Source organism: Escherichia sp. E14V7, assembly GCF_004212225.1.
Classification (GTDB): Bacteria; Pseudomonadota; Gammaproteobacteria; order Enterobacterales; family Enterobacteriaceae; genus Escherichia.
The window spans coordinates 1-230686 of sequence record NZ_RHJJ01000006.1 but is presented as its reverse complement, the minus strand read 5'-3'; the positions used below and the strand labels follow the sequence as shown (position 1 = coordinate 230686).

Sequence of the window (230686 nt, the reverse complement as noted above, 5' to 3'; positions counted from 1 at the left end):
GTCGAAGCCGGCAAAACGATGGCACAACTGTTCCGCGACCACGGTCTGCCTCCTACCGATGTATACGCAATGGCGCAGGTAGAAGGCGCAGGTAAACCATTAAGTAATTTGCAAAATGGGCAGATGGTGAAAATCCGCCAGAACGCCAGCGGCGTGGTGACGGGCTTAACCATTGATACGGGGAATAATCAACAAGTCTTGTTTACCCGCCAGCCGGATGGCAGTTTTATTCGCGCGCGGTAGATGACCGTTCAACCAGAAGCCAGCTAAGGATCGTATCTTTGATGACCTTACGTCTGGCTTCCAGTGCCTGCGGTGAAACCATACTGATGTGATAAACCAGACCAAGCGTATGCTGGTTGATCAAATAATATCCCCCAAGCGCAGCAATATTAATATTCACCTGCAACGGGTCGATATCTGGCTTAAATATATTGAGCTTTTTCCCTTCATCCAATAAAGATTCCATTAACTGCAAATGCGCATGGTTAATTTCTAAGAGACGTTGTGATTTTGCATAATGCACACCTTTACTTTGGTTTTCACTATGCACAATTTTTAAAAACCAAGGGTTAGAAACATAATAGTCCCAAGTAAAATCAATGATTTTTTCAATCGCTTTTTGTGGCGGAAGACCTGAGAAATCAAGGGCCTTTTCTTTTTGTCGAATATCGTTCCAGGTATATTCCAGCACTTCGATAAATAAATTTTCTTTATTACCAAAGTGGTGATAAACCGTCTGCTTACTACACCCCGCAGCCTTAACAATATTATCGACCCTGGCGCCTTCGTAACCATATTCGGCAAATTCATTAACCGCGCATAACAGCAGCTTTTCCTTCAGGCTTTGTACGTTGCTGGTATCAAGATACATAACGCTTCCCCACGTCTTCTTCGTGATGGCTATCATAACCGTATTTGATCTCAGCGACAGCAAAAAGGCAAAACATTGTCTTTCATCGAGTTATCAAATGTCCTGTGATCATTATCGCAGATCAACCAACCAGATGGTTGATCTTTTTACTGACTAGTCGCAAGCTAACCATCACTTAAGGAAACAATATTCAGAAAAAGAGGATTAACCTATGAAATCCACTCGTCCTGTTGCTGTCATCACTGGCGCTGCACGTGGTATTGGAAAGGGTTGTGCGCTGGAACTTGCTCGTGGCGGGTTTAACCTGCTGATTAACGATCGTCCCGATGCCGACAGCGTAGAAAAACTGCATATCACACAACAAGAATGTATGGCAGAAGGCGTGGAAGTCATTTGCTTCCCTGCCGATGTTGGCGATCTCTCCCTGCATGAAGAGATGCTCGACGCGGCGCAAAACCAGTGGGGGCGTCTGGACTGTCTGCTCAACAACGCAGGGATTTCAGTGAAAAAGCGCGGTGACCTCCTCGATCTCGAACCAGACAGTTTCGACCAAAACATTGCCATCAATACCCGCGCGCCGTTCTTCCTCGCTCAGGCATTCAGTAAACGTCTGCTCGCACAGCCGAAGCCGGAAGCGGAGCTGCCGCACCGCTCGATTATTTTCGTCAGTTCAATCAACGCCATCATGCTGGCGATGAATCGCGGCGAATACACCATTGCCAAAACCGCCGTTTCTGCCGCTGCTCGTCTGTTTGCTGCTCGCCTTTGCAATGAACAAATTGGCGTTTATGAAGTGCGCCCTGGCCTAATCAAAACCGATATGACCATTCCGGCAACCGCCTATTACGACGAATTGATTGCCAAAGGTCTGGTGCCGTGGGGACGTTGGGGTTATCCGGCTGATATCGCCTCCACTGTCCGCGCGATGGCGGAAGGCAAACTGATTTACACCTGTGGTCAGGCGGTCGCCATCGACGGCGGCTTAAGTATGCCGCGCTTCTGAGGCTGAACTATGAGAGATCTGTTACAACGCCCTGATTTATTCAGCATTAATACCGCGACGCTGGGTTATAAAACGCCGCTGCCCGCCATTATTGACGCTTGCGCCGCGCGCGGTATTGGCGCAATCGCCCCCTGGCGCAGAGAATTGCAGGGCGAAGATCTCCAGCAGATCGCCCGCCAACTCGCCGCCAGTAACATGAGCGTTTCCGGTTTGTGCCGTAGCACTTACTACACCGCACCGACGCTGGCGGAACGCAAACTAGCGATTGATGATAACCGCCGGGCGCTGGACGACGCCGCCGTGCTTAACGCCGCCTGTTATATGCAGGTGGTTGGCGGTCTGCCAACAGGCACAAAAGATCTGTATGAGGCGCGGGAACAGGTGAAACAAGGGATTCGCCAGTTACTGCCACATTCGAAAGAGGTCGGCGTGCCGATTGCGCTGGAGCCACTGCACCCAATGACCGCAGCCGATCGTTCCTGTTTGTGCACGTTACGCCAGGCGCTGGACTGGTGTGATGAACTCGATCCCGATGGCGAATTTGGCCTCGGTGTCGCGGTGGATGTTTATCACGTCTGGTGGGATCCGGATCTCGCCAGTCAGATCCTGCGTGCCGGAAAACGCATCCTCGCGTTTCATGTTTCCGACTGGTTAGTGCCGACCACTGATCTGGTCAATGACCGTGGAATGCCGGGAGATGGCGTCATCAATATTCCGTCAATCCGTCGGCTGGTTGAAAACGCCGGATTTAATGGCGCTATTGAACTGGAAATATTCTCCCCCTACTGGTGGCAGCAAGATATTAACAGCACGTTGGATATTAGCGTCGATCGCATCGCGCATTATTGTTAAGGAATGATCATGAGTGACCAACCCGTTCTGTTCAGCAGAGCGGCAGCTTCCTGCCGCCTGACATTGAATCGAGAAGATAAATGTCATGCTATTAACGAAGAAATGATCGAATCTCTCGATCATTATTTAAATGAAATTGAAAACGACACCACATTACGATTAGTCGAATTAACTGCTACAGGTGATAAATTCTTTTGTGCGGGCGGCGATATTAAATCGTGGTCAGCCTATTCGCCATTAGATATGGGCAGAAAATGGATTAAACGCGGTAATGACGTTTTTAATCGTCTGCGCAATTTACCCCAATTAACCGTTGCGAATCTCAACGGTCATACCATCGGCGGTGGGATTGAACTTGCTTTGTGCTGCGATATTCGTATTGCTCGCCCCAGCGCGAAATTCTCTAACCCGGAAGTGATGCTCGGTATGGTGCCTGGCTGGATGGGCATTGAACGCGTGCTTAATCAGGTCGGTCCGGTGGTCGGTCGCCAGATGCTGATGCTGGGTAAACGTCTGACGGCACATGAAGCCCAGGCGGCGAATTTAATTGATGAAGTGGTAGAAAAAGAACAGGTAGAAAGCTGGATGGCGAATCAGCTAGCGCAGCTGGAAAAATGTGGCCCGGTGGCGCTGGCGCATATTAAGCAGCTGATTCTGGCACTGGAAAATAAACATGCCGATTACTCGCACCAGTTACTGGCAGGGTTAATGTCTGCTACTCAGGATTGCCAGCAGGCGACGCGCGCGTTTGCCGAAAAAAGTAGCGTGAGCTTCCACAATCAATAAGGAAATTGTATGCGTAAGATAACAACCGCCGAGGCACTGGCGGCGCAAATTCAGGACGGCGCAACCATTGCCATTAGCGGTAACGGCGGCGGCATGGTGGAAGCCGACCATATTATGGCAGCCATTGAAGCTCGTTTTCTGCAAACCGGACACCCGCGCGATCTGACACTAATCCACTCGCTGGGTATTGGCGATCGCGACAGCAAAGGAACCAATCGCTTCGCTCATGCCGAAATGCTCAAACGCATAATTGCCGGACACTTTACCTGGTCGCCCAAAATGCAGGAACTGGTGAAAAACAATGCCATTGAAGCCTACTGCTTTCCTGGTGGCGTGATTCAGGCGTTGCTACGGGAGATCGGTGCCGGACGTCCGGGACTTTTTACCCACGTAGGGTTGGGATCGTTTGTTGATCCGCGCAATGGCGGCGGAAAGTCGAACGCTTGCACCACCGACGATCTGGTAGAACTGATTGAAATTGATGGTGAAACCAAACTCCGCTATCGCCCTTTCAAAGTGGACTATGCCATTTTGCGCGGCACTTATGCCGATCCGCGTGGCAACGTCAGCCTTGAAGAAGAGGCGATTGATATGGATAGCTATTCGATGGCGCTGGCAGCACACAACAGCGGCGGCAAAGTGTTCGTACAGGTGCGCGACGTACTGGAAGCAGGCGCACTTGAACCACGTCGGGTCAAGCTACCGGGGATTCTGGTTGATGGCATCGTTGAACACCGCGAACAACCGCAAACCTATCTTGGCGGTTACGACCTGACGATCAGCGGTCAACATCGCCGTCTGAGTTCTAACGACGCTATTGAACTGGTTAGTCATCCGGTACGTCGCCTGATTGCCCGTCGGGCAGCTCGCGAACTGGTGGCTGGCGCTTCAACCAACTTTGGCTTTGGCATTCCCGGCGGCATTCCTGGGGTTGCGCTGCGCGAAGGCGTTCCTTACCAAAGTTTATGGCTGAGCGTCGAGCAAGGCGTGCATAACGGTATGATGCTGGATGATGCGTTTTTCGGCTGCGCCCGCAACGCCGATGCCATTATTCCATCACTCGATCAATTTGAGTTCTACAGTGGCGGCGGGATCGATATCACCTTCCTCGGCATGGGAGAGATGGATCAGCACGGTAACGTCAACGTCTCGCATCTCAATGGCAATCTCATTGGCCCCGGCGGATTTCTCGAAATTGCGCAAAACGCCCGTAAAGTGGTGTTCTGCGGCACGTTCGACGCCAAAGGCAGCAAAATCGATGTAACGCCAGATGGCTTGCATATCGCCCAGTCAGGTCAAATCCCTAAACTGGTTACCCGGGTAGAAAAAATTACCTTTAGCGCCGCGTACGCACAGCAAAGCGGTCAGGAGGTGCTGTATATCACTGAACGCGCGGTATTCCAGTTAACGGCAGAAGGCGTTGAATTAATTGAGATCGCGCCGGGTGTGGAGATTGAGCGCGACATTCTGCCGTTCATGGCCTTCCGCCCGATTATCAGGCAACCACGTCTGATGGAAAGCAGCCTGTTTACGCCAATGGAGGATGCATGAGTCAGCTTGATGACACCATCCTCGATGCGCTGACGCACGTCACTTTCCCGAAGGGGTTTGTGTCAGCAGAACCAACGTCAATTGTCACCGTTGAGGATGTTGATTACCCGATCTGGCAAGTTGATGCGCTGGTCGTTGGTAGCGGCGCAGCAGGATTACGTGCGGCAGTTGAGCTAAAACGTCGTCAGTAAAATGTGCTGATCGCCACCGCCGGGTTATATATGGGAACGTCAGCGTGCTCTGGTTCCGATAAACAAACACTGTTTACCGCTGCCACTGCGGGCAACGGCGACAATTTCGCCAAACTGGCGGAAGCACTGGCGAGCGGTGGCGCAATGGATCACGACACCGCTTATGTCGAGGCGGTCGGTTCTCTGCATACCCTCGGCGGTCTGCAATATCTTGGTCTGGAATTACCGGAAGATCGCTATGGCGCAATTCTCCGTTATCAAACCGACCATGACGAAGCCGGACGCGCAACCTCCTGTGGACCGCGCACTTCTCGCCTGATGGTGAAAGTATTGCTGGAGGAAGTGCAGCGCCTCGCCATCCCAATGTTGACCAGTGCAACGGTGATTAAGCTCCTGCATCAGTGCGGAGAGAATGGCGAAGATCGCGTTGCGGGGGCTATTCTCGCAACCGGTTCCCGCGCCCATAACCCCTGGGGGCTGGCAATTGTGACTGCGCCCAATGTGGTACTGGCAACGGGCGGACCGGGCGAACTTTATCGCGACAGTGTTTATCCACATAAATGCTTCGGCTCACTGGGGCTGGCGCTGGAAGAAGGTTTGACGCTAACCAATCTGACAGAAAGCCAGTTTGGTATTGGCACGCCACGCTGCACCTTTCCGTGGAATTTGTCTGGCACCTATGTACAGGTGATCCCGTATATCTATTCTGTGGATGCTGAGGGCAACGAGTATAACTTCCTTGCAGATTACTATCGCACTACCCAGGAACTGGCTTCAAACATCTTCCGTAAGGGCTATCAGTGGCCGTTCCATGCCACGCGGGTGATGGATTTTGGTTCAAGCTTGCTGGATATGGCGGTGGCGCAGGAACAGCAATCAGGTCGCCAGGTATTTATGGATTTCAATCGCAATCCTGAAGCCGTACCTGGTGATTTGCCGTTCTCATTAGAGCGGCTGGATGCCGACGTTCATGCGTATCTGGAAAATAATGGCGCCCTGGCGCAATCGCCCATCGAACGTCTGCAACGGATGAATCCGCTCTCTATCTCGCTGTATAAGATGCACGGTTACGATCTCACCGCGCAGCCTCTGCAGTTTGCCATGAATAATCAGCATATGAATGGCGGTATAGAAGTGGATATCTGGGGGCAAACCTCCCTGCCCGGTTGCTTCGCGGTGGGAGAAGTTGCCGGAACTCACGGCGTTACCCGGCCTGGCGGCGCGGCACTGAATGCCGGACAGGTTTTTGCCGTGCGCCTGGCGCGTTTTATTGGTTGCTCCCAAAAGCGGTCTGTTAATGGAGATATTGCAAAGCTGGCAGCCTCGCCGTTGTCTACTGTTAGAGAGCTCATCACTCAGGCGCTGGCTAACGAGAACGGAATGACGCTGACAACGGCGAAAGAAAAAATCCAGGCACGAATGTCTGATTATGCTGGATTTATTTGTCATGCCGATAAAGTTCGCCACGCCACCCGCGACGCCCTGCTGTTGAGTGAATTTGTGCAGCAACACGGTTTGACCATCAACCACGTAGGCGAAATTGCCGAGCTATTTATGTGGCGGCATATGGCACTGACCTCTGCCGCGGTATTGACACAGTTGACGCATTATATTGATGCAGGTGGCGGTAGTCGCGGGGCGCGGATGGTTATGGATGAAGCCGGTAATTCTATCCCACAAACACGAAATGGTTTTTGTGATGCATGGCGCTTTCGTTCAGAGCGTATAAAGGATAAAAAGAATAAGTTACTCATTCATTATTGCAACGGTGCATTTCAAGTCAGAAATACTACTGTTCGTGAGTTTCCCATTATCCACAGCATCTGGTTTGAAAAAAATTGGCCTGACTTTCTTAATGGGACAATTTACCAGCCACAGGATGAATGATATTGCAAAGGTTAATCACTATGCGAAATATAATTAGATCTATTAATGCTCTGCTTGCAACATTGAATATTACCATTTTGGCGATCATTGTGGCATGTGTGACATGGCAGGTGGCTGCACGATTTATATTTAATAGTCCCAGTATTTTTACAGATGAACTCAGCCGTTTGCTCTTTATTTGTCTTGGACTTTTTGGTGGTGCGTACACCGCAGGGCAAAACCGGCATCTGGCGATTGACCTGCTACCTATGATGCTGAAAGGAAAAGCCCGACGTCATTTATTTTTGTGTATTCAGATTATCGTTATTATCTTCGCTACCATCATTATGGTATATGGTGGTGGGCTATTAACGATGGACACATTCGATTCAGGTCAAACCTCACCCGCTTTAGGCTGGCAGATGGGATATATCTATATGAGCATCCCGATTAGTGGTGTACTTATTATCATATACACCATAGATATGGTTTTAACCGAACTTAAACAGCCACTCTAAAGATAACAAACAACAACCAACCATAGTAGGAATGGAGAAATTATGGATTACTGGTTACCTATTATTGTGTTATTTGGTGCCTTCTTTTTTATGTTGGCATTAGGTGTACCTATTGTTTATGCCATTGGTTTATCGACACTGGCATCAATTTCCACACAACTCGATTTCAACTCAGCATTGAGTGTGGTTTCCCAAAAGTTAGCCTCCGGGTTAGATAGTTTTACGTTGTTGGCAATCCCATTTTTTATCTTGTCTGGCAACATTATGAATCATGGAGGAATAGCACGAAGGCTAATTAACTTTGCGCGAATTCTTGGCGGTCGTCTGCCAGGCTCACTTGCTCACTGTAATATTCTTGCCAATATGCTGTTCGGGGCAATTTCTGGTTCAGCCGTTGCTTCGGCGGCGGCGATGGGCGGTGTCATGCATCCGCAACAGGTTAAAGAAGGCTACGACCCGGCATTCAGCACTGCGGTTAACGTTGCTTCTGCTCCTACTGGTTTACTTATTCCACCAAGCAATACGTTGATCGTCTATTCACTGGTCAGCGGCGGTACGTCTATTGCTGCACTGTTCCTGGCAGGGTATGTTCCGGGAATTTTACTGGGCCTGGCGCTGATGGTCGTCGCCGGTATTATCGCGGTACGTCGCGGTTATCCAAAACCAGAACGTCCGACTTTGCGCCAGGCTGGAGTGGCTATATGGATGGCGATCCCCAGCATTTTCCTGATTGTGTTAATTATGGGTGGCGTACTAAGCGGTATTTTTACCCCAACCGAAGCTTCGGCAATTGCGGTAATTTATACTCTTTTCCTCGCGCTGGTTCTCTATCGTGAAATATCAGTTAAGGATTTACCTAAAATATTTCTGGAATCAGTGATTACCACAGCAATTGTTTTGTTATTGATCGGCTCTTCAATGGGCATGTCATGGGCTATGTCCAACGCTGACGTACCCTTCCTGATCCTCGATTTGCTCAATACCATTTCTGATAATCCAATAGTAATCCTGCTTATTATCAATATTATCTTGTTGATCATTGGCACATTTATGGATATGACGCCAGCGGTACTGATTTTCACCCCGATATTTTTACCCGTCGTCACCGAGTTGGGCATGGACCCGATTCACTTTGGTATTGTCATGGTACTGAACATGTGTATCGGTATTTGTACTCCACCAGTAGGCAGTGTGCTGTTTGTTGGCTGTAGTGTATCTAAATTACCAATCAACAAAATTATCAAACCTATGCTGCCCTTCTATGCCGTGATGGTATTAGTGCTGGCAATGGTGACCTATATTCCGCAAATCAGTATGGCATTGCCAAGAGCACTGGGCTACTGATATGCATTCACTGGCGGCACCTGCCGCCATATTTATTAGAAAAGGAACATCTATGAAAATAAAAGTATCCGCTGGCATTATCGGTGCTGTTCTTATGTTATCCGCAAGCCAGTCCTGGGCAATGACATTAAAACTTAGCCATAATCAGGATAAGTCTCACCCTGTTCATAAAGCGATGGAGTTCTTTGCGAAAAAGAGCAAAGAGTACTCTAACGGTGATATTACTATTCGTATTTATCCAAATGGAACATTGGGTACTCAACGAGAAACAATGGAGCTGATTCGTTCTGGCGCAATTCCACTGGTAAAAACCAATGCGGCAGAAATGGAAGCATTTGAAAATTCTTATAAATTATTTAGCCTGCCTTATTTGTTCCGCGATCGTGATCATTATTATCAGGTCATGCAGGGCGATATCGGAAGGAAAATCCTCGACTCAACAAAAAACAAAGGTTATTTCGGTCTGACGTTCTATGATGGAGGCGCCCGCAGCTTCTACGGCAATAAACCGGTACTGAAACCAGACGATCTGAAAGGCATGAAAGTCCGTGTTCAGCCAAGTCCTGGCGCAGTTGAAATGATCAAAGTCATGGGCGGTAACCCGACGCCACTGGATTACGGCGAGCTGTATACAGCCTTACAGCAAGGTGTGGTTGATATGGCAGAAAACAGTGTGATGGCGCTGACCACCATGCGTCACGGTGAAGTGGCAAAATCCTTCAGCCTTGACGAACACACTATGGTTCCCGATGTGGTTCTGATGAGCAATGCTGCGTTTGATAAACTTAGCCCAGAAAATCAGTCAGTTATATTAAAAGCAGCGAAAGAATCAATGAGCTACATGAAAGACTTGTGGAGCGAGGAAGAGAAAAAAGAATTCGCTAAACTGGATAAAATGGGCGTGAAAGTCTATCAGGTTGATAAGGCACCGTTTATCGAGAAAGTGCAGCCGATGTACGCAGCCTTTGCTAAGGATAACCCTGCCCTTGCCCCAATGCTGGCTGACATTCAGGCGGCTAAGTAATTATCTTCATGGGGCTGCTTATTGTGGCCCTTATCGATATCTGCAAGTGCTCGCTACAAAAGCAAAACGCCGACACAAGGTCGGCGTTTTTACGTCTCGTTGAATAACGAATTATTCAGCTACTACGTTTACGATCACTTTCGCGAATACTTCGCTGTGAACCTGGAAGCTCACTTCGTGTTCGCCAGTGGTACGCAGAACGCCGTTCGGCAGACGAACTTCGCTCTTAGCCACTTCAACGCCAGCTGCAGTTACAGCGTCAGCGATGTCGCGAGTACCGATGGAACCGAACAGTTTACCTTCGTCGCCAGCTTTAGACGCGATGGTAACAGTTTCCAGTGCATTGATTTTCTCAGCGCGAGCATTAGCTGCTGCCAGAACTTCAGCCAGTTTAGCTTCCAGTTCAGCGCGACGTGCTTCGAAGAATTCAATGTTTTTCTTGGTAGCTGGAACAGCTTTACCCTGCGGTACCAGGAAGTTACGAGCATAGCCCGCTTTAACGTTTACCTGATCACCCAGGCTACCCAGGTTTGCTACTTTATCAAGCAGAATAACTTGCATTACCTTATCCTCTCAAAGTCGTATTAATGGACCGTGACCGATTACTGATGGCGATCAGTGTACGGCAGCAGGGACAGGTAGCGAGCGCGTTTGATAGCGCGAGCCAGCTGACGCTGGTATTTTGCACGGGTACCGGTGATACGGCTTGGGACAATCTTACCGCTTTCGGTGATGTAGTTTTTCAGCGTAGCGATATCTTTATAGTCGATCTCTTGAACGCCTTCCGCGGTGAAACGGCAGAACTTGCGACGACGGAAATAACGTGCCATATGGCTAGTCTCCAGAATCTATCAATTCAATCTGCTCGGCATGCAAAACCATTTTGCTCAGTCCGTTCTTTGCCTTGTGGCATGAAATGAACCCCTGAACGGTTATGCGACTGCCGACCGTTATACTGTGAGTAATGGCCTGGTTTTCGTGTCCGCTAACAATAACGGGCATTTGGCACCACGCCTGCCGGTGAAAACCGGCTTCCTCCTGCACAGAACGATGCTCAAGCACGAACTGGCAGTGAGGAATTCCTGATGGACTGACCTTTCGAAGGGGAGTCCTGCACACGGTGCCGGACAACACCAGACGGTTGGTCATCAGAAATTACTCTTCAGAATCCCCAGCTTCAGCATCATCTGCGGTTTCGTTTGCGAAATCATCGCGACGCTCACGGCGCTCGTCTTTCGCTTTAACCATCGGAGATGCTTCGGTAACAGCGTGCTTGGTACGCATAACCATGCTGCGGATAACGGCATCGTTGAAGCGGAAGGTAGTTTCCAGCTCATCGATCACTTCCTGCGGAGCTTCAACGTTCATCAGAACGTAGTGTGCTTTGTGCAGTTTGTTGATCGGGTAAGCCAGCTGACGGCGGCCCCAGTCTTCCAGACGGTGGATCTTGCCTTCTGCACCAGTGATGGCAGCAGTGTAGCGCTCGATCATGCCCGGAACCTGTTCGCTCTGGTCAGGATGGACCATAAAAACGATTTCGTAATGACGCATCGAATTGCTCCTTACGGATTATTCAGCCTCCTGTCTGGGTCAGCCGAATCCCGGGGAGGCAAGGAACGTGTTAAAGGTCGGCTGAAAAATGACGCGTTATAGTACTTGTATGCCCCGCTAAACTCAAGGCCAGCCGACAAATAAATCTCATCTTTCGCGCAAAAGAACTAACTCGCTGATTTGAAGTTCATCACATTCCGTCACAGTGTTTTTTCGAACAACTGCATCAGAAATGGTCACCATCAACTTCTTTATCATTGATTAAAATTAAATCAGAAGATCATCACAGAGGAGAGCACACAAAGTCAGCCGTCGAGGAGGAATCTATGTTCAGTCGTGTTTTAGCCCTTCTGGCTGTGCTTTTGCTAAGTGCAAATACATGGGCAGCCATTGAAATTAATAACCACCAGGCCAGAAATATGGACGACGTACAGAGCTTAGGCGTGATTTATATCAACCATAACTTCGCCACTGAAAGTGAAGCTCGCCAGGCACTGAATGAAGAGACAGATGCGCAAGGCGCAACGTACTACCACGTGATTCTGATGCGAGAACCGGGGAGTAACGGCAATATGCACGCCAGCGCGGATATTTATCGCTAGCACCAGGTATAACCAACGAAACATTGCCATAGTTTGCTTTGCCCCCTTCTCCGGGGGCATTTTTTTGAAAAACGGCTGCGGAATCAGACCAGTTATCTCCCGAAGAAGGAAATTTCCGCAGCGCGTGTTTTACTTCTGCCCGTAATAGGCGTTGGGACCGTGCTTACGCATGAAGTGTTTATTCATCAGGAAGCTATCGATGTGATTGAGTTGTGGGTTAATACTGCGCGCAATCCACGCCATTTTCGCCACTTCTTCCATCACCACCGCGTTATGCACCGCGTCGTGGGCATCTTTCCCCCAGGCGAACGGTCCGTGCTGATACACCACAATTCCCGGCGTATGCAGCGGCTCAGCGTTGCCCAGCGTTTCAATAATCACTTTGCCAGTGTTCTGTTCGTACTCGCCCTGCACCTCTTCTTCGCTTAATCCGCGCGTACACGGGATGTCGCCAAAGAAGTAGTCAGCGTGCGTGGTACCTAACGCCGGGATCGCCAGCCCCGCCTGCGCCCATGCGGTGGCATGAGTGGAGTGGGTATGGACAATGCCGCCAAGCGACGGATAACGACGGTAGAGTTCGAGATGCGTCGCAGTGTCGGAAGACGGACGATACGCCCCTTCCACCACCTTGCCGCTCATATCAACCACCACCATATCGGCTGCTTTCATGGTTTCGTAGGCGACGCCGCTGGGCTTGATCACCACCAGCCCGCGTTCGCGGTCAATGGCGCTGACGTTGCCCCAGGTAAAGGTCACCAGCCCGTAGCGCGGCAGATCCATATTGGCTTCAAACACCTGCTGTTTCAGCTTTTGCATTATGCCGCCTCCACCATGCCTGCTTTGGCCATGCGCGCTTTCACCCAATCGCGCGCTTTCGCCACTTCTGCCGCCGGGTCTTCCGCCGTTTCGCTCCACATCTCAATCAGGTACGGCCCGCAATAGCCACTTTGTTTGAGCGTTTCGAAGCAACGTTCGAAATCCACTACGCCTTCACCAAAAGGCACGTTTTTGAAGACGCCTGGTTTGGTGTCTTTCACATGCACCGCGACGATATGCCCGATTCCGGCCTGCAATTCCATCTGCACATCGTTGTCCCACGCCGACAGGTTGCCGATATCCGGGTAGAGCTGGAACCACGGGTTGTTGAGATAGTGCGCGTAGCCCAGCGCCTTGCTGATGGAGTTCATCAATGGGTAATCCATGATCTCCATTGCCAGCGTCACCTGCGCGCGGCTCGCCATCTCAACGCTCTCTTTCAGCCCGTCACGGAAACGACGACGCGTTTCGTTATTGGCTTCCTGATAGTAAACGTCATAGCCCGCCAGCTGGATCACGCGAATGCCAACGTCCTGGGCGAACTGGATAGCTTTGCGCATAATCTCCAGCCCCTGCGCCCGCACCGCGTCATCTTCGCTGCCCAGCGGGAAACGACGATGGGCCGAAAGGCACATGGACGGCACGCGCACGCCGGTTTCAACAATCGCATTCACCAGCGCCAGACGCTGCTCGCGGCTCCAGTCGAGGCGCGACAGACGATCGTCCGTTTCATCTACCGACATCTCGACAAAATCGAAGCCCAGCGTTTTTGCCAGTTGCAGCCGTTCCAGCCAGCACTCCCCGGCGGGGAGCGCTTTCTCATAGATGCCAAGCGGGATTTGTTTGGACAACATATCCGCTCCTTAGCCCCACAGTTCGGCGATGGAACGTTTGAACTGACGCGCGGCTTCCACTGGAGAAGCGGCATCACGGATGCTGCGACCCGCGATAAACACATGAATCGGAATACCTTTGAACAGCGGCAGATCTTCCAGCGCCAGGCCACCAGTGACGGTGACTTTAAAGCCCATATCGGAAAGACGTTTGATCGCGGTGATATCTGCTTCGCTCCACGCCACGCCTGCGGCCTGCGCGTCACGGCTGCGGTGATAAACCACCTGCTGAATGCCTGCGTCACGCCACTGTTGCGCCTGTTCCCAGGTCCAGTAACCGGTCAGTTCGATCTGCACGTCGCCGTTAAACTCTTTTGCTACGTCCAGCGCACCTTTGGCGGTGTTGATATCCGCACAGCAAATCACGGTCACCCAGTCAGCGTTGGCTTCGAAGCACATACGAGAAAGGATTTTGCCCGCATCGGCAATTTTGGCGTCTGCCAGCACGATTTTGTGCGGGTAGAGTGCTTTCAGGTCACGAACCGCACGCACGCCTTCACCCACGCACAGAATGGTGCCCACTTCGATAATGTCGACTTCTTCGGCAATCAGGCGAGTGGTTTCGTAGGCGCTATCCATAGTCTGGTTGTCCAGCGCGACTTGCAACATCGGTAATGACATCTTCAATTCCTTCTTAAGCTGCCGCGTTGGTGCGGTCAATGAGATCCAGTACTTCCTGCTCGGTACGGCAGGCACGTAAACGGTCGAAATTCTCTTCATCTTCAAACAGGTTGACGATCTGCATGATGCCCACTTCCTGGTGAGTGTTGGCATCGACGGCCGCCATGGTGATGAGGATATCCACCGGGTCGTTATCTTCGTGGTTGAACTCCAGCGGCTTTTTCAGCGTCACCAGCGCAAAACCGGTTTTCTTAACGCCCTCTTCCGGGCGACCGTGCGGCATTGCCAGACCTGGTGCGAGCACAAAATACGGGCCGTGCTGTTCAACCGCATCCAGAATCGCCTGGTAGTAACGCGGCTCGACAACATCCGCCGCCACCAGCAGGTCAACGCCGATTTTTACTGCGTCCTGCCATGTCTCAGCTTCAGCCTGCAGGCGGATGGATTTATTCTCCGCCAGCGAATCACGTAATTTCATGGTGCGTCCTTACTTCACATCCTGCGGGAAATGTTCTTTGATCACTTCCAGCAATTTCGGGCCAAAGTCGGCAGGAGAGAGCATGTTGCGCACGCCAACCACGTATTTGTTGCCGGTCACGGTGATTTCGCCCGCAATGTGCGTAGAAGCGATGATGATATCCGCGCCGCTCAACTCACTTTTATATTCGCCAACCGCGCAGCTATTTACCGTGTGGTCGATGTTCGACTGGGTTAAAAACTGGTCCACTTTCATCTTCATGATCATGGAACTGCCTTGTCCGTTGCCACACACAGCCAGAATACGTACGGTCATAATCAAAACTCCTTATTAAGCAGACTGTTCTGCCAGTTGTTTTTCTGCATCTTCTTCTGCGCGCAGCGCGCGGCCAGCGAAGAACATATAAGCCAGTGCAATTACAATGATGACGGCCATAAAGGCGATACCGATGGAGAAGAAGCCCTGCATCATCGGCGGTGCCAGAATCGACCAGTCCGCCATGCCCATCCAGGCACTCATACCGGTGAGTTTCACCGCCCAGACGCAGCCGAAGATTTCAATCATCCCCATCACCAGACAAATTTTGAGTGCCGCACGCCAGCCGCCGAAGTGGTTAGCGAATACGCCGATAGTGGCGTTGGAGAAGAACATCGGAATAAAGCCTGGAATAATCAGAATGGAAGAGCCGCAGGCGACCAGAATGCCAACCGCAATCAGCTGACCGATGGTGCCCCACATAAAGCCCCAGACCACGGCGTTCGGCGCGAAGCTATAGATAGCCGCACAGTCAATCGCCAGAACCGCACCCGGGATCAGGCGCTGGGAGATACCGTTAAACGCTTCAGAGAGTTCCGCCACAAACATGCGCACGCCCTGAGTGATGATGAAGATCGCCACCGCAAAAGAGAAACCGGTTTGCAGGATGTAGACCGTCCAGTTCACTTTGCCTGCCATCGCCTGCACGGTGTCGATACCGAAGGAGAGCAGAATGGCGCCAAAGAAGATGGTCATGACAATCGCCGTGGAGACGATGTTGTCGTGGAAAATGTTCAGCCAGCCAGGCAGTTTGAGGTCTTCAACGCTCTCCTCTTTTTTGCCCAGGAACGGCGCGACTTTATAAGCAATCCATGATGCAAACTGCTGCTGGTGACCGATGGAGAAACCACAGCCATCCGTCACTTCCTGAGTCGGCTTGTACATCATGTTGGAGGTAATGCCCCAGTAGAGCGAAACCAGAATCGCCGTGCAGATAATGGTGGTCCACATGGAGTAGCCAAAGATGAACAGCGTGACGGCAATCAGCCCCGCCTGCTGAAACATAATGTGGCCAGTCAGCATGATGGTGCGAATACCGGTAATACGACGCAGCAGCACGTAACAAATGTTCAGCGCCAGTGCCAGCAGCACCGCGTACCCTACCCAGCTATAGGCATCGCCCATGCGCTCGATAGTGGCCATCATCGAAGCGTAAGTATCTGAAATCGCACCGTTGATGCCATAAACTTCCGACATTTTCGCCACCACCGGTTTGAAGGTGCTGGTCAGGATGCCGGACCCGGCCTGCAACAGCATAAAACCGATAATCGTTTTGATGGTGCCTTTGATAATCACGCTGACGCTTTTACGCAGCAGGATGTAGCCCAGGCAGGTCACGATACCCAGTAACAGCGGGGCATTGGTCATTACCTGATTAAAAAAGACGGTAAAGATGTTGTAGAGGATATCCATAACGATCTCCTGAAGAAGAGGTAACCGGGTATTCCGCACACCCGGAATGTTGTGTATTCACTCTAATTTTCAAAAGTAATCACAACAAGATTATTTATGATTAAATGTGACGCGGCACGCAAATAATTCCACATGGATAGAGTGGGATTCATGCAACGAAACAATTACTCATTTAAATTCATTTAGTTAAATGAATTACACATTCCGTTAAATCTTTCCACACTCAAAATCCACAACAACTCCCCTGGCAAAAAGTCAAAAAATGGTCATTGCCTTCCTGAAAAAATAGTGTCAGGATTAATCAAAACCAATCAAATATTGATTCAAATTGAACATCATGAAGGTAAATGGCGATGAGTAAAGTGAAAAGTATCACCCGTGAATCCTGGATCCTGAGCACTTTCCCGGAGTGGGGTAGCTGGCTGAATGAAGAAATTGAACAAGAGCAGGTAGCTCCTGGTACATTCGCGATGTGGTGGCTCGGTTGTACTGGGATCTGGCTGAAATCGGAAGGTGGCACCAACGTTTGCGTTGATTTCTGGTGCGGTACAGGCAAACAAAGTCACGGTAACCCGCTGATGAAACAGGGTCACCAGATGCAGCGCATGGCTGGCGTGAAAAAACTGCAGCCAAACCTGCGTACCACCCCGTTTGTTCTTGATCCGTTTGCGATTCGCCAGATCGACGCGGTACTGGCAACTCACGATCACAACGATCATATCGACGTCAACGTCGCTGCTGCCGTGATGCAGAACTGTGCTGATGACGTACCGTTTATCGGACCGAAAACCTGCGTGGATTTATGGATTGGCTGGGGAGTACCGAAAGAGCGCTGCATCGTGGTCAAACCAGGCGATGTGGTAAAAGTGAAAGACATTGAAATTCATGCCCTTGACGCGTTCGACCGTACTGCACTGATCACCCTACCAGCGGATCAAAAAGCGGCTGGCGTACTGCCAGACGGCATGGACGATCGCGCAGTAAACTATCTGTTCAAAACACCGGGCGGTTCCCTGTATCACAGCGGCGATTCCCACTACTCTAACTACTATGCAAAACATGGCAACGAGCATCAGATCGACGTGGCGTTAGGATCGTACGGTGAGAATCCACGCGGTATTACCGACAAAATGACCAGCGCCGATATGCTGCGTATGGGTGAAGCCCTGAATGCGAAAGTGGTAATCCCGTTCCACCACGATATCTGGTCAAACTTCCAGGCCGATCCGCAGGAAATCCGCGTACTGTGGGAGATGAAAAAAGATCGTCTGAAGTATGGCTTTAAGCCGTTTATCTGGCAGGTCGGTGGCAAGTTTACCTGGCCGTTGGATAAAGATAACTTCGAGTATCACTATCCGCGTGGTTTTGACGATTGCTTCACCATTGAACCGGATCTGCCGTTCAAGTCATTCCTGTAATCTATCGTTTATACCGGATAGCGTGGATCTGTTCGCGCTATCCGGCGTAGTATTTCCTGGCTATTTCAAATATCATCTAAAAAAATCAAATTTTATCGGAATAGCTCATGACTGAAGCACAAAGACATCAAATCCTCCTGGAAATGCTCGCACAATTGGGCTTTGTGACCGTTGAGAAAGTCGTTGAGCGTCTGGGAATTTCGCCTGCCACTGCGCGACGCGATATCAATAAACTCGACGAAAGCGGCAAACTGAAGAAAGTGCGCAACGGCGCTGAAGCGATTACCCAGCAGCGCCCGCGATGGACGCCGATGAATCTGCATCAGGCGCAGAATCACGATGAAAAAGTACGTATCGCTAAAGCGGCCTCGCAGTTGGTTAATCCGGGCGAAAGCGTGGTCATCAACTGCGGCTCTACCGCATTTCTGCTCGGCCGGGAAATGTGTGGCAAACCGGTGCAAATCATCACTAATTATCTCCCGCTGGCAAACTATCTGATCGATCAGGAACATGACAGCGTGATCATCATGGGCGGGCAGTACAACAAAAGTCAGTCCATCACCTTAAGCCCACAGGGCAGCGAAAACAGTCTCTATGCCGGGCACTGGATGTTTACCAGCGGCAAAGGGCTGACCGCAGAAGGGTTATATAAAACCGATATGCTGACGGCGATGGCAGAGCAGAAGATGCTGAGTGTGGTGGGGAAACTGGTAGTGCTGGTCGATAGCAGTAAGATTGGTGAACGCGCGGGGATGCTCTTTAGCCGCGCCGATCAAATCGATATGCTGATCACCGGCAAAAATGCTAACCCAGAGATCCTGCAACAGCTGGAAGCGCAAGGGGTCAGCATTCTGCGTGTTTAAAGATGCTGGTGGAAAAATGTCACCGCAGCATCTAACGCCTCGGGTGTAATACGGTGGCGCACGCCAGGCTGCCATAAACAGGTTAACTGTTTATCTCGTCCCGTTTCTCTTAATGCCTGCTGCAAACGTAGTGATTCCTCGGCAGGCACAACATCATCGTCAAGGCCATGCCACAACAGCAGTGGCCTGCTTCCCAGTTCGTCCAGGTGGTTTGTCGCTTCCCACTCTGCCAGTGGAGCAATAATGTTATTAAATTCGTTTTGCTGTGCTGGCGTTTCAGGCTTCAACGGTGGAAACAGTGAACGGGCAAGCGATGTGAAATAGCCAGACCCCATCATGCTGGCGGTACATTTCACCGTGGGGTGGCGAGCGGTAATCCCCAACGCGGTCATTGCGCCCATCGACGCGCCACCAACCGCCAGGCGTTCATCACGCAGCCAGTTTTCTTCGGCTATTGCCGCACGTAAAGTAGTGAATTCCTGCATACTTTGTAGCAAGATTTGCCAGAATTGATTTAAACGCCTCGCTGCGTCGCCACTAAAACGGCTACCGTGATTGGGCGCATCCGGCATGATCACCCGGAAACCAGCCTGCGCCAGCGCGACGGCAAAATAGCTATAAACCAGGCTGGATGAAGTAAATCCGTGATAAAAAATCACACACGGTAATGGGGGTTCTTTTTGCCCTATGGGATAAGCGTGAAGAACGGGAATATCAGCCAGCACGCGTGATTCTAATTCAATCATCTTTTTCTCCTTTGAGTCTGGTATGACATGAAGAAATCCTTAGCACAAGTTTCTGCTGACCGTATTAGTTCATAATGTTGAGATGTGGATTACGCTTTCACAACGTTTTCATTCGAAAATCGCGTACCAGGTAACAATTCGGGAACATTCCCCTCAAGTTAAATAAATAAGGCACTACACTATGGTTAGCAGGAAACGTAATAGCGTTATTTATCGGTTTGCCAGTTTATTATTGGTGTTGATGCTAAGCGCCTGTAGCGCACTGCAAGGTACGCCACAGCCAGCACCGCCAGTAACGGACCATCCGCAAGAGATTCGCCGTGACCAGACACAAGGGTTACAGCGAATAGGTAGTGTAAGCACGATGGTACGGGGCTCTCCGGATGACGCATTAGCAGAAATCAGAGCGAAAGCTGTCGCTGCAAAAGCTGATTATTACGTTGTCGTAATGGTGGATGAAACCATCGTGACAGGACAGTGGTATTCACAAGCCATTTTGTACCGTAAATAAATCAGACAACTTACATAGTCAGCTTTACATTGCTTTGCGTCCCTATGCGTTTACCTGTGCACAATAAATTACCGGCGGGAAGCTCGGGCGTTTATTACCGCGATGGAATGCCCTGCCACATGTGGGGAAACGAAAAATGGAGCTGACGATGAAACAATTACTTGCCTCACCCTCGCTGCAATTAGTGACTTGCCCTGCGAGCGCCACGGCACAGTCTGCAGAATTCGCCAGTGCTGACTGCGTGACGGGCCTGAATGAAATAGGTCAGATCTCGGTTAGCAATATTTCAGGGGATCCGCAGGACGTGGAACGTATCGTGGCGTTAAAGGCCGATGAACAAGGTGCGTCATGGTACCGCATTATTACCATGTACGAAGACCAACAGCCCGATAACTGGCGTGTACAGGCGATACTGTATGCGTGAGTGTCATCTGCAGCGAATGAACAATGCCGGATACGGCGCGAGCGCCTTGTCCGGCCTACAATTTTCACATATTTCATTTAGTTAATCGAAACCAGCGTCGCATCCGTCGTATACGCTTACAAACACACTCCCCCCGTCGCCCGCAGCAATAAATCATTCTGGATCTGCTCTGACAACCGCACGCCACCGCGCGTATTTAACATCACCTGACACCACGCCTGCGCCATTGGCGGAGAAGCATATTTCAACATTTGCGCGCCGCAGCCCAGCAAAAATAATTGATGTGTTATCTCCCGTCCCAATTCTTCAGCCGGTTTGCGCAGTTGCTGTTGTAAGCGACGAACCGCGCGATCAAAATAACGATCTTGCCCTTTCACTTCCATAAACGCTTCCGACAGCAAATCGTAGACGCCCGCTTGCTTATTAAGAACGCGCAGCACATCGAGGCACATAATATTGCCAGAGCCTTCCCAGATGCTGTTCACTGGCATCTCCCGATAAAGTCGCGGTAGTTCGCTCTCTTCGCAATAGCCAATACCGCCCAGCACCTCCATCGCTTCAGCCACAAACGGAATGCCACGTTTGCAGATCACAAATTTCGCTGCTGGCGTAAATAAACGCGCCCACAGGGCTTCTTTGGCATCGGCACGCCGATCCCACGCCCGCGCCAAACGAAACAACAACGCTGTTTGCCCTTCAAGCTGAAGCGCCATGCGACTTAAGACATGGCGCATAAGGGGCTGTTCGATTAACGGATTACCAAATACATGGCGTTGATGAGCGTGATATATCGCCAGCGAGAACGCACGACGCATCATGGAGTGGCTACCCAGAGCACAATCAAAACGCGTCATCCCGCCCATTTTCAGGATCAGGCGAATCCCTTCCCCTTCCTGACCCAACAACCAGCCAATGGCATCCTGAAACTCCACTTCGCAACTGGCATTGGAACGATTACCCAACTTATCTTTCAGACGCTCCAGCCGAATCGCGTTGCGTTGTCCGTCAGGCAAAAATCGCGGCACAAAAAAGCAGGACAAACCGCCCGCGGTCTGCGCCAGCACCAGATGCGCGTCGCTTTGTGGCACCGAGAAAAACCATTTATGCCCCACCAGCCGATAAGAGCCATCTTCCAGACGCTCTGCACGGGTGGTGTTGCTCATGACATCGGAACCGCCCTGCTTTTCCGTCATTCCCATGCCAATCAACAAACCGCGTTTTTGCCCGCCAGGCAATAAGTGGGAATCGTAGCGATCGCTCAACAGCGGCGTGGTCCAGTCCTGAAACGGCGCGGGTAACATCTGTAACAGCAATGGCGTGGCGGCAAAGGTCATGGTTATCGGGCATAACGACCCGGCCTCGACCTGCGCGTGCAACATAAAACGCGCCGCCCGCGCCACAAATGCGCCAGAACGAGCATCTTCTTCCCAGGCCAGGTTGTGTACCCGATTGGTACATAACGCCTGCATCAGCAGGTGCCATGCGGGATGGAAACGGACATCGTCCAGACGTCGCCCCTGGGCATCGTAGCGCAACAGTTCAGGTGGGTTTACATTCGCCAGCCGCCCCAGTTCAAGGGATTCTGCCGTTCCGAGTTGCTGACCAATACTGGCGAGAAAATCGCTATCCCAACCAGCGCCTTCGCGCGTTACCGCTTCGCAGAGCGCGCCATCAGACAGGTATAAATTGCTGTTATTTAAGGGTATAGGTTGATTAAAAACAGTGTGAGTTTGCCAGTGCACTGTGTCTCCCTCCATCAATGGCAGTCACCATTAGTATGGTCACTGCCACGGATTCCTGACAGAAAGAGATTGCTAAAACATTCTTAACCCGCAATGTAGTGCGGAACAAAACGCGAAGTGTCTTTAGTGATCAGCGTGTTATCTTCACGAATCCCCATACCACACGCTTCATCATCGACAATCCAGCTACCAATCAGCGTGTAACTATCGCCAAATCGCGGTAGCGGTTGAAACGCCTGATAGATCATCGGTTCATCGGCGTAATCACCGTCAGCGTGGTCAACGACGTTATTCTGACCGTCGAAAATGGTGACGTTACCGCCCTCGCGTGAGTAGATCGGTTTACGCACATAGCTTTCGCCAGCGGCGATCTGCGGTTTTTCGCCCTCAAACCAGGACGCCAGAAGATTAGGATGACCAGGAAAGAAGCGCCAAAGCAGCGGCATTAGCCCTTTGTTACTCAAGATACTTTTCCATAACGGCTCCACCCACTGCTCACGACGCTTGCGCAGCAGCGGACCGTTATCGTCACGCATCATCCACTCCAGCGGGTACAGCTTAAATGCACGCTGGATGATATTATCATCAAGATCGGTCAGTACACCGCCGACGCCCAAACCGAGATCTTCAATGTAGATAAACCGCGACTCCTGTCCTGCCTGCTGAGCGCAGTCCTGCAAGTACAGCACGGTACTCCTGTCTTCGTCGGTGTCCTGACAGCAGCAAAAATAAAACGGCTCCCGGCTATAAAGCTCGCTAAAGCGTGAAATCAGGCGCTCCTGAATGGCATTGTACTGATCGGCGTCACGTGGAATAACGCCGCTGCGCCGGGCATCCTCCAGCCACAGCCACTGGAAATAAGCCGACTCATACAACGAGGTCGGCGTATCAGCGTTGTATTCCAGCAGCTTCACCGGCGCATTGCCACACCAGGCAAAATCCATCCGCCCATACAGCGAAGGATCGCGGGAGCGCCAGCTTTCAGCGATCACATCCCAGTACAACGGCGGGATCGCCAATTGCGTCAGGATCTCTTCATCTTTAACCGCGCGATCCACCACCTCAAGGCACATCTGATGCAGTTCCGCAGTCGGTTTTTCGATCTGCTCTTCAATCTGGCGCAGAGTAAAACGGTAAGCCCGACTCTCATCCCAATAGATTTCATTGTCGATGATATGAAAGTCAAATCCGTTATCGGCGGCAATCCGGTCCAGATCCCGCCGCACAGGAACGTTGTGTCTCAGCATGATTAGCCTCCCCAATGCCCACGGGCGCTGGAAGAACGACCATAGCCGCCGCGCGAAACGGTAGACGCTTTTTTGGTGGTAAAGCCGCCCGTGGAATAAGACTCTTTTTTGCCAGAACCGGAGCGCCAGGAGTAATCACCGGAAGTGTTGCGCCAGACGGGGCGGGAAGCAAATGAGGATCCACCGCTGTTATAAACAAACTGCTCATCGCGATCTTTACGAATAACCCGGCTTAACAAAAATCCAGATATTACCGGGATCCAACTCTGTTCAACATTGTCGTAGTAGCAATTTTCGTACTTAGACTGACAATTCTGCTGAGTCATATTCTTCGGAACATCGGCATAAAATGCCGCTTTGGCGTTATTCCAGCCACGCGCGCAAATGTCTGCATTATTACCGTCATCAATACAATCCTGCACTGTCGAATAAAACGTTCCGTCACCGTCGTTATCGACATCGCTACTTTCACTCCATCCTTTGATCACTAAAAAAACTGCGCCGCCCATAATCGCCAGGGTCAGATATTTTTGTGCGTAGCGATTGCGACGCGGCTCAAAAGGATTATTGGGTCTACCAATGCGACTGATCGCTCCGTGACCAATTTTACTGTTATTTCTTGATTTGCGTTTTCTGGCCATGATCGTCCATTACCATGTCATACAAGCTGCGTTAAAAATACCGCCAGCCAGCGCGGCGGTTCCCATAAACATTCCTGCCGCAGTGTTGTGATTAATAATTTTATCGCTTAATGCCGGCATATAAAGTCTGACGCCAGCAAAAACGAGTAACTGAATCACCAGTGCGATTCCGCCCCAGGCAAAATAATCTGGAATACTCACTGCATTGATTGCCGCACTGGATAACGGGATCACGTAGCCCAACAATGTACCGCTGAACGCCAGCGACGCCGCAGTGTTATTATTCTTGATCAACTGCCATTCATTATGCGGAGTAATTTTGGAATAGATAAAAAGAAAAACAATTACCATCGCCACGCCGATAAAAAAATAGGCGCTAAAAGCAAGGAGTGAATCCAGTATATGCATTATAAACGTCCCTGTAATTAACCAATAATATGAAGTGATGTCAGTGGGATATCGACACCCAGAGCGCGCGAAAATAGCCACTCCGGCTCGCCGAGATCGTTAAAAGATTCCTCACCATTTAAAAGCAAATATTCGTAAGTATCTTCGGTCACTTGCCGTTGGTAGCCCATGGTAAAATTATGCACTTCCCATTTGGCATGGTTTTGATTTTCTACTTTTTCCAGCATGTAGACGGGTTCAATATTTCCCGGTTCTTCGCTGTTAAAAAATCTCTGCCAGCATTTTTCCTGCCAGTTTAAGGTCACCGCCCCCATCGCTTTGGCGTTGATCGCCTCGCGCCAGTAACTCTCTTTGCTGATGCCGTAGCTCTCTTCGTAGACAAAGAGCTTGATATCATCAATGTCATCAATATCTTCGCCGCCAGTAGTATTGATTTGCAGAAATTCATCGCCCGAAGTGTAGTAGCGGAAAATCTGGCTACCGCCCCCCAGATCGATGTGGCTGACGGCGGCTACCGTAAATTCCTCACCCGGCAGCGCAATCAGCAATTCATCTTCCAGCAAACGAAACGCTAACGAGTCGAGCGTAAAGCCACTATTGAGATGAAGTCCCAGCGGACCGCGAACGATAACAGGCTTATCATCCTGACCAAACAGACGCTGGAAAAAACCAGACATATTTTATCCTTAAAATAGTTGCCAGCCTTTTAGTGAGGCTGGCAAAAAATTACTCGCCCTGTTGGCGTTGCAGTCTCGCCAGTACATCCTGGGCGCTACTTTTATTGGTGCCGCCAATTCCGGCTTCCGCCAGCTTTTCGTCAAGGTCGCGACCGTCTGCGACTTTCTCCAGCTGTGCGGCAGCATCCAGTCGAGCCTGACGTTCAGCCTGACGCGTTTGCAGGCGTTTTAATGACTCTGCCGCTGTCGAAACGCTGGAAGATGCGCCGACTGTAGATGTCGTCACAGCCTGCTGCGCACGTTGCATAGCTTCAGTGGCCTTAACGACTTCCATTTGTTGTTCAAACTGGGAAATACGCTGTGCCGTTGCCGTAACGGCTTTTTCCACACCATCGCGGGAGACTTCCAGATTCGACAACACCTGTTCTTCAGCGGTAATAAGATTCTCAAGGCGCGCAATTTCTTCGGCGACTTCGTTAATTAACGATGGGTTAACGTTCTTACTTAATGCTTCCAGCGCACGGGCTTCCAGACTGGTTTTACGCTCGCGTAAATCTTTCAGCTTATCGTTACTTAATTTCACCCGCGCCAGCAGATCGACGCGAGATTTTCCGGCTTTATCCAGTTCAGCTTTGGCGTCCCGAATATGTTGTTCCAGCATGCGCACACCCTGGGTTTCTTCAATGGATTCTTCCGCCTGGGAGATAAACGATTTCCCCAGCGTAAATAAACTTTTTAAAATTCCCATAAATACCCGTCCTTGTAATTAGTGTGAATATTCTTCTGTAATTTCAGCCAGATCCAATGCGTTATCTACCAGCGAGGTTATCTCAAGCAGGATATCTTCAAGAGAAGATTTAAGCGATAACGCCCCGAAAACAATGTAATACTCTTCCTGTTGCACGCTGGAGATTCCTACCGATGACAACGGCATCATCTTCTGATTTCTTAATAAGAAGGTATTAAATTCATCTGGATTGCTGATACTACTTACCGGACAAATAAAGGTTTCGATAATCATTTGGCGGGAAGTAAAAAGAATATTGATTTGCAAATCGCCATAATCATTCATTTTAATAATTAATGCGTTCTCGCTATTTGTTACATCAATATTTTGTTCAGGTACAGTTTGCAGCGCCGTCGCCAGCGCCAACGGATTCCATGTCATATATTATTCCATATAGATTAAGTTTAAATATTAATAAAATGAATATTTGCAATACGTAATTATCTTACCAGCTATAGACAAAAAAAAACCATCCAAATCTGGATGGCTTTTCATAATTCAGAGGAACTAGCTGCGCTGGCGAACCGCTTCAAATAAGCAAATTCCGGTCGCAACCGAAACGTTCAGCGAAGAAACACTTCCTGCCATTGGGATGCTGATCAACTCATCGCAATGTTCACGGGTCAGGCGACGCATGCCTTCACCTTCAGCGCCCATCACCAGCGCCAGGCGCCCGGTCATTTTGCTCTGATAGAGCGTGTGATCCGCCTCACCTGCCGTACCGACGATCCAGATGTTCTCTTCCTGTAACATACGCATGGTGCGCGCAAGGTTAGTCACCCGAATCAGCGGAACGCTTTCTGCCGCGCCACAGGCTACTTTTTTCGCCGTGGCGTTGAGCTGTGCGGAGCGATCTTTCGGCACAATCACCGCATGAACGCCAGCGGCGTCCGCGCTACGCAGGCACGCGCCGAGGTTGTGCGGATCGGTTACACCGTCGAGGATCAGCAGGAATGGTTGATCGAGCGAAGCGATCAGATCCGGCAGATCGTTTTCCTGATACTGCCGTCCTGGTTTCACACGGGCGATAATGCCCTGATGCACGGCACCGTCGCTTTTCTCATCGAGATATTGGCGGTTTGCCAGCTGGATAACCACGCCCTGGGACTCAAGGGCGTGAATCAGCGGTAACAGACGTTTATCTTCACGGCCTTTTAAAATAAAGACTTCCTGAAAACGTTCAGGGGCGCGCTCCAGCAGGGCCTGCACTGCGTGGATGCCGTAAATCATTTCGCTCATTAATGTACTCGTTGTTTACGTTTTGCCTGATGCACTACGTTTATCCGGCCTACATGATCCCTGCAATATATTGAATTTGCGTGATTATGTAGGCCGGATAAGGCGTTCACGCCGCATCCGGCATGAACAAAGCGCATTTTGTCAGCAATCTAACCCTCTTCTGTTTGAAGAGGGTAATGATCACTCTGCCACTTTTTTCTTCGCCGCACGCTTCGCTTTGGTCGCTGCGGCTATTTTCTGCGTTTTCGCCGATGGCTTTTTCGCTTTTCTCGCGTCTTTCTTCGCCGCTTTCGGCTTCGGTTTTTTCTCGCCGCGGAAGGCACTGTCTGGCTCAAAGTTTACCTTTTTACCGACCTGACGACGCTTGCCGCCTTTTTTGCCTGCATCGCCTTTTTTCGCTTTCTCGCGCGCCGTTTTACCGACGTTGCGCGGAGCGCGTTCGCTGGAGATCAGGCTAAAGTCGATTTTGCGCTCGTCCATATTAACCGCTTCGACGCGAACTTCCACGCGATCGCCCAGGCGATAAGTCTGGCCGCTGGATTCACCCATCAGGCGTTGCCCTACCTGGTCAAAGCGATAGTAGTCATTGTCCAGCGAAGAGACATGGACCAGACCATCAATGAACAGGTCGTCGAGTCGAACAAAGAAGCCAAAGCCGGTGACGCTGGCAATAACGCCTTTAAAGACGTTGCCCACCTGGTCGAGCATGAAATCACACTTCAGCCAGTCAGCCACATCGCGCGTTGCTTCGTCGGCACGACGTTCCGCCATGGAACAGTGCTGACCCAGTTGCAGCATCTCTTCCATCGAATAATGGTAGCCGCCGGTTTCAGTGGTGTTGCCCTGATGCCCCTGCTCTTTCGCCAGCAGATACTTAATGGCGCGATGCAGCGTCAGGTCAGGATAACGACGAATCGGCGAAGTAAAGTGCGCATAGGACTGCAATGCCAGACCGAAGTGACCACGGTTTTCTGGATCGTAAATCGCCTGTTTCATCGAGCGCAGCAGCATGGTTTGCAGCATTTCTGCATCAGGACGATCAGCAACCGACTCCAGCAGCTCCGCGTAGTCACGCGGTTCCGGCTTGTTACCGCCCGGCAGTTCCAGCCCCAGCTCCGCCAGCACTGAACGGAAAGAAGTTATCGCTTCGGTGCTCGGCTTATCGTGAATACGGAACAATGCCGGTTCTTTGGCTTTCTCAACGAAACGCGCCGCCGAGATATTCGCCAGAATCATACACTCTTCAATTAACTTGTGTGCGTCGTTACGTTGGGTCTGTTCGATACGCTCAATACGGCGTTCAGCGTTGAAAATGAACTTCGCTTCTTCACTCTCAAATGAGATCCCACCGCGTTCTTCACGGGCTTTATCCAGCACTTTATAGAGGTTATGCAACTCTTCGAGATGCTTAACCAGCGGCGCGTACTGCTCGCGCAGATCCTGATCGCCCTGCAGAATATGCCAGACTTTGGTGTAGGTCAGACGCGCGTGAGAGCTCATCACCGCTTCATAGAATTTGTAGCCAGTCAGGCGGCCTTTCGACGAAATGGTCATCTCGCACACCATACACAGGCGGTCTACCTGCGGGTTAAGCGAGCACAGGCCGTTAGAGAGCACTTCCGGCAGCATCGGGATAACCTGTGACGGGAAGTAGACCGAAGTACCACGGTTACGCGCTTCGCTGTCCAGCGGTGTTGGCGGACGCACATAGTAACTGACGTCGGCAATTGCGACCCACAAACGCCAACCGCCGCCGCGTTTTTTCTCGCAGTAAACCGCATCGTCAAAGTCACGGGCGTCTTCGCCATCAATGGTGACCAGCGGTAAATCGCGCAGATCAACACGGCCAGCTTTTGCTTCTTCCGGCACTTCTTCTTTCAGCCCGGCAACCTGTTGCTCAACAGCCTGCGGCCAGATGTACGGAATTTCATGAGTACGCAGAGCGATATCAACCGCCATGCCGGTACCCATATTATCGCCAAGGACTTCGACGATTTTACCCACCGCTTTGGTACGACGAGTCGGGCGTTGGGTCAGTTCAACAACCACCACAAAGCCCATCCGCGCGCCCATGATCTGATCGGGCGGGATTAAGATATCGAAGCTCAGACGGCTGTCGTCAGGAACCACAAAGCCCACGCCCGCTTCGGTAAAGTAGCGACCAACAATCTGGCTGGTTTTTGGCACCAGTACGCGAACAATACGCGCTTCACGACGACCTTTACGGTCAGCGCCCAGCGGCTGCGCCAGCACCTGATCGCCATGAATGCAGGTTTTCATCTGCTCACTGGAGAGATACAAATCATCTTTACGTCCTTCAACCCGCAGAAAGCCGTAGCCATCACGGTGGCCAATAACGGTACCTTTCACCAGGTCGAGGCGTTCCGGCAGCGCATAGCACTGACGGCGAGTGAAGACCAGTTGACCATCGCGCTCCATCGCGCGCAGGCGGCGACGCAGGCCTTCAAGCTGCTCTTCGCCTTCAATGTGCAGTTCTACCGCCAGCTCATCACGGCTGGCCGGTTTTTCTCGTTTGGTTAAATGTTCGAGGATAAATTCCCGACTAGGGATGGGATTCGCGTATTTTTCAGCTTCGCGTTCCTGGAAAGGATCTTGTGACATCTCGGTTCCTCCGTTGTCATCTCTGATGAAGATTTTCGTCACTCCACCAGCAATAATTTATAAAGCGGTTGATTCTCTTCAACCAAATCGGCAAGCGTGTAGTTATCCAGTTCCGTAAGAAAACTTTGCACGGCCTTAGAAAGTGCCTGTTTCAACCGACAGGCAGGTGTAATGTGGCAAAACTCACTACTGCAATTCACCAGCGATAAAGGTTCCAGCTCGCGCACCACATCACCAATACGTATCGCACTCGCCGGTTTACCCAGGCGAATGCCGCCATTTTTTCCACGAACAGCAGTCACGTAGCCGGCACGACTAAGTTGATTGATTATTTTGACCATATGATTACGGGAGACGCCGTAGACGTCAGTCACTTCAGAAATACTGGTCATCCGCCCTTCTGGCAATGATGCCATGTAGATCAGCGCGCGTAATCCGTAATCAGTGAAACTCGTTAACTGCACATCAACCTCAAAAAAGGGAAATCGGGAAAAAATACATTTATATTGATGATAAACCAGCCACAAGCTGTGTCGCTAATTTATTTCAGTTTGGGGAAGGAAAAAAGCGAGGATTTAACACTGTGTCGGATAGCGAGTGGCTTATCCGACGCAGCAATGTATCACACTGTTAGCCCAGCAGGCAAAATATCTGCCGGGCGTCCCAGAATTACGCGTCGAACGGGTCGCGCAGAATCATGGTTTCAGTACGATCCGGGCCGGTAGAGATGATATCGATCGGTACACCGGTCAGCTCTTCAATGCGCTTGATGTAGTTCAGCGCCGCCTGCGGCAGGCCGCTACGATCTTTCACGCCGAAGGTGGATTCAGACCAGCCCGGCATGGTTTCGTAAATCGGCTCTACACCTTTCCAGTCGTCAGCTGCCAGCGGAGTGGTCGTCACTTCACGACCATCCGGCATACGGTAAGCCACGCAGAGTTTAACCTCTTTCAGGCCATCCAGAACGTCCAGTTTAGTCAGGCAGAAGCCAGACAGGGAGTTCAACTGTACCGCACGACGAACGGCAACGGTGTCCAGCCAGCCGGTACGACGACGACGACCCGTAGTTGCGCCGAATTCGTTACCCTGCTTGCAGAGGAACTCGCCAGTTTCATCAAACAGTTCGGTCGGGAACGGACCTGCACCTACACGAGTGGAGTAAGCTTTGAGGATACCCAGAACGTAATCAACATAACGCGGGCCCAGGCCGGAACCGGTCGCCACGCCACCAGCAGTGGTGTTGGAAGAAGTTACGTACGGATAAGTACCGTGGTCGATATCCAGCAGCGTACCCTGCGCACCTTCGAACATGACGAAATCGCCACGCTGACGCGCCTGGTCGAGCAGGTCAGAAACGTCAACCACCATAGAAGTCAGGATGTCGGCAACAGCCATCGTATCATCCAGAACTTTCTGGTAATCAACCGCTTCAGCTTTGTAGTAGTTAACCAACTGGAAGTTGTGATATTCCATCACTTCTTTCAGTTTTTCAGCGAAGGTTTCTTTGTCGAAAAGGTCGCCAACACGCAGACCGCGACGTGCCACTTTATCTTCATAAGCAGGCCCGATACCACGACCGGTGGTGCCGATCGCTTTCGCGCCACGCGCTTTCTCACGCGCGTTATCCAGCGCAACGTGATAATCAAGAATCAGCGGACATGCTTCAGACAGTAGCAGACGCTCACGAACGGGGATGCCACGGTCTTCCAGTTCTTTCATCTCTTTCATCAGCGCGGCCGGAGACAGCACAACACCGTTACCGATGATGCTGGTTACATTCTCGCGGAGAATACCTGATGGAATAAGATGGAGAACGGTTTTTTCACCGTTGATTACGAGAGTATGGCCTGCGTTGTGACCGCCCTGGTAGCGTACAACATATTTAGCCCGTTCAGTCAGAAGATCGACGATCTTACCTTTACCTTCGTCACCCCATTGGGTGCCCAGTACGACGACGTTGTTACCCATTTTTCAAAATCACCGTTTGCTTAAAAATGGATTCTACCATCGCTTTTTCAGAGTTACAGCACTTTTTGCATCCAAAAATGACCTTAGTCAGCCTATTTTTTGCTCAGCCAATCGTTTTCCTCAACATGTAGTAGACCACAACGCCCGCAACCACAAGTCCACCGCCAAAACGACGTAAAATATTATCGGGTAAATTAGTCATTGCGGAGATCATCTTCTTCCATGCCTTCGGGTAAAGCATCGGCCCTAAACCTTCCAAGACTAAAACCAGGGCAAGCGCCAGCCAGATAGTCGAATTCATTCATTATCCTTATAGAAAAAGAAAACCACCGACATCCCTGAGGATGCGGTGGCTTTATTGACCTGTACCGCGGTCGTTATATTAACGCGTCGTGGAGCTCGGCGTCTTCATATAGCGGAAGAAATCGCTGTCCGGGCTCATGACCATCACGTCCTGATTGCCAGAGAAGCTGTTCTCATAAGCACGCAGGCTACGAATGAACGCATAGAAGTCTGGATCCTTGCTGAATGCGTCTGCAAACAGCTTGGCAGCTTCGGCATCACCTTCACCGCGCATGATACGGCCCTGACGTTCGGCTTCTGCCAGCGTTCTGGTGACTTCATAGTCAGCAGTCGCACGCAGTTTTTCCGCTTCTTCCTGACCTTGTGAACGGTGACGACGCGCTACCGCTTCACGCTCGGCGCGCATACGGTTGTAGATCGCTTCAGACACTTCGGTCGGCAGGTTGATCTGCTTGATACGCACATCGACAACTTCAATACCCAGCGCCGCCATACTGTTCGGGTTGATGACCGGAACTTTGCCCTTCGTCTCAGCCGTTACGCGCTCTGCCGCTTCGGCAATGGCGTTATCTGCTGCCGGGGTAGTAACTTCATCTTCTGTACCCGCAGAACCAGAGTTCAGCGCGTCACGCACTTCCAGGGTCAGACGACCACGGGAATCGGTGACGATGTCTTTCACGTCCAGGCGACCAATTTCAGAACGCAGACGGTCAGAGAACTTACGTTTCAACAGCACTTCCGCTTGCGAAATGTCGCCACCGCCCGTTGCCAGGTAGTAACGGCTGAAATCACTGATGCGCCATTTGATGTAAGAGTCGACGATCAGGTCTTTCTTCTCTTTGGTCACAAAGCGGTCGGCCTGGTTGTCCATGGTCTGAATACGTGCGTCGAGCATTTTCACCGTTTCAATGAACGGTATCTTGAAATGCAGACCCGGCTCATAAACCAGGGGTTTGTTGTCATCGTCACGCAGTACCTTACCAAAACGCAGCGTAATACCGCGCTCACCTTCTTTGACGACAAAGACAGACATGTAAAGCACTACCAGCACGATGATGATAATCGCGATAACTGACTTACGCATCGTTATTCCCCCTGACGCTGGTAGTCGTTACGCTGCGCGTTGGCGCGGCGTTGGTCCATAATATCGCCCTGACTGGTGGACGACGTGTTGCTTGCTCCACTGGTTGTGGAGGAAGAGGCTGGCGGCAGACGCAGCAGATTGCTGGCACCGTTATCGCTCTTCGCCGCAGGGGCGTTACCACCTTTCAGCATCTGGTCTAACGGCAGAACCATCAGGTTGCCACCTTTATCGTTAACCAGCACTTTGCGGGTGTTACCCAACACTTTTTCCATCGTCTCGATATACAGACGCTCGCGAGTAATTTCCGGCGCGGCTTTATATTCCGGCAGAAGTTTAGCAAAGCGCGCCACTTCACCCTGAGCTTCCAGGATGGTCTGGGCCTTGTACGCACGCGCCTCTTCGAGGATACGTTGCGCCTGACCGTTCGCACGCGGCTGAACTTCGTTGGTATACGCTTCTGCTTCACGAATGTATTGCTGTTCGTTTTCACGCGCGGCAATCGCATCATCAAACGCCGCTTTTACTTCTTCCGGCGGACGAGCAGCCTGGAAGTTGACGTCCAGCAGCGTGATACCCATGTCATACGGGCGGATAGTCTCTTCCAGTTCGCGCTGAGTATCGCTACGAATCACGGTACGACCTTCCGTCAGAATGCGGTCCATAGTGTATTTACCGATAACCCCACGCAGGGCGCTGTCGGTAGCCTGACGCAGGCTGTCATCCGGGCTGGTCACGCTATACAGGTATTTTTCCGGATTAGTTACGCGGTACTGCACGTTCATCTCAACGCGCACCACGTTCTCGTCCGACGTCAGCATCACACCAGAAGCGGCCAGTTCACGCACGGCTTCCACGTTCACCGGTTTGACTTCGTCGATAAACGTCGGTTTCCAGTTCAGACCCGGCTCAACCAGATGGCTGAATTTGCCAAAGCGTGTTACCACGCCACGTTCGGCTTCTTTAATGGTGTAGAAACCACTGGCCGCCCAGATAATGACAATCGCTGCCGCTGCGATGGTAACGACACGACCGCCAAGCTGCGGGCGCGGGCCTTGCGATGAACTGCCACCGCCAGATCCGGTGCCTTTACCGCCGCCCAGACCACCGAGCTTTTTGCTCAGTTTGCGGAAGATATCATCTAAATCAGGTGGCCCTTGATCGCGACCGCCTTTGTTTCCATTTCCCTCAGAGTTGCCGCCAGGTTTGCTGCTTCCCCACGGGTCGCGGTCTTGTCCGTTATTACCGGGCTGATTCCACGCCATGTTTGTGCTCCATATTTGTTATGCGGTGATCCCTGTTGTCTTTCGACGCCAGAGGATATGACTCCACGCTTCAGACGCTACGCCGTTAGATCAGGTAATCGATCAACGTCGGTTCTTGTTTACAGAGGCGACGCCAGTCAACGATCGGCATACGAACTTGCAGACTTACGCTGCCGTCTTCCTCCATCCACTCTTTTTCTATTGCCTGAAGCTGATAAAAACGACTTCTCAGACGCCCTTCCTGCGGTGGCAGACGCAATGTATGCTGCGCCACCTCGCCGGAAAGCCGCTCCGTCAAAGCCTGAAAAAGCTGTGGTATCCCCGCTCCGGTCTGTGCGGAAAGCCAGACACGGATCGGTTTGTTCTCTTCGTCCCGATCAATACGCGGTTCGAAATCTTCCAGCATATCGATCTTGTTCATCACCAGCAGAGTTGGGATCTCGTGAGCATCGATCTCTTCAAGAACCGTATTCACCGCTTCGATGTTTTCTTGTACACGCACATCCGCCGCATCAATCACATGCAGCAGCAATGTGGCTTGCCGCGTCTCTTGCAACGTGGCTTTAAACGCCGCCACCAGATCGTGCGGCAGGTGGCGAATAAACCCTACGGTATCTGCCAGCACGGTTTCACCGACATCCGCGACGTCAATACGCCGCAACGTCGGATCGAGGGTGGCAAACAACTGGTCTGCCGCGTAGACCCGCGCTTCGGTGATGCGATTGAAAAGGGTAGATTTACCGGCGTTGGTATATCCCACCAGCGAAACAGTAGGGACGTCGGCTTTGATACGTGATTGCCGCCCCTGCTCACGCTGCTTTTCAACTCTTTCCAGGCGCGACTGTATCTGTACGATGCGATTACGCAACAAACGACGGTCGGTTTCGAGCTGGGTTTCACCCGGACCACGCAAACCGATCCCGCCTTTCTGTCTTTCAAGGTGGGTCCAGCCACGCACCAGGCGCGTAGCCAGATGGCGCAGCTGCGCCAGCTCAACCTGCAACTTACCCTCATGGGTACGCGCACGTTGGGCGAAAATATCTAAAATAAGGCCGGTGCGGTCGATAACACGACACTCGCACAAACGCTCCAGGTTACGCTCCTGCGCCGGGCTCAGGGCATGGTCAAAAAGAACGACCGAAGCACCCGTCGCTTTTACGGCTTCCGCAATTTCAACTGCTTTACCTTCACCTACAAAATACTTTGGGTGCGGCGCTTTACGGCTACCGGTAATCACCTGCAATGCTTCGACACCGGCGGAAGAAACCAGAGATTCAAACTCCTGGAGGTCTTCCATATCTTTGTCTTGCGTAAAATAGATGTGTACCAGTACCGCCTGCTCACCAGCATCATAACGGTCAAACAAGCGTATAACCCTCTAAATAGATCAGCGGGGAACGCAGGATCGCTGGCTCCCCGTGTAAAAAAACAGCCTGAAACCTTATTCGGTTTCTTCGCTGTCCTGTTGCGCGGAAGTATTCTGCGCGCTGCTACCATGATGGTAGTTACTGCTGGTACCGCCACCGGCGTTGTTGCTGTGATGAGAAACCGGGCGAGACGGGACAACAGTAGAAATCGCGTGCTTATAAACCATCTGGCTGACCGTGTTTTTCAACAGGATCACGAACTGATCAAAAGACTCGATTTGTCCTTGCAGCTTAATACCATTCACCAAATAAATAGAAACTGGAACACGTTCCCGACGCAGTGCGTTCAGGAACGGATCTTGTAAAGATTGCCCCTTAGCCATTCTCTCTTTTCCTTATATGCTTATTTGTACTTTGAACCTTTCGATTCTGAAAAAATTGCGCACGATACGTCTCAATTGTACACATTCAGCCTGCGATAGCACCAACAACCTGTAATACTTCGTCACGCGCCTGTTCTGGTTTTTCACTGTCAAGCCAGTGAACCCCTTCCCAACCACGCAGCCAGGTTATCTGCCGCTTCGCCAACTGTCTCGTGGCGCAAACACCTCGATAAACCATTTCATCGTATGAGATTTCGCCTTCAAGGTAAGACCACATCTGGCGATAACCCACGCAACGAATGGAAGGCAAATCCGTATGCAAATCTCCTCGGGCAAAAAGCGCCCGGACTTCTGCTTCAAAACCTGAAGCCAACATCTGATGAAAACGCTGCTCAATTCGTTGATGGAGCAGTTCACGGCTCGCCGGGGCGATGGCGAACTGATGCACCTGATACGGTAGAGCGTCTCCTGACGTTTGCGTCAGTTCCGTTAAAGTTTTACCCGAAATGAAAAAAACTTCCAGTGCTCGGGAAAGCCTTTGTGGATCATTTGGATGAATCCTTGCTGCCGCAACCGGATCGATCTCCTGAAGTTGACGATGCAATGACTCCCAACCTTGCTCTGCCGCCTGTTGCTCAATTCTGGCCCGTACTTCCGGGTCCGCCGACGGTAGCGGCGACAACCCTTCCAGCAATGCCTTGAAATACAACATCGTACCGCCCACTAACAGTGGGATCCGCCCCGCCGCCGTGATATCGGCCATCTCCGCCAGCGCATCGCGGCGAAAATCAGCGGCCGAATAAGCCTGCGACGGATCGCGAATATCCAGCAATCGGTGCGGCGCAGCGAGTAATTCTTCAGCGTTCGGCTTCGCCGTCCCGATATCCATCCCTTTGTAAATAAGGGCAGAATCAACGCTTATCAACTCTACTGGTAAAATTTTACGCAGCTCAATAGCTAACGCCGTTTTACCGGAGGCCGTCGGCCCCATCAAAAAAATCGCCTTAGGCAGGCTCGCCTTACTGATATCACTCATCTTTCAGGGCTTTTATCGCCGGATGTAAATCAACAGATTGTAACAGACCACCCGGCGGCGTTTTCACAAGCTGCGGACATAACCGTTCCACGTCCGCCAGCAGGGTAATGGCCTGTGCCATTGACCACTGCGCATGTTCGCTCATCAGATTTCGTGCAATCCACTGCGCAATATTGCCAGGTTCGAATACGGACTGCTTCGCCAGGTAGCCTATCAGTTCAGGAATCAAGATTTGTAAATTTTGTTGGCGTAAGGGTAAAGGCACGGCCCTGATGGTCACATGCTGCGCATCGGACTGAAATTCAATACCCAATTCCGCCAGTGCAGACTGCGCTTTTTCTAAGGCCGATCTTTCTTCACCAGAGACTTTTAGCCGCAGCGGAATAAGCAGCGGCTGAGCGCAGACCGGCGCATCTCCCGGCGTTAACTGCGCCTGACGTAACCAGCGTTCCGCCACCGGCAGGGCTAAAAGTGAAATATTGCCGTCACGTTCCAGCAGCGCACAGTCCAAATGGACGATAGTCAGCACCCGACCAAAGCTTTGACCATTCGCAGCCAGCGTAAGTTCCTGCGATTCTTGCACTTTTGGTTTGTGCATCGGTGCAGGCGTTTGCAACAGCTGGCGATACACTTCGCCTTGCTGTTTCTGGTAGCCCGGTTGCGCGTTCGGCCACGGGGCAGCCTGACGGCTACCGCTACTTGTTGCAGGCGCAGGAGATGAAGACGGAGAGTAACGCGGAGCCACTGGCTCACGAACTGCCGGTTCAGCAAAGTGATTACGCCCTGCTGCCACGCGGTTTTCGGGTATATGGCGCGGTGCTGACTGGGCGTTATCTTCCAACGGCAAAGGCGTTTCCAGTTGCTGTTGTAGCACGCTCAGCACGCCCTGATAGATAAAGTCATGCACCAGACGCGACTGATGAAAGCGCACTTCGTGCTTTGCCGGATGGACGTTGACGTCCACCTGATGCGGGTCGATCTCCAGATATAGCACAAACGCCGGTTGCTGATCGGCGCCCAGTTTGTCTTCGCAGGCCTGGCGGATCGCGTGATTAATCAGGCGATCGCGCATCATGCGCCCATTTACGTAACAATATTGAATTTCCGCCAGTGCGGGCGTGATGTGATTCGGATCTGCCACCCAGCCACGCAGCGTGAGATCGCCGTGTTGCCATTCGATCGCCAGCGCATGTTCGAGAAAAGCAGTGCCGCAAATCGCCCCTAAACGGCGTTCTTTTTGCCCGCCTTCCGGTACTGCTCGGTACTGACGTACGATTTTTCCGTTATGCGACAGGTTGATAGTGACGTCGAAACGCGCCAGCGCAATGCGGCGGATGATTTCATCGATATGGTTAAATTCGGTTTTCTCGGTGCGCAAGAATTTGCGCCGCGCCGGGGTGTTGTAGAACAGGTCCAGCACTTCCAGCGTCGTACCCACCGGATGCGCCGCCGGTTTAACCGTCACGTCCATATCGCGCCCTTCGGCATAGGCCTGCCAGGCTTCCTGCTGCTCCGTGGTACGCGAAGTGAGCGTCAGACGGGAAACCGAACTGATACTCGCCAGCGCCTCACCGCGAAAGCCCAAGCTGATAATAGCTTCGAGATCGTCCAGAGAGGCGATTTTACTGGTGGCATGACGAGCCAGCGCCAGCGCCAGCTCATCTTTTTTGATACCGCAGCCGTTATCACGAATGCGGATAAGTTTCGCCCCACCGCGTTCGATATCAATATCGATACGCGTCGCGCCCGCATCGAGGCTGTTTTCCACCAGTTCTTTGACTACCGACGCAGGTCGCTCGACCACCTCACCTGCGGCAATCTGGTTCGCCAGTTGTGGCGGTAAGACCTGAATTGGCATCAATAATCCTTAGTTTGGCAGCGTGCGATCTGGCGTCGTCACCGTACTGGCAGTTTGTGCCGTTGCACCCTGCGGCGCAGACTGCATTGGATGCGCAAGGAAGTAATTGCGCAGGCCGTTGTAAATGGCTTCTGCCAGTTGTTGTTGGTAATCGTCGCTCGACAGCAAACGTTCTTCGCTGTTATTGCTGATAAAACCAGTTTCGACCAGTACTGACGGGATATCCGGCGAACGCAGAACGCCGAGACTGGCGTGTTCTGGTCGGCGTTTATGAATTTCGCCAATGCGTTGCAACTGACTGATCATATTGGTCGCCACATCATACCCTACCCGCTGGGAATGACCGAACTGTAAATCCAGCACCGCCTGGCTTAGGTACGGGTCGGCCTGACTGTTCGCCAGCACATCGCCCGCCCCGCCCAGCAGCTCCGACTGCTTCTCATGCTGTTCCAGCCAGCTTGCCATTTCGCTGTTGGCGCGACGGTTAGAGAGCACCCATACGGAGGCACCGGTGGCACTACGGTTTGGTGCGGCATCGGCATGAATCGACACAAGGAAATTGGCGTTTTGCTTACGTGCCACATCACTGCGCCCCATCACCGAGATAAAGTAATCCCCGTCACGGGTTAAAACGCCCTTAAACATCGGATCGTTATTGAGCAAGGTACGTAATTTACGCGCAATGGCGATGGTGACATTTTTCTCCCGCGTACCACCAGGGCCGATAGCGCCAGGGTCCTGACCGCCGTGTCCAGCATCAATAGCGATGACAATTTTATCGCCAGTGTTAGCCGTCGCGCGCGCTGCCGGACGCGTTACCGTATTGCTGCTGATAACACCCGTGGTACGGTTGCTTTCTGTTTTAAACGGATTGCGCGCCGGTTCGCTGACACGCGGGGCAACCACTGGCGGAGCCTCAACGCGTTTAGCAACCACAGGCGTTGGAGGGGGCGGTGGCGGCGCATCGGCATTAATCGTAAAGACAACGGTGTAATTGCTGCCATTCTGCCGCTTCACCGCTTCGGTTTTACCGTTTTCGGTAAGATCGACCACCAGCCGCAACGTTTGTGCATCTTTAGGCGTTCCAGAGCGAATCGCCTTCACCAGATTATTACCGCTGAACAACAACGGCAGCCCCTGAATCACGCCCGTTTGTTTGATATCGAGCGCCACGGTGCGTTTGCTTTGATGGCTAAACGCATAGTCAGGCTCGCCAATAAAACTCAACGTTATCCGCGCCTGTTGGTTGCCGTTAGAAACCTGAATATCAGAGAGCGTCGCGGCGCCAGCCTGCGCGCACAGCAGCACCAACGTCGCAACCAACCAATTTCTGATGCGATACATCATCCCGCCACCTTTCAAAGGTTAACCGGCTAAACGCGCCAGCAACAATTCACCCGCAGAGGAAACCGCACTCACGCGCGCCTCACGGCCTTGTGCCTGATAATCAATGTGTATTTCGACATCCGGGTCAGGAAGAACACCTGTACCTTGTTGTGGCCACTCCACCAGGCAGATGGCATCGTTGGCAAAATAATCGCGGATCCCCATAAACTCCAGCTCCTCGGGATCGGCAAGGCGGTACAAATCAAAGTGATAAACCATTATGTTGTCGAGCGTATAGGGTTCGACCAGCGTATAAGTGGGGCTTTTGACATTACCCTGATGACCCAGAGCCTGTAAAAAACCCCGGCTAAAGGTGGTTTTACCTGCGCCTAAATCGCCATACAGATAGATTACGGTTGCGCCATCGCAGGCTTTCGCTACCCGCTCGCCCAGGTCTAATGTTGCCTGCTCATCAGGGAGCGGAATTACTCGATTCATCATGGTTTTTATCAGTCACTTCCGGGTTAACAATACGCTGTAGCGTGGAAAAGAGATCGGTTGCCAGCATCCCGCGCGTACCAAAACGCGCCGCCAGTACGTCAGCTGCCGCGCCGTGTGCGACACAGCCTGCACAGGCTGCATCATACGGCGACAGTTTTTGCCCAAGCAATGCGCCAATAATACCAGAGAGCACATCGCCCATGCCGCCGCTCGCCATGCCTGCATTTCCGACATCAATAATGCCTAAAGCGTCAGGATGGGCGGCGACCACGGTTCCGGCACCTTTCAGCACCGCTACGCCGCCATAACGTTGTACCAGACGTTGGGCGCAATGTAAGCGGTCACTTTCAATTTCAGCGACGGAACAGCCTAACAACCGCGCAGCCTCGCCAGGATGCGGCGTGATCACGCGATTGTGACGCTTATCGGGATTGATTGCCAGCAGGTTCAATGCATCGGCATCCCACAACATCGGTTTGCGAAAATTCTCAACTTTTTGCAGGGCTTTTTTTCCCCACTCTTGCTGGCCCAGACCGGGACCAATCACCACCACATCGGCCCATTCCAGGCTTTCGGTAAGAGAGTCCATAGTCAGTTCATGCACCATCAATTCCGGTCGTGCAGTCAGCAGCGGCGCAATGTTTTCACAGCGAGTCAGTACTCGGACTAAACCAGCACCAGCACGCAGCGCCGCTTCCCCCGTCATACGAATCGCCCCCGCCGTGCCGTGATCGCCACCAATAATCACCAGCCGCCCGTGATCGCCTTTATGCGAAGTCGGGCGACGCGGTTTCAGCCAGTGAGAAAGTTGTTCAGCAGAAAACCGCTGAATTTTCGTCTCCTGACCTGCCAGCCAGCTATCCAGCCCCAGCGAATCAAAATGCAGTTGTCCGGTAACATCCCGCGCTTTCCCGGTGAGCAAGCCAGGTTTCAGCGCAATAAAGGTGATGGTGTGATCGGCGTTGATCACCGCGCCTGGCGTGGCGCCGGTTTCCGCCAACAGGCCGGAAGGAATATCAACCGCCACAATCGGCGCAGGATGGGAATTAGCGTGGTCGATTAACTGGCTAATGGATTTGCGCGGCGCTTGCTGCAATCCGGTGCCGAGCAGCGCATCAACAATCAGATCCACCGATTCGGGCCAGACAATATTCGTCGCATGGATTTCGCCTCCCGCGTTTAACCATGCCTCGCGTGCCAGCGCGGCCTCTTCCGGCAACGGTTTGTCACTTTCCTGGGCCAGCAGCGTGACATCAATGCCGACCGCTTTTGCCAGCCGCGCGACCACGTAGCCATCGCCGCCGTTATTGCCGTGACCGCACAGCACCAGCCAGTAGCGAGCGTCAGGATAAGCCGCACGACACACCTGAAATGCGGCTTCGCCAGCGCGCAGCATCAGCTCATAGAGAGTGAGCCCCAGCGCATCTGCTGCCTCACGTTCTCCGCGGCGGATATCGTCGGCGTGCCAGACGGTGTGTGGTATACTTACGGGGTTTTTCTTCATTGTATGGTCCGTCATGTCAGAGCCCCTCGATCTCAATCAGTTAGCGCAAAAAATTAAACAGTGGGGGCTGGAACTGGGCTTTCAGCAGGTAGGTATTACCGATACCGATCTCAGCGAGTCCGAGCCCAAACTGCAAGCATGGCTGGACAAACAGTACCACGGCGAAATGGACTGGATGGCGCGTCACGGTATGCTGCGCGCTCGCCCTCACGAATTATTGCCCGGTACGCTGCGCGTGATCAGCGTGCGGATGAATTATCTTCCTGCCAACGCCGCATTTGCCAGCACGCTGAAAAATCCCAAACTCGGCTATGTTAGCCGTTATGCGCTGGGCCGTGACTATCACAAGCTTCTGCGCAACCGACTCAAAAAGCTGGGCGAGATGATTCAGCAACATTGTGTTTCGCTGAATTTTAGACCGTTTGTCGATTCTGCGCCTATTCTCGAGCGCCCGTTAGCTGAAAAAGCTGGACTTGGCTGGACAGGTAAGCACTCACTTATCCTCAATCGCGAGGCCGGTTCGTTCTTCTTTTTAGGTGAATTGCTGGTCGATATTCCTCTGCCCGTGGATCAACCGGTCGAGGAAGGATGCGGTAAATGCGTGGCCTGTATGACAATTTGCCCGACCGGCGCCATCGTCGAGCCATATACCGTCGATGCTCGCCGTTGTATTTCTTATCTGACGATTGAGCTGGAAGGGGCTATCCCGGAAGAGTTGCGACCATTAATGGGAAACCGTATTTACGGCTGTGATGACTGTCAGCTTATTTGTCCGTGGAATCGCTATTCACAACTGACATCTGAAGACGATTTCAGCCCGCGCAAACCACTACACGCACCGGAACTCATTGAGCTTTTTGCATGGAGCGAAGAGAAATTCTTAAAAGTCACGGAAGGATCGGCGATTCGCCGTATAGGTCACCTGCGTTGGCTGCGTAATATCGCCGTAGCATTAGGCAATGCGCCCTGGGATGAAGCGATTCTGACGGCGCTGGAAAGTCGTAAAGGTGAGCACCCACTTCTTGATGAGCATATAGCGTGGGCGATTGCGCAGCAAATCGAGAGACGAAATGCGTGCGTGGTCGAAGTGCAATTACCAAAAAAACAGCGTCTGGTTCGTGTAATTGAAAAGGGACTACCACGTGACGCCTGATTCATCCACAGCTTGTGAATAAAAATAAAAACGCATTGCAATTCAAGACGAATATCATCGTCAAGTGATCGATACGACAAAATACAATCTTAATTTTCAACTTATATATCAACAAGTTAAAAAATTACTATTCATCGTGCGAAGTTTTTCTGAAATTAAGATTACAGCCCGGACCTGTGGATAACTCTGTTTACAAGAGTTTGTCAAAGGCAACAAAAACCAGCAATAACGCATCGCGTCGCTGTGGATATTTTATTGGGAGAAGAATTTGGAGCGGGAAACGAGACTCGAACTCGCGACCCCGACCTTGGCAAGGTCGTGCTCTACCAACTGAGCTATTCCCGCTTGGGTGGTCTGTGCTTTGCAGCACTTTCAAATTTTGGAGCGGGAAACGAGACTCGAACTCGCGACCCCGACCTTGGCAAGGTCGTGCTCTACCAACTGAGCTATTCCCGCTTGGGTGGTCTGTGCTTTACAGCACTTTTCAAATTTTGGAGCGGGAAACGAGACTCGAACTCGCGACCCCGACCTTGGCAAGGTCGTGCTCTACCAACTGAGCTATTCCCGCGTACTACTTAATTTTTGCTTTCGTAATTTCGCATTTCTGCGTCGTTACGGGAGGCGCATTATACGAGAAATCTTTCCCTCTGCAACCCCCCAAAAAAAAATTTTTCGAATTTTTATCTCAAGTGCTGAAATTATCAGCAAGGCGTTCAATTTAGCGTCAAAATCACGCCGCCGCAAGTGGATTCCGGCGGTTACGTGACCAGGAAGAATTTTACAGCTTGATGAAATGCTCGCGGTAGTAAGCCAGTTCCGCAACTGATTCGCGGATATCATCCATCGCCTGATGCGTCCCCTGCTTGGTAAAACCGTCGAGAATTTCCGGCTTCCAGCGGCGCGCCAGCTCTTTCAGCGTGCTGACATCGAGATAGCGGTAGTGGAAGTACGATTCCAGTTCCGGCATGTATTTGAACAGGAAGCGGCGATCCTGACCGATGCTGTTACCGCAGATAGGCGATTTACCCGCAGGCACCCACTGTTTTAAAAATTCGAGCGTCGCCAGTTCTGCTTCACGATCGCCCATCGTGCTCGCTTTCACGCGCTCCACCAGCCCGCTGGCGGTATGAGTGCGCACGTTCCAGTCATCCATCAACGCCAGCTGTTCATCAGACTGATGTACTGCAATGGTCGGCCCTTCTGCCAGAATATTCAGGTTGGCATCGGTCACCAGCGTGGCAATCTCAATAATGCGATCACGCTCGGGATCCAGACCGGTCATCTCAAGATCGATCCAAATCAGGTTGTTTTCATTGGCACTCATGCTATTTTCCACCCATTCACAGTGACTATATTGATCCACAATTGCGTGTATCATAGATGTTTTGCCCATCAGGGGCGACCAGGAGTCTGTACGATTGAGTAAAAATAAACTCTCCAAAGGCCAGCAGCGCCGCGTGAACGCCAATCACCAGCGTCGTCTTAAAACGTCTAAGGAGAAGCCCGACTACGACGACAATCTGTTTGGCGAGCCTGATGAAGGTATCGTCATCAGCCGCTTTGGTATGCACGCTGATGTGGAATCCGCCGATGGCGACGTTCACCGCTGCAATATTCGCCGTACCATCCGTTCGCTGGTGACCGGCGACCGCGTAGTCTGGCGTCCGGGTAAACCGGCGGCGGAAGGCGTAAATGTCAAAGGGATCGTGGAAGCGGTACATGAGCGCACCTCGGTGTTAACGCGCCCGGATTTCTACGACGGCGTGAAACCCATCGCCGCCAACATCGACCAGATTGTCATTGTCTCCGCCATTTTGCCGGAGCTGTCGCTCAATATCATCGACCGTTACCTGGTAGCTTGCGAAACCTTGCAGATTGAGCCGATTATTGTGCTCAACAAGATAGACCTGTTGGACGACGAAGGCATGGCGTTCGTCAACGAACAGATGGATATCTACCGCAACATCGGTTATCGCGTATTGATGGTTTCCAGCCATACTCAGGATGGGCTGAAACCGCTGGAAGAGGCATTGACCGGACGCATCAGCATTTTTGCCGGGCAATCTGGCGTCGGCAAATCCAGCCTGCTGAACGCGTTGCTGGGGCTGCAAAAAGAGATCCTGACCAACGATGTCTCTGACAACTCAGGTCTGGGCCAGCACACCACGACTGCCGCTCGGTTGTATCACTTCCCGCACGGCGGCGATGTGATTGATTCTCCTGGGGTACGCGAATTCGGACTCTGGCATCTCGAGCCGGAACAAATCACTCACGGTTTTGTCGAATTCCATGACTACTTAGGTCTGTGCAAATACCGCGATTGCAAACACGATACCGATCCGGGCTGCGCTATCCGTGAAGCCGTTGACGAAGGGAAAATCGCGGAAACCCGTTTCGAAAACTATCACCGTATTCTGGAAAGCATGGCGCAGGTAAAAACGCGTAAAAACTTTTCTGATACGGATGACTGACAATTAAGCTAACCGTCGTTAGAATCGTCCCCTTTTTTTCAGGATCCGGCATATACGCCGGATCAGGAACGACAAAACAATGGCCTGGAGGCTACTTTGTTAAATTCATTTAAACTTTCGCTACAGTACATTCTGCCGAAACTATGGCTTACTCGCCTGGCGGGTTGGGGCGCAAGCAAGCGAGCAGGATGGCTGACAAAACTGGTTATCGATCTGTTCGTTAAATACTACAAAGTCGACATGCAAGAGGCGCAGAAGCCGGATACTGCCAGCTACCGCTCCTTTAACGAATTTTTTGTCCGTCCGCTGCGTGACGAAGTACGCCCAATCAATACCGATCCGAATGTTCTGGTCATGCCTGCCGATGGCGTTATCAGCCAGTTAGGTAAAATCGAAGAAGATAAAATCCTGCAAGCCAAAGGCCACAATTACAGCCTCGAAGCCCTGCTGGCGGGCAACTATCTGATGGCGGATCTTTTCCGCAATGGTACGTTTGTGACCACTTACCTCTCCCCGCGTGACTATCACCGCGTACACATGCCGTGCAACGGTATTTTGCGTGAGATGATCTACGTGCCGGGCGATCTCTTCTCCGTTAACCATCTCACTGCTCAGAACGTGCCAAATCTGTTTGCCCGTAACGAACGCGTGATCTGCCTGTTCGATACCGAATTTGGCCCGATGGCGCAGATTCTGGTTGGTGCGACGATTGTTGGCAGCATTGAGACGGTCTGGGCGGGTACCATTACACCACCGCGCGAAGGCATCATCAAACGCTGGACCTGGCCTGCCGGGGAAAACGACGGTTCTGTGGCGCTGCTGAAAGGCCAGGAAATGGGTCGCTTTAAACTTGGCTCTACCGTTATCAACCTGTTTGCACCGGGTAAAGTGAACCTGGTTGAGCAACTGGAAAGCCTGTCTGTCACGAAAATTGGTCAGCCGCTGGCAGTATCTACCGAAACCTTTGTTACGCCAGACGCTGAACCGGCCCCGATTCCTGCTGAAGAGATCGAAGCAGAACACGACGCCAGCCCATTGGTTGACGACAAAAAAGACCAGGTCTAATCCATCAAAGGAAACGCTGACGTGCGCCTGATTATCACTTTTCTGATGGCCTGGTGCCTCAGTTGGGGGGCGTACGCCGCGACGGCCCCCGATAGCAAACAAATCACCCAGGAACTGGAGCAGGCAAAAGCGGCGAAACCCGCGCAGCCGGAAGTCGTAGAGGCGCTCCAGTCTGCCTTAAATGCGCTTGAGGAACGAAAAGGTTCCCTTGAGCGCATCAAGCAATACCAAGAAGTCATTGATAATTATCCGAAACTCTCTGCTACTCTGCGCGCACAATTAAACAACATGCGTGACGAGCCGCGCAGCGTGTCGCCGGGAATGTCTACCGACGCGCTGAATCAGGAAATTCTCCAGGTCAGCAGTCAGTTGCTGGATAAGAGCCGTCAGGCCCAGCAAGAGCAGGAACGCGCCCGCGAGATAGCGGATTCATTGAATCAACTTCCGCAACAGCAAACTGATGCCCGTCGTCAGTTAAATGAAATTGAGCGCCGCCTGGGAACGCTTACCGGCAATACCCCGCTCAACCAGGCGCAAAATTTCGCGTTGCAGTCTGACTCCGCACGTCTGAAAGCCCTCGTTGATGAACTAGAGCTGGCGCAGCTGTCTGCCAATAACCGCCAGGAATTAGCGCGCTTGCGCTCTGAGCTGGCGGAAAAAGAGAGCCAGCAGCTGGATGCGTATTTGCAGGCCTTACGTAATCAGTTGAACAGCCAACGCCAGCTTGAGGCGGAGCGGGCGCTGGAAAGCACCGAGTTGTTGGCTGAAAGCAGTGCCAATTTACCGAAAGATATCGTCGCGCAATTCAAAATTAACCGCGAACTGTCGGCAGCGCTGAATCAACAAGCGCAGCGAATGGATCTCGTCGCTTCGCAACAGCGTCAGGCTGCCAGCCAGACATTACAGGTCCGGCAGGCGCTGAATACCCTGCGCGAGCAGTCACAATGGCTGGGAGCGTCCAACCTGCTCGGCGAAGCATTGCGAGCGCAGGTGGCACGGCTACCGGAAATGCCGAAACCACAACAGCTTGATACCGAAATGGCGCAGTTGCGCGTGCAACGGCTGCACTATGAGGATCTACTCAATAAACAACCGCAACTGCGACAAATCCTTCAGACTGACGGTCAGCCGCTAACCGCCGAGCAAAACCGTATTCTCGAAGCACAACTGCGTACTCAGCGTGAGTTGCTGAACTCATTGTTGCAGGGTGGTGACACGCTACTGCTGGAACTGACCAAGCTGAAAGTCTCCAACGGGCAACTGGAAGATGCGCTGAAAGAGGTGAACGAAGCGACGCACCGCTATCTGTTCTGGACCTCTGACGTGCGCCCGATGACCATCGCCTGGCCGCTGGAAATCGCCCAGGATCTGCGTCGTCTCATTTCGCTGGACACCTTCAGTCAGTTAGGTAAAGCCAGCATCATGATGCTGACCAGCAAAGAGACGATTTTGCCGCTGTTTGGCGCGTTGATTCTGGTCGGTTGCAGTATTTACTCGCGTCGCTATTTCACCCGTTTTCTCGAACGTTCGGCAGCGAAAGTCGGCAAAGTGACTCAGGATCACTTCTGGCTGACATTACGCACTCTTTTCTGGTCGATTCTCGTCGCGTCACCGCTACCGGTGCTGTGGATGACTCTGGGTTACGGCTTGCGCGAGGCGTGGCCTTATCCGCTGGCGGTAGCGATTGGCGATGGCGTAACGGCCACCGTGCCGCTGCTGTGGGTAGTGATGATTTGCGCCACCTTTGCCCGCCCTAACGGCTTGTTTATTGCCCATTTTGGCTGGCCGCGCGAACGTGTTTCCCGCGGGATGCGCTACTACCTGATGAGCATCGGGCTTATCGTGCCGCTGATTATGGCGCTGATGATGTTCGATAATCTCGACGACCGCGAGTTTTCCGGTTCGCTGGGACGGCTTTGCTTCATCCTCATTTGCGGTGCACTGGCAGTGGTCACCCTCAGCCTGAAAAAGGCCGGGATTCCGCTGTATCTCAACAAAGAAGGCAGCGGCGACAACATTACCAATCATATGCTGTGGAACATGATGATTGGCGCGCCGTTGGTCGCTATTCTGGCAGCGGCAGTCGGTTACCTGGCAACGGCACAGGCACTGTTAGCAAGGCTTGAAACCTCGGTCGCCATCTGGTTCCTGCTGTTGGTGGTTTATCACGTTATCCGCCGCTGGATGCTAATCCAGCGACGCAGACTGGCGTTTGACCGGGCGAAGCATCGCCGGGCAGAGATGTTAGCGCAGCGCGCGCGTGGCGAAGAGGAAGCGCATCATCACAGTAGCCCGGAAGGGGCGATTGAAGTCGATGAAAGCGAAGTCGATCTCGATGCTATCAGTGCGCAATCCTTGCGGCTGGTGCGCTCAATTTTGATGTTGATCGCCTTGCTTTCGGTCATTGTGCTGTGGTCAGAAATCCATTCCGCTTTCGGCTTCCTCGAAAATATTTCGCTGTGGGATGTTACGTCCACGGTACAGGGCGTAGAAAGCCTGGAGCCGATCACCCTCGGCGCGGTGCTGATTGCCATTCTGGTGTTTATCATCACCACGCAGCTGGTGCGCAACCTGCCCGCGCTGCTGGAACTGGCGATTTTGCAGCATCTCGATTTAACGCCGGGTACGGGCTACGCCATCACCACCATCACCAAATATCTGCTGATGCTGATTGGCGGGCTGGTCGGCTTCTCAATGATTGGTATTGAGTGGTCGAAATTGCAGTGGCTGGTCGCCGCGCTCGGTGTTGGTCTCGGTTTTGGTTTGCAGGAAATTTTCGCCAACTTTATCTCTGGCCTGATTATCCTGTTCGAAAAACCGATTCGCATTGGCGATACGGTAACGATCCGCGATCTTACCGGTAGCGTGACGAAAATTAACACCCGCGCCACCACCATCAGCGACTGGGACCGCAAAGAAATTATCGTGCCGAACAAGGCGTTTATTACTGAGCAGTTTATCAACTGGTCGCTCTCTGACTCGGTCACGCGCGTGGTGTTGACGATTCCGGCCCCTGCTGATGCCAACAGTGAAGAAGTGACGGAAATCTTGCTTAACGCTGCGCGCCGCTGCTCGCTGGTGATCGACAACCCGGCGCCGGAAGTCTTCCTGGTGGATCTACAGCAAGGGATTCAGATTTTCGAGCTGCGTATTTACGCCGCAGAAATGGGTCACCGCATGCCGCTGCGCCATGAAATCCATCAACTGATTCTGGCGGGCTTCCACGCCCACGGTATTGATATGCCATTCCCGCCCTTCCAGATGCGTCTGGAAAGCCTGAATGGTAAACAAACGGGGAGAACGCTGACTTCTGCGGGTAAAGGTCGTCAGGCAGGAAGCTTGTAAGGTCTTTGTGGCCGGATGAACCCATCCGGCTCACAAACAAAACTGATAGCGCAGGAAAAATTGCCACAGCCAATAGCCGAAGATCGCCAGTGCGGTGACGTACATAAACCAGCCGCCTTTTTTTCGCCGCAGCGCGAACCAGAGAAAAGGGAAAAAGAGCGGCAACGTCAATATCACACCGACATCACGGGTATCGTCATTTTCCAGATACTCCAGCACATCGCAGATGTTTTTAACCCCGCCTTCATCAATCATCCACTCTTTGTCCAGCGTGGAAGTGATGAGTATCCAGGGGATCGCCACAACAAACCAGATGCAACACAAGACAAACATGCGCGCACTCATGAGGTAACCCGTAGTTTAATTTCGCTATAGCGCATACGAAATCCCACTCATTCCCTGTCATTACGCCCTATCGTCAGGCCGACGATAGGGCATCTGATTACTCAGCCGCCCACTGCGGATTTTTTGCCACTCTGCTGCAATAGTTCTGGTAAATCGCCATCGCTAACAGCGAAAAGAAGACAGGGCCGCCAACCATCCACAATGTGCTATCCCAGTCTCCGGCTTCAACCACTGGCTGGATAATGGTGAAAACGTTCGCAAACGTCACCACCAGTACCACCACCACTGTCGCGATCGTTGCCGACATGTGTGTTTTGAAAATCACAAATGGTCTGTCGAGATCCTGACGTGCTTTAAAGAATGGGAAAGCCAGCGCAAGGAACAGATAGGGAAGCGTCATGGAAACGTTCGCCATCAGCGTCAGCTTGTTAAAGAACGCTGATGCGGTACCACCGCCAAACGAAACCAGCAGGATGAAGACAGTAACCAGCCCGCACTGCATCCACATGGCGATAGACGGCATGCCCATGGCGTTCAGGCGCGTCATCGGTTCCGGCCATAACGCTTTCGGCGTACCCTGGATGATCGCTTTTAGTGGCGAGTAGCAAAGTGTAAAGAACGCGCCGGTGTAAGCCAGGAACATCGAAAGCCCGGTAATACGCGCAAACCATACGCCCAGCGACAATGACGCCTCAGGTGACAAATGCAGCACGTTACCCAGCGTCATCCCCAGGCTTTTCATCAGCACATAGGTAATATTGCCAAGGTTAACGGAACCATTACTTAATACCTGCTGCCAGTTAGTGCTGACGCCCCATAAAAATATCGCCAGCGAATAACCGATTGAAATAACAATAGCGGCAAAAACAATACCTTTGGCAAAGTTCTTTTCTGGGTTTTCTGTTTTATCTACCAGACCACCAACCGCTTCAATTCCGCCGTAAGCGAAAATGGCAAATACCACAAACGATAACATCGCCAGACCGGATTGATATCCTGGATTCGGCGATACCACGAAATTAATATCCTGTGCAAAATGGCCACCATTTAATAACAAAATGGCAATGCTCACTAACAGTAATACTAAATTAAGACACATTACTGCAATACCACCTACTGCAGTAATACGAGCAATTTTATTAATCCCTTTTGAAGCAACCACGGTAACCAGGATCATCCATGCCACCGCCAGCAGACCCACTACCTGCGTTGGCTCCAGGCCTGCAATGCGCCAGTGCTGAGTCATGTCGGTACCGTAGAGGAACGTAGAAAATGGTACCCAGACTTTAGCTGAGGTACTCACCATCCAGATGATATAAGAGGAAAACCACATAAATGTGCCGATAAAGGCGAAACGTGGTCCGACACTATTATTCATCCAGGAATAGATGCCGCCTTCTTCTTTGCGATACGCCGCGCCCATTTCTGCCATCATTAAGGCAAATGGTATAAAAAATAATAATGCAGAAAATATATAAAAGGGAATCGCACTATACCCCATTAAATAATAAGCTGCCGGGCTATTGGCAAACCCAAATACTGAAGTAAAGATCATCAATATGAGCCCTATCAGACTCATCTTTTTTATCGTGTGAGGCATGAAATTATCCTTCGTGTTAGCACATGTATAAAACGCGCGCACTGAACTGCACTACCCATCGATTGACGGGCCGCAATAAAAAACCATACAGAATTGATACCCGGATGATAGCAAATATCCAGTCTTAAATTGTGGCCTTCAGCAGAAAAATGAAAACATCTGCTACAGAATGGCGTTACAACGCCATTCTGTGCGGTTAATTAGATGATTTTTCAGAATTATGCCCGGTCAACGCTAAAGGCAATCACTTCCGCAAGCGTCTCCGCGCCCAGCGCCAACATCACCAGACGATCAACGCCCAGAGCCACGCCGGAGCAGTCAGGCATACCGACTTTCAGAGCTTCTATGAGGTTTTGGTCAATTGGATGCTGCGGTAAACCACGCGCCGCACGTTTGCGGTTATCCTGCTCAAAGCGTTGTTGCTGTTCACGGGCGTCCGTTAATTCGTGGAAACCATTCGCCAGCTCAATACCTTTGTAGTAAACCTCGAAGCGCTCTGCGACCCGATGATCTTCGGTACTGATTTGCGCCAGTGATGCCTGACTGGCAGGGAAATGATAAACAAAGGTCGGTTTTTCTTTACCAATGTTCGGTTCCACACCAAAGGTAAACAGCAACTGCAACAGTGTATCGCGATCTTCTTCGGTATCGGCAACGTTGCTCAGATCCAGTTTCGCCGCCACTTCCCGCAGCTGCGTTTTATCCGCAGAGAGCGGATCAATTTCCAGATAACGTAAGAAGGCTTGCTGATAAGAAAGGCTTTCTGCAGCCGGGCAATCCAGTACTTGCTGCAGAAGATCGTCAACTTCGTTCATCAACCGGTACATATCATAATGCGGCCGATACCACTCCAGCATCGTGAACTCAGGGTTGTGATAACGCCCCATCTCTTCATTACGGAAGCTGCGGCACAGCTGGAATACTGGGCCACAACCGGCAACCAGCAGGCGTTTCATGTGATATTCAGGGCTGGTCATTAACCAGAGATTCATCCCCTGAGAGTGTCCGGGGCCAACGAAACGTGTCTCAAACGGGACCAAATGAATATCGGTTACCGTCGCCTGGCTCATACAAGGCGTCTCCACCTCCAGCACTCCACGATCGGCAAAGAAACGACGGATCTCCGCCATAATCGCCGCGCGTTTTAATAAGTTAGGAATGGATGCGCTCGGCTGCCAGGATGCCGTTTCGCTCATAGTGAAATCTCCAGTTTTTAACAAGGGCACGAAGTCTACTCGCAACGCGACGGCGAGACAAATTTTACGCAGGAATCATTCAGCAAGGGGGGGTGACTAAAAAAACCACAATCTGATGGTTTAGTAATTAAATTAATCATCTTCAGTGATAATTTAGCCCCCTTGCGCACTAAAAAAATCGATCTCGTCAAATTTCAGACTTATCCATAAGACTATACTGTTGTACCTATAAAGGAGCAGTGGAATAGCGTTCGCAGACCGTAACTTTCAGGCACTTACCCTGAAGTACGTGGATGTGGGATAAAAACAATCTGGAGGAATGTCGTGCAAACCTTTCAAGCCGATCTTGCCATTGTAGGTGCCGGTGGCGCGGGATTACGTGCTGCAATTGCTGCCGCGCAGGCAAATCCGAATGCAAAAATCGCACTAATCTCAAAAGTATACCCAATGCGCAGCCATACCGTTGCTGCAGAAGGTGGCTCCGCCGCTGTCGCGCAGGATCATGACAGCTTCGATTATCACTTTAACGATACAGTAGCGGGTGGCGACTGGTTATGTGAGCAGGATGTTGTGGATTATTTCGTCCACCACTGCCCAACCGAAATGACCCAACTGGAACTGTGGGGATGCCCATGGAGCCGTCGCCCGGATGGTAGCGTGAACGTACGTCGCTTCGGCGGCATGAAAATCGAGCGTACCTGGTTCGCCGCCGATAAGACCGGCTTCCATATGCTTCACACTCTGTTCCAGACCTCTCTGCAATTCCCGCAGATCCAGCGTTTTGACGAACATTTCGTGCTGGATATTCTGGTTGATGATGGTCATGTTCGCGGCCTGGTGGCAATGAACATGATGGAAGGTACGCTGGTTCAGATCCGTGCTAACGCAGTGGTGATGGCAACCGGCGGCGCTGGCCGTGTTTATCGTTACAACACCAACGGCGGCATCGTTACTGGCGACGGTATGGGTATGGCGCTGAGCCACGGTGTTCCGCTGCGTGATATGGAGTTCGTTCAGTATCACCCGACTGGCCTACCGGGTTCCGGTATCCTGATGACCGAAGGTTGCCGTGGCGAAGGCGGTATTCTGGTCAACAAAAATGGCTACCGTTATCTGCAAGACTACGGCATGGGTCCAGAAACTCCGCTGGGCGAGCCGAAAAACAAATACATGGAACTGGGTCCACGCGACAAAGTTTCTCAGGCCTTCTGGCACGAATGGCGTAAAGGCAACACCATCTCCACGCCGCGTGGCGATGTGGTTTACCTCGACCTGCGTCACCTGGGCGAGAAAAAACTGCACGAACGTCTGCCGTTCATCTGTGAACTGGCGAAAGCTTATGTTGGCGTCGATCCGGTTAAAGAACCGATTCCGGTACGTCCGACCGCGCACTACACCATGGGTGGTATCGAAACCGATCAGAACTGCGAAACCCGCATTAAGGGCCTGTTCGCCGTGGGCGAATGTTCCTCTGTAGGTCTGCACGGCGCAAACCGTCTGGGCTCTAACTCCCTGGCGGAACTGGTGGTCTTTGGTCGTCTGGCCGGTGAGCAAGCAATGGAGCGCGCATCTACTGCCGGTAATGGCAACGATGCCGCGATCAATGCCCAGGTTGCTGGCGTTGAACAGCGTCTGAAAGATCTGGTTAACCAGGACGGCGGCGAAAACTGGGCGAAGATCCGCGACGAAATGGGCCTGGCCATGGAAGAAGGCTGCGGTATCTACCGTACGCCGGAACTGATGCAGAAAACCATCGACAAGCTGGCGGAACTGCAGGAACGCTTCAAGCGCGTTCGCATCACCGACACGTCCAGCGTGTTCAACACCGACCTGCTTTACACCATTGAGTTGGGCCACGGTCTGAACGTTGCCGAATGTATGGCGCACTCTGCAATGGCACGTAAAGAGTCCCGCGGCGCGCACCAGCGTCTGGACGAAGGTTGCACTGAACGTGACGACATCAACTTCCTCAAACACACCCTCGCCTTCCGCGATGCTGATGGCACTACTCGCCTGGAGTACAGCGACGTGAAAATTACTAAGCTGCCGCCGGCCAAACGCATGTACGGTGGCGAAGCGGATGCAGCCGATAAGGCGGAAGCAGCCAATAAGAAGGAGAAGGCGAATGGCTGAGATGAAAAACCTGAAAATTGAGGTGGTGCGTTATAACCCGGAAGTCGATACCGCACCGCATAGCGCATTCTATGAAGTGCCTTATGATGAAACCACCTCATTGCTGGATGCGCTGGGCTATATCAAAGACAACCTTGCGCCGGACCTGAGCTACCGCTGGTCCTGCCGTATGGCGATTTGTGGCTCCTGCGGCATGATGGTTAACAACGTGCCGAAACTGGCATGTAAAACCTTCCTGCGTGACTACACCAACGGCATGAAGGTTGAAGCGTTAGCTAACTTCCCGATTGAACGCGATCTGGTGGTCGATATGACTCACTTCATCGAAAGTCTGGAAGCGATCAAACCGTACATCATCGGCAACTCCCGCACCGCGGATCAGGGTACTAACATCCAGACCCCGGCGCAGATGGCGAAGTATCACCAGTTCTCCGGTTGCATCAACTGTGGTCTGTGCTATGCCGCATGCCCGCAGTTCGGCCTGAACCCAGAGTTCATCGGTCCGGCTGCCATTACGCTGGCACATCGTTATAACGAAGATAGCCGCGACCACGGTAAGAAGGAGCGTATGGCGCAGTTAAACAGCCAGAACGGCGTATGGAGCTGTACTTTCGTGGGCTACTGCTCCGAAGTCTGCCCGAAACACGTCGATCCGGCTGCGGCCATTCAGCAGGGCAAAGTAGAAAGTTCAAAAGACTTTCTTATCGCGACCCTGAAACCACGCTAAGGAGTGCAACATGACGACTAAACGTAAACCGTATGTACGGCCAATGACGTCCACCTGGTGGAAAAAATTGCCGTTTTATCGCTTTTACATGCTGCGCGAAGGCACAGCGGTTCCGGCTGTGTGGTTCAGCATTGAACTGATTTTCGGGCTGTTTGCCCTGAAAAATGGCCCGGAAACCTGGGCGGGATTCGTCGACTTTTTACAAAACCCGGTTATCGTGATCATTAACCTGATCACTCTGGCGGCAGCCCTGCTGCACACCAAAACCTGGTTTGAACTGGCACCGAAAGCGGCCAATATCATTGTAAAAGACGAAAAAATGGGACCAGAGCCAATTATCAAAAGTCTCTGGGCGGTAACCGTGGTTGCCACCATCGTAATCCTGTTTGTTGCCCTGTACTGGTAAGGAGCCTGAGATGATTAATCCAAATCCAAAGCGTTCTGACGAACCGGTATTCTGGGGCCTCTTCGGGGCCGGTGGCATGTGGAGTGCGATCATTGCGCCGGTAATGATCCTGCTGGTTGGCATCCTGTTGCCGCTGGGTCTGTTCCCGGGTGACGCACTGAGCTACGAACGCGTTCTGGCGTTCGCGCAAAGCTTCATTGGTCGCGTATTCCTGTTCCTGATGATCGTCCTGCCGCTGTGGTGTGGTTTACACCGTATGCACCACGCGATGCACGATCTGAAAATTCACGTGCCTGCGGGCAAATGGGTTTTCTACGGTCTGGCTGCTATCCTGACAGTTGTCACGCTGATTGGTATCGTTACAATCTAACGTATCGCCAATGTAAATCCGGCCCGCCTATGGCGGGCCGTTTTGTATGGAAACCAGACCTTATGCTCAAAACGACGCTTTGCGCCTTACTGATTACCGTCTCTTGCTCCACTCTTGCCGCGCCCCACAGCGAACAACAAATCAACGATATTGTGCATCACACTATTACCCCACTTGTTGAGCAACAAAACATCCCCGGCATGGCCGTTGCAGTGATTTATCAGGGTAAGCCTTATTACTTTACCTGGGGCTACGCGGATGTGGCAAAAAAGCGGCCCGTCACGCAGCAAACGTTGTTTGAGTTAGGCTCGGTCAGTAAAACATTTACGGGCGTGCTTGGTGGCGACGCTATTGCTCGAGGGGAAATCAATCTAAACGATTCCGTCACAAAATACTGGCCTGAACTTACCGCTAAACAGTGGAATGGGATCACACTATTACATCTCGCAACCTACACCGCTGGCGGCCTGCCGTTACAGGTGCCGGATGAGGTGAAATCCTCAAGCGACTTGCTGCGCTTCTATCAAAACTGGCAGCCTGCATGGGCGCCAGGAACACAACGTCTGTATGCAAACTCCAGTATCGGTTTGTTCGGCGCACTGGCTGTGAAGCCGTCTGGTTTGAGCTTTGAACAGGCGATGCAAAATCGTGTTTTCCAGCCACTCAAACTCAACCATACGTGGATTAATGTGCCGCCCGCAGAAGAAAAGAACTACGCCTGGGGATATCGCGAAGGTAAGGCAGTGCATGTTTCGCCAGGGGCGCTGGATGCTGAAGCTTACGGTGTAAAATCGACGATTGAAGATATGGCCTGCTGGGTACGAAGCAATATGAATCCCCGTGATATCAACGACAAAACACTTCAGCAAGGGATACAACTGGCGCAATCTCGCTACTGGCAAACCGGCGATATGTATCAGGGCCTGGGCTGGGAAATGCTGGACTGGCCGGTAAATCCTGACAGCATCATCAATGGCAGCGACAGTAAAATTGCGCTGGCGACAAGCCCAGTAAAAGCGATTACGCCCCCTGCTCCTGCTGTGCGGTCATCATGGGTGCATAAAACAGGTGCGACCGGCGGATTTGGTAGCTATGTCGCGTTTATCCCAGAAAAAGAGCTGGGTATTGTGATGCTGGCTAACAAAAATTATCCCAATCCAGCGAGAGTTACCGCCGCCTGGCAGATTCTCAACGCTCTACAGTAAAATTTCATCGGGTCCGAATTTTCGGACCTTTTCTTCGCATTTCCTTGCTGTCATCTACACTTAGAAAAAACCAGTAAGGAAACATTTATGCGCCTGCTCCCTCTCGTTGCCGCAGCGACAGCTGCATTTCTGGTGGTTGCCTGTAGTTCTCCCACACCACCGCGTGGCGTGACCGTGGTAAATAATTTCGATACCAAACGCTATTTGGGTACATGGTATGAGATTGCCCGTTTTGATCACCGCTTTGAACGCGGACTGGAGAAAGTGACCGCGACGTATAGCCTGCGGGATGACGGCGGCCTGAATGTCATTAATAAAGGCTATAACCCGGACAGAGAGATGTGGCAGCAGAGTGAAGGAAAAGCCTACTTTACTGGAGATCCGCGTCGCGCAGCCCTGAAAGTGTCGTTCTTTGGGCCATTCTACGGCGGTTATAATGTCATCGCGCTCGACCGGGAGTACCGCCACGCGCTGGTTTGCGGCCCGGACCGCGACTACCTGTGGATACTCTCTCGCACGCCAACCATTTCTGACGAAGTTAAACAGGAGATGCTGGCAGTCGCAACCCGGGAAGGGTTTGATGTTAGTAAGTTTATTTGGATACAGCAGCCCGGTAGTTAGTGAGTGCTGAGTTTCAGACCAATAATTCCCACCACAATTAACGCCAGACTTGCCAGGCGCATCGGGTTAGCGGACTCGCCGAGCAGCACAATGCCGGTGATAGCCGCGCCGACTGCGCCAATCCCCGTCCAGACAGCATAAGCCGTCCCTACAGGTAATGACTTCATCGCCCAGGCGAGCAGCGCCATACTGACAATCATCGCCGTCACGGTAATAACACTTGGCGTCAAACGACTAAAGCCGTGGGTATATTTCAGGCCAACAGCCCAGACGACTTCCAGCAACCCAGCAATAAATAAGATAATCCAGGACATATAAAACTCCGGAGAAATGGGGCCGTCCCCGGTGAAAAGAAGCGTTTGCAGGTCGTCCTGCAAAGCTGATGATTGAACGGATATTTTGCCTGGTGGCAGGGGAATTTCAACTATTACCTTAGTGACTATCGCTGAAAAAATAAACGGCACGACAAACCTGCCGTACCGTTATTGCTTATTGCTGCGCTTTCGTCGCTGCGCCAGAAATCGCGTTACCGCCGTCGGAGATATCTTCACCAACGCCACGCGTGGTGTTGCAGGCAGTCAATACTGTTGAAAGCACCAGAACAGAAAAGATCGCTGCAATTGTCTTCTTCACCATAACGTCTTCCTTTTAGGTAATGTTATTTGTGTTTGCCTATAGCAAATTAATAATAGACAACACCACCGAAAATGACGGAAATCTGACGATTTTTACGAAGAGAAGAAAAATTAGCTGGCTGCGCGGGAGATGGAATTACCGAGATGTTTAATGTCTTCACCAAAACCGCGTGCGGTGTTACAGCCCGTGAGCAGCGCACTGGCAAGCAAAACAAGAAGGATAAGGCGTTTCATCATCTCTGACCTGAAAAAGTGATGGTGCAGCCCACAGGCCGCACCACAACCGCATTACTTCACGCGAGATACGTATTCACCAGAGCGGGTATCCACTTTGATGACTTCGCCGATCTGTACGAACAGCGGAACTTTAACCACAGCGCCAGTAGACAGGGTAGCCGGTTTGCCGCCAGTACCTGCGGTATCACCTTTCAGACCCGGATCGGTATCAACGATTTCCAGTTCAACGAAGTTCGGCGGAGTAACGGAGATCGGCTGACCATTCCACAGAGTTACGATGCACTCTGCCTGATCCAGCAGCCATTTAGCATTGTCGCCAATTGCTTTTGCATCAGCAGACAGCTGCTCGAAAGTTTCGTTGTTCATGAAGTGCCAGAACTCACCGTCGTTGTACAGGTAAGTCAGGTTCATATCGACAACATCAGCGCCTTCAGCGGAATCGGTAGATTTGAAGGTTTTTTCTACGCGAGTGCCAGTCAGTAGACGGCGCAGTTTAACGCGAGCGAATGCCTGACCTTTACCCGGTTTCACGAATTCACTGGCTTCAACCGCGTAAGGTTCGCCATCTAACATGATTTTAAGACCAGCACGAAAATCGTTGCTATAGTACGTTGCCATAAGGCCCTCTGAAATTTATTAATTGGTAGCTAAGCCACAAAATGGCGCATATTGTAACCCTAAATACCCCATCCAGAGAAGATTGGTTAGCGCAACTTGCCGATGTTGTGACCGATCCTGATGAACTTCTGCGTCTTTTGAATATAGACGCGGACGAAAAACTGTTGGCCGGACGCAGCGCCAAAAAGCTGTTTGCCCTGCGCGTGCCCCGCTCATTTATCGATCGCATGGAGAAAGGCAATCCAGACGATCCACTTTTGCGTCAGGTACTTACCTCGCAAGATGAGTTTGTCGTCGCGCCCGGATTCTCCACCGACCCGTTGGAAGAACAGCACAGCGTAGTGCCTGGTTTGTTGCATAAATACCACAACCGGGCGCTATTGCTGGTCAAAGGCGGCTGCGCGGTAAATTGCCGCTATTGCTTCCGTCGCCACTTCCCGTATGCCGAAAATCAGGGCAACAAGCGAAACTGGAAGACGGCACTTGAGTATGTTGCTGCGCATCCGGAACTGGACGAGATTATTTTCTCAGGCGGCGATCCGCTGATGGCGAAAGATCACGAACTGGACTGGTTATTAACGCAACTGGAAGCCATCCCACATATCAAACGTCTGCGGATTCACAGCCGTCTGCCGATTGTGATCCCGGCACGCATCACCGAGGCGCTGGTTGAACGCTTTGCTCGTTCTACGCTGCAAATCTTGCTGGTGAATCACATCAACCATGCCAATGAGGTAGATGAAACGTTCCGTCAGGCGATGGCTAAATTGCGCCATGTCGGCGTCACCCTGCTTAACCAAAGCGTTCTGTTACGTGGCGTGAACGATAACGCGCAAACGCTGGCAAATCTGAGTAATGCATTGTTTGACGCCGGTGTGATACCCTATTACCTGCATGTGCTCGATAAAGTGCAGGGCGCGGCACATTTCATGGTGAGCGATGATGAAGCGCGGCAGATTATGCGTGAGTTGCTGACGTTAGTATCGGGATATCTGGTGCCAAAACTGGCGCGCGAGATTGGTGGCGAACCCAGCAAAACGCCGCTGGATCTCCAGCTACGCCAGCAGTAACTGATTAAACAGGGAAGTTAAACATTAAAATTGCCTGATGCGCTACGCTTATCAGGCCTACATCGTGCATTGAAATTGAATGAATTTTCAATGAACTGTAGGCCGGATAAGGCGTTTACGCCGCATCCGGTAAGAGCAACAAACGCAGTACAGCGACCTGTCATTTTACAGGGAAGTTTAATCTTTGCCCGTTGCATAACCTTTAATTATTCATATACATTGCTATTTTTACTCTTTATATAGCCAACACCAATAATTAACCTTTCTTTTCTGTTTATATAGAGTGAGCACGGCTATTTATGTTATTTTAACAACTATTACTACCAAGCCCATTTATCTGGCTTATAAATTAAAATTAATTATTTAATTGAGAAATGGTTAGGGAGAACCTACATGGCCATAAGCATCAAGGGTGTTAATACCGGTGTTATTCGCAAGAGTAATAATTTCATTGCACTGGCGCTGAAAATTAAAGAGCCTCGCAATAAAGAATCGTTGTTCTTTATGTCTGTCATGGAACTGCGAGATCTGTTGATTGCGCTGGAAAGTCGTCTGCATCAAAAGCATAAACTGGATGCTGATGCACGCCTTCAGTATGAGCAAGCTCGCGATAAAGCCATTAAGAAAATGGCAGAAAACATCCCGGAAATTCTGGTTGATGAGCTCAAAAATGCCGATATTAATCGCCGGGTTAACACGCTGGAACTTACCGATAACCAGGACGAAAATCTTAATTTCGCATTAACGCTCCATGATGGCAGCAAATGCGAATTAGTGGTCAATGAGCTGCAAATTGAAATGCTGGCGCGGGCAATCATTCATGCAATTAATAATGCTGAAATGCGTGAGCTAGCATTACGTATTACATCGCTATTAGATTTTCTGCCGTTATATGACGTCGACTGCCAGGACAATGGCAATCTGGAATACGACACCTATTCTCAGCCGGAATGGAAACATAATCTGTTTAGTCATTATCTGGCCGTACTTTATCGCTTTAAAGATGAAAGTGGCAAAGAGCAATTTAGCGGTGCAGTAGTGAAAACGCGTGAAGCGACTGCGGGTAAAGAAGTTGAGGCTATTACACGCCGGATGCTTGATTTCAGTCCTCGACTGAAAAAACTCGCGGGTGTGCCGTGTCAGGTCTACGTTCGTACTATGGCAGCCAATAACGCCCAACCACTGACCCAGGATCAATGCCTACGCGCACTGCATCACCTACGCGTTCAATCCATCAGCAAAACAGCACCACAGGCGAAATAATCCCATCTTTGCTAATGCGAGGCTGGAGCCATCCAGCCTGAAATGGCTGATAACGTGATCGTTGATCATACCGGATGCGGCGTAAACGCCTTATCCGGCCTACAAATTCTCAAGTATTCAATCAGTTGCAATGCCTGATGTAGGCCTGATAAGCGAAGCGCATCAGGCAATTATACGTTTGTCACCCAGCCTCTGAATCCCATCAGTTCGGGCACTTATATACCTGACCGATAATCTGGCTGTCAGTCGGGACAAAGCTGGACAACATGCCCTGCGACGGGCTGCTGATACCATAAATCACGTTACCACCCATTGCTGCCGCCTGGTTGCGCAGATCGTTTGCCGCACCGCGCATAGAACCGCCCTCTTCACCGTGTTGCCCGGAAAGCCAGTTACTTTGCTTACCGGTAGCAGTACCAATCAGCTGGCACTCTGCGCCTGGTTGCTCGTCCACGATGCGAACGCTCTGTCCGGCAGCGCTCAATTCGTTGCTGGAGCTACAACCCGCCATCAGTAGCGCGGCACCGACAATCCCTGCTAAGTATTTTACGTGCATGTTATTCCCCATAATCAATGAGCTGGACGCAACTCGCGTCGTCCGTGTCTGAATCTTATACTAGAAAGATGACCAAAAGAAAAACCCCCAGACATTTCTGCCCGGGGGTTTCTTTATTTCTGCGAGGTGCAGGGCAATTACATCATGCCGCCCATGCCACCCATGCCGCCCATACCGCCAGCAGCACCTAAGTCAGCTGCATCGTTTTTCGGCAGGTCGGTAACCATGCACTCGGTGGTGATCATCAGGCCAGCCACAGAAGCTGCGTACTGCAGAGCAGAACGAGTTACTTTGGTTGGATCCAGGATACCCATGTCGATCATGTTGCCGTATTCTTCGGTTGCTGCGTTGTAGCCGTAGTTGCCGTCGCCAGCTTTAACGGTGTTAGCAACAACAGACGGTTCTTCACCGCAGTTCAGTACGATCTGACGCAGCGGAGCTTCCATTGCACGCAGTGCAACTTTGATACCCACGTTCTGCTCTTCGTTCTGACCACGCAGGTCAGCCAGTTTAGACGCTACGCGGATCAGCGCAACACCACCACCAGCAACCACGCCTTCTTCTACCGCAGCACGGGTCGCGTGCAGGGCGTCTTCAACGCGTGCTTTTTTCTCTTTCATTTCAACTTCGGTAGCAGCACCAACTTTGATAACTGCAACGCCGCCTGCCAGTTTCGCTACGCGCTCCTGCAGTTTTTCACGGTCGTAGTCAGAAGTTGCTTCTTCAATCTGCTGACGGATCTGAGCAACACGGCCCTGAATTGCCGCTTCTTCACCCACGCCATCGATGATGGTGGTGGTGTCTTTGTTGATCACAACACGTTTAGCCTGACCCAGGTCTTCCAGGGTTGCTTTTTCCAGCTCCATACCAATCTCTTCAGAGATTACGGTACCGCCAGTCAGGGTTGCGATATCCTGCAGCATAGCTTTACGGCGATCGCCGAAGCCCGGAGCTTTAACCGCAGCGACTTTCACAATGCCACGCATGGTGTTAACAACCAGAGTTGCCAGCGCTTCGCCTTCAACATCTTCAGCGATGATCAGCAGCGGTTTGCCTGCTTTTGCAACGGCTTCCAGAACCGGCAGCATTTCGCGGATGTTGGAGATTTTCTTGTCAGCCAGCAGGATGAACGGGCTTTCCAGTTCTACTGCGCCAGTTTCCGGCTTGTTGATGAAGTAAGGAGACAGGTAGCCACGGTCGAACTGCATACCTTCAACCACGTCCAGTTCGTCCTGCAGACCAGTACCGTCTTCAACGGTGATAACGCCTTCTTTACCGACTTTGTCCATCGCTTCAGCGATCAGTTTACCTACAGTTTCGTCGGAGTTAGCGGAGATAGTACCAACCTGAGCAATCGCTTTAGAGTCGGAGCACGGTACGGACAGCGCTTTCAGTTCTTCAACTGCAGCAGTAACGGCTTTGTCGATACCACGTTTCAGGTCCATCGGGTTCATGCCCGCGGCAACAGCTTTCAGACCTTCAGTAATGATAGCCTGAGCCAGTACGGTTGCGGTGGTGGTACCGTCGCCTGCTGTGTCGTTCGCTTTAGAGGCAACTTCTTTCACCATCTGCGCACCCATGTTTTCGAACTTGTCTTCCAGTTCGATTTCACGAGCAACGGAGACACCATCTTTGGTGATGGTCGGTGCACCGAAAGATTTATCCAGAACTACGTTACGGCCTTTCGGACCGAGGGTAACTTTCACTGCATCTGCCAGTACGTTTACGCCGCGCAGCATTTTCACACGAGCGTCGTTACCGAATTTTACGTCTTTAGCTGCCATTATCTTTATTCCTTAAATTCGTATGTTCAGTGTCGTGCGCGGATTACGCTTCAACAATTGCCAGAATGTCGCTTTCGGACATGATCAACACTTCTTCATTGTCGATCTTCTCAGACTTCACACCGTAGCCATCATTGAAAATTACGATGTCGCCAACTTTCACGTCCAGCGGCTTCACTTCACCATTTTCAAGGATGCGGCCATTGCCAACAGCCAGCACTTCGCCACGGGTAGATTTAGCCGCTGCAGAGCCGGTCAGAACGATGCCGCCAGCAGATTTAGTTTCAACTTCTTTACGCTTGACGATCACGCGATCATGCAATGGACGAATATTCATTGATAACTCTCCTTTGAGAAAGTCCGTATCTGTTATGGGTGACGCCGGACCTTACGTGGTTTCCCGGCTGGTGACCAGTGAAATGGGGATGGGCTTCTCCCCCTTCAAGGGGGCAAATGAAAAAAAATTCTGATCAGTACAAAATCGGGTAAAAATCCTGATTCACATCACATTTCATCGCAATTTCTCCATCGCCGCCATACGCGAATCTGATTGTGCTACCATCGAAATCCTGCGCAGTTGCCCAAAATTTGGGCACAATTGGACATTAACCCATGAGTGGACTCAAACAAGAACTGGGATTAGCCCAGGGGATCGGCCTGTTATCAACCTCATTATTAGGCACGGGTGTGTTTGCCGTTCCCGCATTAGCCGCCCTGCTAGCGGGCAATACCAGCCTGTGGGCCTGGCCCGTTTTGATTATCTTGGTGTTCCCGATTGCAATCGTCTTTGCGCTGCTGGGACGCCACTATCCCAGTGCGGGCGGCGTCGCGCACTTCGTTGGCATAGCGTTTGGCTCGCGGCTTGAGCGAGTCACTGGCTGGCTATTTTTATCGGTCATTCCCGTGGGCCTGCCCGCTGCACTACAAATTGCCGCCGGCTTTGGCCAGGCAATGTTTGGCTGGCATAGTTGGCAACTGTTGTTGGCAGAACTTGGTACGCTGGCGCTGGTGTGGTACATCGGCACTCGCGGTGCCAGTTCCAGTGCTAATCTACAAACGGTTATTGCCGGGCTTATCGTCGCGCTGATTGTCGCTATCTGGTGGGCGGGCAATATCAAACCTGCGAATATCCCCTTCCCGGCACCTGGTAATATCGAGCTTTCCGGGTTGTTTGCTGCGTTATCGGTGATGTTCTGGTGCTTTGTCGGTCTGGAGGCATTTGCCCATCTCGCCTCGGAATTTAAAAATCCAGAGCGTGATTTTCCCCGCGCTCTGATGATTGGTCTGTTGCTGGCAGGATTAGTCTATTGGGGTTGTACGGTGGTGGTATTACGCTTCGACGCCTATGGTGAAAAAATGGCGGCGGCAGCATCGCTTCCAAAAATTGTGGTGCAGCTGTTCGGTGTAGGAGCATTGTGGGTTGCCTGCGTGATTGGCTATCTGGCCTGCTTTGCCAGTCTCAACATTTATATACAGAGCTTCGCCCGATTAGTCTGGTCGCAGGCGCAACACAATCCTGACCACTACCTGGCACGCCTCTCTTCTCGCCATATCCCGACTAATGCCCTTAATGCCGTGCTCGGCTGTTGCGTGGTGAGCACGTTGGCGATCCATATGTTAGAGATCAATCTGGACGCACTTATCATCTATGCCAATGGCATCTTTATTATGATTTACCTGTTATGCATGCTGGCAGGCTGTAAATTATTGCAAGGACGTTATCGACTACTGGCGGTAATTGGCGGGCTGTTATGTGTTCTGTTACTGGCGATGGTCGGCTGGAAAAGTTTATATGCCCTGATCATGCTGGCGGGGTTATGGCTATTTCTGCCAAAACGAAAAACGCCGGAAAATGGCATAACCACATAATCCGGCGTTTCGTCATTAATCCTGGCGATCGTCTTTATGATCAAGGCGGTCGCGGTCATCATCCTTACGCTGATACTCACCATCAAAAGTATTACCGCCACCAGTCCCGGCGCTAAATCCGCCGCCCGGCATACGGGAAAAGCGCAAATGCGGCATCAGCTTCACTGTCAGATGCTTTTGCACTGGCGGTAATAAAAGAAGAAGACCGAGGAAATCGGTAAAAAAGCCCGGTAATAAAAGCAGCAAACCGGCAATGATCAACGAAACACTTTTAATCATTTCCGCCGCGGGGTTTTCTCCCGCCGCCATTTTTTGTTGCATCAGCACAAAATTCTTAAAGCCCTGATTACGTACCAGTGACATACCAATAACTGAGGTGAATATAACCAGCACGAGGGTCAGCAATACCCCCAGGACATGAGCAACCTGAATAAAGATTGAAATCTCAATATAGACATAAAGGAAAACGGCAATAAAAGGTAACCAGCGCAAAGGTTTCTCCTGTAATAGCAACCAGTTAAATTCGGTCGCCTGAATGGGTTGCGAATCGCGTTCAGCTTATATTGTGGTCATTAGCAAAATTTCAAGATGTTTGCGCAACTATTTTTGGTAGTAATCCCAAAGCGGTGATCTATTTCACAAATTAATAATTAAGGGGTAAAAACCGACACTTAAAGTGATCCAGATTACGGTAGAAATCCTCAAGCAGCATATGATCCCAGGTATTCGGCCGATGCAGGGGATAATCGTCGGTCGAAAAACATTCGAAACCACATATATTCTGTGTGTTTACAGCAAATCATTGGCAGCTTGAAAAAGAAGGTTCACATGTCAAACAACATTCGTATCGAAGAAGATCTGTTGGGTACCAGGGAAGTTCCAGCTGATGCCTACTATGGTGTTCACACTCTGAGAGCGATTGAAAACTTCTATATCAGCAATAACAAAATCAGCGATATTCCTGAATTTGTTCGCGGTATGGTAATGGTTAAAAAAGCCGCAGCTATGGCAAACAAAGAGCTGCAAACCATTCCTAAAAGTGTAGCGAATGCAATCATTGCCGCATGTGATGAAGTCCTGAACAACGGAAAATGCATGGATCAGTTCCCGGTAGACGTCTACCAGGGCGGCGCAGGTACTTCCGTAAACATGAACACCAACGAAGTGCTGGCCAATATCGGTCTGGAACTGATGGGTCACCAGAAAGGTGAATATCAGTACCTGAACCCGAACGACCACGTTAACAAATGCCAGTCCACTAACGACGCCTACCCGACCGGTTTCCGCATCGCAGTTTACTCTTCTCTGATTAAACTGGTAGATGCTATTAACCAACTGCGTGAAGGCTTTGAACGTAAAGCTGTCGAATTCCAGGACATCCTGAAAATGGGTCGTACCCAGCTGCAGGACGCAGTACCGATGACCCTCGGTCAGGAATTCCGCGCTTTCAGCATCCTGCTGAAAGAAGAAGTGAAAAACATCGAACGTACCGCTGAACTGCTGCTGGAAGTTAACCTCGGCGCAACTGCAATCGGTACTGGCCTGAACACGCCGAAAGAGTACTCTCCGCTGGCAGTGAAAAAACTGGCTGAAGTCACTGGCTTCCCATGCGTACCTGCTGAAGACCTGATCGAAGCGACCTCTGACTGCGGCGCTTACGTTATGGTGCATGGCGCGCTGAAACGCATGGCTGTGAAGATGTCCAAAATCTGTAACGACCTGCGCTTGCTCTCTTCTGGCCCACGTGCCGGCCTGAACGAGATCAACCTGCCGGAACTGCAGGCGGGCTCTTCCATCATGCCAGCTAAAGTAAACCCAGTTGTTCCGGAAGTGGTTAACCAGGTTTGCTTCAAAGTCATCGGTAACGACATCACTGTTACCATGGCAGCAGAAGCGGGTCAGCTGCAGCTGAACGTTATGGAGCCGGTCATTGGCCAGGCCATGTTTGAATCCGTTCACATTCTGACCAACGCTTGCTACAACCTGCTGGAAAAATGCGTTAACGGCATCACTGCTAACAAAGAAGTGTGCGAAGGTTACGTTTACAACTCTATCGGTATCGTCACTTACCTGAACCCATTCATCGGCCACCACAACGGTGACATCGTGGGTAAAATCTGTGCCGAAACCGGTAAGAGTGTACGTGAAGTCGTTCTGGAGCGCGGTCTGTTGACTGAAGCAGAACTAGACGATATTTTCTCCGTACAGAACCTGATGCATCCGGCTTACAAAGCAAAACGCTATACTGATGAAAGCGAACAGTAATCGTACAGGGTAGTACAAATAAAAGAGGCACGTCAGACGACGTGCCTTTTTTCTTGTGAGTAGTAACTTAAAAACAACAACCTGATATCAACTTGTTAAAAAACAAGGAAGGCTAATATGCTAGTTGTAGAACTCATCATCGTTTTGCTGGCGATCTTCTTGGGCGCCAGATTAGGGGGAATTGGTATTGGTTTTGCAGGTGGATTGGGGGTGCTGGTTCTTGCCGCTATCGGCGTCAAGCCTGGTAACATCCCATTCGATGTCATTTCCATTATCATGGCGGTTATCGCTGCTATTTCTGCTATGCAGGTTGCTGGCGGTCTGGACTATCTGGTTCACCAGACAGAAAAGCTGCTGCGCCGTAACCCGAAATACATCACGATCCTTGCACCGATCGTAACCTATTTCCTGACCATCTTTGCTGGTACCGGCAACATCTCTCTGGCAACACTGCCAGTTATCGCTGAAGTTGCGAAGGAACAAGGCGTTAAACCTTGCCGTCCGCTGTCTACTGCAGTGGTATCCGCGCAGATTGCGATCACCGCATCACCAATCTCTGCGGCGGTGGTTTACATGTCTTCCGTGATGGAAGGTCATGGCATCAGCTACCTGCATCTGCTCTCTGTGGTCATCCCGTCTACCCTGCTGGCAGTTCTGGTGATGTCATTCCTGGTAACCATGCTTTTCAACTCAAAACTGTCTGACGATCCGATTTATCGCAAGCGTCTGGAAGAAGGTCTGGTTGAACTGCGCGGTGAGAAGCAGATTGAAATCAAATCCGGTGCAAAAACGTCCGTCTGGCTGTTCCTGCTGGGCGTAGTTGGCGTGGTTATCTATGCGATTATCAACAGCCCGAGCATGGGCCTGGTTGAAAAACCGCTGATGAACACCACTAACGCTATCCTGATTATCATGTTGAGCGTTGCAACCCTGACCACTGTTCTTTGCAAAGTGGACACCGACAACATCCTCAACTCCAGCACCTTCAAAGCAGGTATGAGCGCCTGTATTTGTATCCTGGGTGTTGCATGGCTGGGCGATACTTTCGTTTCCAACAACATCGACTGGATCAAAGATACCGCTGGTGAAGTCATTCAGGGTCATCCGTGGCTGCTGGCTGTTATCTTCTTCTTTGCTTCTGCTCTGCTGTACTCTCAGGCTGCAACTGCAAAAGCACTGATGCCGATGGCTCTGGCGCTGAACGTTTCTCCACTGACCGCTGTAGCTTCTTTCGCAGCCGTGTCTGGTCTGTTCATTCTGCCGACCTACCCGACGCTGGTTGCTGCGGTACAGATGGATGACACGGGTACCACTCGTATCGGTAAATTCGTCTTCAACCATCCGTTCTTTATCCCAGGTACTCTGGGTGTTGCCCTGGCCGTTTGCTTCGGCTTCTTGCTGGGCAGCGTGATGCTGTAATGACAAATCGCGGGGCGTTCACGCCCCGCTTTCTTTCCCGCCGACTAACATCCTTTCCCCGTCCGTTGTATAGTGACCTCTCTCTTGCGGTTCCATCTGTTCTTGCGAGGTGTTTATGCTTGATGAAAAAAGTTCGAATACCGCGTCCGTCGTGGTGTTGTGCACCGCGCCGGATGAAGCGACGGCCCAGGAATTAGCCGCCAAAGTGTTGGCGGAAAAACTGGCGGCCTGTGCGACCTTGATTCCTGGCGCTACCTCTCTCTATTACTGGGAAGGTAAACTGGAACAGGAATACGAAGTGCAGATGATTTTAAAAACCACCGTATCTCACCAGCAGGCACTGCTGGAATGCCTGAAGTCTCATCATCCGTATCAAACCCCGGAGCTTCTGGTTTTACCTGTTACACACGGAGACACAGATTACCTCTCATGGCTCAACGCATCTTTACGCTGATCCTGCTACTTTGCAGCACTTCCGTTTTTGCCGGATTATTCGACGCGCCGGGACGCTCACAATTTGTCCCCGCGGATCAAGCCTTTGCTTTTGATTTTCAGCAAAACCAACATGAGCTTAATCTGAGCTGGCAGATCAAAGACGGTTACTATCTTTACCGTAAACAGATCCGCATTACGCCGGAACACGCGAAAATCGCCGACGTGCAGTTGCCCCAGGGCGTCTGGCATGAAGATGAGTTTTACGGCAAAAGCGAGATTTACCGCGAGCGGCTGACGCTTCCTGTGACCATCAACCAGGCAAGTGCTGGTGCGACATTGACTGTCACCTACCAGGGCTGTGCTGACGCCGGTTTTTGTTATCCGCCAGAAACCAAAACCGTTCCGTTAAGCGAAGTGGTTACTAACAACGCGACGCCACCGTCTGCATCAGTTCCGCAGCAAGAGCAGCCCGTCGCGCAATTGCCCTTTTCCGCGCTCTGGGCGTTGTTGATTGGTATCGGTATCGCCTTCACGCCATGTGTACTGCCGATGTACCCTCTAATTTCCGGTATCGTGCTGGGCGGTAAACAGCGGCTCTCCACTGCCAGAGCATTGTTGCTGACCTTTACTTATGTTCAGGGGATGGCGCTGACTTACACGGCGCTGGGTCTGGTGGTTGCCGCCGCAGGGTTACAGTTCCAGGCAGCGCTACAGCATCCTTACGTACTTATCGGCCTCGCTATCGTCTTTACCTTGCTGGCAATGTCGATGTTTGGCTTGTTTACCCTGCAACTCCCCTCTTCGCTGCAAACGCGCCTCACGCTAATGAGCAATCGCCAACAAGGTGGCTCGCCCGGCGGTGTGTTTGTGATGGGGGCGATTGCCGGGCTGATCTGTTCGCCATGCACCACCGCACCGCTTAGCGCGATTCTGCTGTATATCGCCCAAAGCGGAAACATGTGGCTGGGCGGCGGCACGCTTTATCTCTATGCGCTGGGCATGGGCCTGCCGCTGATTCTAATTACCGTCTTTGGTAACCGCCTGCTGCCGAAAAGCGGCCCGTGGATGGAACAGGTCAAAACCGCATTTGGTTTTGTGATCCTCGCACTGCCGGTCTTCCTGCTGGAGCGAGTGATTGGTGATATATGGGGATTACGCTTGTGGTCGGCGCTGGGTGTCGCGTTCTTTGGCTGGGCCTTTATCACCAGCTTACAGGCCAAACGCGGCTGGATGCGTATTGTGCAAATTATCCTGCTAGCGGCAGCATTGGTTAGCGTGCGCCCACTCCAGGATTGGGCATTTGGCGCGACGCATACCACGCAAACTCAGGCGCATCTCAACTTTACACAAATCAAAACGGTAGATGAGTTAAATCAGGCGCTCGCTGAAGCCAAAGGCAAACCGGTGATGTTAGATCTCTATGCCGACTGGTGCGTCGCCTGTAAAGAGTTTGAGAAATACACCTTCAGCGACCCGCAGGTGCAAAAAGCGTTAGCAGACACGGTCTTACTTCAGGCCAACGTCACAGCCAACGACGCACAAGATGTGGCGCTGTTAAAGCATCTTAATGTCCTTGGCTTACCGACAATTCTCTTTTTTGACGGACAAGGCCAGGAGCATCCACAAGCGCGCGTCACGGGCTTTATGGATGCAGAAACCTTCAGCGCACATTTGCGCGATCGCCAACCGTGAACGACACTTCAGTGGGAAAGACGGAGGAAAATAGCGTGCAACGTGAAGATGTACTGGGAGAAGCCCTGAAATTATTAGAATTACAAGGGATTGCCAACACCACGCTGGAGATGGTTGCTGAACGTGTGGATTATCCACTGGACGAGCTGCGCCGCTTCTGGCCAGACAAAGAGGCGATCCTCTACGATGCCCTGCGCTATCTTAGCCAACAGATAGATGTCTGGCGTCGTCAGCTGATGCTGGACGAAACGCAAACCGCCGAACAAAAGCTGCTGGCGCGTTATCAGGCGCTATCGGAGTGCGTTAAAAACAACCGCTACCCGGGCTGTCTGTTTATCGCTGCCTGTACGTTTTATCCCGATCCTGGCCACCCTATTCATCAATTGGCCGATCAGCAAAAAAGCGCGGCCTACGACTTTACCCACGAACTGTTAACCACGCTGGAAGTGGACGATCCGGCGATGGTAGCAAAGCAGATGGAACTGGTGCTGGAAGGTTGTTTAAGCCGAATGCTGGTGAATCGTAGCCAGGCGGATGTCGATACCGCACATCGGCTGGCGGAAGATATCCTGCGCTTCGCTCGCTGCCGCCAGGGTGGCGCACTGACCTGACAGAAACACAGAAAAGAAGCGATTTGCCGCAATCTTAAGCAGTTGAATCGCTTTTACTGAAATTAGGTTGACGAGATGTGCAGATTACGGTTTAATGCGCCCCGTTGCCCGGATAGCTCAGTCGGTAGAGCAGGGGATTGAAAATCCCCGTGTCCTTGGTTCGATTCCGAGTCCGGGCACCAAATTCATATAAACGGACCTCCACGGAGGTCCGTTTTTCGTTTCAGGACGCCACGACTTAACCGTTCTTCCTCCAAATCACTCCCACCAAACTCAACCAAATTCTCCCCACATCACCAGCATTTTGCGGGTATCCCCCTGTTTGAGAAAATTTGTCCCGGAGCTATGACACTGACTGACGCAAAATGTCGTGCGACCCCGTAATGCTGTTGAACGTCAAATGACGTCATCAGGAGCGTAACGCATCCATAAACAGAACGCCGACTGATGAGATTTCCTGGATGCGAACAAAGAGAAATGTATAACTCCGTTTGATCATGCAAAGACTAACAATCCATTAAAATAGTAAGCGTTCCAGGCAATTTTCCGGGGATTATTTTCTGAACGTTTTCTTTGGCAAAGATAATCAATCCTGGTGGTAAGGCAAATTACTTCTGATTCTCATTAAAGTCCTTTCGTAAGACGATGTAATCAAGAGGTTTACGGCTGGTAAAAATAACGTCTCACATTCACCTGTAATATGTAAACACACCCATCTATAGATGGTAAAAATAGGTTATGGCAATTATCATTGCACCATTCCCTTTTCGAATGAGTTTTTATTATGCAACAACCTGTAGTTCGCGTTGGCGAGTGGCTTGTTACTCCGTCCATAAACCAAATTAGTCGCAATGGGCGTCAACTTACCCTTGAGCCGAGACTAATCGATCTTCTGGTTTTCTTTGCTCAACACAGTGGCGAAGTACTTAGCAGAGATGAACTTATCGATAATGTCTGGAAGAGAAGTATTGTTACCAATCACGTTGTAACGCAGAGTATCTCAGAACTGCGTAAGTCATTAAAAGATAATGATGAAGATAGTCTTGTCTATATCGCTACTGTACCAAAGCGCGGTTATAAATTAATGGTGCCAGTTATCTGGTACAGCGAAGAGGAGGGAGAAGAAATAATGCAATCTTCGCCTCCCCCTATACCAGAGGCGATTCCTGACACAGATTCCCCTTCCCACAGTCTTAACATTCAAAACACCGCAACGCCACCTGAACAATCCCCAGTTAAAAGCAAACGATTCACTACCTTTTGGGTATGGTTTTTTTTCCTGTTGTCGTTAGGTATCTGTGTAGCACTGGTGGCGTTTTCCAGTCTTGAAACGCGTCTTCCTATGAGTAAATCGCGTATTTTGCTCAATCCACGCGATATTGACATTAATATGGTGAATAAGAGTTGTAACAGCTGGACTTCCCCGTATCAGCTCTCTTACGCGATAGGTGTGGGTGATTTGGTGGCTACGTCACTTAATACCTTCTCCACTTTTATGGTTCATGACAAAATCAACTACAACATTGATGAACCGAGCAGTTCCGGTAAAACATTATCTATTGCGTTTGTTAATCAACGCCAATACCGCGCTCAACAGTGCTTTATGTCGGTGAAATTGGTAGACAATGCAGATGGTTCGACCATGCTGGATAAACGTTATGTCATCACTAACGGTAATCAGCTGGCGATTCAAAATGATTTACTGGAGAGTTTGTCAAAAGCGTTAAATCAACCGTGGCCACAACGAATGCAGGAGATGCTCCAACAAATTTTGCCTCATCGTGGTGCGTTATTAACTAATTTTTATCAGGCACATGATTATTTAATGCATGGTGATGATAAATCATTGAACCGTGCCAGTGAGTTATTAGGTGAGATTGTTCAATCATCTCCCGAATTTACCTACGCGAGAGCAGAGAAAGCATTAGTTGATATAGTACGTCATTCTCAGCATCCTTTAGATGAAAAACAATTAGCAGCACTGAACACAGAAATTGATAACATTGCTACACTGCCAGGAATGAATAATCTGGCCATTCTCTATCAAATAAAAGCGGTCAGTGCTCTGACAAAAGGAAAAACAGACGAATCTTATCAGGCGATAAATACTGGTATTGACCTTGAAATGTCCTGGCTAAATTATGTGTTGCTTGGCAAAGTTTATGAGATGAAGGGGATGAACCGAGAAGCTGCTGATGCATATCTCACCGCCTTTAATTTACGCCCAGGAGCAAACACCCTTTACTGGATTGAAAATGGCATATTCCAGACTTCTGTTTCTTATGTTGTCCCTTATCTCGACAAATTTCTCGCTTCAGAATAAACGAATCCTGGGTTGATTCATTCGCGGGGATTTTTAGCGTTAAACGCTTGTATATTTATTGACATAACATGTTGCAGCAATTTATTTGCTGCATAACTTTTTATTACATAAATTCAACCAGAAACTTTCTCGTAACTCATTGTAAATATTGAATGTTTATCTTTTCATGATATCAACTTGCGATTCTGATCTGTTAATGAAGAGCTAAAATCCTCACTGACATAAACTTTTGTATTATTTCACCTAATCTTTAGGATTAATCTTTTTTTTTGAGTAGTCTTGTCGCCAGTTTGGTCTGGTCAGTAAATAGTTATACATCATGACCCGGACTCCAAATTCTAAAATGAAATTAGGAGAAGAGCATGAGTTCTGCCAAGAAGATTGGGCTATTTGCCTGTACCGGTGTTGTTGCCGGTAATATGATGGGGAGCGGTATTGCATTATTACCTGCGAACCTTGCAAGTATCGGTGGTATTGCTATCTGGGGTTGGATCATCTCTATTATTGGTGCAATGTCGCTGGCTTATGTATATGCCCGACTGGCAACAAAGAACCCGCAACAAGGTGGCCCAATTGCTTATGCTGGAGAAATTTCCCCTGCATTTGGTTTTCAGACAGGTGTTCTTTATTACCATGCTAACTGGATTGGTAACCTGGCGATTGGTATTACCGCTGTATCTTATCTTTCCACCTTCTTCCCAGTATTAAATGATCCTGTTCCGGCAGGTATCGCCTGTATTGCTATCGTCTGGGTATTTACCTTTGTAAATATGCTCGGCGGTACCTGGGTAAGCCGTTTAACCACTATTGGCTTGGTGCTGGTTCTTATTCCGGTGGTTATGACTGCTATTGTTGGCTGGCATTGGTTTGATGCTGCAACTTATGCAGCTAACTGGAATACTGCGGGTACCACTGATGGTCACGCAATCATTAAAAGTATTCTGCTCTGCCTGTGGGCCTTCGTGGGTGTTGAATCCGCAGCTGTAAGTACTGGTATGGTTAAAAACCCGAAACGTACCGTTCCACTGGCAACCATGCTGGGTACTGGTTTAGCAGGTATTGTTTACATTGCTGCGACTCAGGTGCTTTCCGGTATGTATCCGTCTTCTGTAATGGCAGCTTCCGGTGCTCCGTTTGCAATCAGTGCTTCAACTATCCTCGGTAACTGGGCTGCGCCGCTGGTTTCTGCATTCACCGCCTTTGCGTGCCTGACTTCTCTGGGCTCCTGGATGATGCTGGTAGGCCAGGCAGGTGTACGTGCCGCTAACGACGGTAACTTCCCGAAAATTTATGGTGAAGTCGACAGCAACGGTATTCCGAAAAAAGGTCTGCTGCTGGCTGCAGTGAAAATGACTGCCCTGATGATCCTCATCACTCTGATGAACTCTGCCGGTGGTAAAGCCTCTGACCTGTTCGGTGAACTGACCGGTATCGCAGTACTGCTGACTATGCTGCCGTACTTCTACTCTTGCGTTGACCTGATTCGTTTTGAAGGCGTTAACATCCGCAACTTTGTCAGCCTAATCTGCTCTGTACTGGGTTGCGTGTTCTGCTTCATCGCTCTGATGGGTGCAAGCTCCTTCGAGCTGGCAGGTACCTTCATCGTCAGCCTGATTATCCTGATGTTCTACGCTCGCAAAATGCACGAGCGCCAGAGCCACTCAATGGATAACCACACAGCATCTAACGCACATTAATTAAAAGTATTTTCCGAGGCTCCTCCTTTCATTTTGTCCCATGTGTTGGGAGGGGCCTTTTTTACCTGGAGATATGACTATGAACGTTATTGCAATATTGAATCACATGGGGGTTTATTTTAAAGAAGAACCCATCCGTGAACTTCATCGCGCGCTTGAACGTCTGAACTTCCAGATTGTTTACCCGAACGACCGTGACGACTTATTAAAACTGATCGAAAACAATGCGCGTCTGTGCGGCGTTATTTTTGACTGGGATAAATATAATCTCGAGTTGTGCGAAGAAATTAGCAAAATGAACGAGAACCTGCCGTTGTACGCGTTCGCTAATACATATTCCACACTCGATGTAAGCCTGAACGATCTGCGTTTACAGATTAGCTTCTTTGAATATGCGCTGGGTGCTGCTGATGATATTGCTAACAAGATCAAGCAGACCACTGACGAATATATCAACACTATTCTGCCTCCGCTGACCAAAGCGCTGTTTAAATATGTTCGTGAAGGTAAATATACTTTCTGTACTCCTGGTCACATGGGCGGTACTGCATTCCAGAAAAGCCCGGTAGGTAGCCTGTTCTATGATTTCTTTGGTCCGAACACCATGAAATCTGATATTTCCATTTCAGTATCTGAACTGGGTTCCCTGCTGGATCACAGCGGTCCACACAAAGAAGCAGAACAGTATATCGCTCGCGTCTTTAACGCAGACCGCAGCTACATGGTGACCAACGGTACTTCCACTGCGAACAAAATTGTTGGTATGTACTCTGCTCCGGCAGGCAGCACCATTCTGATTGACCGTAACTGCCACAAATCGCTGACCCATCTGATGATGATGAGCGATGTTACGCCAATCTATTTCCGCCCGACCCGTAACGCTTACGGTATTCTTGGCGGTATCCCACAGAGTGAATTCCAGCACGCAACCATTGCTAAGCGCGTGAAAGAAACACCAAACGCGACCTGGCCGGTACATGCCGTAATTACTAACTCTACCTATGATGGTCTGCTGTACAACACCGACTTCATCAAGAAAACGCTGGATGTGAAATCCATCCACTTTGACTCCGCGTGGGTGCCTTACACCAACTTCTCACCGATTTACGAAGGTAAATGCGGTATGAGCGGTGGCCGTGTCGAAGGGAAAGTGATTTACGAAACCCAGTCCACTCACAAACTGCTGGCGGCATTCTCTCAGGCTTCCATGATCCACGTTAAAGGTGACGTAAACGAAGAAACCTTTAACGAAGCCTACATGATGCACACCACCACTTCTCCGCACTACGGTATCGTGGCGTCCACTGAAACCGCTGCGGCGATGATGAAAGGTAATGCCGGTAAACGCCTGATCGACGGTTCCATTGAACGTGCGATCAAGTTCCGTAAAGAGATCAAACGTCTGAGAACGGAATCTGATGGCTGGTTCTTTGATGTATGGCAGCCGGATCATATCGATACTACTGAATGCTGGCCGCTGCGTTCTGACAGCACCTGGCACGGCTTCAAAAACATCGATAACGAGCACATGTATCTTGACCCGATCAAAGTCACTCTGCTGACTCCGGGGATGGAAAAAGACGGCACCATGAGCGACTTTGGTATTCCGGCCAGCATCGTGGCGAAATACCTCGACGAACATGGCATCGTTGTTGAGAAGACCGGTCCGTATAACCTGCTGTTCCTGTTCAGCATCGGTATTGATAAGACCAAAGCACTGAGCCTGCTGCGTGCTCTGACTGACTTCAAACGTGCGTTCGACCTGAACCTGCGTGTGAAAAACATGCTGCCGTCTCTGTATCGTGAAGATCCTGAATTCTATGAAAACATGCGTATTCAGGAACTGGCTCAGAATATCCACAAACTGATTGTTCACCACAATCTGCCGGATCTGATGTATCGCGCATTTGAAGTGCTGCCGACAATGGTAATGACTCCGTATGCTGCGTTCCAGAAAGAGCTGCACGGTATGACCGAAGAAGTTTACCTCGACGAAATGGTAGGTCGTATTAACGCCAATATGATCCTTCCGTATCCGCCGGGAGTTCCTCTGGTAATGCCGGGTGAAATGATCACCGAAGAAAGCCGTCCGGTTCTGGAGTTCCTGCAGATGCTGTGTGAAATCGGCGCTCACTATCCGGGCTTTGAAACCGATATTCACGGTGCATACCGTCAGGCTGATGGCCGCTATACCGTTAAGGTATTGAAAGAAGAAGGCAAAAAATAATTAGCTAGTACAAGGGAAGTGGCTTGCCACTTCCCTTTTTTGCTCATAAGGAGAACACATGAAAACACCCTCACAGCCGCGCGCGATATACTATATCGTGGCGATCCAGATCTGGGAGTACTTCAGTTTTTACGGCATGCGTGCCTTACTCATTCTCTATCTCACCCATCAGCTTGGTTTTGATGATAACCATGCCATCAGCCTGTTCAGCGCATACGCTTCTTTGGTTTACGTTACCCCTATTCTCGGCGGCTGGCTTGCCGACCGCCTGCTCGGTAACCGCACTGCGGTAATTGCCGGCGCGCTGTTAATGACCCTTGGCCATGTGGTGCTGGGCATTGATACAAATTCAACCTTTAGCCTGTATCTGGCGCTGGCAATCATTATTTGTGGCTACGGTTTATTCAAATCAAACATCAGCTGTTTGCTTGGCGAGCTCTACGACGAGAACGATCATCGACGTGATGGCGGTTTTTCGCTGCTGTATGCTGCGGGCAATATCGGTTCTATCGCAGCCCCCATCGCCTGCGGCCTGGCTGCTCAGTGGTATGGATGGCATGTTGGCTTTGCCCTTGCGGGTGGCGGCATGTTTATCGGTTTGTTGATTTTCTTAAGCGGTCATCGTCATTTCCAGTCCACGCGTAGCATGGATAAAAAAGCGCTCACTCGCGTCAAATTTGCCTTACCGGTATGGAGCTGGTTAGTGGTGATGCTCTGTTTAGCCCCAGTATTTTTTACTCTGCTGCTGGAGAACGACTGGTCCGGATATTTGCTGGCGATCGTTTGCCTTATTGCTGCACAAATCATTGCCCGCATGATGATCAAATTCCCCGAACACCGCCGTGCTCTTTGGCAAATTGTATTGTTGATGTTTGTCGGGACGTTGTTCTGGGTACTGGCACAACAGGGCGGCAGTACCATCAGCTTGTTTATCGATCGCTTTGTGAATCGTCAGGCATTCAATATTGAAGTACCTACTGCGCTATTCCAGTCAGTGAACGCAATTGCGGTGATGCTCGCTGGGGTTGTACTTGCCTGGCTGGCGTCGCCAGAAAGCCACGGCAACTCAACATTGCGCGTCTGGCTGAAGTTTGCCTTTGGCTTACTGCTGATGGCTTGTGGCTTTATGTTGCTGGCATTTGATGCCCGACATGCAGCGGCTGGCGGTCAAGCGTCAATGGGTGTGATGATATCCGGGCTGGCGCTAATGGGCTTTGCCGAACTCTTTATTGACCCGGTGGCGATTGCGCAAATCACGCGTCTGAAAATGTCTGGCGTATTAACCGGTATTTATATGCTGGCAACAGGCGCGGTCGCCAACTGGCTGGCAGGCGTAGTGGCACAACAGACGACAGAGTCGCAAATTAGCGGTATGGCAATTGCAGCTTACCAGCGATTCTTTTCCCAGATGGGAGAGTGGACGTTGGCTTGTGTCGCGATCATCGTGGCATTGGCCTTTGCTACCCGATTTCTGTTTAGCACTCCGACGAATATGATACAGGAAAGCAACGATTAACTTCCGTAAAAACAATTAGTTATGAATCAATTTACTTTCAGTTAATCACACTAGCAAATCCCAGATTAATAAGATATTTAAACCATTTTTATGGTTATTTATTAGTGATATCAACTTGAGGTAAGCGTTGGTTTAGATAAGATGAACTGAGTTACTAATAGTCGAGGCAGATAATACAGTGTACCGATCTGTCTCTTTATCTACGCTAAATTGAAAGCTGGATTAAGAGGAACCAAAATGTCTGAACAAGAAACACAGGGAGCCAATGAGGCTATTGATTTTAACGATGAAATGAGAAATCGTCGCGAAAAACTGGCAGCGCTGCGTCAGCAAGGCGTGGCGTTTCCCAATGATTTTCGCCGCGACCATACTTCTGACCAGTTGCACGAAGAGTTTGATGCGAAGGATAACCAGGAACTGGAATCCTTAAACATTGAAGTCTCGATTGCTGGCCGAATGATGACCCGTCGAATCATGGGGAAAGCCTCCTTTGTAACATTGCAGGATGTCGGTGGCCGTATTCAACTGTACGTTGCACGAGATAGCCTGCCAGAAGGTGTTTATAACGATCAGTTTAAAAAATGGGACCTGGGTGACATTATCGGTGCCCGCGGTACGCTGTTTAAGACGCAAACTGGTGAGCTTTCCATTCACTGTACTGAGTTACGCCTGCTGACTAAAGCACTACGTCCTTTACCAGATAAATTCCATGGTCTGCAGGATCAGGAAGTCCGTTATCGTCAACGTTATCTGGACCTCATCGCTAACGATAAATCCCGTCAAACGTTTGTTGTCCGTTCAAAAATTCTGGCCGCTATCCGCCAGTTCATGGTCGCGCGCGGCTTTATGGAAGTAGAAACCCCGATGATGCAGGTAATTCCAGGTGGGGCATCTGCTCGCCCGTTTATTACCCATCATAATGCTCTGGATTTAGATATGTATCTGCGTATCGCGCCGGAGCTGTATCTGAAACGTCTGGTTGTAGGTGGTTTTGAACGGGTATTCGAAATCAACCGTAACTTCCGTAATGAAGGTATTTCTGTTCGTCATAACCCTGAGTTCACGATGATGGAACTCTACATGGCGTATGCGGATTACCACGATTTGATTGAACTGACAGAGTCACTGTTCCGCACCCTGGCACAAGAGGTACTGGGTACCACTAAAGTCACTTATGGCGAGCATGTGTTTGATTTCGGCAAACCGTTTGAAAAACTCACCATGCGTGAAGCAATCAAAAAATATCGTCCAGAAACTGAGATGGCCGACCTGGATAATTTTGATGCCGCTAAAGCATTAGCTGAATCTATCGGTATTACAGTAGAGAAAAGCTGGGGGCTGGGACGTATTGTCACCGAAATCTTTGATGAAGTTGCAGAAGCACATCTGATTCAGCCAACCTTTATTACTGAGTATCCGGCAGAAGTGTCACCGCTGGCGCGCCGTAATGATGTTAACCCGGAAATCACCGACCGTTTTGAATTCTTCATCGGTGGTCGTGAAATCGGTAATGGTTTTAGCGAATTAAACGACGCAGAAGATCAGGCTGAACGTTTCCAGGAACAGGTTAACGCCAAAGCTGCAGGTGACGACGAAGCGATGTTCTACGACGAAGATTACGTGACTGCGTTGGAATATGGTCTGCCGCCAACCGCAGGTCTGGGAATTGGTATCGACCGAATGATTATGCTGTTTACTAACAGTCATACTATTCGTGACGTTATTCTCTTCCCGGCGATGCGTCCACAGAAATAAGTTTCACTTTAATGAACGAAGCAGCCAGGCGACTGCTTCGTTCGTCGTTCCGCAAATCAATTTTTGAGGAGAGACGCTTCGTTTCAAGATAACCAGCGGATCCACTCAACCACAGCTCCTAAAAGAGAGAAAAAAGTAATGCCACAGGCAGACTCATTGGCCAGGTTATTCCTACCAGGAATGCACTAAGTAAACGAATATGTGTTTTCTCATGTGAGATAAACCAGATAATGACAAAGGATATGTTCACACCAATCACATAAAAAATTAATATTTTAGAGAATAGTGTCATTTTTTATGTTCTTCTTATCCTTCCTGGCTACTTGTAAAACTGACGGAAATAGTCATCAACTATCATAATGTTGAGGTCAAAATCAATATCTGGCAAGTCTAAGCATTTGATCCTGATTAAATCTTCAATTTCACTTGCGGCTAATGATGTCGTTATTGCGAAAGAATTCTCATTCAATTGTCGTGGTATTCCATATTCATCAGCCACTATAGAGGAGAAGTTCATATCATGCATCAATGATCTTAACCTTAAGAAAACTGAGGAATAAGATGATGGATAATCAAAAGAAACGACATAAGTATTGAACTTTTTTTTACCTTCCATAATAAGACTCCTATCAATATTAAATGCCCTGGGGATGCAAAGTTTATTAACCCCGATTGATGATTCTCATATAGGAGATATTCTTTTTTTTTTGCTCACTAAAGGGGATGACTTGGGACAAGAAAAAGCTCTCTCTGACCATTCTTTGTGCATCCCCCGACCCTTCAGATACTCCCCTGCATCGCATTACGCAGAGCATGAAAAATATCGTTACTCATCAACTGCGAATATCATCATACTCACGCATTTTATCAAATTCGTGTTTCGCAAATGGGCACAGTGGGATAATTTTTCGTTTTTCCCGGCGCATTTTTTCCACGACTTTCGCAACCAACTGTTTACCAATCCCTTGCCCTTTCAGGCTTTCATCAACATCGGTATGTTCGATAATCGCTAAATTCTCTCCAGTCGGCACAAAGACAATTTCAGCGATTTGCTTACCCTGCTCGTCATTGATGTAAAATTTATTGTGGCCTTCACGTATTTCCATTTTCCCCTCGCTTATTTATGACGGTATTTCAGCGCGCCGCTCGGGCACGTATCAATCACTTTCACTACAGTGGCGACGTCCACTTCATCCGGCATGATCCACGGCTTACGTTTGAGATTAAATAACTTGCCGTTGCCACGTACGCAATTGCCAGAATGCTGACATATTGCAGTGTTGAACCAGACATCGATCTTTTCGCCGGTATAGCAGCGATAACCACCGTCCAGTAGATCCTGATCCATGACCTTCCCTCTCTCATCAGTATGGTTTTCGCAATAAGCATAGCCCGGAATCTTCATACAGCACCGGCAGTTTCAGTTTCCAGAGTCTCTCCCCCTATATAGCCAATTATTCTTACTCCCTTTGAATTACCTGCCTCATCAGAGATAATGCTTAAGAAATTTGTCACACAAGGAAGCTGATGAGACATCCATTGCCCTACCGCAAGTTACGCAAACGTCCGATGAAATTGAGTACCACAGTGATCTTAATGGTCAGCGCGGTGCTGTTCTCGGTGCTGTTGGTGGTGCATCTGATTTACTTCTCGCAAATCAGTAATATGACGCGTGACGGACTGGCCAACAAGGCGCTGGCGGTAGCGCGTACCCTTGCCGATTCGCCGGAAATCCGTCAGGGCTTGCAGAAAAAACCGCAGGAGAGCGGGATCCAGGCCATCGCGGAAGCCGTGCGCAAACGTAACGATCTGCTGTTTATTGTCGTTACCGATATGCAAAGTCTTCGCTACTCGCATCCTGAAGCCCAACGTATTGGTCAGCCATTTAAAGGTGATGACATCCTTAAAGCGCTGAATGGCGAAGAAAATGTCGCTATCAATCGCGGTTTTCTGGCGCAGGCTTTACGCGTATTTACCCCCATCTATGATGAGAATAATAAACAGATTGGCGTGGTGGCGATCGGCCTTGAGTTAAGCCGCGTGACCCAACAGATCAATGACAGTCGCTGGAGCATTATCTGGTCGGTGTTATTTGGCATGCTGGTCGGCCTCATCGGCACCTGTATTCTGGTTAAGGTGCTGAAAAAAATCCTTTTCGGCCTGGAACCCTACGAAATATCCACGCTGTTTGAGCAACGCCAGGCCATGTTGCAGTCTATCAAAGAAGGCGTCGTTGCCGTGGACGATCGCGGCGAAGTCACGCTGATCAACGATGCCGCACAAGAATTGCTGAATTACCGTAAGTCGCAGGACGATGAGAAACTGTCGACGCTAAGCCACTCGTGGTCACAGGTAGTAGATGTCTCGGAAGTGTTACGCGACGGTACGCCGCGCCGCGACGAAGAGATTACCGTCAAAGATCGGCTATTACTGATCAACACCGTTCCGGTGCGCAGTAATGGCGTTATCATCGGTGCCATTTCAACCTTCAGGGATAAAACTGAAGTACGTAAACTGATGCAGCGACTGGATGGTCTGGTCAACTATGCTGACGCACTTCGTGAACGATCCCACGAATTTATGAATAAATTGCACGTGATTCTCGGATTATTGCATCTGAAGAGTTATAAGCAGTTGGAAGATTACATTCTCAAAACAGCCAATAACTATCAGGAAGAGATTGGCTCTCTGTTGGGCAAGATCAAATCGCCGGTTATCGCTGGTTTTTTAATCAGCAAGATTAACCGCGCGACCGATTTAGGCCATACGCTGATTTTAAACAGCGAAAGCCAGTTGCCCGACAGCGGCAGTGAAGACCAGGTCGCGACGCTGATTACCACGTTGGGAAATCTGATAGAAAACGCGCTGGAGGCATTAGGGCCGGAAGCTGGAGGCGAAATCAGCGTAACATTGCACTACCGTCACGGCTGGCTGCACTGTGAAGTTAACGATGATGGACCGGGGATCGCACCCGACAAAATCGATCACATTTTTGACAAAGGCGTCTCGACAAAAGGAAGCGAACGAGGCGTCGGTTTAGCTCTTGTCAAACAACAGGTAGAAAATCTCGACGGCAGTATCGCCGTAGAATCGGAACCCGGGATTTTCACACAATTTTTTGTCCAGATACCCTGGGACGGGGAGAAGTCGAGCAAATGATCAATGTATTAATTATCGATGACGACGCAATGGTGGCGGAGCTGAATCGCCGATACGTGGCGCAGATCCCGGGCTTTCAATGCTGCGGAACGGCCTCGACACTGGAAAAAGCCAAAGAGATAATTTTCAACAGCGACACGTCTATTGACCTGATATTGCTCGATATCTATATGCAGAAGGAGAACGGGCTCGATTTACTTCCGGTACTGCATAACGCTCGCTGCAAAAGCGATGTGATAGTCATCTCTTCCGCCGCCGATGCCGCGACGATTAAAGATTCGCTGCATTACGGCGTTGTTGATTACCTGATAAAACCCTTCCAGGCATCACGCTTTGAAGAGGCACTCACCGGCTGGCGACAAAAGAAAATGGCGCTGGAAAAACATCAGTATTATGACCAGGCCGAGCTGGATCAGCTAATCCACGGCAGCAGCGCCAACGAGCAGGATCCTCGTCGCTTGCCAAAAGGCTTAACGCCGCAGACGTTACGCACGCTGTGCCAGTGGATTGACGCGCATCAGGACTATGAGTTTTCAACCGACGAGTTGGCCAACGAGGTGAACATCTCGCGCGTTTCCTGCCGCAAGTACCTGATCTGGCTGGTCAACTGCCACATCTTATTTACCAGCATCCATTATGGCGTCACGGGTCGTCCGGTTTACCGTTACCGTATTCAAGCGGAACATTACTCATTACTGAAACAATATTGCCAATAACGCACCATTGGTTATCCGCAAGTAACAATTATTGCAGTAATGCAAAAGAGCACTGGCACAAGTTACATCGTCCATCAGTAAAACTTGTGCCAGATCAAATATAATTATCCCCTTCTCATTTCATCGATTTAATATTCTTTAGGATAAATAGTGTTTTTAATTTCAAAACGCTAACAAAAGTTAATTAACTATTATGTCACCCGCATTATGTGTATTTTTACCCATAAATGGGTAGATCAGAATAATCTATAACCGTCATTAGAACAAAAAATATACCAATAAATATCAATAAGATAGTAGAAAACAAACTATTAACATCTGCGCAGCACAAACTATAACCCCATCGCCAGAGAGTATTTTTCTCTGAAAAAGTCGCTTATCACAGTGTATTAATTTATTGCTGCCTGAATCAGCCAATATTCACTGTGAAGTAATTACTCAGGCCAGTAACGACCAAAAGGATATTAGTCAGGCTCTGAAAAAAGTTCATACAAACAGAACGAGACTGCGTTCTATTCAGTAGAAATTTAAATGGGATTATCGCGAGGGTTCACAAATGTTATTTACTATCCAACTTATCATAATATTGATATGTCTGTTCTATGGCGCCAGAAAGGGCGGTATCGCGCTAGGTTTATTAGGCGGTATCGGCCTCGTCATTCTGGTATTCGTCTTCCATCTTCAGCCAGGTAAACCACCGGTTGATGTTATGCTGGTTATCATCGCGGTGGTGGCGGCATCGGCCACGTTGCAAGCCTCGGGCGGCCTTGACGTCATGCTGCAAATTGCCGAGAAACTGCTGCGCCGCAATCCGAAATATGTCTCCATTGTCGCGCCGTTTGTTACCTGTACGCTGACCATTCTTTGCGGTACAGGTCACGTGGTTTACACCATCCTGCCAATCATCTACGACGTGGCAATTAAGAACAATATCCGTCCGGAACGTCCGATGGCGGCAAGTTCTATCGGTGCACAGATGGGGATTATCGCCAGTCCGGTGTCGGTTGCGGTAGTATCACTGGTCGCAATGCTGGGTAACGTTACCTTTGATGGTCGTCACCTTGAGTTCCTCGACCTGCTGGCAATCACCATTCCATCGACGTTACTCGGTATCCTGGCGATTGGTATTTTCAGTTGGTTCCGCGGTAAAGATCTGGATAAAGACGAAGAGTTCCAGAAATTCATCTCCGTACCGGAAAACCGTGAGTACGTTTACGGTGACACCGCGACGCTGCTGGATAAAAAGCTGCCGAAAAGCAACTGGCTGGCAATGTGGATCTTCCTCGGGGCAATTGCCGTGGTCGCACTTCTCGGTGCTGATTCGGACCTGCGTCCGTCCTTCGGCGGCAAACCGCTGTCGATGGTGCTGGTTATTCAGATGTTTATGCTGCTGACCGGGGCGCTGATTATTATCCTGACCAAAACCAATCCCGCGTCTATCTCAAAAAACGAAGTCTTTCGTTCCGGTATGATCGCCATCGTGGCGGTGTACGGTATCGCATGGATGGCAGAAACCATGTTCGGTGCGCATATGTCTGAAATTCAGGGCGTACTGGGCGAAATGGTGAAAGAGTATCCGTGGGCCTATGCCATTGTTCTGCTGCTGGTTTCCAAGTTTGTAAACTCCCAGGCCGCGGCGCTGGCGGCGATTGTTCCTGTCGCACTGGCGATTGGCGTTGACCCGGCTTACATCGTGGCTTCAGCACCGGCTTGCTACGGTTATTACATCCTGCCGACCTATCCAAGCGATCTGGCAGCGATTCAGTTTGACCGTTCCGGCACCACCCACATCGGTCGCTTCGTCATCAACCACAGCTTTATTCTGCCAGGGTTGATTGGCGTGAGCGTATCTTGCGTCTTTGGCTGGATCTTCGCCGCGATGTACGGGTTCTTATAAATGCACTTTGCGTGCCGCCCGTCGCTGTGCGGCACGCCATTTTCGTATAACAAATACAGAGTTACAGGCTGGAAGCTATGTCAAACAAACCATTTATCTACCAGGCGCCTTTCCCGATGGGGAAAGACAATACCGAATACTATCTGCTCACTTCCGATTACGTTAGCGTTGCCGAATTCAATGGCGAAACCATCCTGAAAGTGGAACCAGAAGCCCTGACCCTGCTGGCGCAGCAAGCCTTCCACGACGCCTCTTTCATGCTCCGCCCGGCACACCAGAAACAGGTTGCTTCTATTCTTCACGACCCAGAAGCCAGCGAGAACGATAAATACGTGGCGCTGCAATTCTTGAGAAACTCCGAAATCGCTGCTAAAGGCGTGCTACCGACCTGCCAGGATACCGGCACCGCGATCATTGTTGGTAAAAAAGGTCAGCGCGTATGGACCGGCGGTGGTGATGAAGAAGCGCTGTCGAAAGGCGTCTATAACACCTATATCGAAGATAACCTGCGCTATTCACAGAACGCGCCGCTGGACATGTACAAAGAGGTCAACACTGGCACTAACCTGCCTGCGCAAATCGACCTGTACGCGGTAGATGGCGATGAATATAAATTCCTCTGCGTCGCCAAAGGCGGCGGTTCTGCCAACAAAACGTATCTCTATCAGGAAACTAAAGCCCTGCTGACTCCGGGTAAACTGAAAAACTTCCTCGTCGAGAAAATGCGCACCCTCGGTACCGCTGCCTGCCCGCCGTACCATATCGCGTTTGTGATTGGCGGCACTTCTGCGGAAACCAACCTGAAAACCGTCAAGTTAGCAAGCGCTCACTATTACGATGAACTGCCGACCGAAGGGAACGAACACGGTCAGGCGTTCCGCGATGTCCAGCTGGAACAGGAACTGCTGGAAGAAGCCCAGAAACTCGGCCTCGGCGCGCAATTTGGCGGTAAATATTTTGCTCACGATATCCGCGTAATCCGCCTGCCGCGTCACGGCGCTTCCTGCCCGGTCGGTATGGGCGTTTCCTGTTCCGCTGACCGTAACATCAAAGCGAAAATTAACCGCGAAGGTATCTGGATCGAAAAACTGGAACACAACCCCGGCCAGTACATTCCGGAAGAACTGCGCCAGGCGGGTGAAGGCGAAGCGGTGAAAGTTGACCTCAACCGCCCGATGAAAGAGATCCTCGCCCAGCTTTCGCAATATCCGGTTTCCACTCGTTTGTCGCTCAGCGGCACCATTATCGTGGGTCGAGATATTGCGCACGCCAAGCTGAAAGAGCTGATTGACGCCGGTAAAGAACTGCCGCAGTACATCAAAGATCACCCGATCTACTACGCGGGTCCGGCGAAAACCCCTGCCGGTTATCCATCAGGTTCACTTGGCCCAACCACCGCAGGTCGTATGGACTCCTACGTGGATCTGCTGCAATCCCACGGCGGCAGCATGATCATGCTGGCGAAAGGTAACCGCAGTCAGCAGGTTACCGACGCGTGTCATAAACACGGCGGCTTCTACCTCGGTAGCATCGGTGGTCCGGCGGCGGTACTGGCGCAGCAGAGCATCAAGCATCTGGAATGTGTCGCTTATCCGGAGCTGGGTATGGAAGCTATCTGGAAAATCGAAGTAGAAGATTTCCCGGCGTTTATCCTGGTCGATGACAAAGGCAACGACTTCTTCCAGCAGATCGTCAACAAACAGTGCGCGAACTGCACTAAGTAACCTCTTCGGCCCAGCGCCTGGCAGCATGCTGCCAGGTGATCCCCCTGGGCCACCTCTTTTGCGATTGTAATTTCACGCTTGCTGGTGAATAGTCAGTATTTTCCCTGACTTGCGAACTCATCATGATCCGCACACTCAAGCCGTTAATTCTTAACACCGGCGCGCTGGCGCTCACGTTAATCCTGATTTATACCGGCATTTCGGCCCATGACAAACTCACCTGGTTGATGGAAGTGACACCGGTGATTATCGTCGTGCCGCTACTGCTTGCCACCGCCAGACGTTACCCGTTAACGCCGCTGCTCTATACGCTCATCTTCTTTCACGCCATCATCCTGATGGTCGGCGGGCAGTACACCTATGCGAAAGTCCCCATCGGTTTTGAGGTACAGGAATGGTTAGGGTTGAGCCGTAATCCGTATGACAAGCTGGGGCATTTTTTCCAGGGGCTGGTGCCTGCACTGGTGGCACGAGAAATTCTCGTGCGCGGGATGTACGTGCGCGGACGTAAAATGGTAGCGTTCCAGGTCTGCTGCGTAGCGCTGGCGATAAGCGCCATGTATGAGTTGATCGAGTGGTGGGCGGCGCTGGCGATGGGCCAGGGAGCGGATGATTTTCTCGGTACGCAGGGCGACCAGTGGGACACGCAATCCGATATGTTCTGTGCGTTGCTTGGCGCATTAACGACAGTGATATTGCTCGCTCGTCTTCACTGCCGCCAGTTACGGCGCTATGGCTTAATCACCAGAGCGCCGGAAGCGATTACACCTTAGCGGTGCAACCAGCCAGGTAGCCAGTCGCCGTGAGCGGTAATCAGGTCGTCAACCAGGGCATAAATTTCGTCAATGCCCAGCACGGCGGCGGTGTGCGGGTCCATCATTGCGGCGTGGTAAACACGGTCACGATTTTCGGTGAGAATTGCTTCGGTCAGCAGCGTTTGTACGTTGATGTTGGTTTGCATCAGGGCAGCCAGATGCGAAGGCAGTGCACCAACTTTGGTTGGCTGAATACCATTGGCGTCAACCAGACAGGCCACTTCCACACAGCATCCTTGCGGCAGGTTATCAATCAAACCATCGTTACGGACGTTGCCGTAAATCACACTCGGCTCACCGGTCCAGATAGCGTTCATAATCGTGCTGGCATATTCCCGCGACGGTTTAATATCAATCCGGGAGGCGTTCTTATACTCCTCCAGCTCTTTATGCCAGTTCGCCAACTGTTCAACACAGCGTTTCGGGTACTCATCCAGCGGCACTTTATAACGCTCAATCAAATCCTCACGACCTGGCTTAATAAACCACGGCGTATATTCGGCAAAATGTTCTGACGACTCCGTGACGAAGTAGCCCAGCTTTTTGAACATTTCATAGCGCACAATATTCTGGCAGCGAGTATTACCATGAATATTCGGTTTCGGTGCCTGCCCTGCGTCATACGCTGCCAGCAGTTCCGGGTAGAGATTCACGTAACTGCCGTCTGCGGTTTTGCGCTCCAGCTCCAGGTAGAACGCCATATGGTTGATACCAGCGCAACGATAACGCAGCGTGGACGGATCGATATTCAGGTCGCGGGCCAACTCTTCCGCCGTTCCCTGCACCGAGTGGCACAGCCCCACCTGTTTGATATGCGGATAGCGGGCATACATCGCCCAGGTATTCATCGCCATCGGGTTAACGTAATTGAGCATGGTGGCATCGGGGCAAACTTCCGTCATGTCCTCGCAAATCTGCCACAAGTGCGGAATGGTACGTAGCGCACGCATAATGCCGCCCGGCCCCAGCGTATCGGCAATGGTTTGTTCCAGACCGTGGCGCTTACAGACCTCAAAATCAGTCACCGTGCAGGGTTCATAACCGCCAATCTGAAACGCCACCACCACAAAATCGGCGCCCTGTAAGGCTTCTTTCTGTTCGCTGTGGCAGGTGATTTTGCCGCTGGCCCCTGCTGAATCCATCAGCTTGCGCACCACAATGTGCGACTCTTCCAGCCGTGTGGGATCAATGTCCATCAGAGCGATATGCGCCGTTTTCAGCGCCTCACGGTGAAACACATCACCAAGAATATTTTTAACGAAAACTGTCGAACCAGCGCCGATAAATGTAATTTTGGGTGCAGACATCATTCAGATCTCCAGACTTGCTTGAATGTCTTCATCATGGCAGGCGATACCACAGAAAACTTCCGGCTTCCCCGTCGAGCATTCCCATAAACTCAGATCCTGAGTGAAGCATCAGTAAATCTGAGTTTATGGGAATAAATTAACTGAAAAGCAGAGATTTCGGCCTCCTTATCCCAGGACTGTTCCCGCGTCCCTCTGGGTAGAGGGTGAAAACCGTGCTCCCATTCGCAGTCATCCTCACCCACTCATGTCATAATTCTGATAATCCAGGAAAGAGAGCCATCCATGAATACTGATAACTTTATGTGTAGCAGCGATGAAAAGCAGACCCGCAGCCCGCTATCACTGTACTCAGAATATCAGCGAATGGAGATTGAGTTTCGCGCACCGCATATCATGCCCACCAGCCACTGGCATGGTCAGGTCGAAGTGAATGTGCCTTTCGATGGCGATGTGGAATACCTGATCAACAATGAAAAAGTGAAGATCAACCAGGGGCATATCACACTGTTCTGGGCCTGTACACCGCACCAACTAACAGATACCGGAACCTGTCAGAGCATGGCGATTTTTAATCTGCCGATGCATCTGTTTCTCTCCTGGCCGCTGGATAAAGACCTTATAAACCACGTCACTCACGGTATGGTAATCAAATCACTGGCGACACAGCAGCTTAGTCCGTTTGAAGTGCGTCGCTGGCAGCAGGAACTCAACAGCCCAAACGAGCAAATTCGCCAACTTGCTATTGATGAAATTGGCCTGATGCTCAAGCGATTTAGTCTCTCTGGCTGGGAGCCGATTCTGGTCAATAAAACCTCGCGTACGCACAAAAACAGCGTCTCGCGTCATGCACAGTTTTATGTCAGCCAGATGTTGGGCTTTATTGCAGAAAACTATGATCAAGCGCTAACCATCAACGACGTGGCCGAGCACGTCAAACTTAACGCCAACTATGCGATGGGGATCTTCCAGCGGGTCATGCAATTGACGATGAAACAGTACATTACGGCGATGCGCATCAACCACGTTCGCGCGTTACTGAGCGATACCGATAAAAGTATTCTCGATATTGCCCTGACAGCAGGCTTTCGTTCGAGCAGTCGCTTTTACAGTACGTTCGGCAAATATGTCGGCATGTCGCCGCAAAAATACCGCAAACTTAGCCAACAACACCGCCAGACACTTCCCGGATAAAGATGATATCAGTATCAGCCAAAAAAATAGTTTAGCTGTCGATAATAAGCAGTGAAAACAACTTTAGAAATCAATGTAATTGTTTGTTTATAAAAATAAAAAAAACAAAAGCGACTGTTTTTTACTCGCTTTACAGCCTGAAATACCCAGAAGATACTTGCCCGCAACGAAGATTCCTTCATAACCGGGTAAGCAATGATGAAAGTATTAATTGTTGAAAGCGAGTTTCTCCATCAGGACACCTGGGTCGGTAACGCCGTTGAGCGTCTGGCGAATGCCTTAAGCCAGCAAAATGTCACTGTCATTAAATCAACCTCATTTGATGACGGCTTTGCCATTCTCTCTTCAAATGAGGCCATTGATTGTCTGATGTTCAGCTATCAAATGAAACATCCGGACGAACATCAAAACGTCAGAGAATTGATCGGTAAGCTTCACGAACGCCAGCAAAATGTGCCGGTCTTCCTGTTGGGCGATCGGGAAAAAGCCCTCGCCGCAATGGATCGCGACCTGCTGGAGCTTGTCGATGAATTCGCCTGGATTCTGGAAGATACCGCCGACTTTATCGCCGGACGCGCCGTTGCCGCGATGACCCGCTACCGCCAGCAACTGTTGCCGCCACTGTTCAGCGCGCTGATGAAATATAGCGACATCCACGAGTATTCCTGGGCTGCACCGGGCCACCAGGGCGGCGTTGGCTTCACCAAAACGCCAGCCGGGCGTTTCTACCATGACTATTATGGTGAAAATCTGTTCCGTACCGACATGGGCATCGAAAGAACTTCCCTCGGTTCTTTACTTGACCATACTGGCGCATTTGGCGAAAGTGAAAAATATGCCGCGCGCGTATTTGGCGCCGATCGCTCCTGGTCGGTCGTCGTCGGGACTTCCGGCTCTAACCGCACCATCATGCAGGCTTGCATGACCGATAACGATGTGGTGGTCGTTGACCGTAACTGCCACAAATCCATCGAACAAGGCTTAATGCTGACTGGCGCGAAACCGGTCTACATGGTGCCAAGCCGCAACCGCTACGGCATTATCGGGCCAATCTACCCGCAGGAAATGCAGCCTGAAACTTTACAGAAGAAAATCAGCGAAAGCCCGCTGACCAAAGATAAAGTTGGGCAAAAACCCTCTTACTGCGTGGTCACCAACTGCACCTACGACGGCGTATGCTACAACGCCAAAGAAGCACAGGATCTGCTGGAAAAAACCTCCGATCGTCTGCACTTCGACGAAGCCTGGTACGGCTATGCGCGCTTTAATCCGATCTATGCCGATCACTATGCCATGCGCGGTGAACCTGGCGATCATAACGGCCCAACCGTTTTTGCTACCCACTCCACTCACAAACTGCTGAATGCGCTGTCGCAGGCGTCTTACATTCATGTGCGTGAAGGTCGTGGAGCGATTAACTTCTCCCGCTTTAATCAGGCATACATGATGCATGCCACCACTTCCCCGTTGTATGCCATTTGTGCATCAAACGATGTGGCAGTATCGATGATGGACGGCAACAGCGGCCAGTCTCTGACGCAGGAAGTGATCGACGAAGCGGTTGATTTCCGTCAGGCGATGGCGCGGCTGTATAAAGAGTTCACCGCTGACGGTAGCTGGTTCTTCAAACCGTGGAATAAAGAAGTGGTTACCGACCCGGAAACTGGCAAAACCTATGACTTTGCCGACGCGCCGAGCAAACTGCTGACCACCGTTCAGGACTGCTGGGTAATGCATCCAGGCGAAAGCTGGCACGGCTTCAAAGATATTCCGGACAACTGGAGCATGCTCGACCCGATTAAAGTCAGCATCCTCGCACCGGGGATGGGAGAAGACGGTGAACTGGAAGAAACCGGTGTTCCGGCGGCGCTGGTCACCGCCTGGCTTGGTCGTCACGGCATTGTGCCAACCCGCACCACTGACTTCCAGATTATGTTCCTGTTCTCTATGGGCGTAACCCGTGGGAAATGGGGAACTCTGGTTAACACACTTTGCTCTTTCAAACGCCATTACGACGCTAATACTCCGCTGGCGCAGGTGATGCCGGAACTTGCTGAACAATATCCTGACACTTACGCGAATATGGGTATTCACGATCTGGGTGACAAAATGTTTGCCTGGCTGAAAGAAAACAACCCAGGCGCACGGTTGAACGAAGCCTATTCTGGCCTGCCGGTGGCTGAAATCACCCCGCGTGAAGCCTACAACGCGATTGTCGATAACAACGTCGAACTGGTATCCATTGAAAACCTGCCGGGACGTATTGCGGCGAACTCTGTCATCCCGTATCCGCCAGGAATCCCAATGCTGCTCTCTGGCGAAAACTTCGGCGATAAAAACAGTCCGCAGGTAAGCTATTTACGCTCACTACAATCCTGGGATCATCATTTCCCTGGTTTCGAACACGAAACTGAAGGTACCGAAATTATTGACGGTATTTACCATGTGATGTGTGTGAAAGCGTAACCACTATTCCGCTGAAGGCGTAATTGTTTTAATAACATTACGCCGCCTGGCCTGAGGCCTTTTGAGTATGGCAACGTTTTCATAAAAATTGCTGCAAACAAAAATGCCATACTTTTTGCGCGGTCCCACCCCGCGCTTTTTTTTGCCTGTTATTTACACTTTTTCAGCATGTAAAATTTTTTGTACATGAGAAATTACTATAAAAATTTGTAATATTAGTAAAACACGTTATTTTTATGCATGTTTTGATTCGTCATACAATTATATAACCATTTCCCCGTATCGCTCTTCCTGGCGAAAACGGGTCTTTTATTTGCATTCAGGAGTACATGTATGAGGATTTGCAGCGACCAACCTTGTATTGTTTTATTGACTGAAAAAGATGTCTGGTTAAGGGTGAATGGGAAAGAACCTATAAGCCTGAAGGCTAACCACATGGCGTTATTAAGTTGTGAAAATAATATTATTGATGTCTCCTCACTTAATAACACTTTGGTTGCGCATATTAGTCATAACATCATCAAAGATTACCTCCGTTTTCTGAATAAAGATCTCTCAAAAATACCCGTCTGGCAACGAAGCGCCACCCCAGTCCTGGCCTTACCATGCCTGACACTGGACCTCTTTCGCGTCGCTGCTCAACATAGCATGATGCCCGCTGAAACAGAGTCAGAAAAAGAACGCACTCGTGCATTATTATTCACTGTGCTATCACGCTTTCTCGACAGTAAAAAATTCCTTTCTCTTATGATGTATATGTTACGTAATTGTGTAAGTGATAGCGTTTATCAAATAATTGAAAGCGATATTCATAAAGACTGGAATCTTAGTATGGTAGCCAGCTGTTTATGTCTAAGCCCCAGCCTGTTAAAGAAAAAACTGAAAAGTGAAAACACCAGTTATAGCCAAATAATCACCACCTGCCGTATGCGTTATGCCGTAAATGAATTAATGATGGACGGCAAAAATATCTCACAGGTATCACAATCCTGCGGCTACAACAGCACTTCCTATTTTATATCTGTATTTAAAGACTTCTATGGTATGACGCCTCTCCATTATGTTAGTCAGCACAGAGAACATTCTGTCGCCTGATTTATAACCTGAACGAAGAGCTATATTAATAACAGCATCAGCGATAACCCGGTTGAGGATAATTCAACGCGCGAGTGTAGGCGTATGATATGACGTAATTTATTGTCACGAAGCTCGCCTTCGCAGGAGTTTAATTATGTCTTCGGATGCTGACGCTCACAAAGTGGGCTTAATCCCCGTCACCCTGATGGTGTCGGGGAATATTATGGGGTCAGGGGTTTTTCTGTTACCTGCAAACCTGGCCTCGACAGGCGGGATAGCCATATATGGTTGGTTGGTGACGATTATCGGTGCGCTGGCTTTGTCGATGGTCTACGCCAAAATGTCTTTCCTTGATCCCAGCCCTGGCGGTTCATATGCCTACGCGCGCCGCTGCTTTGGCCCTTTCCTCGGGTATCAAACAAACGTTCTCTACTGGCTGGCCTGCTGGATCGGCAATATTGCTATGGTGGTCATTGGCGTGGGGTATTTAAGCTACTTCTTCCCTATCCTCAAAGATCCGTTGGTATTAACCATCACCTGCGTGGTGGTGCTGTGGATCTTCGTTCTGCTTAATATCGTCGGTCCAAAAATGATCACCCGCGTGCAGGCTGTCGCCACTGTGCTGGCGCTGATCCCCATTGTCGGAATTGCAGTATTCGGCTGGTTCTGGTTCCACAGTGAAACGTATATGGCAGCCTGGAACGTGAGTGGTCAGGGTACTTTCGGTGCGATTCAAAGTACCTTAAACGTCACGTTGTGGTCGTTTATCGGGGTAGAAAGTGCTTCCGTTGCGGCGGGCGTAGTGAAAAACCCGAAACGCAACGTGCCTATCGCCACCATAGGTGGGGTATTGATTGCCGCCGTCTGCTATGTACTCTCGACCACGGCAATTATGGGGATGATCCCTAATGCCGCGCTGCGCGTTTCCGCCTCACCTTTTGGCGATGCAGCGCGGATGGCGCTGGGTGATACCGCTGGGGCCATTGTCTCCTTCTGCGCAGCGGCAGGTTGCTTAGGCTCGCTGGGCGGCTGGACACTACTGGCCGGGCAAACGGCGAAAGCGGCTGCCGATGACGGCCTGTTCCCCCCCATTTTTGCCCGCGTTAACAAAGCGGGTACCCCGGTTGCCGGGTTGATTATCGTTGGTATTCTGATGACTATCTTCCAGTTCAGTAGCATCTCGCCAAACGCCACCAAAGAGTTTGGTCTGGTGTCTTCCGTATCGGTAATCTTTACCCTCGTGCCTTATCTTTACACCTGTGCCGCTTTACTGCTTTTAGGTCACGGTCACTTTGGCAAAGCGCGCCCGGCGTACCTGACCATCACGACTATCGCCTTCCTTTACTGTATCTGGGCGGTGGTCGGTTCTGGCGCACAAGAGGTCATGTGGTCATTCGTCACTCTGATGGTAATCACAGCCATGTATGCGCTGAACTACAACCGGATGCATAAAAACCCCTATCCTTTAGATGCACCGATCAGTAAAGATTAAGTCCCCCCTTAATCCAGCAAACGCATAAGCCAACCTTAAGAACTTAAGGTTGGCTTAACTTTGCTTTGCGAACATATGCGCACTTTGTTCGATGGAAACACCGTGATGTTGAAGCGCCTTCTAAAAAGACCCTCTTTGAATTTACTCGCCTGGCTATTGCTGGCTGCTTTTTATATCTCTATCTGCCTGAATATTGCCTTTTTTAAACAAGTATTGCAGGCGTTACCGCTGGATTCGCTGCATAACGTACTGGTTTTCTTATCAATGCCAGTCGTCGCGTTTAGTGTGATGAATATTGTTCTGACGCTAGGCTCTTTCTTATGGCTTAATCGCCCGCTGGCGTGCCTGTTTATTCTGGTCGGCGCGTCGGCGCAATATTTCATCATGACCTATGGCATCGTCATCGACCGCTCGATGATTGCCAATATTATTGATACCACTCCGGCAGAAAGTTATGCGCTGATGACACCACAAATGTTATTAACGCTGGGGTTAAGCGGCGTACTTGCGGCGCTGATAGCCTGCTGGATTAAAATTAAACCCGCCAACTCGCGCCTGCGCAGCGTTCTTTTCCGTGGGGCTAATATCCTGATTTCTGTGCTGCTGATTCTGCTGGTCGCCGCGCTGTTTTATAAAGACTACGCCTCGCTGTTTCGCAACAACAAACAGCTGGTGAAATCCTTAAGCCCGTCTAACAGCATTGTCGCCAGCTGGTCATGGTATTCCCACCAGCGACTGGCAAATCTGCCGCTGGTGCGCATTGGTGAGGATGCTCACCGCGCCCCGTCAATGCAAAATGAAAAACGTAAAAATCTGACCATTTTGATCGTCGGCGAAACTTCGCGGGCGGAGAACTTCTCGCTCAACGGTTACCCGCGTGAAACTAACCCACGGCTGGCGAAAGATAACGTGGTCTATTTCCCCAATACCGCGTCTTGCGGCACGGCAACGGCAGTTTCAGTGCCATGCATGTTCTCGGATATGCCGCGTGAGCATTACAAGGAAGAACTGGCGCAGCATCAGGAAGGTGTTCTGGATATCATCCAACGGGCGGGCATTAATGTACTGTGGAATGATAACGATGGCGGCTGTAAAGGCGTCTGCGACCGCGTGCCTCACCAGAACGTCACTGCGCTGAACTTGCCTGGTCAGTGCATCAACGGCGAATGCTATGACGAGGTGCTGTTCCACGGGCTGGAAGAGTACATCAATAATCTGCAAGGTGATGGCGTGATTGTCTTACACACCATCGGCAGCCACGGCCCGACCTATTACAACCGCTATCCGCCGCAGTTCAGGAAATTTACCCCCACTTGCGACACCAACGAGATCCAAACCTGCTCGAAAGAACAACTGGTAAACACTTACGACAACACGCTGGTCTACGTCGACTATATTGTTGATAAAGCGATTAATCTGCTGAAAGAACATCAGGATAAATTTACCACCAGCCTGGTTTATCTTTCTGATCACGGTGAATCGTTAGGTGAAAATGGCATCTATCTGCACGGCCTGCCTTATGCCATCGCCCCGGATAGCCAAAAACAGGTGCCAATGCTGCTGTGGCTGTCGGAGGATTATCAAAAGCGGTATCAGGTTGACCAGAACTGCCTGCAAAAACAGGCGCAAACGCAGCACTATTCACAAGACAATTTATTCTCAACGCTGTTGGGATTAACCGGTGTTGAGACGAAGTATTACCAGGCTGCGGATGATATTCTGCAAACTTGCAGGAGAACGACTGAATGAAAATTCTAATTGTTGAAGACGATACACTGTTATTGCAGGGATTGATTCTGGCGGCGCAAACGGAAGGCTACGCCTGTGATGGCGTCACAACCGCACGGATGGCGGAACAAAGCCTGGAAGCTGGTCATTACAGTCTGGTGGTGCTGGATTTAGGTTTACCTGACGAAGACGGGCTGCATTTTCTCGCCCGCATCCGGCAGAAAAAATACACCCTGCCGGTGCTGATCCTCACCGCCCGCGACACTCTGACCGACAAAATCGCCGGGCTGGATGTCGGGGCTGACGACTATCTGGTGAAGCCTTTTGCGCTGGAAGAGTTACACGCCCGCATTCGCGCCCTGCTGCGACGCCATAATAATCAGGGCGAAAGCGAGTTGATTGTTGGCAACCTGACGCTGAATATGGGTCGCCGTCAGGTATGGATGGGCGGTGAAGAACTGATTCTGACGCCGAAAGAATATGCTCTGCTGTCACGGTTGATGCTCAAGGCCGGCAGCCCCGTGCATCGGGAAATTCTCTACAACGACATCTATAACTGGGACAACGAACCCTCGACTAACACCCTGGAAGTGCATATCCACAACCTGCGCGATAAAGTGGGTAAGTCGCGCATCCGTACCGTACGCGGTTTTGGCTATATGCTGGTCGTAAATGAGGAGAACTAATTGAATCTGATGCGTTTTCTGCGTCGTCCAATATCGCTACGCCAGCGGCTAATATTGACCATCGGGGCCATTTTGCTGGTGTTTGAGCTGATCAGCGTCTTCTGGCTATGGCATGAAAGTACCGAGCAGATTCAGCTATTTGAGCAGGCGTTACGCGACAATCGCAACAACGACCGCCACATCATGCGTGAGATCCGCGAAGCGGTTGCCAGCCTGATTGTCCCCGGCGTGTTTATGGTCAGCCTGACGCTATTCATCTGCTATCAGGCGGTACGGCGCATCACCCGTCCGCTGGCGGAGTTGCAAAAAGAGCTGGAAGCGCGTACCGCCGACAACTTAACGCCCATTGCCATTCACAGTGCCACCCTCGAAATCGAATCGGTGGTTTCGGCGTTGAACGATCTGGTATCTCGCCTGACCAGCACGCTGGATAACGAAAGGTTGTTTACCGCTGACGTCGCGCACGAACTGCGAACGCCACTGGCGGGGGTGCGTTTGCATCTGGAACTGCTGGCGAAAACGCATCACATTGATGTAGCGCCGTTAGTGGCGCGGCTTGATCAGATGATGGAGAGCGTCTCCCAGTTGTTACAACTGGCGCGTGCGGGTCAGTCATTTTCATCCGGTAATTATCAGCATGTAAAACTGCTGGAAGATGTGATTCTGCCCTCGTATGACGAGTTAAGCACCATGCTCGACCAGCGCCAGCAAACCTTGCTGTTGCCAGAAAGCGCCGCCGACATCACCGTTCAGGGTGATGCAACCCTGCTGCGGATGTTATTGCGAAACCTGGTAGAAAACGCCCATCGTTACAGCCCACAAGGCAGCAACATTATGATTAAGCTGCAAGAAGATGGCGGTGCGGTAATGGCGGTTGAAGATGAAGGGCCGGGTATTGATGAGAGTAAATGCGGGGAGTTAAGCAAAGCGTTTGTACGAATGGACAGCCGTTATGGCGGAATTGGTCTGGGATTAAGTATTGTCAGCCGCATCACGCAGTTACATCACGGGCAGTTTTTCCTGCAAAACCGGGAAGAAACCTCCGGCACACGTGCCTGGGTACGGCTGAAGAAAGATCAGTACGTGGCAAACCAGATATAGAGAAAGCTGCTGACTACCAGCACGCTGAACACGGTAGTTAAACGTTCATAAATACGGTTTTTCATTGCACTCTCCTCCGTTAACCTGGAGGAGAGTATGCGCGCCAGAGATTAAGTGAACCTTAAGAGTTCGGTTGTAGGCCTGATAAGACAGCGTCGCATCAGGCCATCCATTTCAGATTACTCATCAATACGCGGATGTTGCTGCACCAGGCGAGAACGTTTCGCCTGCAAATCAGCAATCTCGTGGTCAATATCCTCGATTTTTTGCTCAATATTATCGTAATGCTCGACAAGAATTTCCTTCGCTTCCTGTAAATCTGACGCTGCTGGCGTCGCACCTTTCAATGGCTGATTCGCCGTCTCTTTCATGGTTACGCCGGTGATTAAACCAACCACCGCCACGACCATCAGATAATAGGCGGGCATCATCAGATCCTGCGAGCTTTCGACCAGCCAGGCCGCCAGCGTTGGCGTCAGACCGGCAATCAGCACCGAAATATTAAATGCCGCCGCCAGCGCACTGTAACGGATATGCGTCGGGAACATCGCTGGCAACGTTGAGGCCATAACACCCGTAAAGCAGTTAAGGATCACTGCCAGCATCAACAACCCGGCGAAAATCAGGCCGATGATATTACTGTTAATCAGGATGAACGCCGGGATCGCCAGCGCAAACAACGCAACACTACCGAGGATCACAAACGGACGACGGCCAAAACGGTCACTAAGCAGCCCCATCACCGGTTGCACAAACAGCATACCAATCATAATGGCGATAATAATCAGCACTCCGTGGTCTTCGGAGTAGTGCAGGTTATGCGACAAATAACTCGGCATATAGGTCAGCAGCATGTAGTAAGTGACGTTGGTGGCAATCACCAGGCCAATACACGTCAACAAACTGCGCCAGTGTTTGGTGGCAATCTCTTTAAACGAGACTTTCGGACCATCCTGCAGACCTTCCCGGTCGCCCTGCTCCAGTTTCTCAACGTGTTGCTGGAAAGCAGGCGTCTCTTCCAGCGCATGGCGCAAGTAAAGCCCGATAATCCCTAAAGGCAGAGCGATAAAGAACGGAATACGCCAGCCCCAGTCGAGGAAGTTTTCTTCACCGACGATGGTCGAAATTAACACCACCACGCCCGCACCCAGCACAAACCCGGCAATAGAGCCGAAATCCAGCCAACTGCCCATAAAGCCGCGTTTACGGTCAGGGGAGTATTCCGCAACAAATATCGACGCCCCGGTATATTCGCCCCCCACCGAGAATCCTTGCGCCATCTTACAGATCAACAACAGAATCGGTGCCCAAATACCAATAGAGGCATAGGACGGTATTAAGCCAATACAGAACGTACTGATCGACATAATCACAATGGTGATCGCAAGGATCTTCTGGCGACCATATTTATCGCCCAACATACCGAAGAAGAGCCCGCCAAGCGGTCGAATCAGAAAGGGAACGGAGAAGGTGGCAAGTGCAGCAACCATCTGCACGCTGGGGTCAGCCCCCGGGAAAAAGACCTTACCTAACGCGTAGGCAACAAAACCATAAACACCAAAATCGAACCATTCCATTGCATTACCCAGCGATGCTGCGGTTATGGCTTTGCGCAGTTTACCGTCATCAATAATAGTGACGTCACGAAGGGTAATCGGTTTTACTTTTTTCCTTTTCAGCATAGCTTTCCTCGCAGAGTAAGCCCATTTCCGCACACGTCAGGCAAATAACGTGGCGCCCGCAAAAGGGAAGCGGGAATTGCAGGGTGCAATCTCTGTAACAAGCGTAGCGGGTTTACTTACACGTTCCGATTAAGAATTGTACAACCAAACCAGTTGACGCCTGAATTGGGCAGTTAATGACCTTTTTACCCTACCAGCGTTTAAATTTGTGATCAACTTCACATATGAATTTCGTTAAACACTCACCAACGTAACTGATTATTTACACGTGATTTACAGAGAAGATTTCCTCGACCATGGCCTCCACCAGACGTTGTGCTGAACAGAGCCGTGGCATCCCTACCGCGACAGTTTGCCAACGTTGGGTCACCGACCAGCAAACGGGCTGTTTATCTGCATCGGACCACTTACCCAACCAACCTAAAAAGTCAGCATGTTCCCCACCGCTTAGAGCTGTCGATGATGTGAACCACTGGTGGTAATAATGACGAGTAGTCGGTGCTGCGTTGATACTTTCAGCCAGATATTGCGTCGCTTTTACGCGCAAATCACCAAGCAACAACGCTGCCGCTTGCGGACTTCCCAGACGGCAGGCATCGCCAAACGCCCCCCAACGCAGTTCTTCCAGAACGATGAAACAACGTCCAGGCAGCGACCAACTGTCATACGCACCGGCATGCCAGCGAGTAAAAATTTGCTCGCTCTGTTCGCCCGCCTGCACCAGCAACCCTCGTTGCGTTAAGGCTTTTTCCTTCCAGTGACAACGAGCGGAAAACCACTCATATAAAGCGGTAATTTGCTGCTGGAGTTCCGGGAAAGCGGATTGTGGGCGGAGATCCCTTTTTTGCAGTAACGCCAGATATTGTGCGATCTGTGTCAACGCCAGATGACCGGGGTCAAGCATTGCCGCCAGTTTTTCCACCAATGCCAGGCGTAGACTAAGCGGCGCATTTAACATTCCGGCATTCGCCCACGTCTGAAGCTGTGTGCGAGCAAGGATCTCCTGCATCAGTCGTTCACGAAACTGCTGCTGATGGGCTTGCGGATGGCGGGTATCATCGCCCAGCGCCAGATCCACTAAAAAGCGGGGATGAACCGACTCCAGCACGCGACCGGGGCCGTCCAGTAATGTCTTTGTCAATCCTGTTCTGCCGTGAAAAGAGTTTGAATATCATCGCGTAACAACTGAGAGTCCGTATAAATCCAGCCGTGTGTTGTTGCAGTCTGCTGCAATTGCTGCTGCATAATTTTCACCACGGATTCATTTTGCTGTCGCAAAGCCAGACTTTCGCGTAAACGCGTGTGTAATTCCGTCAAACATACAGCGAAATCAGCGAAAAATGTGCTCATTCCTGCCGTGACAGAATCATCGACCTGAACCGCTAAAACTTTAGCCATTTGTTGGCAATAGAGGTCAATTTCTTCGGTTAACGTACGTTGTAGCACACTGCAATCAACGGTCTTCGTCGGGGATTTCTCACTACTCCGTCCCCAGTCTGGTTGATTCAACCAGCGCGAGAAAGTCTCACGTACAACACCTAAACGGGTGACCTGCTCATCCGGTATTTCCTGGAGTGACATTGCATCGCTGAATAGCTGACGAGTATTGAAGTGGGGAACCACGCTGCGAAAAACAGGAAACTCAAATCCAGGGCGAAACCCAGACTCACTCAATGCCACTTTAACCCGTTGTTCAATGGGACGAATAACATCGGTTAGTACCCGGCAAAGGGTGGATTCGAGTTCAGCAAAACGCAGCGTGAAATCCCGGCTGATTTGGGTCTGTGCCGTCTGTAACAGTGTCTCGCAGCGAGTACGAATCTCGCTTAATGGCCACGAATCATGTTGAAACAGCACGGCTAACTGGGCATTCACCTGCTCTTGCTGCTGACGTAAAAAGTCGTTGGCTGATGTCAGGGCCAGCTCTATTTCATGTTGAATCTCACCGCTCACCTGCGTCTGATTGAGTTGCAATAGCTGCAAATTTTCTTCGAGTTGGTGGATATTTTGCCGCAATAGCTCGCAGGCGACAGTCAGGCCGTGGGCGCGAAAATCAAGGTACTCCCGCGCCTGCTGGGCGTAATTCAACAATTTATGCGAGGCAGAACGCAGAGCGTACAACGACGCGTTGGCATACGCGGCATGAAGCAACGCCTGCACCGGCTGTTCAAATAACGAGTCTTCCCACAATTGCTCAACTGCATGGCGAATATGGTCGATATCCTCCAGATCCGCGTTACACCAGCGCCTGCCGAGCGCCGCATGAGCAAAATCCTCCACCCAGCGTTGCTGTTGAGGATCGGGCAACCTGCCGCTGCTGGCTAACTCATGGCGCGCCCGATTCGCCAGATAGCCCCACATCGACGATACCGGAAATATCTGCCCTGGCGTAACACAGCCTTTCATCAACGTCCCGGAAATCAGCGCCCGCACCTGTTCGGCATCGTCGCTGTTACGATCCTGCTGATCGAATTTATTGACCAATACATACAGCGGTACTGACTTGCCGACGGCCATAACCGCCGCGCGCACCTCTTCATCGGAGATCGATTTCAGTTGCGTATAATCCATCACCGCCAGCACCGCAGAAGCGCGCGCCAGCTGCTCATTAAGCATTTTTTGCAGATGTGGTTGCCCGGCTTCGTTTGGCCCGGGAGTATCCAGTAATGTTAACTGCCCCGGATAACTTTCCAGCCCCGCCAGATGGACGAACTCCACTTCAATCACCGGAATATGTTCAATGGCGGCGTAAGCAGAAAAAGGAAAATCAACGTCCAGCGCTTTCGCCATGCGCACCAAATCATTCAAACTTTTCAGACAATGAAAAATAGGCTGGGCGCCCAGGTAATATTTTTCGAAAGCGACGCCATTTTCGATCCGCTGCATAAGTGCACGCATATCTTTATCTATTTCCAGCAGATCGGTCAGATGCTTAATATCGTAATCACGCAGGCGCTGTTGTAATTGTTGGATTAAACGGTCAATTGGCGCGACATGTGAAAAATGCAGCACGGGTTCTTTTTGCCCCGGCGTATGGCGAATAAGCGTTGGCAGCGCAGTCATAGGGCGATTGCGATTAGGAAGAACTTCAGTGCCAACAATGGCATTAATGGTGGTTGATTTCCCTGCTTTCATTGTGCCGACAATCGCCAGCACCATTTCCAGACGGGAAATTTTACGCAGCTCATTATTCAGCATCGCGTGGCGCTCGACGATATTATGCTGACTCCAGGGTAAAGTCAGAGGCGGCGCCACTTCTCCAGGTACAGTGAGAGGCATTTTTTCCAGTAACTGCAACTGTTGTCGGGAAAGCAGTAACAGACGTTCCGCCTCCTGACTTAACTCATATATTGTCTGTGTGCACATGGAAAGTTCTTCCTTAAAGCAAATTTTATTACTTTTATTTAGCCAGATCGTTTTTTAGTTCTGTTTTCGGCTTTTATAATTACTGCGGGAAATAATTTATATTTAATTTGTTGTTTTTATTAGAATGACAAAGTCTCTTCCGACACGTTTAAAAGTCAGAAAGATAAAAAACAATTAAATTAAAAAAAGAACAAGAATAAAGTTAACCTTATCTCAAATAATAAACTGAGGCAAAAAGATTATTTTCTTTTTGCCTTCTCTTTCAAATGAAAACGATCGTCGTCTAAAATCAGCAGTACCCCCGACAAACTCAGGGATTTTGTGTATAATTGCGGCCTTTTTCGGCAATCTGCCGTTTTTTGGCGCTTTTGCCCCGCTGACTTTTGAGGAAATCCACATGTCATTACCACACTGCCCAAAATGCAACTCCGAATACACTTACGAAGATAACGGCATGTACATCTGCCCGGAATGTGCCTACGAATGGAACGACGCAGAACCTGCACAGGAAAGTGACGAGCTGATCGTTAAAGATGCTAACGGCAACCTGCTGGCTGACGGCGACAGCGTTACCATCATTAAAGATCTGAAGGTGAAAGGTAGCTCTTCGATGCTGAAAATTGGCACCAAAGTGAAAAACATCCGCCTGGTTGAAGGCGACCATAACATCGATTGCAAAATCGACGGTTTTGGTCCGATGAAACTGAAATCTGAGTTTGTGAAAAAGAACTGATTGTATTGCTCAATGTAATGTTGGCACATGATCGGTAGATCCGTAGGCCGGATAAGGCGTTTACGCCGCATCCGGCAACGGTGCCGACTGCCTGATGCGACGCTTGCGCGTCTTATCAGGCCTACAAATTCCCGCACCCTCCGTAGGCCGGATAAGGCGTTTATGCCACATCCGGCAACGGTGCCAGATGCCTGATGCGACGCTCGCGCGTCTTATCAGGCCTACAAATTCCCGCACCCTCCGTAGGCCGGATAAGGCGTTTACGCCGCATCCGGCAATAGTGCCAGATGCCTGATGCGACGCTTGCGCGTCTTATCAGGCCTACAAATTCCCGCACCCTCCGTAGGCCGGATAAGGCGTTTATGCCACATCCGGCAACGGTGCCAGATGCCTGATGCGACGCTCGCGCGTCTTATCAGGCCTACAAATTCCCGCACCCTCCGTAGGCCGGATAAGGCGTTTACGCCGCATCCGGCAATAGTGCCAAATGCCTGATGCGACGCTTGCGCGTCTTATCAGGCCTACAAATTCTCGCACCCTCCGTAGGCCGGATAAGGCGTTTATGCCGCATCCGGCAACGGTGCCGACTGCCTGATGCGACGCTCGCGCGTCTTATCATGCCTACAAATTCCCGCACCCTCCGTAGGCCGGATAAGGCGTTTACGCCGCATCCGGCAACGGTGCCGACTGCCTGATGCGACGCTCACGCGTCTTATCAGGCCTACAAATTCCCGCACCCTCCGTAGGCCGGATAAGGCGTTTACGCCGCATCCGGCAACGGTGCCAGATGCCTGATGCGACGCTCGCGCGTCTTATCAGGCTTCCCTCTCATCTGTACAAATTTCGAACTACACTTAACTGGCTTCTCTTAACTGAGGTCACCATCATGCCGTTAAGTCCCTACCTCTCTTTTGCCGGTAACTGTGCCGACGCAATTGCTTATTATCAACGCACATTGGGCGCGGAACTGCTCTATAAAATCAGCTTCGGCGAAATGCCGAAATCAGCGCAGGACAGCGCCGAAGGCTGCCCTTCCGGGATGCAATTTCCCGATACCGCCATCGCCCATGCTAACGTGCGTATTGCCGGAAGCGATATCATGATGAGCGATGCCATGCCGTCAGGAAAAGCCAGCTACTCCGGCTTTACACTGGTACTCGATTCGCAACAGGTCGAAGAAGGAAAACGCTGGTTTGATAACCTTGCAGCTAACGGAAAAATCGAAATGGACTGGCAGGAAACTTTCTGGGCGCATGGCTTCGGCAAAGTCACCGATAAATTTGGCGTGCCGTGGATGATTAATGTCGTTAAACAACAACCAGCGCAATAACCCGCCGGGAGGCCCGCCCTCCCGCACTGTCATCGAATTCCCGTTAACTCTTCATCTGTTAGTCACTTTTAATTAACCAAATCGTCACAATGATCCGCCACGATGGAGCCACTTTTTTAGGGAGGCTGCATCATGCAAACGATTATCCGTGTCGAGAAGCTCGCCAAAACCTTCAATCAGCATCAGGCGCTGCACGCGGTTGATCTGAACATTCATCATGGTGAAATGGTGGCTCTGCTTGGGCCGTCGGGTTCCGGCAAATCCACCCTTTTACGTCACTTAAGCGGTTTGATTACCGGCGATAAATCTGTCGGTAGCCATATCGAGCTGCTGGGCCGCACTGTCCAGCGCGAAGGCCGTCTGGCGCGCGATATCCGCAAAAGCCGCGCCCATACCGGCTACATCTTCCAACAATTCAACCTGGTGAATCGCCTGAGCGTACTGGAGAACGTGCTGATTGGCGCGCTCGGCAGCACGCCGTTCTGGCGCACCTGTTTTAGCTGGTTCACCGGCGAGCAGAAACAGCGCGCGTTACAGGCGCTGACCCGCGTTGGCATGGTGCACTTTGCTCATCAGCGCGTTTCCACCCTCTCCGGCGGCCAGCAGCAACGTGTGGCGATTGCCCGTGCGCTGATGCAGCAGGCGAAGGTAATTCTGGCGGACGAACCGATCGCCTCGCTGGACCCGGAATCAGCGCGCATCGTGATGGACACCCTGCGCGACATCAACCAGAACGACGGCATCACCGTGGTCGTCACGCTGCATCAGGTGGATTACGCCCTGCGCTACTGCGAACGCATCGTCGCCCTGCGCCAGGGGCACGTCTTCTACGACGGCAGCAGCCAACAGTTTGATAACGAACGTTTTGACCATCTCTACTGCAGCATTAATCGCATCGAAGAGAACGCGAAAGCTGCCTGACATCCCCATCATTGAGGAAAACGAATGAACGCTAAGATAATTGCCTCGCTGGCCTTCACCAGCATGTTCAGCCTCAGCACCCTGTTAAGCCCGGCGCACGCCGAAGAGCAGGAAAAGGCGCTGAATTTCGGCATTATTTCAACGGAATCACAGCAAAACCTGAAACCGCAATGGACGCCATTCTTACAGGATATGGAGAAGAAGCTGGGCGTGAAGGTCAACGCCTTCTTTGCCCCAGATTACGCAGGCATTATCCAGGGAATGCGCTTCAACAAAGTGGATATCGCCTGGTACGGCAACCTGTCGGCAATGGAAGCGGTGGATCGCGCCAACGGTCAGGTCTTCGCCCAGACGGTCGCGGCGGATGGATCGCCGGGTTACTGGAGCGTATTGATCGTCAACAAAGATAGCCCGATCAACAACCTGAACGATCTGCTGGCGAAGCGTAAAGATCTCACCTTCGGCAATGGCGATCCTAACTCCACCTCTGGCTTCCTCGTCCCCGGTTACTACGTCTTTGCCAAAAACAATATCTCCGCCAGCGACTTCAAGCGCACCGTCAACGCCGGACATGAAACCAACGCGCTGGCCGTCGCCAACAAACAGGTGGATGTGGCGACCAACAACACCGAAAACCTCGACAAGCTGAAAACCTCCGCACCGGAGAAGCTGAAAGAACTGAAAGTGATCTGGAAATCGCCGCTGATCCCAGGCGATCCGATCGTCTGGCGCAAAAATCTTTCCGAAACCACCAAAGACAAGATCTACGACTTCTTTATGAATTACGGCAAAACGCCGGAAGAGAAAGCGGTGCTGGAGCGCCTGGGCTGGGCGCCGTTCCGCGCTTCCAGCGACCTGCAACTGGTACCGATTCGCCAGCTCGCGCTGTTTAAAGAGATGCAGGGCGTTAAGGGCAATAAAGGACTGAATGAGCAGGACAAGCTGGCGAAAACCACCGCCATTCAGGCACAGCTGGATGACCTGGACCGACTGAACAACGCGTTAAGCGCGATGAGTTCGGTGAGTAAAGCGGTGCAGTAAATCGTAAGTCGGATAAGACGCCCCGGCGTCGCATCCGACAATGTGCAGACGTTGATGCCGGATGCGGTGCAAGCACCTTATCTGGCCTACAAACCGGAGCCAAACATGCAAACCATCACCATCGCCCCACCCAAGCGAAGCTGGTTCTCGCTTCTGAGCTGGGCCGTTGTTCTCGCCGTGCTGGTCGTCTCGTGGCAGGGCGCGGAAATGGCCCCGCTCACGCTGATTAAAGATGGCGGCAACATGGCGACGTTCGCCGCCGACTTCTTCCCGCCCGATTTCAGCCAGTGGCAGGATTACCTCACCGAAATGGCCGTCACGCTGCAAATCGCCGTCTGGGGCACCGCGCTGGCAGTGGTTCTCTCCATCCCCTTCGGTCTGATGAGCGCCGAAAACCTGGTGCCGTGGTGGGTTTACCAGCCCGTACGTCGCCTGATGGACGCCTGCCGCGCCATTAACGAAATGGTCTTCGCCATGCTGTTCGTGGTCGCCGTCGGCCTCGGTCCGTTCGCTGGCGTGCTGGCGCTGTTTATCCACACCACCGGCGTGCTCTCCAAACTGCTTTCCGAAGCAGTGGAAGCGATTGAACCCGGCCCGGTGGAAGGCATTCGCGCCACCGGCGCCAACAAGCTCGAAGAGATCCTCTACGGTGTGCTGCCGCAGGTGATGCCGCTGCTAATTTCCTACTCCCTCTATCGCTTCGAATCCAACGTCCGCTCGGCGACCGTCGTCGGCATGGTCGGCGCGGGCGGGATCGGCGTCACGCTGTGGGAAGCGATTCGCGGTTTCCAGTTCCAGCAAACCTGCGCCCTGATGGTGCTGATTATCGTCACGGTCAGCCTGCTGGATTTCCTCTCTCAACGGTTGCGTAAGCACTTTATCTGATAAGCGAGGCATTGATAGCTATGCACTTGTCTACACATCCGACCAGCTACCCAACACGCTATCAGGAGATAGCCGCAAAACTTGAGCAGGAGCTTCGTCAACACTATCGCTGCGGCGACTATCTTCCCGCCGAGCAGCAACTGGCGGCGCGCTTTGAGGTGAATCGCCACACCCTGCGCCGCGCCATCGACCAACTGGTGGAAAAAGGCTGGGTACAGCGCCGTCAGGGCGTCGGCGTGCTGGTGCTGATGCGCCCGTTCGATTACCCACTCAACGCCCAGGCGCGTTTTAGCCAGAACCTGCTGGATCAGGGCTGCCATCCCACCAGCGAAAAACTGCTGTCGGTATTGCGCCCCGCGTCCGGTCACGTCGCTGACGCGCTGGGGATAACCGAGGGGGAGAACGTCATCCACCTGCGCACCCTGCGTCGGGTCAACGGCGTCGCGCTCTGTTTGATCGACCACTACTTCGCGGACCTCACCCTCTGGTCGACGCTGCAACGCTTCGACAGCGGCTCGCTGCACGATTTTCTGCGCGAGCAAACGGGGATTGCGCTGCGCCGCAGCCAGACGCGGATCAGCGCCCGCCGCGCCCAGGCCAAAGAGTGCCAGCGTCTTGAAATCCCGAATATGTCGCCGCTGTTGTGCGTGCGCACCCTTAACCACCGTGACGGTGAAAGCAGCCCGGCGGAGTACTCCGTCAGCCTGACGCGCGCCGACATGATTGAATTCACTATGGAGCACTGAATGCACGCAGATACCGCGACCCGCCAGCACTGGATGTCCGTGCTGGCGCACAGCCAACCGGCTGAACTGGCAGCCCGCCTGAACGCGCTGAACATCACCGCCGACTATGACGTTATCCGCGCCGCCGAAACTGGCCTGGTGCAGATTCAGGCGCGGATGGGCGGCACCGGCGAACGCTTTTTTGCTGGCGACGCCACGCTCACCCGCGCCGCCGTACGCCTGACTGACGGCACGCTCGGCTACAGCTGGGTGCTGGGGCGTGATAAACAGCATGCCGAACGCTGCGCGCTGATTGACGCGCTGATGCAGCAATCTCGCCACTTTCAAAACTTATCAGAAACCCTTATTGCCCCGCTGGATGCTGACCGTATGGCACGCATTGCCGCACGCCAGGCCGAAGTGAACGCCAGCCGGGTCGACTTCTTTACGATGGTTCGCGGAGACAACGCATGACACTGGAAACCGCTTTTATGCTTCCCGTGCAGGATGCCCAGCACAGTTTTCGTCGCCTGTTAAAGGCCATGAGCGAGCCGGGCGTGATTGTCGCCCTGCATCAGCTCAAACGCGGCTGGCAGCCGCTGAATATCGCCACCACCAGCGTGCTGCTCACGCTGGCCGATAACGACACGCCGGTGTGGCTTTCCCAGCCATTAAGTAACGATATCGTCAACCAGAGCCTGCGTTTTCATACCAACGCGCCGCTGGTCAATCAACCGGAACAGGCGACCTTCGCGGTGACGGATGAGGCGATTTCCAGCGAACAGCTCAACGCTCTTTCCAGCGGCACCGCCGTTGCGCCAGAAGCGGGCGCGACGCTGATTTTACAGGTCGCCAGCCTGAGCGGCGGGCGCATGTTGCGTCTCACCGGCGCGGGTATTGCCGAAGAACGAATGATCGCCCCGCAGCTACCGGAGTGCATTCTGCACGAACTCACCGAGCGCCCGCACCCGTTTCCGCTCGGCATCGACCTGATCCTGACCTGCGGCGAGCGCCTGCTGGCTATTCCGCGAACCACTCATGTGGAGGTGTGCTGATGTACGTTGCCGTGAAAGGGGGCGAAAAGGCGATCGACGCCGCCCACGCCCTGCAAGAAAGCCGACGCCGGGGCGATACCGATTTGCCCGAACTGAGCGTCGCCCAGATTGAACAGCAGCTTAACCTCGCGGTAGATCGCGTGATGACCGAAGGCGGCATTGCCGACCGCGAACTGGCGGCGCTGGCGCTGAAACAGGCCAGCGGCGATAACGTTGAAGCGATTTTCCTGCTGCGCGCCTACCGCACGACGCTGGCAAAGCTGGCGGTGAGCGAGCCGCTCGACACCACCGGGATGCGCCTCGAACGCCGTATTTCGGCGGTTTATAAAGACATTCCCGGCGGCCAGCTGCTTGGCCCAACCTACGACTACACCCATCGCCTGCTCGATTTCACCCTGCTGGCAAACGGCGAAGCGCCAACGCTGACCACCGCCGACAGCGAACAACAGCCGTCGCCGCACGTTTTCAGCCTGCTGGCGCGTCAGGGGCTGGCGAAGTTTGAAGAAGATAGCGGCGCACAGCCGGATGACATCACCCGCACGCCGCCGGTTTACCCCTGCTCACGCTCTTCCCGTTTGCAGCAGTTAATGCGCGGAGACGAAGGCTATTTGCTGGCGCTGGCCTACTCCACCCAGCGTGGTTACGGACGCAATCATCCGTTCGCAGGCGAGATCCGCAGCGGCTATATCGACGTGTCGATTGTGCCGGAAGAGCTGGGATTTGCGGTGAACGTCGGCGAACTGCTGATGACCGAATGTGAAATGGTCAACGGTTTTATCGATCCGCCAGATGAGCCGCCTCACTTCACGCGCGGCTACGGGCTGGTGTTCGGTATGAGCGAGCGCAAAGCGATGGCGATGGCGCTGGTTGACCGCGCTCTGCAAGCCCCGGAATACGGCGAGCACCCCACAGGCCCGGCGCAGGATGAAGAGTTTGTGCTGGCACATGCCGACAACGTCGAAGCCGCAGGCTTTGTCTCGCACCTCAAACTCCCGCACTACGTCGATTTCCAGGCCGAACTGGAGCTACTCAAACGTCTGCAACAGGAGCAGAACCATGGCTAATCTGAGCGGCTACAACTTTGCGTACCTCGACGAGCAGACCAAACGCATGATCCGCCGCGCCATCTTAAAAGCGGTGGCGATCCCCGGTTATCAGGTGCCGTTTGGCGGGCGCGAGATGCCGATGCCGTACGGTTGGGGAACCGGCGGCATACAGCTCACCGCCAGCGTGATTGGTGAAAGCGACGTGTTGAAGGTAATTGACCAGGGCGCGGATGACACCACCAACGCCGTGTCGATTCGCAACTTCTTTAAGCGCGTGACCGGGGTGAACACCACCGAACGCACGGATGATGCGACGCTTATCCAAACGCGCCACCGCATCCCCGAAACGCCGCTGACCGAAGATCAGATCATTATCTTCCAGGTGCCGATCCCGGAACCGCTACGCTTCATTGAGCCGCGCGAAACGGAGACCCGCACCATGCACGCGCTGGAGGAGTATGGCGTGATGCAGGTGAAGCTGTATGAAGATATCGCCCGCTTCGGTCATATCGCCACCACCTATGCCTATCCAGTGAAAGTGAACGGACGCTACGTGATGGACCCGTCGCCGATCCCGAAATTCGATAACCCAAAAATGGACATGATGCCCGCCCTGCAACTGTTCGGCGCGGGGCGTGAGAAGCGCATCTATGCGGTGCCGCCGTTTACCCGCGTGGAAAGCCTCGATTTCGACGATCACCCGTTCACCGTCCAGCAGTGGGATGAGCCGTGCGCCATCTGCGGATCGACCCACAGCTATCTTGATGAAGTGGTGCTGGATGACGCCGGAAACCGCATGTTTGTCTGCTCCGATACCGATTATTGCCGCCAACAGAGCGAGGCGAAAAGCCAATGAATCAACCGTTACTTTCGGTCAATAACCTGACCCACCTTTACGCGCCGGGCAAAGGCTTTAGCGATGTCTCTTTTGATTTATGGCCGGGGGAAGTGCTGGGCATTGTCGGGGAATCCGGCTCCGGGAAGACCACGCTGCTGAAATCGATTTCCGCTCGCCTGACGCCGCAGCAGGGGGAGATTCACTATGAAAACCGTTCCCTCTATGGCATGAGCGAGGCCGACCGCCGTCGCCTGCTGCGCACCGAATGGGGCGTGGTGCATCAGCATCCGCTCGACGGCCTGCGCCGCCAGGTCTCGGCAGGCGGCAATATCGGCGAGCGGCTGATGGCAACCGGGGCGCGTCATTACGGCGACATTCGCGCCACCGCGCAGAAATGGCTGGAAGAGGTGGAGATTCCCGCTAACCGGATCGACGACCTGCCGACCACCTTTTCCGGCGGCATGCAGCAACGTTTGCAGATCGCCCGCAACCTGGTGACGCATCCGAAGCTGGTGTTTATGGACGAGCCAACCGGCGGGCTGGATGTGTCGGTACAGGCACGCCTGCTCGATCTGCTGCGCGGTCTGGTGGTGGAGCTGAATCTGGCAGTGGTAATTGTCACCCACGATCTGGGCGTCGCCCGCCTGCTGGCGGACCGTTTGCTGGTGATGAAGCAAGGGAAAGTGGTGGAGAGTGGGTTAACCGACCGGGTGCTCGACGACCCGCACCATCCGTATACCCAGTTGCTGGTGTCATCGGTTTTGCAGAATTGAGCTGGTGCCGGATGCGGCGTAAACGCCTTATCCGGCCTACAAATGCGCTCCCCGTAGGTCGGATAAGACGCATCAGCGTCGCATCCGACACCCGAACCACGAGGCGAAAAATGATTAACGTACAAAACGTCAGTAAAACCTTCATCCTGCACCAGCAAAACGGCGTGCGCCTGCCTGTATTACAAGGCGCCTCACTCACCGTCAACGCCGGCGAATGCGTGGTACTCCACGGCCATTCCGGCAGTGGAAAATCAACTCTGCTACGCTCGCTGTATGCCAACTATCTACCCGACGAAGGGCAAATCCAGATCAAACACGGTGATGAATGGGTCGACCTGGTCACCGCGCCAGCGCGCAAAGTGGTGGAGATCCGCAAAACCACTGTCGGCTGGGTAAGCCAGTTTCTGCGCGTCATCCCACGTATTTCGGCACTGGAAGTGGTGATGCAGCCGCTGCTCGATACCGGCGTACCGCGTGAAGCCTGCGCCGCTAAAGCCGCGCGTCTCCTCACCCGCCTGAACGTGCCTGAACGCCTGTGGCACCTGGCGCCATCGACCTTCTCCGGCGGCGAACAACAGCGCGTCAACATCGCCCGCGGCTTTATCGTCGACTACCCCATTCTGCTACTCGACGAACCTACCGCCTCGCTGGACGCCAAAAACAGCGCCGCCGTAGTCGAGCTGATCCGCGAAGCCAAAGCCCGTGGCGCAGCCATCGTCGGCATCTTCCATGACGAAGCCGTACGTAATGACGTCGCCGACCGCCTGCACCCAATGGGAGCCTCTTCATGATTATCAATAACGTTAAGCTGGTGCTGGAAAACGAAGTGGTGCACGGTTCGCTGGAAGTACAGGACGGCGAAATCCGTGCCTTTGCCGAAAGCCAGAGCCGCCTGCCGGACGCGATGGACGGCGAAGGCGGCTGGCTGCTGCCGGGGCTGATTGAGCTGCATACCGATAACCTCGATAAATTCTTCACCCCGCGCCCGAAAGTTGACTGGCCCGCCCATTCCGCGATGAGCAGCCACGATGCGCTGATGGTGGCGAGCGGCATCACCACCGTGCTGGACGCCGTGGCGATTGGTGATGTGCGCGACGGCGGCGATCGGCTGGAGAATCTGGAGAAGATGATCAACGCCATCGAAGAGACGCAGAAACGCGGTGTCAACCGCGCCGAGCACCGTCTGCACCTGCGCTGCGAACTGCCGCACCACACTACGCTGCCGCTGTTTGAAAAACTGGTGCAGCGCGAGCCGGTGACGCTGGTATCGCTGATGGACCACTCACCGGGCCAGCGCCAGTTCGCCAATCGCGAGAAGTATCGCGAGTATTATCAGGGCAAATACTCGCTCACTGATGCGCAGATGCAGCAGTATGAAGAGGAACAGCTGGCGCTTGCCGCACGCTGGTCGCAGCCGAATCGCGAATCCATCGCCGCCCTGTGCCGCGCGCGACAAATTGCGCTCGCCAGCCATGATGACGCCACGCACGCACACGTTGCCGAATCCCACCAGCTTGGCAGCGTGATCGCCGAATTTCCCACCACGTTTGAAGCGGCGGAAGCCTCGCGCAAGCACGGCATGAACGTGCTGATGGGCGCGCCGAATATCGTGCGCGGCGGTTCGCACTCCGGCAACGTGGCGGCAAGTGAGCTGGCACAGCTTGGCCTGCTGGATATCCTCTCTTCCGACTACTACCCCGCCAGCCTGCTCGATGCGGCATTTCGCGTCGCCGATGACCAGAGCAACCGCTTTACGCTGCCGCAGGCGGTGAAGCTGGTGACCAAAAACCCGGCGCAGGCGCTTAATCTTCAGGATCGCGGGGTGATTAGCGAGGGCAAACGCGCCGACCTGGTGCTGGCGCATCGCAAGGACAATCACATTCATATCGACCACGTCTGGCGTCAGGGTAAAAGGGTGTTCTGATGACGGGAAAACTGATTTGGTTAATGGGGCCTTCCGGCTCCGGGAAAGACAGCCTGCTGGCGGCGCTGCGCCAGCGGGAACAGGCGCAGCTACTGGTGGCACATCGCTACATCACGCGCGATGCCTGTGCCGGAAGCGAAAACCATATCGCCCTGAGCGAGCAGGAGTTTTTTACCCGCGCGGGGCAAAATCTGTTGGCCTTAAGCTGGCACGCTAACGGTCTGTATTATGGCGTCGGCATCGAGATTGACCTCTGGCTGCACGCTGGATTCGACGTGGTAGTCAACGGCTCACGCGCGCATTTGCCGCAGGCGCGGGCGCGCTATCAATCGGCGCTGCTGCCCATTTGCTTACAGGTTTCGCCGGAGATCCTCCGCCAGCGTCTGGAAAACCGTGGCCGTGAAAACGCCAGTGAAATTAACGCCCGACTGGCGCGCGCCGCCCGCTATACTCCGCAGGATTGCCATACACTCAACAATGACGGCAGCCTGCGCCAGTCGGTCGACACGCTGCTGACGCTGATTCATCAGAAGGAGAAATACCATGCCTGCTTGTGAGCTTCGCCCGGCCACGCAGTACGATACCGACGCGGTTTACGCGCTGATATGTGAGCTAAAACAGGCGGAGTTTGACCATCACGCGTTTCGCGTGGGCTTTAACGCCAACCTGCGCGACCCAAACATGCGCTACCATCTGGCGCTGCTGGATGGCGAAGTTGTCGGCATGATCGGCCTGCATTTGCAGTTTCATCTGCATCATGTCAACTGGATCGGCGAAATTCAGGAACTGGTGGTGATGCCGCAGGCGCGCGGTTTGAACGTGGGTAGCAAGTTGCTGGCATGGGCAGAAGAAGAAGCCCGCCAGGCCGGGGCCGAAATGACTGAGCTTTCCACCAACGTGAAGCGCCACGACGCGCACCGTTTCTATCTGCGCGAAGGCTACGAGCAGAGCCACTTCCGCTTCACGAAGGCGCTGTAACATGAGCCTGACTCTCACGCTCACCGGCACTGGCGGCGCACAGGGCGTTCCGGCATGGGGCTGTGAGTGCGCGGCCTGCGTCAGAGCGCGGCGTTCACCGCGGTATCGCCGCCAGCCATGCAGCGGCGTGGTGAAGTTTAACGAGGCTGTCACCCTGATCGACGCCGGGCGGCACGATCTCGCCGATCGCTGGTCACCCGGATCGTTCCAGCAGTTTTTGCTGACGCATTATCATATGGATCACGTGCAAGGGCTGTTTCCGCTGCGCTGGGGCGTTGGCGATCCGATCCCGGTTTACGGCCCGCCGGATGAACAGGGTTGCGACGATCTGTTTAAACATCCGGGCCTGCTTGATTTCAGCCACACGGTGGAACCGTTTGTGGTGTTTGATTTGCAGGGGTTGCAGGTGACGCCGCTGCCGCTTAACCATTCGAAACTCACTTTCGGCTATTTACTGGAAACGGCGCATAGCCGGGTGGCGTGGCTGTCTGACACCGCTGGCCTGCCGGAAAAAACGCTGAAATTTTTATGCAATAACCAGCCGCAAGTGATGGTGATTGATTGCAGCCATCCGCCGCGCGAGGATGCGCCGCGCAATCACTGCGATTTAAACACCGTGCTGGCGCTGAATGAAGTTATCCGCTCGCCGCGCGTGATTCTGACGCACATCAGCCATCAGTTTGATGCGTGGCTGATGGAGAACGCGCTGCCGTCAGGGTTTGAGGCCGGGTTTGATGGGATGGAGATTGGGGTAGCGTGATAGGGTTGGTCATGTGCGCGCTGCCCCCTCACCGCTCATACTCATCTTCCATTCTCCGCTCTTCATCTTCCAGTTGCCGACGCTCCTGATCAAGCTGGCGCTGGCGGTCGTCCAGCTGCCTGCGACGATCTTCAAACTGGCGGTGGCGGTCGTCATATTGTCTGCGCCGATCGTCGCTCACTTCACGCTGCCAGCCGTCGTCGCGCGAATCTTCATAGTCTCGTCCACGGTCAGGGTTATAAGCGTCGTTAATCGCCTGCTGAATATTGCCAATGGTGTCGTCGATAATATCGGCCTGAGCCGGAACGGTGGACAGCGTGAGCAGGGTGAAAAGAAAGAGCGTGGAGTAAGGTTTCATAAGCCAGTCTCTGCAATGGACTGGCTTAACGTTAGTTGAGTGTGAATGACCGGAGTAGCGGAGTAATCTCAAATTCGGTAAGGCGCAGACTCTTCCATTAGCTGGTTAGCTCGCTGTTTATTTTCCGCCACCAGCACAATGCCATGACATTTTTGATCCGGTGAAATACTCCAGATACGCTCTTCCGGAATGCAACCGCCATCGTAGATCACTTTCGTGCCATCGTAAGGCCAAAATGCCCCTTGTTCAGTGTCTAATACAAACACGGAAATCTAATCGGACTCGCGCGCGATCTTCTGCCAGAGCATCTTCCCGCCATCATATTGATCAAAATCGCTGATTAGCGTGATACCGCATTGCAGAATTAGCGCTTCATACAGCCGAGTTGCCAGCCCCTTATCGCGCTCACCAGGAGAGACACAAATACCTTCCACCTGTACCAGATCCGAGTCTTCCCACCAGCGTTCAACGGCAATGATATCGCTGCCGAACTCTTTTTTACGCTGCAGATCGAGAGCGGCAAGTACCCGATGACGCGGCACGCCTGCAAAAACTTCAATGTCCGCTTCAATGATGGCCGCTCTTGGCGTCTGCTTGTCATAAATTACCTGTAACAGACGTCCAGAAAGCTCGATCTCTTCCACCACGCGAAAAGAACGAGCAACCGTCATAGGGCTATAGGTGGTTGGCATCACGATCATATGTGAATCGCCTCTTGTCAGTACTGGCATAATTCCTTTTATATCCCATTCAGAACAGAATTGCTCACAATAGCAGCACGTTTGCTTCAGGCCTCTTGATAAATTCTGAAAATCATCCCTCAATTTGCCCCAGCGCCTGTGCCAGCTGCGCGCGGGTAAAAGGTTTGCGCAGTAGCGCCACATCGGGCAGCACGGGGTTATGGCTGGGGCGTAAATCCTGACCACTGATGAGTAGCAGCGTCAGGTGCGGGTAAAGTTTGCGGGCCGCATTGACCACTTCTGCGCCGCTCATGCCGCCTGGGAGCATTAAATCACTGATAAAGATATCGATTTCTGCTGATGCCGCCAGCAGGTCCAGCGCCTGATCGCCGCTGCTCGCTTCCAGCGTCAAATAGCCCAACAGGTGCAACTGCTCGCAGATGGTCTGGCGCACCGCGGCTTCATCTTCCAGCACTAACACCAGTTTATCGCCGCTGACAGCTGTCTGCTCTACCGTCGCTGGCGATAGGTTTTTCGCCGCCGTCAGCGCGCGGGGAAGCTGTAATCTGACCGTTGTTCCCTGCCCCGGCGCGCTTTCAATTTCTACGCGCCCGCCGGACTGGCGCACGAAACCATAGACCATCGACAAGCCCAGCCCGCTGCCGCTGCCCGTCTGTTTGGTGGTAAAGAACGGCTCAAATACCTGGCTTTTCACCGCCTGCGACATGCCGCTGCCATGATCGATGACCTCCAGCGCCACCATATCCTGTCGCTGCCCACTGCTGCGAGTAACGCGCTGATTCCAGGTGCGAATTTTGATGATTCCCGTCTGCCCTTCCATCGCATCGCGGGCGTTCACTACCAGGTTGATGATGGCGTTTTCCAGCTGGCTGACGTCAATCCACGCGGGCCACGCCGGAGACTGCGCTTCAATCTCCAGCGCCAGCGTTGTCGGTAAGGAGTGGCGCATTAATTCGCTTAACTCTTCCAGCAGTGTTTTCAGTTCAACGGCTTGCGGATGTAAGGATTGCTTGCGGGAAAACGCCAGTAGCCGTTGGGTCAGTAGCGCCCCACGTTCGGCGGCTTGCAGCGCCCGCTGTATTCGCGGCGCGTCGGGCGAGTCCGTGTTCACCAGCTCCAGGCTGCCAATGATCACCGCCAGCAGATTATTAAAATCATGGGCCAGCCCGCCCGTCAGTTGCCCAACCGCTTTCAGCTTCTGGCTGTGCAATAGCGCCTCTTCCAGCCCCTGCCGCTCGGTTTGGGCAATCTCCATCTGCGTGGTTTTCTCTTTCAACAGCCGTGACGTTCGATCGAGTGATGCGGTATTGCGGGCGAAGACGTTAAAGGCGCGCGCCAGTTCACCCAGCTCATCGCGCCGTTGTAACGCCGGAAAAGTGACGTCCGCTTCGCCGTGCGCCAGGCGGCTCATGGCGCGGGAGATCGCCGTCAGGTTAGAGCCGAGATTGCGATAGATATACCAACCTGCAAACGCGGTGATCACCACCGCTAACAGGGCGAAAATCATGATCAGCCTCTCGCCGGAGCGCAGATCCTGGTAACTTTGCGCCACCCGCTGACCGGAGAGCGTCGCCACCTGTTCGGCATAACGGTTGATGTCGCCATTGAGGATCGCCACCAGCGCTTTGATGTGAAACATATACCAGCTGATTGCCAGATCGCTTTGCTCCAGAGCGGCAGAAAGCGGCGCGAGTTTACGCAGTTCATCATTGAAATCAGTGAGTAACGTATTAACCAATGGCGTATCGCTGTGGGTCGGTAGCGCAGACATCACCCCGACCAGTTGATGAATAATTGCCTGCGGCGCGGGCGTGGCAATAGCGGCAACAATCAGTCGGTTCATCTCGTTAAGCAAAATGTCATCTTCCGCGTGAGTGACTTTTTGCAAATGCCGCAGATAACTTAAGTTTTGATATAGCGAACTTAACAGCGCGTTACGCTCCAGATGCCGCCTTTGCCCGCGCTCCAGCATTCCGCCGACGCTGGTTTGCAGTTCGTTACTACGCGTGATGATTCGCGTCACCAGCCCGGCGTCCTGCTGCGCTAAAGGCGCGTCCGCCAGTTGCTCAAGCGAGATTTTTAACGCCCGCTGTGTCTCCTGCAATCGCTCGGCCTCGCCTTTATATTCCAGCGCTCCCACCACCTGCGACAATCGCACCGCCGCCGTCGCCACGTTTGCCGTGTCGCGCGCCAGATTCAGGCTGCCGGTCATATCATCCACCGTTTGCTGCTGCACCTGCTCCTGCATCTGGCTGGCATGACGAAAACCCATTACCGCCACGCCGCTGACCATCAGCGTCACCGCCACCACCAGCAAATTTAAAAGCAGCAATCGCCCGCGCGCGCTGGCAAAAAAGTGACGTCCGGGGTGCGCCATATCACGCTCCGTGAAGAAAAATCGCAATATGACAAATATGAACGGCTTCTGACATTTTGCATTTACTTTCCTGTGATGGAGTGCTGATATCGACAACCTCGCAGGAGTCCACCATGAACAGCACGCCGGTTCTGGAGATGCGCAACATTGCCAAAGCCTTCGGCAAATTTTATGCGCTCAAGGGGGTGGATTTGACGGTTTATCCTGGTGAGATCCATGCCCTGATGGGGGAAAACGGCGCCGGAAAAAGCACGCTGATGAAGGTGCTGGCGGGGGCGTATACCGCCACCAGCGGCGAGATCCTCATAGACGGCAAGCCCTTTCACATTCGCACGCCAAAAGATGCCTTAAGCGCCGGTATTACGCTGATTTATCAGGAGATGCAGCTGGCACCCAATTTGACGGTGGCAGAAAACATTTTCCTCGGCAGCGAGCTTTCCCACGGCGGGCTGGTGCAGCGTAAAGAGATGCTGGTGCAGGCGCAAAAAGTGATCGACCGCCTCGGCGCGCAGTTTAACGCCAGCGATAAAGTCATGACGCTGACCATCGCCGAGCAACAACAGGTCGAAATCGCCCGCGCGCTGCATCGCAACAGCCGCATTCTGGTGATGGACGAACCTACCGCTGCCCTCTCCTCGCGTGAAACTCACCGCCTGTTTGAACTGATTATGCGGCTGCGCGATGAAGGGATGGCGATTATCTATATCAGCCACCGCATGGCGGAAGTGTATGAGCTTTCCGATCGCGTCAGCGTGCTGCGCGACGGGCAATACGTTGGCAGCCTGACCCGCGACAATCTCAACGCCGCTGAACTGGTGCGGATGATGGTCGGCAGGCCACTGAGCGATCTGTTCAATAAAGAGCGCGATATCCCGCTCGGCAAAGCCCGCCTGAATGTTCACCACCTGACCGACGGTGGCAAAGTGCAGCCGAGCAGTCTGCTGGTGCGTTCCGGCGAAATTGTCGGCCTCGCCGGGCTGGTGGGAGCCGGACGTTCCGAACTGGCGCAGTTGATCTTCGGCGTGCACAAAGCGACGGGCGGAATGATTGAAGTCGATGGTGAACCGGTGGTGATCCACTCCCCGCGCGAAGCTATCGATCTTGGCATTGGTTTTCTCACCGAAAATCGCAAAGAACAAGGCTTATTCCTTGAAATGGCGGCAGCCGAAAACATCACCATGGCAACCCTGGAGCGCGATGCCAGCTGGGGAATGCTCAATCGCAAAAAAGCACAAACCATCTCCGATGACGCCATCAAGTTGCTCAACATCCGCGTGCCTCATGCCCAGGTGCGAGCGGGCGGGCTTTCGGGCGGCAATCAGCAAAAACTGTTGATCTCCCGCTGGGTGGCAATTGGCCCACGCATTTTACTGCTCGACGAACCCACGCGCGGTGTGGACGTCGGCGCAAAAAGCGAGATCTACCGGATCATGAACGAGATGGCGCGCAAGGGCGTGGCGATCCTGATGATCTCCAGCGAACTGCCGGAGATAGTCGGCATGAGCGATCGCGTCTATGTGATGCGCGAAGGCAGCATTGCCGGTGAGTTAAACGGCAAAAACATCACCCAGGAAAACATTATGACCTTAGCGACTGGCGTCAACGACGCCCATTCCCAGGCGGTGCCCTCATGATGACCTCTGCAAAGACCTCTGCCAAAAAAATGCTGATGAGCGATCTGATGCAAACGGTCGGCATTTTGCCCATTTTGATTCTGATCGTGGCGGTATTTGGCTTTATCGCGCCAAACTTTTTTACCGAAAGTAACCTGCTGAATATTACCCGCCAGGCGTCGATCAACATTGTTCTGGCGGCGGGAATGACCTTCATCATTTTGACTGGCGGAATCGATCTTTCTGTAGGTTCAATTCTCGGCACCACGGCGGTGGCGGCGATGGTCGTCTCCCTTAGCCCGGAGTTCGCCATGCTGTCGATTCCAGCGGCGCTGATGCTCGGCCTGCTGCTGGGGTTATTCAACGGCGCGCTGGTGGCCTTTGCCGGATTGCCACCGTTTATCGTCACGCTCGGCACCTATACGGCGCTACGCGGGGCGGCGTATCTGCTGGCGGACGGCACCACGGTCATCAACTCCAACATTAATTTCGAGTGGATAGGTAATAACTATCTCGGGCCTGTCCCGTGGCTGGTGGTGATTGCGCTGGCGGTGATTGTGCTGTGCTGGTTTATTCTGCGCCGCACCACGCTTGGCGTTCATATCTACGCCGTCGGCGGCAATATGCAGGCGGCGCGTCTTACCGGCATTAAGGTCTGGCTGGTGCTGCTGTTTGTTTATGGCATGAGCGGCCTGCTTTCAGGGCTTGGCGGGATTATGAGCGCCTCGCGGCTGTACAGCGCCAACGGCAACTTAGGCATGGGTTACGAACTGGATGCCATTGCGGCGGTGATCCTCGGCGGCACCAGTTTTGTCGGCGGCATCGGCACCATCACCGGCACGCTGGTTGGGGCGCTGATTATCGCCACGCTAAACAACGGCATGACCCTAATGGGCGTCTCTTACTTCTGGCAACTGGTGATCAAAGGGGCGGTGATCATCATTGCGGTGCTGATCGATAAATACCGTACCCGACATCATCAAAGCGCATAACAACAATACCCTACACATGAGGAATACAGCATGAGATTGAAGCCCTTAGTGACCGCGCTCTGTGCAGGCGCGCTGCTGGCCGCAGCACCGTTCGCCCAGGCGAAAGAACTGAAATCGATAGGCGTGACGGTGGGCGATCTGGCAAACCCATTCTTCGTGCAGATCACCAAAGGCGCGGAGCTGGAAGCACGCAAACTGGCAGGTGATAACGTCAAAGTGACGCTGGTTTCCAGCGGCTACGATCTGGGCCAGCAGGTGTCGCAAATAGACAACTTTATCGCCGCTAACGTCGATATGATCATCCTCAACGCTGCCGATTCAAAAGGGATCGGCCCGGCGGTGAAACGGGCAAAAGACGCCGGGATCGTGGTGGTGGCGGTTGACGTGGCGGCAGAAGGCGCCGATGCGACCATCACTTCTGATAACACCCAGGCGGGCGAAATGGCCTGTAAATACATCACCGATCGCCTGAAAGGCAAAGGCAATGTGGTGATCATCAATGGGCCTCCGGTGTCCGCCGTACAAAACCGCGTTGAAGGCTGCCAGACTGAATTTAAACGCCATCCTGACATCAAGGTGCTCTCTGACAACCAGAACGCCAAAGGCAGTCGTGAAGGCGGGCTGGAGGTGATGACAGGGCTGCTGGCGGCAAATCCGAAGATCGACGGCGTATTTGCCATTAACGATCCCACCGCGATCGGTGCCGATCTGGCAGCCAAACAGGCACAACGTAGCGAGTTCTTTATTGTCGGCGTTGACGGAAGCCCGGACGCCGAAGAGGCGCTGAAACGTGAGAACTCGTTGTTTGTCGCCACCCCAGCGCAAGATCCCCAGGTGATGGCAGCGAAAGCGGTAGAAATTGGCTACGACATTTTGCAGGGCAAACCCGCGCCGAAAGAGCCGGTGCTGATCCCGGTGACGATGATCGACAAAAACAACGTCGGCAATTACAAAGGCTGGACGGTGAAATAAGTCCACACGCCGGGCGGCGCAGCTGCCCGGCCACCGCTAAGGAGAACGCTTTCGATGAAACGCTCCGCTATAAACGACATTCTCGGCCATACACGGCAATTCTTTTCGCAACATGACGTGCATCTTCCGCCCTTTGCCAGTTTCACGCCTGCCCAATGGCAACAACTCGACACCACCGCGTGGGAGGAAGTTTTTGATCTCAAACTCGGCTGGGATGTTACCGCTTTTGGTGGCAACGACTTTGCTGCACAGGGACTGACGCTGTTTACCCTGCGTAACGGTTCGCCAAAAGGAATGCCGTATGCGAAATGTTACGCCGAGAAGATCATGCATGTGCGCGATGCGCAGGTAACGCCAATGCATTTTCACTGGCGTAAGCGTGAGGACATTATCAATCGCGGCGGCGGCAATTTGATTGTTGAACTGTGGAATGCCGATAGCAACGAGCAAACGGTTGATAGCGACGTTACGGTGGTGATCGACGGCTGCCGCCAGAAACATACCGCAGGCAGTCAGTTGCGCCTGTCTCCCGGCGAAAGTATCTGCCTGCCGCCTGGCCTTTATCACAGCTTTTGGGCAGAAGCCGGTTTTGGCGATGTGCTGGTTGGCGAAGTCTCTTCTGTTAATGACGACGACCACGATAACCACTTTTTACAGCCGCTGGACCGCTACAACCTGATTGACGAAGACGAACCGGCCCAGTTGGTGTTGTGTAACGAATACCGCCAGTTCCGCTGAATAAGGAGAACGTTATGCCGTTGATTTCTCTCGCTGAAGGGCTGGCTCATGCCCGCGAACATCACTATGCGTTAGGCGCGTTTAATGTGCTGGACTCACACTTTTTACGCGCGCTATTCGCTGCGGCCAGACAGGAACGCTCGCCGTTTATTATCAACATTGCCGAAGTACATTTTAAATATATCTCGCTGGATTCCCTGGTCGAAGCCGTGAAATTTGAAGCGGCGCGCCATGCCATTCCGGTGGTGTTAAATCTCGATCACGGGCTGCATTTTGAATCGGTGGTGCAAGCGTTGCGGCTGGGATTCAGCTCAGTAATGTTTGACGGCTCCACGCTGGAGTATGAAGAAAATGTCCGCCAGACGCGGGAAGTGGTGAAAATGTGCCATGCCGTTGGCGTATCGGTAGAAGCTGAACTGGGCGCGGTAGGTGGCGACGAAGGCGGTGCGCTTTACGGTCATGCCGATGAATCTCTGTTTACCGATCCGCAGCTGGCGCGTGATTTTGTCGACCGTACCGGCATTGACGCGCTGGCCGTGGCGATTGGCAATGCACACGGCAAATATCGCGGCGAACCGAAACTCGATTTCCCGCGCCTCGACGCTATCCGCCAGCAGGCGGCTATCCCGCTGGTGTTACACGGCGGCTCAGGGATTAGCGATGCCGATTTCCGTCGCGCCATCGAACGGGGTATCCACAAAATCAATTTCTACACGGGTATGTCGCAAGCGGCGCTGGCAGCCGTTGAGGCCCGAATGGCGCGCCGTCAGCCGATGTATGACGAGTTCGCCGAGTTACTGCTGGCAGTGGAAGCCGCCATCAGCGATACGGTTGCACAACAGATGCGTATTTTCGGCAGTGCGGGGCAAGCATGATGGAACGTAAAGGGATTATCGCCGCAGGCAATATGCTGGTTGACCACGTCCATCAGATTATCCAGTGGCCAGAGCGCGGCTGGTTGGCGGAGATCACCCACAGCGAACGCTCTACCGGAGGCGCGCCGCTTAACGTCCTGCTGACGCTGGCGAAAATGCGCACCGGGTTGCCGTTACAGGCGGTCGGGCTAATCGGTCAGGACAGCGACGGCGATTACATCATGGCGATGCTTGAGCAATATCACGTCAATCGCCAGCATGTGCAGCGCACCACCTTTGCCCCGACGTCGATGTCGCAGGTGATGACCGACCCCGGCGGGCAGCGCACCTTTTTCCATTCGCCGGGCGCTAACCGACTGCTTGATCTTCCGGCATTCGATCAGCTTGATAACAGCATGAAGATTTTCCATCTCGGCTATTTACTGTTGCTCGATAGTCTGGATATGCCGGACGATGTTTACGGTACTCGTAGCGCGCGCCTGCTGGCGCAAATGCGTGATAATGGCTTTGAAACCTCGCTCGATCTTGTCTCCCGCAAGGGCGATCCGCGTTATCAGCCGATGGTGCTGCCCGCATTGCGCCATCTGGATTATCTGGTAATTAACGAACTGGAGGCCGGGGAGTTTAGCGGGCTGGAAATTCGCTTACCTAACGGCGAACCGCATATCGTGCATATTGCTGCCGCCGCGCGTGAACTGTTAGATGCGGGCGTACGCCAGCGAGTGGTGATCCACTGTCCGGAAGGTGCCTGGGGAGAGACACCGGAACATGGCGGCGTGTGGATCCCTTCGCAAAAGTTAGAACGACGGGAAATTATCGGCAGCGTCGGCGCGGGCGATGCATTTTGTGCCGGATTTTTATATGGCTGCCATGAACGCTGGACGCTTACCGAGAGCATAAAACTGGCACACGCCTGCGCGCGGGCAAGCCTGTTATGCGCCAATGCTATCGACGGGGCAAAAACGCTGGAAGAACTGCAAACAGAAATGTCGGGTTAGTGCACGTCGGCAGCGAAGACATACCCCAGACCGCGCAGAGTTTTAATCAACATCGGCTGATGCGGGTTTAGTTCGATTTTGCGTCGTAAGCGCATGATTAATACGTCGATAGTGCGATCAAACACCTCCACGCTGTCGCTGTGGGTGAACTCCAGCAACTGCTCGCGGCTTAACACCCGACGAGCGTTTTGCGCCAGGGCCAGTAACAAGCCATATTCGCCCTGGGTCAGCTCGACATGTTGTTGTAGCGGATTGTGCAACTGGCAGCGCGTGGTATCGAGATACCAGCCATTGAATGACAGCCCGGCGTTTTTCTCCTCATTGACCACCAGCGCGCCAACGCGCCGTAGCACCGCTTTTAGTCGCGCGACCACTACCCGTGGGGTAAACGGCTTGCAGATGTAATCATCTGCGCCCATTTCCAGCCCGACCACCACATCAGACTCACTGCCCAGGCCGGTCAGCATCACCACCGGCAGTGCAGGACGCATTTTCTGTAATTGTTGCAATACCCTCAGGCCGTTGGTATCGGGTAGCATCATATCCAGCACCACCAGCGCGATATCAGGATCGCCCTCAACACGTGATATTGCCTCCTGCCCGGTATGGCAGACTGAAACCGTAAAGACATGTTCACTTAACACGTCCTGCAACAGTGCGCAGATAGCCGTGTCATCATCCACCACCAGCACAACAGGTTTCATGGTTATACTCCGAATTATTCACATGATTAATCATTGTGCGGACTTCTTGCCGAAGTGAAAGAGAAAAGCAATATATATAATAAAAACATAAGTCAGGTCACATTATTGATGACAATAATAAATATGCCGTAATTTTCCCTCTTCAGCACAAATGCCTAATAAAATGGCCGATTCTGTTCATACTTCTGCTTATTCAATTCGTCGTTTCCCAATTATGATAACGCCAGCTTTAAATGACGTATTTTGCATGGATTACATATTTACGACATAAATGATAAATGGAGATTTATATGAATAACTCTCGGTTATTCCGTTTGAGCAGGATTGTTATTGCCTTAACCGCCGTCAGCGGCATGATGATAAATACCGCTTACGCAACAGATGAAGCGAAAGGCGCCACTCAATATACCCAGCAGGTTAATCAGAATTACGCCAAATCATTACCGTTTAGCGATCGTCAGGATTTTGACGATGCCCAGCGTGGATTTATCGCTCCGCTGCTGGATGAAGGTATTCTGCGTGATGCGAACGGTAAAGTTTACTACCGCGCGGACGATTACAAATTTGATATTAATGCCGCTGCGCCGGAAACCGTAAACCCCAGCCTGTGGCGTCAGTCGCAAATCAACGGTATTTCTGGCCTGTTCAAAGTCACCGATAAAATGTATCAGGTGCGCGGCCAGGATATCTCTAACATTACGTTCGTTGAGGGTGAGAAAGGCATTATTGTTATCGACCCGCTGGTAACGCCGCCTGCCGCAAAAGCCGCACTTGACCTTTACTTCCAGCATCGTCCGCAAAAACCGATTGTTGCCGTTATCTACACTCACAGCCACACCGACCACTATGGCGGCGTGAAAGGCATTATCTCTGAAGCTGATGTGAAATCCGGCAAAGTTCAGGTGATTGCCCCAGCTGGCTTTATGGACGAAGCCATCAGCGAAAACGTGCTGGCGGGTAACATCATGAGCCGCCGTGCGCTCTACTCTTACGGTCTGTTACTGCCGCACAACGCGCAAGGCAACGTGGGTAATGGCCTTGGCGTGACGCTGGCAACGGGCGACCCGAGCATTATTGCACCGACTAAAACTATCGTCAGAACTGGCGAGAAGATGATTATCGACGGCCTGGAATTTGACTTCCTGATGACCCCGGGTAGCGAAGCGCCAGCCGAAATGCACTTCTATATTCCGGCCCTGAAAGCCCTGTGTACCGCCGAGAACGCCACGCATACCCTGCACAACTTCTACACTCTGCGCGGCGCGAAAACCCGCGACACCAGCAAGTGGACCGAGTATCTGAACGAAACGCTGGATATGTGGGGTAACGACGCGGAAGTCCTGTTTATGCCGCACACCTGGCCGGTCTGGGGCAATAAGCATATCAATGATTATATTGGTAAATATCGCGATACTATCAAGTACATTCACGACCAGACCCTGCACCTGGCGAACCAGGGCTACACCATGAATGAAATCGGCGACATGATTAAGCTGCCGCCTGCGCTTGCCAATAACTGGGCCAGCCGCGGTTATTACGGTTCTGTCAGCCACAACGCCCGCGCGGTGTATAACTTCTATCTTGGCTATTACGACGGTAACCCGGCTAACCTGCATCCGTATGGTCAGGTGGAGATGGGTAAACGTTATGTGCAGGCGCTGGGCGGTTCTGCCCGTGTCATCAACCTGGCGAAAGAAGCGAACAAGCAAGGTGATTACCGCTGGTCGGCAGAACTGCTGAAACAAGTGATTGCCGCCAATCCGGGTGACCAGGTGGCGAAGAATCTGCAAGCGAATAACTTTGAACAGCTTGGCTATCAGGCCGAGTCAGCCACCTGGCGCGGTTTCTACCTGACCGGCGCGAAAGAACTGCGCGAAGGGGTACATAAGTTCAGCCATGGCACCACCGGTTCTCCGGACACCATTCGCGGGATGTCGGTCGAAATGCTGTTCGACTTTATGTCCGTTCGCCTCGATAGCGCGAAAGCCGCGGGTAAAAATATCAGCCTGAACTTCAATATGAGCAACGGCGATAACCTCAACCTGACGCTGAACGATAGCGTGCTTAACTACCGTAAAACACTGCAACCGCAAGCCAACGCCTCTTTCTACATCAGCCGTGAAGATCTTCACGCCGTGCTGACCGGGCAAGCCAAAATGGCGGATCTGGTAAAAGCGAAGAAAGCCAAAATTATTGGCAATGGCGCGAAACTGGAAGAAATTATTGCCTGTCTGGATAATTTCGATTTGTGGGTGAATATTGTAACCCCAAATTAATGCCACTCGCTTTTGGGGGCGCTGAAGCCCCCAAAAATATTTATTTTAATAATACATACAACCAATTAATACATAAAATATATAAGTTATGAATGCGGTGGCTGAATAAAGCTATTTTTATTCATCAAGAAAATAGCCATACTGACGCCTTCAATGGATATTGATATTCACTACAGATATTGTTCGCAGCAGACAGGATGTATTTAATATGCCAACAGTTCTCTCTCGCATGGCGATGCAACTCAAAAAAACAGCCTGGATAGTTCCCGTCTTCATGGTTTCGGGATGCTCATTATCTCCGGCAATCCCGGTGATCGGCGCTTATTATCCCAGCTGGTTTTTCTGCGCCATTGCCAGCCTTATTTTGACGCTCATCACGAGGCGAATTATTCAGCGGGCAAATATCAATCTGGCATTTGTCGGAATTATTTATACCGCCCTTTTTGCTCTCTACGCCATGCTGTTCTGGCTGGCATTTTTCTAATCTATTTGAGACGCGCTCATGGAAAGTACGCCGAAAAAAGCTCCTCGCAGTAAATTCCCTGCTCTGTTAGTGGTTGCGTTGGCGCTGGTTGCCCTTGTTTTCGTTATCTGGCGCGTAGACAGTGCGCCATCAACTAATGACGCTTACGCGTCAGCAGATACCATTGATGTGGTGCCGGAAGTCAGCGGTCGCATTGTAGAACTGGCGGTCACCGACAACCAGGCGGTGAAACAGGGCGATTTGCTGTTCCGCATCGACCCGCGCCCATACGAGGCCAATCTGGCGAAAGCCGAAGCCTCCCTCGCGGCGCTGGATAAGCAAATTATGCTCACCCAGCGTAGCGTTGACGCGCAACAGTTTGGTGCCGACTCGGTTAATGCCACGGTAGAAAAAGCCCGTGCCGCTGCAAAACAGGCCAGCGATACATTACGCCGCACCGAGCCATTACTGAAAGAAGGTTTTGTCTCAGCGGAAGACGTTGACCGTGCAAGAACTGCGCAGCGCGCCGCAGAAGCGGATCTTAATGCCGTATTGTTACAGGCGCAGTCAGCCGCCAGCGCCGTCAGCGGCGTCGATGCACTGGTCGCCCAACGAGCGGCTGTCGAAGCGGATATCGCGCTGACCAAACTGCATCTGGAAATGGCGACCGTTCGCGCGCCGTTTGATGGCCGGGTCATTTCCCTCAAAACCTCCGTCGGGCAATTTGCTTCTGCCATGCGCCCTATTTTCACCCTAATCGACACTCGTCACTGGTACGTGATCGCCAACTTCCGCGAAACCGATCTGAAAAATATTCGCTCAGGTACACCCGCAACGATTCGCCTGATGAGCGACAGCGGCAAAACCTTCGAGGGTAAAGTGGATTCGATTGGCTACGGCGTGCTACCGGATGACGGCGGCCTGGTGCTGGGCGGCCTGCCGAAAGTTTCTCGCTCTATTAACTGGGTCCGCGTTGCCCAGCGTTTTCCGGTCAAAATCATGGTTGATAAACCTGACCCGGAAATGTTCCGCATCGGCGCTTCGGCAGTCGCTAATCTTGAGCCGCAATAATGAGCGCGCTCAACTCCCTGCCATTACCGGTGGTCAGGCTGCTGGCGTTCTTTCATGAAGAGTTAAGCGAGCGGCGACCTGGCCGCGTGCCGCAGACCGTGCAACTCTGGGTAGGCTGCCTGCTGGTGATTCTGATCTCGATGACTTTTGAGATCCCTTTTGTGGCGTTATCGCTGGCAGTGCTGTTTTACGGTATTCAGTCGAACGCGTTTTACACCAAATTTGTGGCGATCTTATTTGTGGTCGCCACGGTGCTGGAGATCGCCAGCCTGTTTTTGATCTACAAATGGTCATACGGCGAACCGTTGATCCGATTGATCATCGCCGGGCCGATCCTGATGGGCTGCATGTTTTTGATGCGCACCCATCGGCTGGGGCTGGTCTTTTTCGCCGTTGCCATTGTCGCTATTTACGGGCAAACCTTCCCCGCCATGCTCGACTATCCGGAAGTGGTCGTGCGCTTAACGCTGTGGTGTATCGTTGTTGGCCTCTATCCAACCTTGCTGATGACGTTAATCGGCGTGCTGTGGTTTCCCAGTCGTGCCATTACGCAAATGCATCAGGCGCTTAATGATCGGCTTGATGATGCCATTAGTCACCTGACGGACAGCCTCGCACCGCTACCCGAAACGCGGATTGAAAGAGAGGCGCTGGCGCTGCAAAAACTCAATGTCTTTTGTCTCGCGGACGATGCCAACTGGCGAACTCAAAGCGCATGGTGGCAAAGCTGCGTGGCAACGGTAACCTACATTTACTCGACGCTGAATCGCTACGATCCCACCTCTTTTGCTGATTCTCAGGCAATCATTGATTTTCGGCAAAAATTAGCCTCAGAAATCAACAAACTGCAACATGCCATTGCCGAAGGTCGGTGCTGGCAAAGCGACTGGCGGATCAGTGAAAGTGAAGCGATGGCAGCACGGGAATGTAACCTGGAGAATATCTGCCAGACGTTGTTGCAACTGGGTCAGATGGACCCGAATACGCCGCCAACGCCCGCAGCCAAACCGCCGTCAATGGTCGCCGATGCTTTTACCAATCCAGACTATATTCGCTACGCGGTAAAAACGCTGCTCGCCTGTTTGATCTGTTACACCTTCTACAGCGGCGTCGACTGGGAAGGCATTCACACCTGTATGCTGACCTGCGTGATCGTCGCTAACCCGAACGTCGGTTCGTCGTACCAGAAGATGGTGCTGCGTTTTGGCGGGGCTTTTTGCGGCGCGATTCTGGCGCTGTTATTCACGCTACTGGTCATGCCCTGGCTGGACAATATTGTCGAATTGCTGTTTGTGCTGGCACCGATTTTCCTGTTGGGCGCATGGATTGCCACCAGCTCTGAACGCTCTTCTTATATCGGCACACAGATGGTGGTCACCTTCGCGCTCGCCACGCTCGAAAACGTTTTTGGCCCGGTGTACGACCTGGTGGAAATTCGCGATCGCGCCCTGGGTATCATCATTGGTACCGTGGTGTCCGCGGTGATTTACACCTTTGTCTGGCCTGAAAGTGAAGCGCGCACACTGCCGCAAAAACTGGCTGGCGCGCTGGGTATGTTAAGTAAAGTAATGCGGATCCCACGCCAGCAAGAAGCCACGGCTCTGCGCACTTATCTGCAAATTCGCATAGGTCTGCATGCGGCGTTTAATGCCTGTGAAGAGATGTGCCAACGCGTAGCGCTGGAGCGTCAACTGGACAGCGAAGAACGCGCATTACTGATTGAACGTTCGCAAACGGTTATTCGTCAGGGGCGCGACATTCTTCACGCCTGGGATGCGACCTGGAACTCGGCGCAGGCGCTGGATAACGCACTACAGCCGGACAGAGCTGGCCAGTTTGCCGACGCACTGGAGAAATACGCCGCCGGTCTGGCAACCGCACTCAGCCGTTCTCCTCAAATAACGCTTGAAGAAACACCCGCCTCGCAGGCCATCCTGCCGACCTTATTAAAACAGGAGCAACACGTCTGCCAGCTTTTCGCCCGCTTGCCAGACTGGACAGCCCCGGCATTAACGCCCGCCACGGAACAGGCACAAGGAGCCACGCAATGATCAATCGTCAACTTTCACGCCTGCTGTTGTGCAGCATTCTCGGCAGCACGACGCTGATTTCCGGCTGTGCCCTGGTTCGTAAGGATTCTGCGCCTCATCAACAGCTCAAACCGGAACAAATCAAACTTGCCGATGATATTCATCTGGCCAGTTCCGGCTGGCCGCAGGCGCAGTGGTGGAAACAATTTAACGATCCGCAACTGGATGCCCTGATCCAGCGCACACTGCAAGGTTCACACACGCTTGCTGAAGCGAAACTGCGGGAAGAAAAAGCGCAATCGCAGGCCGACCTGTTAGATGCCGGTTCACAATTACAGGTGGCGGCGTTAGGGATGCTCAACCGCCAACGTGTCTCGGCGAACGGTTTCTTAAGCCCTTATTCAATGGATGCGCCAGCACTGGGTATGGACGGGCCGTACTATACGGAAGCCACAGTAGGTTTGTTTGCCGGACTGGATCTTGATTTGTGGGGTGTACATCGCTCGGCGGTTGCCGCCGCTATTGGCGCGCATAATGCCGCGCTGGCAGAAACCGCAGCAGTAGAGTTATCGCTGACCACGGGCGTAGCGCAGCTTTATTACAGTATGCAGGCCAGCTATCAGATGCTTGATCTGTTAGAACAAACTCGCGATGTGATTGATTACGCGGTGAAAGCGCACCAGAGTAAAGTGGCGCACGGTCTGGAAGCGCAAGTGCCTTTCCACGGCGCGCGGGCGCAGATTCTGGCCGTCGATAAACAAATTGCTGCCGTCAAAGGGCAAATCACCGAAACGCGAGAATCTCTGCGCGCATTGATTGGCGCGGGGGCCAGCGATATGCCGGAGATCAAGCCGGTGGCATTACCGCAAGTACAGACCGGCATTCCGGCGACGCTCTCTTATGAGTTGCTCGCCAGACGCCCGGATCTGCAAGCCATGCGCTGGTATGTTCAGGCGTCATTAGATCAGGTAGATTCCGCGCGGGCGTTGTTCTATCCGAGCTTTGATATCAAAGCGTTTTTCGGTCTGGACTCCATCCACCTGGATACCTTATTCAAAAAAACCAGTCGCCAGTTCAACTTCATCCCGGGTCTGAAATTGCCGCTGTTTGACGGTGGACGGTTGAATGCCAATCTCGAAGGCACTCGCGCCGCCAGCAACATGATGATTGAACGTTACAACCAGTCAGTACTGAACGCGGTGCGCGACGTTGCAGTCAATGGCACACGTCTGCAAACGCTCAACGACGAGCGGGAGATGCAGGCAGAACGCGTAGAAGCAACCCGCTTCACCCAGCGTGCCGCCGACGCCGCCTACCAACGCGGTCTAACCAGCCGCTTACTGGCCACCGAAGCTCAGTTGCCGGTGCTTTCCGAAGAGATGTCATTACTGATGCTGGACAGCCGCCGTGTGATTCAAAGTATTCAGTTGATGAAATCGCTGGGCGGCGGGTATCAGGCGGCTCCCGTCGTTGAGAAAAAATAAAATGTCTGCCGCGTGATGGCTGTCACGCGGTATTTCGTTTCGTCACGTCAAAACTGACGACAGCCTGTTTTTCGTCAGAGTTTTGAATAAATAGTGCCCGTAATATCAGGGAATAGCCTCAAATAAATTGTGGCATAAAAGATGCATACTGTGGTCGAGAGCGCGTATGCGTGATTTGATTAACTGGAGCGAGACTGATGAAAAAAGTCGTCACGGTTTGCCCCTATTGCGCATCAGGTTGCAAAATCAACCTGGTCGTCGATAACGGCAAAATCGTCCGGGCGGAGGCAGCGCAGGGGAAAACCAACCAGGGTACTCTGTGTCTGAAGGGTTATTATGGCTGGGATTTTATTAACGATACCCAGATCCTGACCCCGCGCCTGAAAACCCCCATGATCCGTCGCCAGCGTGGCGGCAAACTCGAACCTGTTTCCTGGGATGAGGCACTGAATTACGTTGCCGAGCGCCTGAGCGCCATCAAAGAGAAGTACGGTCCGGATGCCATCCAGACGACAGGCTCCTCGCGTGGTACGGGTAACGAAACCAACTATGTAATGCAAAAATTTGCGCGCGCCGTTATTGGTACCAATAACGTTGACTGCTGCGCTCGCGTCTGACACGGCCCATCGGTTGCAGGTCTGCACCAATCGGTCGGTAACGGCGCAATGAGCAATGCCATTAACGAAATTGATAATACCGATTTAGTGTTCGTTTTCGGGTACAACCCGGCGGATTCCCACCCTATCGTGGCGAATCACGTGATTAACGCTAAACGTAACGGGGCGAAAATTATCGTCTGCGATCCGCGCAAAATTGAAACCGCGCGCATTGCTGACATGCACATCGCACTGAAAAACGGCTCGAACATCGCGCTGTTGAATGCGATGGGTCATGTCATTATTGAAGAAAATCTGTACGACAAAGCGTTCGTCGCTTCCCGTACGGAAGGCTTTGAAGAGTATCGTAAAATCGTTGAAGGCTACACGCCGGAGTCGGTTGAAGATATCACTGGCGTTAGCGCCAGTGAGATTCGTCAGGCGGCGCGGATGTATGCCCAGGCGGAAAGCGCATCTATTCTGTGGGGCATGGGTGTGACCCAGTTCTATCAGGGCGTGGAAACCGTGCGTTCTCTGACCAGCCTCGCGATGCTGACCGGTAACCTCGGTAAGCCGCATGCGGGCGTTAACCCGGTTCGTGGTCAGAACAACGTGCAGGGCGCCTGTGATATGGGCGCGCTGCCGGATACGTATCCGGGATACCAGTACGTGAAAGATCCGGCTAACCGCGAGAAATTCGCCAAAGCCTGGGGCGTAGAAAGCCTGCCTGCTCATACCGGCTATCGCATCAGCGAGCTGCCGCACCGCGCAGCGCATGGCGAAGTGCGTGCCGCGTACATTATGGGCGAAGATCCGCTGCAAACGGATGCGGAACTGTCGGCAGTCCGTAAAGCCTTTGAAGATCTGGAACTGGTCATCGTTCAGGACATCTTTATGACCAAAACCGCGTCGGCGGCGGATGTCATTTTACCGTCAACGTCGTGGGGCGAGCATGAAGGTGTCTATACTGCGGCTGACCGTGGCTTCCAGCGTTTCTTCAAGGCGGTTGAACCGAAGTGGGATCTGAAAACGGACTGGCAGATTATCAGTGAAATCGCCACCCGTATGGGTTATCCGATGCACTACAACAACACCCAGGAGATCTGGGACGAGTTGCGTCATCTGTGCCCGGATTTCTACGGTGCGACTTACGAGAAAATGGGCGAACTGGGCTTCATCCAGTGGCCTTGCCGCGATACGTCAGATGCCGATCAGGGGACTTCTTATCTGTTTAAAGAGAAGTTTGATACCCCGAACGGTCTGGCGCAGTTCTTCACCTGCGACTGGGTAGCGCCAATCGACAAACTCACCGACGAGTACCCGATGGTACTGTCAACGGTGCGTGAAGTTGGCCACTACTCTTGCCGTTCGATGACCGGTAACTGTGCGGCACTGGCGGCGCTGGCTGATGAACCTGGCTACGCACAAATCAATACCGAAGACGCCAAACGTCTGGGTATTGAAGATGAGGCATTGGTTTGGGTGCACTCGCGTAAAGGCAAAATTATCACCCGTGCGCAGGTCAGCGATCGTCCTAACAAAGGGGCGATTTACATGACCTACCAGTGGTGGATTGGCGCCTGTAACGAGCTGGTTACCGAGAACTTAAGCCCAATTACCAAAACGCCGGAGTACAAATACTGCGCCGTGCGCGTCGAGCCGATCGCCGATCAGCGCGCCGCCGAGCAGTACGTGATTGACGAGTACAACAAGTTGAAAACTCGCCTACGCGAAGCGGCACTGGCGTAAATAAGTCCCTCCTACAGCCTCCTCTGGGAGGCTGTTTTTTTATCCATTCGAACTCTTTATACTGGATACACCCTACCCAATCGTATTATCAAAATGAAAAAAATTATCGCATTGATGTTGTTTTTGACATTCTTTGCCCACGCGAACGACTCCGAGCCTGGCAGCCAGTATGTAAAGGCGGCAGAGGCCGGAGACAGACGCGCACAATATTTTCTTGCCGACAGCTGGTTTAGCTCCGGCGATTTGAGCAAAGCCGAATATTGGGCACAGAAAGCCGCCGACAGTGGTGATGCCGATGCCTGCGCGCTGCTGGCGCAGATTAAAATCACCAATCCGGTCAGTCTGGACTATCCACAAGCAAAAATTCTCGCCGAAAAAGCAGCGCAAGCGGGCAGTAAAGAAGGTGAAGTGACGCTGGCACATATTCTGGTGAATACTCAGGCAGGTAAACCGGATTATCCGAAGGCGATTTCGCTGTTAGAAAACGCCTCGGAAGATCTGGAGAACGACTCCGCCGTCGATGCCCAGATGCTGCTTGGTTTGATTTACGCCAACGGCATAGGCATTAAGGCCGATGATGAGAAAGCGACCTGGTATTTCAAGCGTAGCTCTGCGATTTCCCGTACCGGTTATTCCGAGTACTGGGCAGGAATGATGTTCTTAAACGGTGAAGAAGGTTTTATCGAGAAGAACAAACAGAAGGCGCTGCACTGGTTGAACCTGAGCTGTATGGAAGGGTTTGATACCGGGTGTGAAGAGTTTGAAAAATTAACCAATGGTTAAGGTAGCCCTGATAAAACGCGGTAATCGTCGCATCAGGCGTTGGTGTCGGATGCGGCGTAAACGCCTTATCCGACCTACAAAATCACGCTAAATCAGGCTATTGCGCAGTCTGGCGTAGGCCTGATAAGACGCGGCAGCGTCGCATCAGGCGTTGATGTCGGATGCGGCGTAAACGCCTTATCCGACCTACAAAATCACGCTAAATCAGGCTATTGCGCTGTCTGGCGTAGGTCTGATAAGACGCGGCAAGCGTCGCATCAGGCGTTGATGTCGGATGCGGCGTAAACGCCTTATCCGACCTACAAAATCACGCTAAATCAGGCTATTGCGCTGTCTGGCGTAGGCCTGATAAGACGCGGCAAGCGTCGCATCAGGCGTTGATGTCGGATGCGGCGTAAACGCCTTATCCGACCTACAAAATCACGCTAAATCAGGCTATTGCGCTGTCTGGCGCAGGCCTGATAAGACGCGGCAAGCGTCGCATCAGGCATCCACACATTGCCGGGTGGATGTCCCCGGCAATCTTCAATTACTGATCCGCAGTCTTATCAAATTTGCCCAGCACTTCACGCTCGTAGGCCATCGCTTTTTTGTGGTCAAATTTGTGTTCCCACTTGGCAATCACCAGCACCGCCAGCGCATTACCTACCACGTTCAGCGCGGTACGCGCCATGTCGAGGATACGGTCAACACCGGCAATAAACGCCAGACCTTCCAGCGGAATACCTACGCTACCCAGCGTTGCCAGCAGCACCACAAACGACACGCCCGGCACGCCAGCAATCCCTTTCGAGGTCACCATCAGCGTCAGCACCAGAATGATTTCCTGCCAGATAGACAGGTCAATGCCATACAACTGCGCGATGAAGATAGCAGCAATACTTTGATACAGCGTCGAACCATCAAGGTTAAAAGAGTAACCGGTCGGCACCACGAAACTGGTGATCGACGCCGGGGCGCCGTAGGCTTCCATCTTCTCAATAATTCGCGGCAGCACACTTTCGGAGCTGGCAGTGGAGTACGCCAGAATCAGCTCATCTTTCAGAATACGGATCAGGATCCAGACGCTTAACCCGCACAGGCGCGCCACAATTCCCAGCACTACCAGCGCGAAGAACAGAATGGCGAAATGCACCAGCAGCACCAGTTTCGCCAGTGGCCACAGAGAAGAGAAACCAAAGTTAGCCACCGTCACCGCAATCAGCGCAAACACACCCACTGGGGCATAGCGCATCACCATGTGCGTCACTTTAAACATGGTTTCAGAGATAGAGCGGAACACGGTCACCAGCGGTTCACGATGCAACGCAGGCAGAGAGGAAAGCCCCAAACCAAACAGCACCGAGAAGAAGATGATTGGCAGCATTTCGCCTTTCGCCATCGACGCCACAATGTTCGTCGGCACCAGCGACAAAATCGTGCCCATAATGCCGTGGGAACTGCTTTGGACTGCTTCCGTAGTGCTCTGATATTTCGAGATATCGACGGTGGCCAGCTGCGACATATCCACCCCGGCACCGGGCTGGAAGACGTTCGCCAGAGTGATCCCCAAAATGATAGCGATGGTGGTGATCACCTCGAAGTAGATAATGGTTTTCGCACCAATTCGCCCGAGCTGTTTGGCGTCACCGACACCTGCGATACCGACCACCAGCGTGGAAATTACAATCGGCACAACAATCATTTTGATCAGGTGGATGAAGATATCACCCGCTGGAGAGAGCAAATTGACGACCAGCCAGTCGCGACTGTCGCTATGGTAGTGCAGGTAGCTTCCCAGGAGAATGCCCAGCACCATAGCAAACAGAATCTGCCAGGCCAGGCTGAATTTTATATTTTTCATATGAATGACTTCCTCAATGGAGCGCCGTTCCCCGTTCAGAAACGCGAGAACGTGACATACTGCCAGGGCATGAATTGTGTTGCGTTGGTTTGTAGATTTTTTTAACGCTTATGATCAGTATCATTTGCACGGTATGTTGCGCAACCCTTTAACATCAGAGCTTTTCGCTGCATTAATGCATAATAACGCGAGTTTATGGCAGGATTAATGAATAACCATTTGTTATGGAAAGATTTTTATTTGTTTAATCTGCAATAATACTGATTAGTGATTATTTTTGACACATGTTCATTCGATTATTTTTTATGCAGCTCAATGACATAATCTTCATCACCAGATGATTAATCCGATCTCCGCTGCAACAGTTTCGCCATATTAATCGACTCAACCAACTGTGTTCGGTTAACTCGCGGTGAGTTGAGATCCATCACTTTTTGCCATAGTTCGATGGCTTGCGCGTAGTTCGCCTGCATAAACGCATCTGAAGCCAGCAGCATCAGGGCGGTGATTTCATTACTGTCCAGCGCGAGGGCTTTGTCGATCATTGCGCGAGTCTGGGCGGTCATATGCTGGCTGGCCTGGTAATAAAGCACCGTCGCCAGCGCCGCATACAGTTCAGCGTTCTCACCGCGTAGTTGCAACGCCTGACGGTACGCCAGCAGCGCATTGCTGTAATCGTTTTGCCACAGATAGTACTCGCCCAGCAACGCCCACTGTTCACTGTTTTGTGGATTGGCGCGGATTTTATCCTGCAATGCCTGAAGCTGCGCTTCCGGGGTTTGCTGGCTGGCAAACTGATGTAGCGGATCGCGCTGACGCTGATACTCCGCACGTACCGCCTGCCATTTTGGGCTTAACAGATAACTGCCGATACAGAGAAATGCCATCAAAATCGTGAGTGTTGTCAGCATTTTCACCGGTATTTGTGACTGTTTCATCGCTTCACCCTCACTCGCCAGAGGATCAGTGCCATCAGCAGTAACAACACCACTGGCAGCGCCCACAACACCAGCGTCTGACCCGTTAACGGTGGGTTATAGCGAACAAAATCTCCGTAGCGTTCGGTCATCCAGCCGATGATTTCGGCTTCGTTCTTCCCCTCCGCCACCATGCTGTAAACCTGATGGCGCATACTGACCGCCACCGGCGCGTTGGATTCCAGTAAGTTTTGATTCTGGCACTGCGGACAACGTAACTGGCTGGCAATATTTAACGCCTGTTGCTGTTGTTGCGGATTGGCGAATTGCCACGTGTCTACGACCTGAGCGCGCGCAAAACAGGTAAATAGCAGCAGCAAAATGAGAAGCCCTTTATTCATCGCGCTTCCTCCCCCGCCATCCGCTTAATAACGCGCCCGCAATCATCAACAATCCTCCCCCCCAGATCCAGCGCACACCGCTTTGTACATACAAACGAAAAGCGTAACGATCCGGTCCGGTTTTTTCACCCATGACCGCATACCAGTCATGGATGCCGTTCCAGCGAATTGACGGCTCCATCATTTGCTGACGACGTGCTTCGTAAAAACGCCGCTCCGGCGTTAATTCACCAATACGTTGCTGATGGTCAAACAGTGTCACTATCGCTTTTTCGCTGGTGTAATTGCCTTTGGCTTGCAGATCGAGGCGTTCAAAACGGAAGGTGTATCCTGCCAGCGTCACCTGCTGACCCGGCTGTAAATTCAGGCTGATCTCCTGACGGCTGACGCTGGAGACCACGATCCCCGCGGCAAATAACAGCACGCCCGCATGAGCGACCAGCGCCGGAAGCTGCGCGCGTTTGCCAGAGATAAACGTCGCCAGCACAATCACCACCAGCATCAACAGACCAAACGGTAACGTTGCGCGGTTAAAATACGGTGCGCCAACGGAGAGGCGTCCCCAGCCCAGCAAGCCGTAAATCATCGGATAAAGCGTTCCCACCAGCACGATCAGTAGCACTGCGCAAAACAGCAACAGCGTAGCGAGGATTAACATTTCTCGCGATAACCCTGAAAAACGCACCGCCGGGCCACCGTCCCGCGCTCGCCAGCCATACAGAGCCAGAGACGCAAGGCTAATCAGTGCAAACAGGCTGAACAACGGCACGGCGCGGACGTTATCCAGCGCGAACGCATGAACCGAAACCAGAATGCCAGAACGGACAATCAACGTGCCCAGCAGCGACAGCATCAGGGTGACTATCGCCAGCAGCAGCGACCAGTGGCGGAAAATCCCCCGCTGGCGAGTCAGGGACAAACTGTGCAGCAGCGCAGTGGCAGAAAGCCAGGGTAATAAAGAGGCGTTTTCCACCGGATCCCAGAACCACCAGCCGCCCCAGCCCAGTTCGCAATAGGCCCACCAGGAACCGAGGATGATCCCCGCCGTTAATGCGCTCCAGCCAGGTAGTGCCCAGCGCCAACAAATTCTGGCGCAGGCACCATCAAACTCGCCGCGCAGTAAACTCGCCAGCGCCACGCTCGCCGCCACCATCAAACCGCCATAGCCAAGGTAAAGCAGCGGTGGATGAAAGATAAGACCGGGATGTTGCAGCATCGGATTGAGATCGCGGCCTTCGATTGCTGGGGGGAATATCCGCACGAAAGGGTCGGACCACAGCACCACAAACAGTAGCAGCGCGGCGAGCATGAGAGATAAAACGGCTAGCGTCAGCGGAAATAGCGGATCGGTTTGCTGCCGATAATGCCAGGCAAACAGCGCGCTCCAGGCGGAAAGCAACAGCACCCAAAGTAGCAACGAACCTTCATGACCGCCCCACACCGCCGCCAGTTTGAGATCCCACGACAGCAGGCTGTAGCTATGTTGGGCGACATAAATGACCGAGAAATCACTGATGAGAAAACAATACGTCAGTACGCCAAAGGAGAGCAGCAGGAGCGCGAACTGCGCCAGAATGCCGATGCAAGTGAGTCGCATCATGGCAGGCCAGCGCAACCGCACTCCCGCGAAAGTCGTCAACGGGGTCAACACGTTGACCCCGAGACTTAACAACAACGCCAGAAAACCGACTTCAGGAAGGAATACGTCCAGAAACCACCTCTTTTCTGGCTTACGCCACCGTCAACTGTCCGGCGTAGAGAATGAAAAAGCGCAGCATCAACACGCCAACCAGGCTAGCCCCACACGCCGCCAGCACGGCTGGAATGCCGGAACTGCGATTCACCCACGGTTTGAGCAACATTGGCACAATCAGCCCCAGCCCGGCGACACCAAGCCAGAACCACCACGTCCAGAAACCGCCGCCCAATGCCGCCACCAGCGCACGCACTTTACCGTCATCGCCCAGCGCCAGACCGACAAAAAACGCCACCAGCAGGAAGATTTCACCCCATACCACGGGGATTTCCATACGGTGTACAAAGTGCGCTTCCGTGGAATGCGGGTTACTGCGTTGGCGTATCGCCATGGCGATCAGCGCCACCGCCGCACCGGACGAGATGCCGGAGAAGAGGAACAGCACTGGCAGGATCGGATTATTGAGGAACGGATACGATTTCAGCGCCGACAGCAGAAAGCCGGTATAAGCCCCCAGCAGCACCGCCAACACCAGCATCAATGTTTCCAGTCCGCGATGAACGGGCGTCAGCAGGCTCAGAACCTTTTGCACGATCCCCAGCTTCGGCAACCAGCGTTGTTGCAGGGCAAGCAAATCATGTTCAAAGATTTTCGCCAGCCACAGCACCAGCACCACCATGTAGAGCTGAAACAGCATCACCCCCATCGACATCACCGAGGTAAAACTGTAGTGGAACATCAGCTTCCAGAAGGTCCACGGCTTTGTCAGGTGGAAGACGAGGATCAACAGACCGAGGATCACCGCGCCAGGCCCGACAATCAGCGTGGTGCGCAGCAACGTACTGTCTGCACCGCCCGCCTGCGGGTAGACGCGACGTAACAGCACGGCCAACGTCACCAGACCGGCAGAAATACCAATCAAAAACAGGTAGATGGCAATCGGCCAGTCCCACACCAGCGATTCAAAATGAAATGCGGAAGTCTGCGTCATTGGCTCACCTCCCCGTATTTAAACGGTACGCGGTACAGCTTCGGTTTGGTTCCCAGCGCCAGCTTGTAGCGGTAAGTGGGCTTCTGGCGCAGCAGTTGTGAAATCTCACTGTTGGGATCGTCCAGATTGCCAAACGTCAGCGCCTTCGTCGGGCAAGCTTCAACGCACGCGGGTAACTTACCGGCCTGCAAATTAGTCTTGCGGCAGAAATCGCATTTGTCCGCTGTCTTCGTGACCGGATGGATAAAGCGCACGCGGTACGGACAGGCGGCGATGCAATACTGACAACCGACGCAGAGATCCGGATTAACATCGACAATCCCACTGGCGGCATCGCGAAAAGACGCACCGGTCGGGCAGACGTCAACGCACGGCGCATGATCGCAGTGCTGACAAGACTTACGGAAGAAGCGATATTTCACATCAGGAAATTCGCCCTGCGGCTCGCTACGAATAATCGTCAGGCGCGACACACCTTCCGGCACCTTGTTCACTTCCCGACAAGCATCCATACAGGCGGTACAGCCGATACATAACGACTCGTCATGCACCATGCCGTAACGCACCCCATTGATATTCAACGTTTTCGCCACCACGCGCCCTGCGGTGCCGCTGACGGCTGCCAGCACGCCGACGCCGGTGAGAAACTGGCGACGTGACCAGGTCATGGCTGCTCCTTAAGCAACGGAACAGACGCCGGGTTAAAGTTCGGATTGGTGCGCTGATCGCTGTGGCAATCGACGCAAATCTTAATCCGTCCTTTGTCACTTAACGTCTGCATCGTATCTTGCTGTGGATGCAGGGAATGGCAGCTGGCGCACGCCACTTTGGTTACGTGAACATCGTGCGGCCAGAACGCTTTTTGCAACTGTTCCGGCAGATGGCAGGACATACAAACACTGTTCTGCTCACCAACCTTGTACATCGGCTCGTTAAAGCGCATCACATCTTTCACCCCTTCACGGTGTTGCGGTGATGGCTGGCCGTGACAGTTGGTGCAGGTGACCGGCAGTTTGTTATTCGGGTTGATAACGGAAGCATGTTTGCCATGCATAACTTCGGTATCTGGTTTATGACAGTCCAGACAGGCGGCATCCGGGTTACGCTGCTGGGTAACTTCGTAGCGATCACCAGATGCCTGCGCCGCAGGGGTAGCGGTAATTCCGTTCAGGCTCCACAACAGGCCCGACGCCAGCACCCCGGCAGTTAATAACGAACGTAATACGCTCATATTCACTCCATTGTGTTTTCCGCCCCTTGCGAGGCGGAACGGGGTTATTGGCTTAACAGACCGTTTTTACGTGCCTGTTCTTCCCACTGCGGGATCACCGTTTTGATGAAGTCCTGCTTCTCGGCCTTGATTTGTTCCATGTTCAGGCCAATGGCCTGCTGGGCTTTCTCTTTGGTCGAGATATCCGGGATCTGGATTTCATGGGTGATGCCTTTGGTCGCCAGCAGACGCGCCAGTTTGGTGCGTGCATCCGCCGCTTTATCCATCGCAGTACCGAGCATCCGCAGACCTTCTTCCGGTGCGTGCATATGAATGCCGTGGGAAGCGATCGCCAGATCCCAACGCCACTGGGCATGACGGATATCGTCCTGAATCGGCTTCATTTCGGCTTCCGTCGCGCCTGCGTCCAGTGCAGCTTTCGCTTCGAAGTGAGCGTGAACCAGTTGATCTTCCACCTTGATTTTCAGGTCGTTAATCGACTGCTTACGTTCCGCGACCACTTTTTGCAAGGCGGCTTTGTCCTGGGTATGGCAGTTCGCACAAGTCTGGGCGAAGTTATCAAACGGATTACCAATTTTATGGTCGGTGTAGAGTTTGCCTTCGGCGTTCTGCACTTTTGGCATATGGCAGTCGATACAGGTCACGTTGTTTTTGCCGTGAATGCCCGCTGTCCAGGTTTCATATTCCGGGTGCTGCGCTTTCAGCATTGGCGTTTTCGACAGGGAGTTAGTCCAGTCAGAGAAGGCAATTTTGTCGTAATACTGCTCCATATTTTCGACTTTCATGCCGTCATCCCACGGAAATTTAACTGCTTTGTTTTTGCCGTCGAAGTAATACTCCACATGGCACTGACCGCAAACCATCGATTGCTGGTCGAAACGTCCGGCTTTCTCAAAAGGTTTACCAATGGCTTCCATCGCGCGAGCCGCATACGGACGGGAAAGGGTTAACTCCGGTTTGCCTTTGGCGAACTCTGGTGAGGCGGTGTTATGGCAGTCGGCACAACCTAAGTTGTTGACGATTTCCGGGCCGCCGCGCGCCCATTTACCGTGGAAGTAGCCATCTTCGCCGTCTTTCTGGATCAGACGCGCCACATCCGGGCTTTTACAACTCCAGCACGCCATCGGTAGCGGACCATCTTCAGCGTTTTTCGGCGCACCGGTACGCAGGGTTTCACGCACATCGGTCACAGCAAAGGCATGTCCACGCGGCTTGTTGTAATCGCGCGAGAAGGGATACCCCGCCCACAGGATCACCAGCCGTGGATCTTCCGCCAGGGCGTCAACACGCTCTGACTGTTCCGAGGTGGCTTTCCAGGAGAGATATTGATCGGGATGCTGCGGGGCAAAGGTTTCGTTCTTCGCTTCCACAGTTACAGGTTTCGCGGGAGCGGCCGTTTGTTCAGCGTGAACAGAAGTGAAAAAGAAAAAAGGAATCAACAAGCTGAAGATACGGCGTGCGTTTATTTTTATCCTTGTCATAGGGGCTTTATCCAAATTTTGCCATTGAGGCAATGGCAGTTTTTATTGTTTTTTCATGACAGTAACCGCACATACACTGTCATGACATTGCTCGCCCCTATGTGTAACAAATAACCACATGCGGAATGTTGTCTTTAATCAATTGTAAGTGCATGTAAAATACCACTTTAGAGTTAGTCGGTAATTTCCTCCATTTCAAACACATGCATAACTGCATGTTCCAGAAAGAAAATGCCAACTTTTGTTGGTGTCCTTCAAAAATAATCCTGTCGTTTATTTGCACAATTCTACTTTTGCGTGATCTGCCGCCCAAATACTAAACAAAACTGCCAATACCCCTACATTTAACGCTTATGACACATATTATTAACATCCTACAAGGAGAACAAAAGCATGAGCCAAATACACAAACACACCATTCCTGCCAACATCGCAGACCATTGCCTGATAAGCCCTCAGCAGTACGAGGCGATGTACCAACAATCAATTAACGCACCAGATACCTTTTGGGGCGAACAGGGAAAAATTCTCGACTGGATCAAACCGTACCAGAAGGTGAAAAACACCTCCTTTACCCCCGGTAATGTGTCCATTAAATGGTACGAGGACGGCACGCTGAATCTGGCGGCAAACTGCCTTGACCGCCATTTGCAAGAAAACGGCGATCGTACCGCTATTATCTGGGAAGGCGATGACGCCAGTCAGAGCAAACATATCAGCTATAAAGAGCTGCACCGCGACGTCTGCCGCTTCGCCAATACCCTGCTCGAGCTGGGCATTAAAAAAGGTGACGTAGTCGCGATTTATATGCCGATGGTGCCGGAAGCCGCAGTCGCGATGCTGGCCTGCGCCCGCATTGGCGCGGTGCATTCGGTAATTTTCGGCGGCTTCTCGCCGGAAGCCGTTGCCGGACGCATTATCGATTCTAACTCACGGTTGGTGATCACTTCCGACGAAGGTGTGCGCGCCGGGCGTAGTATTCCGCTGAAGAAAAACGTTGATGACGCGCTGAAAAACCCGAACGTCACCAGCGTAGAGCATGTGGTGGTACTGAAGCGTACTGGCGGAAAAATTGACTGGCAGGAAGGGCGCGACCTGTGGTGGCACGACCTGGTTGAGCAAGCCAGCGATCAGCACCAGGCGGAAGAGATGAACGCCGAAGATCCGCTGTTTATTCTCTATACCTCCGGTTCTACCGGTAAGCCGAAAGGCGTGCTGCACACTACCGGCGGTTATCTGGTGTACGCGGCGCTGACCTTTAAATATGTCTTTGATTATCATCCGGGCGATATCTACTGGTGTACCGCTGATGTGGGCTGGGTTACCGGACACAGTTATTTGCTGTACGGCCCGCTGGCCTGCGGCGCGACCACGCTGATGTTTGAAGGTGTACCGAACTGGCCGACGCCTGCCCGTATGGCACAGGTGGTGGATAAGCATCAGGTCAATATTCTTTACACTGCGCCCACGGCGATTCGCGCGCTGATGGCGGAAGGCGATAAAGCGATCGAAGGCACCGACCGTTCGTCGCTACGCATTCTCGGTTCCGTGGGCGAACCAATTAACCCGGAAGCGTGGGAGTGGTACTGGAAGAAGATCGGCAACGAGAAATGCCCGGTGGTCGACACCTGGTGGCAGACCGAAACTGGCGGTTTCATGATTACGCCGCTGCCTGGCGCTACCGAGCTGAAAGCCGGTTCTGCGACGCGTCCGTTCTTCGGCGTGCAACCGGCGCTGGTGGATAACGAAGGTAATCCACAAGAAGGTGCCGCTGAAGGCAGTCTGGTGATCACCGACTCCTGGCCGGGTCAGGCGCGTACGCTGTTTGGCGATCACGAACGTTTTGAACAGACCTACTTCTCCACCTTCAAAAATATGTACTTCAGCGGCGACGGCGCGCGTCGCGATGAAGATGGCTATTACTGGATCACCGGGCGCGTGGACGACGTGCTGAACGTCTCTGGTCACCGTCTGGGGACGGCAGAGATTGAGTCGGCGCTAGTGGCGCATCCGAAGATTGCCGAAGCCGCTGTGGTCGGTATTCCGCACAATATTAAAGGTCAGGCGATCTACGCCTACGTCACGCTTAATCACGGGGAGGAACCGTCACCAGAACTGTACGCAGAAGTCCGCAACTGGGTGCGTAAAGAGATTGGCCCGCTGGCGACGCCAGACGTGCTGCACTGGACCGACTCCCTGCCTAAAACCCGCTCCGGCAAAATTATGCGCCGTATTCTGCGCAAAATTGCGGCGGGCGATACCAGCAACCTGGGCGATACCTCGACGCTTGCCGATCCTGGCGTGGTCGAGAAGCTGCTTGAAGAGAAGCAGGCTATCGCGATGCCATCGTAACCCACAATTGCCCGATGCGAGTCGGTAACGGTTTGTAGGCCTGATAAGACGCGACAGCGCCGCATCAGGCGTTGATTGCCGGATGCGGCGTAAACGCCTTATCCGGCCTACATTCGGCAACAGTTGTAGGCCTGATAAGACGCGACAGCGGCGCATCAGGCGCTGGTTGCCGGATGCGGTGCAAGCACCTTATCCGGCCTACATTCGGCAACGGCTGTAGGCCTGATAAGACGCGACAGCGGCGCATCAGGCGCTGGTTGCCGGATGCGGCGTAACGCCTTATCCGGCCTACATCTGGCAACGGCTGTAGGCCTGATAAGACGCGATAGCGTCGCATCAGGCGTTGATTGCCGGATGCGGCGTAAACGCCTTATCCGGCCTACATTCGGCAAGGGTTACTCGAGCGTTAACCTTCTCCCATAAGGGAGCGGGAATTAAAACAATCCCTACATTACCTCTGGAGAATCTGTGATGAATGGTACGATTTATCAGCGGATAGAAGACAATGCGCATTTCAGGGAGTTAGTCGAAAAACGGCAACGGTTTGCCACCATCCTGTCGATTATTATGCTGGCCGTTTATATCAGCTTTATTTTACTGATCGCCTTTGCGCCCGGCTGGCTGGGCACCCCGCTGAATCCGAACACCAGCGTTACACGCGGTATTCCCGTTGGCGTTGGGGTCATTGTTATCTCCTTTGTTCTCACTGGTATCTACATCTGGCGGGCGAACGGCGAATTCGACCGTCTAAATAATGAAGTCCTGCATGAGGTACAAGCATCATGAAAAGAGTTCTGACGGCGCTTGCCGCCACACTCCCTTTCGCAGCTAACGCCGCGGATGCTATTAGCGGGGCCGTTGAGCGCCAGCCAACAAACTGGCAGGCGATTATTATGTTCCTGATTTTCGTCGTGTTCACGCTCGGCATTACCTACTGGGCGTCAAAACGCGTACGTTCTCGTAATGACTACTACACCGCAGGCGGCAATATCACTGGCTTCCAGAACGGGCTGGCGATTGCCGGGGACTATATGTCTGCCGCCTCATTTTTGGGGATCTCCGCGCTGGTGTTTACTTCCGGCTATGACGGGCTGATCTACTCGCTGGGCTTCCTGGTGGGCTGGCCAATCATTCTGTTCCTGATTGCTGAACGTCTGCGTAACCTGGGCCGCTATACCTTTGCGGATGTGGCTTCTTACCGCCTGAAACAAGGGCCGATTCGTATTCTTTCGGCTTGTGGTTCTCTGGTGGTGGTGGCGCTTTACCTTATCGCCCAGATGGTGGGCGCAGGTAAACTTATCGAGCTGCTGTTTGGCCTTAACTATCACATTGCCGTGGTGCTGGTCGGCGTGCTGATGATGATGTACGTCCTGTTCGGCGGCATGCTGGCGACCACCTGGGTACAGATTATCAAAGCCGTTCTGTTGCTGTTCGGTGCCAGCTTTATGGCCTTTATGGTGATGAAACACGTCGGCTTTAGCTTCAACAATCTGTTCAGCGAAGCGATGGCGGTACACCCAAAAGGTGTCGACATCATGAAACCGGGCGGACTGGTGAAAGATCCGATCTCCGCGCTCTCTCTGGGGCTTGGACTGATGTTTGGTACGGCTGGCTTGCCGCATATTCTGATGCGCTTCTTTACGGTCAGCGATGCCCGCGAAGCGCGTAAGAGCGTGTTCTACGCCACCGGGTTTATGGGCTACTTCTATATCCTGACCTTTATTATCGGCTTCGGCGCAATCATGCTGGTCGGTGCAAATCCGGAATATAAAGACGCGGCGGGCCATCTGATTGGTGGTAACAACATGGCGGCAGTTCACCTGGCCAATGCGGTGGGCGGCAACCTGTTCCTCGGCTTTATTTCAGCGGTTGCTTTCGCCACTATCCTCGCGGTGGTTGCGGGTCTGACGCTGGCAGGCGCTTCCGCGGTTTCTCATGACCTGTACGCCAACGTCTTCAAAAAAGGCGCGACCGAACGTGAAGAGCTGCGAGTATCGAAAATCACCGTGCTGATCCTCGGCGTGATTGCCATTATCCTCGGCGTGCTGTTTGAGAATCAGAACATCGCGTTCATGGTGGGCCTGGCGTTTGCCATCGCCGCGAGCTGCAACTTCCCAATCATTCTGCTTTCCATGTACTGGTCGAAGTTGACTACTCGTGGCGCAATGATGGGCGGCTGGTTAGGGCTGATTACTGCGGTAGTACTGATGATCCTCGGCCCAACGATTTGGGTACAGATCCTCGGTCACGAAAAAGCCATCTTCCCGTACGAATACCCGGCGCTGTTCTCAATCAGCGTGGCATTCCTCGGCATCTGGTTCTTCTCGGCAACCGATAATTCAGCGGAAGGGGCGCGCGAGCGTGAACTGTTCCGTGCGCAATTTATCCGTTCCCAGACCGGCTTTGGCGTTGAGCAGGGCCGCGCGCATTAATCTCCACTAGCCTCTGGTCACCTGACCAACGGTAAAAAGGTGCAATGTACTGCACCTTTTTACCGATTACACCGCCAAAGCGTTATTGGTTCTCTTCTATTAACAACGCTTCCAGCAAATCAAGATCGTGTAGCAACTTTTGCAGCGTTTCGTTGCTGATCTCCCGCGTGGCGCGCAGGTGATAAAGTTCCGCACGTTCAGAACGCAACGCCGCCAGACGGAAGCGACGCTCCAGGTTCTCTTCCTGGACAGAACTTTCAACGTCGTTTCGGCCGTCGGCGCGACGACGCAGGTTACCGATGACGCGAGAGCTGACTTCGGTAAGCAGCTGGTTGTCGATATTCTCTTCAGTGTCCGCCGCCAGTCGCTCTTCCATTTTCTGGATCGCCACAATCGCCACTTCTGCCGTTGCCGCGCGCGCAATGCGTTCCTCTTTCAACTGCTGAGAATGATCTGCGACTTCAATGTGTTGCAGCAGAACAGGCAGCATCACCACGCCAACAAACAGCGAGAAGAGAATGACGCCAGCCGCCAGGAACACCAGCTCATAACGCGCCGGGAAGACGTTGCCATCCGGCAACAGCAGCGGAATAGAGAGCACACCAGCCAGGGTGATAGCCCCGCGAACCCCGGCAAAAGACGCGATAAGAATTTCTCGTGTGGTCCACGAACCAAACTCCATCGGTTTCTTCTTCAGGAAGCGGTTACTGAACTTTTTCATCGTCCACAGCCAGCCGAAACGGACCAGCATGAGCGCTGCGTAAATCAAGATGATGTCGGTAAACAGCATCCAGATTTCGACGTTCGGGTCGATCTCTGCCGCCATCAGCGACGTCTCCAGAATGCCTGGCAGTTGCAGGCCCAACAGCAAGAACACCATGCCGTTAAAGACAAACTCCAGCATCGCCCAGGTGCTGTTCGCACGCAGACGCATCGCCAGCGGCGCACGGCGCATCACGCCTGAACGGGTAATGGTCATCCCGGCAGCAACTGCCGCAAGGATACCGGAAACGCCAATATGTTCGGCAATCAGATAAGAGGCGAACGGCAGCAGGAACAGCAGGACTATCTGTGTCGCAGGTTCATCGCCGCCCCAGCGACTCAGGAAGCGCAGCGAGCGACCATATAGCCAGCTCACCACAAACCCCGCGAGAATACCGCCGATCGCGACTTTCATAAATTCGACCGTCGCACCGCCAACAGTGAAGATCATGGTCCCCATCGCGACTGCCACGGCAAACTTCAACGACACCAGGCCGGAGGCGTCATTCATCAACGCTTCGCCCTGCAAAATACCCATGATTTTTTTCGGTATTCGCCCTTCGCCAACAATCCCGGAGAGCGCCACGGCATCAGTCGGAGAGAGCACCGCCGCTAGCGCAAAGGCCGGAATTAGCGGAATGCCTGGCACCACCCAGTAAATGAGGAAGCCAATGCCGACTACGGTGACTACCACCAGCGCCAGCGCAAGACCGAAGATCTCTCGGCCATGTTCGAGAAATTCACGGGTCGGCGTTTTCCAGCCATCAGCAAACAGCAGCGGCGGGATAAACAAAACTAAAAAGAGTTCAGGATCAAACTCCACATGCAAACCAAACGTCGGCCACGCCAGTAGCGCACCAATGGCGATTTGCATAAGCGGAAGCGGGATCTGAAAGGGCATGACACGAGTGACCACCCCGGACAGCGAAACCACGAGGGTCATTATCAGTATGGTAAAGAAGATTTCCATGCGTTCCCTGTTTGCGATGTTTTATGGTTTGAGAAAGGCGCTATGCCTGAATTCTCAGTTTTTTCAGAATATCGCAAAAGCTCACACAATGTACGGAGAAAATAAAAACGGGCAGCCATTGCCACCCGTTTTCAGAATCTTATTAAAGATTAGATAGCCCAGCCACCCGCGTAGAAGGTCACCAGCGCCGCGGCGATAACAACCGTACCAATGTTCAGCTTACGCCATTCGCCAGAAACCAGACGCCCAATAACCAGGGTAGCGAAACCGATCATAATGCCGGTCACGATGTTACAAGTCAGTACAATGAATACCGCCGTCACCAGCCCCGCCATCGCATCGACAAAATCAGCAAAGTCGATTTTAGCCACGTTGCTTAACATCAGCAGGCCAACATACATCAGCGCCGGAGCCGTTGCGTAACCTGGAACAAGGTAAGAGAGCGGAGAGAGGAACAGAATCAGCAGGAACAGCACGCCGACGGTGATTGCCGTCAGACCGGTTTTACCACCCGCTGCCGTACCCGCCGCAGACTCGATGTATACCGCGGCCGGAGCCGCCCCCACCAGGCCTGAGAAAACGCTGCTCAGGGAGTCGGTGGTCAGCGCTTTGCCGCCATCAATGATCTGCCCGTCTTTATCCAGCAGGTTCGCCTGCCCGGCGACTGCACGGATGGTTCCGGTCGCATCAAAGACCGCCGTCATCACCAGCGCCAGTACGCTCGGCAGTACCACCGGATTCAGCGCGCCCATAATATCCAGGCTACCAATCAGCGAGTTACCATTTTCATCGCTCAGAGACGGCATAGCAAAAACGCCGGAGAAATGAACGTTAGGATCGAAGATCAGGCCCACAATCGAGATACCGATAATGGTCAGCAGAATGCCGCCCGGCACTTTCAGTTTTTCCAGACCGACGATCACCGCCAGACCTACCAGCGACATAATAACCGGGAAGGTGGCGAAATCACCCAGCGCAACCGGCAGACCGTCGAGCGGATTTTTAATGACCAGGCCAACACCATTCGCAGCAATCAGCAGCAGGAACAGGCCGATACCAATCCCCGTACCGTGCGCCACACCGTGTGGCAAGTTGCGCAAAATCCAGCTTCGGATACCCGTTGCAGAAATGACTGTAAACAGCACCCCCATCAGGAACACGGCGCCCAGCGCGACCGGAACGCTAATATGCTGCCCCAGCACCAGGCTGAATGCAGTAAACGCGGTCAGGGAGATAGCGCAACCGATAGCCAGCGGCAAATTGGCCCACAGCCCCATCGCGATAGAACCAATTCCGGCAACCAGACAGGTCGCAACAAAAACTGCTGCTGGTGGGAAGCCTGCTTTACCCAGCATGCCCGGAACGACGATGACCGAGTAGACCATCGCCAGAAACGTTGTTAACCCGGCAACCACTTCCTGACGGACAGTGCTTCCACGTTGTGAAATTTTAAACCAGGCGTCGAGTGAACCGCCGGTACGCGCTGATGGCGTAGACATAAAAAACATCCCCTGAGAGTTTATTTTTCGTCAAGATGCGTGGCGGACAATCCCCTGCCAGCGAAACGTTATCTTCCTGCTTCAGGTTTGCGACAATGTGGGGCGTCGCAAAAAAGCAAACGTTTAGCTCCGCGCATACAAAACGGGTGGTAAAAAAAAGCAAACGATTATCCGGCGATCATAGCGGCTTTTTCAACCGAAGTTTGCTGCTTTTTTCTCTTTTCTTGTATTGACGATGAAAAACCAGGCAATTGATGCGCAAACGTTATCGTCGATGCCCAAAATTACGGCATTTGTAGGTAGCTTGTAGCGAAGGGTGGCAGTAAAAAATCGTGCAAGATGGCAAAAACATTGCGTCTAAAAAACGTCTTTTTGCACTGGCGAAGATACGGAGGCGGCATACAATTAAAGTATCAACACCAACCGGAACCTCCACCACGTGCTCGAATGAGGTGTGTTGACGTCGGGGGAAACCCTCCTGTGTACCAGCGGGATAGAGTGAAAGACAAAGACCGGAAACAAACTAAAGCGCCCTTGTGGCGCTTTAGTTTTGCTCGTCTTCCAGCAAACGCGCGCCAGTACCTTCTTCCCCTAAGCGGTCGCCCGGGTTACGCAACGGGCAGTCGCTACGCGAAAGGCAGCCGCAGCCAATACAACCGTCCAGTTCATCTCGCAGAGCCACTAAGGTATGAATGCGCCGATCTAATTCTTCTCGCCATTGAGAAGAAAGCTGCTTCCACTCTTTGGCGCTTAATGTATGCCCTTCAGGCAACACACCAAATGCTTCACCAATAGTCGCCAATGGAATGCCAATACGTTGAGCAATCTTGATAATCGCCACATATCGCAGCACATCACGCTTATATCGTCGCTGATTGCCGCTATTTCGAATACTGGTAATCAGCCCTTTGCTCTCATAGAAATGCAGTGCAGATACCGCTACCCCACTGCGTTTCGCCACTTCGCCTGGGGTGAGCAAGGCTTTAATGCGGGGTAATTTCTTTTCCATAAATCGCTTTACCTCAAGTTAACTTGAGGAATTATACTCCCCAACAGATGAATTAACGAACTGAACACTGAAAAGAGGCAGCTTTATGTCCCATCAGAAAATTATTCAGGATCTTATCGCATGGATTGACGAGCATATTGACCAGCCACTGAACATTGATGTCGTCGCAAAAAAATCAGGTTATTCAAAGTGGTACTTACAGCGGATGTTCCGCACGGTAACGCATCAGACACTTGGTGATTACATTCGTCAACGCCGCCTGTTACTGGCTGCCGTTGAGTTGCGCACCACCGAGCGCCCTATTTTTGATATCGCAATGGATCTTGGGTATGTTTCGCAGCAGACCTTTTCCCGCGTTTTCCGTCGGCAGTTTGATCGCACTCCCAGCGATTATCGCCACCGTATCTAGAATTATTGCCCGCACATTAACTCATGTGCGGGTAATTTCCCTGTCCATTCCATAAACATTTGCGGCGGCATCGCCTTTGCAAAATACCAGCCCTGGCAATAACGCACGCCGCGTTTGCGCAGCCAATTAACCTGCTCCGACGTTTCTACCCCTTCCGCTATCGTTTTTAGCCCCAGACTGTGCGCCAGTTCAATGATGTGTTCCGCAATCAAATGGCTGGTTTTGTGCGTGGTCAGCGTCTCAACAAACGATTTATCGATTTTCAAAATATCGATATTCAATGAATTAAGGTTGTGTAAGTTGGAGTAGCCAATACCGAAGTCATCAATCGCAACTTCATAACCGGCCTGACGGAAAGCATGAATAATCGGCGTCATTTTGGTGACATCAAGAAACGCATGTTCAGTGACTTCAAATTTAATTTGCTGCGGACGCACCGCGTATTGCTCTATTTTCTGATTGGTTCGCGCAATTAAACGCGATGTATGAAAGTCGGAGGCCGACAGGTTAATAGAAACATAGCGATCGGCATGTGTTGCCAGATACGCCCCCAGATCGCTGAATACATTATCAATAACATAATCAGTGACTAACTCAATCATCCCCTCTTTTTCCGCCAATGGGATAAACTCTGCCGGACTCATCACTTGCCCCTGGCCACCAGGCCAACGTAGCAACGCTTCAGCGCCAATACATTTTTCTGTTTTGATATCGATAATTGGCTGGTAATAAAGACAAAGCTGTCTTTTTTCGAGGGCGCGTTGCAATTTGCGTTTGGGTGACTGGTACTCCTGGCTAATCCGCAACCAGAGTAACAGTAGTACCAGACTGCAAAAAATACCTGCGGGCAAAGCAAAGATAAGATGATTATAAAAATGAGCGATAAGACGTTTATTTGAAGTGGCAACAATGGCCGCTATTGGGCGTTTTGTTGAATGTACCATTGCATACAAATGACCATTTCGTTGCACCGTTAAATCATTCAGATGAATTAACGGAGTAAACGTTTCAGCCGAGGCCTGGTTGCTTAACGAAAAAAAGGTTTTCGTCACCGTATCATACACGCCCCATTGCAGCGTCGGATCGTCAGATATCACCTCGCTCCAGAATAAAGGATTGATGACCGCCACATAATTACCCCGCTGCATATAAGTCATTTTATAACCGGAGAAAAAAGGGGTATCGCGGTAATAATAGATAGAAATGTCAGGGTCACGCTTATAATCCGCGGGGGCAATTATATACCCGTCAGCGGGAGCGATAAGCGAAGAACATAAAAAACGGTTATCCTGGGCATATATCAGTTCATTGATATAAAGATAGCCACGAATAATATTCAACATTCGCTTCTGATGATCCGGAGTACAAACTTGCCCCTGATAGCGTTCCGCTTCATCGCTCGCTGAATCTGCCTGTTGAATGACCAGTTCGGATTTATCCAGCGCCAGTTGGGCAAAGACACGAAGCTGATTGTTCACTTCTGATTTTGCCCAAATGAAGGCAATCCATAGTGACAGGATGATGGGAAGAAGTGCTACAAAGATAATGCCCGGCAACGCCAGCAACTTGTGTCGTGCACGATGACTCATTTCTATCAATTCCCTGTCTGGTTATAGCTGGTCATTGCAAGGTGAAAACCCTGGCCACCGACGACGTTAGATAAATCTTACGGTATAAATAGCACTTTTGCCTGATTTGAAATTGATACCTTTATAATCGTTGTTTTAATAAAAATAACACGCTGATATCAAAAAGAATTTACTAAAAAATGCGGGTCAGTCAGGAATGTACGATATTTTGTATTTCCACGACGCCACTGAAAAACCACAAAATAAGCACGCTAATAAAAATAGTGACTCTATCTGGCTAACAAACAACCAATTGTGATATAGTTCACAAAAATAATGAAACATACTAATTGTTTCATTTTGGTATTCTGTAAGCCCCATGATAGCCAGAGTGCATCACGCCTCCCGTGAACAACACCGTGCTGTCCAGGGCATCGGTTATTTTCAGAGGAAATGTTCGATGGCTACCCTCACCACTGGCGTGGTTCTTCTTCGCTGGCAGCTTCTTAGCGCCGTACTGATGTTTCTGGCAAGTACGCTCAACATCCGTTTTCGGCGGTCTGATTACGTAGGGCTCGCGGTGATAAGTAGTGGCCTGGGCGTTGTTTCCGCCTGCTGGTTCGCGATGGGACTGCTCGGAATCACCATGATGGATATTGCCGCAATCTGGCACAATATTGAGTCGGTAATAGTGGAAGCCACAAATCAGGCACCGCCACAATGGCCGATGATCTTGGTGTGATATGCAGAAGCCTCCATTATGGAGGCTTCTTTTTTATCCCTGGCAGATGCGTTAATCACCTACCTTAAAACAATATAATCTATTGTTTTAAAACAAAATCAGAATGGGATATCGTCATCGAAATCCATCGGCGGCTCGTTAGACGGCGCTGCCGGAGCGGACTGCTGCGGGCGAGACTGCGCGCCGCCGCTGAACTGATTGCCACCCTGCGGCTGCTGAGGCTGGCCCCAACCGCCCTGCGGCTGACCGCCACCGACGTTACCGCCAGCCGGAGCGCCACCGCCCTGACGACCCCCCAGCATCTGCATGGTGCCGCCAACGTTCACCACCACTTCCGTGGTGTAGCGATCCTGACCGGATTGATCGGTCCATTTGCGGGTACGCAGCTGACCTTCGATATAAACCTGGGAACCTTTACGCAGATATTCGCTGGCCACTTCAGCCAGTTTGCCGAACAGCACAACGCGGTGCCATTCAGTCTGCTCTTTCATCTCGCCGGTCGCTTTATCACGCCAGGATTCGGAAGTAGCCAGCGTAATGTTGGCAACTGCGCCACCATTTGGCATGTAGCGTACTTCCGGGTCCTGACCCAGATTACCAACGAGAATAACCTTGTTTACGCCTCTGCTGGCCATGTTCATGTCTCCTGAAAAAAAACGTTCTAATAAGTGTAAACGCGCGATTGTAGCATTACCAATAGCGGTTTTACTATGTTGTGACCTCGGTTCCGCTAAACAATTCTGGTCAAACATTGTTACATAGCGCTCTGGGTTTTGCATTCCAACACTGTATATTCATTCAGGTCATTCTGTGTCATAATTAACCGTTTGTGATCGCCGGTAGCACCATGCCACCGGGCAAAAAAGCGTTTAATCCGGGAAAGGTGAATGGATAAGATCGAAGTTCGGGGCGCCCGCACCCATAATCTCAAAAACATCAACCTCGTTATCCCCCGCGACAAACTCATTGTCGTGACCGGGCTTTCGGGTTCTGGCAAATCCTCGCTCGCTTTCGACACCTTATATGCCGAAGGGCAGCGTCGTTACGTTGAATCCCTTTCCGCCTACGCGCGGCAATTTCTGTCACTGATGGAAAAGCCGGATGTCGACCATATTGAGGGGCTTTCACCCGCCATCTCCATTGAACAGAAATCGACGTCTCATAACCCACGTTCCACGGTGGGGACAATCACCGAAATCCACGACTATTTGCGTCTGCTGTACGCTCGCGTCGGTGAGCCGCGCTGCCCGGACCACGATGTTCCGCTGGCGGCGCAAACCGTCAGCCAGATGGTGGATAACGTGCTGTCGCAGCCGGAAGGTAAACGTCTGATGCTGCTGGCGCCGATTATTAAAGAGCGCAAAGGCGAACACACGAAAACGCTGGAGAATCTGGCAAGTCAGGGCTACATCCGTGCACGCATAGATGGCGAAGTCTGCGATCTTTCCGATCCCCCGAAACTGGAACTGCAAAAGAAACACACCATTGAAGTGGTTATTGATCGTTTCAAAGTACGCGACGATCTCACCCAACGTCTGGCTGAGTCGTTTGAAACGGCGCTGGAGCTTTCTGGTGGTACCGCGGTCGTCGCTGATATGGACGATCCAAAAGCGGAAGAACTGCTTTTCTCCGCCAACTTCGCCTGTCCGATTTGCGGCTACAGTATGCGTGAACTGGAACCGCGTCTGTTTTCGTTTAACAACCCGGCGGGGGCCTGCCCGACCTGTGACGGCCTCGGCGTACAGCAATATTTCGATCCTGACCGTGTGATCCAAAACCCGGAACTGTCGCTGGCAGGTGGTGCGATCCGTGGCTGGGATCGCCGCAACTTCTATTACTTCCAGATGCTGAAATCGTTGGCAGATCACTATAAGTTCGACGTCGAAGCACCGTGGGGCAGCCTGAGCGCGAACGTGCATAAAGTGGTGCTGTACGGTTCTGGCAAAGAAAACATCGAATTCAAATACATGAACGATCGTGGCGATACCTCCATTCGTCGTCATCCGTTCGAAGGCGTGCTGCACAATATGGAGCGCCGTTATAAAGAGACGGAATCCAGCGCGGTACGCGAAGAGTTAGCCAAGTTTATCAGCAATCGCCCGTGTACCAGCTGCGACGGAACACGTCTGCGTCGGGAAGCGCGCCACGTGTATGTCGAGAATACGCCGCTGCCTGCTATCTCCGACATGAGCATTGGTCATGCGATGGAGTTTTTCAACAATCTCAAACTCGCTGGTCAGCGGGCGAAGATTGCGGAAAAAATCCTCAAAGAGATTGGCGATCGTCTGAAATTCCTCGTTAACGTCGGCCTGAATTACCTGACACTTTCCCGCTCGGCAGAAACACTTTCCGGCGGTGAAGCCCAGCGTATCCGTCTGGCGAGCCAGATTGGCGCGGGCCTGGTTGGTGTGATGTACGTGCTGGACGAACCGTCTATCGGCCTGCACCAGCGCGATAACGAACGCCTGCTGGGTACACTTATCCATCTGCGCGATCTCGGTAATACCGTGATTGTGGTGGAGCACGATGAAGACGCGATTCGCGCCGCTGACCATGTGATCGACATTGGCCCGGGCGCTGGTGTACACGGTGGTGAAGTGGTCGCGGAAGGTCCGCTGGAAGCGATTATGGCGGTGCCGGAGTCGTTGACCGGGCAGTACATGAGCGGCAAACGCAAGATTGAAGTGCCGAAGAAACGCGTTCCGGCGGATCCAGAAAAAGTGTTGAAGCTGACAGGCGCGCGTGGCAACAACCTGAAAGACGTAACGCTGACACTGCCAGTCGGTCTGTTTACCTGCATTACAGGTGTTTCAGGTTCCGGTAAATCGACGCTGATTAACGACACACTGTTCCCGATTGCCCAACGTCAGTTGAATGGTGCGACCATCGCCGAACCGGCACCGTATCGCGATATTCAGGGACTCGAGCATTTCGATAAAGTCATCGATATCGACCAAAGCCCGATTGGTCGTACTCCGCGTTCTAACCCGGCGACCTATACCGGCGTGTTTACGCCTGTACGTGAACTGTTTGCGGGCGTACCGGAATCCCGCGCGCGCGGTTATACGCCAGGACGTTTCAGCTTTAACGTCCGTGGCGGTCGTTGCGAAGCCTGTCAGGGCGATGGCGTGATCAAAGTGGAGATGCACTTCCTGCCGGATATTTACGTACCGTGCGACCAGTGCAAAGGTAAACGCTATAACCGTGAAACGCTGGAGATTAAGTACAAAGGCAAAACCATCCACGAAGTGTTGGATATGACCATCGAAGAAGCGCGTGAGTTCTTCGATGCCGTACCGGCGCTGGCGCGTAAGCTGCAAACGTTGATGGACGTTGGCCTGACGTATATCCGCCTCGGGCAGTCCGCAACCACGCTTTCCGGCGGTGAAGCCCAGCGCGTGAAGCTGGCGCGTGAGCTGTCAAAACGCGGCACCGGGCAGACGCTGTATATTCTCGACGAGCCGACTACCGGCCTGCACTTCGCCGATATTCAGCAACTGCTCGACGTGCTGCATAAACTGCGCGATCAGGGCAACACCATTGTGGTTATTGAGCACAATCTCGACGTGATCAAAACCGCTGACTGGATTGTCGACCTGGGACCAGAAGGCGGTAGCGGTGGCGGCGAGATCCTCGTCTCCGGTACGCCAGAAACCGTCGCGGAGTGCGAAGCATCACACACGGCACGCTTCCTCAAGCCGATGCTGTAATCGTTAAGGCCGCTTTCTGAGCGGCCTCAGATTATTGACAAAGTGCGCTTTGTTCTTGCCGGATGCGGTGTGAACGCCTTATCCGACCTACATAAACATGCAATTTCAATATATTGCAGGGATTACGTAGGCCTGATAAGCGTAGCGCATCAGGCAATTTTGCGTTTGTCATCATTCTCAGGCCGCTTGCTGAACGGTCTTTTCCTTTCAGAGTTGCACCAGCAATTTACGTTTTTCTTCCGGCAGCAAATTCACCGCCTGCTGATACGACGCATCGACCAGATAATAGATTTGCGAATCCGGCAACGAGCCGTCGAGATATACGGTGCTCCAGTGCGCTTTGTTCAGATGCCGACTGGGACGAACATCGCTATGCTGCTGTCGCAAAAGCTCGGCCAGCGCAGGGCTGGTTTTCAGCGAAACCGCTGGGCGATTTTCCACTTCTTTCACCATCGCAAACAGCACATCTTCCACTTTGATTTGCGTTGCTTTCCAGTCACTATGCACACTCTGTTCTGCGCCTGGTTTTGCCATGCAATATTGTAGCAACTCCGAAATGGTCATTTTTTACTCCCCTTGTAGTGTCGCGATAATGCGACGCGAACCGCCGTGGATGCGATGTTCCCCAAGCCATATTCCCTGCCAGGTGCCGGTCTGAATACGCCCCTGATGCACTGGCAATACGAGCGATACCCCCAGCATCGAGGATTTGATATGAGAAGGCATATCGTCTGCCCCTTCATAGTCATGCTCATAGTTTCCGTTGTCGGGAACGGTGCGGAGGAAAAAACGCTCCATGTCATAGCGTACTGTGGGGTCGCAATTCTCATTAAGTGTCAGAGAGGCGGAAGTGTGTTGCAGCAACAGGTGCAGTAAACCGACATTAACTCGCGGCATATCAGCTAGTTGAGTCAGGATTTCATCCGTTACCAAATGAAACCCACGAGATTTAGCGCTAAGCGTGAGCGTCTTTTGAAACCACATGTGCTGCTCCTTGATAAAACTCTCTTAATCAGTTTGCAGCAAGACAGCGAAAGGATAAAGGTGTGATTAAAAAAACAGCATTCGGGAGAGTCAGGCGCTCTCCCGACTTATCAGTATTCTGAATTGATGATCACCTCTTCATCGAATGCACCCGCTTGTGGCAAGGGTTTGTAGGTAGAGTTAGAGGCTCGTAGAATGCGGATGCCACGGATGCCAACATCACGCGCAGCGGTAATATCGTTATCGGAATCACCATAAAAAATTCGGATATTTTTATCCTGTAGCCACTGCGTTTTTGTATTTTGTCCTGCTTTATCGCCCGCAAAAATCACCGGGTTCATACTGGTTGCAGGAATGTGAAAGTCATCAGCCAGCGTTTTTGACACTGTTTCAGTTTTCGTAGGGCTACGACCTGTCACAAAGAAAATGGTGTCGCCACGGCGGACATGCATATCAATTAGCTGACGCGCGACCTCTTTTGGAATACTGAATTCATCCCAACCGTTGTTCATCTTTTCCCAGAATGCCGGGTTTTTTAGATAATCTTCGCTTTCTGGCGAGAACGTTTTTTTGCCGCGCCAGAATCCAGGGCTGGAAAACAGAACAGTGTCATCAATATCAAACCCAACTGCCATCTGTGGGCGCCCTGCAAGACTGTTTTCAATTTGGGCGACTGAAACCCAATGAATTGGCGCCTGTTCAGCGAGTTTGGCTACGTTAGTACCCGGATTAAGCGGTGAAGGTGATGAGGCCAGGGCAACAGCGGAACTGTTTAGAGCGAACAATAAGCAAACGGCACTCAATGCCTGTGTGATCTTGCGCATATTTTTCCCTAAATAGTCAGTAAGTTAAAACTTTTTATTGTGAGATTTGTTGAAAAAACCATCTGACCATAACGCCAGCAGCGGGGGAAAGAAAGGATTATCTGCGGTTTTGTTAGAGAAAGGGAGCAGGATCACATGAGAGAAGTTCGTGTTTTTTAATAGCTTAATGTCTATCCATGGAGTAGGTATATCTATTTAGTCCGTGGTTAATATCGCTTACCAGAAGTGAGCGGCTTTATATGAGGGGCAGAATATTTCCTTCTCTCTATTCTCAATGATACTAATCATATCAACAAGTTAAAATTGAGCAGGCGGCTGTTCAACCACCTGCTAACGACATTACATCACGGCTGCAAACGCCTTCGCCACGCGATGCACATTTTGCGCATTAAGTCCGGCAACACACATGCGGCCGCTGGCAATCAGGTAAACACCAAACTCTTCACGCAGTCGGTCAACCTGAGCAGCGCTTAAACCGGTATAGCTGAACATGCCGCGCTGCTTAAGCAAATAATCAAAATTGCGTTCTGGCATCTCTTTACTCAATACCTTCACCAGTTCCTGACGCATCGCCAGAATACGGGTACGCATTTCTTCCACTTCTGCCAGCCAGCTAGCTTTTAACGCCGCATCATTCAGCACCGTAGCCACCACCTGCGCACCAAAATTTGGCGGGCTGGAGTAGTTACGACGTACTGTTGCTTTCAACTGCCCCAGTACGCGGCCTGCGGCTTCGGCATCTTCACACACCACAGAAAGACCGCCAACACGCTCGCCGTAAAGGGAGAAAATTTTCGAGAATGAATTGCTCACCAGAGCAGGTAATCCGGCGCTGGCGATCGCGCGAATGGCATAGGCATCTTCTTCCATACCGGCACCAAATCCTTGATAGGCAATATCGAGGAATGGGATAAGCTCGCGTGCTTTGAGAATTTCAATCACCGCATCCCACTGGTCGTTGGTGAGATCGGCGCCCGTTGGGTTATGGCAGCACGGATGCAGCAGCACAATGCTGCGGGCAGGTAATGTTTTCAGCGTCGCCAACAGGTCATTAAAACGCACGCCGTTGGTTGCTTCGTCATACCAGGGGTAAGTACTCACTTCAAATCCAGCCCCCGCGAATATTGCCACATGGTTTTCCCAGGTGGGATCGCTGACCCAGACGCCTGATTCCGGGAAGTAGCGTTTCAGGAAGTCAGCGCCTACTTTTAATGCCCCCGAACCACCGAGCGTCTGAATGGTCGCCACACGCTGTTGTTGTAGCACCGGATGGTCAGCGCCAAACAGCAGCGGCGAAATGGCATGGCGATAGCTGTTCAGCCCTTCCATCGGTAAATAAAGCGAAGCGCCATGAGGTTGTGCATTCAGACGCGCTTCCGCTTCCGCGACAGCTTTTAGTTGCGGAATAATCCCGTCTTCGTTGTAGTACAGACCGATACTCAAATTCACTTTGTCGCTGCGAGTGTCTTCTTTAAAACGCTCCATAAGCGAAAGAATCGGGTCGCCAGCATAGGCGTCAACTTTTTGAAACACGCGATGGTTCTCCAGGTTTACGGGCAGGTGGTTAAAACACAATAAACCGGAAGATGGCGAAGATCGAGAGGATGTTCAGCGACGAACGGCAATTAACCAGAGGGTAAGACTGATGACAAACGCAAAACCACCAGAAGCATGACGTTTATCAGGCCTATGCGAGAATATCAATTTATTGAATTTACAAGATATTACGTGCCGGATAAGGCATTCACGCCGCATCCGGCACAGACAATCAACTATTACAGAACGATTAATCCACGTATTTCATCGCGACCCTTGACGTCAGGCGCGTGATAAGTTCGTAAGCACTCACTTTTGTTATTTCTGCGATACGCTCTACGGGCAAACCTTCACCCCATAAAATGACCTGGTCCCCGGCTTTATCCTGCGCCTGTGGACCTAAATCTACGCAGATCATATCCATCGCCACGCGACCAACAATCGGCACTTCACGACCATTAACCAGCACTGGCGTACCGGACGGCGCGGCGCGCGGGTAGCCATCGCCATAGCCCATCGCCACCACACCAAGGCGGGTATCGCGCTCGCTAATCCAGGTGCCGCCATAGCCTACCGGTTCACCCGCTTTATGCTCACGCACGGCAATCAGGCTGGAGGTCAGAGACATCACTGGCTGGCAACCGAAATCAGCACCGGTGGAGCCATCTTCCAGCGGTGACACGCCGTAAAGAATGATGCCCGGGCGCACCCAATCAAAATGCGACTGCGGCCATAACAAAATTCCACCCGATGCGGCGATTGAACGCTTGCCGGGTTTGCCTTCGCAAAAGGTATTGAAGATATCGAGTTGTTTCTCAGTCGCGCCGCATTTTGGCTCATCAGCGCGAGCAAAGTGGCTGACAATATTCACCGGCTGACGGACGTTTTTACATTGCGTAAGACGTTGATAAAACGCCTCAGCTTGTTCCGGTAAAACGCCCAGTCGGTGCATACCGGTGTCGAGTTTCATCCAGACGGTAACTGGCTCCTCCAGACTGGCCTCTTCCAGAGCAGCAAGCTGTTCTTCGTTATGCACGGCGGTATGCAGATGTTCAGCGGAGATCGTCGGCAGATCGTCTGCTTCAAAAAAGCCTTCCAGTAACAATATAGGTTGCGTGATGCCCCCTGCTCTAAGCCGCAGGGCTTCTTCGAGACGGGCTACGCCAAAGGCGTCGGCATCAGGAAGCGTTCGCGCGGTTTCAAGAAGACCGTGACCATAAGCGTTCGCTTTCACCACCGCAACCAGTTTACTGGCGGGGGCCAGTTCACGCAGACGTTGCAAGTTGTGTCGCAGAGCGCGGCGGTTAATCACTACAGTTGCCGCTTGCATTTGTATTCCTTGATAAGTGTTTGCTTTAATTACCTAATACATAAAATAATTATTATTCGTCATCGTACTGCGGCCCCGCGTAGTTGTCGAAGCGCGACCATTGACCGTTAAAGGTCAGGCGTACCGTCCCGATTGGGCCGTTACGTTGTTTACCGATAATAATTTCCGCGATGCCTTTCAAATCACTGTTCTCGTGATAAACCTCATCACGATAGATAAACATGATCAAGTCCGCATCCTGCTCGATGGAGCCGGATTCACGCAAGTCGGAGTTGACCGGACGTTTGTCGGCACGTTGTTCCAGAGAACGGTTCAACTGGGACAGGGCCACCACCGGCACATTCAGTTCTTTTGCCAGCGCTTTCAGCGAGCGGGAGATTTCCGCAATTTCCAGCGTACGGTTGTCGGAAAGTGACGGCACACGCATCAGCTGCAGGTAGTCGATCATGATAAGCCCGATACCGCCGTGCTCACGGGCAATACGACGCGCGCGCGAGCGCACTTCCGTTGGCGTCAGACCGGAGGAGTCATCAATATAGATGTTACGTTTCTCGAGCAAAATGCCCATCGTGCCGGAAATACGCGCCCAGTCTTCATCATCCAGCTGCCCGGTACGGATTTTGGTCTGGTCGACGCGCGACAGCGATGCCAGAGAACGCATCATAATCTGTTCCGATGGCATCTCCAGTGAGAAGATAAGCACCGGTTTATCCTGCAACATCGCCGCATTTTCGACGAGGTTCATCGCAAATGTCGTTTTACCCATCGACGGACGCGCCGCGACGATAATCAAGTCCGACGGCTGCAAACCGGCGGTTTTTTTGTTGAGATCGTCATAGCCGGTGTTTACCCCGGTGACGCCATCGTGCGGCTGCTGGAACAGTTGCTCAATACGCGCCACGGTAGCGTCGAGCACATCGGCGATGTTCTTCGGCCCTTCGTCTTTATTGGCACGACTTTCGGCAATTTTAAAGACGCGGGATTCAGCAAGGTCCAGCAAGTCTTCACTGGTGCGCCCTTGCGGATCAAAACCGGCTTCGGCAATCTCGTTAGCAACTGAGATCATCTCACGGACAACAGCACGTTCCCGCACGATGTCAGCATAAGCGCTGATGTTCGCCGCACTTGGCGTATTTTTTGACAGCTCTGCCAGATAAGCGAAACCACCGACGCTATCAAGTTGCCCCTGGCGCTCCAGCGATTCCGCCAGAGTTATCAGGTCTATCGGGCTACCACCTTCCTGCAAACGCGCCATTTCGGTAAAGATATGGCGGTGCGGACGGGTGTAGAAATCGTCTGCCACGACACGCTCGGCCACATCGTCCCAGCGTTCGTTATCCAGCATTAAACCGCCCAACACCGACTGCTCCGCTTCGATCGAGTGCGGAGGCACTTTCAGCCCGGCAACTTGTGGATCGCGTTCGCGAAGCTCAGCCTGCTGTTTGTTGAAGGGTTTATTTCCAGCCATAGTGAATGGAGTTACCTGCTGTTAAAAAGGGATAGAGAGTATAGCGAGAAACAGTTTCTCGCTACAGCATTTAACGCCCCCGTCTTCCGGTAGAAGCGCGAATTTGCAGGGTTGGGCGATAGACGTAATGGCTGAGCGGTGCGTCTGGCTGCGCAATACGCCGTAAAATTTGCTGCGCCGCCTGTTTCCCCAGAGCCAATGGTTCTACCGCAATTGTGGTTAACGGCGGGTTACTGTAAGCACAAGCCGCCACGCCATCATTACCAATCAACGAAATATCTTCCCCGGCAAATAATCCTCTTTCGCCCAGTGCCGACTCCGCGCCAAAAGCCATTAAATCGTTATAACAAATCACCGCTGTGGGTGGCGAAGGCATATCCAACAGTTGTTGCATCAACTGGTAACCGTTGGCCTGAGTCGGTTCAGCGCGCAGCGAAAAAGCATCAGTGCTCCACGGCTGTAAATCATGATGGTTCATCGCCTCCAGGTATCCCTGATAACGCATATGGTGCGTAAGTCCCCCAATAAACACGATGTCTCTGTGCCCTTGTTGAATGAGATATTCCGTAGCTTCCCGGACGCCTGCGTGGCTGTCCACACCAACGTAATCGACGGGCAATTGTTGCCAGTCCAGAGGGCGCATTGTGATTAATAAGGGTGTGGAACTGTTGGCATAACGCTGTAAATCGGCTTCTGAGGTGCTGTTTACTGGACAGAGGACAATGCCCGCAACGTGGTGTTCCAGCAAGGTATCAAGTACCTGTTTTTGCCGATCGCTACGCTGGGAGGTATTGGACATTACGGTGATAAAACCGTGCTCCGCCAGCGTGATCTCAAGGCCCATTGTAAATTCAGCGAAAAAAGGGTTGGTCAAATCATCAATCACCACGCCGATAGTCAGCGATTTTTGCGAACGCAGATTGGCAGCAAAACGGTTATAGACATAGCCTAACTGCTCAATGGCTTGCTGGACTTTTTGTTGCGTCTCTTTTTTGATAAGCGGACTGTCGTTGAGTACCAGCGACACGGTCGATTTCGAAACGCCAGCCGCACGTGCAACATCGGTTAATGTTACCCGCTTTCTTCCTGTATCCGACTTCGCCATGACTACTCCAAACCCCCATAAGATCAAGGCATTTACTTTATCATAATCTCCTTTTACTCATGTGATCCGTTAACGCCATGGATCGCAGGAGATCGTCGTTTCGATCACAGATTCATACTTCCCTTGTTGTATTTTTTGCACGCCAATCGTACAAATTACGCATAAATTAGATCGTTCCAATTAATTTATAATCACTATTATGTTGTTTTACATTGATATTTTTAATTATTTTTATATCGAAATAAGGAAATTATTATGTGCTCTGTACGCACGATCACTGCATCGGAAGCTGCAGATTTGATTGCTGATGGCGCAGTTGTCACCGTCTCCTCCTCCAGTGGAATGGGGTGTCCGGATGCCGTGCTGGCAGCAATAGGTGAACGCTTTCAACGTGCCGGACATCCGCAAAACATCACCAGCATCCACCCTATCGCCGCAGGTGATATGTATGGCGTAAAAGGCATCGATCATCTGGCGCAATCGGGTTTACTGGCAAAAGTGATCGCTGGCTCCTACCCCTCCGGGCCATCATCAATGACGCCTCCGTTAATCTGGCAAATGATCAATGACAACGCGATCCCCGCCTGGAATCTGCCTTCCGGGATCTTATTTGATATGCACCGGGAAGCGGCGGCTCATCGTCCTGGCGTGCTGACACAAACAGGCATGGATACCTATGTAGATCCCCTGTTGCAGGGCGGCGCAATGAATGAAAAAGCGGCGCAACAATCTCTGGTTGAACGTGTTCGATTTGCTAACGACGACTGGCTGTTTTTCCCCAGCATCGTGCCCCAGGTGGCGATCATTCGCGCTACCACTGCCGATGAACGCGGCAACCTGACTTATGAACATGAAGGGGCTTATCTTGGGCCACTGGAACAGGCCACAGCTGTTCGCAATAACGGTGGCATCGTAATTGCGCAGGTAAAACGGCAGGTTGCCGCCGGAAGTCTGAAACCAAAAGAGGTGCGTATTCCGGGTGTACTGGTGGATTACATCGTGATTGCGCCGGAACAAACACAAACCACGCAAACACAATACGAACCTGCCATTTCCGGCGAAATCAGTCGTCCGCTGTCCGCCTTTCGTTATATGGAACATGGCCCGGCGCGGGTTATTGCCCAGCGAGTCGCGCAAGAACTACAAAGTGGAGATGCGGTAAATATTGGCTTTGGTATTTCAGCCAATGTACCGCGTATTTTACTGGAACAAGGTCGCCACGGTGATGTCACCTGGCTGCTGGAACAGGGCGCAATTGGCGGAGTTCCACTGCTGGAATTTCAGTTCGGCTGCGCCTCTAATGCAGAAGCATTTTTGCCCTCTCCCCAGCAGTTTACCTATTTCCAGGGCGGGGGTTTTGATCTCACTCTGATGTCATTTTTACAAATCGGCGCAGATGGTTCAGTAAACGTCTCGCATCTGCCTGCCCGTCCACATGTCACTGCCGGATGCGGTGGGTTTATTGATATCACTTCACATGCGAAGCGAATTATTTTCTCTGGCTTTTTCAATGCAGGTGCACAACTGCAACTGGAAGAGGGTCAACTGCGCATCATTAAAGAAGGCAAAGCCAAAAAACTGGTACAGGACGTCGCCCACGTGACGTTCTCCGGCAAACGCGCAATAAGACTCGGGCAACAAGTGCAGTACATCACTGAACGCTGCGTTCTGGAATTAACACCAGACGGGCTACTGGTCACAGAAATTGCCCCAGGTATTGATCCTGAACGCGACATTCTCGCCCAAAGCGATGCCCCACTCCGTCTGGCGGACGATCTCAAGCTAATGAATCCCCACTATTTTCAACAAGGACGTCACCATGAATAACGGCACTATTGACCTCCAGCGCAACGGTTTCATTGCCACTCTGGTGATTAATCGTCCGGCGAAACTCAACGCATTAACCCCGGAGATGCTTGAACAGCTGCTGACACATTGCCACACGCTTGAAACGGATTCGGAGATCCGCGTGGTTCTGCTGACCAGCGCCAGTGAAAAAGCGTTTTGTGTCGGTGCGGATATTCATCGCTGGACCTCTCTTTCTGCACTCGATATGTGGCGCAACTGGATCCGCCGCGGTCATCAGGCATTTGACGCTCTGGCACAACTGCCACAACCCGTAATCGCCCTGGTGCACGGACTGGCTTATGGCGGTGGTCTGGAACTGGCTGCTACCGCCGATATCCGTATTTGTAGCGCCGAGGCTCGGATGGCGCTACCAGAAACCGGACTGGCGACAGTGCCTGGCTGGTCAGGAACGCAGCGGCTGACGGCACTGCTTGGGCGCTCACTGGTGAAAGAACTGGTATTTACCGGCGAACCACTAGATGCACAGCGTGCGCTGTCCTGCGGGCTGGTGAATCGTGTTGTCGCCAGGGAAGCGTTACACGACGCAGGCCTGCAACTGGCACAACGTATCGCCCAACGTGCTCCGGTTGCTGTGCAGATCGCCAAGCAAGTTATCGATGCCGGAGAAGGTATTGCTGTGGCCTCGACGCTTGAAGCGCTTGCTGGCGCTTTTTCCTCCACTACTGAAGATGCTCGTGAAGGAAGTCAGGCATTCGCCGAGAAGCGTCAACCACAATTTCAGGCACGCTGAAAGCCTCTTACAAGGAAAGAAAGATAATGAATATGACAACCTCTGTTCCCCAAACGCCTTCTTTATTTCGGCGAATAATGACAAAACTCGCAGCCTTTGCACCCGGCATCTTTCTTATTGGCTACAGCATCGGGACAGGCAGTATCACCACTATGGCGAAAGCGGGTGCAAACTATGGCGTCTCGCTGATGTGGGCGGTGGCGCTTTCTTGTATCGTTACCTGGTTTTTAATCCGTATTTATGGTCGTTATGCTTCCGTCACAGGTGAACGCGCGTTGACTGCATTTCGTCGCCATATCCATCCTGGCGTTGCTATGTTGTTTCTGATCGGGTTAACCGTTGCCGTGAGTGGTTCCATTATGGGGGTAATGGGCATTCTGGCGGATGTAATGGCAACATGGTCCACGACCTGGTTTAGTGGCGGTATCTCAGCACTCGCCTGGGCTATCGCGATGGTCATTATGATTAACGTGATGCTCTGGACCAACAGCAACGCCGGGTTCGACAAAATCCTCTCCGCGCTGGTTGGCATTATGGGGCTGGCGTTTGTGATTAATTTTTTCATTATGATGCCGCCGGTCGCAGATCTGCTGGCCGGATTTATTCCGTCAGTTCCCGATCCTGTCGCTGGCGATAACAGTACGCCATTTCTGATAATTTCTGGCATGGTGGGAACCACCGTAGCGCCAGCAATGTTTCTTATGCGCACGACTCTGGTAAAAAGTAATGGTTGGGGTGTGGACAATCTGCCTCATCAAAATCGTGATGCCATTGTCAGTGCAGGAATGATGTTCATCATCAGTGCGGCGGTGATGGCTGCGGCTGCGGGTACGTTGTATCAAACTGGCACAGGTTTAAATAACGCCTCGCAAATGGTCATTATTCTCGAACCTATTGCTGGCTCGGCTGCCGTGGGACTATTTGTTATTGGTATTGTTGCTGCCGGGCTTTCCAGTCAGTTCCCGAATTTACTGTTAACGCCCTGGCTGCTGGCTGACTGGCGTGATACCAGCAACGAAGTTAGCCCAGGTTACCGTATCCTGATGACGGTTATGTCTCTGCTTTGTCTGGTTGTGCCGCTGTTCCACGCACGCCCGGTATTGGTGATGATTGCCAGCCAGGCCTTTAACGCCATTATTCTGCCGCTGACTGTTTTATGTATGTTCTGGCTGGCGAACAAGCCTTCGTTAATGGGCGAATATCGTTGCTCACGCTGGGAAAACGTCATGTTTGTTGCCATAAGCGCATTTACGCTAATCATGGGCTATATGGCAATGAGCGGCTTAATCGAAAGTCTGATGAAATAGGTGGGACGCAATGATTGACGAAACGCTAACGGCGCTCACTGATATCAAAATGCCCCATTACTCACCGCTGGCTCAAGCCAGCGGTAGTATCGACCTTAACGGCGCCATTTTACCTGAGTACCGCTGCAACACGCTGGTGCTAGGCAGTGGTGCTGCCGGATGGCGAGCTGCCGTCGAGCTGAAACGGCAAAATATCGATGTAATGGTAGCCTCCAGCAAAGCCTTCTGGGGCACTTCCGCCTGTTCTGGTTCTGATAAACAAACTCTCCACACCGCCAATACCCGTGCAAATGGTGACCATTTTCTGGCATTAAGTGACACTCTGGCGGCGGGCGGTTCGATGGATCATGACACTGCCTATGTTGAAGCCGTCGGCTCAGTGAACACCTGTGAAGTACTGAAATATCTGGGTCTGGATCTGCCAGAAGATCTCTTTGGCGCAACGTTGCGTTATCAAACCGATCACGATGAGTTCGGTCGCGCCACCAGTTGCGGCCCACGAACTTCTCGCCTGATGGTTAAAGTTCTGGCTCTGGAGGCAATGCGCCTTAATATTCCTCTGCGCGATCACACAACGGCGATTCGTATCCTGACCCGCGGTGAAGGAGAAAACAGACGAGTCGTAGGGGTGATCGCTATCGATAAAGCCTGTCGGGATAATCCCTGGCGAATGATAGTAATTCGCTGCCAACATCTGGTTTTAGCCACGGGCGGGCCAGGTGAACTTTATCGTGACAGTGTCTATCCGGTGAATTGTTTTAGTGCGTTGGGCATGGCGTTGGAAGCAGGTATAAGCCTGGTGAATCTTACGGAGAGTCAGTTTGGTATCGGTACACCGCGCAGCCAATTTCCGTGGAATCTTTCCGGTACTTACATGCAAGCGATGCCGCGCATCTACTCGCAGGACCACTCCGGACGTCAGTATAATTTTCTGGCAGCTTATTACCCCACGACTCGTATGCTGGCCTCCGCGATATTTCGCAAAGGTTACCAGTGGCCGTTTCACGCGGAACGAATGCTGGAATATGGCTCCAGCCTGCTGGATGTCGCGGTGTATGAGGAGACACAAAAAGGGCGCGATGTTTTCCTCGATTTTCTGCGGGAACCCGAACCCGCAGCGGACGGAACGCCATTCAACCTGCGAGAGCTGGATGATGATGTCATCGACTATCTGCAACAAAATCACGCCTTGCTGGCGCAACCGCTGGCGCGATTAACACAGATGAATCCTCAGGCTATTCGCTTGTATCAGATGCATGGTTATGATCTCACAGCCTCACCGCTAAAATTTACGCTAAATAATCAACATCTTAATGGCGGAATTGATGTTGATATTTGGGGGCGTACATCGCTAACTGGTTGTTATGCTGCCGGAGAAAATGCCGGAACACATGGTGTGACGCGTCCTGGTGGGTCGGCGCTCAATGCCGGGCAAGTTTTCGCCCGCCGCTGTGCATTGCATATTGCTCATCAGAAAAGTCAGGACCTCCCTCTCGAGAGGCAACAAATTCTCAGCACGATTAATGAGGCGCAACAGTTCCTGAATCAGGGGCTGCTGCGCGACGACGTGCGAGAAACGATACAAAATACCATGAGCCACCATGCTGCAATTTTGTGTCATACGCAGGGGATCAACACTGCCGCGCAAACCATAGCAACACTTTGTGAAGATATTCGCCGGGAAGGCATTCAAAGCGATGAAAACAGCCTCGCCCAATCTTTCCAGTGGCGGCAAAGTGCGCAACTGGCGCTGGCTGTACTGCGCTCTTTACAATGCTATATCGAAAATGGTGGCGGGAGTCGTGGCGCCAGGGCTGTCTATGATGGCGAAGCCGGTATCGCACCGCAAACGCCAGGTGGGCCACTCCTGACCTGGCGTTTTCGACCAGAAAATCAGGATGCCCGGCAATACATGATTTGTGTTTGTCTGGAAGCTAATGATTGCCATGCCTGGATTCGCTTGTGCCGTGAGCGGGGCGTATCAACGCTAACCAACTTTGAGCGCCAGTGGCAAAACTGGATTGCGGCGACGCTGTTTCAATACTGACCAGAGATATTCCGGGTTGTGACCACAGCCCGGAAAAAATCCCCGCGCGGCCCGGCGACTACTGTTAGGCTTAAAACAGATATGTCGCTCAGTAAAGGAGTTTAAATGGCAACACGCATCGAATTTCACAAGCACGGTGGCCCGGAAGTTCTGCAAGCCGTGGAGTTTACTCCTGTCGATCCGGCAGAGAATGAAATCCAGGTCGAAAATAAAGCCATTGGCATTAATTTTATCGACACGTATATCCGCAGCGGCCTTTATCCGCCGCCATCGCTACCCAGCGGATTAGGCACAGAAGCGGCTGGCATAGTGAGCAAAGTCGGCAGCGGCGTGAAGCATATTAAAGCAGGCGATCGCGTGGTTTATGCGCAGTCAACGTTAGGGGCTTACAGTTCTGTGCATAACGTCAATGCCGATAAAGCCGCAATTCTGCCCGCGGCGATCTCTTTTGAGCAAGCCGCCGCATCATTCCTGAAAGGCTTAACGGTTTATTATCTGCTACGCAAAACGTATGAAATCAAACCTGACGAACAGTTCCTGTTCCACGCGGCTGCTGGCGGCGTTGGCTTAATTGCCTGTCAGTGGGCAAAAGCCTTAGGGGCAAAACTTATTGGCACCGTCGGCAGCGCGCAAAAAGCGCAAAGTGCATTAAAAGCGGGTGCATGGCAGGTGATTAACTATCGCGACGAAAATCTGGTCGAACGATTAAAAGAGATCACCGACGGCAAGAAAGTGCGCGTGGTATACGATTCCGTGGGCAGAGACACCTGGGAACGGTCGCTGGATTGCCTGCAACGTCGCGGCTTAATGGTCAGTTTTGGCAACTCATCAGGCGCAGTGACGGGTGTGAACTTAGGCATTCTCAATCAGAAAGGCTCGCTGTATGTGACACGCCCTTCCCTGCAAGGCTATATCACTACGCGTGATGAGTTAACCGAAGCCAGTAATGAACTGTTTTCTTTGATTGCCAGCGGGGTAATTAAAGTGGATGTCGCAGAACATCAGAAATACCCGCTGAAGGATGCGCGGCGTGCGCATGAGATTCTGGAAAGCCGGGCGACGCAGGGTTCCAGCTTACTGATTCCATAAAGAAATTGGGCTTCCACCTGGGAAGCCCTTTCTTTTATAGTTCGGCTGTATGTAGGGTACAGCTCGATGAATTTGTTTGACGCGCAATAGTGACAGATTTGATTATCAATTCCTATTTTGTTCTAAGGATAAAACCTGAGGTTGTGATCATCCGCACAATCCCTTAGTAACGCCAGCGGTCATAACGCTGATATTTCGGCACTTTTGGCGCTTTAATCGCCTTGATCACCCACACTACCGCAATCGCCAACAGCAGCCACGGCAGCAGCTTAATCATCAATGCCAGCATACCGCCGAGGAACATAATGGCCGTCGCCACAACCAGCGCAGCGATAATGCCCAGCAATGAAACGCCAGTGACCATCAACATGACAAAAAAGCCAATCACAAAAAGTAGTTCCAGCATGATGTTCTCCCAAAAATGAAATCTCTTGCTGGCTTTACAAGAATCATGCCAGAAATAACATATTGATTTATCAACAAAACGCCCCGCGTCGAAGCGCAGGGCGTGGTGAATTTGACTACTTTGTGGTGAAAAATTAACGCTTATCAGCCACCAGTTTGAGCGCATGTTCCAACACGTTAATGTCAGCGCCTGCTTTATGGGCATTTTCACTTAAATACCGCCGCCACTGACGCGCGCCGGGAATCCCCTGGAACAGCCCCAGCATATGCCGGGTGATATGGCCCAGATAAGTTCCCTGGCTGAGTTCACGCTCAATGTACGGGTACATGGCGCGCACCACTGCCACCGGGTCGGCATCGGTATCCGAGGAACCAAAAATCTCACGATCCACCGCCGCCAGAATGCCTGGGTTTTGATACGCTTCACGCCCGACCATCACTCCATCCATATGTTGCAAATGCGCTTTAGCCTCTTCCAGCGACTTGATACCACCGTTAATTGACATAGCCAGATGCGGGAAATCACGCTTCAGTTGATAGACACGCGGGTAATCGAGCGGCGGGATCTCACGGTTTTCTTTCGGACTTAAACCAGAAAGCCAGGCTTTGCGCGCATGGATAATAAACATCTCGCATTCGCCTTTGCCGGAAACAGTGTCGATAAAATCACAGAGAAATTCATAGCTATCCTGGTCGTCAATGCCAATACGCGTTTTCACCGTCACTGGAATCGACACGACGTCGCGCATCGCTTTTACGCAGTCAGCCACCAGTTGCGCATTCCCCATCAGGCACGCGCCAAACATGCCGTTCTGTACCCGGTCTGACGGGCAGCCGACATTCAGGTTGATCTCATCATATCCGCGCGTTTCTGCCAGCTTCGCACACTGCGCCAGCGCCGCCGGATCGCTACCGCCCAACTGTAACGCCACCGGATGCTCTTCTTCACTGTATGCCAGGTAATCACCTTTACCGTGAATAATCGCCCCTGTGGTCACCATTTCGGTATAGAGCAACGTATTGCGGGAAAGCAGACGCAGGAAATAACGGCAGTGTCTGTCCGTCCAGTCGAGCATAGGAGCAATAGAGAAACGGTATGCGGGATAAGCGGTTTGTGATTCTGCTGACATGGCGATTTTTTAAGCATCTGGTGAATTGGGGGCGCTACTATAGCATAACGAATATGCGATCAGGCAATGTGGCAGCTTCGATGCCCGGTTGTCGGCGTTTAAGTGAGAATTATGGTAAAGTAAGGACATTCTTAACCCCACTTTCGAGGTGCACAATGGAAAAGACCACAACGCAGGAGTTATTGGCGCAGGCTGAAAAACTCTGCGCGCAGCGTAATGTGCGCCTGACACCGCAACGTCTCGAAGTGCTGCGCCTGATGAGCCTGCAAGAAGGGGCTATCAGCGCCTACGATCTACTTGATTTGCTGCGCGAAGCCGAGCCGCAAGCCAAGCCGCCGACGGTTTATCGCGCGCTCGATTTTCTGCTTGAACAAGGTTTTGTGCATAAGGTGGAATCCACCAACAGCTATGTGCTCTGTCATCTGTTCGACCAGCCCACCCATACTTCAGCCATGTTTATTTGCGATCGCTGCGGCGCAGTGAAAGAAGAGTGTGCGGAAGGTGTGGAAGACATCATGCATACGCTGGCGGCAAAAATGGGTTTTGCCCTGCGGCATAATGTGATTGAAGCACATGGACTCTGTGCGGCATGTGTGGAAGTTGAAGCGTGTCGTCATCCTGAACAGTGCCATCATGACCACTCTCTTCAGGTGAAAAAGAAACCTCGCTAAGAGGGCGTACATCCTTGTACACATCGGGCAGGAGGGATCAATTACCAACGGTAATCATGGCGTTTTTCCCAGCTATCAACCTCTTTTTCTGCCTGATCTTTCTGGTAACCGTAACGTTCCTGGATTTTACCCACTAACTGGTCACGCTTACCTTCAATGACCGTCATATCATCATCGGTCAGTTTGCCCCATTGCTCTTTCACTTTACCTTTGAACTGTTTCCAGTTACCGCCGACTTCGTCTTTATTCATATTCAAATCCTCATCGTTAGGTGGTGAATGAGTGTACGCTCACTTTTCTTCTGAACGTGGGATTAAGTGTAGTCAGGAATTTGGCTTAGGATTATTTATTCAGAACTTTTAACCGTCATGTTGCTGAAAACCAGGTTCCATTACGCCAGTGACGACGCCAGATAACCGCCAGTGAAAGCCCGCGCAGCGCCAGAAAGACGGTTAACGCCAGCCATAAACCATGGTTACCCAACCACGGCAACGTCAGTAGCGTCAAAGCGAACCCTGCTGCTGCGACTGCCATACTATTGCGCATTTCGGCAGCGCGCGTTGCGCCAATAAACATACCATCCAGCAGATAACACCAGACTCCTACCAGCGGTAAAATAACCTGCCAGATTAGGTAGCGATCGGCCAGATTCTGGATCTGCGTTAACGACGTTAGCAACGCGATGATATGTTCACCCGCCAGCAAATAAACCACCGAAAACAACAATGCCACGATCCCCGACTGGCGGCACGCTGCGCGCCAGACATCCAGTAACTGGCTACCGTCGCGCGCACCATACGCCTGACCGGAGTGGGCTTCAACCGCGTAGGCAAAACCATCCAGCGCATAGGCTGTAAAGGTGAGTAACGTCATCAGGACTGCGTTGACGGCGATAATATCGCTCCCCAGTCGCGCGCCAAGCACGGTGATCGCGCCGAAACAGAGTTGCAACAACAGCGAGCGCAGCATGATATCGCGGTTAAGCGCCAGCAAGCGACGGAAGTTTCCTCGCCAGGCAGTTTTCAGCATTTCGCCGGAGATGCCACGTAGTTTGAGGATTTTACGCACCATTAGCAGACCAATCAGCAATGTTGCATATTCCGCAATAACCGTCGCCAGCGCCGCGCCCTGCACGTTCATATGCAGCCCCATCACCAGCCAGACATCCAGCACAATGTTGAGGATATTGCCAACCACTAACAAAATCACTGGCGCGCGGGCATATTGCACGCCGAGCAACCAGCCGAGCAGCACCAGATTCGCCAGCGACGCCGGTGCGCTTAACCAGCGGATTGCAAGAAAGCGCCGCGCCTGTTCCAGAACCGCTTCGCTACCACCAACAATATGCAGCGCCAGCTCGATAATCGGCGTACGCAGTAACGCAATCAACGCTCCGGCCCCCAGAGCCAACAGCAACGGCTGCACCAGCGCACGCGCTAATGCCTGAGGATTTTTGGCACCATAAGCCTGTGCAGTAAGCCCGGTAGTGCTCATACGCAAAAACAGCAACAGCATAAAGAGAAAACTGGTCGCCGTTGCGCCAACCGCCACGCCGCCCAGATAAACCGGACTATCAAGATGACCAATGACCGCCGTATCAACCAGTCCCAGCAAGGGAACGGTGATATTGGAGAAAATCATGGGTAAAGCCAGATGCCAGAGTGCTTTATCAGATGAAGTGAGGAATGCCATGCAGACAAGCCTGATGAAGAGAGATTAAAAACAAACCGCGATGCCAGGCGGCATCGCGGTATCAGAGATAGATTACAGCCAGTCGCCGTTGCGAATAACACCAACCGCCAGCCCTTCAATGCTGAAGCTCTGCTGACGAAGGTCAACGACAATGGGTTTAAACTCGCTATTTTCTGGCAGAAGTTCGACTTTATTACCCTGTTTTTTCAGACGCTTAACGGTAACTTCGTCATCTATACGCGCGACAACGACCTGACCATTACGCACATCCTGGGTTTTATGCACTGCCAGCAAGTCGCCGTCCATAATGCCGATATCTTTCATCGACATCCCACTGACGCGCAGCAGGAAATCGGCATTCGGTTTGAACAGGGAAGGATCGACCTGATAATGACCTTCAATATGCTGCTGCGCCAGAAGCGGTTCACCGGCAGCCACACGGCCCACCAACGGTAACCCTTCTTCCTCTTCCTGCAACAGACGAATCCCGCGCGATGCGCCGGAAACAATTTCAATAACGCCTTTGCGTGCCAGCGCCTTCAGATGCTCTTCTGCCGCATTTGGGGAACGGAACCCCAAACGCTGCGCGATTTCCGCACGCGTCGGCGGCATACCTGTCTGGCTGATGTGATCACGGATGAGATCAAACACCTCTTGTTGCCTGGCCGTTAACGCTTTCATTCCGCCCCCTGGGTGTATATACAGTTATGCTGTGAGTATATACAGCAAAAGGTGATTTTGGAACCATAAACTACACAATAAACCAGAGATTTATCGAATTCTGGAAGGGTTATCCAAAATGCGACCATAACAGAATGCACCAGGTAATCACGGCGACGATAATGGCGATCAGCACCGCGGCAGAGCCCATATCTTTCGCCCGCCCGGAAAGCTCATGGTATTCAGAGCCAATACGGTCAACCACCGCTTCGATGGCACTATTGAGAATTTCCACAATCATCACCAGCATGACAGAACTAATAAGCAATACTCGGGTTATTGCATCCACATCCAGCCAACAGGCAATAACCACTGCCAACAATACCGCGACACCTTCCTGACGGAATGCCGCTTCGTTGATCCATGCGGCACGTAAACCTTTCCAGGAATAGCCAGCAGCTTTGATAATTCGGGTGAATCCAGTGGTATTATTGGCCATCGAAAGAACCTTTTTACATTATGAGCGTCAATATCAGTGTACCGTTGAATCCGAAGATTACGGTTAGCGTAACGTCGCGCAAAACATGAGCGGATACCACAGAATTTCCCATGACTTTCTGCTATCCTTCCCGCGCATTTGCATTATTAACCAGAGGCTTTACATCGTTTATGTCCGGCTGGCCACGAATTTACTACAAATTACTGAATTTACCATTAAGCATCCTGGTAAAAAGCAAGTCTATTCCGGCAGATCCTGCCCCGGAACTGGGACTGGATACCTCTCGTCCAATTATGTACGTTTTACCGTACAACTCAAAAGCGGATTTGCTGACGTTGCGCGCCCAGTGCCTGGCGCACGACCTGCCTGACCCATTAGAGCCGCTGGAAATAGACGGCACGCTACTGCCGCGCTATGTGTTTATTCATGGCGGGCCGCGTGTTTTCACCTATTACACACCGAAAGAAGAGTCTATTAAGCTTTTCCACGACTATCTCGATCTGCACCGCAGCAACCCAAATCTGGATGTGCAGATGGTGCCAGTATCGGTGATGTTTGGTCGTGCGCCGGGGCGTGAAAAAGGTGAAGTTAACCCGCCACTGCGCATGCTCAACGGCGTACAGAAATTTTTCGCCGTGCTATGGCTCGGTCGCGACAGTTTTGTGCGTTTCTCGCCGTCAGTTTCGCTGCGCCGTATGGCGGATGAACACGGCACGGATAAAACCATCGCCCAAAAACTGGCACGCGTGGCGCGTATGCACTTTGCCCGCCAGCGTCTGGCTGCCGTAGGGCCGCGCCTGCCAGCTCGTCAGGATCTGTTTAACAAACTGCTCGCCTCCCGCGCCATTGCCAAAGCGGTAGAAGATGAAGCGCGCAGCAAAAAAATCTCCCATGAAAAAGCGCAGCAGAATGCCATTGCACTGATGGAAGAGATTGCGGCGAACTTCTCTTACGAGATGATCCGCCTGACTGACCGCATTCTGGGCTTCACCTGGAACCGACTTTACCAGGGCATCAACGTCCATAATGCCGAGCGCGTTCGCCAGCTGGCCCACGACGGTCATGAGCTGGTGTATGTGCCTTGCCACCGCAGTCACATGGACTACCTGCTGCTTTCTTACGTGCTGTATCACCAGGGGCTGGTGCCGCCGCATATCGCCGCCGGGATCAACCTGAATTTCTGGCCTGCCGGGCCGATTTTCCGCCGTCTGGGTGCATTCTTTATTCGCCGCACGTTTAAAGGCAATAAACTCTATTCCACGGTTTTCCGTGAGTATCTCGGCGAACTGTTCAGCCGTGGTTATTCCGTCGAGTACTTTGTGGAAGGCGGTCGTTCGCGTACAGGCCGTTTGCTGGACCCGAAAACCGGTACGCTGTCGATGACCATTCAGGCGATGCTGCGTGGCGGCACACGTCCGATTACGCTGATTCCGATCTACATCGGTTACGAGCACGTCATGGAAGTGGGTACTTACGCCAAAGAACTGCGCGGGGCAACGAAAGAGAAAGAGAGCCTGCTGCAGATGCTGCGCGGTTTAAGCAAGCTGCGTAATCTCGGTCAGGGCTATGTCAACTTCGGTGAACCAATGCCGTTGATGACCTACCTTAACCAGCACGTGCCAGACTGGCGTGAATCTATCGATCCCATCGAAGCGGTGCGTCCGGCCTGGTTAACGCCGACGGTCAATAACATTGCTGCCGATCTGATGGTACGCATTAACAACGCAGGCGCGGCAAACGCCATGAACCTGTGCTGTACTGCGCTTCTGGCGTCACGTCAGCGCTCACTCACCCGCGAGCAGTTAACCGAGCAACTCAACTGCTATCTGGATTTGATGCGCAACGTGCCTTACTCCACGGACTCTACCGTTCCTTCGGCCAGCGCCAGCGAGCTTATCGATCACGCGCTGCAAATGAACAAGTTTGAAGTTGAGAAGGATACTATCGGCGACATCATCATTCTGCCGCGCGAGCAAGCGGTGCTGATGACCTACTATCGCAACAACATTGCGCATATGTTGGTGCTGCCTTCGCTGATGGCGGCAATTGTCACCCAGCATCGCCACATCTCCCGCGACGTATTGATGGAGCACGTCAATGTGCTTTACCCAATGCTGAAAGCGGAGCTGTTCCTGCGCTGGGATCGCGACGAGTTGCCGGACGTTATTGATGCGCTGGCAAATGAGATGCAACGTCAGGGGCTGATTACACTGCAAAATGACGAGCTGCATATCAATCCGGCACATTCCCGCACGCTTCAGCTGCTGGCCGCAGGCGCGCGCGAAACGCTGCAACGTTATGCCATCACTTTCTGGCTGCTGAGCGCCAACCCGTCGATCAACCGCGGTACGCTGGAGAAAGAGAGCCGCACCGTGGCGCAACGTCTCTCCGTGCTGCACGGCATCAACGCACCGGAATTCTTCGACAAGGCGGTATTCAGTTCCCTGGTACTGACGCTGCGTGATGAAGGGTATATCAGCGACAGCGGCGACGCCGAACCGGCAGAAACGATGAAGGTCTATCAGTTGCTGGCGGAGTTGATTACGTCAGATGTACGTTTGACGATTGAGAGTGCGACGCAGGGTGAAGGGTAATTGGTGAGAGTTGCCGGATGTATCCGGCCTACCATGACTTGCAAATTCAATAAATTGCGATGTGTTATGTAGGCCTGATAAGCGCAGCGCATCAGGCAGCTTTTCCCAGAAAAAAAGCCGGATGACCATGACCATCCGGCTTTTTTACATCATCAGAAATGCCAGTAACTCATTGCCAGCCCTAAAAACAGCACCAGGCCAACATAGTTATTATTCATAAATGCTTTAAAGCAGGCTTCGCGCTCGCGGTTAGCAATCAGTTTTTGTTGATATACAAACAGCGCGCCCGCGACCAGAATTGACCAATAATATCCCCAGCCTAAGCCATTTAACTCGCCGATAATCGCCATCAGCACCAGCACGCCAATCTGCAAAATACCGATAATCAACTTATCGTATTGACCGAACAAGATAGCGGTGGACTTAATGCCAATCTTCACGTCATCGTCACGGTCGACCATCGCATATTGCGTGTCGTAAGCCACCGCCCACAGAATATTGGCAAGGAACATCAGCCAGCAGCTTAACGGCACCGATTCACTCACAGCGGCAAAAGCCATTGGAATCGACCAACCAAACGCCGCACCCAGCACCACTTGCGGTAAATGGGTATACCGCTTCATAAACGGGTACACCCACGCCAACGCCAGTCCGGCAATCGACAACAGAATGGTCATCGTGTTCAGTGTCAATACCAGTAAGAACGAAATCAGCACCAGCACCACAAATAGCGTTCGCGCCTCTTTCTCCGTAACCGCACCACTGGGAAGCGGTCGGTTTGCTGTGCGCTTCACATGGCCATCAAATTTACGGTCAGCATAGTCATTCACCACGCACCCGGCGGCGCGCATCAGCCAGACGCCTGCGACAAACACCGCCAGAACCCAGAGTTGGGGAACACCCGGTGTCGCCACCCACAGCGCCCACAACGTTGGCCAGAGCAGCAGTAACGCGCCAATTGGCTTATCCGTACGCATTAAGCGGTGAAACGCCAGCAGCTTATTTTGCGTCAGACTCCACTCCATATTTTTTTCCTCTTAGTACAACGGTGACGCCGGTAAAAATAGCTCGGTCAGCAGCAGTGGCTTACCGCTTAATCGCAGGCGGGAACGTCGCCCCCACAATCCGGCATCACGGCCTATCTCAATAAAGTCCCGGGTTAATGTCGATGATGTGAACAGATAGCGGCCTAACGGCGTTTTACCTAATTTTTGTAACGCCAGCTCGGGGCCACTTAACGTTGACACAGGAACGACGGTACGTCCGGCGAGCCAGGGTTCACCATCAGCACATAACAATATTTCTCGTAACCAGTAACGGGGCTCTTTCGGCAGCAGCGGTAATTCTTCGGGGATTTCATTCTGCTCGACAAACCCTTCGCGGATCATCGTTACGCTCACCGTTTTTCCCTGCTGTTCAAAACGTTTAGTCATGGAATCTTCCAGCAACAACCAGTCGAGCAGTTGCGGTTCCAGCGCAGGGATCTCTGCAAAATAGCGCAGCGCACGCAGTTGCGTTAACGCGGGGTGTGACATGCCGAACTCTCCGTTACATAACGTAAAGGCATTGTATCGCAGAAAAGCGATAACGGGAGATGTAAAGCATATTAAGTGATCTAATACGCAACAAAAACGCAACAATCACTGGGAGGGAGAAAAAAAGGTGCGCCCGAAGACGCACCAGTTGTTGCAAAATCAGCACTGTGGGACCTAATTATCCCTTGCCTTTTACACTGCTGATAAAGGTGGAACGGGCAGATGTCGATCCCAGACGTTCAGCTTCATCAAGCAGTTTTAACGCCTTATCAACATCACCTTTCGCAACAGCGTTTTTGATCGCGGTATTAAAATAACTTTCCGTGTCGTTGAGCATCGGTTCGCTTTTCTTCGCTGGCGCCGGAGCGGATGCAGCCACGGCTGGTGCCGCCGTGTTGCCTACCGTAACCGGAGCTGGGGCGGAAGAACCAAATAACGGTCCCACCAGCACACTGGAGCTGGAGTTGGTTTTCACTTTCAGTTTCAGTAAGCCATCGGTGGTATGACGAGCAACCGGGTCTGGAATATCAGGGATCGAGTTACCGACGCCTTTGGCATAGGCTTTTGCCGGGTCGAGTAGTTGCGTCGTCTGCTGGAGATCTTTTTCCGTGGTAAAGACCAGAACATACAGTTTTTGCTGCCCCAACGCTGGTGTCAGACGCATCACTCCTTCCAGACGATCTGCGCTCATGACGCCTGGTTCCTGGTAGGTGAAATAACTGCTGGGGAAGAAGGCTGATGGGGTCATGCTCTGATCAAGAATCAGCACGTTCGGCGCAAATACACTGGTTTGTTTGTTCACTTCGCTGGTCAGCGTAAGGGTCAGTTCGCCAATGTTTGCCGGAACGCTGTATGCCGCAACCGGACCACTGATACCAGGAACGTTCAACCGTTGGCCGCCAGTCGCTAACTGGGTAGTCTGAGTTTTGGATTGATCGACGGGTGTCCAGGTTAATTGTTGTAGCGCGGCAGATGGAATAGCTGGGGCGTCACTGGTGTTTTGCGGTACGTAGTTGACGTCGGCGAGGCTAATTCCAGGCGCGCTCGCCAGCAACCCTGCTGATAAACAGAGGGCGATGAGACTTTTATTCATTTTCATTGTTTTCACCTCAAAATCTGGAGTTCAGCGGTAGCCAGGCAATAGCGCGCTAAACCGATAATCAGAGGGGCTTGCGCCCCTTATAGATAATGACAACGTGTTTTTATGCCGGATGCGGCGTAAACGCCTTATCCGGCCTACATTCGGCAGCTGTTGTAGGCCTGATAAGACGCGACAGCGTCGCATCAGGCGTTGGTTGCCGGATGCGGCATGAACGCCTTATCCGGCCTACATTCGGCAACAGTTGTAGGCCTGATAAGATGCGACAGCGTCGCATCAGGCGCTGGTTGCCGGATGCGGTGCAAGCACCTTATCCGGCCTACATTCGGCAACAGTTGTAGGCCTGATAAGACGCTACAGCGTCGCATCAGGCGCTGGTTGCCGGATGCGGTGCAAGCACTTTATCCGGCCTACATTCGGCAGCAGTTGTAGGCCTGATAAGACGCGACAGCGTCGCATCAGGCGTTGGTTGCCGGATGCGGCGTGAACGCCTTATCCGGCCTACGCTTTGTTATTACCACCAGATTTCCATCTGGGCGCCGAAGGTCCACTCGTCGCTATCACCGCGACCGAAGCTACCGCCTTCGAAGCTCGCCGGAACGGCTTTACCGTAGTTCGGGTTGGAAGAGGAACTACCGTTGTAGTCATAGCCCCATTTCTCATCCCACTTGGCGTAGGTCGCGAAGACACGAATAGCCGGACGTGACCAGATGCTGTCGCCAGCCTGCCATTGTTGTGCGAGGGTAATTTTGTACTGATTGTTCTTGTCGCCAGTGCGCTGGGATTCGACGTTGTCGTAGCCGATCTCCATCAAGGTGCTCATGATTGGCGTCCACTTGTACATCGGGCGAATACCGACGGTCCACCACTTGGTGCCGTTATCGTTATCCCAGTTGATGTCCTGATACATCCCCACGTACATCATGTCCCAGTTGTCGCCCATCGAGATCGCACCGTGATCAAGAATACGCAGCATGTGACCGTTGTTGTTGATGTTGTAGGCAAAGTGTTCGTTATCAAACGCGACGCCAGAGCCCTGCGACAGACCTTTACCCTGCGAGGTCATCGAATCAGTTGCGTACTGAACAACAAACTTGTTGAAGCCCTTCAGGATGCTCTGAGTATGTTCAGCAGTGAATAACCAACCGTCTTTCGATGCGCCATCAACCAGACGATAGTTATCACGCAGGTTAGCGCGACCGTAGTCGACACCCAGTTCTAAGGTTCCGCCTGGGTTGATTTCCATCTGCGCTAAACGCACGTCGAAGACATCGTTCGCGGTTTCGTTGGTGTAGTCATAGATATTGTTGCTGGCGAAAGAAGAAGAACCACCAGCTTCAGAAGAGCGGGTTGCTGCCAGAGAGAGCTTACCGAAGCCAACATCGATGTTTTCCAGACCGGCACCAGGACCAGAAATATCCCAGTAGTAGAAGTCGATCATATGAACGTCATGACGTTGATAGAAACGCTTACCCGCCCAGATGGTGGAACCTGGCAGCCATTCAATCAGGTTTTTACCCTGCACGTTCGCTTCACGGAAGGCCGGATCGGTAGCTTCCCAGTCATTCTGTTGTGCTACGGAATAGGCCACGTTAGTGTCGAAATAGAAGCTCTTATCGCCCTCTTTCCACACTTCCTGACCCAATTTTAATTCAGCATAAGTTTCACATTCGTTGCCAAGACGGTATTTACTTTGAGCACCAGTGGTCTGGAAACACTGTTGTTCACCGCCACTCCCTGTCCAGCCGATACCGGAACGAGCGTAACCGTGGAAATCCACAGCCATTGCCTGAGCAGACATTACGCCCGCTGCGACGGCAACCGCCAGAGGAAGTTTGCGCAGAGTAATCATCATTCTATCTCCTGAGTCATTGCTTTTCTTTTTTCACATCACCTGTCACAGGTTTTGTGTCTTTTGTAGGGTGCTTAAACGCCCGGCTCCTGATGCAGTCGACGACACGCAGTGCCATCTTCACGGAACAGATGGCAACGCTCTGGCGGCAGGCCGATAGCGAATGTGGCACCTTCTTCTACCAACACTACGTCAGACTGGCGGTACACCAGGTTTTGACGAATGGAAGGGATCTGGATATGAATTTGGGTTTCGTTGCCGAGTTGCTCGACGACCTGAACTTCACCTTCAAGGATGACGTCGGCGATATCACTTGGCAGTAGATGTTCCGGGCGAATGCCCAGTGACATGTTGGCTCCGACCTGAACGTTGTGGCTTTCAACCGGAAGCCAGACTTGCTGGAGGTTTGGCATCGGCAGCTCAACCTGAACTTGATCGATTGCAACGGCGGTCACTTTTACCGGCAAGAAGTTCATTTTCGGCGAACCAATAAAACCAGCGACAAAGCGGTCCGCCGGATAGTGATACAGTTCGAGGGGTTTCCCGACCTGCGCCACGCGCCCGGCATCCAGCACCACGATTTTATCGGCCAGCGTCATCGCCTCGACCTGATCGTGGGTGACGTAAATCATCGTGCGGCCCAGACGTTTATGCAGGCGGGAGATTTCGATACGCATCTGCACACGCAGCGCAGCGTCAAGGTTGGATAGCGGTTCATCAAGTAAAAACACGCTTGGCTCTGCCACCAGCGTTCGACCAATCGCCACTCGCTGACGCTGCCCGCCGGAGAGTGCCTTCGGTTTGCGATCAAGCAAGTGCGCCAGTTGCAGTACTTCCGCCACCTGGTTAACGCGCTGGTTGATCACCTCTTTCTTCGCGCCCGCCAGTTTCAGGCCAAAGGACATGTTTTCTGCCACTGACAGATGGGGATAGAGCGCATAGGACTGGAACACCATGCCGACGCCGCGTTCTGCTGGCGGGGTATCGTTCATTCGTTTCTCACCGATGAACAGGTCGCCGCTGGTGATCGTCTCAAGACCGGCAATCATGCGCAGTAACGTTGATTTACCGCAGCCAGATGGCCCGACAAACACCACGAACTCACCTTCGTGGATCTCGAGGTTGATATCTTTCGATACCACCACATCCCCCCAGGCCTTCGTTACATTTTGCAGCTGTACGCTCGCCATGCCCTTCTCCCTTCGTTACAACCTGTCATCGACAGCAACATTCATGATGCGGTGACTATGCTTGATCGACAGATAGCTTAAATCCTCCACCCCCAGGCTTTTTTATGGGGGAGGAGGCGGGAGGATGAGAAGGTGGTGTCTGCGTACTAATCCGAAGGAAAGTAAGGAAATTCGTGATGTTGCTTGCAAAAAACATGGCGATTTTGTGTGCGCCCTCCCGCAATACTGCCGTTTCTGCGACATGGATCACACAAAACGAAGGTGGGGCGTAGGGGCAAGGAGGATGGAAAGAGGTTGCCGTATAAAGAAACTAGAGTCCGTTTAGGCGTTTTCACAAGCACTTCACCAACAAGGACCAGAGATTATGAAAATAAAAACAGGTGCACGCATCCTCGCATTATCTGTTTTAACGACGATGATGTTTTCCGCCTCGGCTCTCGCCAAAATAGAAGAAGGTAAGCTGGTAATCTGGATCAACGGCGATAAAGGCTACAACGGCCTCGCTGAAGTCGGTAAAAAATTCGAGAAAGATACCGGAATTAAAGTCACCGTTGAGCACCCGGATAAACTGGAAGAGAAATTCCCCCAGGTTGCGGCAACTGGCGATGGTCCGGACATCATCTTCTGGGCGCACGACCGCTTTGGCGGCTATGCCCAGTCTGGTCTGTTAGCTGAAATCTCTCCGGACAAAGCGCTCCAGGACAAGATTTATCCGTTCACCTGGGATGCCGTGCGTTTTAACGGCAAACTCATTGCTTACCCGGTTGCAGTTGAAGCGTTATCGCTGATTTATAACAAAGATCTGTTGCCGAACCCGCCAAAAACCTGGGAAGAGATCCCGGCGCTGGATAAAGAACTAAAAGCGAAAGGTAAGAGCGCGCTGATGTTCAACCTGCAAGAACCGTACTTTACCTGGCCGCTGATTGCTGCCGACGGTGGTTATGCGTTCAAGTATGAAAACGACAAATACAACGTGAAAGACGTTGGCGTGGATAACGCTGGCGCGAAAGCGGGTCTGACCTTCCTGGTTGATCTGATTAAAAACAAACACATGAATGCGGATACTGACTACTCCATTGCAGAGGCAGCCTTTAACAAAGGTGAAACTGCGATGACCATTAATGGTCCGTGGGCATGGTCTAACATCGACACCAGCAAAGTGAACTACGGTGTGACGATGCTGCCAACCTTCAAGGGACAACCGTCCAAACCGTTCGTTGGCGTGCTGAGCGCAGGCATTAACGCGGCCAGTCCGAACAAAGAGCTGGCGAAAGAGTTCCTCGAAAACTACCTGCTGACCGACGAAGGTCTGGAAGCGGTGAATAAAGACAAACCGCTGGGTGCCGTGGCGCTGAAGTCTTACCAGGATCAGCTGGCGAAAGATCAACGTATCGCCGCCACTATGGATAACGCCAAGAACGGTGAAATCATGCCGAACATCCCGCAGATGTCCGCCTTCTGGTATGCCGTGCGTACCGCAGTAATCAACGCAGCCAGTGGTCGTCAGACCGTTGATGCCGCGCTGAAAGATGCACAGGGTCGTATCACTAAGTAATGCTTGAAATGCCGGATGCGGCGTGAACGCCTTATCCGGCCTACGAAGCCGAAACGTATGTAGGCCTGATAAGACGCGTCAGCGTCGCATCAGGCAGTTGTTGCCGGATGCGGCGTGAACGCCTTATCCGGCCTACGAAGCCGAAACGTATGTAGGCCTGATAAGACGCACCAGCGTCGCATCAGGCAGTTGTTGCCGGATGCGGCGTAAACGCCTTATCCGGCCTACGAAAACGAAACGTATGTAGGCCTGATAAGACGCGTCAGCGTCGCATCAGGCAGTTGTTGCCGGATGCGGCGTAAACGCCTTATCCGGCCTACGAAGCCGAAACGTATGTAGGCCTGATTAGACGCGTCAGCGTCGCATCAGGCAGTTGTTGCCGGATGCGGCGTGAACGCCTTATCCGGCCTACGAAGCCGAAACGTATGTAGGCCTGATAAGACGCACCTGCGTCGCATCAGGCAGTTGTTGCCGGATGCGGCGTGAACGCCTTATCCGGCCTACGAAGCCGAAACGTATGTAGGCCTGATAAGACGCGTCAGCGTCGCATCAGGCAGTTGTTGCCGGATGCGGCGTAAACGCCTTATCTGTCCTGGAATGAGGAAGAACCCCATGGATGTCATTAAAAAGAAACATTGGTGGCAAAGCGACGCGCTGAAATGGTCAGTGTTAGGTCTGCTCGGCCTGCTGGTGGGTTACCTTGTTGTTTTAATGTACGCACAAGGGGAATACCTGTTCGCCATTACCACGCTGATTTTGAGCTCAGCGGGGCTCTATATTTTCGCCAATCGTAAAGCCTACGCCTGGCGCTATGTCTACCCGGGAATGGCCGGGATGGGGCTATTCGTCCTCTTCCCTCTGGTCTGCACCATCGCCATCGCCTTCACCAACTACAGCAGCACCAACCAGCTTACCTTTGAACGCGCTCAGGAAGTTCTGTTGGACCGCGCCTGGCAGGCAGGGAAAACCTATAACTTTGGTCTTTATCCCGCGGGTGATGAGTGGCAACTGGCGCTCACCGACGGCGAAACCGGCAAAAATTATCTCTCAGACGCTTTCAAATTTGGCGGCGAGCAAAAACTGCAACTGAAAGAAACGGCCACGCAGCCTGAAGGCGAGCGCGCGAATCTGCGCGTGATTACCCAGAATCGTCAAGCCCTGAGCAACATTACCGCCATTCTGCCGGATGGCAACAAAGTGATGATGAGCTCCCTGCGCCAGTTCTCCGGCACTCAGCCGCTGTACACATTAGGCGATGACGGTACGCTGACCAATAACCAGAGTGGCATAAAATATCGTCCAAACGACCAGATTGGTTTTTACCAGTCCATCACTGCTGACGGCAACTGGGGTGACGATAAACTCAGTCCGGGTTATACCGTGACTACTGGCTGGAAAAACTTTACCCGCGTCTTCACCGATGAAGGGATCCAAAAACCGTTCCTTGCAATTTTCGTCTGGACCGTAGTGTTCTCACTTATCACCGTCTTTTTAACGGTGGCGGTCGGCATGGTGCTGGCGTGTCTGGTGCAGTGGGAAGCGTTGCGCGGCAAAGCTGTCTATCGCGTCCTGCTGATTCTGCCCTACGCGGTGCCATCGTTTATTTCAATTTTGATTTTCAAAGGATTGTTCAACCAGAGCTTTGGTGAAATCAACATGATGTTGAGCGCGCTGTTTGGTGTGAAGCCCGCCTGGTTCAGCGATCCAACCACCGCCAGAACGATGCTGATTATCGTCAACACCTGGCTGGGTTATCCATACATGATGATCCTCTGCATGGGCTTGCTGAAAGCGATTCCGGACGATCTGTATGAAGCCTCAGCGATGGATGGCGCAGGTCCATTCCAGAACTTCTTCAAGATTACGCTACCGCTGCTGATTAAGCCGCTGACGCCGCTAATGATCGCCAGCTTTGCCTTTAACTTTAACAACTTCGTGCTGATTCAACTGTTAACCAACGGCGGCCCGGATCGTCTTGGCACGACCACGCCAGCCGGTTATACCGACCTGCTCGTTAACTACACCTACCGTATCGCTTTTGAAGGCGGCGGGGGTCAGGACTTCGGTCTGGCGGCAGCAATTGCCACGCTGATCTTCCTGCTGGTGGGTGCGCTGGCGATAGTGAACCTGAAAGCCACGCGAATGAAGTTTGATTAAGGGAGATAACAAAAATGGCAATGGTCCAACCGAAATCGCAAAAAGCACGTTTGTTTATTACTCACCTGCTACTACTACTTTTTATCGCGGCGATTATGTTCCCGCTGCTGATGGTCGTCGCCATCTCGCTGCGCCATGGGAACTTCGCGACCGGTAGCCTGATCCCGGAGCAAATCTCGTGGGATCACTGGAAACTGGCGTTAGGTTTTAGCGTTGAACAGGCGGATGGCCGCATTACGCCACCACCATTCCCGGTACTGCTGTGGCTGTGGAACTCGGTAAAGGTCGCCGGTATTTCCGCGATTGGTATTGTGGCGCTCTCCACCACCTGCGCTTATGCCTTCGCCCGTATGCGCTTCCCTGGCAAAGCGACGCTGCTGAAAGGAATGCTGATTTTCCAGATGTTCCCGGCGGTACTCTCACTGGTGGCGTTGTATGCGTTGTTTGACCGTTTGGGCGAGTACATTCCGTTTATCGGTCTGAATACCCACGGCGGCGTTATCTTTGCTTACCTGGGCGGGATTGCGCTGCACGTCTGGACGATTAAAGGTTATTTCGAAACCATCGATAGCTCGCTGGAAGAAGCGGCGGCGCTGGATGGTGCGACACCGTGGCAGGCTTTCCGCCTTGTCCTGTTGCCATTATCTGTACCGATTCTGGCGGTGGTGTTCATCCTGTCGTTTATCGCTGCCATTACCGAAGTTCCGGTCGCGTCGTTGTTACTGCGTGACGTGAACAGTTACACCCTGGCCGTGGGGATGCAGCAATACCTTAACCCGCAAAACTACCTGTGGGGTGACTTTGCCGCCGCTGCCGTGATGTCTGCATTACCAATCACCATCGTCTTCTTGCTGGCTCAACGCTGGTTGGTTAACGGCCTGACGGCAGGTGGTGTGAAAGGTTAAAGATGTTGTTCTGCCAATGTTATGCCGCTAGACCCTCAACTTACGTTATCCTAACTTGTGACTGTTATTCGGCGCTCTTCGGAGCGCCTCTTTTTTACTCCCGCTTCAGCCGTTTCGAATTACACAGCCACAGGGTGATCACCAGTAACAGGATCGCTGCTGAGTAGATCAACACATCCAGTGGCGATTTATGATCGACGATGATCAAGCGCACAATGGCGGTGATCCCGATATAGACAAAGTAACGTAGCGGGAAGTGAAAACCGGACTGAAAGTACTTCACAATCAGCGCGATAAATTCGAAATAGAGAAAGTAAACCACCAGTCCTTCCACCAGCTCATATTTACTGGTTTGTTCTGGCGCGAACAGCACATCAGCCAGATGCACCGTTTCTTTGCCGAGGAAGACAACCAAAATCAGGCCGAGGCACAACAGGCCAAGATTGAGTACGGTCTGCAAAATGGTGGAGATAAACTCCACGCGCGGACGAGAGAGTGACGTCATAGCAGTACCTCCTTCACAGTGGCGAGCTTCCTGTATAACGCAAAAATGTGACGGAGATCTATATTTTTTGTGTATGTTTTGTTCACCCTGGATTTGGGGGGGCGCCCACCAACGCCGGATGCGCCTACCCGTAGGCCGGATAAGCCGCGCCTGGCGGCGCATCCGGCAAGGCAAACCACACCAAAGCCGGTAATGCAAAAATCACCCATTCAGGTGATTCCCAGCCACCAGCAATGCGCGAAAAATCGACAATGTTCCTCTGGAACAAATGAAACGTAACCTGATAAAGGTGGTAAAAATGAAGCCTTATTTTGCTGCTTTGTTGTTATCAGTCTCTGTTCTTCCTGCTTATGCTGGTCCGCTCGGCACTGCTGATAAAGCCGACCTACCGCAAAGCAATGTCTCCAGCCCAATGATGGCCCAGTCGCTCAGGCAACCAGACCTGCAACCGATATCGACGGACAGGAAGACAGAATGTTTTCGCCTTTACACACCAGATCGCAAACCGGGGGTGAACTGCGTTCCTGATGGCTCAACAGGCCATTAAGAATGAGGGTGCCAGTGATTGCGAAAACTGGCACCTTTCCGATGACTTAGCGGAAATTCACGCTACGGTCGCTGGTCATATCATACAACTGGAACTTACGCCCAAGTTGCTGACCCCCGTCACGCGTCAGCGGCGTCCAGCCAATTGCCGCACGGCTGCGTGTCGGGCCAGACGAGAAGAGATCCAGCGGTACAGAGACATACACGCCTTTGGTGAAGTCCCCTTCGCCGTACTCCTCTTTCGAAACATTAGTGATCGTGGCATAGCCGCCAACCACCACGCCGCTGTCAAAGCGTTTGGCTATTTCCAGCGTGCCGCCTTTATCCCCTGCCAGATACTGTCCGACGCTCGCTTTCACTAACACATCCTGAGCAAAAGATGGCGTCCAGTATGCGGTCAGATGTCCGGTTTTCACGCTGTAGTCGGTGAATTTCATCATATCTTTTGCGCTACGCCAGTCGCGCTGTTTAACGTAGTTGGCATCCAGACCAAACGCCCAGTTGCTGTCCAGCGGGCGATACAACACTTCTGCCCCCGCACCGCCAAACATGGTTTCGAGATAACCTCCGTAGACCTGACCGTAGAAGCCGTTGCCCAGATGCTGGAAGTAGTTGGCTTGCAGGTTATTCACATAGACATCGTTCTGCACATACTCGCGCACATGGGTACGAACGCGCGGTAAGTGCGAGTCCTGCGGTGGATTGGTGTAGTTAAACTTGTCGTAGTTGTTAGCCAGGTTAGCAAACAGGCTGCCGGTGGTCAGCAGATGGTCCGTCAGCCACAAATCTGCCGTTCCCATCACGCCCAGCTGATACATGTAAAAGTTTTCCGGGCCACCGACCGACTGGTTCAACACCGGATCAATATGGAAATCAAAGCGTGATTTGTCGATATACCAGCCCTGCTCGGTGGACTTCGGAACCACTGGCTCGACGCGTTTTTGCGCCAGCGTCGTTTCGTGGCCCAACGGCTCTCCGGCGAGATGATTTTTCAGGCTGGCGACATCGGTTTCCGTCGTCACCTGCGGCATGTTAAGGCGGCTTTCCGTGATACGGATCGTTTTGATCCCATCCGGCAGATCGTTCATCACGATCCGATTGGCGCGGATGATCCCTTCGCGCGAATCACGATATTTCACTTGCTCGCCGGTGACATACAGCGTATCGCCTTTCGCCTGGATCTGCGGATCGGCAAGTCCGGCGTTGTATTTCAACAGCGTTAACTGATTCGCCACCACCGAATGCTGCAAAATGGCATCCTGCGGCTGCGGTTGATATTGCGGGCGGGTGTTATCGTTGTACGAAGGACGTAGATCGTTAAAGTTGGTGCGCAGCGTGACGCCAAACATAAAGGTGTTACCACGTTCATAGCTAAGGTTAACGTCGGCCCAATCGGTAACGCGATAAATCGCACCGACGTTAAACTTACTTTTTTGCTCCAGCTTCCCGGCAAAATCCTGCTGATAATTATTGCCCTCATACTCCAGTTTCAGGCGCAGCGGTTGCCAGGGCGTCTGGTATTCCACGCCGCCAAACAGTGAGGCAGGACCGTGGAACATCTGGCTGCCGTCGATAGATCCCGCCTGTTTGTAGCTGTTATCGCGATAGCAATATTTATCACTGGCTGAACAGAGCGGATTTTTCACGTTACCGCTGGTGCCCAGATATCCCCAGCCCAGACCGAGCGTAAAATCGAACGGCCCCCAGGCTTTGCTGGCGACAAGATATTCTGCATCGAACAGCCCCGTACCGCCGATATCCCGCGCGCCAACCGCCACTTGCGGCATCCAGTAACTCTCTTCCCACAAACGCAGTTTGAGATCGAAGGCTTTATCTTTATACGTTTGATCACCAGAGAACGCTTCGACGCTGCTGTACTGCCGGGTGCGCACGTCGGTGTAGCGCAGCGTTGTTTCCAGCCACGGGAAGAGTTGCACGGAAGCTGAGTAATAGCGGTACTGATCGTTATCGCGATAGTTCAGGCTCAACTCCCCTTCCCGCGCCATGCGGGCGGTGGGCGTTTGTAACAGTCCTACGCCACCGAAATCCGATTGCGACGGGCCAATGGGCGCAGGATACGTTTCGCCGTAGCAAGCCGTGCTAATGCCCAGCGCCAGTAAGCTAAGCAGATGTCTTTTTTTCATTATTGGGGTATCCGCTGCGTCAGGGTCTGAAGAATGTCTGCGTTAAGGGCGTCGGGCGTCTTACTCCAGACAGAGTCCGCGAGGCCAACATAAATAATGCTGCCGGGCATTGGCTCTACGTGACGCTTGTTCCAGTAAGCCACCGGCGCTTTTTGCGTGCGTCCGTCCGGGTAAACCACCCACGCGTAGCTGCGATCCGCACCGCTAAGCAGACTTTGCCCGGAGAGATAGCTCGCCACGTCGCGACCGGGAGTGAATGGCTGCTTGCCAGGATGGCTGATAAGCCCGAACAACGTGACCGTTGACGGCGGCGGTCCGACCCACAGCGTGTAGTTGCCCTGCAACGGCGGGTTACCGCGTTCGGCAACGCGCACGATATCAGGATCAAGATTGATTTTTTGTCTGCCCGTCACTTTCAACGCCTGAATTTGCTGGCGTAAGGCGTTAATGGCGGCGGCATCGTCAGCGCTGGAATCTACGGCCTGTTCTGCCAGCCGTGTCAGCAACGCCTGCTGCTGACGCAATGCTGCCGCCGTTGCCAGCTCTTCGCTAATCACCGCACCTGGCCACCAGCTGTTTGCCAGTCGAGATTGGCCTACCAGATCGATTAAATGCTCCGCGCCCGTCAGCGTTTTGGCCTCACTACTACCATTGCTGAACACCTTGACGGTTCCTGCCGCAAAGACCGATGACGCCCCCACACTCAAAAGCAACGCGACAATAGTTTGTTTAATCATTGTCTTGCCGCCTTGATGAGGGTGGTTTTCACCGGGAAATAATCCGCGCCGAGATACTGTTCCGACTGGCGAATTTGCCCTTCGCTGTCGATCCAGTAGCGGTTATGCCAGCGCGCCTGGTCGGTGGAGACTTCTTCGTCCAGCACGCGAACCGGGGTTTCATCGCTGCCGACTTTGACGGTATCGGTGCCATCCCATTTGAAGACTGAGCGTGCGGTGGCGTAGCGTACCTGCTGGTACTCGGTCCAGCCCATCGTGCGCGTCCAGGTTGCGCCATCAACGATTTGTGCGGGTTTGATCAGCGGGTCAGTGGCAAGGTTATTCACTTCAATCAGGTTGTCGCCGCCAAGCAAAGTCTTCACCAGACGACCATGTTGTGTGACGAGAGTGGCCTGATCCTGAGTGACCCATTTTTGTTGTCCGTCTTCAGCGAAGGCCAGCACCACAAACAATTGCGGCCCGCCATTAAGCTGCATGTACTGGCTGGCGTAGGGCATATTTTGAATATCATCGTCCGTCAGCTGTACGCCTGGCGTGCCGAACAGACTGTCCCACAGTGAATTGCCCAGCTCTTTAGTCGTGGCTGAACAGGCCTGTAATAACAGGCAGATAAGAATGAGTGCAGGTCGCTTCACGACTCTTCTCCAGAGGGGCAGAATAACCACACCGGAGTGTGGTTATGGTTAATCCCCGCCATACTGAATTATTTTGGGGATACATACGTTATTACTGGGTACTGGTGGTCGTGGTTGTGGTGGTCCCGGTATTAGAACCATCACCGCCACCGGTTGCCGCGAGCGCGACACCCACCGCCGAGCTTACGGTGCTAACGCTGGTCGCGGAGGAACTACCCGCCGAAACCGACGTTGCTGCCGATCCTGCCGCTTCGCCCACCTGTACAGGTGCAGCCCACGCAGAAGTCGCCGCAAGCGCAGATATGGCAAAAATGCCATACAGAACTTTTTTCATAACAATTTCCCTTCATTGAATGAATGGAGATTTACCCAAAAACATTTCGGGCGGGATCGAGTATACACAACTAAAGCATGCGAATTACGGCGCGGGGAATTAGCAATGGGGTTTTAGGATAATTGGAATGAATATCAAATATAAGCTTTAACCTATATATAAATAAGATTAAAAATCATGAAGTTAAAATACAACAAAAAGTAATTAATCTGCGTATTTTCCGAAATTATTGCAGGTTAAAAATCTATTTTAGGATTAACCTCACGGTATGATTTTCGTTAAATCTCCGACAAGGGGATTTATCTGATAAAACAATGCCGACTTATAGTCGGCATTGTTATTAAGGTTATTTAATCAATCGTGCTATGTATTAATTGCCGAATACGATGTACATATCGGCATCGACCTGTAGGCCTGATAAGACGCGACCGCGTCGCATCAGGCACTGGTTGCCGGATGCGGCGTGAACGCCTTATCCGGCACGATGATTAACCGCGCCACGCTTTATAGCGGTTAATCAGACCATTGGTTGAGCTATCGTGGCTGCTGATTTCTTTGTCATCTTTCAGCTCTGGCAGAATACGGTTCGCCAGCTGTTTACCCAGCTCAACGCCCCACTGGTCGAAGGTGAAGATGTTCAGGATCACGCCCTGAGTAAAGATTTTGTGCTCATACAGCGCAATCAACGCACCCAGGCTGAACGGAGTGATTTCGCGCAGCAGGATGGAGTTGGTCGGGCGGTTACCTTCGAACACTTTGAACGGCACCACGTAGTCAAGCGTTGCCGGATCTTTACCCTGATCGCGATATTCCTGCTCAACCACTTCGCGGGATTTACCAAACGCCAGCGCTTCGGTCTGAGCGAAGAAGTTAGACAGCAGTTTCTGGTGATGATCAGAGAGCGGGTTATGGGTGATAGCCGGAGCGATGAAATCGCACGGCACCATTTTGGTTCCCTGGTGGATCAGCTGGTAGAACGCATGCTGACCGTTAGTGCCTGGTTCACCCCAGATAATCGGGCCAGTCTGGTAATCCACTACGTTACCGTTACGGTCAACATACTTACCGTTGGACTCCATATTGCCCTGCTGGAAGTACGCCGCGAAACGGTGCATATACTGGTCATATGGCAGAATCGCTTCAGTTTCCGCGCCAAAGAAATTGTTGTACCAGATGCCAATCAGCGCCAGCAGTACAGGCAGGTTTTTCTCGGCAGGCGTGGTGGAGAAATGCTTGTCCATCGCGTGTGCGCCGGAAAGCAGTTCAACGAAGTTATCAAAGCCGATGGAGAGAACAATCGACAGGCCAATCGCTGACCACAAAGAGTAACGGCCGCCAACCCAGTCCCAGAACTCGAACATGTTGGCGGTATCAATACCAAACTCGCCAACGGCTTTGGCATTGGTGGAGAGCGCCGCAAAGTGTTTCGCAACGTGTTTTTCATCACCTGCCGCTTTCAGGAACCAGTCACGCGCGCTATGGGCGTTGGTCATGGTTTCCTGAGTAGTGAAGGTTTTAGATGCTACCAGGAACAGCGTGGTTTCCGGGTTTACTTTTTTCAGCACTTCCGCGATGTGAGTCCCATCAACGTTAGAAACAAAGTGCATGTTCAGGTGGTTTTTGTAAGGGCGCAGCGCTTCAGTCACCATGTACGGACCAAGGTCAGAACCGCCGATCCCAATGTTCACCACGTCGGTGATGGCTTTGCCGGTATAGCCTTTCCACTCACCAGAAATAATCGCTTCCGAGAAGGTTTTCATCTTCTCCAGCACCGCGTTGACTTCCGGCATAACATCTTTGCCATCAACCAGAATCGGCGTATTGCTACGGTTACGCAGCGCTACGTGCAGCACGGCGCGGTTTTCGGTGCGGTTGATCTTCTCACCAGAGAACATCGACTTAATCGCGCCCGCCAGATCGCACTCTTTCGCCAGATCTTGTAATTTCGCCAGCGTTTCTTCGGTGATGCGGTTTTTGGAGTAATCCACCAGCATCTGATCGTCGAAGGTTGCGGAGAACTTAGAAAAACGATCGCCGTCTTTAGCAAAAAGATCGGCGATCGTAACGTCTTTCATTTCATCGAAGTGTTTCTGTAGTGCCTGCCAGGCCGCGGTCTGCGTTGGATTGATGTTTTTCATTAGCAATACTCTTCTGATATTGAGAATTGTGACTGTGGAAGATTGTAGCGCCAGTCACAGAAAAATGTGATGGTTTTAGTGCCGTTAGCTCAGCTAACCACTGAAGAGGATAAAAAGTATAGACGTTATAAGCACAATTTCTGACCACGCCCGCTGCATGAATAATCCGCATAATCCCGGCGTTGACACACTCCCCTACACCTTTTATTTATAAATACGGTCTGCGCCTGCACCGGTTTCTGTTTTGCCTTTGTGCCAAGGTCGCTTCTTTCATTCCCTGACACGAGGTTGTTATGCCCGATATTGTTGTCTCCAAATTTGGTGGTACTAGCGTGGCTGATTTCGACGCCATGAACCGCAGCGCCGACATTGTGCTTTCTGATGTGAATGTGCGTTTAGTTGTGCTTTCTGCTTCTGCGGGCATTACCAATCTGTTGGTTGCACTGGCTGAAGGTCTGGAACCGGTTGAGCGTTTCGAAAAACTCGATGCCATTCGCAATATTCAGTTCGCCATTCTGGAGCGCTTGCGTTACCCGAACGTCATCCGTGAAGAGATTGAACGTTTGCTGGAGAACATTACCGTCCTGGCCGAAGCTGCTGCACTGGCAACCTCTCCAGCGCTAACTGATGAACTGGTCAGCCACGGCGAACTGATGTCTACCCTGCTGTTTGTGGAGATTCTGCGTGAACGCAATGTTCAGGCCCAGTGGTTTGATGTGCGTAAAGTGATGCGCACAAACGATCGCTTTGGCCGCGCGGAGCCAGATATTACTGCGCTGGCGGAACTGTCTGCGCTGCAACTAACCCCACGTCTCAGCGAAGGTTTAGTCATCACCCAGGGCTTTATTGGCAGTGAAAGTAAAGGGCGCACCACAACGCTTGGTCGCGGCGGTAGTGACTACACGGCGGCACTATTGGCAGAAGCGTTAAACGCTGCTCGCGTCGATATCTGGACAGATGTGCCGGGGATTTATACTACCGACCCACGCGTCGTGCCTGATGCCAAACGAATTGATGAAATCGCCTTTGAAGAAGCAGCTGAAATGGCAACCTTTGGTGCCAAAGTACTTCATCCGGCAACCTTACTGCCTGCAGTTCGCAGCGATATCCCGGTGTTTGTCGGTTCAAGCAAAGATCCGCGTGCTGGCGGTACTTTGGTGTGTAATAAAACCGAAAATCCGCCGTTGTTCCGTGCGCTGGCTCTGCGTCGCAAACAAACGCTGTTAACCCTGCATAGCCTGAATATGCTGCATTCTCGCGGCTTCCTCGCGGAGGTTTTCGGCATTCTCGCACGGCATAATATTTCGGTGGATTTAATTACTACGTCAGAAGTGAGCGTGGCGTTAACCCTCGACACTACCGGTTCAACGTCAACTGGCGATACATTGCTGACACAATCGCTGCTGATGGAGCTTTCAGCCCTGTGCCGGGTAGAAGTGGAAGAAGGCCTGGCGCTGGTGGCTCTGATTGGTAACGACCTGTCAAAAGCCTGTGGTGTTGGCAAAGAGGTGTTTGGCGTACTTGAACCGTTCAACATTCGCATGATTTGCTACGGCGCTTCCAGTCATAACCTGTGCTTCCTGGTGCCTGGCGAAGACGCGGAACAGGTGGTGCAGAAACTGCATAGTAATTTGTTTGAGTAAAAACAGTGCGGCCCGGATGATACTTGCCGGGCCGAATTTATTCTCCCATCACTGTCGCCATCAACAACCTATCCAGCTCCCTGGTATCACCATCCCTACTATCCGGTAACACAGGCGGAATTTCCCCACGCGCCAGTTCCGCATGGATAAACGCATGTAGCAATGGACGGCGTGGGCCATATTCCGCTTCACCCGCACGCTGTTTACGCTCCAGCAATTCATCTATTTCTGCGCGTAAGGCCGCATCCAACTCACTTTCCGCCAGCAATTCGGAAAAACGCATTGGCGGTACGCCTTTTCCCGCTTCAACCCAGCGCACGGCCAGCAGCGGACGCAGCACGTAAAAGTATTTTTTCAGTCGAACTTCATCGCCCTGCAAATAGCCGCGGAAGTTTTTCTGCGCCATCGAATAGTAATGCCAACGCGCACGCAGCGGAGAGAAAACCACGTTGGGACCATTGCCTTAAGCGCCGTTATCGTCTCTTCATCTTGCTGATAGACCACCGGTGAATCCAGCCATTCAATTAGCGTCGGGTTCGCACCTTTCAGCAATCCCAGCGCTTTGCGCCATTCCCAACCGGAAACATCAAGTTCGTCGTCGATGGGCAGTTCGATAACATCGCGCGGTGACTCTACCCGCAGATACCATTCCAGCGGATGGACATACAAAAACCGCACATCGTAATCGCTGTCGGGCGAAGCAAATCCCCAGCCGCGACTCCCCGATTCGCAGGCGTATAGTACTTTCACGCCATAGCGACGTTCAATTTCCTTTAACTGCTGCGATACCCGTTCGCGCATCGCAGCACTGACTCCATTTAATGGCATTTGACTCATCCTTTGATATTAACTAACCCGTACCAGACCACTGAAAACAGAGATGTTATCAATGAGATAGCGTTATTGCGAGAAACAGGCCAGAAGTAAAATCACAACTTTAACGCATTGAATAACAAAGAATTAATTAAATTTTATAAGTTAGCGGTCATTTATTTTCGTTAAATTTTTATCTGTATTTATCGCCAATTATCTAAGCAGATAAAAATAAAGAGAAGGCAAATGAATCTTATCAGTTCTGCTTGCAAATAAATTCCCGTACACTGAACTATCCGATTAACAGAGGGCACCATCATGGCACTCCCCCGTATTACTCAAAAAGAGATGACTGAGCGTGAACAGCGCGAACTGAAGACGCTGCTGGATCGCGCGCGTATTGCACATGGTCGCGTGCTGACCAACGCCGAAACCAACAGCATTAAGAAAGAGTACATCGATAAATTAATGGTTGAGCGTGAGGCTGAAGCGAAAAAAGCCCGCCAGTTGAAGAAAAAGCAGGCTTATAAACCGGATCCTGAAGCGTCATTCAGTTGGTCGGCAAATACGTCGACGCGCGGCAAACGCTGATTAACGACCTTTTTTCTTCCGCCCCGGCGAGGCGAAACGCTTGCCGTTTGATGCCGGGCGGCCACCTTTCTCCGCCGTTTTTTCTACCTTCACCACCGGGCGTTTGATGCCTGCCGTTTTCGGTTTGGCCTTCGCTTTGGGCTTCGCCTCGGAAGAGGAATTTTCAATGAGCTTAAAGAGATCGATAAGCTCGTCGTCGGTTAAATCGCGCCATTCTCCCAGTGGAATGCCGCTTAAGCTGACGTTCATAATGCGCGTACGTTCCAGCTTTTTCACTTCGTAGCCAAAGTGCTCGCACATGCGACGGATCTGACGGTTCAGCCCCTGCACTAACGTAATGCGAAAGACAAACGGCGCTTCTTTTTTAACTTTGCACTTTTTGGTCACTGTCCCGAGGATTGGCACCCCCGCACTCATGCCGCGAATAAACTCCTCGGTAATCGGTTTATCGACCGTCACCAGATATTCTTTCTCATGATCGTTACCCGCACGGAGGATCTTATTCACCAGATCGCCGTGGTTGGTGAGGAAAATCAGCCCCTGGGAGTCTTTATCCAGGCGACCAATCGGGAACACGCGTTTGCTGTGGTTAACGAAATCGACAATGTTATCGCGCTCGCCATCTTCGGTGGTGCTGACAATGCCTACGGGCTTGTTCAGGGCGATAAGTACCAAATCTTCGGCTTCCCGAGGCTCAATCAACTGACCGTTTACTTTCACAACGTCGCCGGGTTTCACCTGATCGCCAATGGTGGCACGCTTGCCATTAAGGAACACATTGCCTTGCTCGATATAGCGATCCGCTTCGCGGCGTGAGCAAATTCCGCTTTCGCTGATGTATTTATTTAAACGGACTGATGAGTCGGGCAGCATAAATTCTCCTGTAAAACGCGGAATATACCGTACCTCTTAGCGGGGAAAAACAGGGTTATGCGGCAACGTCGAAATTAAATGTGATCTGCCGCGCCTTTTATCACAAAAGTGTCACCAGAAGCCTGATGCAAATTTGCCTGGCGAAAACCAGGATAATCAACCTATTACGAATCTCTGCACACCTGTGCTGATGACTGCTACGCAGAGAAACAAATGTGCAAGATAAAGCGCCATTTCAGCCCAAACAAAGAGTGAAAAATCGCTTTTAAAGGTCACCATGATGGAGTTATATCAGATCAAGCGGTTAAAAAGCATATTTGCACAAATGTGCAAAATCAGGAGGCGGCGATGGAAAACAGTGACGATATCCGTTTGATTGTGAAGATTGCCCAACTCTATTACGAACAGGACATGACGCAGGCACAAATCGCCCGCGAACTGGGTATTTATCGGACCACCATCAGCCGCTTACTTAAACGGGGCCGCGAACAGGGAATTGTCACCATCGCCATCAACTATGACTACAACGAAAACCTCTGGCTGGAGCAGCAACTGAAGCAAAAGTTTGGTCTGAAAGAAGCTGTGGTGGTATCAGGGCGCGATGAAGAGGAAGACGCTCAGTTGGCGGTAATGGGGTTACACGGCGCGCAATTGTTAGATCGTTTGCTGGAACCTGGTGATATTGTTGGTTTTTCCTGGGGCCGCGCAGTGAGCGCACTGGTTGAAAACTTGCCGCAGGCGGGGCAATCGCGGCAGTTAATTTGCGTGCCGATTATTGGCGGCCCGTCCGGTAAACTCGAAAGCCGCTATCACGTAAACACATTAACCTACAGCGCGGCGGCAAAGCTGAAAGGGGAATCGCAGCTCGCGGATTTTCCAGCTCTGCTGGATAACCCCTTAATTCGTAATGGGATCATGCAGTCTCAGCACTTTAAAACCATCTCAGCCTACTGGGATAATCTGGATGTCGCCCTGGTGGGGATTGGCTCACCGGCTATTCGCGATGGCGCCAACTGGCATGCATTTTATGGCGGCGAAGAGAGTGACGACCTGAATGCCCGTCAGGTTGCCGGTGATATTTGCTCACGCTTTTTTGATATTCACGGCGCAATGGTCGAAACGAATATGAGCGAGAAAACACTCTCTATCGAAATGAATAAACTAAAGCAGGCACGTTATTCCATTGGTATTGCTATAGGTGAAGAGAAATATAGCGGAATTATTGGCGCACTGCGTGGGAAATATATTAATTGTCTGGTAACGAATAGCAACACAGCTGAACTATTACTGAAATAAAAATCTGCCCGACTTTTACCGTAATGAAAAATTACGGCGGGCCTCTATTATCTAAAACCAGGAGTCTGTTATGCCAAATTGGTTAAATTTGCAGGATAAAATCATTATTGTCACCGGTGGCGCATCCGGCATTGGTCTGGCGATTGTGGATGAATTATTAGCACAAGGCGCGAATGTACAGATGGTCGATATTCACGGTGGCGATGGTCAATATGAAAGTCATAAAGGTTATCAGTTCTGGCCGACCGATATTTCCAGCGCCAAAGAGGTAAATCATACGGTAGCGGAAATTATCCAGCGTTTTGGTCGCATCGACGGTCTGGTCAATAACGCCGGGGTCAATTTCCCGCGTCTGCTGGTCGATGAGAAAGCGCCTGCCGGGCAGTATGAACTCAACGAAGCTGCATTCGAAAAAATGGTCAATATCAACCAGAAAGGCGTTTTTCTGATGTCGCAGGCGGTGGCGCGGCAGATGGTAAAACAACACGATGGCGTGATTGTGAATGTTTCCTCGGAAAGCGGTCTGGAAGGCTCAGAAGGCCAAAGCTGTTACGCCGCCACCAAAGCCGCGCTCAATAGCTTCACGCGATCCTGGTCGAAAGAGTTGGGTAAACACGGTATCCGTGTGGTCGGTATCGCGCCGGGGATTCTGGAAAAAACAGGACTGCGCACGCCGGAATATGAAGAGGCGCTGGCGTGGACGCGCAATATCACCGTCGAACAGCTGCGTGAAGGCTATACCAAAAACGCCATTCCTATTGGGCGCGCCGGAAAATTAGCAGAAGTCGCTGATTTTGTTTGTTATCTGCTGTCTGAACGCGCCAGCTACATCACCGGAGTAACCACTAACATTGCGGGCGGAAAAACGCGCGGCTAAGGAGGCTTTATGGTCAATGCCATTTTTTGCGCCCACGGCAAATTAGCCTGCGCCATGCTGGAATCGGTTCAGATGGTGTACGGCGACGCCAATGTTGAGGCAGTTGAATTTGTGCCCGGCGAGAATGCCGGAGACATTGTGGCAAAGCTGGAGAAGTTAGTGAGCATTCACAATCATGACGAGTGGCTAATCGCCGTGGATTTACAGTGCGGTAGCCCGTGGAATGCAGCAGCGACGCTTGCGATGCGCAATCCGCACCTGCGGGTGATAAGCGGCCTTTCCCTGCCACTGGCGCTCGAACTGGTCGATAACCAGGACAGCATGAACGTTGATGAACTGTGTGAACACCTGACGCAAATCGCAAAGCAAACCTGCGTTGTCTGGAAACAACTGGCAACGGCAGAGGAGGATTTCTGATGAACATTACGCTCGCCCGCATTGATGACCGCCTAATCCACGGCCAGGTCACTACCGTCTGGTCGAAAGTGGCTAACGCCCAGCGCATTATTATCTGCAATGACGAGGTGTATAACGATGAAGTTCGCCGGACATTATTGCGTCAGGCCGCCCCGCCGGGAATGAAAGTTAACGTGGTCAATATTGAAAAAGCTGTCGCGGTGTATCACAACCCACAATATCAGGACGAAACCGTATTTTATCTTTTTACCCGACCTCAGGATGCCTTAGCGATGGTTCGCCAGGGAGTAAAAATCGGCACCCTGAATATTGGCGGCATGGCCTGGCGACCCGGTAAAAAACAGTTAACCAAAGCAGTTTCATTAGATGACGATGATATTAACGCATTTCATGAGTTAAATAATCTTGGCGTCACGCTGGATTTACGCGTTGTAGCGTCAGATCCTTCAATCAATATTATCGACAAAATAAAAGAACAGTTAGTCGCAAATTAAATAATAGCGCCTGTGTACATATGCTTTAACAGGCAGGGATGACGACACTTAAAAGGTGACAAATCATGGAAATAAGTACCCTACAAATCATTGCCATATTTCTTTTTTCCTGTATTGCCGGAATGGGCAGCGTGCTGGATGAATTTCAGACTCATCGCCCGTTAATTGCCTGTACGGTGATTGGTTTAATTCTCGGTGATTTAAAAACCGGAATTATGCTCGGTGGTACGCTGGAATTGATAGCTCTCGGCTGGATGAACGTCGGCGCGGCGCAATCTCCGGATTCTGCACTCGCCAGCATAATCTCCGCCATTCTGGTTATCGTTGGTCAGCAAAGCATCGCCACAGGTATCGCCATCGCGTTGCCTGTGGCTGCGGCAGGCCAGGTGCTGACGGTGTTTGCCCGCACCATCACCGTAGTGTTCCAGCACGCGGCGGATAAAGCAGCGGAAGAGGCGCGGTTTCGTACTCTCGATATTCTGCATGTCTCCGCACTTGGCGTGCAGGCACTGCGCGTTGCGATTCCGGCACTGATTGTCTCGCTGTTCGTCAGCGCCGATATGGTGAGCAATATGCTGAGCGCCATTCCCGAATTTGTGACCCGTGGACTGCAGATTGCTGGCGGTTTTATCGTGGTGGTCGGTTACGCCATGGTGCTTCGCATGATGGGCGTGAAATATTTGATGCCTTTCTTTTTCCTCGGTTTCCTCGCAGGTGGCTACCTCGATCTCAGTCTGCTGGCTTTCGGTGGCGTCGGCGTAATCATGGCCCTGCTCTACATCCAGTTAAATCCACAGTGGCGTAAAGCTGAACCACATCCCCAGACCACCACTATCACCGCCCTTGACCAACTTGATGATTAACGGAGCCATCATGGAACAGAGAAAAATTACACGCAGCGATCTGGTGAGCATGTTTCTGCGCTCCAACCTGCAACAGGCGTCCTTCAACTTTGAACGCATTCATGGGCTGGGCTTTTGTTACGACATGATCCCCGCCATCAAGCGACTCTACCCATTAAAAGAGGATCAGGTTGCGGCGCTCAGGCGACACCTGGTGTTCTTCAATACCACGCCAGCCGTATGTGGTCCGGTCATCGGCGTGACCGCCGCCATGGAAGAAGCGCGGGCCAACGGTGCAGAAATTGATGACGGCACCATTAACGGCATCAAAGTTGGCCTGATGGGACCATTGGCAGGGGTTGGCGATCCACTGGTCTGGGGAACGCTGCGCCCGATTACCGCCGCGCTCGGCGCATCTCTGGCACTTTCGGGCAACATTCTCGGCCCGCTGCTGTTCTTCTTTATTTTCAACGCGGTGCGTCTGGCGATGAAGTGGTATGGCCTACAGCTCGGCTTTCGCAAAGGGGTGAATATCGTCAGCGATATGGGCGGGAATGTGCTGCAAAAACTCACCGAAGGCGCATCGATTCTCGGACTGTTTGTGATGGGCGTGCTGGTCACCAAATGGACGTCGATCAACGTGCCGTTGGTGGTTTCACAAACGCCTGCCGCCGATGGCGCCACCGTCACCATGACCGTGCAGAACATTCTCGACCAACTTTGTCCTGGTTTGCTGGCGCTCGGTCTGACGCTGCTGATGGTGCTTCTGCTCAACAAAAAAATTAACCCGGTATGGCTGATTTTCGCCCTGTTTGGTTTAGGGATTATCGGCAATGCGCTGGGCTTCCTGTCCTGATTCTTCGCCCCGGCGCAACCGTCGGGGCCATCGTTCAACACGAGGTGGTTTATGAAAACAACAGCTCTGCGTCTTTATGGTAAACGTGATTTACGCCTGGAAACCTTTGACCTTCCTGAAATGCAGGAGGATGAAATCCTCGCGACGGTGGTCACTGACAGCCTGTGCCTCTCTTCCTGGAAAGAGGCCAATCTGGGTGAAAACCATAAAAAAGTACCCGACGATGTGGCGACCAATCCCATCATCATCGGCCATGAATTTTGCGGCGATATTCTGGCCGTGGGTAAAAAGTGGCAGCACAAATTTCAGCCGGGCCAGCGCTATGTGATTCAGGCCAACCTGCAACTGCCGGAAAGCCCGGACTGCCCCGGTTACTCTTTCCCGTGGGTGGGTGGTGAAGCCACACATGTGGTTATCCCAAATGAGGTTATGGAACAGGATTGCCTGCTGGCATACGACGGCGAAACCTACTTTGAAGGCTCGCTGGTTGAACCGCTTTCCTGCGTGATTGGCGCGTTCAACGCCAACTATCATCTTCAGGAAGGTAGTTATAACCACACGATGGGGATTCGCCCGCAAGGACGCACACTGATCCTCGGCGGCACCGGACCAATGGGACTGTTAGCGATTGATTATGCGCTGCATGGGCCAGTTAACCCGTCGCTGCTCGTCATTACCGATACCGACAACGACAAATTGAGTTATGCGCGCAAGCACTATCCATCAGAACCGCAAACACTGATTCATTATCTCAATGCCGCCGATGCAGCATTTGATACGTTAATGGCACTAAGTGGCGGTCACGGCTTCGATGATATTTTCGTCTTTGTGCCTAATGAAGGACTGGTGACTCTCGCCTCTTCCTTGCTGGCGACAGATGGTTGTCTGAATTTCTTCGCCGGACCGCAGGATAAGCACTTCAGCGCGCCAATTAATTTCTACGATGTGCATTATGCCTTTACTCATTACGTTGGCACGTCGGGCGGCAATACCGATGACATGCGTGCGGCGGTCAAACTGATCGAAGAGAAAAAAGTGCAAGCCGCAAAAGTGGTAACACATATTCTTGGGCTGAATGCTGCGGGCGAAACCACGCTTGAATTGCCTGCCGTCGGCGGCGGCAAAAAACTGGTGTATACCGGGAAAGACCTGCCGCTGACGTCACTCACGCAGATTCAGGATCAAGCACTGGCGGCGATTCTGGCGCGTCATCAGGGGATCTGGTCCGGTGAGGCGGAGCAATATCTGCTCACTCATGCAGAGGCAATTAGCCATGATTAATCGCGATACTCAACTGTGCATGTCGCTGGCCGGTCGCCCCGGCAACTTCGGCACGCGTTTTCACAATTATCTGTATGAAAAGCTGGGGCTGAATTTCATCTACAAAGCGTTCACCACCCAGGATATTGAGGCGGCGGTGAAAGGCGTTCGCGCATTAGGTATTCGCGGCTGTGCCGTGTCGATGCCGTTTAAAGAAAGCTGTATGCCCTTTCTCGATGCGATCGATCCGTCAGCGAAAGTCATTGATTCAGTGAATACCATCGTGAATGACGACGGCAGGCTGACCGGGTTTAACACCGACTACATCGCGGTGAAAAACCTGATTATTCACCACCAGCTCAATAGCGCCGCACGCGTGATGATTCGCGGCAGTGGCGGCATGGGTAAAGCGGTCATTGCCGCCTTTCGCGACGCGGGGTTTACCGATGTCATCATCGCCGCCCGCAACCACGAGAGCGGCCCGGCGCTGGCGAAGCAGTATGGCTTCCAGTGGCAACCGCAGCCAGAAGGAATCGACTGCGACATTCTGGTTAACGTTACCCCTGTCGGCATGAGCGGTGGTAAAGAGAGCCATGAGCTGGCCTTCAGCGAAGCGATGATCTCTACGGCAAGCGTCGTTTTTGACGTCGTGGCATTACCGCCGGAAACGCCGCTCATTTGCCTGGCGCAACGGCTTGATAAGCAGACGATCAGCGGCGCAGAGGTGATTGCTTTACAGGCCGTCGAGCAGTTCGCGATGTATACCGGTGTGCGACCTGATGCGCGGCTGATTACTGAAGCGGCACAATTTGCACGAGAAGGATAAGAAACATCAGCGCCTTAAGGGGCGCTCAGATTGGTGGCAAAGTGCACGTTGTTCATGCCGGATGCGGCGCGAACGCCTTATTCGGCCTACAAAATCGCGAAAATTCAAGACATTGCAATTAGCTTGTAGGCCTGATAAGCGTAGCGCATCAGGCAATGCTGTGTTTGTCATCAGGCTCAGCGCCTTGTTTGCTAACTATCCTCAGAACGCCAGGTTCAATGCGCGACATCGTGAGCCATGTCAGTAAGCGGTTAAAATCACAGTGGTAGCATGCCTCCCGTGATTTCTTACTAACCGGAGAAGTAATGGAACTGCTTTTATTGAGTAACTCGACGCTGCCGGGTAAAGCCTGGCTGGAACATGCACTGCCGTTGATTGCTGAACAGTTGCAAGGTCGCCGTTCAGCGGTGTTTATTCCTTTCGCTGGCGTAACGCAAACCTGGGATGATTATACGGCCAAAACGGCTGCGGTCCTTGCCCCACTTGGCGTTTCTGTCACCGGTATTCATAGCGTGGCCGATCCTGTTGCCGCGATTGAAAATGCTGAGATCGTAATTGTCGGCGGCGGCAACACTTTCCAGTTGCTGAAAGAATGCCGCGTACGCGGGCTTTTGGTACCCATTGCCGACGTAGTAAAACGTGGCGCGCTGTATATCGGCTGGAGTGCAGGCGCTAACCTTGCTTGCCCAACTATCCGCACCACCAACGATATGCCGATTGTCGATCCGCAAGGTTTCGATGCGCTGAATCTGTTCCCGCTGCAAATCAACCCGCACTTCACCAACGCGCTGCCGGAAGGCCATAAAGGGGAAACGCGCGAGCAGCGTATTCGCGAACTGCTGGTCGTCGCGCCAGAACTGACCATTATTGGCCTGCCGGAAGGTAACTGGATCACAGTAAGTAAAGATCACGCTACGCTGGGCGGCCCGAATACCACTTATGTATTTAAAGCTGGTGAGGAAGCGGTGCCGCTGGAAGCGGGTCACCGTTTTTAAGTGAATTGCCGGATGCATGATCCGGCATCTTGTTCATAGTGCCTGATGCGACGCTTGACGCGTCTTATCAGGCCTACAGGATTCACAATATTAATACTCGTCCCGTCCTTCATCTTCATCCGGCTGTTCCAGCACACTGTAAGCCACCGAACAAAACAGCGAGTTCAGGCGCTGCATATCTCCCAGTAAGCCTAAATGTAGCGAACTGGTTTCAATGCTCTGCACGTTTTGCTGATGCAGGCGATCGACGTGAGCATGGGAATAACGGCGATTAAGAATGCGAAAGCGATGCTTACTACGGCGCAAACGACGAGCGCTGGTGACATCGCCAGAGAAGAACACCGACATTGCCAGCTTTAAATTACTGAGCAATTGCTCATAGAGCGCATCCAGTTCCTTCAACCCATCAAGCGAAAATGCCCGCCGTGCTGCCAGTGATTTGTCAGCGATTTCGCTGCCCATGCGCTCGACGATATCGGAAGCCTGCTCCAGGTTGAGAGCCATTTCGATAATCTCCGCCCAGCGGCGCGACTCTTCTTCTGCCAGCTCTTCTTTTGGCATCCGCGCCAAATAAAGTTTAATCGCGGTGTAGAGGACGTTGATATCATCCGCCAGCTTGCGCAACTCCTTCTCTTCACGCGGTTCACCGTGCATCACTTTATTCAGCCCTTCCATCATCTGTTCCATCGCGTCACCGATGCGCAGTGTTTCACGGGCGGCATTCGCCAGAGCAAGAGTCGGAGTATCCAGCGCACTAACATCCAGATGTTTTGGTTTCAGATGGGCATCCAACTCAGGTTCATCGCGAATAATCGTTTTGCAAAATCGCGCCATTGGATCGACAAACGGCAGCATGACCAGGCAACGAACGAGGTTGTAGAAGACGTGGAAATAGATAACCAGTTCCGCTTTTGGCAAAGGCAGTTTATCCATTGATTCAGCCAGAACATGGACAAATGGCAGGATAATCAAGCTCCCCACCAACTTAAACAACAAACTACCCATCGCAACACGGCGAGCGGCGGCATTGGCGGCACTGTTGTTGAGCATCGCCAGCAGGCCGGAACCGAGGTTGGCTCCGATTACCAGACAGAGCGCCACCGGGAAGGAGATAATGCCTGCGGCGGTCAGAGTCGCGGTCAGCAGTACAGCGGCAAGGCTGGAGTAACTGATAATGGCGAACATCGCGCCAATCAGCGCATCCAGCAGAATATCGCCAGTCAACGAAGCAAAGATCACCTGAACGCCGTTTGCCTGGGTGATCGGCGTTACGGCCTGCACAATCAACTCCAGCGCCAGCAAAATCAGCCCAAGACCAATACCGACGCGGCCCAGTTGCCCGGCGCGTGACTGTTTGCGTCCGAGGAAAAAAATCACGCCAATAAAAATGAGCAGCGGTGACAACCAGGATAAATCGAAGGTGAGGACCCGCGCCATTAGCGCCGTCCCGACATCAGCCCCCAGCACAATCACCAGCGCGGGTGCGAGAGCAACCAGATCCTGAGCGACAAACGAAGTCACCAGCATGGTGGTGGCATTACTGCTCTGTACCAGTGCGGTAACGCCGATCCCCGCGCAAAAGGCGAGCGGCTTCTTTTCGACGCTTCGGCTAAGAACTGTACGCAGTCGTGCACCGAAGACGCGCATTACGCCCGTTCGGACAATATGCGTCCCCCAGACCAACAGGGCGACGGCAGAAAGCAGGTGAAGCAAAGTTAGCACGGAATCAGGTTCTCCTTTTTGTTATGCATTTTCCTGTTAAGATTTTTCTAATCACGTTGTTTTTATCCAGGCATTTCTCTTGTATGTACTTTCAGTATAAGAGATTTATACAAGAAAGCATTTAAAAAGGCATTTATATAAAAATCCACCTGTATCTGTTGCTATTTCTGTCACACTTTCCCCTGTCGTTTACACCAGATAATCGTTGTCACTTTTGTGACCTCTGAGAAGATAAACAACGAAATATTTAAGACCAGATCCTGTGAATGAAAATAATTAAGTAACAACGGTATTACGGAGATTGAACAGCTTACGGTAGCAAAACGCATAAATTCCTGAACTGCCAAAAAAGAGAAACTAAACAATTTTTGTTTTAAAAAAGATTGCGCAGAAAAGAATAAAGAGAACAATAATACTATTTGTAGCGTAACAGTGGCGACTGCATAAGCGTAAAAACCGCCTTCAACACCGATATCCTTAAGTAAGGAAATTGAATGAACGATATCGGAATAAAAAGGGATACGACCATTACCAATCGAGTAGAACAGATAGGTGGCTATCGCGATAACATCCATGACACCCCAAAAGAGAAGAATGTATTTTTTATATTGACGTTGCATAAAGTAAATCCTTTTCACGAAAACAAATATTACCAGGAATTATTATAATTGCGGGCGTTTTTGGATTAACACTCCACCCGTATTTTTTAAACCTCTGTCAGCCATACCTTCACTAAATAAGACATCGATACGCCCTTTACTTTTATCGTGGTACAGAATACTGCATGAGATACACCTTATACCCTCTTTGGATTTACGAAAATCTAACCAATAACGACCATCATAAAATACCCACTCCACACCTGTTTTTATATTAATTATCCAATCATTATAACCTGTTGGTTTTTTTCCTAATAGTTCAGTAACTTCGGACTCTGAACATCCTTCGAAAGCAAAAAAATCTATTTCATCAATTTTTATCATGTTCAATAATCCATTATTTATGACATTAAAAACCGGGGCAAATACCCCGGTGTTATCACTTACTCGGCATCATACCCCAGATTCGGTGCCAGCCAGCGCTCAACTTCGGTAACGCTCATACCTTTACGACGGGCATAGTCTTCGACCTGATCGCGCTGAATCTGCGCCACGGCATAGTACTTGCTGTCCGGATGGCTGAAGTACCAACCCGAAACCGATGCACCGGGCCACATCGCGAAAGATTCCGTGAGTTTCATGCCAGTGTGTTTTTCCACTTCCAGCAGCTCCCAGATGGTGGCTTTTTCCGTATGTTCCGGGCAGGCCGGATAGCCCGGTGCCGGACGGATGCCCTGGTAGTTTTCGCGGATCAGTTCTTCGTTGCTGAGGTTCTCGTTCGGCGCATAGCCCCAGTAGACTTTACGCACACGCTCATGGAGATACTCCGCAAAGGCTTCGGCTAAACGGTCGGCAAGCGCTTTCACCATGATTTTGTTGTAATCATCGTGCTGTGCTTCGAAGGCATTAGCCAGTGCGTCCTCTTCCAGCCCGCCAGTCACGGCAAATGCGCCGATGTAATCTGCTTTACCAGAAAGCTTCGGCGCAACGAAGTCAGCAAGACAGTAGTTAGCGAAGCCCGTTTTTTCGGTCTGTTGACGCAGATGGTGGCTGACGTTGATCACATGTGTACGCGTTTCGTCTCGGTAGATTTCAATGTCATCGCCCACACGGTTTGCCGGGAACAGGCCCACCACGCCACGCGGATTCAGCGTTTTCTCGGCGCTTAATTTATCCAGCATGTCGTTGGCGTCTTTAAACAGCCGCTGCGCCTCTTCGCCTACCACTTCATCTTCCAGAATGCGCGGATACTTCCCGGCCAGCGACCAGGTCATAAAGAACGGCGTCCAGTCGATGTAATTACGCAGCGTTTCGATGCTGGCTTCAACTTCCTGCACACCGAGACGGTGCGCCACCGGCGGCGTGTAAGCCTGCCAGTCAAAAGCGAAATCGTTATCGCGCGCCGCTTCCAGCGTGACCGGTGGTGTGCGCGGTTTCTTGCGCCCGTGTTGAATACGCACGGTTTCGTACTCCTTGCGGGTACGAGCAACGAAATCATCACGCTGAGTGTCGGAAAGCAGCGCCGCCACCACACCAACGGTGCGCGAGGCGTTCTGAACATACACCGTCGGGCCGCTGTAGTTTTGCTCGATTTTCACCGCCGTGTGCGCTTTTGAGGTGGTCGCACCACCAATCAATAGCGGAATGGTGAAGCCCTGACGCTCCATCTCTTTCGCCACGTTGACCATTTCGTCAAGCGACGGCGTGATCAATCCTGAAAGGCCAATCAAATCAGCATTCACTTCTTTGGCGGTACGGAGAATTTTTTCTGCTGGCACCATAACACCGAGATCGACAATTTCGTAGTTGTTGCATTGCAGCACCACGCCAACGATATTTTTACCGATATCGTGGACGTCGCCCTTCACGGTGGCGATCACCATCTTGCCGTTGGTTTTGCCCTGCTCTTTGCTGGCTTCGATAAACGGTTCGAGATACGCCACCGCCTGTTTCATGACGCGCGCCGATTTCACCACCTGCGGCAGGAACATTTTCCCTTCGCCGAACAGATCGCCGACCACGTTCATGCCGTCCATCAGCGGGCCTTCAATCACCTGAATGGGGCGCTCCGCCTGCTGGCGCGCTTCTTCGGTGTCCTGTTCAATAAATTCGGTAATACCTTTGACCAGCGAGTATTCCAGACGTTTATTCACTTCCCACGAGCGCCACTCTGCCTGCTGGGCATTAGCGGTATCGTCGGTTTTGCTGCCGCGATATTTCTCGGCAAGTTCCAGTAAACGCTCGGTGCCATCGTCGCGACGATTGAGGATCACATCTTCCACCGCGTCGCGCAGTTCGGCGGGCAGGTCGTCGTAAATCGCCAGTTGCCCGGCGTTGACGATCCCCATATCCATACCGTTGCGGATAGCGTAGTAGAGGAACACCGCGTGAATAGCTTCGCGCACCGGATCGTTACCACGGAACGAGAACGACACGTTAGATACGCCGCCGGAAATCAGCGCGTGCGGCAGTTCGCGTTTGATGTCTTCACACGCGCCGATAAAGTCCTGCGCGTAGTTGTTGTGCTCTTCAATGCCAGTTGCGACCGCGAAAATGTTCGGGTCAAAGATGATATCTTCCGGCGGGAAGCCGACTTCCTCGGTGAGGATTTTGTACGCCCGACGGCAAATCTCGATTTTCCGTGCGCGGGTATCGGCCTGACCCTGTTCGTCAAAGGCCATTACCACCACCGCTGCACCGTAACGACGCAACAGTTTCGCATGATGGATAAAGGCGTCGACGCCCTCTTTCATTGAGATAGAGTTAACAATGCCTTTGCCCTGAATACACTTCAGCCCCTTTTCGATGACCTCCCATTTTGAGGAGTCGATCATAATCGGCACGCGGGCGATATCCGGTTCACCGGCAATCAGGCTGAGGAAACGCACCATCGCCGCTTCGGCGTCGAGCATCCCTTCATCCATGTTGATATCGATAATCTGCGCGCCGTTTTCCACCTGCTGGCGCGCCACATCCAGCGCCTCGCTGTATTTATCTTCTTTAATCAGGCGTTTGAATTTGGCAGAACCGGTGACGTTAGTCCGCTCACCGACGTTAACAAACAGGCTGTCATCGCCAATGTTCAGCGGCTCCAGACCGGACAAACGGCAGGCTACGGGAATCTCCGGCAGTTTGCGCGGCGCTAATCCTTCTACTGCGCGACTCATTGCCGCAATATGTCGTGGCGTGGTACCGCAGCAACCGCCGACGATATTGAGGAATCCCGCTTCCGCCCATTCGCGGATGTGCTTCGCCATCGTGTCGGCGTCGAGATCGTATTCACCAAAGGCGTTAGGCAGCCCGGCGTTCGGGTGAGCGGTGACGTAGCATTCCGCAATCCGTGACAGCTCCTGCACGTACTGGCGCAGTTCATCTGGCCCCAACGCACAGTTCAGGCCAAAGGTCAGCGCTTCGGCGTGGCGCAATGAGTTGTAAAATGCTTCGGTGGTCTGCCCGGAGAGTGTGCGCCCGGAGGCGTCGGTGATGGTGCCGGAGATCATAATCGGCAGTTCAACGCCCAGCGCTTCGAACTCCGTTTTCACCGCAAAAATCGCCGCTTTGGCGTTGAGGGTGTCGAAAACGGTTTCAATCAGAATCAGATCCGCACCACCTTCGACTAATGCTTTGGTGGATTCTCGATAAGCCGCCACCAGCCCGTCAAAAGTGATATTACGAAATGCCGGATCGTTTACGTCCGGAGATATAGACGCCGTGCGGTTGGTTGGGCCGAGAACACCAGCAACGTAGCGCGGTTTCTCCGGCGTGCGCGCGGTCCACTCATCAGCACAGGCACGCGCCAGTTTCGCTGCCGCAAAGTTGATTTCCGCCGACAGGGATTCCATCTGGTAATCCGCCATCGCAATAGTCGTGGAGTTGAAGGTGTTGGTTTCGATGATATCTGCGCCCGCTTCAAAGTAAGCGTTGTGGATGGCGGAGATCACTTCCGGTTTACTGAGCACCAGCAGGTCGTTGTTGCCTTTGAGATCGCTCGGCCAGTCGGCAAAACGTTCACCGCGAAAATCTGCCTCGTTCAGTCGATAACTCTGGATCATGGTGCCCATACCGCCGTCCAGCACCAGAATACGTTCATTTAACTGCGCACGCAGTTGTTCAACTTTGCTGCTCACACTCGCTCCCGACACGCTCAACCCAGACTGTAAAAAAATTCAACAGACCATACTGGCATAAACGCATCAGTGGTAAAAGCGACCACCACGCAACATGAGATTTGTTCAACATTAACTCATCGGATCAGTGTGGCAACTATTGCATTACACCGTAATAAAAATGAAAATGATTTCCACGATACAGAAAAAGGAGACTGTCATGGTCGCACCCATTCCCGCAAAACGCGGCAGAAAACCCGCCGTTGCCACCGCACCCGCGACTGGACAGGTTCAGTCTTTAACGCGTGGGCTGAAATTACTGGAGTGGATTGCCGAATCCAATGGCAGTGTGGCACTTACGGAACTGGCACAGCAAGCCGGATTACCCAATTCCACGACTCACCGCCTGCTAACCACGATGCAACAGCAGGGTTTCGTGCGTCAGGTCGGTGAACTGGGTCACTGGGCGATCGGCGCACATGCTTTTATGGTCGGCAGCAGCTTTCTCCAGAGCCGTAATTTGTTAGCCATTGTCCATCCTATTCTGCGCAATCTGATGGAAGAGTCTGGCGAAACAGTAAATATGGCGGTGCTGGATCATAGCGATCACGAAGCGATTATTATCGACCAGGTACAGTGTACGCATCTGATGCGTATGTCAGCCCCTATCGGCGGTAAGTTACCCATGCACGCTTCCGGTGCCGGTAAAGCTTTCTTAGCCCAGTTAAGTGAAGAGCAGGTGACGAAGCTGCTGCACCGCAAAGGCTTACATGCCTATACCCACGCGACGCTGGTTTCTCCTGTGCATTTAAAAGAAGACCTCGCGCAGACGCGCAAACGGGGTTATTCATTTGATGATGAAGAACATGCGCTGGGGCTGCGTTGCCTGGCGGCGTGTATTTTCGACGAGCACCGCGAACCGTTTGCCGCGATTTCGATTTCCGGGCCGATTTCACGTATTACCGATGACCGCGTGACCGAGTTTGGCGCGATGGTGATTAAAGCGGCGAAGGAAGTGACGCTGGCGTATGGCGGTATGCGGTGACTTTTCGTCTCTGATTTATACGAATCGCACGCTAAATCGCTGCCTGCGCCGATACGCATAAACATCTTCCACGTGCCCTTCTCGTATGCGGTTTTGTAGCGCGCGCCAGTAATCAGCGCGGAACAGGTCGGCGTGCATCTCTTCAAACAGTGGCCCAATGCGTGGGTCGGCACATAGCCAGTGGCGGAATTCTTCTGGGAAAACATCGCCCGGCGAAACGCTGTACCACGGCTCACTGGCAAGTTCGTCTTCCGGATAGCGCGGCGGTGGGATGTTGCGGAAATTCACTTCCGTCATGTAGCAAATTTCATCGTAATCATAAAACACCACACGCCCATGACGGGTGACACCGAAGTTTTTAAACAGCATGTCGCCAGGGAAAATATTGGCGGCGGCAAGCTGGCGAATGGCATTACCGTACTCCTCAATGGCGTCGCGCAGCTGCTGACCTTCCACTTGTTCCAGCCAGATATTGAGCGGCACCATTCGCCGTTCGATGTAGAGATGGCGAATCACAATCTGTTCGCCGAGATCGGTGATTTTTTCCGGCGCCTCCTGGAGCAGTAATTCCATTAATGCCGGGGAAATATGCCGCTTCGCCAGCACAAAGTTTTCAAACTCCTGGGTGTCCGCCATTCGGCCCACGCGATCGTGCTCTTTAACCAACTGATAGCAGGCGCGGACGTGAGCCGCAGACATCTCTTTCTGCGGCGCGAACTTGTCTTTAATCACTTTGAATACCCGATCAAAGCCCGGCAGCGTGAACACCAGCATCACCATTCCACGAATGCCCGGCGCTTCAATAAATTGCTCATTACAGCCCTGTAGATAAATCAGATATTCACGGTAACTTTCGGTTTTGGCGTGCTTTTGGCAGCCGATAGCCATATACAATTCAGCGGTGGTTTTACCCGGTAGAATTTCCCGTAGCCACTCGACCAGTGCGGCAGGTAGCGGCGCGTAAACCATAAAATAGGAACGCGCGAAGCCAAAGACGATGCTCGCCTCGGCGGTCGTCGTCAGGCAGGTATCAATAAATAACTCGCCATCGTCCGTCTGGTGGATCGGCAGCAAAAAGGGCAATGTGCCGGAAGGCGTTATTAGTTTGCCTACCAGCCAGGCGGCTTTATTGCGGTAAAACAGTTCGTTCGCCACCTGTAAATGGCTTTCGGCGAGGTTATCAGCCCCCACCGTTTCGGTCAGATGGCGAATGATGTAGTTGATATCACGGCTTTTATTCTGCCAGCGCAGGCGCAGCGGCAGATCGCTGATAACACGCATTAGTAGCGATTCCCAGCCGTGATCGGGATAAAAGTCTTTCGCCAGCGGGCGTGGAATGGTACGAAAACGGCGCTCCGGCTGGGAGCTAAAGATAAAAAGCCGCTCGGGAGTAAGCGAGCGGTGGTCAAATAACCGACAGTACACGGAGTTAAAAAAGCTCTCCGCAATCTCGAAGCGCGGATAATCCGGCAACAGCCGGGTGTAATGCTCTTTGACGCGCAGTAAAAATTCCGCGTCCGTGCTTTGGCCGTTAGTGATACAGCGCAGCTGTTCCACCACCAGACCCACGTGATGATCATAAAGATGGATACGGTTTTTCATCGCCTGCTGGACAGCGTGCCAGTCGGCTTGCTCGAAACGCTGCTGCGCCCCGGAAGTCACTTCGAGGAATCGACCATACTGAGCGTCGAAACCTTGCAAAATGGTTTGTGCAATCAGTAATTCCAGGCCACGCGGCATTTGTTGCCCTCGTCGGGAGCAGAGAATTGCCGGATAAGACGCGCAAGCGTCGCATCAGGCGTTGATTGCCGGATGCGACGTGAACGCCTTATCCGGCCTACAGTCAGCAACATTTGTAGGTTGCTTAGAACTGCGATTCTTCGGTGGAGCCGGTCAGCGCGGTAACCGACGACGTGCCGCCCTGAATAATGGTCGTCACTTTATCGAAATAACCTGTACCCACTTCCTGCTGGTGAGAAACGAAGGTGTAGCCATCTTTCGCGGCAGCGAATTCCGGCTGCTGCACTTTCTCAACGTAATGCTTCATGCCCTCGCCCTGCGCATAGGCGTTTGCCAGGTCGAACATGTTGAACCACATGCTGTGGATGCCTGCCAGGGTGATGAACTGGAACTTGTAACCCATATCCGACAGCTGCTGCTGGAAGCTGGCAATAGTTTTGTCGTCGAGGTTTTTCTGCCAGTTGAACGACGGCGAGCAGTTATAAGCCAGCAGTTTGCCCGGATATTTCGCGTGGATGGCTTGTGCAAAGCGACGCGCCAGTTCCAGGTCTGGCGTGGAGGTTTCACACCATACCAGGTCAGCATACGGCGCATACGCCAGGCCGCGGCTGATCGCTTGTTCAATACCTGCATGAGTACGGAAGAAACCTTCGTTGGTGCGTTCGCCGGTAATAAATTCGCTATCATACGGGTCGCAATCGGAGGTAATCAGATCCGCCGCATCGGCATCGGTACGAGCAACCAGTAGGGTTGGAACGCCCGTCACGTCAGCAGCCAGACGCGCCGCGACCAGTTTCTGAATAGCTTCCTGAGTTGGCACCAAAACTTTGCCGCCCATGTGACCGCATTTCTTCACTGACGCCAGCTGATCTTCGAAGTGAACTGCCGCTGCACCGGCTTCAATCATCGCTTTCATCAGTTCAAAGGCATTCAGGACACCGCCAAAACCGGCTTCCGCATCAGCAACAATCGGCAGGAAGTAATCGACATAGCGCGGATCGCCCGGCTCAATGCCTGCAGACCACTGGATCTGATCGGCACGACGGAAGGTGTTGTTGATCCGCTCCACCACAGCTGGCACCGAGTTTGCCGGATAGAGCGACTGATCCGGATACATGCTGGCCGCCAGGTTAGCGTCCGCCGCTACCTGCCAGCCAGACAGGTAGACCGCTTCAATGCCCGCTTTCGCCTGTTGCAGCGCCTGACCGCCAGTCAGTGCACCGAGGCTGTTGATATAGCCTTTTTTCGACTCACCGTGCAGCAGACGCCACATTTTCGCCGCGCCCAGTTGCGCCAGCGTGCATTCCGGATTGACTGAACCACGTAATTTCACCACATCTTCCGCGCTGTACGGGCGAGTAATGCCTTCCCAACGCGGTTGAGTCCACTCTTTCTGTAATTCTTCAATTTGTTGTGTACGGGTTTTCATGTGCAGATGCTCCATAGTTATGTGGTGGTTTACGCTAACAGGCGGTAGCCTGGCAGGGTCAGGAAATCAATTAACTCATCAGAAGTGGTGATCTGTTCCATCAGGCGTGCGGCATCGTCAAAACGCCCCTGGGAGAAACGTTCTTCGCCCAGTTCGCTGGCAATGACTTTCATCTCTTCGCCCAGCATCTGGCGGAACAAGGCTTTGGTCACCGGTTTGCCATTGCTCAACGTTTTTTGATGATGGATCCACTGCCAGATCGAGGTACGGGAAATTTCAGCCGTCGCCGCATCTTCCATCAGGCCATAAATCGGCACGCAGCCGTTGCCGGAGATCCACGCTTCGATGTACTGCACAGCCACACGAATGTTGGCGCGCATACCGTCTTCGGTGCGTTCACCGTCACAAGGTGCCAGCAGTTGATCGGCAGTAATCGGCGCGTCTTGTTCGCGCATCACTTCAAGCTGATTTTTACGGGAGCCGAGAATGTCGTTGAATACCGCCATTGCCGTATCCGCAAGGCCCGGGTGAGCGATCCATGTACCATCGTGACCGTTGTTGGCTTCCAGCGCTTTATCCGCTTTCACTTTGTTGAGAACCTGGTTATTGCGTTCTTCATCTTTGCTCGGAATAAACGCTGCCATGCCGCCCATCGCAAAAGCACCGCGTTTATGGCAGATTTTAATCAACAGGCGTGAGTAAGCATTCAGGAAGGGTTTATCCATCGTCACTGCCTGTCTGTCTGGCAGGACGCGATCGGGATAGTTTTTCAACGTTTTGATATAACTGAAGATGTAATCCCAGCGACCGCAGTTCAGACCAACAATATGGTCACGCAGCGCGTGAAGGATTTCGTCCATCTGGAACACGGCAGGCAGCGTTTCAATCAGCAACGTCGCCTTGATAGTGCCGCGTGGCAGATTAAAGCGATCTTCTGCATAGCTGAAGACTTCGCTCCACCAGGCCGCTTCCTGCCAGGACTGGGTTTTCGGCAGATAGAAATAGGGACCGCTGCCCTTTGCCAACAGTGCCTGATAGTTGTGGAAGAAATAGAGCGCAAAATCAAACAGGCTACCGGGGATTGCCTCACCACGCCAGGTGACATGTTTTTCCGGCAAGTGCAGACCGCGTACCCGGCAAATCAACACCGCGGGATTAGGCTTGAGCTGATAGATTTTGCCTGCTTCATTGGTATAGCTGATGGTGCCGTTAACCGCATCGCGCAGGTTAATTTGCCCGTCGATCACTTTGCTCCAGTCTGGTGCCAGTGAATCTTCAAAATCGGCCATAAAGACTTTCACATTGGCGTTGAGCGCGTTGATCACCATCTTGCGCTCTACGGGTCCGGTAATCTCTACCCGACGATCTTCTAAGTCCGCAGGAATCCCGCGAATTTTCCAGCCAGCATTACGAATGGAAGCCGTTTCCGAAATAAAATCAGGCAACATTCCGTTATCGATATCCTGCTGCTGCTGAATGCGCGCTGCCAGAAGTTTATTGCGTTGTGGCGTAAAATGCGTCACCAGCTCAGTCAGAAATCCTACCGCTTCGGCAGTAAGAATTTGCTTCTCCTGCTCGTCATACGGCCTTGTGAAAACCAGTTCATCGGTTGTTGTTGCCTGTTCAGTCATCGAGTAGCTCCTCGTCATGGATCCGAAAACTTCCCCATTGTGAACGAAGGATCGTTGTGCGCTTTTCGTTCAGCACAACTAAGACTACTCATTTAAAATGCAAAATCAAAAACAATTTCCATTTTAATTAAAAATACTTGATAACTTATTGATAACAATATGAATAAAATTTATTCACCTGCTGAGGTGCGTTTCGGAAATAAAAAAGGCCCCCGAAGGTGCCTGAGGTAAGGTGCTGAATCGCTTAACGATCGACTATCACAGAAGATTAATCCAGCGTAGGATTCATACGGCGTAGATCGTATGGCGTGATCTGGTAGACGTAATAGTTGAGCCAGTTGGTAAACAGCAAATTACCGTGACTACGCCAGCTCGCGCGCGGTTTGTTTTGCGGATCGTTATGCGGAAAATAATTATACGGTACGTCCGGGTTTAGTCCGGCTTCCACATCGCGGAAATATTCCTGCGCCAGCGTTTGCGCATCATATTCGGGATGGCCCGTCACAAAGGCAATTCGCTTATCTTTGCTGGCAAACAGATATGCATCCCCTTCTTCCGTCTCTGCCAGAATTTCCAGATCGGTGTAATCACGAATCAACGCGGCAGGGAAATCGGCATAGCGCGAATGTGGTGCCAGGAATGAATCATCAAAACCACGCGTCAGAAGTGCATGCGGATGGAGAATATGATGCTCGTAAACGCCAGAGAGTTTGTCGGTGCGGGTTTGCTTAGGAATGCCGTAGAGGATATTGAGCGCGGCCTGTACCGCCCAGCAGACAAACAGCGTCGAGGTGACGTGATCTTTCGACCACTCCAGCACCTGTTTGATCTGCGGCCAGTAAGCGACATCATTAAACTCCACCAGACCCAGCGGCGCACCGGTGACTATCAGGCCGTCAAAGTTCTGTTCCTGAATATCTTCAAAGTTGCAGTAGAAGTTGTTTAGATGCTCTGCGGGCGTGTTGCGCGATTCACGGGAATCGATGCGCAACAGCTGAATATCGACCTGTAAAGGCGAGTTTGAAAGCAGGCGTAAGAACTGATTTTCAGTTTCGATCTTCTTCGGCATCAGGTTAAGGATAAGCACCTTTAGCGGACGAATTTCCTGACCAGACGCGCGAGAAGTTGTCATCACAAAAACGTTTTCTTCACGCAAGAAATTGACGGCGGGTAGCTCGTCCGGCACACGAATCGGCATAACCTGATTACCTCACTACATACGCTTATACGTTTAGACATCCAGATAGCTGAAGATAACCAGAAAATTTGCCAATGTCGAGCCTGCATGTTGAAGGTGAGAAAGTTTCAAGGAAAAGGCTACGTTAGAATATAAGAATGACTAAAAGGAGAGAAAATGGTTATTAGTATTCGCCGCTCACGGCATCAGGAAGCGGAGGGACTCGTTGCGATTTGGTGTCGTTCTGTCGATGCCACTCATGATTTTTTATCAGCAGAGTATCGGGCCGAGCTGGAAGAGCTGGTGCATTCCTTTCTGCCGGAAGCACCGTTGTGGGTCGCGGATAATGAGCGGGATCAGCCGGTTGGGTTTATGTTGTTAAATGGGCAGCATATGGATGCGCTGTTTATCGATCCTGATGTGCGCGGCTGCGGCGTGGGTAGGATGCTGGTGAAACATGCGCTCTCAATGGCACCGGAACTGACAACCAACGTTAATGAACAAAATGCACAGGCGGTAGGGTTCTATAAGAAGATGGGCTTTAAGGTTACCGGGCGTTCTGAGGTGGACGATTTGGGGAAACCGTATCCGTTGCTGAATCTGGCGTATGTGGGGGAATAAGCTGCCCCCCTACCGTGCCTGCGTAGGCTGGATAAGACGCGCCAGCGTCGCATCCGGCATTTTTTTTGCACCAACGCAAAAAGGCCATCCGTCAGGATGGCCTTCTGCTTAATTTGATGCCTGGC

212 protein-coding genes, 4 tRNA genes and 3 pseudogenes (1 of these 219 cut by a window edge) are annotated in these 230686 nt (G+C 52.0%); 109 read left to right on the top strand and 110 right to left on the bottom strand.

Features of this window, described 5'->3' with window-relative positions:
* Positions 1-243: the 3' end of a cell division protein YtfB gene (ytfB, locus tag D9741_RS08075; RefSeq protein WP_130216691.1), read on the top strand. 396 nt of this gene lie to the left of the window's left edge; only the last 243 of its 639 coding nucleotides appear in the window; its start codon lies beyond the left edge, outside the window; its stop codon occupies positions 241-243.
* On the opposite strand, the gene D9741_RS08070 is transcribed toward ytfB, so the two are convergent.
* Positions 227-874 carry a TetR/AcrR family transcriptional regulator gene (locus D9741_RS08070; protein WP_130216693.1) on the bottom strand — a complete coding sequence of 216 codons (648 nt, stop codon included), beginning with the start codon at positions 872-874 and terminating at the stop codon, positions 227-229. The two genes, ytfB and D9741_RS08070, sit on opposite strands and share 17 nt — an antisense overlap.
* A 211-nt stretch (positions 875-1085) precedes the next feature.
* On the opposite strand from D9741_RS08070, the gene D9741_RS08065 reads away from it, so the two are divergent.
* From D9741_RS08065 to D9741_RS08030, 8 genes and pseudogenes are all read left to right on the top strand, one after another.
* Entirely contained in the window at positions 1086-1877 is a 792-nt protein-coding gene (locus D9741_RS08065) for a 3-ketoacyl-ACP reductase (protein WP_130216695.1), read from the top strand.
* Positions 1878-1886: 9 nt separating this feature from the next.
* Complete coding sequence (locus D9741_RS08060; RefSeq protein ID WP_130216697.1) at positions 1887-2729, top strand: sugar phosphate isomerase/epimerase family protein; 843 nt, start codon at positions 1887-1889, stop codon at positions 2727-2729.
* A gap of 9 nt (positions 2730-2738) precedes the next feature.
* On the top strand, positions 2739-3515 hold the full coding sequence (locus tag D9741_RS08055; protein ID WP_032226418.1) for an enoyl-CoA hydratase/isomerase family protein: 777 nt from the start codon (positions 2739-2741) through the stop codon (positions 3513-3515).
* 9 nt (positions 3516-3524) lie between these two features.
* Positions 3525-5066, top strand: a complete 1542-nt coding sequence (locus D9741_RS08050) for a CoA-transferase (protein ID WP_130216699.1) — start codon at positions 3525-3527, stop codon at positions 5064-5066.
* Positions 5063-7144, top strand: a pseudogene (locus D9741_RS08045) (FAD-binding protein). Before D9741_RS08050 ends, D9741_RS08045 begins: the two are co-directional and overlap by 4 nt.
* 20 nt (positions 7145-7164) lie before the next feature.
* Complete coding sequence (locus D9741_RS08040) at positions 7165-7641, top strand: TRAP transporter small permease (protein WP_130216701.1); 477 nt, start codon at positions 7165-7167, stop codon at positions 7639-7641.
* 42 nt (positions 7642-7683) lie between these two features.
* Positions 7684-8985, top strand: coding sequence for a TRAP transporter large permease (locus tag D9741_RS08035; protein ID WP_130216703.1), 1302 nt, complete (start codon positions 7684-7686; stop codon positions 8983-8985).
* Positions 8986-9037: 52 nt separating this feature from the next.
* Positions 9038-10009 (top strand): TRAP transporter substrate-binding protein, encoded by a 972-nt coding sequence (locus D9741_RS08030; RefSeq protein ID WP_130216705.1) that lies wholly within the window; start codon positions 9038-9040, stop codon positions 10007-10009.
* Positions 10010-10120: 111 nt separating this feature from the next.
* Here the strand turns inward: D9741_RS08030 and rplI are convergent, their stop codons facing one another.
* The 4 genes from rplI to rpsF are packed head-to-tail and all read right to left on the bottom strand — an operon-like array spanning position 10121 to position 11560.
* Positions 10121-10570, bottom strand: coding sequence for a 50S ribosomal protein L9 (gene rplI, locus D9741_RS08025; RefSeq protein WP_001196062.1), 450 nt, complete (start codon positions 10568-10570; stop codon positions 10121-10123).
* A gap of 41 nt (positions 10571-10611) precedes the next feature.
* Entirely contained in the window at positions 10612-10839 is a 228-nt protein-coding gene (rpsR, locus tag D9741_RS08020) for a 30S ribosomal protein S18 (protein ID WP_000135199.1), read from the bottom strand.
* A 4-nt stretch (positions 10840-10843) separates the two neighbouring features.
* A complete protein-coding gene (gene priB, locus D9741_RS08015) occupies positions 10844-11158 on the bottom strand; it encodes a primosomal replication protein N (protein WP_001296681.1) in 315 nt (104 codons plus the stop codon).
* A 6-nt stretch (positions 11159-11164) separates the two neighbouring features.
* Positions 11165-11560, bottom strand: a complete 396-nt coding sequence (rpsF, locus tag D9741_RS08010) for a 30S ribosomal protein S6 (protein ID WP_001216676.1) — start codon at positions 11558-11560, stop codon at positions 11165-11167.
* A 326-nt stretch (positions 11561-11886) separates the two neighbouring features.
* Here rpsF and yjfY point away from each other — a divergent pair, with 326 nt between their 5' ends.
* Positions 11887-12162, top strand: coding sequence for a DUF1471 family protein YjfY (gene yjfY / locus D9741_RS08005; RefSeq protein ID WP_000492914.1), 276 nt, complete (start codon positions 11887-11889; stop codon positions 12160-12162).
* A gap of 129 nt (positions 12163-12291) precedes the next feature.
* On the opposite strand, the gene ulaF is transcribed toward yjfY, so the two are convergent.
* From ulaF to ulaA, 6 genes are read right to left on the bottom strand one after another with little or no spacing between them, the layout of a single operon-like run.
* Entirely contained in the window at positions 12292-12978 is a 687-nt protein-coding gene (gene ulaF, locus D9741_RS08000) for an L-ribulose-5-phosphate 4-epimerase UlaF (protein WP_130216707.1), read from the bottom strand.
* Positions 12978-13832, bottom strand: coding sequence for an L-ribulose-5-phosphate 3-epimerase UlaE (gene ulaE / locus D9741_RS07995; protein WP_000949498.1), 855 nt, complete (start codon positions 13830-13832; stop codon positions 12978-12980). The genes ulaF and ulaE overlap by 1 nt, the downstream gene beginning before the upstream one ends.
* 9 nt (positions 13833-13841) lie before the next feature.
* Positions 13842-14492: a 3-keto-L-gulonate-6-phosphate decarboxylase UlaD gene (gene ulaD / locus D9741_RS07990; protein ID WP_130216709.1), complete on the bottom strand. Its 651-nt coding sequence runs from the start codon at positions 14490-14492 to the stop codon at positions 13842-13844.
* A gap of 13 nt (positions 14493-14505) precedes the next feature.
* A complete protein-coding gene (gene ulaC, locus D9741_RS07985; protein ID WP_000776505.1) occupies positions 14506-14970 on the bottom strand; it encodes a PTS ascorbate transporter subunit IIA in 465 nt (154 codons plus the stop codon).
* Between the two features lie 9 nt (positions 14971-14979).
* Positions 14980-15285, bottom strand: coding sequence for a PTS ascorbate transporter subunit IIB (ulaB, locus tag D9741_RS07980; protein ID WP_000218362.1), 306 nt, complete (start codon positions 15283-15285; stop codon positions 14980-14982).
* A gap of 15 nt (positions 15286-15300) precedes the next feature.
* Positions 15301-16698, bottom strand: coding sequence for a PTS ascorbate transporter subunit IIC (gene ulaA, locus D9741_RS07975; RefSeq protein WP_130216711.1), 1398 nt, complete (start codon positions 16696-16698; stop codon positions 15301-15303).
* Positions 16699-17051: 353 nt separating this feature from the next.
* Here ulaA and ulaG point away from each other — a divergent pair, with 353 nt between their 5' ends.
* A complete protein-coding gene (gene ulaG / locus D9741_RS07970) occupies positions 17052-18116 on the top strand; it encodes an L-ascorbate 6-phosphate lactonase (RefSeq protein ID WP_001295191.1) in 1065 nt (354 codons plus the stop codon).
* Positions 18117-18223: 107 nt separating this feature from the next.
* Positions 18224-18979 (top strand): HTH-type transcriptional regulator UlaR, encoded by a 756-nt coding sequence (gene ulaR, locus D9741_RS07965; protein WP_000133631.1) that lies wholly within the window; start codon positions 18224-18226, stop codon positions 18977-18979.
* On the opposite strand, the gene yjfP is transcribed toward ulaR, so the two are convergent.
* Positions 18976-19725, bottom strand: a complete 750-nt coding sequence (gene yjfP, locus D9741_RS07960) for an esterase (RefSeq protein WP_130216713.1) — start codon at positions 19723-19725, stop codon at positions 18976-18978. The two genes, ulaR and yjfP, sit on opposite strands and share 4 nt — an antisense overlap.
* A gap of 181 nt (positions 19726-19906) precedes the next feature.
* Here yjfP and bsmA point away from each other — a divergent pair, with 181 nt between their 5' ends.
* Together bsmA and yjfN are read left to right on the top strand one after the other, a co-directional pair.
* Positions 19907-20236, top strand: coding sequence for a biofilm peroxide resistance protein BsmA (bsmA, locus tag D9741_RS07955; protein WP_000254636.1), 330 nt, complete (start codon positions 19907-19909; stop codon positions 20234-20236).
* 148 nt (positions 20237-20384) lie between these two features.
* On the top strand, positions 20385-20660 hold the full coding sequence (yjfN, locus tag D9741_RS07950; protein ID WP_001517630.1) for a DUF1471 family protease activator YjfN: 276 nt from the start codon (positions 20385-20387) through the stop codon (positions 20658-20660).
* Between the two features lie 116 nt (positions 20661-20776).
* Here the strand turns inward: yjfN and D9741_RS07945 are convergent, their stop codons facing one another.
* From D9741_RS07945 to nnr, 21 genes are all read right to left on the bottom strand, one after another.
* Positions 20777-22402 carry an isovaleryl-CoA dehydrogenase gene (locus D9741_RS07945; protein ID WP_130216715.1) on the bottom strand — a complete coding sequence of 542 codons (1626 nt, stop codon included), beginning with the start codon at positions 22400-22402 and terminating at the stop codon, positions 20777-20779.
* A gap of 83 nt (positions 22403-22485) precedes the next feature.
* On the bottom strand, positions 22486-23649 hold the full coding sequence (locus tag D9741_RS07940; protein ID WP_130216717.1) for a glutathionylspermidine synthase family protein: 1164 nt from the start codon (positions 23647-23649) through the stop codon (positions 22486-22488).
* 2 nt (positions 23650-23651) lie between these two features.
* Positions 23652-24290, bottom strand: a complete 639-nt coding sequence (locus D9741_RS07935) for a DUF1190 domain-containing protein (protein WP_130216719.1) — start codon at positions 24288-24290, stop codon at positions 23652-23654.
* 9 nt (positions 24291-24299) lie between these two features.
* A complete protein-coding gene (locus tag D9741_RS07930) occupies positions 24300-24698 on the bottom strand; it encodes a DUF350 domain-containing protein (RefSeq protein WP_064525800.1) in 399 nt (132 codons plus the stop codon).
* Positions 24699-24715: 17 nt separating this feature from the next.
* The gene (locus D9741_RS07925; protein WP_130216721.1) at positions 24716-25375 is read right to left on the bottom strand and encodes a YjfK family protein; all 660 of its coding nucleotides are present in this window, start codon (positions 25373-25375) and stop codon (positions 24716-24718) included.
* 49 nt (positions 25376-25424) lie between these two features.
* Positions 25425-26123: a PspA/IM30 family protein gene (locus tag D9741_RS07920; RefSeq protein WP_130216723.1), complete on the bottom strand. Its 699-nt coding sequence runs from the start codon at positions 26121-26123 to the stop codon at positions 25425-25427.
* 18 nt (positions 26124-26141) lie between these two features.
* The gene (locus tag D9741_RS07915; protein ID WP_000220128.1) at positions 26142-26543 is read right to left on the bottom strand and encodes a DUF2170 family protein; all 402 of its coding nucleotides are present in this window, start codon (positions 26541-26543) and stop codon (positions 26142-26144) included.
* Between the two features lie 126 nt (positions 26544-26669).
* Positions 26670-27401 carry a 23S rRNA (guanosine(2251)-2'-O)-methyltransferase RlmB gene (gene rlmB / locus D9741_RS07910; protein ID WP_001293282.1) on the bottom strand — a complete coding sequence of 244 codons (732 nt, stop codon included), beginning with the start codon at positions 27399-27401 and terminating at the stop codon, positions 26670-26672.
* A gap of 180 nt (positions 27402-27581) precedes the next feature.
* Positions 27582-30023, bottom strand: a complete 2442-nt coding sequence (rnr, locus tag D9741_RS07905) for a ribonuclease R (protein WP_130216725.1) — start codon at positions 30021-30023, stop codon at positions 27582-27584.
* Positions 30024-30061: 38 nt separating this feature from the next.
* Positions 30062-30487, bottom strand: coding sequence for a nitric oxide-sensing transcriptional repressor NsrR (nsrR, locus tag D9741_RS07900; protein ID WP_001177639.1), 426 nt, complete (start codon positions 30485-30487; stop codon positions 30062-30064).
* A 205-nt stretch (positions 30488-30692) separates the two neighbouring features.
* The gene (purA, locus tag D9741_RS07895; RefSeq protein WP_000527955.1) at positions 30693-31991 is read right to left on the bottom strand and encodes an adenylosuccinate synthase; all 1299 of its coding nucleotides are present in this window, start codon (positions 31989-31991) and stop codon (positions 30693-30695) included.
* 103 nt (positions 31992-32094) lie between these two features.
* Complete coding sequence (locus D9741_RS07890; protein WP_001089295.1) at positions 32095-32292, bottom strand: DUF2065 domain-containing protein; 198 nt, start codon at positions 32290-32292, stop codon at positions 32095-32097.
* Between the two features lie 81 nt (positions 32293-32373).
* On the bottom strand, positions 32374-33378 hold the full coding sequence (gene hflC / locus D9741_RS07885) for a protease modulator HflC (RefSeq protein ID WP_064525789.1): 1005 nt from the start codon (positions 33376-33378) through the stop codon (positions 32374-32376).
* 2 nt (positions 33379-33380) lie between these two features.
* Positions 33381-34640: an FtsH protease activity modulator HflK gene (gene hflK, locus D9741_RS07880; protein ID WP_000312488.1), complete on the bottom strand. Its 1260-nt coding sequence runs from the start codon at positions 34638-34640 to the stop codon at positions 33381-33383.
* Between the two features lie 85 nt (positions 34641-34725).
* Entirely contained in the window at positions 34726-36006 is a 1281-nt protein-coding gene (gene hflX / locus D9741_RS07875) for a ribosome rescue GTPase HflX (RefSeq protein WP_105290100.1), read from the bottom strand.
* Positions 36007-36081: 75 nt separating this feature from the next.
* Positions 36082-36390 (bottom strand): RNA chaperone Hfq, encoded by a 309-nt coding sequence (gene hfq / locus D9741_RS07870; protein ID WP_001051883.1) that lies wholly within the window; start codon positions 36388-36390, stop codon positions 36082-36084.
* 85 nt (positions 36391-36475) lie between these two features.
* Entirely contained in the window at positions 36476-37426 is a 951-nt protein-coding gene (gene miaA, locus D9741_RS07865) for a tRNA (adenosine(37)-N6)-dimethylallyltransferase MiaA (protein WP_001280339.1), read from the bottom strand.
* A complete protein-coding gene (mutL, locus tag D9741_RS07860) occupies positions 37419-39284 on the bottom strand; it encodes a DNA mismatch repair endonuclease MutL (protein ID WP_130216727.1) in 1866 nt (621 codons plus the stop codon). The genes miaA and mutL overlap by 8 nt, the downstream gene beginning before the upstream one ends.
* A gap of 9 nt (positions 39285-39293) precedes the next feature.
* Positions 39294-40631: an N-acetylmuramoyl-L-alanine amidase AmiB gene (gene amiB / locus D9741_RS07855; protein WP_130216729.1), complete on the bottom strand. Its 1338-nt coding sequence runs from the start codon at positions 40629-40631 to the stop codon at positions 39294-39296.
* 18 nt (positions 40632-40649) lie between these two features.
* Entirely contained in the window at positions 40650-41111 is a 462-nt protein-coding gene (gene tsaE, locus D9741_RS07850) for a tRNA (adenosine(37)-N6)-threonylcarbamoyltransferase complex ATPase subunit type 1 TsaE (RefSeq protein WP_069913368.1), read from the bottom strand.
* Positions 41083-42630 (bottom strand): bifunctional ADP-dependent NAD(P)H-hydrate dehydratase/NAD(P)H-hydrate epimerase, encoded by a 1548-nt coding sequence (nnr, locus tag D9741_RS07845; protein ID WP_130216731.1) that lies wholly within the window; start codon positions 42628-42630, stop codon positions 41083-41085. Before nnr ends, tsaE begins: the two co-directional genes overlap by 29 nt.
* On the opposite strand from nnr, the gene queG reads away from it, so the two are divergent.
* Positions 42629-43768 carry a tRNA epoxyqueuosine(34) reductase QueG gene (gene queG / locus D9741_RS07840; protein WP_130216733.1) on the top strand — a complete coding sequence of 380 codons (1140 nt, stop codon included), beginning with the start codon at positions 42629-42631 and terminating at the stop codon, positions 43766-43768. The two genes, nnr and queG, sit on opposite strands and share 2 nt — an antisense overlap.
* Here queG and D9741_RS07835 read toward each other — a convergent pair.
* The 5 genes from D9741_RS07835 to orn all read right to left on the bottom strand — a co-directional run bounded on the left by D9741_RS07835 (position 43751) and on the right by orn (position 45092).
* A complete protein-coding gene (locus tag D9741_RS07835) occupies positions 43751-43804 on the bottom strand; it encodes a hypothetical protein (RefSeq protein WP_100699686.1) in 54 nt (17 codons plus the stop codon). The two genes, queG and D9741_RS07835, sit on opposite strands and share 18 nt — an antisense overlap.
* Positions 43805-44037: 233 nt before the next feature.
* Positions 44038-44113, bottom strand: a tRNA-Gly gene (locus D9741_RS07830).
* A 35-nt stretch (positions 44114-44148) separates the two neighbouring features.
* Positions 44149-44224, bottom strand: a tRNA-Gly gene (locus tag D9741_RS07825).
* 36 nt (positions 44225-44260) lie between these two features.
* Positions 44261-44336 (bottom strand) — tRNA-Gly (locus D9741_RS07820).
* Positions 44337-44546: 210 nt separating this feature from the next.
* Positions 44547-45092, bottom strand: a complete 546-nt coding sequence (gene orn / locus D9741_RS07815; RefSeq protein WP_064525781.1) for an oligoribonuclease — start codon at positions 45090-45092, stop codon at positions 44547-44549.
* Positions 45093-45186: 94 nt separating this feature from the next.
* Between orn and rsgA the strand changes: the two genes are divergently transcribed.
* The 3 genes from rsgA to mscM all read left to right on the top strand — a co-directional run bounded on the left by rsgA (position 45187) and on the right by mscM (position 50649).
* Positions 45187-46239, top strand: coding sequence for a small ribosomal subunit biogenesis GTPase RsgA (rsgA, locus tag D9741_RS07810; protein WP_130205979.1), 1053 nt, complete (start codon positions 45187-45189; stop codon positions 46237-46239).
* 96 nt (positions 46240-46335) lie between these two features.
* Complete coding sequence (gene asd / locus D9741_RS07805; RefSeq protein WP_130216735.1) at positions 46336-47304, top strand: archaetidylserine decarboxylase; 969 nt, start codon at positions 46336-46338, stop codon at positions 47302-47304.
* A gap of 21 nt (positions 47305-47325) precedes the next feature.
* Entirely contained in the window at positions 47326-50649 is a 3324-nt protein-coding gene (gene mscM / locus D9741_RS07800; protein WP_130216737.1) for a miniconductance mechanosensitive channel MscM, read from the top strand.
* A 30-nt stretch (positions 50650-50679) separates the two neighbouring features.
* Here mscM and D9741_RS07795 read toward each other — a convergent pair whose 3' ends face one another.
* The 3 genes from D9741_RS07795 to epmA all read right to left on the bottom strand — a co-directional run bounded on the left by D9741_RS07795 (position 50680) and on the right by epmA (position 53790).
* On the bottom strand, positions 50680-50994 hold the full coding sequence (locus D9741_RS07795; protein WP_130216739.1) for a YjeO family protein: 315 nt from the start codon (positions 50992-50994) through the stop codon (positions 50680-50682).
* 97 nt (positions 50995-51091) lie between these two features.
* A complete protein-coding gene (gene yjeM / locus D9741_RS07790; protein WP_130205971.1) occupies positions 51092-52594 on the bottom strand; it encodes a glutamate/gamma-aminobutyrate family transporter YjeM in 1503 nt (500 codons plus the stop codon).
* A gap of 218 nt (positions 52595-52812) precedes the next feature.
* Complete coding sequence (gene epmA / locus D9741_RS07785) at positions 52813-53790, bottom strand: elongation factor P--(R)-beta-lysine ligase (RefSeq protein WP_000004771.1); 978 nt, start codon at positions 53788-53790, stop codon at positions 52813-52815.
* Between the two features lie 324 nt (positions 53791-54114).
* On the opposite strand from epmA, the gene frdA reads away from it, so the two are divergent.
* The 6 genes from frdA (at position 54115) to blc (ending at position 59252) form a co-directional block, all read left to right on the top strand.
* On the top strand, positions 54115-55923 hold the full coding sequence (gene frdA, locus D9741_RS07780; protein ID WP_130205969.1) for a fumarate reductase (quinol) flavoprotein subunit: 1809 nt from the start codon (positions 54115-54117) through the stop codon (positions 55921-55923).
* Positions 55916-56650 (top strand): fumarate reductase iron-sulfur protein, encoded by a 735-nt coding sequence (gene frdB / locus D9741_RS07775; protein ID WP_064525766.1) that lies wholly within the window; start codon positions 55916-55918, stop codon positions 56648-56650. The genes frdA and frdB overlap by 8 nt, the downstream gene beginning before the upstream one ends.
* Before the next feature lie 10 nt (positions 56651-56660).
* Positions 56661-57056: a fumarate reductase subunit FrdC gene (gene frdC, locus D9741_RS07770; RefSeq protein ID WP_001568431.1), complete on the top strand. Its 396-nt coding sequence runs from the start codon at positions 56661-56663 to the stop codon at positions 57054-57056.
* A gap of 10 nt (positions 57057-57066) precedes the next feature.
* The gene (frdD, locus tag D9741_RS07765; RefSeq protein WP_001299198.1) at positions 57067-57426 is read left to right on the top strand and encodes a fumarate reductase subunit FrdD; all 360 of its coding nucleotides are present in this window, start codon (positions 57067-57069) and stop codon (positions 57424-57426) included.
* 62 nt (positions 57427-57488) lie between these two features.
* Positions 57489-58631 (top strand): BlaEC family class C beta-lactamase, encoded by a 1143-nt coding sequence (locus D9741_RS07760; RefSeq protein ID WP_130216741.1) that lies wholly within the window; start codon positions 57489-57491, stop codon positions 58629-58631.
* An 87-nt stretch (positions 58632-58718) separates the two neighbouring features.
* Entirely contained in the window at positions 58719-59252 is a 534-nt protein-coding gene (blc, locus tag D9741_RS07755) for a lipocalin Blc (protein ID WP_130216743.1), read from the top strand.
* On the opposite strand, the gene sugE is transcribed toward blc, so the two are convergent.
* The 4 genes from sugE to efp form a co-directional block, all read right to left on the bottom strand.
* Complete coding sequence (gene sugE, locus D9741_RS07750; protein WP_130205961.1) at positions 59249-59566, bottom strand: quaternary ammonium compound efflux SMR transporter SugE; 318 nt, start codon at positions 59564-59566, stop codon at positions 59249-59251. The two genes, blc and sugE, sit on opposite strands and share 4 nt — an antisense overlap.
* A 175-nt stretch (positions 59567-59741) precedes the next feature.
* Positions 59742-59888, bottom strand: a complete 147-nt coding sequence (gene ecnB / locus D9741_RS07745) for a lipoprotein toxin entericidin B (protein WP_000239596.1) — start codon at positions 59886-59888, stop codon at positions 59742-59744.
* 110 nt (positions 59889-59998) lie between these two features.
* Positions 59999-60124, bottom strand: coding sequence for a lipoprotein antitoxin entericidin A (ecnA, locus tag D9741_RS07740; RefSeq protein ID WP_064525758.1), 126 nt, complete (start codon positions 60122-60124; stop codon positions 59999-60001).
* 51 nt (positions 60125-60175) lie between these two features.
* Positions 60176-60742 carry an elongation factor P gene (efp, locus tag D9741_RS07735; RefSeq protein WP_000257278.1) on the bottom strand — a complete coding sequence of 189 codons (567 nt, stop codon included), beginning with the start codon at positions 60740-60742 and terminating at the stop codon, positions 60176-60178.
* Positions 60743-60783: 41 nt separating this feature from the next.
* On the opposite strand from efp, the gene epmB reads away from it, so the two are divergent.
* Together epmB and D9741_RS07725 are read left to right on the top strand one after the other, a co-directional pair.
* Positions 60784-61812 carry an EF-P beta-lysylation protein EpmB gene (epmB, locus tag D9741_RS07730; RefSeq protein WP_130216745.1) on the top strand — a complete coding sequence of 343 codons (1029 nt, stop codon included), beginning with the start codon at positions 60784-60786 and terminating at the stop codon, positions 61810-61812.
* A 393-nt stretch (positions 61813-62205) separates the two neighbouring features.
* On the top strand, positions 62206-63075 hold the full coding sequence (locus D9741_RS07725; RefSeq protein WP_130216747.1) for a YjeJ family protein: 870 nt from the start codon (positions 62206-62208) through the stop codon (positions 63073-63075).
* A gap of 202 nt (positions 63076-63277) precedes the next feature.
* Here D9741_RS07725 and D9741_RS07720 read toward each other — a convergent pair whose 3' ends face one another.
* The 3 genes from D9741_RS07720 to D9741_RS07710 form a co-directional block, all read right to left on the bottom strand.
* Positions 63278-63631, bottom strand: a complete 354-nt coding sequence (locus tag D9741_RS07720) for a DUF4156 domain-containing protein (protein ID WP_000558209.1) — start codon at positions 63629-63631, stop codon at positions 63278-63280.
* 137 nt (positions 63632-63768) lie between these two features.
* Positions 63769-65415: a chaperonin GroEL gene (gene groL, locus D9741_RS07715; protein ID WP_000729132.1), complete on the bottom strand. Its 1647-nt coding sequence runs from the start codon at positions 65413-65415 to the stop codon at positions 63769-63771.
* A gap of 43 nt (positions 65416-65458) precedes the next feature.
* Positions 65459-65752 carry a co-chaperone GroES gene (locus D9741_RS07710; RefSeq protein WP_001026276.1) on the bottom strand — a complete coding sequence of 98 codons (294 nt, stop codon included), beginning with the start codon at positions 65750-65752 and terminating at the stop codon, positions 65459-65461.
* Between the two features lie 275 nt (positions 65753-66027).
* On the opposite strand from D9741_RS07710, the gene yjeH reads away from it, so the two are divergent.
* A complete protein-coding gene (gene yjeH / locus D9741_RS07705; RefSeq protein WP_130216749.1) occupies positions 66028-67284 on the top strand; it encodes an L-methionine/branched-chain amino acid transporter in 1257 nt (418 codons plus the stop codon).
* 15 nt (positions 67285-67299) lie between these two features.
* Here yjeH and D9741_RS07700 read toward each other — a convergent pair whose 3' ends face one another.
* On the bottom strand, positions 67300-67776 hold the full coding sequence (locus tag D9741_RS07700) for an FxsA family protein (RefSeq protein ID WP_130216751.1): 477 nt from the start codon (positions 67774-67776) through the stop codon (positions 67300-67302).
* A 336-nt stretch (positions 67777-68112) separates the two neighbouring features.
* Between D9741_RS07700 and aspA the strand changes: the two genes are divergently transcribed.
* The 11 genes from aspA (at position 68113) to lysS (ending at position 83224) form a co-directional block, all read left to right on the top strand.
* Entirely contained in the window at positions 68113-69549 is a 1437-nt protein-coding gene (gene aspA / locus D9741_RS07695; protein WP_130205949.1) for an aspartate ammonia-lyase, read from the top strand.
* A 117-nt stretch (positions 69550-69666) separates the two neighbouring features.
* Positions 69667-70968 (top strand): anaerobic C4-dicarboxylate transporter DcuA, encoded by a 1302-nt coding sequence (gene dcuA, locus D9741_RS07690; protein WP_130216753.1) that lies wholly within the window; start codon positions 69667-69669, stop codon positions 70966-70968.
* A gap of 115 nt (positions 70969-71083) precedes the next feature.
* On the top strand, positions 71084-71422 hold the full coding sequence (cutA, locus tag D9741_RS07685; RefSeq protein ID WP_064525746.1) for a divalent cation tolerance protein CutA: 339 nt from the start codon (positions 71084-71086) through the stop codon (positions 71420-71422).
* Entirely contained in the window at positions 71398-73095 is a 1698-nt protein-coding gene (gene dsbD / locus D9741_RS07680) for a protein-disulfide reductase DsbD (protein ID WP_130216755.1), read from the top strand. Before cutA ends, dsbD begins: the two co-directional genes overlap by 25 nt.
* 35 nt (positions 73096-73130) lie before the next feature.
* The gene (locus D9741_RS07675; protein WP_001188520.1) at positions 73131-73706 is read left to right on the top strand and encodes a transcriptional regulator; all 576 of its coding nucleotides are present in this window, start codon (positions 73131-73133) and stop codon (positions 73704-73706) included.
* Between the two features lie 106 nt (positions 73707-73812).
* Positions 73813-73888 (top strand) — tRNA-Phe (locus D9741_RS07670).
* Between the two features lie 602 nt (positions 73889-74490).
* Positions 74491-76029 (top strand): lysine decarboxylation/transport transcriptional activator CadC, encoded by a 1539-nt coding sequence (gene cadC, locus D9741_RS07665; RefSeq protein ID WP_130216757.1) that lies wholly within the window; start codon positions 74491-74493, stop codon positions 76027-76029.
* A 362-nt stretch (positions 76030-76391) separates the two neighbouring features.
* On the top strand, positions 76392-77726 hold the full coding sequence (gene cadB, locus D9741_RS07660; RefSeq protein ID WP_130216759.1) for a cadaverine/lysine antiporter: 1335 nt from the start codon (positions 76392-76394) through the stop codon (positions 77724-77726).
* 79 nt (positions 77727-77805) lie between these two features.
* Entirely contained in the window at positions 77806-79953 is a 2148-nt protein-coding gene (gene cadA, locus D9741_RS07655) for a lysine decarboxylase CadA (RefSeq protein ID WP_130216761.1), read from the top strand.
* A gap of 58 nt (positions 79954-80011) precedes the next feature.
* Positions 80012-81469 (top strand): dipeptide/tripeptide permease DtpC, encoded by a 1458-nt coding sequence (dtpC, locus tag D9741_RS07650; protein ID WP_130205935.1) that lies wholly within the window; start codon positions 80012-80014, stop codon positions 81467-81469.
* A gap of 237 nt (positions 81470-81706) precedes the next feature.
* Positions 81707-83224 (top strand): lysine--tRNA ligase, encoded by a 1518-nt coding sequence (gene lysS, locus D9741_RS07645; protein WP_130216763.1) that lies wholly within the window; start codon positions 81707-81709, stop codon positions 83222-83224.
* 118 nt (positions 83225-83342) lie between these two features.
* On the opposite strand, the gene ghoT is transcribed toward lysS, so the two are convergent.
* The 4 genes from ghoT to yjdI form a co-directional block, all read right to left on the bottom strand.
* Positions 83343-83516 (bottom strand): type V toxin-antitoxin system toxin GhoT, encoded by a 174-nt coding sequence (gene ghoT / locus D9741_RS07640; RefSeq protein WP_064525730.1) that lies wholly within the window; start codon positions 83514-83516, stop codon positions 83343-83345.
* A 27-nt stretch (positions 83517-83543) separates the two neighbouring features.
* Entirely contained in the window at positions 83544-83840 is a 297-nt protein-coding gene (gene ghoS / locus D9741_RS07635) for a type V toxin-antitoxin system endoribonuclease antitoxin GhoS (protein WP_130205929.1), read from the bottom strand.
* 217 nt (positions 83841-84057) lie between these two features.
* Positions 84058-84330 carry a GNAT family N-acetyltransferase gene (locus D9741_RS07630; protein WP_096840330.1) on the bottom strand — a complete coding sequence of 91 codons (273 nt, stop codon included), beginning with the start codon at positions 84328-84330 and terminating at the stop codon, positions 84058-84060.
* 11 nt (positions 84331-84341) lie between these two features.
* A complete protein-coding gene (yjdI, locus tag D9741_RS07625) occupies positions 84342-84572 on the bottom strand; it encodes a 4Fe-4S mono-cluster protein YjdI (RefSeq protein WP_130216765.1) in 231 nt (76 codons plus the stop codon).
* A gap of 179 nt (positions 84573-84751) precedes the next feature.
* Between yjdI and D9741_RS07620 the strand changes: the two genes are divergently transcribed.
* The 5 genes from D9741_RS07620 (at position 84752) to D9741_RS07600 (ending at position 91493) form a co-directional block, all read left to right on the top strand.
* Positions 84752-86383: a sensor histidine kinase gene (locus D9741_RS07620; RefSeq protein WP_130216767.1), complete on the top strand. Its 1632-nt coding sequence runs from the start codon at positions 84752-84754 to the stop codon at positions 86381-86383.
* Positions 86380-87099: a two-component system response regulator DcuR gene (gene dcuR, locus D9741_RS07615; RefSeq protein ID WP_130205923.1), complete on the top strand. Its 720-nt coding sequence runs from the start codon at positions 86380-86382 to the stop codon at positions 87097-87099. Before D9741_RS07620 ends, dcuR begins: the two co-directional genes overlap by 4 nt.
* Before the next feature lie 556 nt (positions 87100-87655).
* A complete protein-coding gene (gene dcuB, locus D9741_RS07610; protein ID WP_000899528.1) occupies positions 87656-88996 on the top strand; it encodes an anaerobic C4-dicarboxylate transporter DcuB in 1341 nt (446 codons plus the stop codon).
* 77 nt (positions 88997-89073) lie between these two features.
* The gene (gene fumB, locus D9741_RS07605) at positions 89074-90720 is read left to right on the top strand and encodes a class I fumarate hydratase (protein ID WP_130216769.1); all 1647 of its coding nucleotides are present in this window, start codon (positions 89074-89076) and stop codon (positions 90718-90720) included.
* A 122-nt stretch (positions 90721-90842) separates the two neighbouring features.
* Positions 90843-91493, top strand: a complete 651-nt coding sequence (locus D9741_RS07600) for a DUF2238 domain-containing protein (protein WP_130216771.1) — start codon at positions 90843-90845, stop codon at positions 91491-91493.
* Here the strand turns inward: D9741_RS07600 and melA are convergent.
* On the bottom strand, positions 91490-92845 hold the full coding sequence (gene melA / locus D9741_RS07595; RefSeq protein WP_130216773.1) for an alpha-galactosidase: 1356 nt from the start codon (positions 92843-92845) through the stop codon (positions 91490-91492). The two genes, D9741_RS07600 and melA, sit on opposite strands and share 4 nt — an antisense overlap.
* 282 nt (positions 92846-93127) lie before the next feature.
* Here melA and melR point away from each other — a divergent pair, with 282 nt between their 5' ends.
* The 7 genes from melR to pmrB all read left to right on the top strand — a co-directional run bounded on the left by melR (position 93128) and on the right by pmrB (position 102586).
* On the top strand, positions 93128-94036 hold the full coding sequence (melR, locus tag D9741_RS07590) for a transcriptional regulator MelR (RefSeq protein WP_130216775.1): 909 nt from the start codon (positions 93128-93130) through the stop codon (positions 94034-94036).
* 198 nt (positions 94037-94234) lie between these two features.
* Positions 94235-96502: an arginine decarboxylase gene (adiA, locus tag D9741_RS07585; RefSeq protein ID WP_130216793.1), complete on the top strand. Its 2268-nt coding sequence runs from the start codon at positions 94235-94237 to the stop codon at positions 96500-96502.
* 333 nt (positions 96503-96835) lie between these two features.
* On the top strand, positions 96836-97597 hold the full coding sequence (gene adiY / locus D9741_RS07580) for a DNA-binding transcriptional activator AdiY (RefSeq protein ID WP_130205913.1): 762 nt from the start codon (positions 96836-96838) through the stop codon (positions 97595-97597).
* A gap of 136 nt (positions 97598-97733) precedes the next feature.
* The gene (adiC, locus tag D9741_RS07575) at positions 97734-99071 is read left to right on the top strand and encodes an arginine/agmatine antiporter (protein ID WP_130216777.1); all 1338 of its coding nucleotides are present in this window, start codon (positions 97734-97736) and stop codon (positions 99069-99071) included.
* Positions 99072-99176: 105 nt separating this feature from the next.
* Entirely contained in the window at positions 99177-100820 is a 1644-nt protein-coding gene (eptA, locus tag D9741_RS07570; protein WP_130216779.1) for a phosphoethanolamine transferase EptA, read from the top strand.
* Complete coding sequence (gene basR, locus D9741_RS07565; RefSeq protein ID WP_064525700.1) at positions 100817-101485, top strand: two-component system response regulator BasR; 669 nt, start codon at positions 100817-100819, stop codon at positions 101483-101485. The genes eptA and basR overlap by 4 nt, the downstream gene beginning before the upstream one ends.
* Entirely contained in the window at positions 101486-102586 is a 1101-nt protein-coding gene (pmrB, locus tag D9741_RS07560) for a two-component system sensor histidine kinase PmrB (protein WP_165383162.1), read from the top strand.
* On the opposite strand, the gene pmrR is transcribed toward pmrB, so the two are convergent.
* The 4 genes from pmrR to crfC form a co-directional block, all read right to left on the bottom strand.
* A complete protein-coding gene (gene pmrR, locus D9741_RS07555; RefSeq protein ID WP_074399408.1) occupies positions 102562-102651 on the bottom strand; it encodes an LpxT activity modulator PmrR in 90 nt (29 codons plus the stop codon). The genes pmrB and pmrR overlap by 25 nt on opposite strands.
* 114 nt (positions 102652-102765) lie before the next feature.
* Positions 102766-104268, bottom strand: a complete 1503-nt coding sequence (gene proP, locus D9741_RS07550; RefSeq protein WP_130216781.1) for a glycine betaine/L-proline transporter ProP — start codon at positions 104266-104268, stop codon at positions 102766-102768.
* 262 nt (positions 104269-104530) lie between these two features.
* Positions 104531-105409: a diguanylate cyclase regulator RdcB family protein gene (locus D9741_RS07545; RefSeq protein ID WP_130216783.1), complete on the bottom strand. Its 879-nt coding sequence runs from the start codon at positions 105407-105409 to the stop codon at positions 104531-104533.
* Positions 105406-107634: a clamp-binding protein CrfC gene (gene crfC / locus D9741_RS07540; protein WP_130216785.1), complete on the bottom strand. Its 2229-nt coding sequence runs from the start codon at positions 107632-107634 to the stop codon at positions 105406-105408. Before crfC ends, D9741_RS07545 begins: the two co-directional genes overlap by 4 nt.
* 397 nt (positions 107635-108031) lie before the next feature.
* Here crfC and D9741_RS07535 point away from each other — a divergent pair, with 397 nt between their 5' ends.
* The 16 genes from D9741_RS07535 to phnP all read left to right on the top strand — a co-directional run bounded on the left by D9741_RS07535 (position 108032) and on the right by phnP (position 120643).
* Positions 108032-108367 carry a zinc ribbon domain-containing protein YjdM gene (locus tag D9741_RS07535; protein ID WP_001300891.1) on the top strand — a complete coding sequence of 112 codons (336 nt, stop codon included), beginning with the start codon at positions 108032-108034 and terminating at the stop codon, positions 108365-108367.
* A gap of 886 nt (positions 108368-109253) precedes the next feature.
* Complete coding sequence (yjdN, locus tag D9741_RS07530) at positions 109254-109697, top strand: VOC family metalloprotein YjdN (RefSeq protein ID WP_130215652.1); 444 nt, start codon at positions 109254-109256, stop codon at positions 109695-109697.
* A 132-nt stretch (positions 109698-109829) separates the two neighbouring features.
* Positions 109830-110618, top strand: a complete 789-nt coding sequence (gene phnC, locus D9741_RS07525; protein ID WP_130215650.1) for a phosphonate ABC transporter ATP-binding protein — start codon at positions 109830-109832, stop codon at positions 110616-110618.
* Positions 110619-110642: 24 nt separating this feature from the next.
* Positions 110643-111659 carry a phosphonate ABC transporter substrate-binding protein gene (phnD, locus tag D9741_RS07520; protein WP_000991996.1) on the top strand — a complete coding sequence of 339 codons (1017 nt, stop codon included), beginning with the start codon at positions 110643-110645 and terminating at the stop codon, positions 111657-111659.
* Positions 111660-111764: 105 nt separating this feature from the next.
* The gene (gene phnE / locus D9741_RS07515) at positions 111765-112544 is read left to right on the top strand and encodes a phosphonate ABC transporter, permease protein PhnE (protein ID WP_001193500.1); all 780 of its coding nucleotides are present in this window, start codon (positions 111765-111767) and stop codon (positions 112542-112544) included.
* Between the two features lie 20 nt (positions 112545-112564).
* A complete protein-coding gene (phnF, locus tag D9741_RS07510; protein WP_130215648.1) occupies positions 112565-113290 on the top strand; it encodes a phosphonate metabolism transcriptional regulator PhnF in 726 nt (241 codons plus the stop codon).
* Complete coding sequence (phnG, locus tag D9741_RS07505; RefSeq protein ID WP_130205889.1) at positions 113291-113743, top strand: phosphonate C-P lyase system protein PhnG; 453 nt, start codon at positions 113291-113293, stop codon at positions 113741-113743.
* Positions 113740-114324, top strand: a complete 585-nt coding sequence (phnH, locus tag D9741_RS07500) for a phosphonate C-P lyase system protein PhnH (RefSeq protein ID WP_130215646.1) — start codon at positions 113740-113742, stop codon at positions 114322-114324. Before phnG ends, phnH begins: the two co-directional genes overlap by 4 nt.
* Entirely contained in the window at positions 114324-115388 is a 1065-nt protein-coding gene (phnI, locus tag D9741_RS07495; protein ID WP_039022650.1) for an alpha-D-ribose 1-methylphosphonate 5-triphosphate synthase subunit PhnI, read from the top strand. Before phnH ends, phnI begins: the two co-directional genes overlap by 1 nt.
* The gene (gene phnJ / locus D9741_RS07490; RefSeq protein WP_000002284.1) at positions 115381-116226 is read left to right on the top strand and encodes an alpha-D-ribose 1-methylphosphonate 5-phosphate C-P-lyase PhnJ; all 846 of its coding nucleotides are present in this window, start codon (positions 115381-115383) and stop codon (positions 116224-116226) included. Before phnI ends, phnJ begins: the two co-directional genes overlap by 8 nt.
* Positions 116223-116981 (top strand): phosphonate C-P lyase system protein PhnK, encoded by a 759-nt coding sequence (phnK, locus tag D9741_RS07485; protein ID WP_001075516.1) that lies wholly within the window; start codon positions 116223-116225, stop codon positions 116979-116981. The genes phnJ and phnK overlap by 4 nt, the downstream gene beginning before the upstream one ends.
* Before the next feature lie 110 nt (positions 116982-117091).
* Positions 117092-117772, top strand: coding sequence for a phosphonate C-P lyase system protein PhnL (gene phnL, locus D9741_RS07480; RefSeq protein ID WP_130215644.1), 681 nt, complete (start codon positions 117092-117094; stop codon positions 117770-117772).
* Positions 117769-118905, top strand: a complete 1137-nt coding sequence (phnM, locus tag D9741_RS07475) for an alpha-D-ribose 1-methylphosphonate 5-triphosphate diphosphatase (protein WP_130215642.1) — start codon at positions 117769-117771, stop codon at positions 118903-118905. The genes phnL and phnM overlap by 4 nt, the downstream gene beginning before the upstream one ends.
* On the top strand, positions 118905-119462 hold the full coding sequence (gene phnN / locus D9741_RS07470) for a ribose 1,5-bisphosphokinase (protein ID WP_130215640.1): 558 nt from the start codon (positions 118905-118907) through the stop codon (positions 119460-119462). Before phnM ends, phnN begins: the two co-directional genes overlap by 1 nt.
* Entirely contained in the window at positions 119449-119883 is a 435-nt protein-coding gene (gene phnO, locus D9741_RS07465) for an aminoalkylphosphonate N-acetyltransferase (RefSeq protein ID WP_001110490.1), read from the top strand. The genes phnN and phnO overlap by 14 nt, the downstream gene beginning before the upstream one ends.
* A gap of 1 nt (position 119884) precedes the next feature.
* Positions 119885-120643 carry a phosphonate metabolism protein PhnP gene (gene phnP, locus D9741_RS07460; protein ID WP_130215638.1) on the top strand — a complete coding sequence of 253 codons (759 nt, stop codon included), beginning with the start codon at positions 119885-119887 and terminating at the stop codon, positions 120641-120643.
* Positions 120644-120671: 28 nt separating this feature from the next.
* On the opposite strand, the gene yjdP is transcribed toward phnP, so the two are convergent.
* From yjdP to D9741_RS07445, 3 genes and pseudogenes are all read right to left on the bottom strand, one after another.
* Positions 120672-121001: a DDRRRQL repeat protein YjdP gene (gene yjdP, locus D9741_RS07455; RefSeq protein ID WP_130215636.1), complete on the bottom strand. Its 330-nt coding sequence runs from the start codon at positions 120999-121001 to the stop codon at positions 120672-120674.
* A gap of 68 nt (positions 121002-121069) precedes the next feature.
* A pseudogene (locus tag D9741_RS07450) lies at positions 121070-121702 on the bottom strand (GNAT family N-acetyltransferase).
* A gap of 112 nt (positions 121703-121814) precedes the next feature.
* Positions 121815-124079, bottom strand: coding sequence for a hybrid sensor histidine kinase/response regulator (locus D9741_RS07445; RefSeq protein ID WP_130215634.1), 2265 nt, complete (start codon positions 124077-124079; stop codon positions 121815-121817).
* A gap of 113 nt (positions 124080-124192) precedes the next feature.
* Between D9741_RS07445 and D9741_RS07435 the strand changes: the two genes are divergently transcribed.
* The 6 genes from D9741_RS07435 to D9741_RS07410 are packed head-to-tail and all read left to right on the top strand — an operon-like array spanning position 124193 to position 130267.
* The gene (locus D9741_RS07435) at positions 124193-125713 is read left to right on the top strand and encodes a sugar ABC transporter ATP-binding protein (protein ID WP_130215632.1); all 1521 of its coding nucleotides are present in this window, start codon (positions 124193-124195) and stop codon (positions 125711-125713) included.
* Positions 125710-126684: a ribose ABC transporter permease gene (locus D9741_RS07430; RefSeq protein ID WP_130215630.1), complete on the top strand. Its 975-nt coding sequence runs from the start codon at positions 125710-125712 to the stop codon at positions 126682-126684. The genes D9741_RS07435 and D9741_RS07430 overlap by 4 nt, the downstream gene beginning before the upstream one ends.
* A 30-nt stretch (positions 126685-126714) precedes the next feature.
* Complete coding sequence (locus tag D9741_RS07425; RefSeq protein ID WP_130205867.1) at positions 126715-127656, top strand: ABC transporter substrate-binding protein; 942 nt, start codon at positions 126715-126717, stop codon at positions 127654-127656.
* A gap of 54 nt (positions 127657-127710) precedes the next feature.
* A complete protein-coding gene (locus D9741_RS07420) occupies positions 127711-128394 on the top strand; it encodes a D-lyxose/D-mannose family sugar isomerase (RefSeq protein ID WP_130215628.1) in 684 nt (227 codons plus the stop codon).
* A 14-nt stretch (positions 128395-128408) separates the two neighbouring features.
* Positions 128409-129269: a ketose 1,6-bisphosphate aldolase gene (locus tag D9741_RS07415; protein ID WP_130215626.1), complete on the top strand. Its 861-nt coding sequence runs from the start codon at positions 128409-128411 to the stop codon at positions 129267-129269.
* Positions 129266-130267 carry a carbohydrate kinase family protein gene (locus D9741_RS07410; RefSeq protein WP_130215624.1) on the top strand — a complete coding sequence of 334 codons (1002 nt, stop codon included), beginning with the start codon at positions 129266-129268 and terminating at the stop codon, positions 130265-130267. Before D9741_RS07415 ends, D9741_RS07410 begins: the two co-directional genes overlap by 4 nt.
* Here the strand turns inward: D9741_RS07410 and D9741_RS07405 are convergent.
* Complete coding sequence (locus tag D9741_RS07405) at positions 130264-130971, bottom strand: response regulator transcription factor (RefSeq protein ID WP_130205859.1); 708 nt, start codon at positions 130969-130971, stop codon at positions 130264-130266. The two genes, D9741_RS07410 and D9741_RS07405, sit on opposite strands and share 4 nt — an antisense overlap.
* Before the next feature lie 290 nt (positions 130972-131261).
* On the opposite strand from D9741_RS07405, the gene yjcS reads away from it, so the two are divergent.
* The 7 genes from yjcS to yjcO all read left to right on the top strand — a co-directional run bounded on the left by yjcS (position 131262) and on the right by yjcO (position 141423).
* Positions 131262-133247, top strand: a complete 1986-nt coding sequence (gene yjcS / locus D9741_RS07400; protein ID WP_130215622.1) for an alkyl sulfatase YjcS — start codon at positions 131262-131264, stop codon at positions 133245-133247.
* A 208-nt stretch (positions 133248-133455) separates the two neighbouring features.
* On the top strand, positions 133456-133731 hold the full coding sequence (locus D9741_RS07395; RefSeq protein ID WP_130215620.1) for a YtcA family lipoprotein: 276 nt from the start codon (positions 133456-133458) through the stop codon (positions 133729-133731).
* A gap of 18 nt (positions 133732-133749) precedes the next feature.
* Entirely contained in the window at positions 133750-134781 is a 1032-nt protein-coding gene (gene mdtN, locus D9741_RS07390; protein ID WP_000446360.1) for a multidrug efflux transporter periplasmic adaptor subunit MdtN, read from the top strand.
* The gene (mdtO, locus tag D9741_RS07385) at positions 134781-136832 is read left to right on the top strand and encodes a multidrug efflux transporter permease subunit MdtO (RefSeq protein WP_130215618.1); all 2052 of its coding nucleotides are present in this window, start codon (positions 134781-134783) and stop codon (positions 136830-136832) included. The genes mdtN and mdtO overlap by 1 nt, the downstream gene beginning before the upstream one ends.
* Positions 136829-138295 (top strand): multidrug efflux transporter outer membrane subunit MdtP, encoded by a 1467-nt coding sequence (gene mdtP / locus D9741_RS07380; RefSeq protein WP_130215616.1) that lies wholly within the window; start codon positions 136829-136831, stop codon positions 138293-138295. Before mdtO ends, mdtP begins: the two co-directional genes overlap by 4 nt.
* A 197-nt stretch (positions 138296-138492) precedes the next feature.
* Positions 138493-140640, top strand: a complete 2148-nt coding sequence (gene fdhF, locus D9741_RS07375) for a formate dehydrogenase subunit alpha (protein WP_077629246.1) — start codon at positions 138493-138495, stop codon at positions 140638-140640.
* Between the two features lie 93 nt (positions 140641-140733).
* Positions 140734-141423 (top strand): Sel1 family TPR-like repeat protein YjcO, encoded by a 690-nt coding sequence (gene yjcO, locus D9741_RS07370; protein ID WP_064525643.1) that lies wholly within the window; start codon positions 140734-140736, stop codon positions 141421-141423.
* Positions 141424-141952: 529 nt separating this feature from the next.
* Here the strand turns inward: yjcO and gltP are convergent.
* From gltP to nrfA, 8 genes are all read right to left on the bottom strand, one after another.
* Positions 141953-143266, bottom strand: coding sequence for a glutamate/aspartate:proton symporter GltP (gene gltP, locus D9741_RS07365; protein WP_130218549.1), 1314 nt, complete (start codon positions 143264-143266; stop codon positions 141953-141955).
* 341 nt (positions 143267-143607) lie between these two features.
* Positions 143608-144204 carry a heme lyase NrfEFG subunit NrfG gene (nrfG, locus tag D9741_RS07360; RefSeq protein WP_130218551.1) on the bottom strand — a complete coding sequence of 199 codons (597 nt, stop codon included), beginning with the start codon at positions 144202-144204 and terminating at the stop codon, positions 143608-143610.
* Positions 144201-144584, bottom strand: a complete 384-nt coding sequence (gene nrfF / locus D9741_RS07355; protein WP_130218553.1) for a heme lyase NrfEFG subunit NrfF — start codon at positions 144582-144584, stop codon at positions 144201-144203. Before nrfF ends, nrfG begins: the two co-directional genes overlap by 4 nt.
* Positions 144577-146295 (bottom strand): heme lyase CcmF/NrfE family subunit, encoded by a 1719-nt coding sequence (locus tag D9741_RS07350; RefSeq protein WP_165383442.1) that lies wholly within the window; start codon positions 146293-146295, stop codon positions 144577-144579. Before D9741_RS07350 ends, nrfF begins: the two co-directional genes overlap by 8 nt.
* Positions 146296-146314: 19 nt before the next feature.
* On the bottom strand, positions 146315-147271 hold the full coding sequence (nrfD, locus tag D9741_RS07345) for a cytochrome c nitrite reductase subunit NrfD (RefSeq protein WP_023351637.1): 957 nt from the start codon (positions 147269-147271) through the stop codon (positions 146315-146317).
* Positions 147268-147939 (bottom strand): cytochrome c nitrite reductase Fe-S protein, encoded by a 672-nt coding sequence (nrfC, locus tag D9741_RS07340; protein WP_000220281.1) that lies wholly within the window; start codon positions 147937-147939, stop codon positions 147268-147270. The genes nrfD and nrfC overlap by 4 nt, the downstream gene beginning before the upstream one ends.
* Positions 147936-148502, bottom strand: a complete 567-nt coding sequence (nrfB, locus tag D9741_RS07335; protein ID WP_130218557.1) for a cytochrome c nitrite reductase pentaheme subunit — start codon at positions 148500-148502, stop codon at positions 147936-147938. The genes nrfC and nrfB overlap by 4 nt, the downstream gene beginning before the upstream one ends.
* A gap of 44 nt (positions 148503-148546) precedes the next feature.
* Entirely contained in the window at positions 148547-149983 is a 1437-nt protein-coding gene (gene nrfA, locus D9741_RS07330; RefSeq protein ID WP_000196875.1) for an ammonia-forming nitrite reductase cytochrome c552 subunit, read from the bottom strand.
* Positions 149984-150376: 393 nt separating this feature from the next.
* Here nrfA and acs point away from each other — a divergent pair, with 393 nt between their 5' ends.
* From acs to actP, 3 genes are all read left to right on the top strand, one after another.
* Positions 150377-152335 carry an acetate--CoA ligase gene (gene acs, locus D9741_RS07320; protein WP_130218559.1) on the top strand — a complete coding sequence of 653 codons (1959 nt, stop codon included), beginning with the start codon at positions 150377-150379 and terminating at the stop codon, positions 152333-152335.
* Positions 152336-152806: 471 nt separating this feature from the next.
* Entirely contained in the window at positions 152807-153121 is a 315-nt protein-coding gene (locus tag D9741_RS07315) for a DUF485 domain-containing protein (RefSeq protein ID WP_001337746.1), read from the top strand.
* Positions 153118-154767, top strand: coding sequence for a cation/acetate symporter ActP (gene actP, locus D9741_RS07310; protein ID WP_000832550.1), 1650 nt, complete (start codon positions 153118-153120; stop codon positions 154765-154767). Before D9741_RS07315 ends, actP begins: the two co-directional genes overlap by 4 nt.
* A gap of 82 nt (positions 154768-154849) precedes the next feature.
* Here the strand turns inward: actP and D9741_RS07305 are convergent, their stop codons facing one another.
* The 3 genes from D9741_RS07305 to soxR form a co-directional block, all read right to left on the bottom strand.
* Positions 154850-156499 (bottom strand): Na+/H+ antiporter, encoded by a 1650-nt coding sequence (locus D9741_RS07305; RefSeq protein ID WP_130205832.1) that lies wholly within the window; start codon positions 156497-156499, stop codon positions 154850-154852.
* 149 nt (positions 156500-156648) lie between these two features.
* A complete protein-coding gene (gene ghxP / locus D9741_RS07300; RefSeq protein ID WP_130205830.1) occupies positions 156649-157998 on the bottom strand; it encodes a guanine/hypoxanthine transporter GhxP in 1350 nt (449 codons plus the stop codon).
* A 544-nt stretch (positions 157999-158542) separates the two neighbouring features.
* Complete coding sequence (gene soxR / locus D9741_RS07295) at positions 158543-159007, bottom strand: redox-sensitive transcriptional activator SoxR (protein WP_000412428.1); 465 nt, start codon at positions 159005-159007, stop codon at positions 158543-158545.
* A gap of 85 nt (positions 159008-159092) precedes the next feature.
* Between soxR and soxS the strand changes: the two genes are divergently transcribed.
* Positions 159093-159416: a superoxide response transcriptional regulator SoxS gene (gene soxS / locus D9741_RS07290; protein ID WP_000019357.1), complete on the top strand. Its 324-nt coding sequence runs from the start codon at positions 159093-159095 to the stop codon at positions 159414-159416.
* Between the two features lie 2 nt (positions 159417-159418).
* On the opposite strand, the gene D9741_RS07285 is transcribed toward soxS, so the two are convergent.
* Complete coding sequence (locus D9741_RS07285) at positions 159419-161005, bottom strand: EAL domain-containing protein (RefSeq protein ID WP_130218561.1); 1587 nt, start codon at positions 161003-161005, stop codon at positions 159419-159421.
* Between the two features lie 439 nt (positions 161006-161444).
* Between D9741_RS07285 and D9741_RS07280 the strand changes: the two genes are divergently transcribed.
* A complete protein-coding gene (locus D9741_RS07280; protein ID WP_130218563.1) occupies positions 161445-161726 on the top strand; it encodes a YjcB family protein in 282 nt (93 codons plus the stop codon).
* Positions 161727-161824: 98 nt separating this feature from the next.
* Here the strand turns inward: D9741_RS07280 and ssb1 are convergent, their stop codons facing one another.
* Positions 161825-162361 carry a single-stranded DNA-binding protein SSB1 gene (gene ssb1, locus D9741_RS07275; protein WP_000168309.1) on the bottom strand — a complete coding sequence of 179 codons (537 nt, stop codon included), beginning with the start codon at positions 162359-162361 and terminating at the stop codon, positions 161825-161827.
* Positions 162362-162613: 252 nt separating this feature from the next.
* On the opposite strand from ssb1, the gene uvrA reads away from it, so the two are divergent.
* The gene (uvrA, locus tag D9741_RS07270; RefSeq protein WP_130205822.1) at positions 162614-165436 is read left to right on the top strand and encodes an excinuclease ABC subunit UvrA; all 2823 of its coding nucleotides are present in this window, start codon (positions 162614-162616) and stop codon (positions 165434-165436) included.
* Positions 165437-165643: 207 nt separating this feature from the next.
* Here the strand turns inward: uvrA and D9741_RS07265 are convergent, their stop codons facing one another.
* From D9741_RS07265 to D9741_RS07235, 7 genes are all read right to left on the bottom strand, one after another.
* The gene (locus D9741_RS07265; RefSeq protein ID WP_130218565.1) at positions 165644-166000 is read right to left on the bottom strand and encodes an MmcQ/YjbR family DNA-binding protein; all 357 of its coding nucleotides are present in this window, start codon (positions 165998-166000) and stop codon (positions 165644-165646) included.
* Positions 166001-166003: 3 nt separating this feature from the next.
* Positions 166004-166420 (bottom strand): secondary thiamine-phosphate synthase enzyme YjbQ, encoded by a 417-nt coding sequence (locus tag D9741_RS07260; RefSeq protein ID WP_130205818.1) that lies wholly within the window; start codon positions 166418-166420, stop codon positions 166004-166006.
* Between the two features lie 110 nt (positions 166421-166530).
* Entirely contained in the window at positions 166531-167244 is a 714-nt protein-coding gene (gene aphA, locus D9741_RS07255; RefSeq protein ID WP_130205816.1) for an acid phosphatase AphA, read from the bottom strand.
* Between the two features lie 339 nt (positions 167245-167583).
* On the bottom strand, positions 167584-168777 hold the full coding sequence (tyrB, locus tag D9741_RS07250; protein WP_130218567.1) for an aromatic amino acid transaminase: 1194 nt from the start codon (positions 168775-168777) through the stop codon (positions 167584-167586).
* Positions 168778-169030: 253 nt separating this feature from the next.
* A complete protein-coding gene (gene alr, locus D9741_RS07245) occupies positions 169031-170110 on the bottom strand; it encodes an alanine racemase (protein WP_130218569.1) in 1080 nt (359 codons plus the stop codon).
* 52 nt (positions 170111-170162) lie between these two features.
* On the bottom strand, positions 170163-171578 hold the full coding sequence (dnaB, locus tag D9741_RS07240) for a replicative DNA helicase (protein ID WP_130205810.1): 1416 nt from the start codon (positions 171576-171578) through the stop codon (positions 170163-170165).
* A gap of 70 nt (positions 171579-171648) precedes the next feature.
* Entirely contained in the window at positions 171649-172683 is a 1035-nt protein-coding gene (locus D9741_RS07235) for a LacI family DNA-binding transcriptional regulator (RefSeq protein WP_130205808.1), read from the bottom strand.
* A gap of 255 nt (positions 172684-172938) precedes the next feature.
* On the opposite strand from D9741_RS07235, the gene D9741_RS07230 reads away from it, so the two are divergent.
* From D9741_RS07230 to D9741_RS07210, 5 genes are all read left to right on the top strand, one after another.
* Entirely contained in the window at positions 172939-174510 is a 1572-nt protein-coding gene (locus tag D9741_RS07230; protein WP_130218571.1) for a malonate decarboxylase subunit alpha, read from the top strand.
* A complete protein-coding gene (locus D9741_RS07225) occupies positions 174503-175282 on the top strand; it encodes an enoyl-CoA hydratase/isomerase family protein (RefSeq protein WP_130218573.1) in 780 nt (259 codons plus the stop codon). Before D9741_RS07230 ends, D9741_RS07225 begins: the two co-directional genes overlap by 8 nt.
* A 77-nt stretch (positions 175283-175359) precedes the next feature.
* Positions 175360-176589 (top strand): Nramp family divalent metal transporter, encoded by a 1230-nt coding sequence (locus D9741_RS07220; protein ID WP_165383160.1) that lies wholly within the window; start codon positions 175360-175362, stop codon positions 176587-176589.
* Between the two features lie 10 nt (positions 176590-176599).
* Positions 176600-178636 (top strand): FAD-binding protein, encoded by a 2037-nt coding sequence (locus D9741_RS07215; RefSeq protein ID WP_130218577.1) that lies wholly within the window; start codon positions 176600-176602, stop codon positions 178634-178636.
* A 105-nt stretch (positions 178637-178741) separates the two neighbouring features.
* Positions 178742-179725, top strand: coding sequence for a quinone oxidoreductase (locus D9741_RS07210; RefSeq protein WP_130218579.1), 984 nt, complete (start codon positions 178742-178744; stop codon positions 179723-179725).
* A gap of 163 nt (positions 179726-179888) precedes the next feature.
* Here D9741_RS07210 and pspG read toward each other — a convergent pair whose 3' ends face one another.
* Both pspG and dusA read right to left on the bottom strand, forming a co-directional pair.
* Positions 179889-180131, bottom strand: a complete 243-nt coding sequence (pspG, locus tag D9741_RS07205) for an envelope stress response protein PspG (RefSeq protein ID WP_000891404.1) — start codon at positions 180129-180131, stop codon at positions 179889-179891.
* Positions 180132-180264: 133 nt separating this feature from the next.
* Positions 180265-181260 (bottom strand): tRNA dihydrouridine(20/20a) synthase DusA, encoded by a 996-nt coding sequence (gene dusA, locus D9741_RS07200; RefSeq protein WP_130218581.1) that lies wholly within the window; start codon positions 181258-181260, stop codon positions 180265-180267.
* A 155-nt stretch (positions 181261-181415) separates the two neighbouring features.
* Between dusA and zur the strand changes: the two genes are divergently transcribed.
* Complete coding sequence (zur, locus tag D9741_RS07195; RefSeq protein ID WP_064525566.1) at positions 181416-181931, top strand: zinc uptake transcriptional repressor Zur; 516 nt, start codon at positions 181416-181418, stop codon at positions 181929-181931.
* Between the two features lie 41 nt (positions 181932-181972).
* Here the strand turns inward: zur and D9741_RS07190 are convergent, their stop codons facing one another.
* From D9741_RS07190 to dgkA, 4 genes are all read right to left on the bottom strand, one after another.
* A complete protein-coding gene (locus D9741_RS07190) occupies positions 181973-182182 on the bottom strand; it encodes a CsbD family protein (protein ID WP_001030602.1) in 210 nt (69 codons plus the stop codon).
* Between the two features lie 115 nt (positions 182183-182297).
* A complete protein-coding gene (gene dinF, locus D9741_RS07185; RefSeq protein WP_130218583.1) occupies positions 182298-183623 on the bottom strand; it encodes an MATE family efflux transporter DinF in 1326 nt (441 codons plus the stop codon).
* Positions 183624-183695: 72 nt separating this feature from the next.
* Positions 183696-184304: a transcriptional repressor LexA gene (gene lexA, locus D9741_RS07180; protein WP_064525560.1), complete on the bottom strand. Its 609-nt coding sequence runs from the start codon at positions 184302-184304 to the stop codon at positions 183696-183698.
* Positions 184305-184413: 109 nt separating this feature from the next.
* The gene (dgkA, locus tag D9741_RS07175; protein ID WP_000002907.1) at positions 184414-184782 is read right to left on the bottom strand and encodes a diacylglycerol kinase; all 369 of its coding nucleotides are present in this window, start codon (positions 184780-184782) and stop codon (positions 184414-184416) included.
* 170 nt (positions 184783-184952) lie between these two features.
* On the opposite strand from dgkA, the gene plsB reads away from it, so the two are divergent.
* Positions 184953-187376: a glycerol-3-phosphate 1-O-acyltransferase PlsB gene (gene plsB, locus D9741_RS07170; protein WP_130218630.1), complete on the top strand. Its 2424-nt coding sequence runs from the start codon at positions 184953-184955 to the stop codon at positions 187374-187376.
* 152 nt (positions 187377-187528) lie between these two features.
* Here the strand turns inward: plsB and ubiA are convergent, their stop codons facing one another.
* The 5 genes from ubiA to malK all read right to left on the bottom strand — a co-directional run bounded on the left by ubiA (position 187529) and on the right by malK (position 193052).
* Positions 187529-188401: a 4-hydroxybenzoate octaprenyltransferase gene (gene ubiA / locus D9741_RS07165; RefSeq protein ID WP_130218586.1), complete on the bottom strand. Its 873-nt coding sequence runs from the start codon at positions 188399-188401 to the stop codon at positions 187529-187531.
* Positions 188402-188413: 12 nt separating this feature from the next.
* Positions 188414-188911, bottom strand: a complete 498-nt coding sequence (gene ubiC, locus D9741_RS07160; protein WP_064525550.1) for a chorismate lyase — start codon at positions 188909-188911, stop codon at positions 188414-188416.
* Between the two features lie 178 nt (positions 188912-189089).
* Positions 189090-190010 carry a maltose operon protein MalM gene (gene malM, locus D9741_RS07155; protein ID WP_130218588.1) on the bottom strand — a complete coding sequence of 307 codons (921 nt, stop codon included), beginning with the start codon at positions 190008-190010 and terminating at the stop codon, positions 189090-189092.
* Between the two features lie 514 nt (positions 190011-190524).
* Complete coding sequence (gene lamB, locus D9741_RS07150) at positions 190525-191865, bottom strand: maltoporin LamB (protein WP_130205783.1); 1341 nt, start codon at positions 191863-191865, stop codon at positions 190525-190527.
* A 71-nt stretch (positions 191866-191936) separates the two neighbouring features.
* Positions 191937-193052: a maltose/maltodextrin ABC transporter ATP-binding protein MalK gene (malK, locus tag D9741_RS07145; protein WP_130205781.1), complete on the bottom strand. Its 1116-nt coding sequence runs from the start codon at positions 193050-193052 to the stop codon at positions 191937-191939.
* Positions 193053-193416: 364 nt separating this feature from the next.
* On the opposite strand from malK, the gene malE reads away from it, so the two are divergent.
* The 3 genes from malE (at position 193417) to malG (ending at position 197669) form a co-directional block, all read left to right on the top strand.
* Entirely contained in the window at positions 193417-194607 is a 1191-nt protein-coding gene (gene malE, locus D9741_RS07140) for a maltose/maltodextrin ABC transporter substrate-binding protein MalE (protein WP_130205779.1), read from the top strand.
* Between the two features lie 612 nt (positions 194608-195219).
* A complete protein-coding gene (gene malF / locus D9741_RS07135) occupies positions 195220-196764 on the top strand; it encodes a maltose ABC transporter permease MalF (RefSeq protein WP_130218590.1) in 1545 nt (514 codons plus the stop codon).
* A 14-nt stretch (positions 196765-196778) separates the two neighbouring features.
* The gene (gene malG, locus D9741_RS07130) at positions 196779-197669 is read left to right on the top strand and encodes a maltose ABC transporter permease MalG (RefSeq protein WP_130218592.1); all 891 of its coding nucleotides are present in this window, start codon (positions 196779-196781) and stop codon (positions 197667-197669) included.
* Positions 197670-197763: 94 nt separating this feature from the next.
* Here malG and psiE read toward each other — a convergent pair whose 3' ends face one another.
* Complete coding sequence (gene psiE / locus D9741_RS07125; RefSeq protein WP_000202902.1) at positions 197764-198174, bottom strand: phosphate-starvation-inducible protein PsiE; 411 nt, start codon at positions 198172-198174, stop codon at positions 197764-197766.
* 124 nt (positions 198175-198298) lie between these two features.
* Entirely contained in the window at positions 198299-198442 is a 144-nt protein-coding gene (locus D9741_RS23340) for a hypothetical protein (RefSeq protein WP_165383441.1), read from the bottom strand.
* Here D9741_RS23340 and D9741_RS07115 point away from each other — a divergent pair, their 5' ends adjacent.
* Positions 198443-198721, top strand: a complete 279-nt coding sequence (locus D9741_RS07115; protein WP_024212568.1) for a hypothetical protein — start codon at positions 198443-198445, stop codon at positions 198719-198721.
* 46 nt (positions 198722-198767) lie between these two features.
* On the opposite strand, the gene D9741_RS07110 is transcribed toward D9741_RS07115, so the two are convergent.
* The 5 genes from D9741_RS07110 to pgi all read right to left on the bottom strand — a co-directional run bounded on the left by D9741_RS07110 (position 198768) and on the right by pgi (position 204708).
* Positions 198768-200864 carry a YjbH domain-containing protein gene (locus D9741_RS07110; protein ID WP_130218596.1) on the bottom strand — a complete coding sequence of 699 codons (2097 nt, stop codon included), beginning with the start codon at positions 200862-200864 and terminating at the stop codon, positions 198768-198770.
* On the bottom strand, positions 200864-201601 hold the full coding sequence (locus D9741_RS07105; RefSeq protein WP_130218598.1) for a capsule biosynthesis GfcC family protein: 738 nt from the start codon (positions 201599-201601) through the stop codon (positions 200864-200866). Before D9741_RS07105 ends, D9741_RS07110 begins: the two co-directional genes overlap by 1 nt.
* Positions 201598-202236, bottom strand: coding sequence for a YjbF family lipoprotein (locus D9741_RS07100; RefSeq protein ID WP_130218600.1), 639 nt, complete (start codon positions 202234-202236; stop codon positions 201598-201600). Before D9741_RS07100 ends, D9741_RS07105 begins: the two co-directional genes overlap by 4 nt.
* A 91-nt stretch (positions 202237-202327) precedes the next feature.
* Positions 202328-202570: an exopolysaccharide production protein YjbE gene (gene yjbE, locus D9741_RS07095; RefSeq protein WP_000757333.1), complete on the bottom strand. Its 243-nt coding sequence runs from the start codon at positions 202568-202570 to the stop codon at positions 202328-202330.
* Positions 202571-203058: 488 nt separating this feature from the next.
* Positions 203059-204708, bottom strand: coding sequence for a glucose-6-phosphate isomerase (gene pgi, locus D9741_RS07090; protein WP_000789986.1), 1650 nt, complete (start codon positions 204706-204708; stop codon positions 203059-203061).
* Positions 204709-205001: 293 nt separating this feature from the next.
* Here pgi and lysC point away from each other — a divergent pair, with 293 nt between their 5' ends.
* Positions 205002-206351, top strand: a complete 1350-nt coding sequence (gene lysC / locus D9741_RS07085; protein WP_130218602.1) for a lysine-sensitive aspartokinase 3 — start codon at positions 205002-205004, stop codon at positions 206349-206351.
* 37 nt (positions 206352-206388) lie between these two features.
* Here the strand turns inward: lysC and D9741_RS07080 are convergent.
* Positions 206389-207179, bottom strand: a pseudogene (locus D9741_RS07080) (nucleotidyltransferase domain-containing protein).
* A gap of 303 nt (positions 207180-207482) precedes the next feature.
* On the opposite strand from D9741_RS07080, the gene D9741_RS07075 reads away from it, so the two are divergent.
* Entirely contained in the window at positions 207483-207755 is a 273-nt protein-coding gene (locus D9741_RS07075; protein WP_001207629.1) for a DUF3811 domain-containing protein, read from the top strand.
* On the opposite strand, the gene rluF is transcribed toward D9741_RS07075, so the two are convergent.
* On the bottom strand, positions 207756-208628 hold the full coding sequence (rluF, locus tag D9741_RS07070) for a 23S rRNA pseudouridine(2604) synthase RluF (RefSeq protein WP_130218604.1): 873 nt from the start codon (positions 208626-208628) through the stop codon (positions 207756-207758).
* Between the two features lie 348 nt (positions 208629-208976).
* Between rluF and D9741_RS07065 the strand changes: the two genes are divergently transcribed.
* The 9 genes from D9741_RS07065 to pepE all read left to right on the top strand — a co-directional run bounded on the left by D9741_RS07065 (position 208977) and on the right by pepE (position 216491).
* Positions 208977-209924, top strand: a complete 948-nt coding sequence (locus tag D9741_RS07065) for a sugar-binding transcriptional regulator (RefSeq protein ID WP_130205763.1) — start codon at positions 208977-208979, stop codon at positions 209922-209924.
* 70 nt (positions 209925-209994) lie between these two features.
* Positions 209995-210801: an SDR family oxidoreductase gene (locus D9741_RS07060; RefSeq protein ID WP_130218606.1), complete on the top strand. Its 807-nt coding sequence runs from the start codon at positions 209995-209997 to the stop codon at positions 210799-210801.
* Positions 210802-210810: 9 nt separating this feature from the next.
* On the top strand, positions 210811-211218 hold the full coding sequence (locus D9741_RS07055) for a mannose/fructose/sorbose PTS transporter subunit IIA (RefSeq protein ID WP_130218608.1): 408 nt from the start codon (positions 210811-210813) through the stop codon (positions 211216-211218).
* Complete coding sequence (locus D9741_RS07050; protein WP_130205757.1) at positions 211218-211712, top strand: PTS system mannose/fructose/N-acetylgalactosamine-transporter subunit IIB; 495 nt, start codon at positions 211218-211220, stop codon at positions 211710-211712. Before D9741_RS07055 ends, D9741_RS07050 begins: the two co-directional genes overlap by 1 nt.
* Before the next feature lie 65 nt (positions 211713-211777).
* Positions 211778-212575: a PTS mannose/fructose/sorbose transporter subunit IIC gene (locus tag D9741_RS07045; RefSeq protein WP_000406332.1), complete on the top strand. Its 798-nt coding sequence runs from the start codon at positions 211778-211780 to the stop codon at positions 212573-212575.
* 10 nt (positions 212576-212585) lie between these two features.
* Positions 212586-213410 carry a PTS system mannose/fructose/sorbose family transporter subunit IID gene (locus tag D9741_RS07040; RefSeq protein WP_130218610.1) on the top strand — a complete coding sequence of 275 codons (825 nt, stop codon included), beginning with the start codon at positions 212586-212588 and terminating at the stop codon, positions 213408-213410.
* Positions 213411-213461: 51 nt separating this feature from the next.
* Positions 213462-214691: an L-sorbose 1-phosphate reductase gene (sorE, locus tag D9741_RS07035; RefSeq protein WP_130218612.1), complete on the top strand. Its 1230-nt coding sequence runs from the start codon at positions 213462-213464 to the stop codon at positions 214689-214691.
* On the top strand, positions 214684-215496 hold the full coding sequence (locus D9741_RS07030) for a shikimate 5-dehydrogenase (protein ID WP_130218614.1): 813 nt from the start codon (positions 214684-214686) through the stop codon (positions 215494-215496). The genes sorE and D9741_RS07030 overlap by 8 nt, the downstream gene beginning before the upstream one ends.
* A gap of 305 nt (positions 215497-215801) precedes the next feature.
* Positions 215802-216491, top strand: a complete 690-nt coding sequence (pepE, locus tag D9741_RS07025; protein WP_130218616.1) for a dipeptidase PepE — start codon at positions 215802-215804, stop codon at positions 216489-216491.
* Between the two features lie 90 nt (positions 216492-216581).
* Here pepE and D9741_RS07020 read toward each other — a convergent pair whose 3' ends face one another.
* The 4 genes from D9741_RS07020 to metH all read right to left on the bottom strand — a co-directional run bounded on the left by D9741_RS07020 (position 216582) and on the right by metH (position 222939).
* The gene (locus D9741_RS07020; protein WP_130218618.1) at positions 216582-218213 is read right to left on the bottom strand and encodes a Na/Pi cotransporter family protein; all 1632 of its coding nucleotides are present in this window, start codon (positions 218211-218213) and stop codon (positions 216582-216584) included.
* A 170-nt stretch (positions 218214-218383) separates the two neighbouring features.
* On the bottom strand, positions 218384-218833 hold the full coding sequence (locus D9741_RS07015; RefSeq protein ID WP_130218620.1) for a hypothetical protein: 450 nt from the start codon (positions 218831-218833) through the stop codon (positions 218384-218386).
* Between the two features lie 42 nt (positions 218834-218875).
* Positions 218876-219196, bottom strand: coding sequence for a hypothetical protein (locus tag D9741_RS07010; protein ID WP_024246113.1), 321 nt, complete (start codon positions 219194-219196; stop codon positions 218876-218878).
* Positions 219197-219255: 59 nt separating this feature from the next.
* Positions 219256-222939, bottom strand: a complete 3684-nt coding sequence (gene metH / locus D9741_RS07005; protein WP_130218622.1) for a methionine synthase — start codon at positions 222937-222939, stop codon at positions 219256-219258.
* A 199-nt stretch (positions 222940-223138) separates the two neighbouring features.
* Between metH and iclR the strand changes: the two genes are divergently transcribed.
* Positions 223139-223963, top strand: a complete 825-nt coding sequence (iclR, locus tag D9741_RS07000; protein WP_000226399.1) for a glyoxylate bypass operon transcriptional repressor IclR — start codon at positions 223139-223141, stop codon at positions 223961-223963.
* Positions 223964-223978: 15 nt separating this feature from the next.
* Here the strand turns inward: iclR and aceK are convergent, their stop codons facing one another.
* The 4 genes from aceK to metA all read right to left on the bottom strand — a co-directional run bounded on the left by aceK (position 223979) and on the right by metA (position 229961).
* Positions 223979-225703, bottom strand: a complete 1725-nt coding sequence (aceK, locus tag D9741_RS06995; protein WP_130218624.1) for a bifunctional isocitrate dehydrogenase kinase/phosphatase — start codon at positions 225701-225703, stop codon at positions 223979-223981.
* 124 nt (positions 225704-225827) lie between these two features.
* Positions 225828-227132 carry an isocitrate lyase gene (gene aceA / locus D9741_RS06990; RefSeq protein WP_000857849.1) on the bottom strand — a complete coding sequence of 435 codons (1305 nt, stop codon included), beginning with the start codon at positions 227130-227132 and terminating at the stop codon, positions 225828-225830.
* A 29-nt stretch (positions 227133-227161) separates the two neighbouring features.
* The gene (gene aceB, locus D9741_RS06985; RefSeq protein ID WP_130218626.1) at positions 227162-228763 is read right to left on the bottom strand and encodes a malate synthase A; all 1602 of its coding nucleotides are present in this window, start codon (positions 228761-228763) and stop codon (positions 227162-227164) included.
* A 268-nt stretch (positions 228764-229031) separates the two neighbouring features.
* Positions 229032-229961, bottom strand: a complete 930-nt coding sequence (gene metA, locus D9741_RS06980) for a homoserine O-succinyltransferase (protein WP_130205743.1) — start codon at positions 229959-229961, stop codon at positions 229032-229034.
* Positions 229962-230117: 156 nt separating this feature from the next.
* Between metA and D9741_RS06975 the strand changes: the two genes are divergently transcribed.
* Positions 230118-230561 carry an acetyltransferase gene (locus D9741_RS06975; RefSeq protein WP_130218628.1) on the top strand — a complete coding sequence of 148 codons (444 nt, stop codon included), beginning with the start codon at positions 230118-230120 and terminating at the stop codon, positions 230559-230561.
* The last annotated feature ends 125 nt before the right edge of the window (positions 230562-230686 follow it).

Coding starts and splice junctions, on each gene's coding strand:
- D9741_RS08070 (WP_130216693.1), bottom strand. CDS start 874: ATGTATCTTGATACCAGCAACGTACAAAGCCTGAAGGAAAAGCTGCTG.
- D9741_RS08065 (WP_130216695.1), top strand. CDS start 1,086: ATGAAATCCACTCGTCCTGTTGCTGTCATCACTGGCGCTGCACGTGGT.
- D9741_RS08060 (WP_130216697.1), top strand. CDS start 1,887: ATGAGAGATCTGTTACAACGCCCTGATTTATTCAGCATTAATACCGCG.
- D9741_RS08055 (WP_032226418.1), top strand. CDS start 2,739: ATGAGTGACCAACCCGTTCTGTTCAGCAGAGCGGCAGCTTCCTGCCGC.
- D9741_RS08050 (WP_130216699.1), top strand. CDS start 3,525: ATGCGTAAGATAACAACCGCCGAGGCACTGGCGGCGCAAATTCAGGAC.
- D9741_RS08040 (WP_130216701.1), top strand. CDS start 7,165: ATGCGAAATATAATTAGATCTATTAATGCTCTGCTTGCAACATTGAAT.
- D9741_RS08035 (WP_130216703.1), top strand. CDS start 7,684: ATGGATTACTGGTTACCTATTATTGTGTTATTTGGTGCCTTCTTTTTT.
- D9741_RS08030 (WP_130216705.1), top strand. CDS start 9,038: ATGAAAATAAAAGTATCCGCTGGCATTATCGGTGCTGTTCTTATGTTA.
- rplI (WP_001196062.1), bottom strand. CDS start 10,570: ATGCAAGTTATTCTGCTTGATAAAGTAGCAAACCTGGGTAGCCTGGGT.
- rpsR (WP_000135199.1), bottom strand. CDS start 10,839: ATGGCACGTTATTTCCGTCGTCGCAAGTTCTGCCGTTTCACCGCGGAA.
- priB (WP_001296681.1), bottom strand. CDS start 11,158: ATGACCAACCGTCTGGTGTTGTCCGGCACCGTGTGCAGGACTCCCCTT.
- rpsF (WP_001216676.1), bottom strand. CDS start 11,560: ATGCGTCATTACGAAATCGTTTTTATGGTCCATCCTGACCAGAGCGAA.
- yjfY (WP_000492914.1), top strand. CDS start 11,887: ATGTTCAGTCGTGTTTTAGCCCTTCTGGCTGTGCTTTTGCTAAGTGCA.
- ulaF (WP_130216707.1), bottom strand. CDS start 12,978: ATGCAAAAGCTGAAACAGCAGGTGTTTGAAGCCAATATGGATCTGCCG.
- ulaE (WP_000949498.1), bottom strand. CDS start 13,832: ATGTTGTCCAAACAAATCCCGCTTGGCATCTATGAGAAAGCGCTCCCC.
- ulaD (WP_130216709.1), bottom strand. CDS start 14,492: ATGTCATTACCGATGTTGCAAGTCGCGCTGGACAACCAGACTATGGAT.
- ulaC (WP_000776505.1), bottom strand. CDS start 14,970: ATGAAATTACGTGATTCGCTGGCGGAGAATAAATCCATCCGCCTGCAG.
- ulaB (WP_000218362.1), bottom strand. CDS start 15,285: ATGACCGTACGTATTCTGGCTGTGTGTGGCAACGGACAAGGCAGTTCC.
- ulaA (WP_130216711.1), bottom strand. CDS start 16,698: ATGGATATCCTCTACAACATCTTTACCGTCTTTTTTAATCAGGTAATG.
- ulaG (WP_001295191.1), top strand. CDS start 17,052: ATGAGTAAAGTGAAAAGTATCACCCGTGAATCCTGGATCCTGAGCACT.
- ulaR (WP_000133631.1), top strand. CDS start 18,224: ATGACTGAAGCACAAAGACATCAAATCCTCCTGGAAATGCTCGCACAA.
- yjfP (WP_130216713.1), bottom strand. CDS start 19,725: ATGATTGAATTAGAATCACGCGTGCTGGCTGATATTCCCGTTCTTCAC.
- bsmA (WP_000254636.1), top strand. CDS start 19,907: ATGGTTAGCAGGAAACGTAATAGCGTTATTTATCGGTTTGCCAGTTTA.
- yjfN (WP_001517630.1), top strand. CDS start 20,385: ATGAAACAATTACTTGCCTCACCCTCGCTGCAATTAGTGACTTGCCCT.
- D9741_RS07940 (WP_130216717.1), bottom strand. CDS start 23,649: ATGCTGAGACACAACGTTCCTGTGCGGCGGGATCTGGACCGGATTGCC.
- D9741_RS07935 (WP_130216719.1), bottom strand. CDS start 24,290: ATGGCCAGAAAACGCAAATCAAGAAATAACAGTAAAATTGGTCACGGA.
- D9741_RS07930 (WP_064525800.1), bottom strand. CDS start 24,698: ATGCATATACTGGATTCACTCCTTGCTTTTAGCGCCTATTTTTTTATC.
- D9741_RS07925 (WP_130216721.1), bottom strand. CDS start 25,375: ATGTCTGGTTTTTTCCAGCGTCTGTTTGGTCAGGATGATAAGCCTGTT.
- D9741_RS07920 (WP_130216723.1), bottom strand. CDS start 26,123: ATGGGAATTTTAAAAAGTTTATTTACGCTGGGGAAATCGTTTATCTCC.
- D9741_RS07915 (WP_000220128.1), bottom strand. CDS start 26,543: ATGACATGGAATCCGTTGGCGCTGGCGACGGCGCTGCAAACTGTACCT.
- rlmB (WP_001293282.1), bottom strand. CDS start 27,401: ATGAGCGAAATGATTTACGGCATCCACGCAGTGCAGGCCCTGCTGGAG.
- rnr (WP_130216725.1), bottom strand. CDS start 30,023: ATGTCACAAGATCCTTTCCAGGAACGCGAAGCTGAAAAATACGCGAAT.
- purA (WP_000527955.1), bottom strand. CDS start 31,991: ATGGGTAACAACGTCGTCGTACTGGGCACCCAATGGGGTGACGAAGGT.
- D9741_RS07890 (WP_001089295.1), bottom strand. CDS start 32,292: ATGAATTCGACTATCTGGCTGGCGCTTGCCCTGGTTTTAGTCTTGGAA.
- hflC (WP_064525789.1), bottom strand. CDS start 33,378: ATGCGTAAGTCAGTTATCGCGATTATCATCATCGTGCTGGTAGTGCTT.
- hflK (WP_000312488.1), bottom strand. CDS start 34,640: ATGGCGTGGAATCAGCCCGGTAATAACGGACAAGACCGCGACCCGTGG.
- hfq (WP_001051883.1), bottom strand. CDS start 36,390: ATGGCTAAGGGGCAATCTTTACAAGATCCGTTCCTGAACGCACTGCGT.
- miaA (WP_001280339.1), bottom strand. CDS start 37,426: ATGAGTGATATCAGTAAGGCGAGCCTGCCTAAGGCGATTTTTTTGATG.
- mutL (WP_130216727.1), bottom strand. CDS start 39,284: ATGCCAATTCAGGTCTTACCGCCACAACTGGCGAACCAGATTGCCGCA.
- amiB (WP_130216729.1), bottom strand. CDS start 40,631: ATGATGTATCGCATCAGAAATTGGTTGGTTGCGACGTTGGTGCTGCTG.
- tsaE (WP_069913368.1), bottom strand. CDS start 41,111: ATGATGAATCGAGTAATTCCGCTCCCTGATGAGCAGGCAACATTAGAC.
- queG (WP_130216733.1), top strand. CDS start 42,629: ATGTCAGAGCCCCTCGATCTCAATCAGTTAGCGCAAAAAATTAAACAG.
- nnr (WP_130216731.1), bottom strand. CDS start 42,630: ATGACGGACCATACAATGAAGAAAAACCCCGTAAGTATACCACACACC.
- orn (WP_064525781.1), bottom strand. CDS start 45,092: ATGAGTGCCAATGAAAACAACCTGATTTGGATCGATCTTGAGATGACC.
- D9741_RS07795 (WP_130216739.1), bottom strand. CDS start 50,994: ATGAGTGCGCGCATGTTTGTCTTGTGTTGCATCTGGTTTGTTGTGGCG.
- yjeM (WP_130205971.1), bottom strand. CDS start 52,594: ATGCCTCACACGATAAAAAAGATGAGTCTGATAGGGCTCATATTGATG.
- epmA (WP_000004771.1), bottom strand. CDS start 53,790: ATGAGCGAAACGGCATCCTGGCAGCCGAGCGCATCCATTCCTAACTTA.
- frdB (WP_064525766.1), top strand. CDS start 55,916: ATGGCTGAGATGAAAAACCTGAAAATTGAGGTGGTGCGTTATAACCCG.
- frdC (WP_001568431.1), top strand. CDS start 56,661: ATGACGACTAAACGTAAACCGTATGTACGGCCAATGACGTCCACCTGG.
- frdD (WP_001299198.1), top strand. CDS start 57,067: ATGATTAATCCAAATCCAAAGCGTTCTGACGAACCGGTATTCTGGGGC.
- D9741_RS07760 (WP_130216741.1), top strand. CDS start 57,489: ATGCTCAAAACGACGCTTTGCGCCTTACTGATTACCGTCTCTTGCTCC.
- blc (WP_130216743.1), top strand. CDS start 58,719: ATGCGCCTGCTCCCTCTCGTTGCCGCAGCGACAGCTGCATTTCTGGTG.
- sugE (WP_130205961.1), bottom strand. CDS start 59,566: ATGTCCTGGATTATCTTATTTATTGCTGGGTTGCTGGAAGTCGTCTGG.
- ecnB (WP_000239596.1), bottom strand. CDS start 59,888: ATGGTGAAGAAGACAATTGCAGCGATCTTTTCTGTTCTGGTGCTTTCA.
- ecnA (WP_064525758.1), bottom strand. CDS start 60,124: ATGATGAAACGCCTTATCCTTCTTGTTTTGCTTGCCAGTGCGCTGCTC.
- efp (WP_000257278.1), bottom strand. CDS start 60,742: ATGGCAACGTACTATAGCAACGATTTTCGTGCTGGTCTTAAAATCATG.
- epmB (WP_130216745.1), top strand. CDS start 60,784: ATGGCGCATATTGTAACCCTAAATACCCCATCCAGAGAAGATTGGTTA.
- D9741_RS07725 (WP_130216747.1), top strand. CDS start 62,206: ATGGCCATAAGCATCAAGGGTGTTAATACCGGTGTTATTCGCAAGAGT.
- D9741_RS07720 (WP_000558209.1), bottom strand. CDS start 63,631: ATGCACGTAAAATACTTAGCAGGGATTGTCGGTGCCGCGCTACTGATG.
- groL (WP_000729132.1), bottom strand. CDS start 65,415: ATGGCAGCTAAAGACGTAAAATTCGGTAACGACGCTCGTGTGAAAATG.
- D9741_RS07710 (WP_001026276.1), bottom strand. CDS start 65,752: ATGAATATTCGTCCATTGCATGATCGCGTGATCGTCAAGCGTAAAGAA.
- yjeH (WP_130216749.1), top strand. CDS start 66,028: ATGAGTGGACTCAAACAAGAACTGGGATTAGCCCAGGGGATCGGCCTG.
- aspA (WP_130205949.1), top strand. CDS start 68,113: ATGTCAAACAACATTCGTATCGAAGAAGATCTGTTGGGTACCAGGGAA.
- dcuA (WP_130216753.1), top strand. CDS start 69,667: ATGCTAGTTGTAGAACTCATCATCGTTTTGCTGGCGATCTTCTTGGGC.
- cutA (WP_064525746.1), top strand. CDS start 71,084: ATGCTTGATGAAAAAAGTTCGAATACCGCGTCCGTCGTGGTGTTGTGC.
- dsbD (WP_130216755.1), top strand. CDS start 71,398: ATGGCTCAACGCATCTTTACGCTGATCCTGCTACTTTGCAGCACTTCC.
- cadC (WP_130216757.1), top strand. CDS start 74,491: ATGCAACAACCTGTAGTTCGCGTTGGCGAGTGGCTTGTTACTCCGTCC.
- cadB (WP_130216759.1), top strand. CDS start 76,392: ATGAGTTCTGCCAAGAAGATTGGGCTATTTGCCTGTACCGGTGTTGTT.
- cadA (WP_130216761.1), top strand. CDS start 77,806: ATGAACGTTATTGCAATATTGAATCACATGGGGGTTTATTTTAAAGAA.
- dtpC (WP_130205935.1), top strand. CDS start 80,012: ATGAAAACACCCTCACAGCCGCGCGCGATATACTATATCGTGGCGATC.
- lysS (WP_130216763.1), top strand. CDS start 81,707: ATGTCTGAACAAGAAACACAGGGAGCCAATGAGGCTATTGATTTTAAC.
- ghoT (WP_064525730.1), bottom strand. CDS start 83,516: ATGACACTATTCTCTAAAATATTAATTTTTTATGTGATTGGTGTGAAC.
- ghoS (WP_130205929.1), bottom strand. CDS start 83,840: ATGGAAGGTAAAAAAAAGTTCAATACTTATGTCGTTTCTTTTGATTAT.
- D9741_RS07630 (WP_096840330.1), bottom strand. CDS start 84,330: ATGGAAATACGTGAAGGCCACAATAAATTTTACATCAATGACGAGCAG.
- yjdI (WP_130216765.1), bottom strand. CDS start 84,572: ATGGATCAGGATCTACTGGACGGTGGTTATCGCTGCTATACCGGCGAA.
- D9741_RS07620 (WP_130216767.1), top strand. CDS start 84,752: ATGAGACATCCATTGCCCTACCGCAAGTTACGCAAACGTCCGATGAAA.
- dcuR (WP_130205923.1), top strand. CDS start 86,380: ATGATCAATGTATTAATTATCGATGACGACGCAATGGTGGCGGAGCTG.
- dcuB (WP_000899528.1), top strand. CDS start 87,656: ATGTTATTTACTATCCAACTTATCATAATATTGATATGTCTGTTCTAT.
- fumB (WP_130216769.1), top strand. CDS start 89,074: ATGTCAAACAAACCATTTATCTACCAGGCGCCTTTCCCGATGGGGAAA.
- D9741_RS07600 (WP_130216771.1), top strand. CDS start 90,843: ATGATCCGCACACTCAAGCCGTTAATTCTTAACACCGGCGCGCTGGCG.
- melA (WP_130216773.1), bottom strand. CDS start 92,845: ATGATGTCTGCACCCAAAATTACATTTATCGGCGCTGGTTCGACAGTT.
- melR (WP_130216775.1), top strand. CDS start 93,128: ATGAATACTGATAACTTTATGTGTAGCAGCGATGAAAAGCAGACCCGC.
- adiA (WP_130216793.1), top strand. CDS start 94,235: ATGAAAGTATTAATTGTTGAAAGCGAGTTTCTCCATCAGGACACCTGG.
- adiY (WP_130205913.1), top strand. CDS start 96,836: ATGAGGATTTGCAGCGACCAACCTTGTATTGTTTTATTGACTGAAAAA.
- adiC (WP_130216777.1), top strand. CDS start 97,734: ATGTCTTCGGATGCTGACGCTCACAAAGTGGGCTTAATCCCCGTCACC.
- eptA (WP_130216779.1), top strand. CDS start 99,177: ATGTTGAAGCGCCTTCTAAAAAGACCCTCTTTGAATTTACTCGCCTGG.
- basR (WP_064525700.1), top strand. CDS start 100,817: ATGAAAATTCTAATTGTTGAAGACGATACACTGTTATTGCAGGGATTG.
- pmrR (WP_074399408.1), bottom strand. CDS start 102,651: ATGAAAAACCGTATTTATGAACGTTTAACTACCGTGTTCAGCGTGCTG.
- proP (WP_130216781.1), bottom strand. CDS start 104,268: ATGCTGAAAAGGAAAAAAGTAAAACCGATTACCCTTCGTGACGTCACT.
- crfC (WP_130216785.1), bottom strand. CDS start 107,634: ATGTGCACACAGACAATATATGAGTTAAGTCAGGAGGCGGAACGTCTG.
- D9741_RS07535 (WP_001300891.1), top strand. CDS start 108,032: ATGTCATTACCACACTGCCCAAAATGCAACTCCGAATACACTTACGAA.
- yjdN (WP_130215652.1), top strand. CDS start 109,254: ATGCCGTTAAGTCCCTACCTCTCTTTTGCCGGTAACTGTGCCGACGCA.
- phnC (WP_130215650.1), top strand. CDS start 109,830: ATGCAAACGATTATCCGTGTCGAGAAGCTCGCCAAAACCTTCAATCAG.
- phnD (WP_000991996.1), top strand. CDS start 110,643: ATGAACGCTAAGATAATTGCCTCGCTGGCCTTCACCAGCATGTTCAGC.
- phnE (WP_001193500.1), top strand. CDS start 111,765: ATGCAAACCATCACCATCGCCCCACCCAAGCGAAGCTGGTTCTCGCTT.
- phnF (WP_130215648.1), top strand. CDS start 112,565: ATGCACTTGTCTACACATCCGACCAGCTACCCAACACGCTATCAGGAG.
- phnG (WP_130205889.1), top strand. CDS start 113,291: ATGCACGCAGATACCGCGACCCGCCAGCACTGGATGTCCGTGCTGGCG.
- phnH (WP_130215646.1), top strand. CDS start 113,740: ATGACACTGGAAACCGCTTTTATGCTTCCCGTGCAGGATGCCCAGCAC.
- phnI (WP_039022650.1), top strand. CDS start 114,324: ATGTACGTTGCCGTGAAAGGGGGCGAAAAGGCGATCGACGCCGCCCAC.
- phnJ (WP_000002284.1), top strand. CDS start 115,381: ATGGCTAATCTGAGCGGCTACAACTTTGCGTACCTCGACGAGCAGACC.
- phnK (WP_001075516.1), top strand. CDS start 116,223: ATGAATCAACCGTTACTTTCGGTCAATAACCTGACCCACCTTTACGCG.
- phnL (WP_130215644.1), top strand. CDS start 117,092: ATGATTAACGTACAAAACGTCAGTAAAACCTTCATCCTGCACCAGCAA.
- phnM (WP_130215642.1), top strand. CDS start 117,769: ATGATTATCAATAACGTTAAGCTGGTGCTGGAAAACGAAGTGGTGCAC.
- phnN (WP_130215640.1), top strand. CDS start 118,905: ATGACGGGAAAACTGATTTGGTTAATGGGGCCTTCCGGCTCCGGGAAA.
- phnO (WP_001110490.1), top strand. CDS start 119,449: ATGCCTGCTTGTGAGCTTCGCCCGGCCACGCAGTACGATACCGACGCG.
- phnP (WP_130215638.1), top strand. CDS start 119,885: ATGAGCCTGACTCTCACGCTCACCGGCACTGGCGGCGCACAGGGCGTT.
- yjdP (WP_130215636.1), bottom strand. CDS start 121,001: ATGAAACCTTACTCCACGCTCTTTCTTTTCACCCTGCTCACGCTGTCC.
- D9741_RS07445 (WP_130215634.1), bottom strand. CDS start 124,079: ATGGCGCACCCCGGACGTCACTTTTTTGCCAGCGCGCGCGGGCGATTG.
- D9741_RS07435 (WP_130215632.1), top strand. CDS start 124,193: ATGAACAGCACGCCGGTTCTGGAGATGCGCAACATTGCCAAAGCCTTC.
- D9741_RS07430 (WP_130215630.1), top strand. CDS start 125,710: ATGATGACCTCTGCAAAGACCTCTGCCAAAAAAATGCTGATGAGCGAT.
- D9741_RS07425 (WP_130205867.1), top strand. CDS start 126,715: ATGAGATTGAAGCCCTTAGTGACCGCGCTCTGTGCAGGCGCGCTGCTG.
- D9741_RS07420 (WP_130215628.1), top strand. CDS start 127,711: ATGAAACGCTCCGCTATAAACGACATTCTCGGCCATACACGGCAATTC.
- D9741_RS07415 (WP_130215626.1), top strand. CDS start 128,409: ATGCCGTTGATTTCTCTCGCTGAAGGGCTGGCTCATGCCCGCGAACAT.
- D9741_RS07410 (WP_130215624.1), top strand. CDS start 129,266: ATGATGGAACGTAAAGGGATTATCGCCGCAGGCAATATGCTGGTTGAC.
- D9741_RS07405 (WP_130205859.1), bottom strand. CDS start 130,971: ATGAAACCTGTTGTGCTGGTGGTGGATGATGACACGGCTATCTGCGCA.
- yjcS (WP_130215622.1), top strand. CDS start 131,262: ATGAATAACTCTCGGTTATTCCGTTTGAGCAGGATTGTTATTGCCTTA.
- D9741_RS07395 (WP_130215620.1), top strand. CDS start 133,456: ATGCCAACAGTTCTCTCTCGCATGGCGATGCAACTCAAAAAAACAGCC.
- mdtN (WP_000446360.1), top strand. CDS start 133,750: ATGGAAAGTACGCCGAAAAAAGCTCCTCGCAGTAAATTCCCTGCTCTG.
- mdtO (WP_130215618.1), top strand. CDS start 134,781: ATGAGCGCGCTCAACTCCCTGCCATTACCGGTGGTCAGGCTGCTGGCG.
- mdtP (WP_130215616.1), top strand. CDS start 136,829: ATGATCAATCGTCAACTTTCACGCCTGCTGTTGTGCAGCATTCTCGGC.
- yjcO (WP_064525643.1), top strand. CDS start 140,734: ATGAAAAAAATTATCGCATTGATGTTGTTTTTGACATTCTTTGCCCAC.
- gltP (WP_130218549.1), bottom strand. CDS start 143,266: ATGAAAAATATAAAATTCAGCCTGGCCTGGCAGATTCTGTTTGCTATG.
- nrfG (WP_130218551.1), bottom strand. CDS start 144,204: ATGAAACAGTCACAAATACCGGTGAAAATGCTGACAACACTCACGATT.
- nrfF (WP_130218553.1), bottom strand. CDS start 144,584: ATGAATAAAGGGCTTCTCATTTTGCTGCTGCTATTTACCTGTTTTGCG.
- nrfD (WP_023351637.1), bottom strand. CDS start 147,271: ATGACGCAGACTTCCGCATTTCATTTTGAATCGCTGGTGTGGGACTGG.
- nrfC (WP_000220281.1), bottom strand. CDS start 147,939: ATGACCTGGTCACGTCGCCAGTTTCTCACCGGCGTCGGCGTGCTGGCA.
- nrfB (WP_130218557.1), bottom strand. CDS start 148,502: ATGAGCGTATTACGTTCGTTATTAACTGCCGGGGTGCTGGCGTCGGGC.
- nrfA (WP_000196875.1), bottom strand. CDS start 149,983: ATGACAAGGATAAAAATAAACGCACGCCGTATCTTCAGCTTGTTGATT.
- acs (WP_130218559.1), top strand. CDS start 150,377: ATGAGCCAAATACACAAACACACCATTCCTGCCAACATCGCAGACCAT.
- D9741_RS07315 (WP_001337746.1), top strand. CDS start 152,807: ATGAATGGTACGATTTATCAGCGGATAGAAGACAATGCGCATTTCAGG.
- actP (WP_000832550.1), top strand. CDS start 153,118: ATGAAAAGAGTTCTGACGGCGCTTGCCGCCACACTCCCTTTCGCAGCT.
- D9741_RS07305 (WP_130205832.1), bottom strand. CDS start 156,499: ATGGAAATCTTCTTTACCATACTGATAATGACCCTCGTGGTTTCGCTG.
- ghxP (WP_130205830.1), bottom strand. CDS start 157,998: ATGTCTACGCCATCAGCGCGTACCGGCGGTTCACTCGACGCCTGGTTT.
- soxR (WP_000412428.1), bottom strand. CDS start 159,007: ATGGAAAAGAAATTACCCCGCATTAAAGCCTTGCTCACCCCAGGCGAA.
- soxS (WP_000019357.1), top strand. CDS start 159,093: ATGTCCCATCAGAAAATTATTCAGGATCTTATCGCATGGATTGACGAG.
- D9741_RS07285 (WP_130218561.1), bottom strand. CDS start 161,005: ATGAGTCATCGTGCACGACACAAGTTGCTGGCGTTGCCGGGCATTATC.
- D9741_RS07280 (WP_130218563.1), top strand. CDS start 161,445: ATGGCTACCCTCACCACTGGCGTGGTTCTTCTTCGCTGGCAGCTTCTT.
- ssb1 (WP_000168309.1), bottom strand. CDS start 162,361: ATGGCCAGCAGAGGCGTAAACAAGGTTATTCTCGTTGGTAATCTGGGT.
- uvrA (WP_130205822.1), top strand. CDS start 162,614: ATGGATAAGATCGAAGTTCGGGGCGCCCGCACCCATAATCTCAAAAAC.
- D9741_RS07265 (WP_130218565.1), bottom strand. CDS start 166,000: ATGACCATTTCGGAGTTGCTACAATATTGCATGGCAAAACCAGGCGCA.
- D9741_RS07260 (WP_130205818.1), bottom strand. CDS start 166,420: ATGTGGTTTCAAAAGACGCTCACGCTTAGCGCTAAATCTCGTGGGTTT.
- aphA (WP_130205816.1), bottom strand. CDS start 167,244: ATGCGCAAGATCACACAGGCATTGAGTGCCGTTTGCTTATTGTTCGCT.
- alr (WP_130218569.1), bottom strand. CDS start 170,110: ATGCAAGCGGCAACTGTAGTGATTAACCGCCGCGCTCTGCGACACAAC.
- dnaB (WP_130205810.1), bottom strand. CDS start 171,578: ATGGCTGGAAATAAACCCTTCAACAAACAGCAGGCTGAGCTTCGCGAA.
- D9741_RS07235 (WP_130205808.1), bottom strand. CDS start 172,683: ATGGCGAAGTCGGATACAGGAAGAAAGCGGGTAACATTAACCGATGTT.
- D9741_RS07230 (WP_130218571.1), top strand. CDS start 172,939: ATGTGCTCTGTACGCACGATCACTGCATCGGAAGCTGCAGATTTGATT.
- D9741_RS07225 (WP_130218573.1), top strand. CDS start 174,503: ATGAATAACGGCACTATTGACCTCCAGCGCAACGGTTTCATTGCCACT.
- D9741_RS07220 (WP_165383160.1), top strand. CDS start 175,360: ATGACAAAACTCGCAGCCTTTGCACCCGGCATCTTTCTTATTGGCTAC.
- D9741_RS07215 (WP_130218577.1), top strand. CDS start 176,600: ATGATTGACGAAACGCTAACGGCGCTCACTGATATCAAAATGCCCCAT.
- D9741_RS07210 (WP_130218579.1), top strand. CDS start 178,742: ATGGCAACACGCATCGAATTTCACAAGCACGGTGGCCCGGAAGTTCTG.
- pspG (WP_000891404.1), bottom strand. CDS start 180,131: ATGCTGGAACTACTTTTTGTGATTGGCTTTTTTGTCATGTTGATGGTC.
- dusA (WP_130218581.1), bottom strand. CDS start 181,260: ATGTCAGCAGAATCACAAACCGCTTATCCCGCATACCGTTTCTCTATT.
- zur (WP_064525566.1), top strand. CDS start 181,416: ATGGAAAAGACCACAACGCAGGAGTTATTGGCGCAGGCTGAAAAACTC.
- D9741_RS07190 (WP_001030602.1), bottom strand. CDS start 182,182: ATGAATAAAGACGAAGTCGGCGGTAACTGGAAACAGTTCAAAGGTAAA.
- dinF (WP_130218583.1), bottom strand. CDS start 183,623: ATGGCATTCCTCACTTCATCTGATAAAGCACTCTGGCATCTGGCTTTA.
- lexA (WP_064525560.1), bottom strand. CDS start 184,304: ATGAAAGCGTTAACGGCCAGGCAACAAGAGGTGTTTGATCTCATCCGT.
- dgkA (WP_000002907.1), bottom strand. CDS start 184,782: ATGGCCAATAATACCACTGGATTCACCCGAATTATCAAAGCTGCTGGC.
- plsB (WP_130218630.1), top strand. CDS start 184,953: ATGTCCGGCTGGCCACGAATTTACTACAAATTACTGAATTTACCATTA.
- ubiA (WP_130218586.1), bottom strand. CDS start 188,401: ATGGAGTGGAGTCTGACGCAAAATAAGCTGCTGGCGTTTCACCGCTTA.
- ubiC (WP_064525550.1), bottom strand. CDS start 188,911: ATGTCACACCCCGCGTTAACGCAACTGCGTGCGCTGCGCTATTTTGCA.
- malM (WP_130218588.1), bottom strand. CDS start 190,010: ATGAAAATGAATAAAAGTCTCATCGCCCTCTGTTTATCAGCAGGGTTG.
- lamB (WP_130205783.1), bottom strand. CDS start 191,865: ATGATGATTACTCTGCGCAAACTTCCTCTGGCGGTTGCCGTCGCAGCG.
- malK (WP_130205781.1), bottom strand. CDS start 193,052: ATGGCGAGCGTACAGCTGCAAAATGTAACGAAGGCCTGGGGGGATGTG.
- malE (WP_130205779.1), top strand. CDS start 193,417: ATGAAAATAAAAACAGGTGCACGCATCCTCGCATTATCTGTTTTAACG.
- malF (WP_130218590.1), top strand. CDS start 195,220: ATGGATGTCATTAAAAAGAAACATTGGTGGCAAAGCGACGCGCTGAAA.
- malG (WP_130218592.1), top strand. CDS start 196,779: ATGGCAATGGTCCAACCGAAATCGCAAAAAGCACGTTTGTTTATTACT.
- psiE (WP_000202902.1), bottom strand. CDS start 198,174: ATGACGTCACTCTCTCGTCCGCGCGTGGAGTTTATCTCCACCATTTTG.
- D9741_RS07115 (WP_024212568.1), top strand. CDS start 198,443: ATGAAACGTAACCTGATAAAGGTGGTAAAAATGAAGCCTTATTTTGCT.
- D9741_RS07110 (WP_130218596.1), bottom strand. CDS start 200,864: ATGAAAAAAAGACATCTGCTTAGCTTACTGGCGCTGGGCATTAGCACG.
- D9741_RS07105 (WP_130218598.1), bottom strand. CDS start 201,601: ATGATTAAACAAACTATTGTCGCGTTGCTTTTGAGTGTGGGGGCGTCA.
- yjbE (WP_000757333.1), bottom strand. CDS start 202,570: ATGAAAAAAGTTCTGTATGGCATTTTTGCCATATCTGCGCTTGCGGCG.
- pgi (WP_000789986.1), bottom strand. CDS start 204,708: ATGAAAAACATCAATCCAACGCAGACCGCGGCCTGGCAGGCACTACAG.
- lysC (WP_130218602.1), top strand. CDS start 205,002: ATGCCCGATATTGTTGTCTCCAAATTTGGTGGTACTAGCGTGGCTGAT.
- D9741_RS07075 (WP_001207629.1), top strand. CDS start 207,483: ATGGCACTCCCCCGTATTACTCAAAAAGAGATGACTGAGCGTGAACAG.
- rluF (WP_130218604.1), bottom strand. CDS start 208,628: ATGCTGCCCGACTCATCAGTCCGTTTAAATAAATACATCAGCGAAAGC.
- D9741_RS07065 (WP_130205763.1), top strand. CDS start 208,977: ATGGAAAACAGTGACGATATCCGTTTGATTGTGAAGATTGCCCAACTC.
- D9741_RS07060 (WP_130218606.1), top strand. CDS start 209,995: ATGCCAAATTGGTTAAATTTGCAGGATAAAATCATTATTGTCACCGGT.
- D9741_RS07055 (WP_130218608.1), top strand. CDS start 210,811: ATGGTCAATGCCATTTTTTGCGCCCACGGCAAATTAGCCTGCGCCATG.
- D9741_RS07050 (WP_130205757.1), top strand. CDS start 211,218: ATGAACATTACGCTCGCCCGCATTGATGACCGCCTAATCCACGGCCAG.
- D9741_RS07045 (WP_000406332.1), top strand. CDS start 211,778: ATGGAAATAAGTACCCTACAAATCATTGCCATATTTCTTTTTTCCTGT.
- D9741_RS07040 (WP_130218610.1), top strand. CDS start 212,586: ATGGAACAGAGAAAAATTACACGCAGCGATCTGGTGAGCATGTTTCTG.
- sorE (WP_130218612.1), top strand. CDS start 213,462: ATGAAAACAACAGCTCTGCGTCTTTATGGTAAACGTGATTTACGCCTG.
- D9741_RS07030 (WP_130218614.1), top strand. CDS start 214,684: ATGATTAATCGCGATACTCAACTGTGCATGTCGCTGGCCGGTCGCCCC.
- pepE (WP_130218616.1), top strand. CDS start 215,802: ATGGAACTGCTTTTATTGAGTAACTCGACGCTGCCGGGTAAAGCCTGG.
- D9741_RS07015 (WP_130218620.1), bottom strand. CDS start 218,833: ATGCAACGTCAATATAAAAAATACATTCTTCTCTTTTGGGGTGTCATG.
- D9741_RS07010 (WP_024246113.1), bottom strand. CDS start 219,196: ATGATAAAAATTGATGAAATAGATTTTTTTGCTTTCGAAGGATGTTCA.
- iclR (WP_000226399.1), top strand. CDS start 223,139: ATGGTCGCACCCATTCCCGCAAAACGCGGCAGAAAACCCGCCGTTGCC.
- aceK (WP_130218624.1), bottom strand. CDS start 225,703: ATGCCGCGTGGCCTGGAATTACTGATTGCACAAACCATTTTGCAAGGT.
- aceA (WP_000857849.1), bottom strand. CDS start 227,132: ATGAAAACCCGTACACAACAAATTGAAGAATTACAGAAAGAGTGGACT.
- aceB (WP_130218626.1), bottom strand. CDS start 228,763: ATGACTGAACAGGCAACAACAACCGATGAACTGGTTTTCACAAGGCCG.
- metA (WP_130205743.1), bottom strand. CDS start 229,961: ATGCCGATTCGTGTGCCGGACGAGCTACCCGCCGTCAATTTCTTGCGT.
- D9741_RS06975 (WP_130218628.1), top strand. CDS start 230,118: ATGGTTATTAGTATTCGCCGCTCACGGCATCAGGAAGCGGAGGGACTC.